This window comes from Streptomyces sp. NBC_01571 (assembly GCF_026339875.1).
Taxonomy (GTDB): Bacteria; Actinomycetota; Actinomycetes; order Streptomycetales; family Streptomycetaceae; genus Streptomyces.
Genome location: NZ_JAPEPZ010000001.1, coordinates 5941181 through 6167177 on the forward strand (window position 1 = coordinate 5941181; position 225997 = coordinate 6167177).

Consider the following 225997-nt stretch of genomic DNA (forward strand, 5'->3'; position numbering starts at 1 on the left):
CAGGAGGTGTGGGGCGCCTCCCGGAGCAACAAGACCAACTACCTGCGGGTCTACATGGCCCAGCTCCGCCGCAAGCTCGAAGCCGACCCGTCCCATCCCCGCCACTTCATCACGGAGCCGGGAATGGGGTACCGCTTCGAGGCCGGGGACTGAGACCTGGGTGGCTCACGGGCCGGAGGGGGGCCCGTGTTCCACGCGCCGAGGAGGGCGCGCGGGGCGGCGCCTTCACGGACGGGCGCCCGGGCAGCGGCCCCGCCCTCGCGTACGGCGGCCCGGCCCGCGGGCAGGGCGGTGTGGTTCGACCCGTCCGTGCCGAGGCGATGACCACCGAGCGAACCCGGCCGACAGGCCCGCGCGGCCTCCCCGGGCGCACCCCGCCTGGCGCGTCCTTGACGGCTCGCGGCCAGGTGGACCCGCCACACTGACTCCGGACAGGACGAACCATGTGAAACCACCCTGTATCGCGAGGTCCCGATGGCGTACGGACTGGCCCGCCGCGAGCTGCGGCCGAGAGTGCCCCTGCGACACGGGGAGGGCGACAAGTACCGCCTGACCAGCATCGAGGGGCTCGCCGCCCTGTCCCTGGACGCGCTCAGCTCGGTGGCGTACGGACCCGAGGCGATCGTGCTCGTCCTGGTCGCCGCCGGGACGGGCGCGCTGACCGCCACGCTGCCGGTGACGCTGGTCATCGCCGCGCTGCTGGCGGTGCTCGTCGTGTCGTACGGGCAGGTGATCGCCGTCCATCCGGACGGGGGCGGCGCGTACGCGGTGGCGAAGAAGGACCTGGGACCGACCACCAGCCTGCTCGCGGCGGCCAGCCTCGTCGTCGACTACGTGCTCACCGTGACGGTCAGTCTGGCGGCGGGCGCCGCGAGTCTCGCCTCCGCCTTCCCCTCCCTCGGTTCGCACCTGCTGGCGATCTGCCTGATCGGCCTCGCCCTGCTGACCGCCGTGAACCTGCGGGGCGTGGCCGAGAGCGCCCGGGTGCTGATGCTGCCCACCGCGCTGTTCGTCGTGAGCATCCTCGGCATCGTCGTGCTCGGGCTGCTGCGCGGCCACCCCGTGGCCGTCGTGGGCACCGCGCACCCCGTGCACGCCACCGAGGCCCTGGGCATCCTGCTGCTCCTCAAGGCGTTCTCCTCCGGCTGCTCGGCGCTCACCGGGGTGGAGGCGATCGCCAACGGGGTGCCCTCCTTCCGCGATCCGCCCGTCAAGCGGGCCCAGCGCACCGAACTGATGCTCGGCGCGCTGCTCGGCGTGATGCTGATCGGCATGGCCCTGCTGATCCAGCGGGACCGGGTGGCCCCGCGCGGCGGCGTGACCGTACTGGCGCAGCTCACGGCGGGCGCGTACGGGACGGGATGGCCGTACTACGCCACGAACCTCGTCGTCACCCTGGCACTCGCCCTGGCCGCCAACACCAGCTTCGGCGGACTGCCCGTCCTGATGAGCCTGCTCGCCAGGGACCACCGGCTGCCGCACTTCTTCGGGCTGCGCGCGGAGCGCCCGGTGTACCGCTGGGGAGTGGTCTCCCTCGCGCTGCTCGCGGCGCTGCTGCTGATCGCCGTGGACGCCGATACCCACCGCATGATCCCGCTCTTCGCGATCGGGGTGTTCATCGGATTCAGCATCAGCCAGATCGGGCTGGTGCGGCACTGGGCGGGGGAGCGGCCGCGCGGCTGGCTGCGGCACGCCGCGCTCAACGGGATCGGCGCCGTCCTGACCGTCGTGGCGGGGATCGTCCTGCTGGCCACCAAGTTCCTGGAGGGCGCCTGGGTGGTGGTCGTCACCATCCCGCTGCTGATGCTGCTGTTCTCCCGCATCCAGCGTTACTACACGGAGGCCGGTCGCGAACTCGGGCTCGGCGAGATCCCGCCGCCGCTGAGCGTCGCCGACTCCCTGGTCATCGTCCCGGTCAGCGAGGTCAGCCGGCTCACCCGGCACGGGCTGCAGGCCGCCCTCTCCCTCGGCCACGAGGTCGTCGCGGTCGCCGTGTACGGCGATCCGGCCAAGGTCCGTACGCTCAGGGCGAGCTGGGAGCGCTGGAACCCGGGGGTACGGCTGGACGTCATCGACAGCCCGCAGCGCTCGCTGGTGGAACCGATCGTCGAGTATGTCCGGCGGGCGGCCGAGGGAGGCCGGCAGATCGCCGTCCTCATCCCGGAGGTCGAACCGCTTCACCGCCGTTACCAGATCCTGCAGAACCAGCGCGGCCTGCTGCTCGCCACGGTGCTGCGGGCCCGTACGGACGTGGTCGTCTGTGTGGTGCCGTACCGGCTGAACCTCTGAGAATCCGGGCGTTCGGCGAAGGGGAAGCGGGTAGCCGGGAGGCGAGGTGCCGCGGGTACGAGGGGCGTCGGTGCACGGGGGAGCGTCGCTTCCCGCGGTTTGACGTGCCCCTTAGTCGACATGGACCACGCCGGAGGCTTCACCCGGTTCTTGTGGGAGCGCCGCGGACCGCCGGACCGCGGTGGACGAGGGTCCGGCGGTGCCGGGACGGCGACCGGAACCGGTGCCTCGTCGGCCGGGTGGCGGCAGCAGTGCGGGCGGGACCCGGAAGTCCTGCCCGTCGTCACTCCGGAAGTCCCGCCTGTGTCAACGGAGAACGAGCCTCAGGGCCACACCAGGCAGTACGGCTGATGCCCCGCCTCGTGCAGACGGTGGCTGAAATCCTGCCATTCGTGGAGAAGCTGGTACACGTTGAACGCGTCCCGGGGTCCGCCCCGGTCCGGCACCGTCGACCAGATGAACGCGGCCGCGCCCACCGCCTCCTCGCCGATGCCTCGGAGCGGGTCGACGACGGTCATGGGGAGCTTCACGACGGCGTAGTCGGGGTGGAGGACGACAAGTTCCAGCGGGGGCACCTTGTGCAGGGGGACGCCCTCGATACCGGTGAGGACCATCGCGGCCATCGTCTCCGGCTTGATCTTGGTGAACATGCCGTTCATGCCGAGCTCGTCGCCACCGAGTTCCTCGGGGCGCATGGAGATCGGCACCCGGGCCGCGGTCGCGCCGTCCGGTGCGCCGAAGTATTTGTACGTCACCCCCACCCGGCCACCATTCCCGCTTCCTGCCCTGAGCCGGTCTGCCCCGCGGTCCGTGTAGTCCATACCGTCCATACGGGCCGACGAGTCGATCCGCTCAGGATCGCCCTGTGATCCTTGTGACCCCTGCGATCCCGGCGTGCCCTGTGCCTGCCGTGCCTCGGCTTCCTCCGCCTCGCGCCGGTGCTTCCCCCGCCGGGCACGCCGAGGACCGAGGTCGTCGGTCCCCTCGCCCAGTCCGCCACCGCGATGCATATCTCCACCCGACTGCTTTTCTAAGGCGCGCGACCCCCGCCACGCAACCCGATCATCGTGACAGTGACCTCCCCCACGGCCGCACGCCGAAACGTACGCTGAAACACCTGTCCGCAGGATCTTCGCAGCCTCTGACACCATGGTCCGTGTGAGCTATCCGTACGAAGCCCCAGTTTCGCAGACTCTTTTCGACCGTGCGGCTGCCGTCACGCCGGGCGGCGTGAACTCTCCGGTGCGCGCGTTCCGCGCCGTGGGCGGTACGCCCCGCTTCATGGTGTCCGGAAACGGTCCATACCTGACCGATGCCGACGGGAGGGAATACGTCGACCTCGTTTGTTCCTGGGGGCCGATGATCCTCGGTCATTCCCGGCCGGAGGTCGTCGCCGCCGTGCAGGAGGCCGTCGCCCGCGGCACCTCCTTCGGTACGCCGGGCGAGGGCGAGGTCGCGCTCGCCGAGGAGATCGTCGCCCGCGTCGAGCCGGTCGAGCAGGTCCGGCTCGTCTCCAGCGGGACCGAGGCGACGATGTCCGCCATCCGTCTCGCACGCGGGTTCACCGGGCGGCCCAAGGTCATCAAGTTCGCCGGCTGCTACCACGGACACGTGGACGCCCTGCTCGCCGCGGCCGGCAGCGGCCTCGCGACCTTCGCCCTGCCCGACACCCCCGGCGTCACCGGCGCGCAGGCCGGCGACACGATCGTCCTTCCGTACAACGACCTCGAAGCCGTGAACGCCGCCTTCCACGCGCACCCGGGCGAGATCGCCTGTGTGATCACCGAGGCCTCGCCCGGCAACATGGGTGTCGTGCCGCCGCGCCCCGGCTTCAACCAGGGACTCAAGGACGCCTGCGCGAAGAACGGCGCCCTGTTCATCTCCGACGAGGTCATGACCGGGTTCCGTACCAGCAGGTCGGGCTGGTACGGCATCGACGGGGTCAAGCCCGACCTGATGACCTTCGGCAAGGTCATGGGCGGCGGCTTCCCGGCCGCGGCCTTCGGGGGCCGCAAGGACGTCATGGGGCACCTGGCCCCCGCCGGGCCCGTCTACCAGGCCGGCACGCTCTCCGGGAACCCCGTCGCGACCGCCGCCGGACTCGCGCAGCTGCGGCTGCTCGACGACGCCGCGTACGAGACGGTCGACGCCGTCTCCGCGCAGATCCGCGCGCTCGTCACGGAGGCACTCACCAAGGAGGGCGTGGCGCACCGGCTGCAGAACGCCTCCAACATGTTCTCGGTCTTCTTCACCGGGCGTGAGGTGCGCGACTACGAGGACGCGAAGGCGCAGGAGTCCTTCCGGTTCACCGCGTTCTTCCACGCGATGCTGGCGCAGGGCGTCTATCTGCCGCCGTCGTCCTTCGAGTCGTGGTTCGTGTCCACGGCCCACGACGAGCGGGCCATCCAGCGGATCGCCGACGCCCTTCCGGCGGCGGCACGGGCAGCGGCGGAGGCCACGGCATGAGCGAGAGCACGAGCGAGAGTCGGCGTCAGGACATCACCGTCGTCCACCTCATGCGGCACGGCGAGGTCGCCAACCCGGACGGGGTGCTCTACGGGCGGCTGCCCGGGTACCACCTCTCCGAGCTCGGGCGGCAGATGGCCGACCGGGTCGCCGAGCACCTGGCGTCGCGGGACGTCACGCAGGTCATCGCCTCCCCGCTGGAGCGGGCGCAGGAGACCGCGACGCCGATCGCCAAGGCGCACGGACTCGACCTCGGCACCGACGGGCGGCTGATCGAGGCCGAGAACACCTTCCAGGGCAAGACCTTCGGGGTGGGCGACGGCGCGCTGCGCAGGCCCGAGAACTGGAAGTACCTCGTCAACCCGTTCAAGCCGTCCTGGGGCGAGCCGTACGTGGAGCAGGTCGTCCGGATGATGGGGGCGCTGGACGCCGCCAAGGACGCGGCCCGCGGTCATGAAGCGGTGTTGGTCAGCCACCAGTTGCCGATCTGGATCGTGCGTTCCTTCGTCGAGCGGCGGCGGTTGTGGCACGACCCGCGCAAGCGGCAGTGCACGCTGGCGTCCCTCACGACCTTCACCTACCGCGGCGACAAGATCGTCTCCGTCGGCTACAGCGAGCCCGCCCGGGATCTCGTCCCGTCCCATCTCCTCGCGGGTGCCAAGCCGGTGAAGGGGAAGAGCAAGGCATTCGGCGCGTAGTCACCTGCTCCGGCCCCGAATATGAACATCCGGTGACTGTGTCGTGTGTCACTCGGATCGATCTTCGTAAAATACGACCAATATGAGCGAGTTGGCGGAACCCATCCGCACTTCGTGCCCTCTCATTATGTGTCTGCTGAGAGGGCGCGAAGGAGATGGGGACCGCATGCGGGACATCAGCCGGAGGGGAATGATCGGCCTCGGGGCGGGTGCCGCGGCGGCACTCGGACTGGCGGCGTGCGGCACCACGGACCACGACGCCGCCAACGGTGCGAGCGATTCACGGCCGGGTACCTCCGGTAAGCCGTCCCGGACCGGCGCCCCCGAGCCCACCGCGCGCCCGATAGGCGACGGCTCCACCTCCTTCACCGGCAAGCAGCCGAAGCAGCCCAAGGCCCCCGTGCCCCTGGAGCCCGGCGAGACCCCTCCGCAGTTCGTGATCTTCTCCTGGGACGGTGCGGGGGAGGTCGGGACCGGCCTCTTCTCCCGGTTCCTGCGGCTCGCCGAGGAACACGACGCGCACATGACCTTCTTCCTCTCCGGGCTCTATCTGCTGCCCGAGTCGAAGAAGCGCAAGTACCTGCCGCCGAACAACCCCCGCGGCGCCTCGGACATCGGCTACCTCGCCGACGATCACGTCAAGGCGACCCTCGGAGGCGTCCGGCAGGCCTGGCTCGACGGCCACGAGATAGGCACGCACTTCAACGGCCACTTCTGCTCCGGCCACGGCACCGTCGCCAACTGGACGCCGGCCCAGTGGCGCAGCGAGATAGACCAGGCCAAGTCCTTCGTCAAGGAGTGGCGGACCAACACGGGCTGGCACGATCTGCCCTCGCTGCCGTTTGACTACGACAAGGAACTCATAGGCGGGCGGACCCCCTGTCTGCTCGGCCAGAACAACCTGCTGCCGACCGCCAAGGAACTCGGCTGGCGCTACGACGCCTCCTCGCCCGGCGGACGCCAGCGCTGGCCGCAGAAGAACCAGGGGCTGTGGGACCTCCCGCTGCAGGCCGTCCCGTTCCCGGGCCACAGCTTCGAAGTCCTGTCCATGGACTACAACATGCTCGCCAACCAGTCGGTCAACTCGACGAAGGCGCCGTCGTACAACTACCCGGGCTGGCGCAAGCAGGCGGCCGAGGCCTACATCGCCGGATTCCGGCGGGCGTACGAGTCGAACCGGGCGCCCTTCTTCATCGGCAACCACTTCGAGGAGTGGAACGGCGGCATCTACATGGACGCCGTCGAGCAGGCCTTCAAGTACATCGCGCGGGAGAAGGAGAAGGGCGAGGACGTGCGGCTCGTCTCCTTCCGGCAGTTCGTGGACTGGCTGGACGTGCAGCCGCCCGAGATCGTGGCCAAGCTGCAGACCCTGGACGTGGGTCAGCGGCCGGCCGGCGGCTGGAAGACGTTCCTGGGCGACACGGGCAAGGGGGCCGGCGGCGCATCCGCCACGTCCTCGTCCAGCGCGTCGGGGAGCGCCACCTGAAATGGTGTTTTCCGCCCGCAAGGGGGGTGCGGAAGATCCCCGAAACGGGCATGCGAAACTTTTCACATGAGTGCCGCCTGTCGCGCAGAACAACGCTCGAACCGCACCCGTGGCCGCGTCGCCCTGCTCACCGCCGGGGCCGCCGCCGCCACGCTCGTCCTGTCCGCATGCGGATCCGGGGGGACCTCCGGGGGATCGGGCAACAGCAACTTCGTCGCGGGCAAGGACGGCATCTCCACTGTGGCGAAGGGCTCCCGGGCCGACGCCCCCGACCTCTCCGGCGCGACCGTCGACGGCAAGAAGCTCGACGTCGCGGACTACAAGGGCAAGGTCGTCGTCCTGAACATGTGGGGTTCCTGGTGCCCGCCGTGCCGTGCCGAGGCGCCGAACTTCGTCAAGGTCGCCAAGGACACCGAGGCGAAGGGCGTGCAGTTCGTCGGCATCAACACCCGTGACTCCGAGACCTCGCTCGCCCACGCGTTCGAGAAAGAGTTCGGGGTCACGTACCCCAGCCTGTACGACCCGACGGGCAAGTTGATGCTCCGCTTCAAGAAGGGCACGCTCAACCCGCAGACGATTCCCTCCACGCTCGTCATCGACCGGGACGGGAAGGTCGCGGCGCGGACGCTGCAGGCCCTCAGCGAGGACAAGCTGCGCGAGATGCTCGACCCGATCATCGCGGAGAAGTGACGCGACGTGTCCCTTCTCGCCGCCTCCGCCGACGGAATGAACGGCACCGTGTACAGCGGTGCCCTGCTGCTCGCCCTGCCCGTTGCCGTGCTCGGCGGGCTCGTCTCCTTCTTCTCGCCGTGCGTGCTGCCGCTCGTACCGGGCTATCTGTCGTACGTCACCGGTGTCACCGGCACCGACCTGGCGGAGGCCAGACGGGGGAGGATGGTCGCGGGCGCCAGCCTGTTCGTGCTCGGCTTCACCGCCGTGTTCGTCTCCGGCGGTGCGCTGTTCGGGTACTTCGGGTCGACGCTGTACGAGCAGCAGGGCGCTCTGTCCAAGGTGCTCGGCGTGCTCATGATCCTGATGGGCGTCTTCTTCATGGGCATGATGCCCTGGCTGACCCAGCGCGAGTTCCGCTTCCACCGGCGGCCGGTGGCGGGTCTGGTCGGGGCACCTCTCCTCGGCGCGCTGTTCGGGATCGGCTGGACGCCCTGCATCGGCCCGACACTCGCCTCCGTGCTGGCACTCTCCTCCAACGAGGCGAGCGCGGGCCGCGGGGCCATACTGACCGTCGCGTACTGCCTCGGACTCGGCGTGCCCTTCGTGCTCGCCGCCGTCGCCTTCCGCAAGGCGCTCGGCGCCTTCGGCTGGGTCAAGCGCCACTATGTCTGGGTCATGCGCATCGGCGGCACCATGATGATCGTGACCGGTGTGCTCCTGCTGACGGGTGCCTGGGACAGTCTGGTGCAGCAGATGCAGACGTGGTCCAACGGCTTCACGGTAGGGATCTGATCGATGAGCACGACCGACACCGATACCGACGACGGCACCGGTAGGACGGCGGCGGAACCGGCGGCCGCCAAGCGGCACATCGGGGTGAGCGCCGACGGTGAACTCGGCGAGGCCGGATCCCAGCTGTCCACGGCGCCCGTCGACACGGCCGTACCCGGTTCGTTCGGCGGGATGCGGTCGCCCGGTCCGGTCGGGGCGCTGGCGTGGACCGGCCGTGAGGTCGTCGGGTGGGCGCGCTGGTTCTGGCGGCAGCTGACCTCCATGCGGGTCGCGCTGATCCTGCTCTTCCTGCTGTCGCTCGGCGCGATCCCCGGGTCGCTGATCCCGCAGTCCGGGACCGACGCGCAGAAGGTCGCGGACTTCAAGGACGCGCACTCGATCCTCGGTCCGGTCTACGACCGGCTGGGCCTCTTCCACGTCTACGGCTCGGTGTGGTTCTCGGCGATCTACATCCTGCTCTTCGTGTCCCTCATCGGCTGCATCGTGCCCCGCACCTGGCAGTTCGTGGGGCAGCTGCGCGGCCGTCCGCCGGGCGCGCCGAAGCGGCTGGACCGGCTGCCCGCGTACGCGACCTGGCGCACCGCCGCCGAGCCGGAGCAGGTCCGCGAGGCCGCGCTCCAGGTGCTCGGGCGGCGCCGCTTCCGGGCGCACGTCGAGAAGGACGCCGTCGCCGCCGAGAAGGGCTACCTCCGCGAGACCGGCAACCTGCTCTTCCACGTCGCGCTCGTCGTGATGCTCGTCGCCTTCGCCTGGGGCCAGCTCTTCAAGTCCGAGGGCAACAAGCTGATCGTCGAGGGCGACGGCTTCTCCAACACGCTCTCGCAGTACGACGACTTCAAGTCGGGCAATCTCTTCGGCAGCGACGACCTCACGCCGTTCAGCTTCGACCTGAAGAAGTTCACGGGTACCTACGAGCGGACCGGTCCCAACAAGGGCACCCCGCGGACGTACCAGGCGGCCGTCACCTACAGCGTGGGCGCCTACGGCAAGGACCGGAAGACCATCGTCAAGGTCAACGAGCCGCTGAAGATCGGTGACTCGAAGGTCTACCTCACCGCCCACGGCTACGCGCCGGTCGTCACGGTCCGCAACGGCAAGGGCGACGTCGTCTTCCACGACGCGGTGCCGATGCTGCCGCTCGACTCGAACGTCACCTCGCAGGGCGCGATCAAGGTGATGGACGGCTACCGGAACGCGCGGGGGCAGGCCGAACAGCTCGGCTTCTCCGCGTTCTTCGTGCCGACCTTCGCGGGCGCGGGCAAGGGCACGATGTTCTCGCAGTTCCCCGCGCTCGACTTCCCCGTGCTCGCGTTGTCCGGATACCACGGCAGCCTGGGGGTCGACGCGGGCATCCCGCAGAACGTGTACCAGCTCGACACGTCCAAGATGAAGCAGTTCAAGGACGCGAAGGGCAACATCCTCAAGGCGCGTCTGCTGCCCGGCGAGACGATGAAGCTGCCCGACGGTGCCGGCTCGATCACCTTCGACAAGGGCGTCAAGCAGTGGGCGAACTTCCAGGTCACCCAGCAGCCCGGCAGTGACTGGGCGCTCGCCGGAGCCTTCACGGCGATCTTCGGTCTCGCCGGTTCGCTCTTCATCCAGCGCCGCCGGGTCTGGGTGCGCGCCACCACGGGCGCGGACGGTGCGACCGTCGTGGAGATGGCGGGCCTGGGCCGCAGCGAGTCCGCGAAGCTCCCCGAGGAGCTCGGCGACCTGGCCGCGCTCGTGCACGAACAGGCACCCACCAAGACCGACGATCCCGACGCGGGGACCGACTCCGAAGCCGGAGCGGGCCCCGACGCCGGGGCGGACCCCGAAGCCGAGCCGGACGCCGATTCGGACACCACCGACCCCGATCCCCACGCCGTACCTGCCGCCGAAGGGGCTGAGAAGCAGTGACTCTCGCCACCGCAACCAACGAACACCTCGCCAACGTCAGCAACACGCTGGTCTACTCCTCGATGGCCGTCTACACGCTGGCCTTCTTCGCGCACATCGCCGAGTGGATCTTCGGCAGCCGCAGCAAGGTCGCCCGCACGGCGGCCGCGCTCACCTCCGAACCGAAGGCGGCGGCTCCCGCGGTCACCGTGAAGTCGGCGGGCGGTACCGCGGTCCTGGAGCGGCCGCAGGTCGTCACCCGGTCCGCGACAGGTTCCCGCGACGTGCCCGACGGTCCCGGAGCGCACGGCGGGGACGAGCAGGGCGACCTGTACGGCCGTATCGCGGTGTCCCTCACCGTGGTCGCGTGGGCCGTCGAGACGGCCGGCGTGGTGGCCCGCGCCCTGTCGGTGCAGCGTGCGCCGTGGGGCAACATGTACGAGTTCAGCATCACCTTCTCGACCGTCGCCGTGACCGTGTACCTGGCGTTCCTGCTGGCGCGGAAGGACATCCGCTGGCTGGGCCTGCCCCTGGTCACCACGGTCCTGCTCGACCTCGGTCTCGCCGTCACCGTCCTGTACACCGCCAGCGACCAGCTCGTCCCCGCCCTCCACTCGTACTGGCTCTACATCCACGTCTCGACCGCGATCCTCTGCGGCGCGATCTTCTACGTGGGCGCGGTCGGCACCCTGCTGTACCTCTTCAAGGACTCCTACGAGAACAAGCTGGCCACCGGTGGGCAGCCGGGACGTTTCGCCACCTCCGTCATGGAGCGGCTGCCCTCCTCGGCCTCCCTCGACAAGTTCTCCTACCGGGTCAACGCCGCCGTCTTCCCGCTGTGGACCTTCACGATCATCGCGGGCGCGATCTGGGCGGGCGACGCGTGGGGCCGTTACTGGGGCTGGGACCCGAAGGAGACCTGGGCGTTCATCACCTGGGTCGCCTACGCGTGCTATCTGCACGCCCGTGCCACGGCCGGCTGGAAGGGCCGCAAGGCCGCGTACATCGCGCTGATCGCCTTCGCGTGTTTCCTCTTCAACTACTACGGCGTCAACATCTTCGTCTCCGGCAAGCACTCCTACGCCGGCGTCTGACCTCCGTACCGTCGTGACCACGGGTGCGGAACCCTCCGCCGCGGGCCACGCTGGTGTCATGACCGGAACCATCGAAGAGGGAGCCGTCGAGACCCGGGGGGACACGCACGTACGGCACTGGCTGCTGCGTCTTCCCCAGCCTGTGGAGAAGGTGTGGACGGCGATGGCCACCCCCGAGGGACTGGTGGGGTGGCTGGCGCGGGCGGAGGTGTTCGAGCCGCGGCTCGGCGGGACGGTCGACCTGCGCGGGCTGGGCGTCGGCCGGATCACCGCCTGGGACGTGGAGCGGGTCGCCGAGTACACGATGGAGAGCCGCGGCCGGGTCCGGTTCCACCTGGAACCCGCGCCGCCGGACGACACCGGCTCCGGCACCACCGTCCGGTTCACCCATGAGTACGAGGGCGACTACGAGCCCGGGCCGTGGCAGATCCGCTTCGAACGGCTGCTGACCCTGCTGACGGCCTAGGTCGTGTTGCGAAAGTCCCGCCTGCCTCGCGGCGCCTGGCACGCACTCTCGCCGCACCGGGCGAAAACCCGGGTACGTCCAGTACGCGGGCTTCCGCCCGGCACGCCGAGAGCACGCACCGGACGCCGCGAGGCCCGCCCTCCGGGCGGACGACGGGACTTTCGCAACACGCCCTAGTTCCCCGGCCCGGCTACGACGGCGGCAGGCACTCCTTCGCCGGCGGCTTTCCCTCCGGCCAGGCGATCTTCACGAAGCGGGCGTGGGACTCGGGGGTCAGCTGCACGATCGGTACGGCCTTGTCGTACGGATTGCCGTGGGCGTCCAGACAGATCCACCCGCTCGCCCCGTTCACCCGCAGCTCCCTGCCCTTGACCTGCGGCCACTGGAGCCCCACGTCCGCGAGGGCCGGGATCCTCCCGGTCGGCGACGCCCCGCGGATGCCTCGCACGGCGAGCCGCATGGCGTCATGGGCGATGATCAGCTGGCCGTCGTCCAGGGCGATCGGGCCGACGGGACCGACCGGTTCCTTCGTGGCGCGGGCCAGCAGCGCCCGGAGCGCTTCCGCGTCGGCCGCGCCGCCCCCGGTCCTCGCGGAGTCCCTCAGCCAGGCGTCCGGGTGGGCGAGAGCCGTGTACCGCACGGTCAGCAGCGGGTCCTTCAGGGCGGCCGGGTCGAGGTCCTTGTCGCCGGCGAGGTACGAACCCTCGTCGCCGGTGAGCACGGTGAACCGGCGGTCGTGGCAGCCGCGCTGGCCCAGCGTGTTGATGAACTGGCGCAGTTGGGTGTGGCGCCCCGCGAACAGGACGGTGTCGGTACTGGCCGGGGTGTTGCACAGGATGTTGGTGATCTGCGCGAAGACGTTGGAGGTGCTGCCCTCCTTGCTGCGGTCGGCGGGGGGAGTGAAGGGCTGGGCCTCGTAGCGCGAGCCCGTGAGCATCTTCTCGAAGGACCCCTGCAGCGTGCGCGTGTACGGGTCGCCCGTCCGGTCGTAGACCAGGAAGGCGTTGACGGCCGAGACCTTGGCGAAGGAGGCGAGGGCACGGGCCTCGTCCGTGTTGGTGGGGGAGACGCGGGCGAGGCCGGGGAAGGGGTCCTTGCCGTGCTGTCCGTTGGCGAGGTCGTCGGCGCTGATCGAGCTCCCTATCACCGGGATGCCCCGGGCGGTCAGCTCCGCGACCGCCTTCTTGTTGTTGTCGGTGCTCTGCCCGACCCCGGTCACCGCGCGCAGCCGGTCGGGTCCCTTCGCCATACGCTCCAGCCGGTCGACCGTGTACTGCCAGTACGTGCCGGTGGAACCGGGGTTGGCCAGCACCAGGCGGATCTTCGGCTTCAGCCCTGTGGTGTCGTGGTTGGCCTGGTACTGGGCCAGATAGGCGCCCTGGAGTTCGTGCAGCACGTCGGCCAGGATGTCGGCGTCGGTCGCGGTGAAGGGCTCCAGCAGGGCGACGGTGACGTAACTGCCGGGCTCCAGACGGGCGTTCTCCCGGTGGATGGCCCGTACGGTGTCGGCGAACCGCGGCCGGCCGAAGGCGTACGCGGACCACGAGACACCCACGCACTCGCGACTGCCCTCGGGCCGGACGACGCCCGGGGCGCAGGACCGATTCTCCTTGGTGGCCGTCATACCGCCCCAGATGCCGAGTCCCGCGAGGACGGCGGCCAGGGTCAGCGCCACGTACCGGCGGAAGCGGATCTCCCAGACGTCCTCGCGCAGCCACCGCCACCAACGCGCCATCATCGGTCCCCGTCCCGTGTCATCCCTGGCCCCCGGTCCCGTTCTCGTCGTCGGCCGGGACGCGCAGCGGGCGTCCGGCCAGCGCGTCCGACGGCCACTCCCGCGAGGCCCGCCACAGCAGCGGGTTGCCCGCGGACCGCAGGTTCGACAGCTGCTCCAGTTCGAAGCGGAGCCGTTCGCCCACCTTCGGGTCCGGCAGCACCAGCGGATCGGTCAGCTGCCAGACGGCGTGCAGCAGCCGTCGTACCCGCAGATGCAGTACGGCGTCCACGCTGTCCGGCGGCCGCTGGGCCGCGTCCGTGCGTCCGAGTGCGATCGACGCCCGGTCGTCGTGGCCGGCGTGGCTGTCGGCGTCCCGGCCGTCCGGATCGTGCGCGTGGTAGTACGGCGCGGACGCGATGAAGAGCAGCGTCGCGAGCCAGCTCCCGGTGTCGGCGCGCGGAAAGGTGTCGCGCAGATGCGCCACCGCGAAGTCCGCCTTGCCCAGCGCGAGTTCGTGGTGCAGCCGGTAGCGGTCCCGGTCGGGCAGGTCCTCGTCGCCGTAGTGGTCGACGAGGGTGCGGTGCACGGCCCGCCACCGCTCGTGGTCCGGGTCACCGTGGTGCAGGCGCAGCAGGAGCAGCGCGCGCAGGAACGGATCGCCCACGAACTGCCCGGCGGCCGTGGGCAGGCCCTCCCGCGCGAGCCGCTCCTCCAGGTCGAGGACGCCCGAGGCGCCGAAGTCGTCCGGGAGCTGGACCTCCGCGAGGGCGCACGCCGAGTCGCGGTCGTGGGCGGCGGCGAGCACGGTCAGTTCGTCGAGCCGGCCGCCGGGCACCAGCCGGTCCAGCAGTTCCAGATACGCGGGGCGGCCGTCGTGGTCCTCGTGGACGACGACGTCCGCGGTGAGCAACGCGCCCAGCGAGGCGGCTCCGCGCGGCAGGTTCTGCCGGGCGGACTCCGAGAGCAGGGTCACGCCGAGCGGGCTGCCCCCGGTCAGCCGGTGGGTCGCGTGCGGGAGGTGCGGCGGTACGTCCAGGCCCTGGGCGGTGGCGCCCAGCAGGTGCAGGGTGTCGTCCGGGGTCAGGGGCGGCAGCGAGAGGAGCAGTGCCCGCGAGGACGGCGAGGTGCCCGGCTCCCAGCCGGTGTGCCGGACCACCTCGGGGAGGGTGCGCCGGCCCGCGTTGCGGAGCGCCGGGTGGGTGTCCCCGCGCAGGGCGGCGAAGAAGACGACCTGGTCGGCGATGCCGTCGGCGCGGTCGCGCAGCACGGGTTCCAGCAGGCCGAGGCCGGCCGGCTCCCGCACGTTGTCGATCAGCACGACCGGGCGGCCCAGCCGGTGCGAGCGCTGCATGACCCCCGCGTACGCGTCGTCGAGATCGGCCAGCAGGGCCCGTACGAGATGGCGTTCGGCGTGCGTGCGGGAGTCGCCGCCGGCGCGGAAGTGCGCGGAGAGCAGGATCAGTCCGAGCTTGGCGTTGCCGCCCGCGTTCGGGTAGTCGCGGTACCAGGTGGCGGCCCTGCGCAGTCTGCGGTGGGTGGGGGCGATCCCCTCGGCGAAGGCCTCCAGGGTCGCCTCGATGATCGGCTCCACGACCGGGCCCGTACTGCTCATCGAGGCGATGAGTTTGGCGACGACCTTGCTCACCCAGCGGCCCGCGAAGCCCGACAGGCGTGAGCCCGTCTCGTTCAGGAGCAGGATGCGTTCCGCCTCCTGCCGGATGCGTGGCACGTCGCGGTCGCTCCAGCCGCCCGCCGCCACCGCGAGCAGCCCGGAGGCCAGCCGCGGGAAGCCGATCCGCCCCGCGCCGGTCACCGGCTCGGCGAGCTGCTCGGCGATCGTGGTGAGCGCCTGCCCGACCGGCGACCAGGACTCCGCGGGCCGCTCGGGCGCGGGAGCGGAGAACTGCCGCTCCTCGCCGTCGACGAGCGCGACCGGCGTATGGCCGCGGTAGGCGTCCCGCAGCTCGCGCAGTACCGCGCTCCTGCCCAGGCCCCGGCCGCCCGTGAACACCACGAAGGGCAGTTCCTTCGGGTGTTCGACGGGGGCCGAGCGCAGCTGGTACGGGCGCAGCCCGACGAGACGTGAAGCGAGACCGGGCGGGTCGGTGTCGAACAGCGCCCCGCGTCCGTGCAGCCCTCTGTGCACCGCATCTCCCCCTGGCGCGGTCCGGTCCTGCCTGTGCTGCTGTGAGGTGTATCAATACCAGTGTAAAAAGGGGGAGTTGTTTCGGACTAGGGTGCGTGATGTCCGTTTGGTTACGGGATTCTTCCGCGTCCTTTCCGGCGGCTAGCCCACAGTGATCGAATCGAGCTTGTCCCGCAGGTACGTGTGGGAGTCGACCGGCGGGTACGCGACGCGGCCCACCGGAGCCGGTACGGACTCCACCACCGTCCCCGGCGTGCACTCGCCGAAGTAGACCAGCGACATCAGTTCCTCGGCGGGCGCGTCCGCGGGCGGCGGCAGCACCCGGTGCCGCCCCGAACGCCATCGGTCGCCCGTCCAACGGGCCATCAGATCACCGATGTTGACGGTGAACGCCGCCGGATCGAAGGGGGCGTCCTGCCAGCCGTCCTCGTCCGTGAAGACCTGCAGCCCGCCCTTGCCGGCCTGCCGGTCGAGGAGGGTGACGGTGCCGAAGTCGGTGTGCGGGCCGATACGGAACTGGCCCGGCTCGGGCGCGCCCACGACCTCCGTCCCCGGATATCAGTTGATGTTGAAGCCGTACGTCGGGTGGTCCATGTGCCGGGTGAAGAAGTCCGGCTCCAGGCCGAGCGCCTCGCCGAGGAGGGCGAGCAGGTGGTTCTCCAGTTCGCCCATCCTGGCCAGGTACTCCACGCACAGCTCCCGCAGCCCGGGGGCTTCCGCCGGCCACACGTTGGGCGCGTACCACTCCGCGTTGGTCTCCGGGTCCTCGAACGGCTCGTGCGTCGCGAAGGTCAGCGACTCCTTGAGGTCCGGCGGGGTCTCGGTGCCCTCGGAGTACCCGTTGGCCTCGGCGCCGGGACCGAGCCAGCCGCGTCCGCCGACCCGGGCGGCGTACGGCTGTTTCGTCTCCGTGGGCAGCACGAAGAAGGCGCGCGCCGCCGCCCGGATCCGGGCACGCAGGGACGGGTCGACGCCGTGGCCGGTGACGAGGAGGAAACCGGCGGTCCGCAGGGCGTCGTCGACGGTACGGGCGATCCGCGCGCGGGTCGCCCGGTCGCCGGCCGGCCACGGCCGCAGATCGACGGTCGGGATGCGAGGGCGGGCCGGGGGCTCCGCCCGGCGGGGGGCCCGGGGGTCACTCACCGATGTCCTCGTTCCACAGGGCCGGGTTCTTCTCGACGAAGTCGCGCATCATGGCCGCGCACCCGGGATCGTCCAGCAGGACGATCTCCACACCGTGCTCGGCCAGCCAGCCGTGGCCGCCGTGGAAGGTCCCGGCCTCCCCGATCACGACCCGGGAGATGCCGAACTGCCGGACCAGACCACTGCAGTACCAGCACGGCGACAGGGTGGTCACCATGGTCGTACCGCGGTAGGTCCGCTGCCGTCCGGCGGCACGGAAGGCCGCGGTCTCCGCGTGCATGGACGGGTCGCCGTCCTGGACGCGCCGGTTGCGGCCGCGCCCGAGGAGGGTGCCGTCGGCGCCGTACAGCGCGGCGCCGATGGGGATGCCGCCCTCCGCGAGCCCGGCGCGTGCCTCCTCGACGGCGGTGGCGAGCCACGCGCGGGCCCGTGCCGGGCCGACTGCCTGATCGATGCGCTCCATGACTCCTACTCTCCTGTGGCCGGAGCGCGAGGGCAACGCGCGACAGCGCTCTCCCGGCGAGCCGGACCCGGACGGACCGTCAGCGGCAGTGCCGCGCGTACTGCCGGGCCAGCGCGTGGAAGGACTCCTTCGGCTCCCAGTGCCAGCCGGCGGCGTCCGGAGCGCCGGGCCGACGGTCCTCGACCGTCTTGACGAGGGAGTAGCTCGCCGTGTCGAGATCGTGGCGCGGATCGCGGGGACGGTGCGGGGCGTCCGGGGTGACGAAGGTGTACGCCATCGCCGAGTACAGGCCCATCGACTCGAACACCGACAGCACGTCCGTCAGATACGCGGCCTGTGCGTGCTCGCTGCGGACGATGCCCTTCTTGATCTCCGGCGGCTCCTTGCCGTGGTCGACGACGTCCCAGCCCATGCCGCCGCGCTCCGGAGCGCCCTCGAAGGTGCAGCAGCCGAACTCCATGACGGCGACGGGCTTCCCGAACCGGGTGTACCGGGAGAGATCGCGGACGTACGCGTCACGGTGCCGGAAGAATCCGTAGTAGTCGACGCCGACGAGATCGAAGAGCCCCCAGTCGACGTCCTCGTCCTGCGCGGCGGCGTACGTCAGCCGCCCGCGGAAGACGGAGCGGCCCACGCCCGCCGCCCGCGCTGTGAAGCGGTGCAGGCGCCGTGCCATCGTCACCGGGTCGAACGTGCCGTTGAGGAGGTTCTCGACGCGCTCCTGGGCGTTGGCGCCGGGCACGATCCCGGGCACGTACAGCACGAACTCGCACCCCACGCTGAGGTGCACCCGGGCCCCCTGCCGGCGCAGCCGCTCCGCGGAGCGGCCCGTCTCCGCGAGATGGTCGAGGATGTCCCGCTCCGGCACGTCGCCCAGGGTCGGTTCGAGCCAGACGTGCAGGCCCCGCTCCGCGGCCTCGGTGGCCGTGGCGGCGAGCCGTTCCACTCCGTCGCCGGTGACCTTGACGGAGTTGGCGTGCAGGTCGTGCGCGAGGGCGCGCAGGTCGCCGCGCATCCGCCGGGCGCTCCACCCCGTGCCGGGTGTCCCCCCGTCCGCCACCTCGTAGACCGCGCCCCGGTAGGTCAGTCCACGCCGGCCGGCCGTCGCCCCGGCCCGCCCCGCGGGCAGCACCGCCGCCGCCGTCCCCGCCGCGGCCATTCCCAGGAACCGAGCCCGGCTGATCCCCTGCATCGCGCCTCCCCGTGTCGTCGTCCCGACCCAGTCTGGGAAGCGGTCCGCCACGGCGCCGTCCGCCGATGGTCTACGGGCGACGGCCGAAGGTATGAGCCGGGGCGGGGCGCTCAGACCATCGGCGGACAGCGTGGAGCGTGGACAGCGGGGGTGGCGCGTCGGGGCACTCCGGCTACTCCCGCTCCCTGCGGGCCAGTACGAACGCCTGGGGCGTTTTCTCCCGCGCGTCGGCCTCGCGGACGAGACGCGCGACCTCGACCAGCCCGGCGGCGCGCAGCAGTCCCGCGACCCGCTCGGGCGGGAAGCGGTGGACGTCGAGGTCGAGGTCGTGCCCGTACGCGTGGTCCAGGTGCACCCGCTCGTCCCCCACCTTGTAGGCGAGGAGGAGATGGCCGCCGGGAGCCAGTACGCGGCGGAACTCTCCGAAGAACAGCGGGAGTTCCTCCAGTGGCGTGTGCACGGTGGAGTACCAGGCCAGCGCTCCGGCGAGTGCGCCGTCCGCGATGTCGAGAGCGGTCATGGTCCCCACCTCGAACCGCAGCTCCGGATGGCGGCGGCGGGCCACCGCCACCATCCCCGGCGACAGATCGATCCCGTACGCGTCCAGCCCGAGCCCGTCCAGATATGTGGTCACCCGGCCGGGCCCGCACCCGAGATCCGCGACCACCCCGCCGCCGCCGTCCTTCACCTTCTCCGCGAAGGCCCCGAGCACGGCCCGGTCGAACGGCTTGTCCGCCAACTCCGTCCTGAGCAGCTCGGCGTAGTCGTCGGCGACGGTGTCGTACGACGCCCTGATGGCGTCCGGGCGAGAGGTCATGGCGGCGGACCCTAGCCCGCGTCACCGACAACGCGTCCCCAACGACGGTCTTCCGCCGGGCCGTTCGCCCGGCTCAGGACTCGTCGTCGGACTTGCTCCGCTGCTCCCGCCGCCGCAACTCCTCCTCGCGGCGCTGCAGGTCGGCCTCCCAGTCCTTCAGGAGTGCCTCGTCACGGTCCGGCCGCTCGGCCTTCTCGGTCCTGAGCGAGTTGAGGAACTCCGGGTTGTCGTCGGGGGCGACGTACGGCGTGCCCTGGTCGCGGCGCCAGCCGGTGGCCGCGGCGCCCGCCGGGCCCCCGCGGCGCGTGCGGCCCGCGACGAGCCAGGCGACCGGCCCGACCAGTACTTCGCCGAAGAGCAGGATGATGATCACCCACACCACCTTCGGCAGGCCGCGGACCTCTTCCTCGGGAGTGTTCAGGCAGTCGATGAAGGCGTAGATCCACAGCGCCAGGACCAGCAGGAAGGGCAGATACCTGAGCATGGCCGAACGGTCCCCCAGTGAGCGACGGCGGGGCGGCACACGGCCCCGGTGACGCGGCCAGGGTAGCGGTTGGCCCCGCCGCGGCGAGCCGGGTCGGCCCCGATCGCCGGACGGGGCGGCCCCCGCCCGCCCGGCGACGGTGGGGCGCACGCAGCCGCCCAGGGGGCCTCGGCGATACTGGAACGCATGGCTTACGACGATCTTCGCTCCCTGCTGCGGGCACTGGAGCGCGAGGGCGACCTCAAGCGCATCAAGGCCGAGGTGGACCCGTACCTGGAGGTGGGGGAGATCGTCGACCGGGTGCAGAAGGCCGGCGGCCCCGCGCTGCTCTTCGAGAACGTGCGCGGTTCCGCCATGCCGCTCGCCATGAACGTCTTCGGGACCGACCGGCGCCTGCTGAAAGCCCTCGGTCTGAAGTCGTACGGCGAGATCTCCGACAAGATCGGCGGACTGCTCAGGCCCGAGCTGCCGCACGGATTCGTGGGGGTGCGCGAGGCCTTCGGGAAACTCGGCGCGATGGCCCACGTACCGCCGAAGAAGGTCAAGGAAGCACCGGTGCAGGAGGTCGTCCTGCGCGGCGACGACGTCGATCTCGACGCGCTGCCCGCCCTCTTCACCTGGCCCCAGGACGGCGGCTCCTTCTTCAACCTCGGGCTGACCCACACCAAGGATCCCGAGAGCGGCATCCGCAATCTCGGGCTCTACCGTCTGCAGCGCCACGACAAGCGCACCATCGGTATGCACTGGCAGATCCACAAGGACAGCCGGAACCACTACCAGGTCGCGGCGCGCAGGGGGGAGCGGCTGCCCGTCGCGATCGCCTTCGGCTGTCCCCCCGCCGTGACGTACGCCTCCACCGCGCCGCTGCCCGGTGACATCGACGAGTACCTCTTCGCCGGGTTCATCCAGGGCAAGCGGATCGAGATGGTGGACTGCAAGACCGTCCCGCTCCAGGTCCCCGCGCAGGCCGAGGTGGTCCTGGAGGGGTGGCTGGAGCCGGGCGAGACGCTGCCCGAGGGGCCGTTCGGCGACCACACCGGGTTCTACACGCCGCAGGAGCCCTTCCCGGCGCTGACCATCGACTGCGTGACCATGCGGAAGCGGCCGCTGCTCCAGTCCATCGTCGTGGGCCGGCCGCCGACCGAGGACGGCCCGCTGGGCCGGGCCACCGAGCGCTTCTTCCTGCCCCTGCTGAAGATCATCGTGCCGGACATCGTGGACTACCACCTGCCGGAGGCGGGCGGCTTCCACAACTGCGCGATCGTCGCGATCGACAAGAAATACCCCAAACACGCCCAGAAGGTGATGCATGCCGTCTGGGGCGCCCACATGATGTCCCTCACCAAGCTCATCGTGGTCGTCGACTCGGACTGCGACGTCCACGATCTCCACGAGGTCGCGTGGCGGGCCCTGGGCAACACCGACTACTCCCGTGACCTCACGGTCGTGGAGGGTCCCGTCGACCACCTCGACCACGCCTCCTACCAGCAGTTCTGGGGCGGCAAGGCGGGTATCGACGCGACGAGGAAATGGCCCGAGGAGGGCTACACCCGGGACGGCGGCTGGCCCGAGATGGTGCTGTCCGACCCACAGACGGCAGCGACGGTCGACCGCCGCTGGAAGGAGTACGGGCTGTGAGTTCAGCTTCCGCGGCGCTCCCGCAGCCGGGCCGCACCAAGGCGTTCCTGCGCCTCGTCATGATCGAGCACTCGGTGTTCGCACTGCCCTTCGCGTACATCGCCGCGCTGACCGCGATGTACGAGCTGGACGAGAACATCCACTGGGGACGGCTGTTCCTGGTGACCGTCGCGATGGTCGGGCTGCGCACCTTCGCGATGGCGGCGAACCGGATCATCGACCGCGAGATCGACGCCCGCAACCCCCGCACCGCCCACCGCGAGCTGGTCACCGGCGCGATGAGCGTGAAGCACGCCTGGACCGGCGCGCTGGTCGCCGTGGTCTTCTTCCTGGGCGCGGCGGCCCTGCTGAACCCGCTCTGCCTGGCGCTCGCGCCCATCGCCGTGATCCCGATGGTGGTGTACCCCTACGGCAAGCGGTTCACGAACTTCCCGCAGGCCATCCTGGGGCTCGCGCAGGCGATGGGACCGATCGGCGGCTGGCTGGCGATCACCGGCGAGTGGTCCTGGAACGCGGTGATCCTGGGACTCGCGGTCGGCGTCTGGATCGGCGGCTTCGACCTGATCTATGCCTGCCAGGACGTCGAGACGGACCGCGAGGTCGGTGTCATGTCCGTACCGGCGCGCTTCGGCATCCCCGCCGCCGTCCGCGGAGCACGGGTCTGCCACGCCGTCACCACCGCGCTCTTCGTCTGGTACGCCCTCGCCACCGGCGCCGGTGCCTTCTTCTGGTTCGGCCTGGTGATCGTCGCGGGCGCCTTCCTCTACGAGCACAGCATCGTCAAGCCGCACGACCTGTCCCGGCTGAACCGCGCGTTCTTCAGCGTCAACGGGTTCATCGGCATCGCTCTGTTCGTGTGCGCCCTGCTCGATCTGCTCGTCCGCGGGCTCACGGTCTGAATCCCGACAGCCGCCGGATACCCTCGACATCATGAAGCCAGGACAGACGCAGCGCCGGCCTTGGATCGTGGGGGTGTCCGGCGCGTCGGGTACGCCGTACGCCGCCGCTGTGCTGCGTGCGTTGCTGGCCGCGGGAGAGAGCGTGGACCTGGTCGTCAGCAGGGCCTCGCGGCTCACGCTCCTCGACGAGACCGGACTCTCCTTCCGCGACGCGCACTGGCGGGACGACCTGCGGGAATGGCTGGCGCGGGGCGCGGACGGCAAGCCCGGCGCCTTCGACGTTCCCGAGGGGCACCTCGACGCCGTACGGCACTGGAGCGCGGGCGACCTGGCGGCGGGCCCGTCCTCGGGTTCGTACCCCTCCAAGGGCATGCTCATCGTGCCCGCCTCCACGGCCTGTGTGGCGGGCGTCGCCCTCGGCCTGTCGAAGGACCTGCTGCAACGCGCCGCGAGCGTGACCCTGAAGGAGGGGCGCCGGCTGGTCGTCGCCGTCCGCGAGACCCCGCTGAACGGGCAGACGCTGCGCCACCTGGTCTCCCTGGACGACGCGGGCGCGACCGTGCTGCCCGCCTCGCCGGCCTTCTACGCGGGCGCCACGCACATCCAGGACCTGGTGGACTTCGTCGCCGGGCGGGTGCTGGACGCCGCCGGCGTCGAACACCGGCTGTACCGCCGCTGGGAGGGCGAACTCGGCGGTGGCTCCCGCGCGACCTGAGCACCGGCGGCAGGACCTCCCGGTACCACCTCGGTACCGCGTCAGCACCACCTCGACACGACGGAACGACCTCGCACGACTCAGCGGACTCACACACTTCAGGACTCACACACTTCAGCGGAAGGCTAGCGATCGCATGGACGCGGTGGACAGGCAGCTCATCCAGGCCCTGAGAGAGAACGGCAGGGCGTCCTACGCGGAGCTGGGGCGCCTCGTCGGTCTGTCGGGGCCCAGCGTCACCGACCGCATCAACCGGTTGGAGGCGGCCGGGGTCATCACCGGGTACCGCGCCACCGTCGACTCCGCCTCGCTCGGTCTCGGGGTCACCGCCCTGATCGGCATCTCGCTGTCCGACGCGGCCGACCACGAGGACGTGGCCCACCGCATGCGGGACCTCGGTGAGATCGAGGACTGCTGGTTCATCGCGGGCGACGACTCGTTCATGCTCAAGGTGCGCGCGAGCGACGTGGACGGCCTGGAGAAGACCATCCGGAGGCTGTCGGGAACGAAGGGCGTCTCCAGGACCCGTACGACGATCGTGCTCTCCACGAAGTGGGAGAACCGGGTGGGGGAGCTGCCCGAGGAGGAATAGGAGGGGGGCGGGACGTGCTCCCGGGGCCGCCGGGGGTACGTCGTGCCGGGGGGCGGTTCCCCGTGGGGGGCGCCGGTCAAGTGCCCGCGCCCGTATGCCGCTTCCTCTCCTCGTACCGGTTCCCGCCGCATCCATCGGGTCGAGCGGGCGTCCGGGGTCTCGTCCTGCCGGATTTCCGTGAGTGCCATGATGGGGCGTGCAGGATCTTCGTACCTGCGTGCCGGGGACTCCGACGCCGACAGCAAGGAAGCCGACATGGCCACCGGAACCGGAAACACCTCCGCCGACAGCCCCGCGGCCCTCTACGGGCCGGTGTCGCTCGGCCTCGGCATCGTCGCCCTGATCGCCGTGGCACTCTCCGGCTTCGTCGGAATCGCGGTCCCGCTCCTGGCCGGCAGCCTCGCCGTCACCTTCGGCGGCCTCGGTCTGGCCCGCGGTCTCCACCGGGGTCGAAGCGTCATCGGGCTCGCCACCGGCTCCCTGGGCGTGCTCTACCCGATCCTGGCCGTCATCGCCTTCGCTTCCTGACACCGTCGGTTCCGGAGCGAATCCCCCGGCCGCCATGGGGAGTTCCCCGACCTCTGGGCCGCCTCACGGCACCCGGGGGAATGCTGACGACCATGAGCGCACTCTCGGGGCGCGCCCCCTCCCGAGCGCCCGCCGGGTCCCCTCCGGCGGGGCCGTGAACCGGCGGCGACCAGGCTGGGCGTACGGTTGGGGGGTCTGTCGGAGAAAGGTGTGAGCATGGATGTCGGGCTCAAGCGCGAGCTGGAGGACAAGGTCCGGGCCGGTGAGCGGCTGACCCGCGAGGACGGCATCGCGCTCTACGAGTCGGACGACCTGGCCTGGCTCGGCGGACTCGCCCACGAGGTGCGCACGCGGAAGAACGGCGACGTCGTCCACTTCAACGTCAACCGCCACCTCAACATGACGAACGTGTGCACCGCGTCGTGCGCCTACTGCTCGTTCCAGCGCAAGCCGGGCGAGAAGGACGCGTACACGATGCGTATCGAGGAAGCCGTCCGTCTCGCCAAGGCGATGGAGAACGAGAACCTCACCGAGCTGCACATCGTCAACGGCCTGCACCCGAACCTCCCGTGGCGCTATTACCCGCGCTCCCTCAGCGAGCTGAAGAAGGCCCTGCCGAACGTCTCGCTGAAGGCGTTCACGGCGACGGAGATCCACCACTTCGAGACGATCTCCGGCATGTCGGCCTCCGACATCCTGGACGAGCTGATCGAGGCGGGCCTCGAGTCGCTGACCGGCGGCGGCGCGGAGATCTTCGACTGGGAGGTGCGCCAGCACATCGTCGACCACCGCACCCACTGGGAGGACTGGTCGCGTATCCACCGCCTCGCGCACTCCAAGGGCCTCAAGACCCCCGCGACCATGCTGTACGGGCACATCGAGGAGCCCCGCCACCGTGTCGACCACGTCCTCAGGCTCCGTGAGCTGCAGGACGAGACCGGCGGCTTCCAGGTCTTCATCCCGCTGCGCTACCAGCACGACTTCGTGGACATGAAGGACGGCAAGGTCCGCAACAAGCTCCAGGCCCGCACCCAGATGGCGACCGGCGCCGAGGCGCTGAAGACCTTCGCGGTCTCCCGGCTGCTGTTCGACAACGTCCCGCACGTCAAGGTCTTCTGGGTCATGCACGGCGTACAGACCGCGCAGCTCGCCCTCCAGCACGGCGCGGACGACATGGACGGCTCGGTCGTCGAGTACAAGATCACGCACGACGCGGACAACTACGGCACCCCGAACAAGCTGACCCGCGAGGATCTGCTCGACCTGATCCGCGACGCCGGCTTCCGCCCGATGGAGCGCAACACCCGCTACGAGATCATCCGCGAGTACGACGGCCCGGACCCGGAGCGCCGCGAGGCCCCGCAGCCGATGCGCGTCTGACGTACCGGCGCGCGCCGGCCGCTGTTCAACGGAGCGACCTCCGCGGTTGAGGGAGCTCTGACCTCGATGTTCTAGCCTGGGTGACCGTGCCACTGACGTTCACCCTCTTCACCGAGGACACGAAGCCGACCCCGTCCCTGCCCGACCAGTTGCTCGCGCTCTGGACGGACGTCACCAACGCGGGCGGCGCGGTCGGATTCGTGCCGCCGGTGACCCCTGCCGACATACGCCCCCGCGCCGAGGCCCACCTCGGCGCCATGGCCGAGGGCCGCACCCGGCTCCTCGCCGCCTTCACCGACGACGGCCGGCTCGCCGCCACCGCCTTCCTCTCCTTGAACGACCACCCCCTGATGCGCCACTGGGCCTGGCTCTACACCGTCATGGTCGACCCCGCGCTCCAGGGCCGCGGCTACGGCGCCGAGCTGCTCCAGGAGGCCGAGCGACGGGCCCGTGACCTCGGCCTCGACGCGCTCCGGCTCACCTGCCGGGGCGGGGAGGGACTGGAGCGCTTCTACGCCTCCTGCGGCTACAAGGAGGTCGGCCGGGTGCCCGAGGCGATACGTGTCGCACCGGGCGACGACCGGGACGACATCATCATGCTGCTGCCTCTGCCGCGCGGCGAGTGAGGCCCCCCTGAGTGATCCGCACTCCCGGCGTGCTTCACTGGACGGTGCCCTTTGGGAACGTTCGAAACGGTTCGGAACGGAAGAGTGGATTGACATGGGCCGCTACACGCTGATGCGCCTCGGTATCTTCGCAGGCTGCCTCGTGGTCGTCTGGGGTCTCGTCTACTCGGGCATCGCTCCGCGCGGTCTGGGCGACTCCAACTACATGTGGGTCGTCCTCCTCGCCCTGGTGATCTCCGCGCCGATCAGTTTCGTCGTGCTGCGCAAGGAGCGGGACCGGGCCTCCGCCCAGGTCGTCGCGCGCGTGGACCGCGCCAGGGCCAACCTGGAGGAGAACCGGCGCCAGGAGGACCAGGCGGACGACGCCGCCCGCGGCGCGCAGAGCCAGCCCTCCTGACACCGGCCCTCCTGACACCCCCGCACCGCAGGCCGCACGGTCCCGGGCCCCGGCCTGTCCGGTGCCGGACAGGCGGCGGCCGATCGTACGCTTGCCCGTATGGGTGCTGTGAAGAACAAGCGGATGCCGCGTGCGGTGCGCGAGCAGCAGATGCTGGACGCCGCTGTGCGGACCTTCGGGCAGCGGGGTTACCGGTCCGCGTCGATGGACGAGATCGCCGATCTGGCAGGCGTGTCCAAGCCGTTGGTGTACCTGTACCTGAACTCGAAGGAAGACCTGTTCACCGCCTGCATCCGGCGTGAGGCCGTGGCGCTGACCGCGGCGGTGCGCGCGGGCGTCAGGCCCGGCCTGACCGCCGACCGCCAACTGTGGGAAGGGCTGCGGGCGTTCTTCACCCACACGGCGCAGAACCCCGACGGCTGGTCGGTGCTGCACCGCCAGGCGCGCACGCACGGCGAGCCGTTCGCGGCCGAGGTCGCCACGATGCGCGAGGAACTCGTCGCGTTCGTCACCCAGTTGATCCTGATCGCCGCGCGTGAGGCGCATCGCGATCCGTCCCTGCCCGAGCGCGAGGTCGCCGGGCTCGCCGAGGCCCTCGTCGGTGCCGCGGAGTCCCTCGCGGCCTGGGCCAACGCCACGCCGGGCGTCTCCGCGAAGCAGGCCGCGGCGACCCTGATGAACTTCGCCTGGGCGGGCCTGGGCGACCTCATGGAGAACCGCCCCTGGTCGCCACCGACGCCGCCATCGCTGCCGCCATCGCTCGACGGCCAGGGACAGACCGGCCTGGACCCTGTGCGGACTCGGCCTACACCCGGTCGGGGTCTCCGGGGCGCACCTCCCCGGTGAGATGCGGGTGGCCCTGGTCGCCGGGGGCGCGCAGTTCGAAGGCGGGGCCGTCGGCGGCGTAGATGACGGTGCCCGGCAGGAGGACGGGGGCCCGGAAGTCCGCGCGCACGCGCACAGGGCCCTGCGGCCCCTGTTCCGCGAGGCAGCGGGCGACGGTCCACATGCCGTGCGCGATGGCCCGGGGGAAGCCGAAGAGGCGGGCGGTGAACGGGTGCAGATGGATGGGGTTGCGGTCCCCCGACACGGCGCCGTAGCGGCGTCCGACGTCGCCGCCGAGACGCCATTCGGCACGGGCGGGGAGGGGACGCGTCGCCGTGTCCGCGTTCCCCCACGGTGCCGGTCCCGGAGCTGTCGAGGGGGATCCCACGACTGTCCGGTGCCGCGCCAGATACGTACTCCTCGACGCCCACACGAGTTCGCCGCCCGCTCTCGCCTCCGTGACGACGCGGGCCTCGGTCCCGCGGCGGTGCGGTGCCAGTCCCTCGACGTACACGGCGAGTTCGTACGTTCCGGTGGCGGCCGGTGCCCGCCGCTGCCTGATCTCGATCGACGTGTGGACCAGCCCGAGCAGCGGCAGCGGGAACGGGCGGCTCGCCATGATGCGCATGGCGAGCGGAAAGCCGAGGACGTGCGGGTACGTGATCGGGAGCGCGTCCGAACCCGTGGCGAAGCCGCAGATGCGTTCGTAGCCGGCCAGGTGGGCGAGATCGATGGACAGATCCTGGCGGACGAGCCGGGTCGGGGGGACGGGGGCGTCCGGGCGGGGGCGCTTGAGGGGGGAGAGGAGGGCCCCGCGGAGGAGGTGAGGGGTCATGGAGAGCATGTGGCGGTCGGCCATTGTCCAACTCCCGGCGGGGACGTAGATTTACTCCAGAGTAAGTTACCCGGGGTAAGGCTACGCCACGGATCAGAAGTGGGTCTGTCCAATCGCCTTTCGGCTCGTCCGGCGTGCGAGGGTGAGCCCTTCGGTCGGCGGGGGTCCAGGAGGCGGAGCCCCCTGGCGGGGTCCGGGGCGGAGCGCCGGGGAGGGCACGGGTAGGGGCGGCGGGGGCGAAGGAATGGGCTACCTCGGGTAACTCGCACCTCGCCCGCCCCAAACACCCACAAACCCCACACCCCGGCCCCGTACGATCCCGCTCACCCCTGTCTCGCATGAACCCCCCACGCCCCAGGCCCGTATGAGACTTCGGCCCCCCTTCGGGCCGACCTGGTCCGGCAGACGAAGGAGTCGCCCCGTGCCCAGCCCGTACCCCTCCCCGCCCTCCCTCGTGGAGCCGGAGATCAGGCGGTTGGACGGCGTCGTGCGCGAGGTGTCCGTGCCGCCCCTGGTCGCCCAGGTGACCCACGGCTCGCTCGCCGACATCCCGTTCGACAACGCCACCGACGCCCCCGGGGCACCCGTCCTCAGCCGCAAGGACCCCGGCGGCGGCTGGAAGGACGTGACGGCGGCCGAGTTCGCCGCCGAGGTACTGGCGGTCGCGAAGGGGCTGATCGCCGAGGGCCTGGCACCGGGCGACCGCATCGCGATCATGGCGCGGACGACGTACGAGTGGACGCTGCTGGACTTCGCCGCCTGGGCCGCCGGGCTCGTCACCGTGCCCGTCTACCCCACCTCGTCCGTCTTCCAGGTCCGCTGGATCCTCCAGGACTCGGGAGCCGTCGCCCTCGCCACGGAGACCGTGGCCCAGGCATCCGCGCTCGGCCCGGAGCGCGACCGGATCCCCGACCTGCGGCACATGTGGGTCTTCGAGAAGGGGCACGTGGAGCGGCTGGCCGAGCGGGGCCGGGAGATCCCGGACCAGGAAGTCGCCGTGCGCCGCGGCGTGCTGGGCCCCGACACGCTCGCCACCCTCATCTACACCTCGGGCACGACCGGCCGCCCCAAGGGCTGCGCGCTCACCCACGGCAACTTCTTCGCCGAGATCGACAACGCGGTCGAGCTGCTCTACCCGATCTTCAGGACCAAGACGTCGGACGCCGCGTCCATGCTCCTCTTCCTGCCCCTCTCGCACGTGTTCGGGCGGATGGTCGCGGTGGCCTGCCTGCGCGCCCGGGTACGGCTGGGGCACGCGCCGAGCCTGCACACCGAGGACCTGCTCGCCGACCTGGCGAGCTTCCGGCCCACGTTCCTGCTGGCCATCCCGTACGTCCTGGAGAAGGTGTTCAACACCGGCCGGGCGACGGCCGAGAAGATGGGCCGCGGCGCGTCCTTCGACCGGGCGGCGCGCATCGCGTGCCGTTACGGCGAGGCGGTCGAGGCCCGGCAGCACGGCACCGGCCCGGGTCCCTCCCGCTCCCTGCGGGCGGCCCGCGCCCTCTACGACCCGCTGGTCTACCGGCGTATCCGCAACGCGCTCGGCGGCAGGGTCCGCTACGCGATCTGCGGCGGCTCCCCGCTCGGCCGCCGCCTCGCCGCGTTCTACGCGGGCGCCGGTATCGAGATCTACGAGGGGTACGGCCTGACGGAGGCCACCGCGGCCGCCACGGTCACGCCCCCGCTCAAACCCCGGCTGGGCACGGTGGGCTGGCCGCTGCCGGGCACCCGGGTACGGATCGCGGGCGACGGAGAGGTCCTGCTGAGCGGCGCACAGATCTTCCGCGGCTACTGGGATCCGCACGCGGGCGGAGTGGTCGACGCGGCTCCCGACGGCTGGTTCGCCACCGGCGACATCGGAGAGCTGGACGACGGCGGCTATCTGTCCATCACCGGCCGCAAGAAGGAGATCCTGATCACCGCGGGCGGCAAGAGCGTGGCCCCCGCGCCCCTGGAGAACTGGCTCCGCTCGCACCCCCTGATCGCCCAGTGCATCGTCCTCGGCGACCGCCGGCCCTACGTCACCGCCCTCGTCACCCTCGACCTCGACGGCATCACCCACTGGCGCCAGATGATCGGCAAGCATCCCGTGCCGCCGGAGCTCCTCGTCGACGACCCCGAACTGAACGTCATCCTCCAGCGCGCGATCGACGAGGCCAACAAGCTCGTCTCCCGCCCCGAGTCCATCCGCCGCTTCGCCGTCCTTCCGGTGGACTTCACGGAGGAGGCCGGTCATGTCACCCCCACCCTGAAGCTCAAGAGGGCCGCGATCGAACGTGACTTCGCGAAGGAGATCGAGAGCCTGTACCTGAAGTCGTGACGCCGTGACGCCGTGGAGCGGCGGGATCCGGTGGAGTGGCGAACGGTGGGAAAGGCAGGAGCCCCGCGACCGGCTGGCGCGGGGCTCCTTGGGTACTGCTATCCGTTCCGGATCAAAGCATTGGGCTCATGGAGCCGAAGGCTTAGAGCGGAGTGACGTTCTCCGCCTGCGGGCCCTTCGGACCCTGCGTGACGTCGAAGGAAACCGCCTGGTTCTCTTCGAGAGAGCGGAATCCGCTCGCGTTGATCGCGGAGTAGTGGACGAAGACGTCCGGGCCGCCGCCTTCCTGGGCGATGAAACCAAAGCCCTTTTCGGCGTTGAACCACTTCACGGTTCCGGTAGCCATAAGCCCTCCTTGGGCCCAAAGGGTTGCCCTGCTCCAGAACCTGCGATTGTGTAAACAACTGCATACGTCTGAAAACGACGAGAGCCCGCGGTCACATGCTCCGCAGGCTCTGTACTGCAAGGGAAACCAAACTGCAACTTGCGGCGAGCCTAGCACGCAGGCAGCCGAAAGCAATAGGGGGAAAGATCACGTCACCCGGATGTCTGATCCGTCCGGCGTATGCGTTGACGTCGTGGTGTCGGCCCCTCGGCGCGAGGGTGGACACAAGGGGTCGGGACGGCCGGCGAAGCCTCGCGGGGACCCTGAGGACTGCACCGTATCGCATGGGGTCTAGCCTCGCGATGTGGACAATTCTCGCACCCGGCCGCGCGTCGGCCACATCCAGTTCCTGAACTGCCTGCCCCTCTACTGGGGGCTCGCGAGAACGGGCACGCTCCTCGACTTCGAGCTCACCAAGGACACCCCGGAGAAGCTCAGCGAGAAGCTGGTGCAGGGCGACCTCGACATCGGGCCCATCACGCTCGTCGAGTTCCTCAAGCACGCCGACGAGCTGGTGGCCTTCCCCGACATCGCGGTCGGCTGCGACGGTCCGGTGATGTCCTGCGTGATCGTCTCGCAGGTCCCGCTGGACCGGCTGGACGGCGCCAGGGTCGCCCTCGGCTCGACCTCTCGTACGTCTGTACGCCTGGCGCAGCTGTTGCTGGCCGAGAGCGTGGGGGTCCAGCCGTCCTACTACACGTGCCCGCCCGACCTCAGCCTGATGATGCAGGAGGCCGACGCCGCCGTACTCATCGGTGACGCGGCGCTGCGGGCCAATCTGCTCGACGGGCCGAAGTTCGGTCTGGAGGTGCACGACCTCGGCACCCTGTGGAAGGAGTGGACGGGGCTGCCGTTCGTCTTCGCCGTGTGGGCCGCCCGCCGCGACTACCTGGAGCGCGAGCCGCTCGTCACCCGCAAGGTGCACGAGGCGTTCCTCTCCTCCCGGGACCTCTCCCTCGACGAGGTCTCCAAGGTCGCCGAGCAGGCCGCCCGCTGGGAGGCCTTCGACGAGCGGGTCCTGGAGCAGTACTTCACCACCCTCGACTTCCGCTTCGGGGCCCCGCAGCTGGCGGCCGTACGGGAGTTCGCCCGGCGGGTCGGCTCGACCACCGGGTTCCCGGCGGACGTACGGGTGGAGCTGCTGAAGCCCTGAGGTTCTGAAGCCCTGGGGCCCCGGGCGCTCGGAGGCGTACGGAACTACCCTGCTGGGCAGTGCGTCCAGTGCGTACGGGGGAGGGATGAGCTGTGAGTGTCATGCAGCCGCTCGGAGTCGACGAACCCACGGTCGTGGGGCCCTACCGGCTGCTCGGCCGGCTCGGCTCCGGTGGCATGGGGCGTGTGTACCTGGGCCGCAGCGCGGGCGGGCGTACGGTCGCGGTCAAGATCGTGCACCCGCACTTCGCGCTGGACGAGGAGTTCCGCGCCCGGTTCCGTCGCGAGGTCGAGGCCGCGCGACGGGTGGGCGGCGCGTGGACGGCCCCGGTCCTGGACGCGGACCCGGAGGCACCGGTGCCCTGGGTGGCGACGGGATACGCGGCCGGTCCCTCGCTCGCGGCCGCCGTCGGGGACGCCGGCCCCTTGCCCGTTCCGTCCGTACGGGTGCTGGGCGCGGGCCTCGCCGAGGCGCTCGGGGCCGTTCACGTGCTCGGCCTCGTCCACCGCGACGTCAAGCCCTCCAACGTCCTGCTGACCCTCGACGGCCCCCTCCTCATCGACTTCGGCATCGCCCGCGCGACCGACGGCACGGCCTCGCTCACCTCGACGGGCGTCTCCGTCGGCTCTCCCGGCTACATGTCGCCGGAGCAGATCCTCGGCAAGCCGGTCACGGGAGCGGCCGACGTCTTCTCGCTCGGCGCGGTACTGGTGTACGCGGCGACGGGGGAGTCCCCCTTCCCCGGTGACTCCTCGGCCGCCCTCCTCTACAAGGTGGTGCACGAGGAACCCAGACTCGGCTCCCTGGAGGGCGAGTTGCGGGACCTCGCGGCGGCCTGTCTGGCGAAGAACCCGGACGGGCGGCCGGCCCCCGCCGAGGTGGCCGCGCGACTGGCTCCTGGCGGAGCGGCCCGCTCGGTGACGGCGGGATGGCTGCCGGGACCGCTGGTCGAGCAGGTCAGCCGCAGCGCCGTGCAGTTGCTGAACCTGGAGGCGACGGAGGCCGCGCCGTCGGGACCGGTGGGGTTCAACAGCCCCTCGGTGGGCACGGATTCCGGCGCCGGGTCGCCGGAGGCCGGGATGTCGGGCGCCGGTTCGCAGGGGGCGGGCGGAGTCTTCGGGCCGCCGCCCGCGATGCCCCCGTACCCCGCGCATGCCACGCATCCCGCACACGTACCCGACCAGCGGGAGCCGCGGGACGCGGCCCAGGTCCAGGCTCGGGCCGGCCACTCCACCGGTCCCGGCCACGACCCCGGCAAGCTCTCCGTCAGTCTGGCCGCGACCTCGGCCTCCGGCACGAACGGCCGTGGACACAGGGTCAGTTGCACGGTGGCTCTCGCGGTCGCCGGAGCACTGGCGGCGGTGACGGTGGGCTCGGCGTTCCTCTTCGACCTGCTGCCGGGCGGCGGTCACCCCTCGGACTCCGGCGGTGCCGACGCGACGGCGAGCCGTCCGGCGGCCTCGCCGGACGCGTCCGGCCCGGCGGGCACGGAGCTCGGTTCGGTGCCCGCGAAGTACCTCGGCACCTGGGAGGGCGACGCCTACGCGCTGGACGGGAAGCTGCCCGCGGGCACGTTCCGCGTCACCCTGCACCGCGCCGCCGTGGGCAGGGAACTGGGCACGTTCCGGTCGACCGACCTGATCGGCGGCGTATGCGACGACGTACTCGTCCTGAAGAAGGTCACGGACCAGCGGCTGACCGCGACGAGCATCGCCAGGAAGTCCAACCCCGGCACCTGCACGACGGGCAGCCACGAGGTGCGGCTGACGCCCGCCGGGGGCGACCTCAAGTACGCGACCGACAACACGGACGCGGGCGATCCGGTGGCGCGGATGTCGAAACTGCCCAAGTAGCCGACGAGGCAGGGCCCATGAGGTCCGGGCGGGGGCGAGGGACCACGGGAGACAGGCCCTGCCCGGACCGCGGCCGGCTGCGTAGGGTGTGCGCGTGGACCCCGTTCTCTGGCTGACCGCCGTCGCCGCCGCCTGGGGCGCGGCGGCGGGTGTGCTCGTGCCGCGGGCCGCCCACCGTTTCTCCGTCGAGCCGGACGAGGCATGGCGGGACCGGTGTCCCGGCGGGCACGCCATCACCGGTGTCGCGGGCGGCTGGCTCGGACCCGCCCGCTGCGCCGAGTGCGCCGGCCGTACGGTGCCGGCGGCGTCCGGCGACGCGGGGCGCCCGGCACGGGTCGCTGTCGCAGCGTCGTACGGACCGCGCACGCCCCTCGTGGCCCTCACCACCGCACTGGTCTGCGCGGGTCTCGCCCTCGCCACCGGAATCCGTCCCGAGCTGGGCGCCTGGCTGCTGCTCGCGCCGCTCGGAGTGCTGCTCGCGGTCGTGGACTTCGGGGTGCAGCGGCTGCCGGACGTGCTCACCCTGCCGCTCGCGGGCCTCGCGCTCGCGCTGCTGGGCGCCGCCGCCGTCCTCCCCGAGCACGCCGGGAGCTGGCCGACCGCGCTGTTCGGGGCACTCGCGCTGGGCTGCGCCTACTTCGTCCTCTTCCTCGTCAATCCGAACGGCATGGGGTTCGGGGACGTCAAGCTCGCGCTGGGACTCGGGGCGGTGCTCGGCTGGTACGGATGGGGGACCGTCGTCCTCGGGACCTTCGCGGGGTTCCTCTTCGGCGGACTGTACGGACTGGGCCTCGTCCTCGCGCGCCGCGCCGGGCGCAGGACATCGATCCCGTTCGGGCCGTTCCTGATCGCGGGGGCGTACGTCGGGCTCCTGATGGGGGCGTACGCGGCCTGACGTCGGGCTCCTGGTGGGGCTGGCGTAGGCTGGCCAGGTCCGTCCACACCCTTATGAAAGGGACGCTCCCGGTGACCGAGAAGGCCGACCTTCAGTCCGTCCTCGACCGTGCCGCCGAGGGCGGGCGCATCACCCCGGAAGAGGCGCTCGACCTCTACCGCGCCGCCCCGCTGCACGCGCTGGGCGCCGCCGCCGACGCCGTACGCCGCCGCAGGTACGCCGGCACCGAGCACATCGCGACGTACATCATCGAGCGGAACATCAACTACACGAACGTGTGCGTCACGGCGTGCAAGTTCTGCGCCTTCTACGCCGCGCCGAAGGACACCGCCAAGGGCTGGACCCGCGACCTCGACGACATCCTGCGCCGCTGCGCGGAGACCGTCGAACTCGGCGGCACCCAGATCATGTTCCAGGGCGGACACCACCCCGACTACGGCGTGGAGTACTACGAGAAGCACTTCTCCGCGATCAAGGAGAACTTCCCCCAGCTGGTCATCCACTCCCTCGGCGCGTCCGAGGTCGAGCACATGGCCCGGATCTCCAAGGTGAGCGTGGAGGAGGCCATCACCCGGATCCACGCCGCGGGCCTGGACTCCTTCGCGGGCGCCGGTGCGGAGCTGCTGCCGGCGCGTCCGCGCAAGGCGATCGCCCCGCTCAAGGAGTCCGGCGAGCGCTGGCTGGAGATCATGGAGACCGCGCACGGGCTGGGTGTCGAGTCGACCTCGACGATGCTCATGGGCACCGGCGAGACGAACGCCGAGCGCATCGAGCACCTGCGGATGATCCGCGACGTACAGGACCGGACCGGCGGTTTCCGCGCCTTCATCCCGTACACCTACCAGCCCGAGAACAACCACCTCAAGGGCCGCACGCAGGCCACGCTCTTCGAGTACCTGCGCATGATCGCGATCGCCCGGCTCTTCTTCGACAACGTGGCCCACATCCAGGGCTCCTGGCTGACCACCGGCAAGGAGGTCGGCCAGCTCTCGCTGCACTACGGCGCGGACGACCTCGGCTCGATCATGCTGGAGGAGAACGTGGTCTCCTCGGCCGGCGCCAAGCACCGCTCCAACCGCATGGAGATCATCGACCTGATCCGCAAGGCCGGGCGCGTGCCCGCCCAGCGGACCACGACGTACGAGCACATCGTCGTCCACGACGACCCGGCGGACGACCCGGTCGACGAGCGGGTCATGTCGCACATCTCGTCCACCGCGATCGCGGGCGGCACCGCCCACCCCGAGCTGAAGCTGCTCGCGTCCAACTGACGTTGTCGTGCTGACCATTCACGCCGCCGACGAGCTGCGGCTCAGCTGGGACGCGGAGGCCGTGCGGGACGGCGCGGTGGCCGTGCGGGGGGACCGGGTCGTGGGGGCAGGGCTCCTGGGTGAGCTGCTGGAGCGTTTTCCCGGGGCACGGCTGAGGCGCTGGCCCGGTGTGCTCGGGCCCGCGCTGGTCCACGAGGGCCCGCTGCCGCAGGCGCCGTCCCCGCGCGAACGGGTGCACGCGGTCCTGAAGTCGGGCTCCACCGCCGTACTGGAGCGGTACGCGGGCACACCCGACCTGCGTGCCGCGGCCGTCCGCAACGAGGTCGCCGTGCTTCCGCGTGCCCGCGAGACCGCGATCGCCGACACCGGACGTGCCGATCTCGCGGTCTTCGACACGGACGGGACGTGCGTCGCGACCGTCTGCGCCGGCCGGCTGGTGCACCGACGCCGCTGAGCCGCTTCGGGACGGCCGTCGAACGTCCTCCGCTCGGCTGTCGGACGTCCACCCGCTCGGCTGTCGGACGTCCCCGCTCGGCCGTCGAAGGGGCTCGGCTCATCCCGCGAAGGCCCGCGCGAACGCCCCAGTCCTGCTGTGTGAGGCACCCCGGGTGCCGCGTCCGAGGTGTCGTCGGCGCGTGCGGAGCACCCCGCCTCGGCCAGAGCGAACAGACAGACGAGCCCGGCGGCCGGCCTCAGGAAACTCATCATTGCCTATGCACCGGCTCTCGTGATTTCCGCCCCAGGACGGAAACAAAATGCGATTCCGGCGATTCCGGGGCTCAAAGGTGGCTCATCCGATGGCCGTCCCTGAATGCAGGAGGCCCATGGGCAGACCATGTACGGGGGTCTCGAATCGGAAGAGTCGGACATGTGACCGGGCATAGGGTTCATATGCACCGGCGTTGAGCCGCGCGGTCGTTCAGGGATTCTCACGGAGAACGGACAGGTTGGACCGGATTTCATGGGCGCCGCACATGAGGGCCAGGGAATTGGGCGCATAAAGGCGCCCTAATGTCCGAGGGACGCAATCCGAGTCGGCCGTCGAAAACCGGGCTCAAGGGCGCGGCGGCCGTCGCGAACGCGGCAACGGGCCCGAAGACGGCCCCGTGTTCGTCGGCCCCTCCAACTCGGTGATCTTCGTGGACTCCTGGATGCCGGCCGGCGGTGCTCGTCGTCCAGCTCGTCCGCGCCGCCCGGTTCATGTCCGGCGTCGGCCGGGTGCTGATCCGGATCGCGATCCCGCTGTGCGGCTGGGTCGAGGACGTGGCGGCCCGGAAGAAGCCGAAACTGTTCCCCCGACTGGTCGTACGACACCCGTGCACGGGCCGGGCGCCGGAGAGCCGCCCGGCCCGTGCTGCCACAATGGGACCGTGACCCGCGCATCCCTGGACAAGCAGCCGCACGAAGTCGCCTCGATGTTCGACGACGTGGCGGAACGGTACGACCTGACGAACGACCTGCTGTCGCTCGGCCAGGACCGGGTGTGGCGCAGAGAGGTCGCGAAAGCGGTCGACGCGCGCCCCGCGCAGAAGATCCTGGACCTGGCGGCCGGTACGGCGACCTCGTCGCTCCCCTTCGCCCGCACCGGCGCGTACGTCGTCCCGTGCGACTTCTCCCTCGGCATGCTCCGGGTCGGCAAGAAGAACAACCCCTGGCTGCCGCTGACCGCCGGCGACGCGACGAAGCTGCCCTTCAAGGACGACACCTTCGACGCGGTGACGATCTCCTTCGGACTGCGCAACGTCCAGGACACCGACACCGCGCTGAGCGAGCTGTACCGGGTGACCAAGCCGGGCGGCCGGGTCGTGATCTGCGAGTTCTCCCACCCGACCTGGGCACCCTTCCGCACGGTCTACACCGAGTACCTGATGCGGGCGCTGCCGCCGGTCGCCCGCGCGGTGTCGTCCAACCCCGACGCGTACGTCTATCTCGCCGAGTCCATCCGGGAGTGGCCCGACCAGCCCGCCCTGGCGGAGCGGCTGAGCAAGGCCGGCTGGTCGAAGGTGGCGTGGCGGAACCTGACGGGCGGCGTGGTCGCCCTGCACCGGGGCTTCAAGGCCTGACGGTTCTCAGCACCTCGAACGGGTCTCCCGGCTCGTCGAGCTCACGGCGCAGACCGCCCGACGGCGGGAGCGGCGGCCGGGGTTCGCGCACCCCGGCGCCTCCCTCCGCGTCACCGAGGTCGAACCACACGGTGACCACGGCACCGCGGGGGATCTCGGAACCGGGCGGAGGGTACTGGCGTACGACGTAGTCGACGACGGTGAGAAGGAAGTCGGGCCGGTCGGGCGCGGCGAGCAGCACACCGCGCGCCTCGGCCCTCTCCCGCGCGTCCACGGCCATCAGGCCGATGAGCCGCGGTACGCGCACTTCGGGTGTCTCGGGTGTCAGGCGCACGGACGTCACCCCCCAGCGGTACCGGCAGGGTAAGCCCCGGCCGGTCCCTCGCGGAAGGCGTCAGCGGCCCTCGCGCGTGCTGTCCGCGGCCCTCGCGCGAGCCGCGCGCAGCCTTCGTGCGCGGCCCGCGCGGGAGGCGTCAGAGGGTGAGGGCGTCAGAAGGTGAGCCGGTAGCAGTGCGCGGCATCCTCCTGCGTGGGATAGGCGAAGACCTCGGCCAGTTCCATGCCCACGCGTCGGGTCACCGCGATCGACCGTTCGTTGGCGGGTCTGACCATGGCGACGACCCGGGCGACGCCCGCCGCCCGTACCCGCTCCAGGGTGGTCAGCGCGGCCGCGGTGACGTACCCCTTGCCCCAGTGCGCCCGCCCGAGCCGCCAGCCGATCTCGATCTCGCCTCTGGGCCCCCACTCGCCCGGCCACGGCTGCGCGCCCGTGAAACCGAGCACCTCGCCCTCGGAGTCGACGATCGTCCACAGACAGAATCCGAGCTCGGCGTCGTGCCGCCGCTGCCGCGCGGTGAGCTCCTCGTACACGGACAACTCGGCCGCCCGGCCGCCGTGGAACTCCATGACCTCCGGGTCGGCGAAGATCCGGTGCCAGGCGAACGCGTCCTCGTCGGTGGGGACACGGAGTCGGACGTCGGGGAGAGCTCGGTTCACGGGGGCAGCCCTTCAGCCAGGTCATCAGTACCGCTGCATAGACTGCCCATGTCCAGTGCCCGTCAGCACGCAGATTTCGAGTCTTGGGGAGACCCCGCCGTGACCGAGCCCCAACCCCTCTCCGAAAACACCGCAGATGTGATCGTCGTCGGGGCTGGGCCAGCCGGTTCCACGACCGCGTACTACCTGGCGAAGGCCGGACTCGACGTCCTGCTCCTGGAGAAGACCGCGTTCCCCCGGGAGAAGGTCTGCGGTGACGGGCTGACCCCGCGCGCCACCAAGCAGCTCGTCTCGATGGGCATCGACATCTCCGAAGAGGCAGGCTGGCTGCGCAACAAGGGGCTGCGCATCATCGGCGGCGGTGTCCGCCTCCAGCTCGACTGGCCGGATCTCGCCACGTACCCGGACTACGGGCTCGTCCGCAAGCGCGACGACTTCGACGAGCAGCTCGCACGACAGGCGCAGAAGGCGGGCGCCCGGTTGTTCGAGCGCTGCAACGTCGGCGCCCCGATCATCGACGACCGCACGGGCCGCATCACGGGCGTGCACGCCAAGCTCGGCGACACGGGGGAGAAGCGGGAGGTCACCTTCCACGCGCCGCTGGTCGTCGCGGCCGACGGCAACTCCACCCGCCTCTCGCTGGCGATGGGCCTGCACCGCCGCGAGGACCGCCCGATGGGCGTCGCGGTCCGTACGTACTTCACCTCCCCGCGCCACGAGGACGACTACCTGGAGTCCTGGCTGGAGCTGTGGGACCGCCGGGGCCCCGAGGACCGTCTGCTGCCCGGCTACGGCTGGATCTTCGGCATGGGCGACGGCACGTCGAACGTCGGCCTCGGTGTGCTCAACACCTCCGACTCCTTCAAGGAGCTGGACTGGCGCGAGGTCCTGAAGGCGTGGTGCGCCTCGATGCCGGAGGACTGGGGCTACACGCCCGAGAACATGACCGGCCCGATCCGCGGCGCCGCCCTTCCGATGGCCTTCAACCGCCAGCCGCACTACACGAAGGGGTTGTTGTTGGTCGGTGACGCCGGCGGCCTGGTGAACCCCTTCAACGGCGAGGGCATCGCGTACGCCATGGAGTCCGGCCAGATCGCCGCGGACGTCATCGTCCAGGCCCACGCCCGCTCGACGCCCTCCCAGCGCGAACTGGCCCTCCAGCGCTACCCCCGGGTCCTCAAGGACACCTACGGCGGGTACTACACCCTCGGCCGCGCCTTCGTGAAGCTGATCGGCAACCCGAAGGTCATGAAGATCGCGACGCAGCGGGGCCTGACCCACCCCCTCCTGATGAAGTTCACCCTCAAGATGCTGGCGAACCTGACGGACCCGACCGGCGGCGACGCGATGGACCGGATCATCAACGGGTTGTCGAAGGTGGCCCCGAAGGCCTGAGGCCGGGTCCGCCGCGCGGCGCACGGAGGCCGGCCCTCGGGCCCGGTCTCCGTGGCGGCCCGGCACGCGGGGACGTCTTCACGACGGCTCTCCATCCGCCGTGGCGCGTCCTTGTGGCCGCGCCGGGAGAGCCGGTGCGGACAGGCGTGCCCGGGATGTGAACAGGATGACCTCTCGTCCCCTCTGCGGGAGTTGGCCCGTTTTGGTCACTTCGAGGGGAGCTCGTGGAGCGGCGGGTGCGCCCGGCCGTGGCGCCCGGCGGGCATGCCCGGCCGTGGCGCCCGGCGGGCATGCCCGGCCGTGGCGCCCGGCGGGCATGCTCGACCGTGGCGACCGTGGCGACCGTGGCGACCGTGGCGACCGTGGCGACCGTGGCGACCGTGGCGACAATGGCGGCCAACGGTGGGTGCTGGTGCTGGTGCTGGTGCTGGGGTCGGTGTCGGCCAGGCGCGGGGTGAGGGCGCGGGCCCGGAGGCGGGCGCGGGGGCGCGGCTCGGCTTCGCGGACGGCGGCGCGTGCTGGCGGGTGCGCGAGCAGCGGCCGTTCATCCGGCCGCCGGGGGCGCATCCGGCGGCCGTCGCCGGGAGGCTCTTCCCGTTGCTGTGAGGGCCCTCTGGGGCCCGAAGGGGCGGCGGTCGGCCCCGGGACACGACGGCGGGGACCGCCGCCCTCAGGCGGCGGCCCTCAAGCCGTAGGACTTCAGATGCGGGTGCGGCTCAGAGAACGCGTACCGCGCCGGTGGCCGGGTAGCCCGAGAGGTCCTGAATCACCACGCCCTTGGAGGGGTTGGCCGCGTCCAGGTACTGCCCGTTACCGATGTACACGCCCACGTGGTACGCCGAACCGGCCGAACCCCAGTACAGGATGTCGCCGACCTGGACGTTGGACAGCGAGACCGGCGTACCGGACGTCGACTGGTCCTGGGAGACGCGCGGCAGGTCGACACCGACCTGCTTGAACGCGGCCTGCACGAGACCGGAGCAGTCCCACGCGTTGGGGCCCGTCCCACCCATCACGTACGCGTCGCCGACCTGCGCCTTGAGGAAGGCGATGACGGTCGCGACGCTGCCACTGGCGGGCGCCGAGACGGTCGAGGCCGTGGAGGTGGAGGTGGAGGCCGAAGCGGACAGGGTGGTCCGCGCGGCGGAACGCGACGCGGCCTGCTCGGCCGCCGCCTTCCGCGCGGCCTCGGCCTTCTTCTTGGCCTCCGCCTTCTTCTTCGCGTCGGCGAGGTCCGCCTTGGCCTGCTTCGCGGCATTTGCCGCAGCCGCATCGCGCTCGGCCTGCAACTCGTAGTTGGCCGCGGCCTGCTGGGTGGCGTCCGCGGACTGGGCGACCTGGGTCGCGAGGTCGGCCGTCAGGGTCGGCAGTTCAAGGGTCTGCGTCACGGGCTCGGCCGCGTTCGCAGAGCCGGCCGCACCGGCGACGGCCAGGGTGCTGAGAACGCCACCGGCAACTCCGGCGCGCATCGCGAGCGTCGACGCGTTGCGGCGGGGCTTCCGGTGGCTACGTATGTGAGCGGTGTGGGACATGGGTACAACCGGTATCAGGGGCTCCCTCATACCTTCAAGAAACGTGTGGTGCGCCACAGTTGTTCAATCCGCGGCCGAATCCACGGTGCGTCACTCCTTATTGACGCCGTAACGGGCATTGCGGACAGAGATGATCAAGCCTGTGATCATGCTGTTTCTGTAATACGTCCGAATTGCCCTCCGCCTACCACTGGTTGCGACCAGTGGCCAAGCCCCACTCATCTGGCACATAGACAGATGTGGCACAGGTCACAGGGTCGTCTCACGGATGGCATGCGTCGCGCGTAGACCCGGAGAGCCCCCTGCTCGTGAACGCGTGCACGCGTGGATGTCGTCCACATCCGTCCGCACCCCTCCCTCCGACGTGTGAACGGCTCCTCTATCAAGCCGTCCCGTCCATCGCCAATTTGCATGCGGAGGAACTCTCTTGATATGGAGACGTCGCCCCGGACCTGGGACGACTAGCGGAAATGTCACCTCTGGTGACCGTGCGGACGCTTCGCGTGTGAAGATCACCGCTCATCCGACTTCATGATCCTTCGTCAGGTGGTGGAGATCACAAAGCTTGTGCAATACCCCGTGTCGCAGATCACAGACCGGCGGGCATAGGATGCGAGGCAGTTGGGCTTGTGACCTGCTTCACATGTACGCGATCTTCGTCGGGACGCACGGGGCTCGTGGGACGGGTGGGCGGAAGTGCTTGCCCGACGCAACCGCCAGCAGTCAGTGCCGACTGAGAGGAGCGAGGAGCGTGAACGCGTATGCGCCGATCCTCGTACTGGGAGCCCTCGGGGCAGGCTTTGCGATCTTCTCCGTGGTCATGGCCACGCTTATCGGTCCAAAGCGATACAACCGGGCCAAGCTCGAGGCTTACGAGTGCGGAATCGAGCCGACCCCCACGCCGGCCGGCGGCGGGCGCTTCCCGATCAAGTACTACCTGACGGCGATGCTCTTCATCGTCTTCGACATCGAGATCGTCTTCCTCTACCCCTGGGCCGTCACCTTCGACGCCCTGGGTGTTTTCGGGCTCGTGGAGATGCTGCTCTTCGTGCTCACCGTCTTCGTCGCGTACGCGTACGTATGGCGGCGCGGCGGCCTGGAATGGGACTGAGGGGCCTTTAAGACATGGGACTCGAAGAAAAGCTGCCGAGCGGATTCCTGCTGACCACCGTCGAGCAGGCCGCGGGCTGGGTACGCAAGGCGTCCGTCTTCCCCGCCACGTTCGGACTCGCCTGCTGCGCCATCGAGATGATGACGACCGGCGCGGGCCGCTACGACCTGGCGCGCTTCGGCATGGAGGTCTTCCGCGGGTCACCGCGCCAGGCCGACCTGATGATCGTCGCCGGGCGTGTCAGCCAGAAGATGGCGCCCGTACTGCGGCAGGTCTATGACCAGATGCCCAACCCCAAGTGGGTGATCTCCATGGGCGTCTGTGCCTCGTCGGGCGGAATGTTCAACAACTACGCCATTGTGCAGGGGGTCGACCACATTGTTCCGGTCGACATCTATTTGCCCGGCTGCCCGCCGCGGCCCGAGATGCTGATGGACGCGATTCTCAAGCTCCATCAGAAGATCCAGTCCTCGAAGCTCGGCGTGAACGCCGAGGAGGCGGCCCGCGAGGCGGAGGAAGCGGCACTCAAGGCGCTCCCCACCATCGAGATGAAGGGCCTGTTGCGGTGAGCGACGCGAACGGCGCCGGCAACGGCGTGAATCCGGAGAAGGACCTCGGCGCGTCCAACCTCCCCGGCCAGCGTGGCGACGGTGGCGAGGAGATCCGCGTCCAGCGCGGCATGTTCGGCGCCAACAACGGCGGCGATACCTCCGGCTACGGCGGCCTGGTCCGCTCCGTCCGGCTGCCCGGCCCGGCCGCCCGCCCCTACGGCGGCTGGTTCGACGAGGTCGCCGACGAGCTGGAGGGCGCCCTGGAGGAACAGGGACTCGTCCCCGAGAACGCGATCGAGAAGACGATCGTCGACCGCGACGAGCTCACCTTCCACATCGAACGCGAGTACCTGGTCCGGGTCGCCCAGACCCTCCGCGACGACCCGGCCCTCCGCTTCGAACTGTGCACGGGTGTGAGCGGAGTGCATTACCCCAACGACAAGGGCCGCGAGCTCCACGCCGTCTACCACCTGCGCTCGATCACCCACAACCGGCTGATCCGCGTCGAGGTCAGTGCCCCCGACGCCGACCCGCACGTCCCGTCGCTCGTCCCCGTCTATCCGACGAACGACTGGCACGAGCGCGAGGCGTACGACTTCTTCGGCCTGGTCTTCGACGGACACCCGGCGCTGACGCGGATCATGATGCCGGACGACTGGCAGGGCCACCCGCAGCGCAAGGACTATCCCCTCGGTGGCATCCCCATCGAGTACAAGGGCGCCCAGATCCCGGCTCCGGACCAGCGGAGGTCGTACTCATGAGCACACAGACCCCTTCTTCTGCCGCATCCGCCCGCGAGACGACCGAGGGCACCGTCTACACGGTCACCGGCGGCGACTGGGACGAGATCGCACAGTCCGCGGCGAGGTCCGACGACGAGCGCATCATCGTCAACATGGGCCCGCAGCACCCCTCCACACACGGCGTGCTCCGGCTCATCCTGGAGATCGACGGCGAGACGGTCACCGAGGCCCGCTGCGGCATCGGCTACCTCCACACCGGCATCGAGAAGAACCTCGAATACCGCACGTGGACGCAGGGCACCACGTTCGTGACGCGCATGGACTACCTGACGCCGTTCTTCAACGAGACGGCGTACTGCCTCGCGGTCGAGAAACTCCTCGGCATCGAGGACCAGATCCCCGACCGTGCCACGATCATCCGTGTGCTCCTGATGGAGCTGAACCGGCTCTCCTCCCACCTGGTGTGCATCGCCACCGGAGGCATGGAACTCGGCGCCACCACGATCATGATCTACGGCTTCCGGGACCGTGAACTGATCCTCGACATCTACGAGCTGATCACCGGCCTGCGGATGAACCACGCGTACATCCGCCCCGGCGGACTCGCCCAGGACCTGCCGCCCGGCGCGGTGGACCAGATCCGCGAGTTCGTGAAGAAGATGACGAAGAACCTTCCCGAGTACGACAAGCTCGCCACCGGGAACCCCATCTTCAAGGCCCGCATGCAGGACGTCGGCTATCTCGACCTGGCCGGCTGCATGGCCCTCGGCGCCACCGGACCCGTACTGCGCTCGGCGGGCCTGCCGCACGACCTGCGCAAGTCCCAGCCGTACTGCGGCTACGAGACGTACGACTTCGAGATCCCGACCGCCGACACCTGCGACTCCTACGGGCGCTTCCTGATCCGCCTGGAAGAGATGCGCCAGTCGCTGCACATCGTCGAACAGTGCCTGGACCGGCTCCAGCCGGGCCCGGTCATGGTCGCCGACAAGAAGATCGCCTGGCCCGCGCAGCTCGCGCTCGGCCCCGACGGTCTGGGCAACTCCCTCGACCACATCAAGAAGATCATGGGCACCTCCATGGAGGCCCTCATCCACCACTTCAAGCTGGTGACCGAGGGCTTCCGCGTCCCGCCGGGACAGGCGTACGCGGCGGTCGAGTCGCCCAAGGGCGAGCTCGGGGTGCACGCGGTCTCCGACGGAGGCACCCGCCCCTACCGGGTCCACTTCCGGGACCCGTCCTTCACCAACCTGCAGGCCATGGCGGCGATGTGCGAGGGCGGCCAGGTCGCCGACGTCATCGTCGCCGTCGCGTCCATCGACCCCGTGATGGGAGGCGTCGACCGGTGACCACCACCCCCGAGGGCGTCAGCCTGGGCATGCCCCGACTGCCCGCGCCCGACTACCCGGACGACGTTCGGACCCGGCTCGAGGCGGACGCGCGCGAGATCATCGCCCGCTATCCGGACTCCCGCTCGGCGCTCCTTCCGTTGCTGCACCTCGTGCAGTCGGAGGAGGGCCATGTCACGCGCACGGGGATGCAGTTCTGCGCGGACGTACTGAGCCTGACCACCGCCGAGGTCACCGCGGTCGCGACCTTCTACTCGATGTACCGGCGCAAGCCGAGCGGTGACTACCAGGTGGGTGTGTGCACCAACACCCTGTGCGCGGTCATGGGCGGCGACGCGATCTTCGAGGCCCTGCAGGACCACCTGGGCGTCGGCAACGGCGAGACCACCGGCGACGGCAAGGTCACCCTGGAACACATCGAGTGCAACGCGGCCTGCGACTTCGCACCCGTCGTGATGGTCAACTGGGAGTTCTTCGACAACCAGACCGTGGCCTCCGCGAAGCGCCTCGTCGACGACCTGCGCGCGGGAACGACCGTCGAGCCCACCCGCGGCGCCCCCCTCTGCACCTTCAAGGACACCGCCCGGATCCTGGCGGGCTTCCCCGACGAGCGCGCGGGGGCCGTCGAAGCGGGTGGCAGCGCGGGTCCCGCCTCGCTGATCGGCCTCCGCCTGGCCAAGGGGGAGAGCGGTGCCGCGCGTGTGGTCCATCCGCGAGGCGGAGGCGCTCCGCAGGACCAGCCGCCGGCCGAGCACCTGAGCTCGCACGACGCGCCGCAGGACACATCGGCCTCCGACCCGTCGCACCCGGCGGGTCCCACAGCCGAGGAGGGGGAGTGATGACCTTGGCACCCGAGAACGGGGGCACCGCCCGCGCGAGCGCATTCGAGCGCGGCGGAGAGACCAGCCCCGAGAAGCTGCTCGCACCCGTGCTGTCGGCCTTCTGGGACGAGGACCAGTCCTGGACGCTGGACGTCTACCGGAGGCACGAGGGGTACGAGGGGCTGCGCAAGGCGCTGGCCATGTCGCCGGACGACCTGATCGCGTACGTCAAGGACTCCGGTCTGCGCGGCCGGGGCGGCGCGGGATTCCCCACCGGAATGAAATGGCAGTTCATTCCGCAGGGCGATGGCAAACCCCACTATCTAGTTGTCAACGCCGACGAGTCGGAGCCGGGGACCTGCAAGGACATCCCGCTCCTCTTCGCGAACCCGCACAGCCTCATCGAGGGCATTGTGATCGCGTGTTATGCCATCCGGTCTTCGCACGCCTTCATCTATCTCCGCGGTGAAGTCGTCCCTGTGCTGCGGCGGTTGCACGAGGCCGTCCGTGAGGCCTACGACGCGGGCTACCTCGGCGAGAACATCCTGGGCAGCGGACTCGACCTCCAGCTCACCGTGCACGCGGGCGCGGGCGCGTACATCTGCGGTGAGGAGACCGCACTGCTCGACTCGCTCGAAGGCCGCCGTGGTCAACCGCGGCTTCGTCCCCCTTTCCCAGCCGTCGCAGGGCTCTATGCGTGCCCAACTGTGGTGAACAACGTCGAGTCGATCGCGTCAGTTCCCGCAATCCTGCAAAAAGGCAAGGAATGGTTCAGGTCGATGGGGAGCGAGAAGTCCCCGGGCTTCACGCTCTACTCGCTCAGCGGCCACGTCACCAGCCCCGGCCAGTACGAGGCCCCGCTCGGCATCACGCTCCGTCAGCTCCTCGACATGAGCGGCGGCATGCGCGCCGGGCACCGGCTCAAGTTCTGGACACCGGGCGGCTCCTCGACACCGATGTTCACCGAAGAGCACCTCGACGTCCCCCTTGACTACGAAGGAGTGGGCGCCGCCGGTTCCATGCTCGGCACCAAGGCGCTCCAGTGCTTCGACGAGACGACCTGTGTCGTCCGCGCGGTCACCCGGTGGACCGAGTTCTACGCGCACGAGTCCTGCGGCAAGTGCACCCCGTGCCGCGAAGGGACCTACTGGCTCGTGCAGTTGCTGCGCGACATCGAGGCCGGCAAGGGCGTCATGTCCGACCTCGACAAGCTGGGCGACATCGCCGACAACATCAACGGCAAGTCGTTCTGCGCCCTCGGCGACGGTGCCGCCTCGCCGATCTTCTCCTCGCTCAAGTACTTCCGCGAGGAGTACGAGCAGCACATCACGGGCCGCGGCTGCCCCTTCGACCCGGCCAGGTCGACGGCCTGGGCGGACAAGCACACGGAGGTGAACGCATGACGGTGACCACCAGCGCTCCCTCGGGAGGGGGAGAGGCGGCGGTTCCGCCGGAGGAACTCGTCTCGCTGACGATCGACGGCGCCGAGATCAGCGTGCCCAAGGGCACCCTGGTCATCCGCGCCGCGGAACAGCTCGGCATCGAGATCCCCCGCTTCTGCGACCACCCGCTGCTCGACCCGGCCGGTGCCTGCCGCCAGTGCATCGTCGAGGTCGAGGGACAGCGCAAGCCCATGGCGTCCTGCACGATCACGTGTACGGACGGGATGGTGGTGAAGACACAGCTCACCTCGCCCGTCGCCGAGAAGGCCCAGTACGGCGTGATGGAGCTGCTGCTCATCAACCACCCGCTGGACTGCCCGGTCTGCGACAAGGGCGGCGAGTGCCCGCTGCAGAACCAGGCGATGTCGCACGGCAGCGCCGAATCCCGCTTCGAGGGAAAGAAGCGGACGTACGAGAAGCCGGTCCCGATCTCCACGCAGGTGCTGCTCGACCGCGAGCGGTGCGTGCTGTGCGCCCGCTGCACCCGGTTCAGCAACCAGATCGCGGGCGACCCGATGATCGAGCTGATCGAGCGCGGGGCGCTCCAGCAGGTCGGCACCGGTGAGGGTGATCCCTTCGAGTCGTACTTCTCCGGGAACACGATCCAGATCTGCCCGGTCGGAGCGCTGACCTCGGCGGCGTACCGCTTCCGTTCCCGCCCCTTCGACCTCGTCTCCTCGCACTCGGTGTGCGAGCACTGCGCGGGCGGCTGCGCGACCCGCACGGACCACCGGCGCGGCAAGGTGATGCGACGCCTCGCCTCCCCCGACCCCGAGGTCAACGAGGAGTGGCTGTGCGACAAGGGGCGCTTCGGCTTCCGGTACGCGCAGCAGCGTGACCGGCTGGAGACGCCTCTGGTCCGCGGCGACTCCGGCGAACTGGAACCCGCCTCCTGGCCGGAAGCCCTGGAGGCCGCGGCCCGCGGACTGCTGGCGGCCCGGGGCAGGACCGGTGTCCTGACCGGCGGCCGGCTCACCGTCGAGGACGCCTACGCCTACAGCAAGTTCGCGCGCGTGGCCCTCGACACCAACGACATCGACTTCCGCGCGCGCGTGCACAGCGCCGAGGAGGCCGACTTCCTGGCGGCCCGTGTGGCAGGCCGCGGACGGGACCTCGACGGTACGGGCGTCACGTACACCTCCCTGGAGAAGGCGCCCGCGGTTCTGCTCGTCGGCTTCGAGTCCGAGGAGGAGGCGCCCGGAGTCTTCCTGCGGTTGCGCAAGGCCTGGCGCGGACACGGGCAGAAGTCCTTCTCCCTCGCCACGCACGCGACGCGCGGCCTGGCCAAGGCGGGAGGCACGCTGCTGCCCGCCGCGCCCGGTACCGAGACCGAGTGGCTGAACGCCCTCGCGAGCGGGGTCGGTCTGGAGGGCGACGGAGCCGGAGCCGCCGAGGCACTGCGCGGTGAAGGCGCGGTGATCGTCGTCGGCGAGCGGCTCGCCGCCGTGGCGGGCGGGCTCACCTCCGCCGTACGGGCCGCGGCCGCGACCGGCGCCACGCTGGTGTGGATCCCGCGGCGGGCGGGGGAACGCGGCGCCATCGAGGCGGGCGCTCTGCCGTCGCTGCTGCCGGGCGGACGTCCGGCCACCGACCCGCGCGCGCGGGAGGAGGTCGCCGCGGCCTGGGGCGTCTCCCAGCTCCCGCACCGCTACGGTCGCGACACCGGCCAGATCGTCGAGGCCGCCGCAGCCGGCGAGCTGCAGGCCCTGGTGGTGGCGGGTGTGGAGGTCGACGACCTGCCCGACCCGGCACGCGCGCGTGAGGCACTTTCGGAGATCGGCTTCCTGGTGTCGCTCGAACTGCGTCCCGGTGCGGTCACCGAACACGCGGATGTCGTCCTCCCGGTGGCCGCGGTCGCCGAGAAGTCGGGCACCTTCCTCAACTGGGAAGGCAGGGCCCGCCTCTTCGAGGCCGCGCTCAAGCCCGACCAGATGACGCGCAACCCGGCACCCACCGACGCGCGGGTGCTGCAGATGCTGGCCGACGCCATGGACGTACACCTCGGTCTGCCGGACCTGCGCACCACGCGCGGCGAGCTCGACCGGCTCGGCGCCTGGGGCGGCCCGCGGGCCGCCGAACCCGTCGAGGTCGCGGCATCGCTGCCGCGTCCCGCCGCCGGGGAGGCCGTCCTCGCGGGCCATCGGCTGCTGCTCGACCAAGGGCGCCTCCAGGAGGGCGACGAGGCGCTCGCCGGCACGCGGCACGCGGCACGCGCACGCGTGTCGCCCGCCACGGCCGCCGAGGCGGGTGTCAAGGAGGGCGACCTCCTCGCCGTCACCGGCAGCGCCGGGACCATCGCCCTCCCGCTGCAGATCACCGAGATGCCCGACCGCGTGGTCTGGCTTCCGCTGAACTCCGCAGGCGGGGGCGTCGCCTCCGACACGGGGGCGCTGCCCGGCGCACTCGTCCGCATCGGTCCGGCGACGCTCGCCACCGAGGCCCCCAAGGAGGTGGAGGCATGACGCCGTACACTCCGTACCTCGCCACGGAAGACCTCTCCATGTTCGGCCGCGACCCCTGGTGGCTGGTCGTCGTCAAGGCCGTCTTCTGCTTCGCCTTCCTGATGATCACCGTGCTCTTCTCCATCGTGTGGGAGCGCAAGGTCGTCGCCTGGATGCAGCTGCGCATCGGCCCCAACCGGCACGGCCCCTGGGGCATGCTCCAGTCGCTCGCCGACGGCATCAAACTGATGCTCAAGGAAGACGTCATCGTCAAACGCGCGGACAAGGTGGTCTACGTCCTCGCACCGGTCGTCGCGGCCATCCCGGCCTTCATGGCGATCGCGGTGATCCCCTTCGGGCCCGCGGGCAACGAGATCTCGATCTTCGGGCACCGCACCACGATGCAGCTGACCGACCTGCCGATCGCGATGCTCTACATCCTCGCGGTCGCCTCGGTCGGCATCTACGGGATCGTGCTCGCGGGCTGGTCCTCCGGGTCGACGTATCCGCTCCTCGGCGGACTGCGATCCTGCGCGCAGATGATCTCCTACGAGATCGCCATGGGCGCCGCGTTCGCCTCGGTGTTCCTCTACTCCGGGTCGATGTCGACCTCGACGATCGTCGAGCAGCAGCACGACCGCTGGTACGTCCTGCTGCTGCCGGTCTCCTTCGTGATCTACATCATCACGATGGTCGGTGAGACCAACCGTGCCCCCTTCGACATGCCGGAGTCCGAGGGCGACCTCGTCGGCGGCTTCAACACCGAGTACTCGTCCATCAAGTTCGCGCTGTTCATGCTCGCCGAGTACGTGAACATGGTGACGGTCTCGGCCGTGTCGACGACGCTCTTCCTGGGCGGCTGGCGGGCCCCGTGGCCGATCAGCACCTTCTGGGAGGGCGCCAACCACGGCTGGTGGCCGATGCTCTGGTTCGTCGTGAAGGTGCAGCTGCTGCTGTTCTTCTTCATCTGGCTGCGCGGCACGCTCCCGCGCGTCCGCTACGACCAGCTGATGAAGCTCGGCTGGAAGGTCCTCATCCCGGTCTCCGTGGTGTGGCTGATGCTCGTCGCGACCGTACGGACCCTGCGCAACCAGAACTACGACTTCGCCGACATCGCCCTGTACGTCGGCGGTGGTGTCCTCGTGCTGCTGCTGATCTCGTTCGCCGTGGACATCTTCCGCGAGAAGCCGGAGGCCCAGGAGGCGCCCGCCGAGGCCGCCTTCGACCCGATGGCCGGCGGATTCCCGGTGCCGCCGCTGCCGGGACAGGAGCTGCCGCCGGTGCCGCGGCGCCGCCCGCGCCGCGAGCGGGAGTTGATTGTCAGTGGTGGGTCCGATACTGCGAGTGACGGATCGAACGGCGGATCTCGTGACGGAAAGGAGGGGTCGGATGTCTGAGGAGCCGAAGGAGACCAAACCCGGTTTCCAGAACCCCGTCGCCGGCTTCGGTGTGACCTTCAAGGCCATGTTCAAGAAGCGGCTGACGGAGCAGTACCCGGAGCAGCACAAGACCACGGCCCCGCGGTTCCACGGCCGGCACCAGCTCAACCGCCATCCGGACGGCCTGGAGAAGTGTGTCGGCTGTGAGCTGTGCGCGTGGGCCTGTCCCGCGGACGCCATCTACGTGGAGGGCGCGGACAACACCGAGGAGGAGCGCTACTCGCCCGGCGAGCGCTACGGCCGCGTCTACCAGATCAACTACGCGCGGTGCATCCTGTGCGGTCTGTGCATCGAGGCGTGCCCCACGCGCGCGCTGACGATGACGAACGAGTTCGAGCTCGCGGACAGCAGCCGTGCCAACCTCATCTACACCAAGGAGCAGCTGCTCGCCGGTCTCGAGGAGGGCATGGTCGAGTCACCGCACTCGATCTTCCCCGGGACGGACGAGCAGGACTACTACCAGGGTCTGGTCACGGAGGCGGCGCCCGGCACCGTGCGTCAAGTGGCCGTCTCCAAGGGCGAGAAGCCTCATGAAGAGGGGGTGGAGGCATGAGCGCGCAGCTCGCCGCCTACTCCACCTCCACCGGAGAGGCCTTCCAGTTCTGGGTGCTCGGCACCGTCGCCGTGATCGGCGCCCTGTGCACCGTCTTCATGAAGAAGTCCGTGCACAGCGCGCTCTGTCTCGCCGGGACCATGATCGTCCTGGCGGTGTTCTACCTCGCCAACGGCGCGTACTTCCTGGGCATCGTGCAGATCGTCGTCTACACCGGCGCGATCATGATGCTGTTCCTGTTCGTGGTCATGCTCGTCGGTGTGACCGCGGCGGACTCCCTCAAGGAGACCATCAAGGGGCAGCGCTGGCTGGCCCTGGTCTGCGGTCTCGGCTTCGGCGTCCTGCTGATCGCGGGCATCGGCCACGCGTCCCTGACGGAGTTCAACGGCCTGGGCAAGGCCAACGCCAACGGGAACGTGGAGGGTCTCGCGGCCCTCATCTTCACGAAGTACGTGTTCGCCTTCGAGATCACCGGCGCGCTGCTCATCACGGCCGCCGTCGGCGCCATGGTGCTCACGCACCGGGAGCGCACCGAGCGCCCCAAGACCCAGCGCGAGCTGTCCGAGCAGCGGGTGCGGGAGGGCAAGCACCTGCCGCCGCTGCCGGCCCCGGGTGTCTACGCCCGGCACAACGCGGTGGACATCGCGGGTCTCCTCCCGGACGGCACCCCCTCGGAGCTGACCGTCAACAAGACGCTGCGGGAGCGCGGCCAGGTCCGTGACGTGTCCACCGAGGCACTGAGCGACCTGAAGGCACTGGAGCAGCGCGCCGAAGAACGCCTGGAGCGCACGAAGACGGAGGAGGCGTCCCAGTGAATCCGGTCAACTACCTCTATCTCGCCGCCCTGTTGTTCACGATCGGCGCCACCGGCGTGCTGATCAGGCGCAACGCGATCGTGGTCTTCATGTGTGTCGAGCTCATGCTCAACGCCTGCAACCTCGCGTTCGTCGTCTTCTCCCGCATGCACGGCAATCTCGACGGCCAGATCATCGCCTTCTTCACGATGGTCGTCGCCGCCGCGGAGGTCGTGGTCGGGCTCGCGATCATCGTGTCGCTGTTCCGTTCCCGCCACTCGGCCTCGGTCGACGACGCCAGCCTGATGAAGCTGTAAGGGGTCGCTGAATCGTGGAAGATCTGATTGCGCTGCTGGTAGCGGCGCCTCTGCTCGGAGCGGCCGTACTGCTGTGCGGCGGCAGGCGGCTCGATGCCGTCGGCCACTGGATCGGCACGGCGCTCGCGGCAGCCTCGTTCGTGATCGGCGCGGTCCTCTTCGCCGACATGCTGGGCAAGAGCGCCGCCGACCGGCCCCTCGGCCAGCACCTGTTCAGCTGGATCCCCGTCGCGGGCTTCCGGGCGGACGTCTCCTTCCAGCTCGACCAGCTGTCGATGACGTTCGTTCTGCTGATCACGGGCGTCGGCTCGCTGATCCACCTGTACTCCATCGGATACATGGAGCACGACGAGCGGCGCCGCCGCTTCTTCGGCTATCTGAACCTGTTCCTCGCGGCGATGCTGCTGCTCGTCCTCGCGGACAACTACCTGCTGCTGTACGTCGGCTGGGAGGGCGTGGGCCTCGCCTCGTACCTGCTGATCGGCTTCTGGCAGCACAAGCCCAGCGCCGCCACCGCCGCGAAGAAGGCCTTCATGGTCAACCGCGTCGGCGACATGGGCCTGTCGATCGCCATCATGCTGATGTTCACCACCTTCGGTACCTTCGCCTTCGGACCGGTGCTCGGCACCGAGGGGCACCCGGGGCTGGTCGGCGGCGCCACCGAGGGCAAGCTCACCGCCGTCGCGCTGATGCTGTTGCTCGCCGCCTGCGGCAAGTCCGCCCAGGTGCCGCTGCAGTCCTGGCTCGGGGACGCGATGGAGGGCCCGACCCCGGTCTCGGCCCTCATCCACGCCGCGACGATGGTGACCGCCGGTGTCTACCTGATCGTCCGCTCGGGCGCGGTCTTCAACGCCGCGCCCGACGCGCAGTTGGTCGTCACCGTGGTCGGTGCCGTCACCCTGCTGTTCGGTGCGATCGTCGGTTGCGCGAAGGACGACATCAAGAAGGCGCTCGCCGGCTCGACGATGTCGCAGATCGGCTACATGGTGCTGGCCGCGGGCCTCGGCCCCATCGGCTATGTCTTCGCGATCATGCACCTGGTGACGCACGGCTTCTTCAAGGCGGGGCTGTTCCTCGGCGCCGGTTCGGTGATGCACGGCATGAACGACGAGGTCGACATGCGGAGGTACGGCGGCCTCAGGAAGTACATGCCGGTCACTTTCGTCACCTTCGGCCTCGGTTACCTCGCCATCATCGGCTTCCCGGGCCTGTCGGGCTTCTTCTCCAAGGACAAGATCATCGAGGCGGCCTTCGCCAAGGGCGGTACCGAGGGCTGGATCCTCGGCGGCGCAGCCCTTCTCGGCGCGGCCATCACCGCGTACTACATGACGCGCGTGATGATCATGACCTTCTTCGGAGAGAAGCGCTGGCAGCCGGACGCGGAGGGCCACGAGCCGCACCCGCACGAGTCGCCCAGGTCCATGACGATCCCCATGATCGTGCTGGCCTTCGGCTCGGTCTTCGCGGGTGGCTTCTTCAGCTTCGGCGACCGCTTCCTGCACTGGCTGGAGCCGATCACCGGGCACTCGGAGGGTGACTCGCCCGTCAGCGCCCTCACGGTCACGCTGGCCACGATGGTCCTCCTGGTCGTCGGTGCCGGAATCGCCTACCTCCAGTACGGGCGCAGCCCCGTCCCGGCCGTCGCCCCGCGCGGTTCCCTGCTCACCCGGGCCGCCCGGCGCGACCTGCTCCAGGACGACTTCAACCACGTCGTGCTGGTGCGCGGCGGGGAGCACCTCACGCGCTCCCTGGTGTACGTCGACCACACCCTGGTCGACGGGGTCGTGAACGGGACGGCGGCCTCGATGGGCGGCCTCTCCGGGCGGCTGCGCAAGCTGCAGAACGGCTATGCCCGCAGTTACGCGGTCTCGATGTTCGGCGGTGCGGCGGTCCTCATCGCCGCGACCCTGCTGATGAGGGCGGTCTGATACCGATGTCCTTTCCTCTGCTGACAGCGACGGCGGCGCTCCCGGCCCTCGGAGCGGTCGCCACGGCCGCCGTGCCGGCCGCGCGACGTGTCGCGGCCAAGTGGCTGGCGCTGCTCGTCTCGCTCGCCACACTCGTCCTGGCCGCGGTCGTGCTCGTACGATTCGACCCCGGCGGCAACCGCTACCAGCTCACCGAATCCCATTCCTGGATCAAGGACTTCGGGGTGCGGTACGAGCTGGGTGTGGACGGCATCGGGGTGGCGCTGGTGGCGCTGACCGCGCTGCTGATCCCGTTCGTGATCCTCGCGGGCTGGCACGACGCCGACCCGCAGGAGACCGGGAACACGCGCTGGCGGCCGACACAGGGCTTCTTCGCCCTGATCCTGGCCGTCGAGGCGATGGTGATCATCTCCTTCGAGGCCACCGACGTCTTCCTCTTCTACATCTTCTTCGAAGCCATGCTGATCCCGATGTACTTCCTCATCGGCGGCTTCGGGGACAAGGCCCACGAGCACGGCGACGAGGTCGCGGCGACCCAGCGCTCGTACGCCGCGGTGAAGTTCCTCCTCTACAACCTGGTCGGCGGTCTGATCATGCTGGCCGCGGTCATCGGCCTCTACGTGGTCGCCGGGAACTTCTCGCTCCAGGAGATCGTGCAGGCCCGCGCCAACGGCTCGCTGCACATGGCGACCAGCACGGAGCGGTGGCTGTTCCTGGGCTTCTTCTTCGCGTTCGCGGTGAAGGCGCCGCTGTGGCCGCTGCACACCTGGCTGCCGAACGCCATGGGGGAGGCCACGGCCCCGGTCGCGGTCCTGATCACGGCGGTGGTCGACAAGGTCGGCACCTTCGCGATGCTCCGCTTCTGCCTCCAGCTCTTCCCCGAGGCCAGCAAGTGGGCGACGCCGGCCATCCTCGTCCTCGCCCTGATCAGCATCGTCTACGGGGCTCTGGTCGCGGTGGGCCAGCGGGACATCAAGCGGCTGGTGGCGTACGCGTCGATCTCGCACTTCGGCTTCATCATCCTGGGCATCTTCGCGATGACCAGCCAGGGTCAGTCGGGCGCGACGCTCTACATGGTCAACCACGGGATCTCGACGGCCGCCCTGATGCTGGTGGCGGGCTTCCTGATCTCGCGGCGCGGCTCGCGTCTGATCGCCGACTACGGAGGGGTGCAGAAGGTCGCGCCGGTGCTCGCCGGCACCTTCCTGATCGGAAGCCTCGCGACGCTCTCCCTCCCGGGGCTCGCGCCCTTCGTGAGTGAATTCCTCGTCCTGGTCGGCACGTTCACGCGCTATCCGGCCGTCGGCATCGTCGCCACCTTCGGCATCGTGCTCGCCGCGCTCTACACGCTCGTCCTCTACCAGCGGACGATGACGGGCCCGGTGAAGGCCGAGGTCTCCGAGATGCCCGACCTCAGGGTGCGTGAGCTCCTGGTGGTCGCTCCGCTGATCGCTCTGCTGATCTTCCTGGGCGTCTACCCGAAGCCCGTCACCGACATCGTCAACCCCGCGGTCCAGCAGACCATGTCGGACGTACACAAAAAGGACCCCCAGCCCGAGGTGGAGGCGGCCAAGTGAGCGCAGTAGCCGTCCACAGCCTGTGGACAACCGCGGCGGAGCCGATCGCGAAGATCGACGCGCCGAAGATCGAATACGGGCAATTGTCGCCGACCCTGATCGTCATCGGGGCGGCGCTCGTCGGGGTGCTGATCGAGGCCTTCGTCCCCCGCAAGTCCCGCTACTACGCCCAGGTGTTCGTGTCCGTCGTCGCGCTCGCCGCCGCCTTCGCCGCGGTGGTCGCGCTGGCGGCGGGCGGCTACGGCACGACGAAGGCGCACATCGCGGCGATGGGCGCGATCGCCGTCGACGGGCCCGCCCTGTTCCTGCAGGGCACGATCCTGCTGGCGGGCATCCTCGGCGTCTTCACCTTCGCCGAGCGCCGGCTCGACCCGGAGGCGCACGGCAACCGCGTCGACTCGTTCGCCGCGCAGGCCGCCTCCGTACCCGGAAGCGACAGTGAAAAGGCGGCGGTCAAGGCCGGGTTCACCACCACCGAGGTGTTCCCGCTGCTGCTCTTCGCGATCGGCGGCATGCTGGTCTTCCCGTCGGCCAACGACCTGCTGACGCTGTTCATCGCGCTGGAGGTCTTCTCGCTGCCCCTGTACCTGCTGTGCGCCGTGGCCCGCCGCAAGCGGCTCATGTCGCAGGAGGCCGCGGTCAAGTACTTCCTGCTCGGCGCCTTCGCCTCCGCGTTCACCCTGTTCGGCATCGCCCTGCTCTACGGCTACGCGGGCTCGGTGTCGTACGCCGAGATCGCGCGGGTCGTCGACGGCACGGTGACCAACGTCGACCCGGCACTCGCCGGCACCATGGGCAACGACGTGCTGCTGCTGATCGGCGCCGCGATGGTCGTCATGGGCCTGCTCTTCAAGGTCGGCGCGGTGCCCTTCCACATGTGGACGCCGGACGTCTACCAGGGTGCGCCGACACCGGTCACCGGCTTCATGGCGGCGGCGACGAAGGTGGCCGCCTTCGGGGCGCTGCTGCGTCTCCTGTACGTCGTCCTGCCGGGTCTGCGCTGGGACTGGCGGCCGGTCATGTGGGCCGTCGCGATCGTCACCATGCTGGGCGGCGCCATCGTCGCGATCACCCAGACCGACATCAAGCGCCTGCTGGCGTACTCGTCGATCGCGCACGCGGGCTTCATCCTCGCGGGCGTCATCGCGGCCTCGCCGGACGGTGTCTCGTCGGTCCTCTTCTATCTGGCCGCCTACTCGTTCGTGACGATCGGCGCCTTCGCGGTCGTGACCCTGGTCCGCGACGCGGGCGGCGAGGCGACACACCTGTCCAAGTGGGCGGGCCTCGGGCGCCGCTCCCCGCTGGTGGCGGCCGTCTTCGCGGTCTTCCTGCTGGCCTTCGCGGGCATCCCGCTCACCTCGGGCTTCGCCGGAAAGTTCGCCGTGTTCAAGGCGGCGGCGGAGGGCGGCGCGGGCGCGCTGGTCGTGGTCGGTGTGATCTCGTCGGCGATCGCGGCGTTCTTCTACATCCGGGTGATCGTGCTGATGTTCTTCAGCGAGCCGAAGCCGGAGGGGCCCACGGTCGCGGTGCCCTCGCCACTGACCATGACGGCGATCGCGTTCGGCGTCGCGGTCACGCTGGTGCTGGGAGTCGCGCCGCAGTACTTCCTCGACCTGGCGAGCCAGGCGGGCATCTTCGTCCGCTGAACGGGACCGCCCATGCCTCGGGCCCCGCTCCTCCGGGAGCGGGGCCCGAGGCGTTCTCAGTGGGCCGTGTGGGCCGTGTGGGTCGGCGTCGCGGAGTGGGTCGAGACGGCCGGACACGTCACACGGGGGTTCCACCGGTTGAACAGGCCGTCGGGGTTGTGCTTCCAGAGCCAGACGTGCAGGTCGTAGTGGACCGGCATGCCGGGGTAGTGACCCGGCATCGGGCCTTCGAACTTCTGGCCGAACAGCGAAGGCCGGTCGCCGGAGGTCCTCATGTCCTGGTCCGCGTCCACCACGATCCACTCCACCCCCGCTAGCCTGCGCCTTCCGTCCGGTCCGTCCTCGAAGAGCAGAGCTCCCGGCTTCGCCGGGTCGAGGGAGCCGTAGCGGGACTCGTTGAAGTAGTGGTAGCCCATGGCGCCGTGGCCCGCGGGGTCCGCCGAGCACGGGTAGGGAACGTAGCCGTCGGCGAGGGCGGCCGACTCGTCGAGATACTTCGTGCTGGCCAGGTACGCCGTGTTCAGGTCCCGTACGGACCTGGGGTCCACGGGGGCCGCGGGGCCGCCCGCGGCCGGGGCGGGCGCGGCCGCCAGGGCGAGCGAGGCGGCGACGGCCGTCACGAGGGCGAGAGCTGTCCTGAGCGGACGCTGGGACATTCGATGACTCCTAGAGGCGCGAGAGCGGTGTACGGGACGGTGCCGGTCCGTCGGCTGCGGCTCCTCCGCCGGCTCGAGCAGCATGTCCCGCGGTCATGAGGGGCCGCCATACGAGAGGGGCCAACGGGTGGAACGCGGGTGAGGTGCGCCGCCCGGCGGAGTGATCGGGGGCGCGGCAGCGATGCTCAGAGAAGCCGGCCGGTCGCAGCCTGTGGATAACTCCGAGGCTGTCGGCGCGGACGCCTATCGTGGACGCAGTGGTCGAGGCGCGACGTACGGGGGACAGGACGATGGGCGGGACGGGTGTGATGACCGAAGCGGACGCGACGGAGCAGCTGGGGGAGGGCGAGGCACTGGCCACGCTCCACCGGGTCTTCGGGTACGACGCCTTCCGCGGCGAGCAGGAAGCGATCATCGAGCACGTGGTGGCGGGCGGTGACGCCGTCGTCCTGATGCCGACGGGTGGCGGCAAGTCACTCTGCTACCAGATTCCGTCCCTGGTCAGACCGGGTACGGGCGTGGTCGTCTCGCCCCTCATCGCCCTGATGCAGGACCAGGTGGACGCCCTGCGCGCGCTGGGCGTGCGCGCGGGCTTCATGAACTCCACGCAGGACTTCGACGAGCGCCGCGTGGTCGAGGCCGAGCTGCTGGCCGGCGAGCTGGACCTGCTCTACCTGGCCCCGGAGCGGCTGCGGCTGGACAGCACGCTCGACCTGCTGTCGCGGGCGAAGATCTCCGTCTTCGCGATCGACGAGGCGCACTGCGTGGCCCAGTGGGGTCACGACTTCCGCCCCGACTACCTGGCACTTTCCCTGCTCGGAGAGCGCTGGCCGGATGTCCCGCGCATCGCGCTGACGGCCACGGCCACCCGCGCGACGCACAAGGAGATCACCCAGCGCCTGGCCATGCCGCACGCGCGCCACTTCGAGGCGAGCTTCGACCGGCCCAACATCCAGTACCGGATCGTCCCGAAGGCCGACCCCAAGAAGCAGCTGCTGTCGTTCCTGCGCGAGGAGCACGCGGGCGACGCGGGCATCGTGTACTGCCTCTCGCGCAACTCGGTCGAGAAGACCGCCGAGTTCCTCTCCCGCAACGGCGTCGAGGCGGTGCCGTACCACGCGGGCCTGGACGCGCGCACCCGCGCCGCGCACCAGTCGCGCTTCCTGCGCGAGGAGGGCCTCGTCGTCGTCGCCACCATCGCCTTCGGCATGGGCATCGACAAGCCGGACGTGCGGTTCGTCGCCCACCTCGACCTGCCCAAGTCGGTGGAGGGCTACTACCAGGAGACGGGCCGCGCGGGCCGTGACGGCCAGCCGTCCACGGCATGGATGGCGTACGGCCTGCAGGACGTCGTGCAGCAGCGCAAGCTGATCCAGGGCTCGGAGGGCGACGAGGCGTTCCGCCGGCGAGCCGCCGCCCACCTGGACTCGATGCTGGCGCTGTGCGAGACGGCCCAGTGCCGGCGTTCCCAGCTGCTGGCCTACTTCGGCCAGGACCCCCACACCCCGGCCTGCGGCAACTGCGACACGTGTCTGACGCCGCCCGAGACCTGGGACGGCACGGTCGCGGCGCAGAAGCTGCTGTCGACGGTGGTGCGCTTGCAGCGGGAGCGCGGGCAGAAGTTCGGCGCGCTCCAGATCGTCGACATCCTGCTGGGGCGCCGGACCGCCAAGGTGATCCAGTTCGACCACGACCAGCTGTCCGTGTTCGGCATCGGCGAGGATCTGTCGGAGTCCGAATGGCGGGGCGTCGTACGGCAGTTGCTCGCTCAGGGGCTGCTCGCGGTCGAGGGCGAGTACGGGACGCTGGTGCTGACCGAGGAGAGCGGGACCGTACTGCGGCGCGAGCGCGACGTGCCGTTGCGCAAGGAGCAGCCGAAGGCCGCCGTCTCCCGTTCCTCGTCCTCGTCGTCGCGGGGCGAACGCAAGGCCAAGGCCGCTGTGGAGCTGCCGCAGGAACTCGTCCCCGCCTTCGAGGCCCTGCGCGCGTGGCGTGCCGAGCAGGCCAGGGAACAGGGCGTCCCGGCGTACGTCATCTTCCACGACGCCACGCTCCGGGAGATCGCGACGGTGTGGCCCACCTCCGTGGCGGACCTCGGGGGCATCGGCGGAGTGGGCGAGAAGAAGCTCGCGACATACGGAGAGGGTGTGGTGGGGGTGCTCGCCGCCCTGGGCGGCGCCCCCGGAGGGGCGCCGGCACCCGCGTCCGACGAGGCGCCGGACCCAGACTGGCCGGAGATGGACGCGGAGCCGGAACCGGAGGACTGGATGTAACCCGGGCCCGAGGCCGGGACCCGGGCGCGAGGCCCGGATCCCGGGGCGCAGGACAGGGCTGTCGAGCGGCGCCCCCGCGCCGGGGCGGGCGCGGGGCGGAAGACGGCGAGGGCGAGGGAACTAGCGGATGCGGCCCGTCACCTCGCCGAGGGCGACTCGGGTGCCGTTCGGGCCGGGAGCCCAGGCTGTCATCGTCACCTCGTCGCCGTCCTCGAGGAAGGTCCGCTTGGCGGTGGGGAGTTCGAGGGGGTCGCGGCCGTTCCAGGTGAGTTCGAGGAGGGAGCCGCGCTCCCGCGGTGAGGGTCCGCTGACCGTTCCCGAGCCGTACAGGTCGCCGGTGCGCAGGGAGGCTCCGTTGACCGTCATGTGGGCCAGTTGCTGGGCGGCCGTCCAGTACATGGTGGAGAAGGGCGGCTCCGAGACGACGTGGCCGTTGACGGCGACGGAGATGCGGAGGTCGTAGCCGCCGGGGTCCTCCGAGGAGTCGTCCAGATAGGGGAGAAGGGGGTGCGTGCGGGCCGGAGGCGCGACACGGGCGTCGTCCAGCGCGTCGAGCGGGGTGACCCACGCCGACACCGAGGTGGCGAAGGACTTGCCGAGGAAGGGACCGAGCGGGACGTACTCCCAGGCCTGGATGTCGCGCGCCGACCAGTCGTTGAGGAGGCAGAGGCCGAAGACGTGGTCGCGGAAGTCGGCGAGGGGCACCGGAGTACCGAGGGGCGAGGGGGTGCCGACCACGAACCCGACCTCCGCCTCGATGTCGAGCCTGACGGACGGTCCGAAGGCGGGCACGGCATCCGTGGGGGCCTTGCGCTGGCCCGACGGACGCACCACCTCCGTACCCGACACCACCACCGTGCCCGCGCGGCCGTGGTAGCCGATCGGCAGATGCTTCCAGTTGGGGGTGAGGGAGTCCGCGGCGTCGGGGCGGAAGATCTGTCCGACGTTACGGGCGTGGTTCTCGGAGGCGTAGAAGTCGACGTAGTCCGCGACCTCGAACGGGAGGTGCAGGGTCACCTCGGAGAGCGGGTACAGATGGGGCTCCACGGTCTCCCGGTGGGCCGGGACCGTCACCCAGGCCGTCAGCGCGCGACGCACGTCGGACCAGGCCGTGCGGCCCGCCGCGAGCAGCGGGTTCAGGGTCGGCCGCGCGAGCAGTTCGGCGTACGGGGAGCCGAGCGCCAGGGCCGCCGCGCCCGCGTCGAGGACGTGGTCGCCGAGCCGGACACCGACGCTCCGTTCGGACGAGCCGGCCCGGGAGAAGACGCCGTAGGGGAGGTTGTGCGGGCCGAAGGGATCGCCCTCGGGGACATCGAAGGGGGGCATCGGGTGGTGCCTCGCTTTCGTGGTCGTACGCGCCGTGATCCATGTGTTCCACGCGTTCCGTGTGGTCGCGGCACACGTTACGGGGGAGTGACCGTGCTGTGGCAGTGCCTAAAGAGTTCGCAATGTCCGAATAGGTCTTGTCGGACGCGGCAATTCCGGCTTAGCGTCCTTTGGGGACATGGACGGGGTGGGTCCGGTCCGTAGGGGGGACACGTGGGGGGACCCGTGGCCAGGGGCGTCAGTGGAGTGCCGGTCGACGCCGACCGGGACGTTCCGGGGCTGATAGTGAAATTCGGTGACTATCCGCTGCACCACGGTGGAGTGGGCGCCATACGGAGCCTGGGCCGCCTGGGCATTCCGATGTACGCGATCACCGAGGACCGTTACACGCCTGCCGCGGCCTCACGCTATCTGCGCCGTGCCTTCGTCTGGCCGACGACGGGGACGGAGGAGCCGGAGCGCCTGGTCGAGGGGCTGCTGCGGATCGGCCGTCGCATAGGACGGCCGACGGTGCTCGTCCCGACGGACGAGGAGGCCGCCGTCCTGATAGCGGAGCATCAGGAGGAACTCGCGGAGCGCTTTCTCTTTCCCCGGGTGGACGCCAAACTGCCCCGCCGCCTCGCCAGCAAGCAGGGCCTGCACGAACTGTGCGTGGAGCACGGCATTCCCAGTCCGGCGGCCGCCTTTCCGCAGTCGTACGAGGAGATCGAGCGCTTCGCGGCCTCGGCCCGCTTTCCTCTCGTGGCCAAGAACCGTGAGGCGTTCGTGCGCCGCAGCCGCCCCGCGGTCAACGGGACGACGAGGATCGCGACCCGTGAGGGGCTGCTGGCGCTCGCCCGGGACTGGGGCGGGCACCCGGGTGTGATCCTCCAGGAGTACCTGCCCCGGGAGGAGGCGGAGGACTGGATCGTGCACGCGTACTTCGACGCGGACTCGACGCCGCTCGCGATGTTCACGGGCGTGAAGGTCCGTTCCTGGCCACCGCACGCGGGCATGACGGCGAACGCGTACGTCGTCGACAATCCGGAACTCGCGGACCTCGCCGCACGTTTCATCAAACAGATCGGCTTCAGCGGCGTCATCGACCTCGACCTGCGCTTCGACCGCCGCGACGGGCAGTACAAGCTTCTCGACTTCAACCCCCGCATGGGTGCACAGTTCCGGCTCTTCGAGAGCGAGTCGGGGATCGACGTCGTCCGGGCCATGCATCTCGACCTGACCGGTCGCACCGTTCCCGAGGGGGAACAGCGGGCCGGTCACCGGTACATCGTGGAGAACATAGACCTGCCGGCCCTGCTCGCCTACCGGCGCAGCGGTTACACCACCCCGCACGCGCCGACTCGCGCGAGCGGTACGGAGCTGGCCTGGCTCGCGGGTGACGACCTGCGGCCGTTCTTCACGATGCTCGCGCGCTTCGTGCGGCCGGGCGCGAGACATCTCTACCAGCTGTGGCGGACCAACCGCCGCGGCAGCGGTACCAGCACGACCACGAAGTGACGGAAGAACGTCCTGGGGAGGGACTTCGTGATTCATCCGGTAGCAGTCATCGGTGCGGGCCCGTTCGGCCTGTCCACCGCCGCCCATCTGCGGGCGCGCGGCATCCCGGTGCGCGTCTTCGGCAGGCCCATGGTGAGCTGGCGCGACCACATGCCCGAGGGAATGCTCCTCAAGTCGACCCCGGCCGCTTCCAGCATCGACGCCCCGCAGGAGGGCCACACACTCCGTGACTACTGCGACGCTGCCGGGATACCGCGGCTCGTCACGGACGAGGACATCATCCCGGTCGAGACGTTCATCGCGTACGGGGAGTGGTTCCAGCAGCGGCTCGTGCCCGAGCTGGAGCAGGTACGGGTCGTCTCCGTCGACCGGCGAGGCGGCGAGGGCTTCGAGCTGAAGCTGGACTCGGGGGAGTCGTTCACGGCGCGGGCGGTCGTCGTGGCCACCGGACTGTACGGCCTCGCCCATCTGCCGCCCGAGCTCGGTGAGGCGGCGGCGGACGGACCGGCGCCCACCGGCCCCGTCTCGCACAGCTCCCAGCACCATGACCTCACCCGGTTCTCCGGCAAGGAACTGATCGTCGTCGGCGCGGGACAGTCCGCCCTGGAGACGGCCGCACTCGCGGCGGAGGCGGGCGCGCAGGTGCGCGTGGTGTCCCGGGGCCGGGGCAGGGTCGCCTTCGGCGCGCCGCCCTGGGGGCAGCCGAAGCTGCGCCCGGAGTCGCCCTTCGGACGCGCCTGGTCGCTGTGGGCGCTGAGCTACTACCCGCATCCCTACCGCTACCTGCCCGCCGAGACCCGGCACTATCTCGTCCGCCGGGTGCTCGGCCCGCTCGGCGCGTGGTGGCTCCGGGACCGCTTCGAGGGCAAGGTCGAGGTCAGCGAGATCGCCCGGATCGAGCGTGCCTCGGTCTCCGGGAGCCGCCCGGTGCTCTCCGTGCGCACCCTGGGCGGTTCGGCCGAGGAACTCGCGGCCGACCACGTCATCGCGGCGACGGGCTATCGCGTCGACCTCGCGGCGATGGACTTCCTGGGACACGCGTTGCGGACGGAGCTGGCGGTGAGCCGCGGCACTCCGAAGCTCGGTGCCGGATACCGGTCCTCGGTGCCCGGGCTGTACTTCACGGGGTTGCCCGCGGCGGCCTCGTACGGGCCCGTGATGCGGTTCGTGTGCGGGACGGAGTTCGCCTCGCCGCGATTGGCCAAGCACCTGGCGGCGGCTCACGGTTGAGGTGACGCAGGGCGCTCGGGACGGCGGTGGGGGTGGTGGCGGGGGACCACGGCCCCCGCGTCACCAGGAAGTGACCGAACGATCGCAGTCCGTAACCAGGCGGTCGGCGGCGGGTGTTGGAGCCGGCGTCGCGGCGCTTCCGGGCGCCCGGCGCGGCGGATCGGACGGTGCGACGCCGTCCGTCGCGCGTGGTCCGTGCGGTGAACGGCGTTGCTGACGGGATACCGGACGTCGTCCGGTTCACGCCGGGCCGATGAGTCGCCGGATCCGTATTCTTCGGATCATGGCCGCTCCGACTGCATATTCACTCATCGCCACTGACCTGGACGGAACGCTGCTCCGCGGCGACGACACACTCTCCGACCGCACCCGGGCCGCGTTGGCGAGGGCGGTGGAGGCGGGTGCCCGACATCTGGTCGTGACGGGGCGCCCGGCGCCGAGAGTGCGCCCGCTCCTCGCCGAACTCGGCGGCACGGGACTGGCGGTGTGCGGACAGGGGGCGCAGCTCTACGACGCGGGCGAGGACCGTCTGCTGTGGTCGGTGACCCTGGACAGGGAACTCGCGGAGACGGCGCTCGGCAAGATCGAGGCGGAGGTCGGGCTGCTGTACGCGGCGGTGGACCAGGACGGCGCGGACGGACTGACACTCATCGAACCCGGCTATGTGATGCCGCACCCGACGCTTCCCGCGGTACGGGTCGGACGCCGTGACGACCTCTGGACGGAGCCGATCAGCAAGGTGCTGCTGCGCCACCCGCTGCTGTCCGACGACGAGTTGGCCGCGGCGGCCAGGGGGGTGGTGGGTTCTCTGGCCACCGTCACCATGTCGGGGCCCGGCACGGTCGAACTCCAGCCATGCGGGGTGACCAAGGCGACGGGGCTGGCTCTCGCCGCCGCCCATCTCGGGCTGGCCTCCGAAGCCACCGTCGCCTTCGGTGACATGCCCAACGACATCCCCATGTTCGACTGGGCCGCCCACGGGGTCGCCATGGCCAACGCCCACCCAGAGCTCAAGGCGGTGGCCGACGAGGTGACGCTGTCGAACGAGGACGACGGGATCGCGGTGGTACTGGAGCGGTTGTTCCCGCTCTCCGCTCCGTAGCCCCGATTTCCCGGGGCCTCGGTTTGCCGTGGGCCCGGTTTCCCGGGGTCCTGGCTTCCGGGGGCGCCGGATGTCCGGTCCGGCGCCCCGGTTGCGTGGCGTCCGGTCAGTAGGCGCCGTTGACGTTGTCGATGGAGCCGTACTTCGCCGCCGCGTAGTTGCAGGCGGCGGTGATGTTCGCGACCGGGTCGTAGGAGTCCCACGACGTGCCGGCCACGTGGTAGGCCTTGAACGTGGGGTCGATGACCTGGAGCAGGCCCTTGGAGGGGATACCGGCGGCGGCGTTGGAGTCCCAGTTGTTGATGGCCTTGGGGTTTCCGGAGGACTCCCGCATGACGTTGCGGTGGATGCCGTTGTACGTGCCCGGGATTCCGTTCTTGGCCATGATGTCCAGCGACTGCTTGATCCAGCCGTCGAGGTCATTCGTGTACGTCTTCGCGGCGGCCGTGGTCTTGGCGGCCGTGGTCTTGGCGGCCGTGGTCTTGGCGGCCGTGGTCTTGACCGTCGTGGTCTTGGCGACCGCTTCCGTGACCTTTGTCGACTTTGCGATGTTCTGGACGGTTTGCGTCCCGACCGTCAGGGTGAGGCCCGGACGGAGCGCCGACGGGTTGGGGCCGATGACCGCGCTGTTGGCCTCGTAGAGCTTCTTCCAGCCGCCGCTGGAGGGGTACTTCCGCGCGATCTTGGCCAGGGTGTCGCCCGTGACCACCTTGTACGTGACGAGCTTGACGTCGGAGGCGCCCGTGGCGGCCTGTGCGCAGGTGGCGCCCAGGAGCGGGAGGGCGAGTACCGCCGCGCCCGTGCCCGCAGCGAGAATGCCGCGGACGAGGGTGCTGCGGGTCTTCGGGTGGCAGTGTCTACCTGCTGCGGCCATGACGTGTTCCTCTCCGGCGCCTGCGAGGTGAGCTGTCGGGTTCGGGCGGGAGCTGCCCGGCCGCACGCTGAGTGCGACTTCACCCCTAGCCGTTCCGGACTTCGGATCGGCGGCTTACCTGGGTCCCCCGCTCCTGCCGTGCGTGTGTGGTCGGGTGTGGGTTTCCGGTCGGCGGCAGGATTGGGCGATCCGTCCGGAGTGACGTGAAGGTATGCGAGAGCACATGTCCGGAACAAGCCTTGATGTCGCGGTGTAGATCGTTTTCACCAGGACATAAGGGCAGATGAATTGCCCGATTAATCCGGAATGCTTCGCTCAACTTGGCTTATGCAAACGGGTAGTCGCTCGGCGGGGCTGCGGAGTAGATGACCTTCGGGCGTGACCCAACTCACTCCATGCCGCAGGAATAAAGCGGCAATGAAGGCAAGTCGGGCATATAAGGCGCGGATAAGAGGCCGCTGAGTCCCCGATCGGAGCCGGGCGCACCGCTCGTAGGGACGGGTCCGTGGCGGGGTCCCCGTGGGGGAGCCGGTCCCCGTCGGGCCTGAAGTGGAGCCTGTGGAGACGGTGTTCGGGAAATTCGTGCCGCTTCATGTCGGGATGAAGGTCGAACTCAGGCTCTGTGTATGGCCTGTTGATCCCGACCACCGCTTCCGCCCCGGTGCTGCCGAGGCGGGCGACCGTCTCCCGGCCACCCGTGGAAGCGGGCGGGCGTCCCTGCCGGGGTTCGTCAGGAATTCAGCGGTCCGCGCTCCGCTCCGCGGGATCGCCGATGGCGCCGCCGGGGCCCTGTCCCGTCGTGCGCGGGATCCTCCGCTCCCATGTCCGATGGAAGACCACCTCGTCGCCGTCCTTGCAGACCAGCTCGCTTGAGGTGATGAAGTCCCGTGTGTCGCAGGTGACTTCGGAGCGGACCTCGATCCTCGCGTCCCAGGCCGGTTCCGGGCGGTGCAGACGGATCGACCAGGAGAAGTGGGCGCGTGCGCTCAGGGGACCGGCTTCCTGGACGGAGTACGTCTCCAGTGCGTCCTCCGTGTGCTCGAGGCCGTCCGGGTGGACGCGGGTGCCGCAGTGGCGCGGGACGACTTCCAGGCGCCACTCGCCCTTCGCCATGTCGCGTACGACCAGGCGTTCCGGGCGTGGTTCGTCGAGCGTGGCGGCGGAGGCCACCCCGAGCGGTACGGAGTGCTCCGGCTCCGCGAAGGTGATCGTGGGGTCCGACTGCCTCGCCCGTACCGGGAGTTCGAGGGAACTGCCCGACGGATCCAGGGTGAAGCCGGCCTCCGAGCCCGGCTCGGGCCACATCCACGGCCAGTACGCGGAGGAGAGGGAGAGACGGATGCGATGGCCCGGCGGGACGGCGTAGCCGATGGCGTCCAGGTCGAAACGTACGTCCTCCGTGGTGCCCGGTCTCCAGGAGGCCGCCTGATCGCCGCCGTCGCGCACCGGCACGTTCAGGGCACCCCGAGTGACCAGGGTCGAGGCGCCGTCGGGGGCCACGTCGCACACCCGGGCGATCACCTGGCCCCGGGCCGAGTGCGAGGTCATGCGCAGGCGCACGCTCGGGCGGCCCAGGATCCAGGTCTCTCCCGGTACCTCGAACTCGAAGCAGGCGGATCTCGCGTCCTCCTCCCGCTGGTCCGGCGGCAGGTCCGCGTCGCCTCCGGTGGGGCGGAAGCGACCCGCGTCCACGCCGGTGTGCTGAGGGGAGCGCACGAGCACCGGCGCACCCCGGAGCGCGTACGCGACGGGGGTGACCGAGGGGGAGGGCCAGGCGCCGTCGCCCACCCAGCGGCCGGGCAGGGAGGCGTACGTCGTCGCCGGTGGGTGCGCGTCCATGACGTAGGCACGCAGAAGGGGCTCGGACATCACTGTGCGGCTGTCCGTGCCGGTCGAGGAGCCGGCGTCCGTGCCCGCCGAGGTGCGCGTGCCGTGCGGCTTGAGCCAGTGGTCCCACCAGCGGAGCGTCTCCTGGAGGAAGCCGATCGCCGGGCCGGGCGGGCGGTCCTGGTCCGGGTACGCGTGCGACCAGGGGCCGATCACGCCTCGTACGCGGTCCGGCGGGAGGCTCTGGACCAGGCGCAGCACCGAGTCACGGTAGGGGTCGTGCCAGCCGCCCACCGCCAGGACGGCCGCACGGATCACGGAGCCGTCCTCGTGGGCGCCGCCGTTGCTCCCGTACGGGTCCTGGGCCGGGTGCGACGGCCACGTACGGATGAACGGGTCCACCGTCTCCAGCCGCTTCACCCACATGTCACGCCACATCACCTGGCCGACGTACGCGGGGTCCGGCGGGCGGGCGACGTGGGCGAGTGCCGCGGCCGCGCGGGCGTGCGCGCCGGTGGTGGGGACGGCGCCTCCCGCGCCGTCGATGCCGTGCTCGATGCCGTGCTCGATGCCGTGGTCGAAGCGGTCGTCATCCGAGCAGACCGTGACGAGCGCCCCGAGCGGTTCGGGGGCGAGGGCCGCGATCCGGAGGGCGGTGACGCCTCCCCGGGAGAGACCGAACATGCCGACCCGGCCGCTGCACCAGGGCTGGGCGGCCAGCCAGTGGACCACCTCCACGCCGTCGGCCGGCTCGGTGGTCTCCGCGTCCGCCGGCACGCCCTCCGAGTTGCCGTGGCCGCGGACGTCCACCCGGACGGAGGCGTAGCCGTGGCCCGCGTACCAGGGATGGCGCTGCGCGTCGCGCGGCGCGGTCGCGTCGCTGAGGCGGTCCGGGAGGTATTCGAGCAGGGCGGGGACGGGTTCCCCGGTCAGCGGGCGCCACATGCGTGCGTACAGCCGGGTGCCGTCCGCCAGAGGGATCCAGAGGTCCTCGTGAGTCGTCTCGTAGGGGAAGGCCGTACGGGTGTGCATGCTCTTCTCGGTGTCCTCGGTGGGTGTCCTCGGTGTCCTCGGTGCGCGCGGGTGATTCGGTTTATCTGCTGCCATATCGGCCTATCACGAACATACCGTCCGTGACAGGCAGTCGCCCGGACATGGGACTGCCTTCCTCGCGGGAGACATCGGACGGCGGGCGAGAGGGAAGTCGGGAGGAAGTCGACAGTGGGGACGGTGGGCGCTCGTGGTGATCGAAACGTGACCGGATACGCTGACTTGAGTGATGGCAGCGACACATCGACAAACCGTGTCATCGACCGAATGATCGACCGAGTTCGCCATGTGATCGTCAGCAGACAGGAGAACCTCTCGTGACCGTCGTCGGGCCGTTCGGGCTGAGCGTGCGGGACCAGGCTCTCGAAGCCGATGTCCAGGCCGGATTGGCGGCTGTCGAGGAGGGCTTGCTCGAAGTCACCAAGAGCGAGGTCCCCTTCATCACGGAAGCCGCGCAGCATCTCCTGCGGGCCGGCGGGAAGCGGTTCCGTCCGCTGCTCGTGATGCTCGCGGCGCAGTTCGGTGACCCTTACGCGCCGGGTGTCGTGCCCTCGGCCGTGGTCGTCGAGCTGACCCATCTCGCCACGCTGTACCACGACGACGTGATGGACGAGGCCGACGCGCGGCGCGGGGTGCCCAGCGCGAACACCCGCTGGGGCAACTCGGTCGCCGTCCTCACCGGCGATTTTCTCTTCGCGCGCGCGTCGCACACCCTGGCCGACCTCGGGCCCGAGGCCGTCCGCGTCCAGGCCGAGGCGTTCGAGCGGCTGGTCACCGGACAGATCCTGGAGACGGCGGGGCCGCGCGACGGGCGGGACCCGGTCGACCACTACCTCGACGTGCTGAGCGGCAAGACCGGCTCGCTGGTCGCCGTGGCGTGCCGTTTCGGCGCGATGATGTCGGGGGCCGACGAGACGGTCGTGGACGTGCTGACGCAGTACGGGGAGCGGCTGGGCGTGGCCTTCCAGCTCGCGGACGACGTGCTGGACATCGCGTCCGACTCGCACGAGTCGGGAAAGACGCCCGGGACGGATCTGCGCGAGGGCATCCCCACGCTGCCGGTGCTGCGGTTGCGCGAGCGGGCGGAGCGGCTCGGTCTCGCCGAGGACATCGCGCTGTGCGAGCTGCTGGACTCCGATCTCACGGACGACGACCGGCATGCCGAGGCGCTGGCCCGGCTGCGGGCGCACCCGGCGCTGGAGCAGGCGCGGCGGGACACCGTGCGGTACGCGGAGGAGGCTCGGGCCGCGGTGGCTCCGTTGCCGGAGTGCGACGCGAAGGCGGCGTTGGTGGAGCTCGTGGACGCGGTGGTGCACCGGGCGGGCTGACGCCTTCGCCGCGCCGGTTCCGGGCGCCCGCGGCGGTGTACGCGCGGGTGTCGGCCGGCGGACCGACCGTTTCCCCCCGTGTGATGCGTATCACATAATGGAGGGAGCCTTCGCCCGGCGGGACGTCTCGCCCCGCTCGGCGGAGAATCGAGTACACGTTCGTGAAGCCCGGCTCCGGGACGCCTCGACGGGTCGCGTCCGACCGCGACGCGTGCGAGGCGACTCCTCGGCAACCCCTACGGGTCGCGGGAGACACGGCCTCCCCGTGTCATACCGCAGGAGTACGTGGAGTTGCGTCCGGGGTCTGACGCATCTCTCCGCCCGATTTGGTCATATGGAGAGGACCACTCCTCACCGGTTCGGGTGAGAATGGCGGCTATAGGGGTGGGGAAGCGCAGGATGGCAGGCCGCCGCCGACGACGGAGGTAAGGCACACATGGCACCGAACGAATCCGACAGGACCGCCGGGGCGGAAGGGCTGCGCGACGAGGCCGACGAGATGCGCGCCGGCCGCCGCAAGGCCGCGCGGTACGTCGTCCCGGTCGCGGTGGTGGGGGTGGCGGCGGTGACCATCGGGCTCGTCCCGGCGCTCGCCGACTCCGGTGACCCCAGCCTGCCGAAGATCACCGCGCAGCAGCTCGTCGAGAAGATCGCCAAGTCCGACGTCCAGCAGCTCTCCGGCACGGTCAAGATCAGCACCGACCTCGGGCTGCCCGACCTGGGCGGTCTGGAGAACAGCCTGATGTCCGGCGCCGCCCAGGGCTCGGACGGCTCTTCCGCCGACCCCCAGTCCAAACTCATGGAGCTGGCCTCAGGCACGCACACACTGCGCGTCGCGGCGGACGGCCCGGACAAGGGCAAGGTCTCCCTGCTGGAGAACGCCGCCGAGTACAGCGTCATCCGCAACGGCGACGACGTGTGGGCGTACGACAGCAAGTCGAACGAGGTGTACCACTCGACGGCGCCCGCGTCCGACGAGCGGCGCGGGGCTGCGCCCGAGGACGTCCCGAGCACGCCCAAGCAGCTCGCCGACGAGGCCCTGAAGGCCGTCGACGACACGACCTCCGTGACCGTGGACGGCACGGCGCAGGTCGCGGGCCGGGACGCCTACAAGCTCCTCATCAAGCCCAGGCAGTCCGGCTCCACGGTCGGGGCGATCAGCGTGGCGGTGGACGCGAAGACCGGGGTGCCGCTGAAGTTCACGCTGACGCCGGCGAGCGGCGGCGCGGCCGTCGTGGACGCGGGCTTCACCAAGGTCGACTTCTCCAGGCCGGCCGCCTCGACGTTCGACTTCACCCCGCCGAAGGGCGCGAAGGTCACCGAGGGCGACCACCTGGGCAAGGAACTCGGCAAGGGCCAGGACAAGAGCGACAAGGGCGCGAACAAGGACGAGGGCCGGCACGGCAAGCTCCCGGAGGGCTCCCCGAAGTCCGGTGAGGACCTCGGCAAGGGGCTCGACGGCATGAAGACCGTCGGTGAGGGCTGGAGCTCGATCGTCGAGTTCGACACGGGCGGGCAGGGCGTCCCCTCGGGCTCCGCGTCCGGCAACAGCCCCGTCTCCGGGTTCCTGGACTCGCTCGGCGACCACGTCTCCGGCAAGTTCGGCTCGGGCACGGTCTTCTCGACCCGCCTGATCAACGCGCTGATCACGGACGACGGCAAGGTGTACGCCGGCGCCGTCACCAAGTCCGCGCTGGTGAAGGCGGCCGACGCCGCCCAGTAGGCGCGTCCGTGAAGCTCGAATCGAGGGAGCCCATGGAGGAACTGTCCGCCGCGGAACCGGACATGGTGGAGACGGTGATCGCCACCCGTGCGCTCACCAAGCGCTACCGCGGCGGGCAGCTCGCCGTCGACGGCCTCGACCTGACCGTCCCGGCGGGCAGCGTCTTCGGCTTCCTCGGGCCGAACGGTTCGGGCAAGACCACCACCATCCGCATGCTGATGGGCCTGATCGAGCCGACCTCGGGCACGGCGCGGGTCCTGGGGCGCGCCATGCCCCGCGCCGGCCGCGCGGTGCTCCCGCAGGTGGGCGCTCTCATCGAGGGGCCCGCGCTGTATGGCTTCCTCTCCGGCCGCGACAACCTCCTGCGGTACGACGCCGCCGACCCGACGGCCGACCCGCGCACCCGGCGCGCGCGGGTCGCGTCCGCCCTCGACCGGGTCGGACTCACCGCCGCCGCGGGCAAGAAGGCCAAGGCGTACTCGCTCGGCATGAAGCAGCGGCTCGGGCTCGCGGCGGCGCTCCTCCAGCCGCGTCGGCTGCTGGTCCTGGACGAGCCGACCAACGGCCTCGACCCGCAGGGCATGCGGGAGATCCGGTCCCTGGTACGCGAACTGGCCTCGGACGGCACGACCGTCTTCCTCTCCTCGCATCTGCTCGACGAGATCGAACAGGTGTGCACCCATGCGGCCGTGATGACGCAGGGGCGACTGGTCACGCAGGGCGTGGTGGCCGATCTCGCGGCCGGCGCGCGGGGCCGCCTCGTGGTGACCACGCCCGACCCCGGGGACGCGGCGCGCGTCCTGAAGGAACAGGGGGTGGGGGACGTGGTGGTGACCGAGACGGGAGTGACGGCCGAGCCCCCGGACCGGGACCACGACCTCGCCGAACTGAACGCCGCGCTGGTCACGGCGGGCGTCCGGGTACGGGGCTTCGGGGTGGAACGGGCCTCGCTGGAGGACGCGTTCCTGGCGCTGACGGGAGAGGGATTCGATGTCGCGGGCTGACGTGCCGGCCGAGCAGAGCAGGGCGCGGGCCGCGCAGACCGGAGCGTCGGGCGCGCAGAGCAGGGCGTCGGGCGCGCAGGGCGGGACGCGGGCCCCGGGGAGCGGGACGCCGGCCGTGCGGACGCCCCGCGCCCTGTGGACGTTCGGGCTGCTGCGCAGCGAACTCGTCACGACCTTCCGGCGTTGGCGGACGCTCGCGCTGCTGGGCGTCCTCGCGGCCGTACCGGTCCTCATCGGCGTCGCCATCAGGATCGAGACACGGGACGGCTCGTCGGCGGGCGGTGGAGGCGGCGGGGGACCGGCGTTCATCGCGCAGGTCACCAACAACGGCCTGTTCCTCGTGTTCACGGCGCTCGCCGCGACACTGCCCTTCTTCCTGCCCATGGCGATCGGCGTCATCGCGGGCGACGCCATCGCGGGCGAGGCGAACGCCGGGACCCTGCGCTATCTCCTCGTCGCCCCCGCGGGACGGGCCCGTCTGCTGCTCACCAAGTACGCGACCACGATGGCGTTCTGCCTGGTCGCGACGGTGGTGGTGGCGGTCTCGGCGCTCGCGGTGGGCGCGCTCCTCTTCCCGCTGGGCGAGCTGACGACGATCTCCGGAACGCGGATCAGCCTGGCCGAGGGGCTCGGCCGGGCGTTTCTCATCGCACTGGTCGTCGCCGCGTCACTGATCGGCGTGGCGGCCCTCGGACTGTTCGTCTCGACGCTGACCAACAGCGGTATCGCGGCGATGGCGACGACGGTCGGGCTCCTCATCACCGTCCAGATCCTCGATCAGATCCCCCAGTTGCACGCCCTCCAGCCGTACTTCTTCTCCCACTACTGGCTGTCCTTCGCCGACCTCATGCGCGACCCGGTGTACTGGGACGACCTCGTCCGCAACCTCGGCCTCCAGGGCCTGTACGCGGTGGTGTTCGGCTCGGCGGCCTGGGCACGGTTCATGGCGAAGGACATCACCGCGTAGAACCGGTGGCCGGAGCCGGGAACCTCAGGGGCGCGCCGCGGTCGCGGTCAGCCGGGCCAGCGCGGCGCTCTCGCGCGGCGGCTCGGCACCGAGGTCGCCGATCCGCCAGGCAGGCACCCACGGCACCTGGTGGACGTCGACCACCGAGGCCAGCGCCTTGACCCGCTGGGCGAGCGGGCGAGGCAGCCGGCCCGGCGCGTCCGCCACCAGAACGACCGCTTCGAGGTCGAGCCCCGGCGGCGCCTCGCCCCGGCGGAAGATGTCCAGGGTGTACGAGACGGCCTCCAGCCCCGACGCGTGCGTACGCCCGACGAGAAGGACCGACCACGGCTCGTCGGGGTCGGCCCTCGGCCAGTCGCGTCCCGCGTCCTGGCCGCCGAAGACCGTCGCAAGGGTCGAGGTGCCGGCCCCGCCGTGGGTGGCGACCCAGGCGAACCGCCGCGCTCCCGTGAGGACCTGTCCGTGCTCCGCCCGCGGCGGCGCCGCTTCGCCCACCGGCCCGCGGATCCAGATCTCGGGCCCGTCCGGCCCTTGCCGCGCGATTCCCATCGCCAGTCTCCTCCGTCATCGGCGCACCGGTCGTGACGCGCCGGAGTTCACGGCGCCCCGACAGGTTAAGCAGCGGGGGACGGGTTCCTGGAACGAGCCTGTGACGCCATGGTGACGCGGGGACCGGGCGGGAACCGGGAGACTGGTGGGGAGGCTGGGCCGGCACCACGGCGACGGGCCCGCAGGAGGGAGTCGAGGATGCGTACGAGCACGTTGCCGCCTTGGCTGTGTCCGGCGCCGGACCGATCCCGTGAACCGGGTGGTCCGCGGCTCCGTTCTCCCCTGATCACCCTCCCCTGATCACCCCCGAGTGAGGGAACCAATGTCTCGACTCACCCGCGAACAGAAGCGCGAACTCAAGCGGCAGCGCTCGGCGGCCGTCCCGGGAGGACACGCGGGCGAGCCGGCGCCGGCCCTCGAGGTCCATGTGCCGACGTCCGCCCTGGGCGCCACCGTGGGGGGCGTGCCGCTGGCCGTCACGCCCGGTGAGACCGTCCAGGGCGCCGTCCTGAACCACCTCCACCGGATCGCCCGCGCCACCGGGCACCCCGTCCTCGCCCGGGTCCACGACGAACGCATCGGCTTCGTCGTCCCGCTTCAGGTGTACGGCGACGGGTCGAGCCGGTATGCGGGCGAACCGGTACGGGTGGGTACGCCGCCGCCGGCTCCGCCTCTGCCGCCACGGCCGTCCGTCCTGCCGCCCTCCCCGCCACCGGAGGCGGTGGCGGGGAAGGACGCCGGGACGCAGGCGTTGCGGCCGGTCCCGGACCGGTCGCCCGAGCCGGCGCTCGACCCGGCATCCGGGCCGGCACCCGAGCGCGCGGCGGACCCGCTTCCCGAGCCGCTTCCCGAGCCGGGTCCGCATCCTGTTTCCGGGCCGTTTCCCGAGCCGGCTCCGGACCCCGTCGCCCGGCCGGTCCCGGAAGCCGGCCCGGAGCCGGGATCGGCGGCGGTTCCGGAGCGAGTCCCGGCGCCGGACCCGGAGTTGGTACCGGATCGGCACCCGGATCGGCTCTCGGACCGGGCCAAGGAGTTGGTGCCGGATCAGCCCTCGAACCGCGCCTCGGAGTTGGTACCGGATCGGCTCTCCGATCGGCCCCTGGACCGGCCCTCGGAGTCGGTCCCCGAGCCGGTCTCTCAAGCTCCGGTGTGGCCCGAGCCGGTCTCCGACGCGGTGCCCGGGCCGGAGCCCGTATCGGGGCCCCTCCCGGAGCCCACGGTCTGGCCCGAGGCCCCGTCGACGCACGTCCTGCGCGTGGTCCAGGGGCCGGTGGCGGGCGCCCGGCCCGGTGTCGCGGTCGCCCCGACAGGCGAGTTCGGCCCGGCACCCGAGATGCCGCCCGCCCCCGAGCCGTTGCCGCCTGCGCCCACACGGGCCACCCCGGCGGCCGGAGTGGTCTTCGCCCGGCATCCGTCGCTGGCCGCGGAGGCCATGGCCGTGATGGAGCCGGAGCCGGACCCGAAGCCCACGCCGGCACGGGGCTTCGACGCCGTCGCCGAGTCGGTGCTGACACCGGTCGTGGAGACAGAGGGCGCCGCGTTCCTCGCGGAGCCCGTGACACGGATCAACGAAGCCGTGAAGGAGGGCAGGATCGACGAGGCCGCGACGATGGCCGAGCGGACCGTGGCGGACGCGGCACGGACGCTGGGACCCGACCATCCCGAGGTGCTGCGGCTGGGCGAACTCTCCGCGTACATCGCCTACTTGGCCGGTGACGCGCTCAGGTCGTTCCATCTGTCGCTCGACCTCGCCCGGGTCCGGCGTCAGCAGCGGGACCCGGACGCGGCGTACGGCAACGTGCAGAGCGCGGCCACGGCCTGGCGCGCCGTCCGTGATCCCGCGCAGGGGATGAACCTCGGACGCGTTCTGATCGAGGTGTGGACCGGGCTCGTGGCCGACGGCGGCCCCGCCGCCGACGACCTCGAACAGCTCGAATCGGCCCGCACCCGCATGGGGCGCCTCGCCGAACGCGCCCGCGCGCGTGCCGGCGAGAGCGCGAACTGAGGACCGCTAGGAGGACAGTCCCCACACCGCGTACGCCAGCGCGTCGGCGTTCCGGTTCAGCGCCGTGTCGTTGATGTTGGACGAGGTGTCGCAGGACGCGTGGTAGCAGCGGTCGAAGGCCTGCCCCGAGGTGCCGCCCCACTTCGCCGCCTGCGCCGCCGTCTTGATGTAGTCGGCGCCGCTGAAGAGACCGCCGACCGGGATGCCCACGTTCTTGAAGGGCGAGTGGTCCGAGCGGCCGTCGCCCTCGGTCTCCGGCTCCGTCGCGATGCCGAGGCCGGCGAAGTAGTCCTTGAAGGTCTTCTCGATGGTGGGATCGTCGTCGTAGACGAAGTAGCCGGGGTTCGGCGAGCCGATCATGTCGAAGTTCAGATAGTCGCTGATCTTCGCCCGGTTCGCCGAGGACAGGTTGTTCACGTAGTACTTGGAGCCGACCATGCCCAGCTCCTCCGCGCCCCACCAGGCGAACCGCAGATGCTTGGTGGGCTGGTACTGAGTTCTGGAGACGGCGAGCGCGGTCTCCAGGATCGCGGCCGATCCGGAGCCGTTGTCGTTGATGCCGGGACCCGCCGTCACGCTGTCGAGATGCGCGCCGGCCATGACGACGTGGCCCGTGTCGCCGCCGGGCCAGTCGGCGATCAGGTTGTAGCCGGTGCGGCCGGAGGACGTGAACTGCTGGAGGACCGTGGTGAATCCGGCCGCGTCCAGCTTCGCCTTCACATAGTCGACGGAAGCCTTGTAGCCGGTGCGGCCGTGCGCGCGGTTGCCGCCGTTGGCGGTGGCGATGGACTGGAGCTGGGCGAGGTGGCTCTTGACGTTGGCCACGGGGATGTCGGGAGCGGCGGCCGCGGCAGTGGGGGCTGCGGGGCTGAGGGCGGGCGCCGCGCCGGATATCGCACCGGTCGTGAGGAGCGTGACGGCCGTGATGATCGCGGCCGAGGTGACGCGCCCGGGAACGGAGAGCTTCATGTGGGGGGCTCCGAATTCCATGGGGATTCCAGGGGAATTCCACAGTGAATGGGGTGCCTGATGGTGAAGCTGGGGCTGACGTGACGTCAAGAGCGCGATCCGGCCGCGTCGGACGGCCCGTACGTCACTGCACGCAGAACTCGTTCCCCTCGGGGTCGGCCATCACCACCCACTCGCCGCCCGGCTCCTTGACGTGCCGCAGGACGCCCGCGCCCAGTTCCTGGAGGCGGGCCACCTCCTCCGCGCGGCGTCCGGGGCCCGCGTGCACGTCGAGGTGCAGCCGGTTCTTCGACGACTTGAGTTCCGGCACCCGCTGGAAGAGCAGCCGCCGGCCCTGCCCGATTCCGGTCTCCTCCTCGTACGGGTCGTCCGGGTGCCGTACGGCGATCAGGTCGCGCCAGGCGCGGCGGCCGTGGGACTCGACGGTGGCCTCCGGCGGGGCGGCGCCGAGGGTCAGGAGACGTTCGATCAGGGCGCTGTTGTCCTCGAGCTGGTAGCCGAGGGCTGCGGCCCAGAAGTCGGCCTGGGCGTGGGGGTCGGCTGCGTCGATGACGAGCTTCCAGTGGAGGGGTGGGGTGTGGGTCATGGAGCCACTCATAGTGGTTCCGTCCACGACGGGGCAACGCAACCGCCGGACCCGCCCCGACTTTTCTCCGCCCCCGCCGCCCCTACCCGACCCGTCCCTGGGTGCTCCCCCCAGACCCCCGCTTCGGCCTTAAGGGCCTTGTCCTCAAGCGCCGGACGGGCTGGAGATGCGGGCCCGCGCTGATGGGGCGCCCTCGAGGGCTGACGCCCGGGGTCATGCATGTCAGCCCGTCCGGCGTTTGAGGACGAGCCCTTCGGGCGAGCGGGGGTCCAGGGGGCGCAGCCCCTTGGCGGGGTCTGGGGCGGTGCCCCAGGGACAGGACGGGTCGGGTAGGGGCGGCGGGGGCGAGGAAACCCGACGGCAGGACTACGGCTTCGCGTCCGCAGAAGCCGCGTCGGCCGAGGCCGCACGGGGGCCGACGACACCGGCCTCGACGACACCGGCCCTCCCGCGGAGCGCAAGCGCCCCCCGCCGAGCCGTCCGCAACGCGTCGAACGTCAGCAGCGACAACGCGAGCCACACCAGGGCGAACCCGGCCCACCGCTCGGCCGGCATGGCCTCATGGAAGTACAGGATCCCGAGCAGGAACTGGAAGACGGGGGCCAGGTACTGGAGCAGCCCCAGCGTGGACAGCGGCACCCGGATGGCGGCCGCGCCGAAGCAGACCAGCGGCACCGCGGTCACCACCCCCGTCGCGGCGAGCAGCGTCGCATGCCCCGCCCCGTGCGCGGCGAAGGTCGCGTCCCCCTTCGCCCCGAGCCACAGCAGGTACCCGAGCGCGGGCAGGAACTGCACCGCGGTCTCCGCGGCGAGCGACTCGATGCCGCCGAGGTTGACCTTCTTCTTCACCAGCCCGTACGTGGCGAACGAGAAGGCGAGCGTGAGGGAGATCCACGGCGGACGCCCGTACCCGATGGTGAGGACGAGCACCGCGCCGAGGCCGACGCCGACGGCCGCCCACTGCGCCGGGCGCAGCCGCTCCTTGAGGAGCAGGACGCCCATGGCGATGGTGACGAGCGGATTGATGAAGTACCCGAGGGACGCCTCGACCACATGCCCGCTGTTCACGGACCATATGTAGACGCCCCAGTTGACCGTGATCACGGCCGCCGCGACGGTGATCAGCCCGAGCTTGCGCGGCTGCCGCAACAGCTCGCCGAGCCAGGCCCAGCGCCGCATCACGATCAGCGCGACACCGACCACGCCAAGGGACCACACCATCCGGTGGGCGAGGATCTCAAGGGCCCCGGCGGGTTCGAGCAGCGGCCAGAAAAGGGGGACGAGGCCCCACATCCCGTACGCCGCGAAGCCGTTCAGCAGCCCGATGCGCTGCTCGCTCCTGGCTGCCTTGGAACTTGTGGAGCCGGTTGCGCTCCTCGCCTGGTGCTGCACGGCCACCGGCCCTCTCTCTCGCACAGCTGCTCCCGTGCAGCCTCCAAGAAGGTAGCGCCGCACACCCCCGCCTGTCATGTCCGTATCGCCATACGGTCATGACAGGCGGGGGTGGCGGGGTGACGGGCCGGTGTCCGGGCGGGGTCAGCCCTTCAGGGCCGCCGCGATCGACTCGGCGATCGGCGTGGTGGGACGGCCGGTCAGGCGGGACAGGTCGCCGCCGGTCGCGGCGAGTTCGCCCTTCTCGATGGACGCGTCGACGCCGGCGATGATCGCGGCGAGGGGCTCGGGCAGGCCCGCCCCGGCCAGGATGCCGGTGAAGGCCTCGACGGAGACGGGGTGATAGGCGATCTCCTTGCCGGACTGCTTCGCGACCTCGGCGGCGTACTCGGCGAAGCCCCAGGCGGTGTCGCCGCTCAGCTCGTAGGTCTTGTTCTCGTGGCCCTCGCCCGTCAGCACGGCCACGGCGGCGGCCGCGTAGTCGGCGCGGGCGGCGGGAGCGATCCTGCCCTCCCCGGCGGCCTGGGTGACGGCGCCGTACTCGAGGACCGGGGCGAGGTTCTCGGTGTAGTTCTCGTTGTACCAGCCGTTGCGCAGCAGAGTGTAGGTGATGCCGGAGTCGGCGATGGCCTGCTCGGTGCCGCGGTGGTCGTCGGCGAGGGCGGCCGTCAGGCTGCCCGGGGCGCTGGTGTAGGCGAAGAGCGCGACCCCGGCGGCCTTGGCGGCGTCGAGGACGATTCGGTGCTGGTGCACGCGGCCCTTGTCGAACTCGTTGCCGGAGATCAGCAGCACCTTGTCGCCGGGGGAGAAGACGGTGTCGAAGGTCTCGGGCTCGTTGTAGTCCGCGACCGCGATCCGCACGCCGCGGGCCGCGAAGCCGGAGGCCTTCTCCGGGTCGCGGACGACGGCGGTGATCTGGTCGGCCGGAACCCTCTCCAGTAGTCCTTCGACGACGTGGCGGCCGAGGTGTCCGGTGGCTCCGGTGACGACGATGCTCATGGGTCAGCTCCTTGTGGGGTGGTCTGTCACTAACCCTAGGGGATGCGCTAACTCTGAGAAAGTACCCACTTTGAAGTAAGGTACGTACATGGCCGTAAGTACCCGAGCAGTCAGCAGGGCCACCGCCGGTGAGCCGGCGGTCGGCAAGTACGACACCGGCGAGGCGATGTGCCCGTACCGTCTCGTCCTGGAGCACGTCACCAGTCGCTGGGGTGTGCTCGTACTGATCGAGCTCCTCGACCGCCCCTACCGCTTCAGCGAGCTGCGCCGGGCGATCGGCCGGGTCAGCGAGAAGATGCTCACCCAGACCCTCCAGACTCTCGAGCGCGACGGTCTCGTCCACCGCGACGCGAAGCCAGTGATCCCGCCGCGCGTCGACTACTCGCTCACCGGACTCGGCCGCGAGGCCGCCGAGCAGGTGCGCGCGCTGGCGGGCTGGACCAAGGACCGGATGGACGACGTCGAGAAGGCCCGCCTCCGGTACGACGAGGCCCGGGCGTCAGGCACCCGGGCCTCCTGAACCGCCGGGTCCGGTCCGGTCAGCCGACGACCGTCCAGGTGTCCCCGCCGGCGAGCAGCGTGGCCAGGTCCCCCTTGCCGTTCAGCTCGATGGCCGCGTCCAGCTGGTCGGCCATCTGGGTGTCGTAGACCGGCCGGTCGACGGAGCGCAGGACACCGATCGGGGTGTGGTGCAGGGTGTCCGGATCGGCCAGCCGGGAGAGCGCGAAGGCGGTGGTCGGTGACGGGGCGTGGGCGTCGTGGACCAGGACCTGCGACTCGTTCTCCGGGGTGACGGCGACGACCTTCAGGTCGCCGGTCAGGGCGTCCCGTACGACGCCCTTGGCGCCGTCCGTGCCGAAGCGGATCCGCTGCCCGTGTTCGAGGCGGATGACCGCTTCCTCGGCCTGCTGCTTGTCCTTCAGCACCTCGAAGGCGCCGTCGTTGAAGATGTTGCAGTTCTGGTAGATCTCCACCAGTGCCGTGCCCGGGTGGGCGGCGGCCTGCCGCAGGACGTCGGTGAGGTGCTTGCGGTCGGAGTCCACGGTCCGGGCGACGAAGGAGGCCTCCGCGCCGATGGCCAGGGACACCGGGTTGAAGGGTGCGTCCAGCGAGCCCATCGGCGTCGACTTGGTGATCTTGCCGACCTCGGAGGTCGGCGAGTACTGGCCCTTGGTGAGGCCGTAGATCCGGTTGTTGAACAGCAGGATCTTCAGGTTCACGTTGCGGCGCAGCGCGTGGATGAGGTGGTTGCCGCCGATCGACAGCGCGTCGCCGTCCCCGGTCACCACCCATACGCTCAGGTCGCGGCGGGAGGAGGCGAGTCCCGTGGCGATGGCGGGCGCGCGGCCGTGGATGGAGTGCATGCCGTACGTGTTCATGTAGTACGGGAAGCGGGACGAGCAGCCGATGCCCGAGACGAAGACGATGTTCTCCTTGGCGAGGCCGAGTTCGGGCATGAAGCCCTGCACGGCGGCCAGGATCGCGTAGTCCCCGCAGCCGGGGCACCAGCGCACTTCCTGATCGGACTTGAAGTCCTTCATGGACTGCCTGGCCCCGGCCTTGGGCACCAGACCGAGCGCCTTGATGGTGTCCGCGCCTTCCGTGGTCGTCTCAGCCATCGATGGCCTCCTTGAGCACCTTGGCGAGCTGTTCGGCCTTGAACGGCATGCCGTTGACCTGGTTGTAGGAACGCGCGTCGACCAGGTATCGGGCCCGGACGAGGGTGGCGAGCTGGCCGAGGTTCATCTCGGGGATCACCACCTTGTCGTACCGTCCCAGCACCGTGCCGAGGTTGTGCGGGAAGGGGTTGAGGTGACGCAGGTGGGCCTGCGCGATGGACTCCCCGGCCGTCCGCAGCCGCCGTACCGCCGCGGTGATGGGGCCGTACGTCGAACCCCAGCCCAGCACCAGCGTGTCGGCCTCGTCCGAGGGGTCGTCGACCTCCATGTCCGGGACGTCGATGCCGTCGATCTTGGCCTGCCGGGTGCGCACCATGAAGTCGTGGTTGGCGGGATCGTAGGAGATGTTGCCCGTGCCGTCCTGCTTCTCGATGCCGCCGATGCGGTGTTCCAGGCCCGGCGTGCCCGGGACCGCCCAGGGGCGGGCCAGGGTCCTGGGGTCGCGCTTGTAGGGCCAGAAGACCTCGGTGCCGTCGTCCAGTGTGTGGTTCGGGCCCTGCGCGAACCGCACCCGCAGGTCCGGGAGTTCGTCGATGTCCGGGATGCGCCAGGGCTCCGAGCCGTTGGCCAGGTAGCCGTCCGACAGGAGCAGGACGGGGGTGCGGTAGGTGAGGGCGATGCGCGCCGCCTCCAGCGCGGCGTCGAAGCAGTCCGCGGGTGTGCGCGGCGCGACGACCGGGACGGGCGCCTCGCCGTTGCGGCCGTACATCGCCTGCAGCAGGTCGGCCTGCTCGGTCTTGGTCGGCAGCCCGGTGGAGGGGCCGCCGCGCTGGATGTCGATGACCAGCAGCGGCAGTTCGAGGGAGACGGCGAGCCCGATCGTCTCCGACTTCAGCGCCACCCCCGGCCCCGAGGTCGTCGTGACCGCCAGCGAGCCGCCGAAGGCGGCGCCCAACGCGGCGCCGATGCCCGCGATCTCGTCCTCGGCCTGGAAGGTGCGCACGCCGAAGTTCTTGTGCTTGCTGAGTTCGTGCAGGATGTCGGAGGCGGGCGTGATCGGGTACGAGCCGAGGTAGAGCGGCAGGTCCGCCTGCTCGGAGGCGGCGATCAGGCCGTACGACAGGGCCAGGTTCCCCGAGATGTTGCGGTACGTGCCGGTCGGGAAGGTGCGCTCGGCCGGGGCGACCTCGTACGAGACCGCGAAGTCCTCGGTCGTCTCGCCGAAGTTCCAGCCCGCCCGGAACGCGGCGAGGTTGGCCGCCGCGATCTCGGGCTTCTTCGCGAACTTGGCCCGCAGGAACTTCTCGGTGCCCTCGGTCGGCCGGTGGTACATCCAGGACAGCAGGCCCAGCGCGAACATGTTCTTGCTGCGCTCGGCCTCCTTGCGGGACAGCTCGAACTCCTTGAGCGCCTCGACCGTCATCGTCGTGAGAGGCACCGGGTGGACGCTGTAGCCGTCCAGGGAGCCGTCCTCCAGCGGGTTCGTCGCGTAACCGACCTTCGACATCGCCCGTTTGGTGAACTCGTCCGTGTTGACGATGATCTCCGCGCCGCGCGGCACATCGGCGATGTTCGCCTTCAGGGCGGCCGGGTTCATGGCGACGAGGACGTTCGGCGCGTCGCCCGGAGTGAGGATGTCGTGGTCCGCGAAATGCAGCTGGAACGAAGAAACGCCCGGCAGGGTGCCTGCGGGCGCTCGGATCTCGGCGGGGAAGTTCGGCAGTGTGGAGAGGTCGTTGCCGAAGGACGCGGTCTCGGAGGTGAAACGGTCGCCGGTGAGCTGCATTCCGTCGCCCGAGTCGCCCGCGAACCGGATGATCACCCGGTCGAGCCGGCGAACGTCCTTCGCCCCCGCCGGATTGCGCTGTTCTCCTACGACGGATTCGTCGGCCTGCTCCGCTGGGCTACTGACCTGGCTGGTCACTTAACTGGACCTCCTTCGAGGCGGCTGTCTGGGAGCGGCCTTCCCGAAGGCCTTCCCAGGACCAACCCTACGTCCGTAAGGGTCGCCTTCCCTCGGCGGTTCGCATGATGGACACCGTTTTGAGACGGTTCGACGCCCTGACTTGTCACGATTTGCTCGCCCCCCGATTCTTCTCCCGAAGATGCTCCCCGCTCACCCTCTGGTTCTCACGCCGGCCTTGCGTCGACCTCGTGCGAGCCTCGTACCGGTCTCCCGGCCACCGCTTTCCGTATACCTGACACAGTGTCAGCCATTCAGGAGTTGAGGTAGGTCAGAACCGCCAGAACACGCCGGTGATCCCCGTCGCTCGGGGACAGCCCCAGCTTCAGGAAGATGTTGCTGACGTGCTTCTCGACCGCTCCGTCGCTCACCACCAGCTGCCGCGCGATCGCCGAGTTGGTCCGGCCCTCGGCCATCAGCCCCAGCACCTCCCGCTCACGGGGCGTGAGCCCGGCCAGCACGTCCTGCTTGCGGCTGCGCCCCAGCAGCTGCGCGACCACCTCGGGGTCGAGCGCGGTACCCCCCTGGGCCACCCGCACCACCGCGTCCACGAACTCGCGCACCTCGGCGACCCGGTCCTTGAGCAGATAGCCGACACCACGACTGGAACCGGCCAGCAGTTCGGTGGCGTAGCGCTCCTCCACGTACTGCGACAGGACCAGCACCCCCAGTCCGGGGTGGTGCTTGCGCAGCTGCACGGCCGCCTTGACGCCCTCGTCGGTGTGCGTCGGCGGCATCCGTACGTCGGCCACCACCACGTCCGGCAGCGCGCCCTCGGCCGCCAGGTCGGTGATGGTCTTGATCAGTGCGTCGCCGTCACCGACACCGGCCACGACGTCGTGCCCACGGTCGGTCAGCAACCGGGTCAGGCCCTCCCTGAGCAGCACTGAATCCTCGGCGATGACCACCCGCACTCTGTCCTCCACGATGTTTCGGCCCCCCACAGCCCGTACCCGGCCGGCGCCGGTTGCGCCCGCTCGTACGACAGCCCTCAGCATTCCAGCATTCGGACCGCCGGGCGCCCGGGCAACGGGAATCGCCGGGACGGGTGAGCCGGGGGAGAGGAACCAGGGGGTGGCGCGAGGGGCGGCCATCGGGGATCACGGGCGGGGGTGTCGCGGGCGGGGGTCTGGTGTGGGCGTCTGCGGTGGGCATCTGGGGCGGGCGTCTGGGGGTGTGCGACGCCCGGCCTGTCGTGCGCGGCAGGCACCCGGTTCACCCTCGTGCGGCGCCGCCACGCGCCCGGTTCACTCTCCGTGCCACGCCGCCGGCTCCCGGTTCACTGTCCGTGCCCCCGCGCCACGCTCCCCGTCCACTCTCCGTGCCACGCCGCCACGCTCCGCGTCCGGCTCAGCCCCGCCAGGGCAGTTCCGCCGTGATCCGGGTGGGGCCGCCCGGGGCGGAGTCCACCACCAGAATCCCGTCCACCGCGTCCAGCCGCTCCGCGAGCCCCGCCAGACCCGAGCCCGCGGAGACGTCGGCGCCGCCCACACCGTCGTCGACGACCTGAAGCATCAGCCGGTTCTCGATGCGCCAGACGTCGACCGTGGCCCGCGTCGCCCGCGCGTGCTTGCTGATGTTCTGCAGCAGCTCGGAGACGGTGAAGTAGGCGATCCCCTCGATCGCCGGGGCGGGCCGGGCGGGAAGGTCCACGTCCACCGCCACCGGCACCGTGCAGCGCGAGGCCACCGAGGAGAGCGCCGCGTCGAGCCCACGGTCGGTGAGGACCGCCGGGTGGATGCCGCGGGCCAGGTCGCGCAGCTCCTGCAACGCCGTCTTCACCTCGCCGTGCGCCTCGTCCACCATGCGCGCCGCGGCGCGCGGGTCCTCGGTGAGCTTCTCCTTGGCCAGGCCGAGTCCCATGGCGAGGTTGACCAGCCGGGCCTGTGCCCCGTCGTGCAGATCGCGCTCGATGCGCCGCAGGTCCGCCGCGGCCGTGTCGACCACGACCCCCCGGTCCGACTCCAGCTCGACCACCCTGGTCGCCAGCCGCGACGGCCCGAGCAGCCCCGGCACCAGCAGCCGGTCCACCGTGGTCAGCGCCCTTACGATCCACGGCGTCGCCATGGTGATCAGCAGCCCCAGCAGCGCGGTCACGGTGATCTCGAAGGGGTTGTCCAGGTAGATGCTGTGGGTGCCGTCGCCGTAGAGCTGAAGGCCGCCCTGGCCGCCGTAGACCGGGAAGAGCCAGAACCACAGCGGATACGTCAGCATCGCCCAGCCGTACGCCCAGAAGGTCAGCGCCACCACGAACGAGAACACCGCCCAGGGGAACTGCACCACCGCGTACAGCAGATGCCGCCACGACGCGCCGTTCTTGAGGATCGCCCCCATCCACGCCATCGCCCCCTGCCCGCGCACGAGTACGGGCTCCGGCGAGGCCACCTCGACCCCGAGCAGCCCGCGCGCCCGCGCCCGCTCCAGCGCGCCGAACCCGCGGCAGCCTGCCAGGCCGCCGGCGAGCACCGGGACCCCCAGGAAGGTGATCAGCAGGCCGGCGCCCAGCGAGAACATCGTGACGGCGAACGTGAACATGGCGATGCCGAGCGGCAGGCCGAGCATCACGTAGCCGAACTCGCGCCAGCTGCGGGCCTCGATCGGCGCCCGCAGCGGTGCGGGGAGGCGGTGGCGCCGCTCCCCGGCAGCCGCCCCGTGGAATCCGGGCCCGCTCCCGTGCCCGTATCCCTGTCCGTACTCCGTGGCCATCGGCGTCGTCCGTTCTACTCGTCCTGCTCGTCGGCTCGTACCTCAACTCTGCTGGCCGCGGAGCGTGGGGAACATGGAGCGGGTCGGCCTCTTGGGGCGGGGGTTTTCCCTACCCCGGCCGTGGCCATCGGGTCGCCATGGCTGTCCGGTCGCCCTGGCCGGGTCGCCGTGGCTCTCGCGTCGCCCTGGTCATCGGGTCGCCACGGCCGTCGGGTCGCCATGGCCATCGCGTCGCCACGGTCATCGGATCACCGCGGCCGCCGGGTCCCCCGAGGTGCGGGGCCGCAAGGGCTGTGGGGCGCGGGGTGCGGGTCTCGTGGGTGCGCAGGGCACCGGAGTACCGGAGTACCGGAGCACCGGAGTACCGGATCACTGGCCCCGGGGTGCGGCGGCGCGGCGGTGCGCTCGGACCCGGCCCGGTGCGCCGGCGTGGCCGGGCCCGAGCCGGGTCCGTACGACACGTCCTACCGCGCCGGCTCGTCCTGCCGGTCCCGCCAGGGCAGTTCGGCCGTGATGGTGGTCGGGCCGCCGGGCGGCGAGTCGATGACGAACAGCCCGTCCACCGCGCCGAGCCGGTCCGCGAGCCCCGCCATCCCCGTACCGCCGTCGAGCCGGGCGCCGCCGCGCCCGTCGTCCTGGACCTGGATGAGCAGCCGCTGGTCCGTCCGCCACACGTCGACGGACGCGGACCTCGCCCCGCTGTGTTTGCTGATGTTCTGCAGCAGCTCGGAGACGGTGAAGTAGGCGATCCCCTCGATGGCCGCGGCCGGTCTCGACCGCAGGTCGGCGGTCACCTTCACCGGTACCGTGCAGCGCGTGGCGACCGAGGAGAGCGCGGCGTCGAGCCCGCGGTCGGTGAGGACCGCGGGGTGGATGCCGCGGGCCAGGTCGCGCAGCTCCTGCAGGGCCAGCTTCACCTCGCCGTGCGCCTCGTCGACCATGGCCGCGACGGTCTCGTCGGCCTGGCCCTCCAGGAGTTTCTCCTTGGCCAGGCCGAGTCCCATGGCGAGGTTGACCAGCCGGGCCTGTGCCCCGTCGTGCAGATCGCGCTCGATGCGCCGCAGGTCCGCCGCGGCCGTGTCGACCACGACCCCCCGGTCCGACTCCAGCTCGGCGATGCGCCGCTCCAGCTCGTCGGAGGGCGACAGCAGCCCGCGCACCATCGCCCGGTCCACGTTGGTCAGCCCCCGCGCGATGAACGGCAGCACCGGCCACAGCACGAAGAGCGACGTCAGCGTGACCGCGAACGTCAGCACACCCCACGGGAGTCTGATCAGGTCGTACAGCACCGTCCGCCAGCCCACCGGGTCCTTCAGGCTCGACCACAGCCAGGCGAAGAAGCCGGTCCTGCGCACCGGCAGCGGGCTCGGCTCGTCGATCCGCAGACCGAGCAGCGCCCGTGCCCGTGCCCGCTCCAGCTTGCCCAGCTGGCGTGCGCCCAGCAGGCCGCCCGCGAGCAACGGCAGTCCCACCACCGTCACCGCGAGCGCCGAGCCCGTGGACACCATCGTCACGACGTACACGAAGCCGAAGATCGAGACAGGCAGATTGGCGAGCAGGTGCGCGATCTCCTGCCAGGTCCGGCGGCCGAGGGCGAGACGGGGGGACGGCAGCCGGTCGCCGTCGGGCGCCTTGCCGGGCGTTCCGTCGGACGGGGCGTCGGGCGGCGTGTCGGGCGTCCCGGCAGTCGTCCCTGAGGGTGTCCCGCCCGGCGGGACGATCGCGGTGATGCGTTCGGTCATATTCGCTAGCCTGCCCGGCGGCGAGCCGCCGCGCCATGAGGTGAGCCGCCCCGATCCACTGGGGAAAGCCCTACCTTCGTGAGGTCCCGTGCTGTGCCGGGCGCCGGTCTGCGGTCAAATGGAAAGCGATCGCGAGAGACGGACGAGAATCGCGTGGCGCACGAGCCGGACGAGTCCAGCACTCGACCATGACGTGTCCACGATAGCCAGGGTGTGACGGCCTGCTTACCGTTTCTTTAGCAGGCCCTAGACTCCCGTCCGTACAGATCGTCGAACAGGGCGTATCGCAGCGTGCGCGATAGGCGCACGGCGTGCGCCACGAGGTCAGGGAGCGAGGGGCTGACGTGCCGGAACCGACCGTCGTCGCGGCGGGCTACTTCCAGTCCTACTCGGTCGTCGGACTGCTCGCCGTCGTGGGCGTGCTCTTCGTCGCCGTCGCCTTCGGGGCGGGCCGACTGCTGCGGCCGGTCGTCCCCACACCCGAGAAACTCCTGACGTACGAGTGCGGCGTCGACCCCGTGGGCGAGGGCTGGGCCCACACCCAGGTCCGCTACTACGTCTACGCGTTCCTCTACGTCATCTTCGCCGTCGACTCGATCTTCCTCTTCCCCTGGGCGACCGTCTTCGCCGCTCCCGGCTACGGCGCCGCGACGCTCGCGGAGATGTTCATCTTCCTCGGCTTCCTCGCCGTGGGGCTGCTGTACGCATACAAGAAGGGCGTCCTCACATGGACGTGACCCCCAAGACCTCGGGCCAGACCGCGGGCCAGACCTCGGGCCAGACCTCGGGCAAGCTCTCGGAGCAGCCGGTCCTGCTGCCGGAGCCGAAGCGGCTGGGTGTGCTCTCGCGCCTCGCCCCCGAGCCCATGAAGGTCGTCCTGAACTGGGGCCGCCGCTACTCGCTCTGGGTCTTCAACTTCGGCCTCGCCTGCTGTGCGATCGAGTTCATCGCCGCGTCGATGGCCCGGCACGACTTCATCCGGCTCGGTGTGATCCCGTTCGCGCCGGGCCCGCGCCAGGCCGACCTGATGGTGGTCTCCGGCACGGTCACGGACAAGATGGCCCCGGCCGTCAAGCGCCTCTACGAGCAGATGCCCGAGCCAAAGTACGTCATCTCCTTCGGCGCGTGCTCGAACTGCGGCGGCCCCTACTGGGACTCGTACTCCGTCACCAAGGGCGTCGACCAGATCATCCCCGTCGACGTCTACGTGCCCGGCTGCCCGCCCCGGCCCGAGGCGCTGCTCCAGGGCATTCTCAAGCTCCAGGAGAAGATCGCCCGGGAGTCGCTGGGGGAGCGCTACGGCTCTTCGCAGCGGCCGTCGGCGGCCGCGCTCCAGAGCGGGCTGGTGGCCCCGCCGGCCGCGACCGGCGGCGAGCCCCGGGCATCCGTGGAGACACCGGTTTCCGGCGGGGACGCGGTCTCCGGCGGGACCCCGGCTTCCGGGGAGGGTGACAAGTGACCGGCTGGCTCCCCGCACCCGTCGAGGAACTCTTCGGCCCGGAGGCCACGGCCGAGGAGTCGTACGAGGTCCTGACCGTCGACGTACCGCCCGCTTCCTGGATCGCGGCCCTCGACACGGCCCGGACCACCCTCGGCTGCAGCTATTTCGACTGGCTGAGCGCCGTCGACGAACCCGGTACGGGCTTCCGCGTCGCGGCTCACGTGGTGGCCCTGTCCCCGGTACGCCGCCTCCTCGTCCGTACGACCGTCCCGCACTCGGCACCCGTCCTGGCGTCGGCGGTCTCCGTGTACGCGGGCGCCGGCTGGCACGAGCGCGAGACCCACGAGATGTTCGGCGTGACCTTCGAGGGCCACCCCGGCCTCGACCCGCTCCTCCTTCCCGAGGGCTTCGAGGGCCACCCCCTCCGCAAGGACTTCGTCCTCGCCGCCCGTGTGGCCAAGGCCTGGCCCGGTGCCAAGGAGCCGGGGGAGTCCGACCACGGCGGTCCGAAGCGCCGCCAGATGCTTCCGCCCGGCGTCCCCGACCCCAACGACTGGGGTCCGCTGAAGGGTCAGCTCCCGCCGGCCCCCGCCCGTCCGGCCCGGGGCGGCGCCCGCGCCGCCGCCGGTGACCGCCCGGTGCGCCGCGCGCGTACGGCGGGAGACGGCTCCGCCAGCCAGGCGCCCACCGCCGGCGCGGGTGGCAGTGCGGCCGGTGCGGGTGCGGGTGCCGGTCCGGGTCCGGGCGTTGGTGCCGGCACGGGTGCCGCGGTGCCGCCCCGCCGTGCGCGCAGCGCGAGTCAGGGTTCCGCGAGCCAGAGCTCCACGGGTCCGGCTCCCGAGGGCCGAGGTTCCGCGGATGAGCAGACCGCGGTCCCGGACGCCGAGGGGCGGACGGCTCCGGCAGCGCCGGCCGGACCCCGCCGCGCGCGCAGTGCCGGCCAGGGATCGGCCTCCCAGCGGTCCGGGGAAACGGGGGAGACCCCGGCGGCGACGCCCGTGAGTGCCGACGGGCCGACGGCCCCCGCGGCGCCGTCGAGGCCCACCGCGCCCCGCGACTCGGACGCTCCGTGGCACCACGCCCGCCCCGCCTTCGACGAGCCGAAACCAGAACCGCAGCCGGGGACGCAGCCGCAGCCACGGTCGGAGCCGCCTTCCGAGGGCACGGCTGAGGGCACAACCGAGGGCACGGCTGAGGGCACGCCCGAGGAAGCGCTGAAGAGCCCGACCGAGCCGGCTGGGCAGACCGAGCCGGCTGGGCCGACCGAGGGCGCGCCTGAGGCCACGTCGAAGAGCACGACCGGGAGCACCCCGGAGTCCGAGGCGAAGCCCTCCGCCGAAGCGGAATCCGCCCCGGATCGCGCACCCGGTCCCGACCCCGCGCCCACACCTGACCCCGCACCCGAACCCACCCCCGGCGAACGGCAGCCCGACCCCGACGAGCCCTCTGGAGGCACGCAGTGAACGACGCCCTCGACGTCGCCCTGCGACTCGTCGTCGTCTTCGTCGTCTTCCTGACGTTCCCCCTGATCGTCGGTCAGACCGAGCACAAGGTGATGGCCCACATGCAGGGCCGCCTCGGCCCGATGTACGCGGGCGGCTTCCACGGCTGGGCCCAGCTCGTCGCCGATGGCGTGAAGTTCGCGCAGAAGGAGGACATCGTCCCGGCGGGCGCGGACCGCCGTATCTTCCAGCTCGCCCCTGCCGTGGCCCTCCTCCCGTACCTTCTCGTCCTGCTCGCCATTCCCATCGGTCCGGGCGAGGGCGCCGTCGGCGAGGTCGTCGACGCGGGCATCTTCTTCGTCCTCGCCGTGATGGGCGTCGGCGTCCTCGGCTCGCTCATGGCGGGCTGGGCCTCGGCCAACAAGTTCTCCCTCCTAGGCGGCCTGCGCACCGCCGCCCAACTGCTCGCGTACGAACTCCCGATGCTGCTGACCGCCGCCTCCGTCGCGATGGCGGCCGGCACGGTCTCCCTCCCCGGCATCGTCGACGCGTTCCAGTGGTGGTGGCTGCCGTGGCAGATCGTCGGCGCGATCGTGTTCTTCGTGGCGGGGCTCGCCGAACTCCAGCGTCCCCCCTTCGACATGCCGGTCGCCGACTCGGAGATCATCTTCGGCGCGTACACCGAGTACACGGGCCTGCGCTTCGCGCTCTTCCTCCTCGCCGAATACGCCGGAATCGTCGTCCTGTGCGGTCTGACCACCGTCCTCTTCCTGGGGGGCTGGCACGGCCCCTGGGGCGCGGACGGCCTCGGCTGGGTCTGGACCCTGCTGAAGACCGCGATCCTTGCCTTCGTCGTGATCTGGCTCCGCGTCACCTATCCCCGCCTGCGCGAGGACCAGCTCCAGAAACTCTCCTGGACCCTCCTCGTCCCCCTCTCCCTCGCCCAGATCGCCCTCACCGGCATCGTCAAGGTGGTGATCTCGTAACCATGGCCCCCCTCCCCGGCTCAGGCCTGGCCAAGGGCCTGGCCGTCACCCTCCGCACGATGACGAAGAAGACCGTCACCGCGCAGTACCCGGACGTCCAGCCCGAACTGCCGCCGCGCTCCCGCGGTGTCATCGGCCTCTTCGAGGAGAACTGCACGGTCTGCATGCTGTGCGCCCGCGAGTGCCCGGACTGGTGCATCTACATCGACTCCCACAAGGAGACGGTCCCGGCCGCGGCCCCCGGTGGACGCGAACGCAGCCGCAACGTCCTCGACCGCTTCGCCATCGACTTCTCCCTCTGCATGTACTGCGGTATCTGCATCGAGGTCTGTCCTTTCGACGCGCTGTTCTGGTCACCGGAGTTCGAGTACGCGGAGACAGACATCCACGAACTCACCCACGAGCGCGACAAGCTGCGCGAGTGGATGTGGACGGTTCCGGCCCCGCCCGCCCTCGACGCCGGCGCCGAGGAGCCGAAGGAACTGGTCGCCGCCCGCAAGAGCGCCGACAAGCTCGCGGCCGAGGCCGAGAAACTCGCGGCCCAGGCAGCCGAGGCCGCCGAGGCCGAGAAACTCGCAGCCGAAGCGACTGAAGCGACTGAAGCGACTGAAGCGACTGAAGCGACCGAAGCGACCGAAGTGGCCAAGGCGACCGAAGTGGCCGAGACGGCTTCGGCGGAGACGGCCACCCCGCCCACGCCGTCCGCCGAGTCCGCCGAACAGGCAGCCGGGACCGAGCCCCGCACCGGCCCCCCGGCCTCGGACCCGTCCAGGCCCGCCGCACCACAGGACGGTGACGCGTGAGCCTCGCAGCAGCCACGGTCCTCGCGACGCACGCCACGACCACCGCCGCCGGGAGCCACGGCTTCCTCTCGCCGACCGGTGTCGAGATCGCCTTCCTCCTCGTCGGCCTGGTCACCTTCGGCGCCGCGATCGTCACCGTCACCACCAAGCAGCTGGTGCACGCCGCCCTGTGGCTGGTGGTGACGCTCGGCGGTCTCGCCGTCGAATACCTCCTGCTCACGGCCGAGTTCATCGCCTGGGTGCAGGTCCTCATCTACGTCGGTTCCGTCGTCGTCCTCCTCCTGTTCGGCCTCATGCTCACCAGGGCCCCGATCGGCCGTTCCCCGGACGCCGACTCCGGGAACCGCTGGGCCGCCCTTACCGTGGCAGTCGCCGCGGCCGCCGCCCTGGTCTGGGTCGTCGTCGACGCCTTCCGCACCACCTTTGTCGACCTGGCGGGTCCCGCCGCCGGCTCCACCGAGGTGACCGGAGCGAGCCTCTTCCAGAACTGGGTGCTCCCCTTCGAAGCGCTGTCCGTCCTCCTCCTCGCCGCCCTGGTGGGGGCGATCGTCCTCTCCCGCAAGGCGAAGTCCGCGGAGAAGGAAGAGGCCCGCTGATGCACCTCGCCTATCCCGCCGTGCTCGCCGCCCTCCTCTTCTGCACGGGTCTGTACGGAGTCCTCGCGCGCCGAAACGCGATCCTGGTCCTGATGTCCGTCGAGCTGATGCTCAACGCCGTCAACCTCAACCTCGTCGCCTTCGACGTCTGGCTCTCCAAGGCCGCCCGTGACACGCTCCACTCCGGCCAGGCCCTGACCCTGTTCACCATCGCCATCGCCGCCGCCGAGATCGGCATCGGCCTGGCGATCGTCCTTGCCGTCCACCGCAACCGCGGCACCTCGGACATCGACAGACTCCGCGACACCGCCGAGGGCCCCGAGACGGGCGGCCCCGACGACGGCGGCCCCGACCGTCACGGCCCGGACAGTGCCGGCCCCGACGACGGCGGCCCAGAAGGAGCCCCCGTCCCGGCAGACGAGAAGGCTGAGGCCGCCGCGTGACCACGACCACCCTCGCCGTCCTCGTCCCCCTCCTGCCGTTCCTCGGCGCCGTGACCGGACTCCTCCTCGGCCGCACGGCCCCCGGCTTCGTCCGCCCCCTCGCCGTACTCCCACCCCTCGCCTCACTCGTCATCGCCGTCCTCGTCGCCGTGCGCCAGGGCGGTGACCAGGCCGTCAGCGCCGCCACCGAACTGACGCCCACCGGCTCGGTGCCGATCGAACTCGCCCTGTACATCGACGGCTTCGCCGCCCTCGTCGCCGTACTCGTCGGCGTCGTCGCCACCTGCGTGCAGATCTACTCGACGGGCTATCTGCGCGACGACCCCCGCTACCCCTCCTACGCCGCTCTCGTCTCCCTCTTCACCTCCGCGATGCTCCTCGTCGTGTACTCGGGCGACCTGATCGTGCTGCTGGTCGGCTGGGAAGTCATGGGCATCTGCTCGTACTTCCTGGTCGGGCACTACTGGGAAACCCCCGAGGCCCGCGCCGCCTCCCTCAAGGCCTTCCTGGTCACCAAACTCGGCGACGTCCCCTTCCTCATCGGCCTGTTCGCCCTGGCCACCGACGCCGGGTCCTTCCGCATCACCACGGTCCTCGGCACCGTCGCGAGCGGCGGACTGCACCATCCGACGCTGATCGCCCTGCTGCTCCTCGCCGGTGTCGCGGGCAAGTCCGCGCAGTTCCCGCTGCACACCTGGCTGCCCGATGCCATGGCGGGCCCGACACCCGTCTCCGCGCTGATCCACGCCGCGACGATGGTCGCCGCCGGTGTCTACTTCGTCGCCCGGCTCCTCCCCGTCTTCCAGGCCTCAGCGGCCGCGATGACCGTCCTCGCCGTCATGGCCGCCGTCACGATGGCCGGCTCGGCACTCGCCGCACTCGCCCAGGACGACATCAAGCGTGTCCTCGCGTACTCCACCATCGGCCAGCTCGGCTACATGACCGGAGCCCTCGCCGTCGGCGACCGCGGTGCCGCCGTCTTCCACCTCCTCGCGCACGGCGCCTTCAAGGCGCTGCTGTTCCTCGCCGCCGGCGTGATCATCCACGCCTCCGGCACCAACTCACTGGCCGTCATGTCCCGGATGAAGGACCTGCGCACCCGCGTCCCGGACGCCTACTGGACGATGACGGTGGCGCTCCTCGCACTCGCCGCGATCCCTCCGTTCAGCGGCTTCTTCTCCAAGGAAGCCGTCCTCGGTGCCGCCGAGCACGTCGCCACCGGCCACACCGAGCACGCACCCGGCGCCGCGGGCTGGATCGTCCTCGTCGCCGGTCTGATCACGGCCGTGCTCACCGCGGCGTACGCCACCCGACTGTGGCTGCTGGCCTTCCGCGGCCGGGGCGCCGAGGCCCCCGACCACGGCAGGCAGCCCGTCACCATGACCGCCGTCCTGTGGGTGCTCGCCGTCCCGTCGCTCGCCTTCGGCCTGCTGTACGGGCCGCTGCCCGACTGGTTCGACGGCCGCGACCTGACACCGGTACTCACCACCTCCGTCCTCGGCACGGGGCTCGCCCTGGTCGGCGGACTGGTCACCTACGGCGCCTGGCGGCAGACCACCGTGCTCGCGGCCCGCGTCCCGCTGGGCGCGGTCGCGGCCCACCCCGAATCCGACCCCGGACAGGTCGAGGCCGAGGCGATCGCCAGCCACGAGCCCGTCTTCGGAGACGTGGCCTACGCATCCGACCCCGCGGACCCGGGCCGACTGCTGCTCGGCCCGCTGCACCGGCACGCGGCCGTCGGCTTCCACCTCGACGCCGTGTACACCGTGCTCTTCGTCCGCCCGGTCCAGGCCGGAGCCTCGCTCGTCCGGTTCCTCGACCGCGAGGTCGTCGACACCTACGTACGCGCCGCGGGCGCTCTACCCCGCTGGCTCGGCGCCGCCGTACGGCGCGCGCAGACCGGCAATGTGCAGACCTATGTGAGCGCGCTGCTCGCCGGCACCGTCGTCCTGGTGGTCGCCGCCCTCCTCGTCGCCACGGGAGCGTGAGCTGGCGTGATCGATATCAGTGAATCCGTGATGCAGATCCTTCTGGCGTTCATCGTCGTCGGACCGCTCATCGGCGCCGTCGCCGCTCTGCTGCCGGCCCCGCCAGGACTGAAGGGGAAGTCGCCCGGACAGGCCGTGCTGCGGCACGGTGTGATCGTCACCGGCGCGGTACTCATCGCGGCGATCGTCCTCGCGCTCGGCTTCGACCACGACCACCCGTCGAAGATGCAGGCCACGACGGACATCAGCTGGATCCCCGCACTCGACGTGCGGATCCACCTCGGCACCGACGGCATTTCCCTCCCCCTTCTGGTCCTGACCGCGCTGCTGACCTTCCTCTGCGCGCTGTACAGCTACTTCAAGATGCCCGCGGGCCCGACCCCGAAGGCCTTCGTCGCACTCGTCCTCGTGCTCGAGTCCGGCACCCTCGCGACCTTCGCCGTCCTCGATCTGCTGCTGTTCTTCCTCGCGTTCGAGATGGTGCTCATCCCGATGTACTTCCTCATCGCCCGCTGGGGCTGTGCGCAGCGGCAGGCAGCCGCCTGGAAGTTCATCCTCTTCACCCTGCTCGGTTCGGTCGTGATGCTGCTGGGCCTGCTCCTGATCGGAATCAAGGCGGGCACGTTCGACATGGTGGCACTCGCCACTGACAACGGCCGGTCGCTGACCACATCCGTGCAGGTCATCGCCGTTCTGGCGATCGGCATCGGGCTTGCGGTCAAGACGCCGATGTGGCCGCTGCACAGCTGGCTGCCGGACGCGCACACCGCCGCGCCCACCGTCGGCTCGGTGCTGCTGGCCGGCGTGCTGTTGAAGATGGGTACGTACGGTTTCGTCCGGATCCTGCTGCCGGTCGCGCCGGACGGCCTGCACACCTTCGCCCCCTACCTCGCCGCGTTCGCCGTGGTCGGGATCATCTACGGGTCGCTGGCCTGTCTGGCCCTCGTCAAACAGGGTGCGAAGGGCGATCTCAAGCGGCTCATCGCCTACTCGTCCGTCGGCCACATGGGCTTCGTCCTGCTCGGCATCGCCACGATGACCCCGACCGGCGTCAACGGCGCGCTGTTCGCCAACATCGCCCACGGCCTCATCACCGGCCTGCTCTTCTTCCTCGTCGGGGCGCTGAAGGACCGCACGGGCACGACCGACCTCGACACCCTCGCCGAGGAGACCGGAGCCGCGCTGTACGGCAAGGCCCCGCGTCTCGGCGGCCTGCTCGCCTTCGGCGCCGTCGCCTCGCTCGGACTGCCGGGCCTCGCCGGGTTCTGGGGCGAGATGCTGGCGCTCTTCGGCGCGTTCAAGCCCGCCGACGACCTCAGCCGCCCGGCGTTCCTGACCTTCATGGCCATCGCCGCCTTCGGCACCCTTCTCACCGCCGCGTACATGCTCCTCGTCGTACGCCGGGTGTGCATGGGCGCGACCCCGCGGCCGGAGGCACCGAAGCTCGCCGACGTCCACAGCTACGAGTTCGCGGCCTGGACGCCGCTCGTCGTCCTCACCGTCGTCGCCGGCCTGTGGCCCAAGGCCCTCCTCGGGCTGACCGACCCGGCCGTACAGCAGCTCCTCGCAGGAGGCACCCGATGAGCTCCATGGTCCAGTCCGTCGACTGGCTCGCGATCGCGCCGCCCACCATCACCGCGGCCGTCGGACTCGTCGTGCTCGTCGCCGACCTCTTCGTGGGCGACGGCAGGAAGGCCCTCCTCGGCTGGGTCTCGGTCGCCGGACTCGCCGCGTCCGCGCTCATGCTGCTGCCCCTCCTGGACGGCGACCGCGCCACCTTCTGCCTGACGGGTGACACCCAGCTCTGCAGCTACACGGCGGACCGCTTCACGCTCGTCATCCAGCTCCTCGTCCTCGGCGGAGCGCTCCTTGCCGCCCTGCTGTCGGTCACCGCCCTGAAGGACGCCGACAAAGGACTGCCCGAAGGGGAGTACTGGTTCCTGCTGCTCTCCTCGGCCGCGGGAGCCGCCCTGCTGCCCGCCTCGCGCGACCTGGCGACCCTCATCGTCGCCCTGGAAGTCGCCTCACTGCCCGCCTTCGCACTCGTCGGCATCAAACACGGCGACAAGAAGTCCTCCGAAGCGGCCCTGAAGTTCTTCCTGTCCTCGGTCACCGCCACCGCCGTGAGCCTCATGGGCGTCAGCTTCGTCTACGCCACGACCGGCTCCCTCTACCTCACCCGGATCGCGGACAGGATCCAGCACGTCGACGGACAGTTCCACACGCTCGCCCAGGCCGGCGTCGTCCTCACCCTCGTCGGCTTCGCCTTCAAGACGGCCGCCGTGCCCTTCCACTTCTGGGTGCCCGACACCTACGTGGGGGCACCCCTGCCGATCGCCGCCTACCTGTCGGTCGTCGGCAAGGCGGTCGGCTTCTCCGGGCTGATCCTCGTCACCGTCGTCGCCTTCCCGTCCTACGCGGACGTCTGGGGCCCGGCGCTCGCCGCGCTGGCCGCCCTCACCATGACCGTCGGCAACGTCGGCGCCCTGCGACAGCAAGCCACGCGCGCGTACAGCGCGGTACGGCTGCTCGCCTGGTCCTCCGTCGGCCAGGCCGGCTACCTCCTGGTGCCGATCGCGTCCGCCGCCTACTCCAAGGACGCCGAGAAGGCCATCGGCTCCACCGTCGCGTACGCCCTGATGTACGCGGCCGTGAACCTCGGCGCCTTCGCGGTGGCCGCCCTCGTCGCCCGCACAAGCACTCTGAACCGCATCAGCGACTACCGCGGGCTGTACGCGAAGAGTCCCCTCTCGGCCCTCCTCCTCGGCTTCTTCCTGCTCTGCCTGGCAGGACTGCCGCCGGGCATCATCGGGCTCTTCGCGAAGGTCACCGTCTTCTCGGCGGCCGTCGACGCGGGACTCGGCTGGCTCGCCGTGGTCATGGCCGTCAACGTCGTGATCGCGCTCTTCTACTACCTCCAGTGGACGACCCTGCTCTTCCGCTCCCCCGAGGGCGAGGCCGAGAGGCACCCGGTACCGGCCCCGCTGACCGCGGCGATCGCCCTGACGGCGGTCCTGGGCATCGCCCTCTCCGGGGCGCCCCAGCTGGTCCTGCGCTTCTCGGCGACCGGCCTGTTCTGACGCCCGCGGGGCACCCGCGCGTGCCATCCGTGGGCCTCCCGCGCGCGTGGGTGACGTCGACGGTCACCCGGACGGCCGACACGCGCCGCGGTGCGCACAAGGGAACTAGTGCTCCCCGCCTGGCGTTGACCAGTACGGGAGGGTCCACTGAAAAGTGGAAGCAGAGCATCAGCAAGCAAAGGGTTCCCCTGCCGCACCACTTGGAGGGCGTACCGTGCACCGCCGGCACAACGGGCTCAGGACAGCCGTACTCCTCGGGGGACTGTCCGCACTCATCATCGCCATAGGCAGCTTCTTCGGGCGTACCGGCCTCGTCGTCGCGCTGCTCATCGCGATCGGGACGAACGCGTACGCGTACTGGAACAGCGACAAGCTGGCTCTACGCGCGATGCGCGCGCGCCCGGTGAGCGAGTTCGAGGCCCCGGCGCTGTACCGCATGGTCCGCGAGCTCTCGACCCAGGCCCGCCAGCCCATGCCGCGCCTGTACATCTCGCCGACGAAGGCACCGAACGCGTTCGCGACGGGCCGCAATCCGCGCAACGCGGCGGTGTGCTGCACCGAAGGAATCCTGCGCCTCCTGGACGAGCGCGAACTGCGCGGTGTCATCGGCCACGAACTCAGCCATGTCTACAACCGCGACATCCTGATCTCGTCGGTCGCGGGCGCCCTCGCCTCCGTGATCATGTTCCTGGTCCACTTCGCCTGGCTGATCCCGTTCGGCCGCTCCAACGACGACGAGGGCCCCGGCATCTTCGGCATGCTGCTGATCATGATCCTGGGCCCGCTCGCCGCGTCCCTCATCCAGCTCGCCATCAGCCGCTCCAGGGAGTACGAGGCGGACGCTTCCGGCGCCCAGCTCACCGGCGACCCGCTCGCCCTCGCGAGCGCCCTGCGCAAGCTCGACGCCGGCACCAGGCAACTGCCCCTGCCTCCGGAGCCGCGCATCGAGACCGCGAGCCACATGATGATCGCGAACCCCTTCCGTCCGGGGCAGGGAATGTCGAAGATGTTCTCCACGCACCCGCCCATGGCGGAGCGCATCTCCCGCCTCGAGCAGATGGCAGGTCGCCAGCGATGAAGACAATTCTGAACGTCATCTGGCTCGTCCTGAGCGGCTTCTGGCTGTTCCTCGCGTACCTCGCCGCGGGCGCGCTCCTGTGCCTCACGATCATCGGCATCCCCTTCGGCATCGCGGCCTTCCGTATCGGCGTCTACGCCCTCTGGCCCTTCGGCTATACGACGGTGGAGCGCCAGGACGCGGGCGCGCCCTCGTGCGTCGGCAACGTCCTGTGGCTGGTCCTCGCGGGCTGGTGGCTCGCCCTCGCCCACATCGTCACCGGCGTCCTGCTCTGCGTCACGATCATCGGCATCCCCTTCGGCCTCGCCAACTTCAAGCTCATCCCGGTCTCGCTGCTTCCTCTGGGACGCGAAATCGTGCGCACGGACGAGCCGTTCGCGGCGCGCTAGCCGCCACCCCGGCGCGCGAGCAGTCTCCGCGGCGCCCGCGAAGAGCGCGTCGGCGTCCCCCTCGCCCGCCGGCTGTCCGCCCTCGCCCGAGGGTTGTCCACAGGCTGCCCGAATGTCGGTGGCGCGCTGCATCATGAACCCATGACCGAAATCGAGCAGTTGCTGGCAAGGGTCGGTACGGAGGCCCGCAACACCCGCCCGTGGGGCTGGCCTTCGCTCCCCGAGCCGGTGGACGCGGCGTCGGTCGTCCGTGCCGAGGCCGCCCTGGGCTTCGCGCTGCCGCCCCTGCTCGCCGCTCTCTATCTGCGGATAGGGGACGGCGGATTCGGTCCGGAGTACGGCCTGCTGCCGCTGCTCGACGGATCCCCGTCCGGTGAGCCGGCCGCCGTCCCGCAGTACCTCGCGCACCGCGAGAGCGGTCGCAAGGACCCGGACTGGCCGTGGCCGGAGGGCGTCCTGCCGATATCCCACTGGGGCTGCGGGATGTACGCGTGCGTGGACTGCCGCAGCCCCAGGGCCACGGTCCTGCTCTTCGAGCCGAACGCCGACGAGGCCGACCACGCGTGGTACGTGGACGCGCCCGACCTCGAGGCCTGGCTGCGTATCTGGCTGGAGGGCACCGGCTGGTACGAGGAGTCCAACGACGACGCGGACCTGGACCCCTGGCCCGACTTCCGCCCCCGCACGACGACCGCACCTGCCTCGTAGCCGTCCGCCTCGCCACGAGCTGGGCCGCACCGTGAACCTGCCCTGCCCTGCCTCAGTCGCACCCTTCTCGCGCCTCTGAGTCGCCGACGACCAGCGACGGCGACTACCGCGAAGCCGCCCTCTTCCGCACGCCGTACGCGGCCACGCCGACCCCCAGTACGGCCGCGCCCACGACCACCGAAACCCAGGGCAGGGCGAACGCCAGCGTCACGCATCCGACGAACCCCACGACCGGCACGAACCGCGCCGCCGGAGTCGGCCTCAGCGTCCAGGCGGAGGCGTTGGCCACCGCGTAGTACGCCAGCACGCCGAAGGAGGAGAACCCGATCGCACCCCGGACGTCCACCGTCGCGGCCAGCGCCGCCACCACCGCGCCCACGGCCAGTTCCGCCCGGTGCGGCACCTGGAAGCGGGGATGTACGGCGGCCAGGGAGCCCGGCAGATGACGGTCGCGGGCCATGGCCAGCGTCGTCCGTGACACACCCAGAATCAGGGCGAGGAGGGAGCCCAGCGCCGCCACGGCCGCACCCACCCGCACCACCGGCACGAGCCCCGGCAGACCGGCCGCCCGTACCGCGTCGGCGAGTGGCGCCGGGGCCTGCCCGAGCCCGCCCGGACCCAGCACGGAAAGGACCGAGACCGCGACGGCCGTGTACACCACCAGCGTGATGCCCAGTGCCGTAAGGATCGCGCGGGGAATGATGCGTGCGGGATCCCGTACCTCCTCCCCGAGCGTTGCGATCCGCGCGTACCCGGCGAAGGCGAAGAACAGCAGCCCCGCCGCCTGGAGTACACCACCCACGCCGCCGGAGACCCCGACCTCCAGCCGCCCGGAGTCGGAGGCGCCCGAGCCGAGACATACGACCACCACGGAAGCGAGGACCGCGAGGACCACCGTCACGATCGCCCGCGTCAGCCAGGCGGACTTCTGTACGCCGCCGTAGTTCACCGCGGTGAGAGCCACCACGGCCGCGACCGCCACCGCGTGCGCCTGCTCCGGCCAGACGTACGCGCCCACGGTGAGCGCCATCGCCGCACAGGAGGCCGTCTTCCCGACGACGAACGACCAGCCCGCCAGATACCCCCAGAAGTCCCCGAGCCGCTCACGCCCGTACACGTAGGTGCCGCCCGAGGCGGGATACAGAGCGGCCAGCCGCGCCGAGGACATCGCATTGCAGTACGCGACCACGGCGGCGACCGCGAGCCCGAGCAGCAGCCCCGAACCGGCCGCCCGTGCCGCGGGGCCGAGCGCCGCGAAGATCCCCGCGCCGAGCATCGCACCGAGGCCGACGACCACGGCGTCCACCGTGCCCAGTGTGCGCCGCAGAGAGGTATCGGACTGTGTCATGTGCCGCACTCTATTGACCGTTGCAACCACCCGGCGCCGGCCAGGCGTCCTTCCCGGCAACGTGCCACGAACACGCCACGAACACCGGTGTCCACCACCGACTGCTCGAAGTGGAAGGCATGGACACAACCAGGCCGGAGCATGAGCACCACACAGGCACAGCGCGGAGAGGCAGGTTCAGGGCATGAGCATCATCAGCTGGATCATTCTGGGACTGTTGGCCGGAGCCATCGCCAAATTCCTGCTGCCGGGCCGTGACCCGGGCGGTTTCATCGGCACGACCCTCATCGGGGTCACGGGGGCCTTCCTGGGCGGCTGGATATCCGCGCGCTGGCTGGACCACCCGGTCAGCAAGCACTTCTACGACGGTGCCACGTGGGCGGCGGCGATCGGCGGTTCGCTCGTCCTGCTGATCCTCTACCGCATCCTGTTCGGCGACTCGCGCCGCTGACAGCGCATCCCTCAGGCCGCATCCCTCAGACCTCAGGCCTCAGCAGACAGACGAGAAGGGCGGGTGCACCGGGGCGCCCGCCCTCCCTCGTCCACACGGCCGTACGCGCCGTACGCGCAACGGACCGACGACTACCGGTAGTTCACGAACTGCAGCGCGAAGTCGAAGTCCTTGCCCTTGAGCAGTGCCTGCACGGCCTGCAGGTCGTCACGGCTCTTCGAGCTGACGCGCAGCTCGTCGCCCTGCACCTGAGCCTTCACGCCCTTGGGGCCCTCATCACGAATGATCTTCGCCACCTTCTTCGCGTTCTCCTGGGAGATGCCCTCCTCGATCGACGCGAAGATCTTGTACTCCTTGCCGGAGAGCTGCGGCTCACCGGCGTCCAGCGACTTCAGCGAGATGCCGCGCTTGATCAGCTTGGTCTCGAACACGTCGAGGATGGCCTTCACCCGCTCCTCGGAGTTCGCCTCCATGAGGATCTTCTCGCCGGACCAGGAGATGGCGGCACCGACGTTCTTGAAGTCGTAGCGCTGCGAGATCTCCTTGGCGGCCTGGTTGAGGGCGTTGTCGACCTCCTGCCGCTCGACCTTCGAGACGATGTCGAAACTGGAGTCGGCCATGTCCTGTGGCTCCTTGTATCGGGGTGCGTAGGGGCGGCCGTCGAGCCCGGCGTAGGCCCCCGGCCGCATCCGCATAAGCCTAGTCACCCGCTCCCCTTCGAGCGCAGATCAATCGGGTGGCGGAGCACCCCTGGGCATCAGGTATCGTTTACGTCGTTGCCAGAGAGCACCGCCGAAAAGCGGCCTCGGGGCAGCAACCCCGGCGGTGTGCCCGAGCGGCCAAAGGGAGCAGACTGTAAATCTGCCGGCTCAGCCTTCCCAGGTTCGAATCCTGGCGCCGCCACACGGGAGAAAGGGCCCGTGACCAGCAGCAATGTTGGTCACGGGCCCTTTCGTCGGTTGGTCGGGAAGCATGGTCGTTATTATCGCTATGCCCCACTGTGTCTCACCCTGGATCGCATGCTGATCAGGGCGTGTGGGGCAATCGTGGGGCGGAATCCCGCCCGCTACCTGCCACTTCTCAGCCGGGCTTCGATCCGAGCGTTTGCGGTCGACGCGGTGCCGTCCAGACACTTTGCGTAGACCCGAAAGAGCACTGCCACGCTGTGGCCGGCGCGAGCCGCCACCTCTTGCGGCTCCACTCCGGAACTGAGCCAGGTGGACACAGCCGCGTGGCGAAGGTCATAGGGGCGTTTGGCCAGCAACGAGGCGAACTGATCAGACGTGAGGGCCCGCGCTCGCGCTTCCGCCCAAACTTCGCCGTACCCGGTGTCCTGGACCAATCCGCCACGCAGCGTACGGAACAGTCGGCCGTCAGGCGCAGAGCCGTAGGCCGTGAGATGCCAGCGCAGCAGGGCGACAAGGTCCGGCGGGATCGGGACCATGCGCACTGCCTTGCGCGGCCGGTGCTTCAGTCCGCGCCGGTCGTGTGACTCACCGCTGTCTGTCCATGCGGCCCCCGAGCGCGGGCGGGTTTCCCGCAGCCGGAGGACTCCCCAACCGCGGCGGGGCAACTCGCAGTCCTGGACACGGAGACCGATCACCTCGGCCGGTCGTGCCGCCGCGAAGTACATGCAGCCGAAGAACGCCACCAGACGCCGCCCGCGCGCGCTCTGTGCCCGCACGGCGTCAAGGAGGGCGAGTGCCTGCACGGGATCTGGAACGCTGGCCGGGTCCAACTCCTCGTCCACCTGCTCAGGCGCCTTCCACTGCACTTGGGGGAGGGGGTTCTGCGATAAGCGGCCAGCGTCGACCGCGAATCCCAGGGCGTTGTGGAAGATCGCACGCTTCCTGCGAATGGTTGACGCAGATGCCGTGGTTCCGTCCAGCTTCCTGGTGAGAGCGTCGAGTGCGGCGCGTACCTGCATCCGGTCCGCGAGCGCAGACGTCGCGAGTGACTTCCGCTCGAACCAGGCCAACACCTGTGCCACCTCGGGCGGCGGCTCCTCGCTATGCCGGCTCACGTTGAACGCCCAGCCGTAGAGGGCGGTCCGAACCGTGCGATTGTCAGCCATCCCCTTGCTGTCTGTGACGAGAGCCGGTGTCACGCTGGCCATGGCTTCGGCGAGCGTGCGGCGCGTCGAGCCGGGGGAGTGCTGCCATTTCATCTCGATGTACTCGCGCGCGTGCTGGTACCAACTGACGTCGTTCTGACGGCGGAGTTCCGCGAGTGGAAGCCCGGTTGTCTCGTCGAAGGGGGCGCCAGCATGTGCGACCCGAAGCAGCTCCGCCCGCCGCCCCTCCGCCAATGTCTTGGTGCTGAACGTCTGAGAGTGCGGGGTCTCGCCGGTCTTCCAGCGCAGCTCTGCCGAACTCTGCCCGCGGTCCTTGCGCTGCCGTACAGACCAAATCCGAACGTTGTACGTCTCCCCCATACGGGACCTTTCCGTGAAGGGGGCCCGGCACCTGGCCAGGCCCCTTGGGCGATCAGTAGGCGGGGGTGTCCAGGCTGTTCAACCAGTCGTCCAAGTCGTTGCGGCAGACTCGGAGGTGACCGTTCGGCAGCTTCACGAGGCGGGGCGCCTGCCCACGGGCGCGCATGCGGTAGAAGGCGGCGCGACTCATGCCGATCTCGTCAAGGACTTCCGGGAGCTTGAGCATCTTGGGGCGGGCCAAGGCGGGACTCCTCTGCGGTTCTCTTGGGGTGTGGTTGGCGTCACAGTGCTGTGGGTCGCGGACCATCGCGGACCACCCCTGTTGACCTGCGGTTTTGTTGGCGTTGTATCCGGACCATCGCGGACCACCGGTGACCGGGTGGTCCGCGATGGTCCCGTTTCCGGGGTTGATGAATGCGCAGGTCAGGCAGGGTGGTCCGCGATGGTCCGCGACCCGACGGAATGTGGGCGGTGCTCTACTCGGATACGTCCTGGGAGGGGCGTAGACCGATTCCGGTGTAGGTGCGGATGCGGTTACCCCCGTCGCGAGGGCGGGTGAGGCTGAGCTGCGGGACGACGGACAGGAGGTTGCGGCCGAAGATCTGTTTCGTGCCGTGGCGGACGCCGTTGTCCTCGGTCCACTCGCGCCAGACGTTCCACAGGTCGTCCACGGCGACGGTGCATGCCGGGCCGGTGGTGCAGCGCTCGCGGACGAATGCGCTGGTCGGTGAAGCGGTGTCCTGCATGGTGGTGATCGCCTCGCGGCTGGACGGTGGCTGTGTGATCCGCCCGTTGCGCTGGAGACGGGCAAGCCCGTCCAGGGCCCAGTTGAGGATGCCTGGCATTTCCGCGGTGAGGCGGTCGGTGAGGGTCGGATCTTCCTTGCCGAGCCAGGACACGCGCATGCTGAGCAGGATGAACCGGTTGGCGATGACACCGGATGAGTCGCCGAAGTGCGGCAGCTCGTTGGACAGGATCATCAGCCGCGACGGCACCCGACCGGTCCACGGCTCGCGGAACTTGCGGTCAATGTCGATCGTGTCGTCACCCGAGATCGTCAACAGCCGCTCCACGACCTGACTGTTGTCGTTCCCGGACAGACGGGCGTCCGAGATGATCGCGAGGGACTTGCCGATCAGGGTAGACAGACCGAAGTTCGTCCCGAGCCCTGCCAGGGTCGGGCCGGCCAGATTCTCCTTGCCGACCAGCGCTTTCAGCACTCGGGCGATGGTGCCCTTACCAGAGCGGGAGGGGCCGACGATGAGCAGGATCTTCTGCTGGTCGGTACGGCCGGACAGGACGTAGCCGAACCATTCCTGAAGTGCGGCGATGGTGTCCGGGTCGTCGGGCCAGAGCTGTGCGAGGAACCGTTCCCACGTCGGCGCTGTGGCGTCGGGGTCGTAGGCGAACGGCACGGACACGAGGTTGAAGAACTCCGGTCCGTGCGGCAGCAACGCCCGGTCCTGGATGCGCAGGAGTCCGTTCTCACAGGCCACGATGGGTCCCTCATCCTGCCCCGTGGCCCCCTGCCCGTCGATCCATGCCGGGACGTCCGTGTCCGTGGGCAGCAGAGTGATCGCCCCGAGCGCGTCGAGCAGGTTGCCGATCTTCTGCTTGGTCGGGGCCCACGGGTGCTGTTCCGGCTCGCCCTTCTTGTTGACGACGATGGATATGGCGTGTTCGAGGCGGGTGTACATGCCGGCGCGAATCTGCGCTTCGTCCATCTCGCGCCAGCAAGAGCCGTTCCAGCGCATCCACGATGCCCGCCAGCGCCGGCACACGAGCCGTCCGTCCTCGGTCTGCCAGTCCGGTAGAAGCCGGCGGGCGACGGCCAGGGGGTTTGTGGGCGGGGGCAGTTCCTCGGTTTCGGTGTCGTTGGCGGGGCGGTTCATCATGTGGCCGTCCTCCTTTCGGTGAGCGGGGCGGGTGTTCCGGTGCAGGTGTCCTTGTGGGCGCCGTAGGCAGTAACCAGCGCGGCCACTGCCTGTGCTCCGGTGGCAGTGCGGATCTGTCCGCAGGGGCAGGCGTAGGCGGCGGTGGGGGTGTCGCCGTGCTGTTTCCACCAGCGGGCCCGGTCGTCGTGGGAGCGGTAGAGCGGCGGGGCGTAGATGCGGATACCGGGCTGCTCCGGGGTGGGATTGCTACTGCTCTGATGTCCGCGGACGTCGGGGAATCGCTTCGGGCGAGAAAGGACAGTGGGGACGCCTTCGGCGACGTCCTTCGGCTCGCCCACGGCCGGCCGTTGCGGGGCAGGTTCGGCGGGGTGCGGGCCGGTGGTGGCTGTCTGTTGGCCTTCCAAGGGGAGGGGGGGTGGGGTGCTCATGCCGCGTCCCGGGGGCGGGCTTTGCGCAGGCTGCTGTCCAAGGCACTGCGGATGGTGGCGCGGCACTCGGCAGCGGTGAGTCCGCGCGTCTCCCCCGCCGCTTGGAAGGCTTCCTCCACCACGTGCCGGGCGATGTCGCCCCACGCGACGAACCGCCCCACCTTGAAGGCGCATCGATTGAGCGTGACGTTCCCCGCGCCCTCCGGCGCCGCCACCACCGCCTGGCACTCCCGCTCGAGCGCCGCGGTGGCGGCGCGACTGCCGCTGACCGTGGGCCACACCATCGGCGTGACCGGTTGGGGTACCGGCGGCGACTCCAGCAGCCGAAGTAGCCACGCGGGCAGCGCCGCGGGGGCGGTGTCGTCGGTGACGGTGTACGGGCCGGCCTGTGTGGCGCTGCCTGCGGCAACGACGTAGCCACCCCACGCTCGGGTGTCCACGAGCGGCGCGAGACTGCCCGCCGTGTTGGCCAGCCGGATATCCGCGGGCGCGGTGAAGTACAGGTGCTCCCCGTCGCTCGCGGTCCGCGTCCGGTAGGTGGCGGGGACGGGTTGTCCGGTGCGCTCGCAGAGCGCTCCGAAGGTCGCCGCGCCGGCAGGCGCGTCCGCGTTGCTGTTGTCCTTGTCCTTCGGCACGTCCAGGTCGACCACCAGTAGCCCGGAAGGGCCGGTGGCGATACCGACGTTGAACGGGCCGCGAGACCAGGTGGCGCGGATGCGGTCGGGGTCGGTGGTGGCGCGCTGCTCCCACTTCCGGTGACCTGCCTTGCAGGCTCCGGTGCGGGCGCAGGCGGTCTCTCCGTGCAGCGCTGGCCGCTTCGTGCCGGGGCGGAGGGGGAAGACGTGCCAGCCGCGGGCAGCGGCCGTCAGAGCGGCGGCGAGTAAGGCCTCTCGCGTGTTGTCGGTGGATTGCGTCATGCTGGTTGGTCTCCAGTTCCTTTGACGGGTGCTGGTTGGCAAGGGCGGCCCGGACTTTGGCGAGACGGGGCCGCCCTCGCTGTGTCTGCTGGGCGAGATGCTCAGTTGCTGATCTGCCTGCGTACCTCCGTGACGAGGCGGAGGATTTCGTGTGCCATGTCGGTGATCGCCTGCAGCTGCTCCTCGACGTCGGCCGGGTTGGGCCCGGTGAAGGAGAAGGAGGGTTCGTTGTTCGGCTTGGGGTCGGTGAATGAGAACGACACGGGTGGCTCCAGCCGGGTCAGATGTTGAGGTGGTGTGCGCGCCGGATGGCGGCCTCCCACACGCCGCGTACCTGGGCTCCGGTGTGGGAGTCGTTCCAGGAGGGGATCGACTCCCACTGGTTGCCGTGCTGGTTGTGGGCTTCGTCCAGGAGGAGGTTCCCGGCGTCGCGGTAGGCGGCGTTGCGGGCTCCGGCCGCTGCTCGCAGCGCGCCGATGGAGCAGCGGGCGCCCTCGGTGTGGATGAGCCTGTGTTTGGCCCAGCCGTGGGTGTCGAGGAAGGTGAGGGCGTCGGTGAGGGTTTTCTCGACCGGGCCGGGCCGGTGCACGGGCGGGGCGGCGAGGATGACGGAAACCGGTGCGGGAGCGGCGGGGACCGCTGGGGCGACGGGTTCCGGGGCGGGGTCGAGGAGTTGGAATGCCTGCGTGTACAGGTCCGGGTCGATGGGGGTGAAGTGGGGTGCGGTGCGGGTGTTCATGCTGCCCTCCACAGGCCGTTCTCGTTGGTTACCTCGTCCCGCTTCTTCAGCTCGGACAGGCGCGGCTTGACGTGTTTCGCGGATGTGCCCAGCTTTCGGGCGATGGTCTCGGCGGTCATGGGGATGGATTCCTGTCGCAGGAGTTCGAGGATGCGAGGCTTGATCAGCTCCTGTCCGTCGGAAGGGGCGGCGGGGTCGGTCTGGGCCCGCTGTTGCGGAACAGGCGGTCCCTGCTGTGCTGCGGTGAGGAGGTCGGCGAGGCTGCCGACCAGGTTCTTGCCGCGCTGGTCGACCATCGGGGTCTGTGTGATTGCCTCCCGGTGGTGCCAGGCGTCGCAGTCTTCGACGGTGACGGGCGGCAAGTTCCCGGCGAGGGAGGCGGGTGGCACGTCCAGGTGCAGGGAGCGGAACTGGAGGGCCTGGGAGCCGGGGGTGAGGAGGTAGCCGAGGCCGAACGTGCCGTCCTCGGGGCCGGCGGCGGCTTCGGTGTCCAGGCCGCTCATGTCCCGGTCGGCGACTTTCTGGTACTGGCCGGGCCACGAGGAAGGAATCCTCGACAGGTCGATGCCCTCCGCCCCTTCGACCGCGTTCGCTCCGACCAGGGAGCCCTGGCCCTTCGCGCAGCGCAGGAACACGGCGCCGCCGCCGATGAGGAGCTGGGAGCGGATGACCGTGGAGTTACCGAGGTCTTCGGCAAGCGGCGTCTGGGTGGCCAGGACCACGCCGATACCCCTCTTCAGGGACCGGCGGGTCAGCTGCTCCACGATCGCTTTGGCCTCCGCGTGGTACGGCGAGGAGGTCGAGAGCAGCATGTGCGCTTCGTCGATGACGATCAGGATCAGCGGGTCGGTGAAGGGAAAGGCGGGGGAGCGGTAGCGGGCTTCGCGGTCGAGCATCATCGCGTAGGCCAGCCGAAGGGCGCACATCGCTTCGTCCAGGCCGTCCCCGCAGTACGCGGCCAAGCGCGCTCCGGCGATGGTGCCGGCCTGCGGGGAGGACAGGATCACCGCGATGCTGGACTTGTGGGCGGAGAGGAGGACTTGTTCGAGGCATCCGGATTTTCCGGAGCGGGAGCCGCCGACGAGGTAGAGGTGGCGGGCGCCGGAGCCGGGCTGGGCGAGGGGGACGAGGGCTGCGCGTGCGTCGATGTAGGTGCCCAGGCGGATGTATCCGCGTGAGTCCATGGACAGTTCGTCCGCGACCGAGGAGAGCATCGTGCCGTGCATCAGCGCGTGTTCCTTCATCACGCGCACCCCCATCTGTGAGGGCTTGTCGGTGGGGGCGAGGGCGATCTGGATGGTCTCCAGGTCGAGGTTGCCCGCGAGGTCTTGGAGGTTGACGGTCCCGATCGCCTTGCGGTCGCGGGTGGCGATCCCTTCCCAGTCCAGGGGCCCGTCGTAGCGGGTGAGGGCCAGGGTGGTGCCGGGCATCGCTCCTTCCGGGATGGCGACGTGCGCGGCCCACAGCTGCTCGGGAGTCGTGGGGGCGCCGGCCGCGATCTCCGGCGCTGCGGTCGCCTTCTTGAGGTGGACGGTGACGGGCAGCGCGTTCGGCGCGTAGTGCTTCGGGTCGCCCATCTCGACCTGGGAGACGGGGATCTGGTAGACGGCCGCGATGTCGGCGGCCTTCACCCGGACCTGCTGGCCCTGGGGCAGCGTGATGATCCCGGTGAACGACACATGCTCGTCCCCGGCGTCGAGGGCCAGGTGCGCGAGGCCGGCCCCGGCCTGGATCAGCTTGCGGCCCTCGGTCTGGGTGGGCCCGGAGATGAACTCCTTCCACCAGGCGGTGATGAGCTGCTCCTGCGAGGACTGCCCCGCCGCCACCGCCGTGGTCGTGGTGGCGAGCGCGGCGGGCAGTTCGCCGGCGGTGTTGCGGTGGTGGGCCAGGACGGCCGCCCCGGCCGGTACGGCGAGCCCGAGAGCGAACAGCGGGTTCATGCCGGTCGCGAGGACCTGGTGAGCGGCTATGCCGCAGCCGGTGGCGGTGATTCCGCAGGCGATCAGGGAGCGCAGGGCGGGGGCGGAGGCGTTGATGGCCCACGCCCCTGCTCCGGCCGCTCCGGCGGCGATAGCGGACCAGGGGCCGGCGGTGAGCGCTCCCACGGCGAGAGCGGCGGGCGCGTACTGGATGAACTGTGCTCGGGTCGGCCCCATGGCCCTGTCTCCTTAACTCTGGGTGTAGAAGGCGGCGTCGGCCATGTCGACGGGTGAGGTGTCCACCGCGTCGGCGATACCCCCGTGGTCGGACTCGACGGTCGTCTTCGCGTCGTCGGCGGCTGCGGCCGCGCTGTCCGCCGCGGAGGTGTAGGCGCCTGCCGCTTCCTTGGCGCCGGTCATGGCGAGGGCGGCGTCCGCGAACTCGGCGGTGGTGGCGGTATCGACGGCCAGCGCCTTCATCGTCTCGGAGGCGTCCTGCATCTGCTCCGCGCTGTCGTCGACATCGGAGGCGAGGGTGGTGACGGTCTCGGCGTGGACGTGGACCTGGTGGGTGAGCCAGGCGAGCTTGACGCGCAGGGCCGCGTAGGTCGCGGCGTCCTTGAGGGATTCGGTGGCAGACATGGGGGCTGCTCCTCTTCTATCGGGCGTTGTAGAAGTCGCGTTCGGCGGGCGTGGTCAGCGGGGAGTCGGCGACGGCCCGGAAGATCTGGCCGTGGCGGACTTCGGCGTTCGCGGAGGCGGTGCGGCATGCTTCCTCGCCGCCCTGGATCTGGTCGTGGAGCTTCTTGGCGGCGGCGGCCTGGAGGTCGAGTTGTTCCTTGAGGTGTTCGCACTTGCCGATGAGGTTTTCGCCGACGCCCTTCTCCGTGATCTCGGCGATCAGCACGTCGCAGTCCGCCGCGAGCTGCGTGGATTCGTCCACGAGTTCCAGGCAGGTCTCGGAGCTGGACTGGCACAGGGTGGCGGCGCCTTCGGCGAGGTCGATGACCTGTGTGAGGGTGATGACCTCACCGCCGCTGTAGGTGCGGCTCTTCCCGCTGGCGGTGGTGACGTGGACGCCTTTGTCGTCGACGGTCGCGGTGTGCGGAACGGGCGGGTTGGGCTGCATCGCGGGGTCCTTCCTGATGCGGTCGGGGAGCGTGACGGTGCGGGGCGCAGGAACGGTGCCGGGCGGCGGGATCGTCGGCGCCGGCGCAGAAGCGGCAGGCGCGGCGGCAGGCGGAGGTGGAGTGGTGGGAGGCGTGGTGGGCTTTTGTGGCGGGGCTGCCGGGGGTGTGGTGGGCTTCGGCGGCACGGTGACGCCGGGGGTGGTCCCGGAGGGCCCCGAAGGAGGCGTGGCGGGAGACGAACCGGAAGGCTTGGTGCCCGGTTTCTTCAGGTAGGCGGAACGCCACCCGTCACGCAGGCCGCCAGCCAAGTGGGCACCCGCGAGCAGCCCGTAATGCGTTTTCGCTGCCGCGTTGTAGGAGGCGTTTCGGAAGGTGTCCGGTGCCCTGGTCGGCTCCCATTTGGCTTTCGGTTTCGGCGGGGGTTTCTTGATTCCCGCCTGCTCGTATTTTCCGTGTGTGTTGTCGACGCCGACGAGGTAGGTGATGGCAAGGAGAATGAGGAGTTCCACGAGCCTCCTTCCGTGACACTGTGTAGTTGTCGGGGGGTTACCGGTTACCGGTTACAGGCCCTGTGGACGCCGGTCGGGCCGCTCAGAGCGGGGTGAGGCGGTGTCTGTGGCCTGTAACCGGTAACCGGTAACCGAGCGGATGCTTGCCTAGCGTGACGAGCCGATGTCGCTGACTGTGTCGTTCGCCGTGCTGAAGACCGATTCGAGGGTGCTGCGGATCTCGTCACTGAACGGTGTGTACGGCAGGAAGATCCCGGAGACGATCAGCATCACGCAGATCACCATCTGCTTTCCCTTGGTCTTCTTGAAGGTGAAGAACAGGGCCCAGCAGAACAGGGCCAGGGCGAAAAACTGGAGCGTCATCTCACGCACCCTTCTCGAAGGTGAATCCCTTGTTGTTCGCGGGGCTGACCGCACTGGAACCGGAGTTGGAACCGGAGGAGACGGAGAGCTTCTTGTAGGCGAGAAGGCCACCGCCGCCGACGAGAGCCACCCACAGCCAGGGGCTGGAGGTGATGCCGCCGCCGGTGGGCTCCTGCGTCTTGGGGGCCGCACCGCCGAGGGTCGGGGCGTCGCACGCGGGGATCTTCGCGACGTCGTACGAGGCCGCCTTGGCGACCGCCGCCGCCCGGATCTTCATGCACTCCCGGTAGACGGCCATCTCCCGCTCGTACAGGGTCTTGGCCGCGGCTTCCTCGGTCTGCGCCCGCCGCTTGTCGGCCTCTACCTCGACCAGGGCGTTCGCGGCCTTCTCCTTGGCCCGCGCACGGTCCTGGGCGGCCTCCTCGCCCTGCATGCCGGTGACGGCAACGACCGTGCCGCACACCGCGAGGACGGCGATCGTGCCGCACACGGCGAGGGCAGCTGTGTTGCGGCGGACCCCACCGAGTTTGACGGACAACTTGGATGACGTGCTGGGCTTCTCTGGGGCCTCGGGGCCTATACGCGTGAACTCCTTGTCCCAATCGATTCCGGACATGACGGTTACTCCTTCGAATATGTGGGCCGTGCAGCATTCGGGGAAGTCGTGGCAAGCGCTGCCGCCGCCACGCAACGTGCGGATCAAGAGGGGCCTGCCAACGGTGGTCAGGCGGCGCCCTGTTCGTCGTCGGGATAGGCACAGGGCACACACATGCCGAGGGAGGTGGGGATGACGTATCCGGCATCCCGCTCGCACTCCGGGCAGGTGCGCCGCGCGGTGTTGGCTTTGGCCAAGGCCGCCCATTTCGCCGGTGTCATCGGTCGGACCGGTTTGGCCTCGTCGATCTCGTAGAGGTAGGCGACCAGCGGGCCGCGGCGCCGCCGGGGCCGTTCGAGTTGCGCGGCGACGTCCTGTCCGCCGGGCCGCAATCCGCGCGCTTTGAGTTGCCGGATGGTCGCCAAGCCGTCCGGAGCGAGGTGCCACGGATAGGTCGGGATGCTCGCCATGGCGTCAGGCGGTGCTCAGTGCGCGCGGTTGCGCGGCAAGCTGCGCGGCGCGCGCGGAACGGAAGTCCCGCAGCCAGTTCCGCGCGTTTCCGGGGTCCACGCCGAAGCGCTCGGCAAGATCAGCGGCGGTCGGTTCGACCGGCTGCGGGCTGTTCACGGCGTGCAGGTAGTGCGTCCAGCCGTCCTGCTTCGCGGGCGACTTCCACACCGTCTCCCCGCCCTCGGTGGCTCCCTCGGGGGCCTGCGGGTCGAGTCCGGCGAGGTCTCCGCACAGCCGCTCATACAGCGTCCGTGCTTCCGCGATCTGGCCGTTGAGCTGCGCCAGCGCGTCCGTACGGGACTGGTAGGCGTTCTGTGCGCGCTGGGCTTCTGCGGTGAGACTGTCGATCTTCTGCCGGTGGGCGTTCTCGGCTGCCTGGGCTTGCTGGACGAGTGCCGCCACGCGCTGCCGCGCGGCTTCTTCGTCCTGCCGCGCGCCGTCCGCGCGCTGCCGCGCAGCGTCCTCGATCTGCCGCGCGGCAGCCGCGCGCCCGTTCGCGTCGTTGCCCTGCGCCAGCAGCGCGGCCTGCTCCTCGCGGACCCGTTCGAGTTCGCTGTGCGCGGCGGTGAGTTCGTCTGCCGCGCGCTGCCGCGCGTTCTCTGCTTCCTGCCGCGCGGCTTCCGCGCGCTGCCGCGCGCCTTCGGCCTGCTCTGCCAGCGTGGAAGCCGTCTGCCGTTCCACGGCCGGTGTCACTGCGAGATCCTCGATCAGCCTCAGCACGTCGCCGGGGCGCCGGTAGTCGAGGGTGGCGACGTCGTCCGCGCGGGTCAGTGCGGCCAGCCGGCGGGCCAGCGCGAGTGCCTGCTCCCGGTCGGTCGCCACGTCCGCACGATCCAAGGCTTTCTGTGCCTTGCGGCGCCAGCGCCGTACCCGCCGCGGCCTGCCCCCGTCCAGGGCCAGGCGCAGCCGGTAGACGCGCAGCGCAGCCCGCTGCACGAGAGCGGCGCGTGCGATCGCTGAGGACGATGTGCGGGCGTCCAGTCCGAGCAGGGCGAACAGTTCAGCCCAGGCGTGCTGCCACAGCAGTGCCACCAGACGAGCCGGTCCCGGCCGGCCGTTGTCGTCGTCCTGAGCGGGCTTGGGGTGGTGGAGCTTGCTGCGGAGCTGGAGTTCGATCAGCCATGCCGCGAGTGCGGGCACCGCGGCGAGGACGGGCCGTGACCACCAGTTCGGGGCGTGCACGGCGTTCATGGCCGCGGAGAAGCTGACCAGCATCCATGCGGTGCGGTGCATCAGCCGTAGTTGCGGTGTCCAGCCCGCCTGCGGATCGGCCGCCCGGTACATCATGACCAGCAGCGTCATCTCAGCCGCGTCGAACACCGCGATCAGCCCTACGGCCAGCTCCGGGGGCAGGGCGCTGGTGTCGGTGGCGAAGCCCCACAGACCGTGCACGCTCACCGCGACACCGCCCAGGGCGACGACGGCTTGCGGGCCGATGCCGGACAGCCACGACGACTTCCGCAGTTGCCCTACACCCCAGGCCAGCAGGGCGAGCACGATAACGGCGCCGGCCAGGGGCACCGCCCACGGCACGCCCGCGGGAAGGTCAGGAAGCCAGGACGGCATCACCGCCTCCTTCCCGCGCCGGGATGGGGACGTCGCCGTAGCCGACCAACTCCAGCTCAGCGCCCGCATAGGAGCCGAACGCGCACAGGACATGCCGCACACCATTGGCCTGCGCGCGGCAGGTCACGGTCTCCGGGGCGATCCCCAGCGCATCCCGCCAGGCCTCAAAGTCCGGCAGGCCCTCATGGAGCGAGAGCGTCAACCGGTCCGGATAGACCGGCGACACGTGCAGATGCGGCGCGGGCAGGAACCCGAAATCCGTGGCCAGCAACCGCAGGGCCCGCATCGGGACGGTGAGCCCGTCCAGCATCAGCGTCTCGTTCATGCCGCCACCGCAGCCCGCGCCGTGTCCTGCCGGACCTGCCGCCGCGTCCGCGAGCGGCGCCCCGGCCGCGCCACCGGGGACCCGAGCGGACTCGTGCGCAGCAGGTGAGCGGCGTAGGCCGCGGCCTGCGGGTCGGACTCGCGCAGCTCCATGAGGACCTCGCGGGCCACGTCCAGCCGCGCCATACGCTCAAGCTCCGATTCCCGGCCGGGGCCGGTGAACAATTCCAGGTCGATACCGAACGCCAGCTCCGCGAACTCAGCAGGCGTAACAGCCTCATGACCAGCAACGATGTACTTCATGGGTCGTGGTTCCTTAGCTCTGGAACGGCCCAAAACAGCGCCCCCGGAGTTGCTGCTCCGGGGGCGCGCGCCGTTAGGGATGGGGGAAGGTCAGCGCTTCTTCTTCGGGGTGACGCCGTGCGTGCTGTCCAGCTCCGCGGCGGCGTCCTTGCACGTGCCGGCCGCGATGCGGTCGTAGACCTTCTGGCTCTTCTCGACGCTCTCCGGGGTGGTCAGGTCGGGCGACTGCTGCGACTTCTTGCCGAACATGCGGGCTCCTGACGAGTCGTAGGGATGGGCCCGGCCGGATGCTTCCGGCCCCGGCTCCCTGCCACCCCGCCCGTACACACCCTGTGGAAAACGGGCTGGACGGGCGGGGGAGGCAGCCGGCCGCAGGGCGAGAGCACTGCGGTGGCGGACATCGGCTTCACCGGCCCTGCCTTTGCGTGGCGGGCCGGTCCCGAGCCGGTGAATCGGGTGCGTCATCGTCACTGCTCTGACGCCAGCAGGCGGCCTGCACGAGTCGGTGCAGGGTGGCGTGCCGCCGACGACGTCACCCGGTCGTCACGGGGGCGGTCTCACTCTTGCCGCCACGTGCGTTGGGGCCCCGCTGCACTTCCCCCACACCCAAAAGCCCAGGTGGCGCCTGCCAGGCGCGTAGGGGGGAGACGACGTCCACCACGGCGGTTTGCCCCCGGACCCTCGCCCTAGGCACCTACCGCGACCGCCGACTCCGCGTCAGCCCCGCACGATCACTGTTCAGTTCTCAACAAAACGGCCGCTTCCTTCGTACTCGCCCCGCGGGACCCGCGGTGCTTTCCTCCGGGCAATGCAGTACCTGTTTTACAGGTACTGCATGGGGGTCGGTCAAGTACTCGGCGAAAGTTCTTGGATCTTTTCGGGAGTTTTCTGAGCTGTCCTCAGCATCCCTGCACGTCAGGGGAGTTGATTACCCCTCTGGTGGACACCTTGGGGCCGGCTCGCTATCGTCAGGAAGTCCCTAGAAGTCCCACCGGGGGGTGCAGATGTCCAACGAACGCTTACGCTCGGCTCTGTTGGCGCGCGGCCTGACCGTCCAAGGGCTGGCGGACTCGCTCGGGGTAAACCCCAAGACAGTCGAGCGCTGGATCACGCAGGGGAAGATCCCGTATCGGCGCCACCAGTACGCCACGGCCGCGGTGCTGAAGGTTGACGTCACCACGTTGTGGGAGGACGGGGGGGCGATGGAAACCGCGATTGATCTGTCAAAGGCGGAGATTTCGACTGTCTACCCCCACCGGCACGCTGTGCCGCCCGGTCTTTGGCGGGAGCTCTACGGGCGCGCGCAGAAGACCTTGGATGTGCTGGTCTACTCGGGTCTCTTCCTCTCGGAAGACCCGGTCTTTCACGACCTTCTACGGGCGAAGGTGGCCGCTGGCGTGCAGATCCGCATCCTCCTGGGGGACCCGGACTGCGCGGCTGTCGAGCAGCGAGGCATAGACGAAGGGCACCGGATCATGGGAGGGAAGATCCGGAACGCCCTGATGCTCTATCGGCCGCTCATCGGAAGCCTCCCTGACCTGGGATTCCGGCTCCATGATTCGACACTCTACAACTCCATCTATCGGGCCGATGACGAAATGCTCGTCAACCCGCACGTCTACGGCATTGGCGCGTACATGGCGCCCGTCCTTCACCTGCGACGCATAGCCGATGGTGGTCTCTTCGACACGTACGCGAATAGCGTTGACCACACGTGGGCACACGCTCGCCCTGTCACCCAACTCGACATCACGGGAGCCTGACCATGGGGCGTATCGACTACCTGCATGACTCGTCCGCGCCGCCGGCCAACTCGGTCGTGCCGTCCGTGGTTGCTTTCGTGCAAGACGAGGCCGAACGAGTACTGATGATCCAGCGTTCCGACAATGGGCGATGGGCCCTGCCCGGCGGTGGTCACGACCTTGGTGAATCCATCGGCGACACCGTGGTTCGGGAGGCTTGGGAGGAGACGGGCATCAAGGTCGAAGTGCTGGACATGTCCGGGATCTACACCGACCCCGGACATGTCATGCAGTACGACGACGGCGAAGTCCGCCAGCAGTTCAGCATCTGCTTTCGCGCACGGCCGGTCGGGGGCGACCTGCGCACGAGTGACGAGACGACGCAGGTCCGATGGGTTCCGGCCGCGGAACTCGCAGAGATGGACGTCCACCCGACCATGCGGCTCCGGATCGAGCACGCCATGGATCGCACACGGACCGTGCCTTACATCGGCTGACGCTTGGCCGCACTCACTCGTTCCAGAACCCGGGACGTGCACGCCAGGATCTCCGGCTCGGCGCGGCGGATGAACGTACCGATCAGGCTCTCGGGCCCGTACCGCCCGGTGATCTCATCGATTCGGTCGATGGGATTCGTCGGAGTGCCGTCCGGTGTGGTGTTCATGTCGCAGTAACACAACGCGTCGTCAAGGTGCGGGCTCTCGTGAGGGAACTCGGAGTCCAGCTCTTCTCGGAGCTCCCGCGCGTCTGCTTCCATGTAGGCGCACGAGTGGTGGGCGACCAGGTTGACGATTCGCTCGTCAGCGCGGGCGACGTCCCGGAGGTATCGAGCCCCGTCGAGGGGGTGGAACCCTGTTTTCGCAAGATCCGGCGCATAGCCAATGTCGTGTAGCACCGCCGCCGCTTCCAAGAGATCCGCATCTTCCCCGAGAACGAGCGCGATCGTGCGGGCCCGCTGTGCCACGCCCTGGCAGTGGTTCCAGCGGCGCGGCAACGGGTCGGCGAGCAGGGATTCGGACAGTCGGTAGGCCCACTCAGTCAGCTTCGGCAAGCTAGGACTGCTCCTCTCGAACCGGCACAGCACGGACTGTCCGCACCTTGCCCTGGCCCCCGTTCGTCAGCACGCCGGCCGCTTCCAGCCTGTCCAACGCCTTGGTCATCGTCGGGCGTGAGACCCCGAACCGGTCGGCGAGAACAGAGGCGCTGGGGAACGCTGCCCCCACCTCTAGCTCTTCATCCGTAATGATCTCCGCCAGCCGATCAGGCAAGGGGCGGTCGTCGGCCTTCTGACGACCCCGAGCAACGCGCAAGCGGCCTCCGGGCGCCGGCTCCGCGATGCCCTCTTGCTGAAGGGCAACGAATGCTCGCAGCACGACCCCCCGCGAGATCTTGTACTCGCGCATGAGGTCGGCCGCGGACGGCAGGACTGTCATATCAGGGTCGGTTTCAATCCTGGCCTTCAGCGTTGCGGCGATCTTCAGGAATGTGCCCCGTGGAACGGCCCCCTGCGTCACGCGTTCTCCCTCCGCATGTGGGATGTCAGCTTCCAAGCCTCCCACGTTCGGCGACTGCTTCAAGGGCCGGATTTCGCGGCCTGTGGGGCATCCGTGGGGTGCGCGGGCGCTCTCCGGAGAAACGCCACGTCACGCCGTGTGGATGCGGAGGACTGTAAATCTGCCGGCTCAGCCTTCCCAGGTTCGAATCCTGGCGCCGCCACATGAAGGTAAACCCCCTCTGATCTGCGTTGATGCAGATCAGAGGGGGTTTCTTCGTGTTCGGGCCCGCGGTCTTGGGGTGGCTGCTGTCAGTGCGTCGGCTGGGGTGGGTGAGGGCACACTGATCTCATGTCGTCGCGTCGCAGGAACTGCCCCGAGTGCCACCGGGAGATCGCCGTTGTCGCGGGACGGTTCGCCCGGCACGATCCGCCGGGCGCGCGCGGCAGCGGGGAACTGGTCTCGTGCCCCGGGTCGCGCAGGCAGGCGCAGTTGGGGGCCGCACAGCCGGCACTGGACGGGTATGCCGTTGCGGAGTTCCCCGGTCAGCTCCCGCTGTTCTGAACGGTTCGGGGCCCCTCGGCCAACACCTTGACGGCGCCCCCCGACCCGCCCCCGGCGGTCCTCCGGCGGACCTTCGCTTCCGCCTCCCCGGTCAGTTCCCCGCCACCGACTTGACCGCGACCGAGATAGGGGTGGAACCGCTGATCAGTTCCAAGATCAGCCCGGCCGTCGCCGATGTCTCCACCAGCTCGGCGAGGACGGCCGCGACGTCGTCCCGCGGAATCGTGCCGGGGCCGGTCGAGACCTCCAGGCGTACGAGGCCGGTTCCGGCGTCGTCGGTCAGGCCGCCGGGGCGCACGATCGTCCAGTCCAGGGCCGTACGGCTGCGTACGTACTCGTCGGCCTCGCCCTTGGCGCGCAGGTACACGTCGAACACGTCGTCGCCCTGGTGGGACGGGTCCGCGCCCATGGAGGACACGACCACGTACCGCCGTACTCCCGCCTGCTCCGCCGCGTCCGTGAACAGGATCGCGGCGCCCCGGTCCACGGTGTACTTGCGGGCCGCGCCGCTGCCCGGGCCCGCGCCCGCCGCGAAGACGGCCGCGTCCGCACCCCGCAGATGTGCGGCGACCTCCTCCACCGAGGCCGACTCCAGATCGCACAGGATCGGTTCGGCTCCGGCCGCCCGCAGATCGTCGCCCTGCTCGGCGCGGCGGATGATCCCCGCGACCTCGTCACCGCGCGCGGCGAGCAGACGCTCCAGCCGCAGCGCGATCTGACCATGACCTCCAGCGATGACAATGCGCATGTTTCCGACCGTACGCCCGGACGCACGCGTTCGCCGCATGACCTGTGGACAACTCACGGGTCACGAGAGTGATCTTGCGAACGGGTGATCGGACGCGGGAGCGAGGAAGGAGGAAAAGGGGAGCGAGGAAGGGGGAAGAGGGGAAGCGAAAAGGGGGGAGGGGGGAATACGGCGGATCTCTTTCCGTTCCCTTCCCGCTCTCCGCTCTCCACCCTCAACACACGGCAAGGGCACCGCTCCTGAGGGTCGGGAAGGCGAGAGCGCTTCAGGAGGGATCCCCGCCGCCCTGCCGCGGCAGGTCCAGGCCCGCGGCCGAGTCGCAGTACTCACGCACGGCGCTGGTCCGCGCCACCACGCGCCCCCGGTGCACCACGATCCTGCTGTACGCGAGCGACAGTGCTCCCGCGAGCCCGTCCCCGCGCACCGCGAGCAACTCGGCCGGAAATCCCGCCTCCACGCGCACCTCGGGCAGCCCCAGCGCGCACCGCGCCCCGGAACTCACGGCCTCGTACGCATCCTCGGGGCGCAGCCCGTACCGCGAGGCCAGCAGGTACGCCGCGTCCAGGGGGTCCCCGCGGCCCACCGGGTTCGCCACGTCGCGCAGTGCGCCGCCGCCCGCCACGACCCGTACTCCGGCAGCCCGTAACAGCCGTACCGGGGCCGTCCCGCGACGCTCCGAACCCCCGCAGCCGCCCTGCGGCAGGCACACCACGGTGACGCCCGCGGCGGCGAGTTGGTCGGCCGCCAGGGCGGCCGCCTCGGCGTGCAGCCGGCCGAGCCCGGCGCACGGGCTCAGCGTCACCCCGGACCGCAGTCCGCCCGCCATCGCCGCGAGCCGTCCGAGCCGGGCGGGGTCGGTGGCGTCCGTGTGCAGGTCGACCGGGCAGCCGTGCTCGGAGGCGAGTTCCAGGACCGCCTCCACGTACCCCGTGGGATCGGGGTCGGTGTCCGGGCAGCCGCCCACCACCGAGGCGCCCATCTTCACGGCGTCCCGCAGCATCGCGAGACCGTCGGCCCCGGCGATCCCGCTGAGGAGGCGCGGCATCGCCACCACCGACAGCTCGGTGAGCCCTCGCAGCGCGCGCCGTGCCTGGAGCACCGCGTCCAGTGCGCCCAGCCCCTGTACGTCGCCGACGCGCACGTGCGAGCGCAGTGCCGTCGCCCCGTGCGCGAGCTGCAGCAACGCGGCCTCGGTGGCCCGGCGCTGGACCTCGTGCGGGTCGTGGGAGACGGGTCCGTCGCCCTCGGCCGTCAGAGCCGTGTCGCCGTGTGCGTGGGGCTCGGCGGGGGCCGGCACGAGCAGGAAGCCGCCGAGGTCCACCTTCGGGGTCCGCGTTCCGGAGGGTTCCGTCGCCAGGCTGCCCGCGGTACCGACCGCCTCGATGCGCCCGCCGCCGAGCCGTACGTCCACGGTCCGGCCGTCGGTGAGCCGCGCTCCGCACAGCAGCAGGGTGGCGGTGTCGGTCCGTCCCGACGCCGACGACGACGAGTGGGGCGGCTGCGACTGACTGTCGGGCATCGCGCTCCTGGGGCTCGGGGGCGACTGCGGGGAGTCGGTTGCGGAGAGTGCTGTTGTGGACGGTGGGGTGACGGAGAGTAGGCGGTCAAGATCACGCAGCGTGGGTCGAGCCTAGGCTGGCGAACCGTCCTCGTCGGGGAGGAGCGCAATAGTCGTACCGGTGTGGTCCGGCGCTCGGGAGGGGCCCCGGACCTGGGGATGCGTCCGTGATCCAGGGGGCGCGAGCGCCGCGTGTCGCGGTCGTGACGCACCGTCCGGGAGGGGCGTGAGGAACGGGTGGGAGGCGGGCCGGGGAGCGGCCGGGAAGCGGCCGGGAACAGGCCGGGGCGGGTGCCGCGAAACGGATTTGGGCGATCGGCGGGCGAGCGTGTAATGTCTTCATCGCTCGCCCCAATAGCTCAGTCGGCAGAGCGTCTCCATGGTAAGGAGAAGGTCTACGGTTCGATTCCGTATTGGGGCTCTGGTGTGTGAGGTGCCCGTCGCAAGACGGGTTCTGATCGCATCACAGCGGTGTAGCTCAGTCGGTAGAGCAAGCGGCTCATAATCGCTGTGTCACCGGTTCAAGTCCGGTCACCGCTACAGACAGTAGCCGATTGTGGGGTCGGTCCTTCGATCGGCTACTCTTCTATGCGTTAAACGTCTTATCGTCCCATCCGTTCGTCAAGGAGCACTCCTGTGGCTGCCACCGACGTCCGCCCGAAGATCACGCTGGCCTGCGTGGAGTGCAAGGAGCGGAACTACATCACCAAGAAGAACCGGCGTAACGACCCGGACCGACTGGAGATGAAGAAGCACTGCCCGCGTTGCAACGCGCACACCGCGCACCGCGAAACGCGATAATTTCAGGCTCGTACACGAGGCCGTCCCCAGTAACGGGGGCGGCCTCGCGTCGTTCACCCGTCGGATGCCGGGCGTGCCGAACGCCGGGCGCTCGACACCGGCCGTCGGCCAGGACCGAGTGCCGCAGCGCGGCGCCGGACGCCGGCCGGGATCCGCTGCACCGCGGCATACGCCGCACCGGCTGAATACCAGGAGGTTCCGGGCCCATGGCGCTCGACCAGTCCTTCGTGGGGCGGACCTACCCGCCCACCGAGCCCTATGAGGTGGGCCGGGAGAAGATCCGCGAATTCGCGGAGGCCGTGGGGGACACCAACCCGGCGTACACGGACCCGGAGGCCGCCAAGGCTCTCGGGCACGCCGATGTGATCGCCCCGCCGACCTTCGTGTTCGCCATCACCTTCAAGGCCGCGGGGCAGGTCGTCGAGGACCCCCAACTGGGTCTCGACTACAGCCGCGTGGTGCACGGTGACCAGAAGTTCGCCTACACCCGCCCGGTGCGCGCGGGCGACCGGCTCACGGTCACCTCGACCATCGAGGCGATCAAGTCCATGGCCGGCAACGACATCCTGGACATCCGCGGTGAGGTCCACGACGAGACGGGCGAGCACGTGGTGACGGCCATCACCAAACTCGTGGCACGGGCGGAGGGCTGATCATGGCGGCGAAGATTACCTACGGTGATGTCGAGGTCGGTACGGAGCTGCCGGCCCAGTCCTTCCCCGTGACTCGCGCCACACTCGTGCAGTACGCGGGCGCCTCCGGGGACTTCAACCCGATCCACTGGAACGAGAAGTTCGCGGTCGAGGTCGGTCTCCCCGACGTCATCGCGCACGGCATGTTCACCATGGCCGAGGCGATCCGCGTCGTCACCGACTGGGTCGGCGACCCGGGCGCGGTGGTCGAGTACGGCGTGCGGTTCACCAAGCCGGTCGTCGTGCCGAACGACGACAAGGGAGCGACCGTCGAGGTCAGCGCCAAGGTCGCGGCCAAGCTGGACGACAACACCGTCCGCGTCGACCTCACCGCCACGAGCGCGGGCCAGAAGGTCCTGGGCATGTCGCGAGCGGTCGTGCGGCTGGCCTGACGGCGGGTCGTGCGGCAGGCCCGACGGGCGGGTCGCACGACCGGTTCGGTGGCGGCTCGTACGGCCGGTCAGGTCACGGCCGTACGGCTTGGCCGACCGCCGACCGCCGACCGCCGACCGCCGACCGCGGCCGCCGACAGCGGGCGGCGACGGGTAACAGGCAACGGGCAACGGGAAGGGGCGCCCGCCCATTGCGGGCGCCCCTTACTCATCCTCACCAGTGCGCCGCACCCTGCGGCTCGTGACCTCCGCGCGCTTGACGGCCCCCACCGCGCACCTCACGGAACACGCCCCGCGCACCTCACGGAACCCTCCCCGCGCACCCCACAGGACACGCCCCGCCCCATTTTCCGAACCCTCTTGACGTAGTTAGTGATTGAGTACTAACTTTCTCGCATGGTCAGGATGAGCGCAGAGGACAGGCGCGAAAGCGTCATCCGCGCGGCGATCGGCGAGTTCGCCCGCGGCGGCTACTACGGCACCTCCACCGAGGCGATCGCCAAGCGTGTGGGCGTCTCGCAGCCGTACCTCTTCCGGCTCTTCCCGGGCAAGAAGGCGATCTTCCTCGCGGCGGCCGAACGCTGTCTCGAGGACATCCGCCGCACCTTCGAGGAGGCCTCCGAGGGGCTGGAGGGCGAGGAGGCCCTGCACTCCATGGCGACCGCGTACACGCGGGTCATCGCGGAGCACCCGGAGCGGCTGCTCATGCAGATGCAGACGTACACCGCGGTGGCGGCCGCCGAGGAGGCCGGCGACCGCGAGTTCGGCGAGGCGGTGCGGGGCGGCTGGACGCGGCTGTGGGACACGGTCCATCTGCCGCTCGGGGCCGACGTGGGGGAGACGACGAGTTTCCTGGCGTACGGAATGCTCATCAACTGCTTCGTGGCCATGGGGTTTCCGGCCGGCCACCGGGTCTGGGAAGGGATCTATCCGGAGTCGCGGGTGGCCGGGCGCGCCGGGGTTTCGGGCGGATAGACGTTCATCGGGAAGGCGGCGGGCGTCGCCTTTACATGGGCGCGAAAGTTAGTCATCAATAACTAATCAACGTGAGTGAATCACTCTTAGGGGGAGCGATGTCACAGCAGACAGCACGGCGCGGGGGAGCCACCTGGGCCCTCGTCATCACCAGCGTCGCCGGATTCATGGCGGCCCTCGACAACCTCGTGGTCACGACCGCCCTGCCCTCCATCCGCAAGGACCTCGGGGGAGCGCTGGACGACCTGGAATGGACCGTGAGCGCGTACACGCTCACCTTCGCCGTCCTGCTGATGTTCGGCGCCGCGCTGGGCGACCGCTTCGGCCGCCGCAGGCTCTTCCTCGTCGGCCTCTCCGTCTTCACAGGCGCCTCCGCCGCCGCGGCCATGGCCCCGGGCATCGACTCGCTGATCGCCGCCCGCGCGGTCCAGGGCGTCGGCGCCGCCATCATGATGCCGCTGACGCTGACCCTGCTGACGGCCGCCGTACCGGCCGCCAGGCGCGGGATGGCGTACGGGATCTGGGGCGCCGTGAACGGACTCGCGGTCGCTTCCGGGCCTCTCATCGGCGGCAGCCTCACCGAACACGTGTCCTGGCACTGGATCTTCTGGCTGAACGTTCCGCTGGGCCTCGCCCTCCTCCCGCTCGCCCGGCTGCGTCTGGCCGAGTCCCACGGCGCCGGTGCCCGGCTCGACATCCCCGGCACCCTGCTCGCCAGCGGCGGCCTCTTCGGAATCGTGTACGGCCTGGTCCGCGGGCCCGCCGACGGCTGGACCAGCCCGATCGTGCTGACCGGCCTGCTCGCCGGTGCCGCGCTGCTCGCCGCCTTCGTCCTGCACGGCATCCGGGCGAAGAACCCGATGCTGCCGATGCGGCTCTTCCGCTCCCGCGCCTTCGCCGGGATCAACGCCGCGAGCCTGCTGATGTTCCTCGGGATGTTCGGCTCGATCTTCCTGCTCAGCCAGTACATGCAGGGCGTCCTCGGCTACTCGCCCACCGAGGCGGGCCTGCGGATGCTGCCCTGGACCGGTATGCCGATGCTCGTCGCGCCGGTCGCCGGCTACCTCTCCGACCGCATCGGCGGACGTCCCGTGGTCGCCACCGGGCTCTTCCTGCAGGCCGTCGGGCTCGCCTACTACGCCTTGGTGGTCGCCGCCGACGTCTCGTACGCCGAGCAGTTGCCCGCCCTGATCATCAGCGGCATCGGAATGTCCCTGTACTTCGCCCCGGCGTCCAACCTGGTCATGTCCAGCGTCCGTCCGCAGGAACAGGGCATCGCCTCCGGCGCCAACAACGCGCTGCGTGAGGTGGGCGGTGCGCTCGGCATCGCGGTGATGTCGTCGATCTTCTCCGCACAAGGCGGCTACGAGACCGCGAAGACCTTCGTGGACGGCCTGCGGCCCGCGCTGGTGGTGGGCTCCGCGGTGGTCGCCCTGGCGGGAGTCGCGGTGCTGCTCATCCCGTCGGCACGGCGTGCGGCGCGCTCGGAGACCGTGACCGAGGGCCCGGCCCCCACCCTCACCCCGGCTCTGGAAACCGCCTCCCGCTGAACCGCCCGTCCGCATCCGGTACGACACGAGACGGCCCCGCCTCCACGGCGGGGCCGTCTCCCCGCCGTCCCCACGCCGTCCGCGAGCCGCCTGCCGGCGCGGCGGTCACCCGGCGGCTCGCCCCGTCCGTACCGCGGGCCGAGAGCCCCGAGCCTTCTCGTAGTCTTGAGCCCGTGCAGGAACTCCACGACGCCCCGCTCGCCCCGTTGACCACCTTCCGGCTCGGGGGGCCCGCGACCCGGCTGATCACCGCCACGACCGACGCCGAGGTGATCGCCGCCGTCCGCGAGGCCGACGACACCGGTACCCCGCTGCTGCTGATCGGCGGCGGATCGAACCTCGTCATCGGCGACAAGGGCTTCGCCGGAACCGCCCTGCGCATCGCGACGAGCGGATTCGCGCTCGACGGGACGGGCCTGGAGCTGGCCGCGGGCGAGGTGTGGAGCGACGCGGTCGCCCGCACCGTCGAGGCCGGACTCGCGGGCATCGAGTGCCTCGCCGGCATCCCCGGTTCCGCCGGCGCGACCCCGATCCAGAACGTGGGCGCGTACGGTCAGGAAGTGTCGTCGACCATCACCGAAGTGATCGCGTACGACCGGCAGACGCGCGAGACGGTCACCCTCACGAACGCCGACTGCTCCTTCTCCTACCGCCACAGCCGCTTCAAGGCCGACCCCGAGCGCCATGTCGTGCTGCGCGTCCGGTTCGAGCTGGAGGACGCGGCGGGTCTGTCGGCGCCGGTCAAGTACGCCGAGACGGCCCGCGCGCTGGGCGTGGAGCCCGGCGACCGCGTGCCCCTCGCCGCGGCCCGCGAAACCGTCCTGAAGCTGCGCTCCGGCAAGGGCATGGTGCTCGACCCCGAGGACCACGACACCTGGTCCGCCGGGTCGTTCTTCACCAATCCGATCCTCACGGACGACGAGTTCGCCGCGTTCCACGCGCGCGTGGCGCAGCGGCTCGGCTCGGACGTCGTGCCGCCCGCCTATCCGGCGGGCGAAGGACACACCAAGACGTCCGCGGCCTGGCTGATCGACAAGTCCGGATTCACCAAGGGGTACGGTTCCGGGCCCGCCCGGATCTCCACCAAGCACACGCTGGCCCTCACCAACCGCGGCCGGGCCACCACCGAGGACCTGCTCGCGCTGGCCCGCGAGGTCGTCACCGGGGTGCGCGACGCCTTCGGGATCACCCTGGTCAACGAACCGGTGACGGTCGGCGTGCGCCTGTAGGCCGTGTCCGGCCGATTCGCGTCGGCCCGGGAGGCGACCCGCGCCCCCTGTCCCACCGTCCCCGCATGGGCTCAGTAGGCGATCCCCACCCCTTGTCGCACCGTCCGCGCGTCGGTGATCATCGCCAGCATCGCGTGCGCCACGTCGGCGCGCGCGATGAAGCGGCCTCTGAGCGGGAAGCCCCCGACCGCCGTCCGGTACGAGCCGGTCACCGGCTTGTTCTGGAGCCGCGGCGGGCGCACGACCGTCCAGTCGGTCGCGCTCCCGGCCAGTTCGCCCTCCATGGCTCTCAGGTCGGCGTAGACGTCCTTCAGGATCACCGAGATCAGGCCCCGCGCGGCACGGTCGGCGAAAGAGGCGCCCTCGGCGTCGGGGCCGACCGGCCCCGCGCTCACCACCAGCAGCCTGCGCACCCCCTCGGCCCGCATCGCGCCGAGCACCGTACGGGTCAGCCGGGTCGCGACCCCGGCGTCCTTGCGGCTGCGGGCGCCGAGCCCGGAGAGGACCGCGTCCCGGGCCCGGACCGCGGGGCGCAGCGCCTCGGGGTCGGTGAGATCCGCGCGGAGGACCTCCAGGTCCGCGCCCGTGACGGACAGCCGTGCCGGATCCCGTACGACGGCCGTGACCTGGTGACCGGAGGCCGGTGCCTGCCGGACGATCTCCTGGCCGATACCGCCGGTGGCACCGAAGACGGTCAGTTTCATGGCGTGTTCCCCTTGGACGAAGTCATGTGCGTCTCCGTCGGCCGGCCGGCCGACGGACGCGCGCTGCCGGGCGGAATCCCCGTCGCCGATGGGCCCTCGCGACGGTCACTCTCTTCAGGCGACCGGGGCGGCCAGCCAGTCGTCGATGCCGGCCAGCAGCTTCTCCCTGACGTCCTGGGGTGCCGCCGAGCCCCGTACGGACTGGCGGGCCAGCTCGGCCAGTTCGGCGTCCGTGAAGCCGTGGTGGTGGCGCGCCAACTCGTACTGGGCGGCGAGCCGCGAGCCGAACAGGAGCGGGTCGTCGGCGCCGAGGGCCATGGGGACACCGGCGTCGAAGAGCGTGCGCAGGGGGATGTCCTCCGCCTTCTCGTACACGCCCAGGGCGACGTTCGACGCCGGGCACACCTCACAGGTGATGCCGCGCTCCGCGAGCCGCGCCAGCAGCCGCGGGTTCTCGGCGGCGCGCACCCCGTGCCCGATCCGGGTGGCGTGCAGGTCGTCCAGGCAGTCGCGGACCGAGGCCGGTCCGGCCAGTTCGCCGCCGTGCGGCGCGGACAGCAGCCCGCCCTCGCGCGCGATCGCGAAGGCCCGGTCGAAGTCGCGCGCCATGCCCCGCCGCTCGTCGTTCGACAGCCCGAATCCGACGACGCCCCGGTCCGCGTAACGCACCGCGAGCCGGGCCAGCGTGCGGGCGTCCAGGGGGTGCTTCATACGGTTCGCGGCCACCAGGACCCGCATCCCGATGCCGGTCTCGCGCACGGCCGAGTCGACGCCGTCCAGGATGATCTCCAGGGCCGGGATGAGGCCGCCCAGGCGAGGCGCGTACGAGGTCGGGTCGACCTGGATCTCCAGCCACCCGGAGCCGTCCCTGATGTCCTCCTCGGCGGCCTCGCGCACCAGCCGCCGGATGTCGTCGGGCTCTCTGAGGCAGGACCGTGCCGCGTCGTACAGCCGCTGGAAGCGGAACCAGCCGCGCTCGTCGGTCGCCCGGAGTTTCGGCGGTTCCCCGCTGGTCAGCGCCTCCGTCAGGGCCTCGGGCAGCCGGACGCCGTACTTGTCGGCCAGCTCCAGCAGGGTGGACGGCCGCATCGAACCGGTGAAGTGCAGGTGCAGATGGGCTTTCGGCAGTTCAGAGAGATCACGTACGCGCTCCATTCCAGGATCCTGCCGCACGTCCGGGTCGTCCCGGTAGCGCTTTCCCCTTTAGTGGTCTTGCTCGCACGAAGAAGCGGGCCGTCTCCCCGGGGGGAAACGGCCCGCACACGCGCGTGGAGCGCGACGACGCGAAACGTACGACGGGAGGCGCCGGGGACGTCAGTCCTGCGCCTCGGCCAGCAGCTTCTGGATCCGGCTGACGCCCTCGACGAGATCCTCGTCACCCAGGGCGTACGACAGACGCAGATATCCCGGTGTACCGAAGGCCTCGCCGGGGACGACCGCGACCTCGGCCTCCTCCAGGATGAGCGCGGCCAGCTCCACCGTGTCCTGGGGGCGCCTGCCGCGGATCTCCTTGCCGATCAGGGCCTTGACCGAGGGGTACGCGTAGAAGGCGCCCTCGGGCTCGGGGCACAGGACGCCCTCGATCTCGTTGAGCATGCGCACGATGGTCTTGCGGCGGCGGTCGAAGGCCTCGCGCATCTCGGCCACGGCCGTCAGGTCGCCGGAGACGGCGGCGAGGGCGGCGACCTGGGCCACGTTGGACACGTTCGAGGTGGCGTGCGACTGGAGGTTGGTCGCGGCCTTGATGACGTCCTTGGGGCCGATGACCCAGCCCACGCGCCAGCCGGTCATGGCGTACGTCTTCGCCACGCCGTTGACGACGATGCACTTGTCGGCGAGCTCGGGCACCACCACGGGCACGGAGTGGAACTCGGCGTCGCCGTAGACCAGGTGCTCGTAGATCTCGTCGGTCAGGACCCAGAGGCCCTTGCCGGCGGCCCAGCGGCCGATCTCCTCGATCTGCTCGCGGGTGTAGACCGCGCCCGTCGGGTTGGACGGGGAGACGAAGAGCAGCACCTTGGTGTGCTCGGTGCGGGCGGCCTCCAGCTGCTCGACGGACACGCGGTAGCCGGTGGTCTCGTCGGCGACGACCTCGACCGGGACACCGCCGGCGAGACGGATGGACTCCGGGTAGGTCGTCCAGTAGGGAGCCGGGACGATGACCTCGTCGCCCGGGTCGAGGATGGCGGCGAAGGCCTCGTAGATGGCCTGCTTGCCGCCGTTGGTCACCAGGACCTGGGCGGCCTCCACCTCGTAGCCGGAGTCGCGCAGGGTCTTGGCGGCGATGGCGGCCTTCAGCTCGGGCAGGCCGCCGGCGGGCGTGTAGCGGTGGTACTTCGGGTTGGAGCAGGCCTCGATGGCGGCCTGGACGATGTAGTCCGGGGTCGGGAAGTCGGGCTCACCGGCGCCGAAGCCGATCACCGGCCGCCCGGCGGCCTTGAGGGCCTTGGCCTTGGCGTCCACGGCGAGAGTGGCGGACTCGGAGATCGCGCCGACTCGGGCGGAGACCCGGCGCTCGGTGGGAGGGGTTGCAGCGCTCATGGGCCCCATCGTTTCAGACCGGAAACGCCCCCGGCACGCGGGTTTCACAGACTGAACAGCGTGAGAACGCCAGTCCGGACGCGCGCCGCCCACCGGTCGGTCTCCGACGCACAAAGCCCTTACGGACACTTTCTGTTCGACGACCGGCCCCGGACCACGTACACTCTCACCTCGTTGGCCTTCACCGGCCGCACCCGCCGTGCGTACAGCGAGCACTCGGTCGGATGCGGTACGTTGGGGGAAAACCAAAGGGTCGTAGCTCAATTGGTAGAGCACTGGTCTCCAAAACCAGCGGTTGGGGGTTCAAGTCCCTCCGGCCCTGCTACACACTCCTTCGCCAGGATGTGTGCACGCATGTACGTACTGCAATGCACCGCCGTGCGGCTCAACCGGGCGCGGCACGGCCACGACCCGGAATCAGGTGAGGACGAGTGACGGACGCCGTGGGCTCCATCGACATGCCTGATGCCGAGGCGCCCGAGTCCAAGAAGAAGGCTCGCAAGGGTGGTAAGCGTGCCAAGAAGGGCCCGCTGAAGCGCCTCGCCACCTTCTATCGCCAGATCGTCGCGGAGCTCCGCAAGGTCGTCTGGCCGACTCGCAATCAGCTGACGACGTACACCACAGTGGTGATCGTTTTTGTCGTCATCATGATTGGCCTGGTGACCGTGATTGACTATGGGCTCAACCACGCCGCCAAGTACGTCTTCGGCTGAGCCGAGAGCGAAGGGCGCCGTCACCGGCGCCCCTTTCGCGTGTTCCACCCCCATGTATCCAGGAAGAAGCAGCCACCGTGTCTGACCCGAACCTGAACGACGCCAGCGAGTCGGTCGAGTCCGTTGACGACGAGCTCGACATCGTCGAGGGAGCGGACGTCGTGGACGAGTTCGAGGCTGCCGATGCCGCCGCCGGCGAGCCCGCCGAGGAAGCGGCCCTGCACGTCGAGGACGAGTCCGGTGAGGACGTCGAGGACGAGGACGTCCCCGAGGACGCTCTCGCCGAGGACGAGGACGCCGATGAGGCGGAGGCCGAGCCGGCCGAGCCCGTCGACCCCGTGGAGGCCCTCCGCGAGGAGCTCCGCAGCCTCCCCGGCGAGTGGTACGTCATCCACACCTACGCCGGTTACGAGAACCGCGTGAAGACCAACCTCGAGCAGCGCGCCGTCTCGCTGAACGTCGAGGACTTCATCTTCCAGGCCGAGGTGCCGCAGGAAGAGGTCGCGCAGATCAAGAACGGCGAGCGCAAGACCATCCGTCAGAACAAGCTCCCCGGCTACGTGCTGGTGCGCATGGACCTGACGAACGAGTCCTGGGGCGTCGTCCGCAACACTCCCGGCGTCACCGGCTTCGTGGGCAACGCCTACGACCCGTACCCGCTGACCCTGGACGAGATCGTCAAGATGCTCGCTCCGGAGGCCGAGGAGAAGGCCGCGCGTGAGGCCGCCGAGGCCGAGGGCAAGCCCGCTCCGCAGCGCAAGGTCGAGGTCCAGGTGCTGGACTTCGAGGTCGGCGACTCGGTCACCGTCACCGACGGCCCGTTCGCCACGCTGCAGGCGACGATCAACGAGATCAACGCCGACTCGAAGAAGGTCAAGGGCCTCGTCGAGATCTTCGGCCGCGAGACCCCGGTCGAGCTTTCCTTCGACCAGATCCAGAAGAACTAGCGGCTTCTGGACGTACGTCTTCCGAACAGGTCAGACGGGCTCACGCAGCCCGTCTGACCTGCTCGGTTTTTGGCCCCGCATAGATACCCGTTATCGTTGTGCGGTATGCCTCCATCCGGATGAACCGGACGGAAGCTGAAAACTCTCACTAGGACCCGGAGAGAGCACATGCCTCCCAAGAAGAAGAAGGTCACGGGGCTCATCAAGCTCCAGATCAACGCCGGTGCGGCGAACCCGGCCCCGCCGGTCGGCCCCGCGCTCGGTCAGCACGGCGTCAACATCATGGAGTTCTGCAAGGCCTACAACGCCGCGACCGAGTCGCAGCGTGGCTGGGTGATCCCGGTGGAGATCACGGTCTACGAAGACCGCTCCTTCACCTTCATCACCAAGACTCCGCCGGCCGCGAAGATGATCCTCAAGGCCGCTGGCGTCGAGAAGGGCTCGGGCGAGCCGCACAAGACCAAGGTCGCCAAGATCACCGAGGCGCAGGTCCGTGAGATCGCCACGACCAAGCTTCCCGACCTGAACGCCAACGACCTGGACGCCGCGTCGAAGATCATCGCCGGCACCGCCCGTTCCATGGGCATCACGGTCGAGGGCTGACGCCCACCTTCGTAGGCCACGCGGCGCGAGCCGCACATCGAGAACGACCGTGGCAGGGCCTGCTCGGCCCGCACCACGACTCCTCAGAACACATCAGGAGCAGTAGTGAGCAAGCGCAGCAAGTCTCTCCGCGCTGCGGACGCCAAGATCGACCGGGAGAAGCTCTACGCCCCGCTCGAGGCCGTCCGTCTCGCCAAGGAGACCTCCACGAGCAAGTTCGACGGCACCGTCGAGGTCGCCTTCCGTCTGGGTGTCGACCCGCGCAAGGCCGACCAGATGGTCCGTGGCACCGTGAACCTCCCGCACGGCACCGGCAAGACCGCCCGGGTCCTGGTCTTCGCGACCGGTGACCGTGCCGAGGCAGCACTCGCCGCGGGCGCCGACATCGTCGGCTCCGACGAGCTCATCGACGAGGTGTCGAAGGGCCGTCTGGACTTCGACGCCGTCGTCGCCACCCCGGACCTCATGGGCAAGGTCGGCCGCCTGGGCCGTGTCCTCGGCCCGCGTGGTCTGATGCCGAACCCGAAGACCGGCACCGTGACCCCGGACGTGGCCAAGGCCGTGACCGAGATCAAGGGCGGCAAGATCGAGTTCCGCGTCGACAAGCACTCGAACCTCCACTTCATCATCGGCAAGAGCTCCTTCGACGAGGCCAAGCTGGTGGAGAACTACGGCGCCGCGCTCGACGAGATCCTTCGTCTGAAGCCGTCGGCCGCCAAGGGTCGCTACATCAAGAAGGCCGCGATCAGCACCACGATCGGCCCCGGCATTCCCGTCGACCCGAACCGCACCCGCAACCTCCTCGTCGAGGAGGACCCGGCCGCCGTCTGAGCCCTCCGCTCAACCCGGTGACCGCGTCGCATACGCGTTCTTGGTACGGGCCCCGCAACCTTTCGAGGTGCGGGGCCCGTCCCCATTCCTGGACACACAAATCCGGCGGGGGTGTCAGTGCGCTGCGCTAGCGTGCGGCTCTCAGGATTCGCATAGGGGTGGGGACGAATGAAGAGCACGACCATGCGCCGCGTGACCCTCTCGATCGCTCTGGTGAGCGCGCTGACGACAGTGACCGCCTGCTCCTCGGGCTCGTCGGGGGGGTCCGGCAAGGACGACAAGGCGGCCCACAGGAGCACGACCCGTATGAGCCCCGTGGCGGCACTGCAGTCCGCCGAGAAGTCCACCGACGGCGCGGACTCGGCCAAGGTCGAGTCGACGACGACCATGGGCACGCTGATGTCCATGAAGTCGGGCGGAGTCATGGGCTGGAGCGACGGCCTCACCGGCAACATGACGATCACCTACACCGGCGGCACGATGGCCGAGACGATGCGCAAGGCGGGCGCGACGTCCATGCAGGCCCGCTATCTGTCGGACGCCTACTACGCGAAGATGGGCGAGACCTTCGCCCGGCAGACCGGCGGCAAGCACTGGATCAGGTACGGGTACGACGACCTGGCGAAGCTCGGGGGCGGCTCAGGAGCCCTTCTCAAGGACCAGATGCAGAACAACTCGCCCAACCAGTCGGTGAAGCTCCTGCTGGCCTCCGGCGACGTCAAGAAGGTCGGCGAGGAGAAGGTCCGCGGTGAGCAGACCACGCACTACGCGGGCACGGTGGACGTCTCGGACCTCGCGGCCAAGAGCTCGCACCTCTCCGCGGGCCAGCTCGCCGACCTGAAGAAGCAGTTCACGCAGGCCGGTATCACGACGGAGGACGTCGACATCTGGGTCAACGGCGACGACCTGCTCGTCAAGGCCGTCTCCAAGGGCGACCTGTCGACCGGCACGATGTCCTCGACGACGTACTACAGCGACTACGGGGTGAAGGTCTCCAGCCAGGCGCCGCCGGCGGGCGACACGGCCGACTTCAAGGACCTGCTGAAGACGCAGGGCGCCGCCGGCTGAGGCCACCGAGGTTCAAGAAAGCCAAAAGAATTCGGGAGACCACTGGCGCCCCCTGGGCTAGGCTCGCCAAGTCTGTGAATCGTTCAAGTGTTCCCTGGGGGGATCCTGATGTTCTCTGTACGTGGTTCCGTGCGTCGTGGCGCGACGGGGGCGGCGCTCACCGCCCTGGTCCTCGGGGGTGGCGCCGTCGCCTGTGCCAAGGGTGACGAGTCGCCGAAGATGACGCCCGCCGCGGCCGTGGCCGAGGCGGCGAAGAACACGGAGGCCATCACCTCCCTCACCTACCGGATGACCGGCAAGGTCCCGGAGACCGGCCGGGTCGAGGCCCAGGCGGCGATGAGCATGAAGCCGCTGGCCATGAGCATGAAGATGAACGCTCTCGACCAGGGCGCCGACGGCAAGGGCGAGATCCGGGTCGTCGACGGGGCGATGTACCTGGGAGGGGGAGAGGCCGTGGCCAAGGAGCTGGACGGCAAGCGCTGGATGAAGTTCGACCTCTCCGGGGCGGCCAAGGGCGCCGACGCCGCCGCGGGCCGCGGCGCCGGCGGACTGTCGAGCCAGGCCAACCAGGACCCGTCCCAGGAATCCACCTACCTGACCGGCTCCAAGGACGTGAAGAAGGTCGGCACCGAGAAGGTCGACGGCGTCCCGACCACGCACTACAAGGGCACGGTCACTCTCGACGACCTCCGCGCCACGTTCAAGGACGAGGACAAGGCGACGCGGGAGAAGCGCGAGAAGAGCCTGAAGCAGTACGAGGACCTGGGCGCCGACAAGCTCACGATGGACCTGTGGATCGGACCGGACGACCACGCCAAGCAGGTGCGGGTGCGCGCCGCCGCCGACAAGGGCCCGTTCGACGTGACCGTGACCTTCCTGGACTACAACAAGCCGGTGACGGTGAAGGCCCCGCCGGCCAAGGACACCGTCGACCTGGCCGAGATGATGAAGGACGCCCAGCAGGGCTGAAACCGGGCGCCGTCGAGCGGATTTGCTTGACAGCGCGCCCTTCACGTACTGTTCCCCAGAAGCCAAAGACCGCTGGTCGTTGCTTTGCGCTCGCAAGAGGGCAGGGTGGCCGAAGGATCCGCTGAAACTGCGGACGACCCGCGTAGGTGACCGTGGATGTGCTCCCGGAGTTCGCTTGCCCAGCTTGCGGACATGCCGGTCGAGCTACGCCCCGTGCGCCTGCGCCGGGGCGTTTCGTTTGCCCAGCCCCTTCCGAGCGGTCCTCATCACCCGGAAGGAGGCCGACGCTCTATGGCAAGGCCCGACAAGGCTGCCGCGGTAGCCGAGCTCGCGGACCAGTTCCGCAGCTCGAACGCCGCTGTGCTGACCGAGTACCGGGGTCTCACCGTGGCGCAGCTCAAGACGCTGCGCCGTTCGCTCGGTGAAGACGCCCAGTACGCCGTGGTGAAGAACACGCTGACCAAGATTGCGGCCAACGAGGCCGGGATCTCCACGCTCGACGACCTTTTCAACGGTCCGACGGCGGTCGCCTTCATCACCGGTGACCCGGTGACGTCGGCGAAGGGTCTTCGTGACTTCGCCAAGGACAACCCCAACCTCGTCATCAAGGGCGGTGTCCTTGACGGCAAGGCGCTGTCCGCCGACGAGATCAAGAAGCTTGCGGACCTCGAGTCCCGCGAGGTTCTGCTCGCCAAGCTGGCGGGTGCCTTCAAGGGCAAGCAGTCCCAGGCTGCCTCGCTCTTCCAGGCGCTTCCCTCGAAGTTCGTCCGCACCGCGGAGGCGCTTCGTGCCAAGAAGGCCGAGCAGGGCGGTGCCGAGTAATTCGGCTCGCGCATTGACCGCCGCCTGAGGCGACGGTCGTAGCGGGCCGAACGTACGCCCGCCTCACCAGTACATCCGGCACCTGCCGAATTAGTGGAAGGACGCCATCATGGCGAAGCTGTCCCAGGAAGAGCTGCTCGCGCAGTTCGAGAACCTCACCCTCATCGAGCTCGCCGAGTTCGTGAAGGCCTTCGAGGAGAAGTTCGACGTCACCGCCGCCGCCGCGGTCGCCGTCGGCCCCGCCGCCGCTGCCGCCCCGGCCGAGGCCGAGGCCGAGCAGGACGAGTTCGACGTCATCCTCACGGGTGCCGGCGAGAAGAAGATCCAGGTCATCAAGGTCGTGCGTGAGCTGACCTCGCTGGGCCTGAAGGAGGCCAAGGACCTCGTCGACGGCGCTCCGAAGCCCGTCCTCGAGAAGGTCGCCAAGGAGGCCGCCGAGAAGGCTGCCGAGTCCCTCAAGGGCGCCGGCGCCTCCGTCGAGGTCAAGTAGTCCCAGGAGCCCGCTGAGGGCTCCCTCGCGAGCTGTCACAGTCGCCCCCGTGGCGCTGTAACGCTGACGCACCGAAGAGCGATCACCCAACTGGGTGGTCGCTCTTCGGCGTTCAGGGGCTCCGGCAGCGGCTGCCTTGCACTGTGGTTCGCGACGAGTATGGTGATCTTCGTTGTGCCTCCGGCCGAGCCCCGTGACGGGCTGCAAGACGGGCTGCAAGACAGGTTGCACGTGACGATCGCGGCACTTGCTTAGGGCATGGGGGGCCTTGACGAACCGCACGCAGCGCGCAATTCTCAGGACGCGTCGTCACAACGATCCGGATCCGAGGCATGGATCGGCGACGAAGAGGGCAGTATCGATGTGCATTGAGGGCGTGGCTTGCCGCAGGTGTTGACAACAACGAGGGTCTCAAAAAACCGGGACTGGACATCAGTGGGCCTAGTGGCTACACTGACCCTTTGCGCTGCCTGTTAGCTGCCTCCTGCCCGTCACCAGGGGCATGCCCTCGCTTGAGCACCGACGACCGGATTATCTCTGACCTGGCCTTTTAGGCTGAGTCGGGAACAGTCTGTCTCTGTGCCCCAGTGGGGGGCCGGTACGCGCGTAGTGAGTCCGAGCCCTCGGAAGGACCCCCTCTTGGCCGCCTCGCGCACTGCCTCGACCGCGAATACGAACAACGGCGCCAGCACCGCCCCGCTGCGCATCTCCTTTGCAAAGATCAAGGAGCCCCTCGAGGTTCCGAACCTTCTTGCGCTGCAAACCGAGAGCTTCGACTGGCTGCTCGGAAACGAAGCGTGGAAGGCTCGTGTCGAGGCGGCTCTGGACAGCGGACAGGACGTCCCCACGAAGTCCGGTCTGGAGGAGATCTTCGAGGAGATCTCCCCGATCGAGGACTTCTCCGGGTCGATGTCCCTGACGTTCCGCGACCACCGCTTCGAGCCCCCGAAGAACTCCATCGACGAGTGCAAGGAGCGCGACTTCACGTACGCGGCCCCGCTCTTCGTCACCGCCGAGTTCACCAACAACGAGACCGGCGAGATCAAGTCCCAGACGGTCTTCATGGGCGATTTCCCGCTCATGACCAACAAGGGCACCTTCGTCATCAACGGCACCGAGCGTGTCGTGGTGTCCCAGCTGGTCCGCTCGCCGGGCGTCTACTTCGACTCCTCCATCGACAAGACGTCCGACAAGGACATCTTCTCCGCCAAGGTCATCCCGTCCCGGGGCGCCTGGCTGGAGATGGAGATCGACAAGCGCGACATGGTCGGTGTCCGCATCGACCGCAAGCGCAAGCAGTCCGTGACCGTTCTCCTGAAGGCTCTCGGTTGGACCACCGAGCAGATCCTCGAGGAGTTCGGCGAGTACGAGTCCATGCGCGCCACCCTGGAGAAGGACCACACCCAGGGCCAGGACGACGCGCTGCTCGACATCTACCGCAAGCTGCGTCCGGGTGAGCCCCCGACCCGTGAGGCCGCGCAGACGCTGCTCGAGAACCTCTACTTCAACCCGAAGCGCTACGACCTCGCCAAGGTCGGCCGCTACAAGGTCAACAAGAAGCTGGGCGGCGAAGCCCCGCTGGACGCCGGCATCCTGACCGTCGAGGACATCATCTCGACGATCAAGTACCTGGTGAAGCTGCACGCCGGTGAGACCGAGACCGTTGGTGACAACGGCACCTCGATCGTCGTCGAGACCGACGACATCGACCACTTCGGCAACCGTCGTCTGCGCAACGTCGGCGAGCTCATCCAGAACCAGGTCCGCACGGGTCTGGCTCGTATGGAGCGCGTCGTGCGCGAGCGCATGACGACCCAGGACGTCGAGGCGATCACGCCGCAGACCCTGATCAACATCCGGCCGGTCGTCGCCTCCATCAAGGAGTTCTTCGGCACCAGCCAGCTGTCGCAGTTCATGGACCAGAACAACCCGCTGTCGGGTCTCACCCACAAGCGCCGTCTGTCGGCTCTTGGCCCGGGTGGTCTCTCCCGTGAGCGGGCCGGCTTCGAGGTCCGTGACGTGCACCCCTCGCACTACGGCCGCATGTGCCCGATCGAGACGCCCGAAGGCCCGAACATCGGTCTGATCGGCTCGCTCGCCTCCTACGGCCGGGTCAACGCGTTCGGTTTCGTCGAGACCCCGTACCGCAAGGTCACGGGCGGCGTCGTCACCGACGACGTCGACTACCTGACGGCCGACGAAGAGGACCGCTTCGTCATCGCGCAGGCCAACGCGCCGCTGACCGACGAGCTCCGCTTCGAGGAGTCCCGCGTCCTGGTCCGCCGTCGTGGCGGAGAGGTCGACTACGTCCCCGGTGAGGACGTCGACTACATGGACGTCTCGCCGCGCCAGATGGTGTCGGTCGCGACCGCGATGATCCCGTTCCTGGAGCACGACGACGCCAACCGTGCCCTCATGGGCGCGAACATGATGCGCCAGGCCGTTCCGCTGATCAAGTCCGAGGCGCCGCTCGTCGGCACCGGCATGGAGTACCGCTGCGCCGTCGACGCCGGCGACGTGCTCAAGTCGGAGAAGGACGGTGTGGTCCAGGAGGTCTCCGCGGACTACGTCACCACCGCCAACGACGACGGCACGTACACCACGTACCGCCTGCACAAGTTCTCCCGCTCCAACCAGGGCACGTCCGTCAACCAGAAGGTTGTCGTGGACGAGGGCGCCCGGGTCATCGCCGGCCAGGTACTGGCCGACGGCCCGGCGACCGAGAACGGCGAGATGGCGCTCGGCAAGAACCTGCTCGTGGCGTTCATGCCGTGGGAGGGTCACAACTACGAGGACGCGATCATCCTGTCGCAGCGCCTCGTGCAGGACGACGTCCTCTCCTCGATCCACATCGAGGAGCACGAGGTCGACGCCCGTGACACCAAGCTCGGCCCCGAGGAGATCACCCGGGACATCCCGAACGTCTCCGAGGAGGTCCTCGCCGACCTCGACGAGCGCGGCATCATCCGTATCGGTGCCGAGGTCGTCGCCGGCGACATCCTCGTCGGCAAGGTCACGCCCAAGGGCGAGACCGAGCTGACCCCCGAGGAGCGCCTGCTCCGCGCGATCTTCGGTGAGAAGGCGCGCGAGGTGCGCGACACCTCGCTGAAGGTGCCGCACGGCGAGATCGGCAAGGTCATCGGCGTCCGCGTCTTCGACCGTGAAGAGGGCGACGAGCTGCCGCCGGGCGTGAACCAGCTGGTTCGTGTCTACGTGGCGCAGAAGCGCAAGATCACGGACGGTGACAAGCTCGCCGGCCGCCACGGCAACAAGGGCGTCATCTCGAAGATCCTGCCGATCGAGGACATGCCGTTCCTGGAGGACGGCACCCCGGTCGACATCATCCTCAACCCCCTCGGTGTCCCGTCCCGAATGAACCCGGGACAGGTCCTGGAGATCCACCTCGGCTGGCTCGCCAGCCGCGGCTGGGACGTCTCCGGCCTCGGGGAGGACTGGGCGCAGCGCCTGCAGGCCATCGAGGCCGACCAGGTCGCCCCGGGCACCAACGTCGCCACCCCCGTCTTCGACGGTGCGCGTGAGGACGAGCTCGCGGGTCTGCTGCAGCACACGATCCCGAACCGTGACGGCGAGCGCATGGTGCTCCCGACCGGCAAGGCGCCGCTGTTCGACGGCCGCTCCGGCGAGCCGTTCCCGGAGCCGATCTCGGTCGGCTACATGTACATCCTCAAGCTCCACCACCTGGTCGACGACAAGCTGCACGCCCGCTCGACCGGTCCGTACTCGATGATCACCCAGCAGCCGCTGGGTGGTAAGGCCCAGTTCGGTGGCCAGCGCTTCGGTGAGATGGAGGTGTGGGCGCTGGAGGCGTACGGCGCCGCTTACGCCCTCCAGGAGCTGCTGACCATCAAGTCCGACGACGTGACCGGCCGCGTGAAGGTCTACGAGGCCATCGTCAAGGGCGAGAACATCCCCGAGCCCGGCATCCCCGAGTCCTTCAAGGTGCTCATCAAGGAGATGCAGTCTCTCTGCCTCAACGTGGAGGTGCTGTCCAGCGACGGTATGTCCATCGAAATGCGTGACACCGACGAGGACGTCTTCCGCGCGGCGGAGGAGCTCGGCATCGACCTGTCCCGGCGCGAGCCGAGCAGCGTCGAAGAGGTCTGACGGGAGTCCGGTTACGGGGGCTCGACGATGAACATCGATGAGCCCCCGGCCGGCCCCAGGACCCCCGTATCAGACCCCATGACTTACAACCCTGAGAGGGATTGACGCATAGTGCTCGACGTCAACTTCTTCGATGAGCTCCGGATCGGTCTGGCCACCGCTGACGACATCCGTCAGTGGAGCCACGGCGAGGTCAAGAAGCCCGAGACCATCAACTACCGCACCCTCAAGCCCGAAAAGGACGGACTCTTCTGCGAGAAGATCTTCGGTCCGACCCGGGACTGGGAGTGCTACTGCGGCAAGTACAAGCGCGTCCGCTTCAAGGGCATCATCTGTGAGCGCTGCGGCGTCGAGGTCACTCGCGCCAAGGTGCGCCGTGAGCGGATGGGCCACATCGAGCTGGCCGCTCCCGTCACCCACATCTGGTACTTCAAGGGCGTTCCGTCGCGTCTGGGCTACCTGCTCGACCTCGCCCCGAAGGACCTCGAGAAGGTCATCTACTTCGCCGCGTACATGATCACGTACGTCGACGAGGAGCGCCGCACCCGCGACCTGCCCTCGCTGGAGGCGCACGTCTCCGTCGAGCGTCAGCAGATCGAGAACCGCCGCGACGCCGACCTCGAAGCCCGCGCCAAGAAGCTCGAGACCGACCTGGCCGAGCTGGAGGCCGAGGGCGCCAAGGCCGACGTGCGCCGCAAGGTGCGCGAGGGTGCCGAGCGCGAGATGAAGCAGCTGCGCGACCGTGCGCAGCGCGAGATCGACCGTCTCGACGAGGTGTGGACCCGCTTCAAGAACCTCAAGGTCCAGGACCTGGAGGGCGACGAGCTCCTCTACCGCGAGCTGCGTGACCGCTTCGGCACGTACTTCGACGGTTCGATGGGTGCCGCGGCGCTGCAGAAGCGCCTGGAGTCCTTCGACCTCGACGAGGAGGCCGAGCGCCTCCGCGAGATCATCCGCACCGGCAAGGGCCAGAAGAAGACCCGCGCGCTCAAGCGCCTCAAGGTCGTCTCCGCGTTCCTGCAGACCAGCAACAGCCCCAAGGGCATGGTGCTCGACTGCGTGCCGGTCATCCCGCCGGACCTGCGTCCGATGGTGCAGCTGGACGGTGGCCGCTTCGCGACCTCCGACCTGAACGACCTGTACCGCCGCGTGATCAACCGCAACAACCGTCTGAAGCGCCTTCTCGACCTCGGTGCCCCCGAGATCATCGTGAACAACGAGAAGCGCATGCTTCAGGAGGCCGTCGACGCGCTCTTCGACAACGGCCGTCGTGGTCGCCCGGTCACGGGCCCCGGCAACCGTCCGCTGAAGTCGCTGTCCGACATGCTCAAGGGCAAGCAGGGTCGATTCCGTCAGAACCTGCTCGGCAAGCGTGTGGACTACTCCGCGCGTTCCGTGATCGTCGTCGGTCCGCAGCTGAAGCTGCACCAGTGCGGTCTGCCGAAGGCCATGGCGCTGGAGCTCTTCAAGCCGTTCGTGATGAAGCGCCTGGTCGACCTGAACCACGCGCAGAACATCAAGAGCGCCAAGCGGATGGTCGAGCGCGGCCGCACGGTCGTGTACGACGTCCTGGAAGAGGTCATCGCCGAGCACCCGGTTCTGCTGAACCGTGCGCCGACGCTGCACCGCCTCGGCATCCAGGCCTTCGAGCCGCAGCTGGTCGAGGGCAAGGCCATCCAGATCCACCCGCTCGTCTGCACCGCGTTCAACGCGGACTTCGACGGTGACCAGATGGCCGTCCACCTGCCCCTGTCCGCAGAGGCGCAGGCCGAGGCCCGCATCCTGATGCTGTCCTCGAACAACATCCTCAAGCCGGCCGACGGCCGCCCGGTCACGATGCCGACCCAGGACATGGTCCTCGGTCTGTTCTTCCTGACCACGGACGGCGAGCTGCGCGACGTCAAGGGCGAGGGCCGGGCGTTCGGCTCCACCGCCGAGGCGACCATGGCGTTCGACGCCGGGGAGCTCGCTCTCCAGTCGGCGGTCGACATCCGCTTCCCGGTGGGCACCATCCCGCCGCGCGGCTGGACCCCGCCGGCGCAGGAGGAGGGTGAGCCGGAGTGGCAGCAGGGTGACACCTTCCGCCTCCGTACGACCCTGGGCCGCGCGCTCTTCAACGAGCTGCTGCCCGAGGACTACCCGTTCGTCGACTACTCGGTGGGCAAGAAGCAGCTCTCCGAGATCGTCAACGACCTCGCCGAGCGCTACCCCAAGGTCATCGTGGCGGCGACGCTCGACAACCTGAAGGCGGCCGGCTTCTACTGGGCGACCCGTTCCGGCGTCACCGTGGCCATCTCCGACGTCGTCGTTCCCGAGGCGAAGAAGGAGATCGTCAAGGGCTACGAGGCGCAGGACGAGAAGGTCCAGAAGCAGTACGAGCGTGGTCTGATCACCAAGGACGAGCGCACGCAGGAGCTCATCGCGATCTGGACCAAGGCGACCAACGAGGTCGCCGAGGCGATGAACGCGAACTTCCCGAAGACGAACCCCATCTTCATGATGGTCGACTCGGGTGCCCGAGGAAACATGATGCAGATGCGTCAGATCGCGGGTATGCGTGGTCTGGTGTCGAACGCCAAGAACGAGACGATCCCGCGTCCGATCAAGGCCTCCTTCCGTGAGGGCCTGTCGGTGCTGGAGTACTTCATCTCGACCCACGGTGCTCGTAAGGGTCTGGCGGACACCGCTCTGCGTACCGCCGACTCGGGTTACCTCACCCGTCGTCTGGTCGACGTCTCCCAGGACGTCATCATCCGCGAGGAGGACTGCGGCACCGACCGTGGCCTCAAGCTGCACATCGCGGAGCGCGGCGCGGACGGCGTGCTGCGCAAGGCGGAGAACGTCGAGACCAGCGTGTACGCCCGTGCGCTGGCCGAGGACATCACCGTCGACGGCAAGGTGCTGGCCCCGGCCAACACCGACCTCGGCGACGTCCTCATCGACGAGCTGGTCAAGCACGGCATCGAGGAGGTCAAGACCCGCTCGGTCCTGACCTGCGAGTCCGCCGTCGGTACCTGCGCCATGTGCTACGGCCGTTCGCTGGCCACCGGCAAGCTGGTCGACATCGGTGAGGCGGTCGGCATCATCGCCGCCCAGTCCATCGGTGAGCCCGGTACCCAGCTGACGATGCGTACCTTCCACACCGGTGGTGTGGCCGGTGACGACATCACCCAGGGTCTGCCCCGTGTCGTCGAGCTCTTCGAGGCTCGTACGCCCAAGGGTGTCGCCCCGATCTCGGAGGCGGCCGGCCGCGTCCGTATCGAGGAGACCGAGAAGACCAAGAAGATCGTCGTCACCCCGGACGACGGCAGCGACGAGACGGCGTTCCCGATCTCGAAGCGTGCCAAGGTCATGGTGCGTGAGGGTGACCACGTCGAGGTGGGCCAGAAGCTCACCTTCGGTGCCACCAACCCGCACGACGTGCTGCGGATCCTCGGTCAGCGCGCGGTCCAGGTCCACCTGGTCGGCGAGGTCCAGAAGGTCTACAACTCGCAGGGTGTGTCGATCCACGACAAGCACATCGAGATCATCATCCGGCAGATGCTGCGCCGCGTGACGATCATCGAGTCGGGCGACGCGGAGCTGCTGCCCGGCGAGCTGGTCGAGCGTTCGAAGTTCGAGACCGAGAACCGTCGTGTGGTGCAGGAAGGCGGCCACCCGGCCTCCGGCCGTCCGCAGCTGATGGGTATCACCAAGGCCTCGCTGGCGACCGAGTCGTGGCTGTCGGCGGCGTCCTTCCAGGAGACGACCAGGGTTCTGACGGACGCGGCGATCAACGCCAAGTCCGACTCCCTGATCGGCCTCAAGGAGAACGTCATCATCGGTAAGCTCATCCCGGCCGGTACGGGTCTGTCCCGTTACCGCAACATCCGGGTCGAGCCGACCGAAGAGGCCAAGGCCGCGATGTACTCGGCCGTCGGCTACGACGACATCGACTACTCGCCGTTCGGCACGGGCTCCGGCCAGGCCGTTCCGCTGGAGGACTACGACTACGGTCCGTACAACCAGTAAGGCGTACGTCAACTGACGGGCGGTCACCCTTCGTGGGTGGCCGCCCTTCGGCGTTCTCCGGGCCCGCCCGGCGGTACGGAGGTCCTGCGGGAACCGGTGCCGGAAATGCCGCGTTGGAGCATGATGGAGGAATCCGTCTGGGGGGAGGCATTCCGTGTCGTACCCGACGCCGTGGCAGCCGTGGCAGGGACAGAGCGGGCCGTCGATGCTCGCGTCGCACGCCGACCGGGAGCGGGCGGTGGACGTGCTGAGAGCCGGCTTCGGCGAAGGCCGCCTGGATCAGAGCGAGTTCGAGAAGCGGGTGGCGCGGGCGTACGCGGCCCGGACGGTGGGTGAGCTGGCCGTGCTCGTCGGCGACCTGCCGCAGGGTCCCGTACCGATGTCGGCAGGCTCCGGGGTCGTCCCGCAGACGTTCCTGCCCGCGCCGCGCCCGGTGACCAACGGGAAGGCGGTCGGGGCCGTGGTCTGCGGACTGCTCACCTTGGTGACGCTCGGTGCCACCGGCATTCCCGCGGTCGTCCTGGGGCACTCGGCGCGCTCGGAGATGCGCCGTACCGGGGAGAGCGGCGAGGGCCTCGCGATGACAGGTCTCGTGCTGGGCTGGATGTCGGTCTCGGCCTGGGCGCTGTTCCTTGTGCTGGTCATGATCGTCGGGGTGGTGTCCGGGGGCTGAGCGGCCGGCCGGCCTCCGGCGTCAGCCGGGATTCGGCCGGCCCCTCCGCCGTCAGGCGGGCGGCTGGAGATACGGCTGGAGGTGGTGCAGCCGTGTGTGGTGGTCCGGGTGGGACGAGAGCAGCTTGCTGAGCGGGCTCTCCCGCGGGGGGACGCCGCCGTTGCGGGCGGTGAGCGCGGCCGTCTCGTACTGCTCCTGCTGGTGCAGCTTGTGGAGGACGGCGGCCAGCATCGGGGCGAAGCCGAGGGCAGCGGCGTGCTCGTCGGCGCGCAGTTCGGCCCGGCGCCCGACGGCGGCGAGCGCGTAGGGCACGGCGAGGACGAGCAGCGGAAGTCCGTACAGCGTGCTGACCGTCGCCAGGGCGAGGCCGCCGAGGACCAGCACGACGAACGCGGCCCCGAAGCAGGAGAACGCGCGCGACACCTTGAAGACGATGCTCGCGAACCCGCGCAGGACCCGCCAGGCGAGCCGGCCGGGCAGCGCGTACCAGTAGCCGAGCAGCGAGGACCAGGCGTGGCCGCCGACGTGGTGGCCCAGTTCGTGCGCGAGGACCGCGGCGAGCTCCCCGTTGGGGAGATGGTTCATGGCGAAGCGGGTGACGCCGACGATGTGGCCGGCGGCGGCGACCGCGTTCAGGCCGTCGCTGTCCTCCACCCACAGTTCGTAGGTGCGGCCCTCGACACCGGCGCGCGCCGTGACCTCGTGCCAGACCGGTTCGAGTTTGGCTCGTTCTTGCGGGGTGGGGTAGCGCAGGCGGAGCAGACGGCGCGCGATGGCGCTCTCGGTGGGCCGGTGGAACACCAGTGCGCCGCTGACCAGCCAGGCGAGGACCACGAGGAACCCGAGGTCGCCGAAGAAGGCGGAGAACAGGGCGACGACGAACAGGCTGCAGAGGAAGTTCGGCAGGTGGAGCAGCAGACTGCCGACGGCGGTGGAGTCGGTGCGGCGCTGCTGGCTGCGGATGTGGACGCGGCCGTGGTCGGTGCTGATGTGGTGTGGGTGGGCGGGGTCGTCGGGGGAGAGGGCCGGGGCCGGGATGGGGGGTGCCGCGGCCTGCGGATACGCGGGCTGGGGCGAGTGCGTGGCGGCCTGCGGGTAGTGCGGGGGCTGCGGGTGGTGCAGGGCCTGTGGGTGTTGGCTTCCTGGATAGGTCGGGGGTTGTTGGCCGGGATACGACGCAGGTTGCTGGCCTGGACAGGTCGGGGTTTGTCGGCCTGGATACGGCGGAGGTTGCTGGCCTGGATAGGTCGGGGGCTGCTGGCCTGGATACGGCGGGGGCTGCTGGCCTGGATACGGCGGGGGCTGTTGACCGGGGTAGGTCGGGGGCTGTTGTCCCGGGTAGGGCGGGGGTACCTGGGACTGGGGTGGTGCGGGGTGCTCGGGGTACTCCGGTGGTGAGGGCGGTGGCTGGGTCACGGTGCTTCCTTTGCGTGGGGACGAGCGGCGAGTACGGCCGGCCGGTGTCAGCCGATCAGCAGTGAGGCGGGCAGCAGGACCGTGCCGACGCAGAAGGCGATCAGCCCGGTGCGGATCCACTGGTGTTTGCGCGCGGCGATCCCGCTCGTCTCGGCGAGGGCCTTCGCCAGGCCTCCGGTGGGATCGCGGCCGGTGTCGGCGAGGGCGGTCCGCAGGCAGCCGAGCCGTACGGCCTGCTGGATGTCGCCGAAGTACGACAGCGGATGGCCCGGCGCCCAGTCGGCGGCGCCGTAGCGCGGGAGCACCGCCAGCAGCAGGGCGAGGAGGGAGAGGGCGAGGGAGCCGACGCCCGCCCAGCACAGTGCGGCACCGGGGACGGAGAGCGCGGCCGGCGTCCAGCCGTGCCCCGCGAGCAGACCGCTGAAGACGCCCGCGGTCATGCCGAGCGCGGCGACCAGCACCGATGCCTTGCTGTCGGCGCGGGTGATCTCGGCGCGGAGGTCCGCGAGGAGGCGCTCGCAGAGGCGGACGGTCTCGGGCGTGGTGGCGTCCTGGTGGCGGTCCGGGAGGGGAGCGCCTGTGGGCTGGGTTACGGGCGGGGCTCCGGGCGGAGTTGCCGGGTCCCCGACGGGGTCGGTGGCGGGCGCCGGGTCGAGTGCGGTCACGTGCCGTCCTCCGCAGCGCCGGCGTCAGTCTCGGCGGGCCTCGGTGCGTCGGGCCTCGGTGCATCGGGCCCCGGTTCAGCAGATCTCGGTCCTTCGGGGCGCGGATGGTCGGGCCGCGGGGTGTCGTGGGCAGGTCGGGCGACGGCTGCCACGTCCTGCGCGGGCAGGGTCGGCGTGCTGCCGTAGCCCGGGGGCGGCTGCCAGGCCGGGGTTTCGGGCGCGACGGGTCCGGCCGGCGGGGTGGGAACGCCCGGGTAAGGGGCCGGAGGCACCAGTGGGGGCACGACCGGGGGCGGCGGGGCGTACGACTGCGGGGACTGCCCGCTGGGACCGCCAGGGGCCCCGTACGGGCTTCCCGCCGGCCACGGCTGGGCGCCGGGATGCTGACCCGCCGCGGGGCCCGTCTGCCCGGCGTACGAGCCGTACGGCCCGTACGGCTGCGTGGCGGCGGGACCCGCTCCGGGACCCGCTCCAGGTGCCGGTGCGGATGCGGGTGTCGGCGCGGGTGCGGACGTCGGCGTCGGTGGGAGGCGGGCGTCGAAGTCGGCGGTCTGCGCCGTGGGCTCCTGGAGCGGCGGCCGGCCGGGAGCCGGGGGTTCGGCCTGTCCGGGGCCGCTGGGCGCGTATCCCGGCATCGGCGGGTCCGGGTACGCCGGACCGGCGGCCGACGGGAGGAGAGGAGGAGTCTGCGGGACCCCCGGGAGGCGCTGGTTGAGGATGTCGCTGACCGTGCGCAGGGCCAGCTGCTTCGGGCCCTCCAGCTCGTAGCCCTCGGCCGTGTCGCCGCTCAGCAGCTGCTTCACGAGGTCCATCTGGGCCTGGATCATCCGGAGCTGGTCCTCGCGCATGCTGGACATGACGAGGTGGGAGTCCTCCGGGCGCTGGGCGAGATGCAGCGCCCAGGCATGGACACCGCCCTGCTGGAGGTGCCACTGGTAGAAGGCGATCTTCTCCTCCTCCAGTCTCTGGAGTTCGATCTGCTGGTGCCCCTGCTGGAGGGCGAGCTGATGCTGCTGCCCGCTGAGCAGGAGCGCCTGCTCGTGCTGCCACTGCTGCTGCTGGAGCGCGAGTTCCTGCTGCCGGCTGCCGTACGCCATCGCCCGGTCGATCTGCAGGGCGTCCTGCTGCCGGAACCGGCGGTCGGCCTCGACGTCGACCTCCATGCCGCGCTGCGCCACCCGCACCTGTTCGGCGGCCGAGTACTCGATGGCCTGCAGCCGCTGCTGGTGCTCGATGTTCGCCTGGTCGCGACGGAGCCGCAGGGTCCAGGTGACCTGCAGTCCCGCCGGTGCCCCGAGCGGCCCGAGCACGGTGACCGCCTGGAGCAGTTCCCGCTCGGCCGCGGCACTGTCCGCGATGGCGAAACGGCGGCTCACCGGCCGGGCCGCCTGCTGGAGTTCGCCGATGAGCGTCGCCGGAACGTTCCGGTGCCCGCTCTCCACGAACCGGCCCGGATCGAGGACCTGCCAGGACAGGTCGAGGACCGCGGTGAACTCGAAGGCGTCGTTGTCGCTCGGCAGGGTGAGTTCGGCCGAGTGGGGATGCACGCCCATGTCCACCTCGTACACGGCCGAGTACCGCTTCGCCGCGATCTCGCTGCGCGTCGGCCTCCGGGGCGGCAGATACGTCTCGTAGCCGCCCTTGGGAGTGGAGAAGACCAGGGCGTGGTCGATGCGGACCAGATGCTTCAGCGAGAGCTCGAAGCGCGACAGCTGGCGCACGGTGAGCACCGGGTCGACCAGGTCGGAGTGACGGTCCGCCTGCTGCTGCCACTCGGGCGGGCGGTTGAAGGTGGGCATGTGCGTGTCTCCTCGGGAACGCCGGGGCGCTTCGCCTCCGGTCGCCTGGGTCGGAAGGTTCTGGCGGCGGGCCCCCGGTCAGCGGGCCGGCAGGGTGGTCAGCAGACGGGCGGCCACCAGGGGCGGGGGCGCTCCGTCCTCGCCGGGCATGGTCCGCAGCAGATGGCTCAGCCGCTGGTGCTCGGCGGTGGTGGTGACGAGAGCGGGCAGCAGGGCGGCCAGGGCCCATTCGGCGGCCGGCGTCCGGTCGGCGATCAGCACCCAGTCGCGCAGTACGTCGAGCGCGTGCCGGGTGGCCCGGGGGTCGGCGAGGGCCGCCCGCCACAGGGCCGGGATGCCGTGGGCGGCCGCGGCGCCCTCGGTCGCCGCCCGCGCGTACCAGCCGAGGACCAGCGGGGTGCCGTACCGCTCGTCGTCCTCGGTGCGGCGGCAGGCGTTGACGAAGCCGCCGAGGGCCAGGTCGTGTACGGCACGGTCGTCGTCGAGGCGGCCGAGCAGCTCGCCGAGCACGACATCGCTGGCGGGGGAGAGGAGCAACAGCTCCACGGCCTCGGCGAGTTCGCGCGCCATCTCGCCGTCCAGGTCGTCGGGGGCGTCCGTGTACAGCCGGCGGACGGCACCGCGCAGCGCGGCGAGCGCCTGTACCGGCCGCTCGGGTCCGATCAGCGCGTACGCCCGCGCCGCCACCCAGCGCAGCCGCGGATCGTCGTGGGTGCACCAGTCGTCGAGGATGCGGGGGATGTTGGGCGTGCCGACGAGGTGCGCGAGGGTGAGCGCGTTGACGGCGACGAGCCGGTGCCGGAACAGCTTGGACGTGCCCCAGGGTTCGATGACCAGGGCCATCGCGGAGGGCAGGTCGGTACGGGCGAGGACGGCGACGGTGGAGGCGGCCCGGGTACGGACCAGGGGGCGGCCGTCGTCGGCGAGCCGGCGCAGCCAGGCGATCAGGGCGGGCCGCGCGGACGGGTGGCCCGTCCACACCTCGCGCAGCAGGACGAGGGAGGCCCGGTCGTCGCGGAACGCCGCCTTCCGCTGGGTCACCGGGCCCCATTCGGTGTGCTCGGCCTCCTCGTAGCGGTGGGCGCGCGCCAGTTGGAGGCGTTTGCCGACATGCGTGCCGAAGACGGGGACCTCCGGGACACGGGCCCGGTTCTCGGTCTCCTGGAGGAAGCGGTAGAGCAGATCGCTGAGTTCGGCGGTGAGGGCGTACGGGCCGCCGTCGAAGGCGGCCAGCGCGACGAGGAACGCCTTGTCCCGCAGGTGGATCGACGCCTCGTCCTCCTCGAACCACTCCTGGACCTGGTTCTCCAGCGACACGAGCGAGAACCGCGCCACGGCGTCCTCGGTCACCTCCCCGGCCGCGTACCGACCGAGCAGCCGGGCGAACGCGGCGACCTCGCGCAACTGGTGCCCACGGCCCAGGAATTCGGTGGTGTCGGGGAGCCCGAGCAGCTTGGCGGTGCTCTCCTCGTCGGTGCGGGCGCGCAGGTGGGTGGCGAGGACGTCGGCCGCGGCCGGGGGCTCCCAGCGGACGGCGGGGACGTCCTCCAGCGCGGCGTTGGGACCGACGGTGATCACCAGGTAGGCGTCCTGCTCGGCGAGGCGGTCCCGGGCGGCGAGCAGATGGGGTTCGCGCAGCGGGCGGTCCCGGCGGGTGGCGAGGTCGCACAGGACGTACCCGCGCGCACGGTCGCCGTCGCGCTTCTCCACCGCCTCCGCCGTGAACCCGTCGGTGAGGCTGCCCGGGGCGGTGTCGGGAACCAGGGTGCGGACGGGGGCGGCGCCGAGGCGGTGCAGGAGCATCAGGGCGGCCGTGCGTCTGCCGGTGAAACGGGCGCCGGACAGGACCAGAACGCGGTCGCGGCGCAGCCGGTCGAGCAGGTCGTCCATGACCTGGGCGTCGGCGACGAAGCTCCCGTCCAACCGCTCCAGGGTGGAGCGAGGGACCTCGCCCGCGGACGGTGTGTGCGAGGCCGTGCCGGCCGACCCCAGGTGGTAGATCTCCGTCCTGCCGCCCATGAAGACGTCGCCGGTGAAGTGACCGCCGCTGATACCGCCGTGCTGGTCACCCCCGAGCAGGCCGCCGCCGAAGCGGGCCCTGGCGCCGACGTTCATGGTCCGGGGGCTGTGGTCGACCAGGTCGCGCCGGGCCGACCAGGCGTTCTGGGGCTGGTCGTGCTCCTCCGACGCGTCGTGGTCGTCGCCACGGGGGGTCTCGTCGGGTACGGGGGTGGTGGAGGGCTGGTCCCCGGCGGTGCCGGGGCCGCCGTGGCCGGAGGCCGGGCCGTCGTGGCCGGGGCGGGGGCCGGCCTGGGAACCCTGGCCCGCCGGCTCCTGGGTGCTCACGCGCCGCCGCCCTGCTCCTGGCCGTCCTGTGCCCGGCCGCCGTGCTTCCGGCCGCCCCGCTCCCGGTCGCCTGGGTCGCCGAAGGTGACATTGCCGCTGAAGTGGCCGCCGCTGATGCCGCCGTACTGGTTGCCGCCGAACACTCCACCGCTGATGTCGACGGAGCCGCCGTCGATGCGGAGCGTGGGGCCCGGCGCCGGGACTCCCCCTGATCCGGCCGGCGCCGGGCGGTCCTCGCCGGGGCCGCCCCGCGGGGGGACCGTGGGCGCCGGGCGGTCCCCCGAACCGCCCGGCGCCCCGGTCTCCCCCGCCCCCGTGTCATCGTGGTCTCGCGTGGGCGCCGGGGCGCCGGGGAGCGGGCCGTGCAGCCATGCCTTCAGCGGGCCGTTCTTGCTGTCCACCGTCATCGGGCGGAAGTCGGCGGCCGGGACTCCGGGGTGGTCGTGCCGTACGACGCCGGCGTAGAGCGCGTCGGAGACACAGAGCGCGAAGTCGTCGGCGCGCTCGCGCAGGGCGGCGCGCAGCTGGTGGGCGTCCAGCAGGCGGCAGGCGTGGTTCAGGTCGGAGCCGACCCAGCCGTCGAGCGCGTCGACCGCGACGTAGCCGGTGGCGAGGACGCCGCGCAGGCGGATCTGGGCGGAACGGGACGCCATGCGGTTGACGGCCCTCAGCTGGGCCGGGACCTCCGTGAGCAGCGCGCGGAGCAGTGTGGTCACCGGGGCGTTCGCGTCGATGAGCGCCATCACGGAGTCGCCGCGGTCGGCACGCAGCCGCCGGGTCTCGTCGACGCCGGCGTGCTCCAGGGCGCGGTCGGTGATGTCGTAGAGCATGCGCCGCAGGTACGCCTGCTCCACGTCGTCCCGGTCGCTGAACCTCTCGATGTCCAGCAACAGGATCGTGCGGCTCACGGGGTGGGTCATGGTCGCCTCTCGGAGGTGTGCCGTGCAGACCAGCAGCCTGGTGGCGGGACGCCCCGGGCCGTGAGGGCGGATGACCCACTCGGAGTGTGACCGTGTGCACAGAAGGGCCGCGGGAGGTCAGGGGGACACCGGGGGGCCGCCTCGGGGACCCGGGGGGCGAGCGGACTCCTAGGTCGTGTTGCGAAAGTCCCGCCTGCCTCGCGGCGCCTGGCACGCCCTGGGCCACCCCGGTCGGCTCGGCTACCCCGGTCGGACAGTCACCCCGGACGCCCAGTCACGCCGGTCGGTCAGCCACCCCCGACGGCGCTCCCCGACCCCGCCCGCGCCCCCGCTTCCTTCCCGGCGCCGAACGTCGCGCCGACGCCTCGCCGCCTACGCCTCTCCGCCGGCGCCGCCCCGCCTACGCCTCCCCGCCTACGCCTCCCCGCGGCAGCTGTCCCTCCCCCTCCTGAGGGACCTGTGGGGACGGAATCCCGGCGGCCGGGAACTCCGTGGCCGCGATGCGGCGGAGTATGTCGGGGCGCAGGATGAGCAGCGTGCGGCGCCCCGTGGAGACGGCATGCTTGTCGCGGAGTTCTCTGAGCAGCCGCTGCACCATCTCGCGCGACGCGCCGACCGAGCCCGCCAGTTCCTGCTTGCTCAGCGGCACCGCGAGCTCGATGCCCTCCGCCGTCCGCCGGCCGTGTGTACGGGCCAGGTCCAGGAGCAGGACCGCGAAACGCTGCCGCACGCTCATCGAGGCGAACTCCAGCCGCCGCCGGTCGGCCGCCCGCGTGCGGTCCGCGGTCAGGCCGAGGAGCGCGAAGGAGACGTCGGGTGAACGGCTCAGGAAATCACGGAAGCGCTCGTGCTCCACGGCCACCGCCCGCACCGGCTCCAGCGCGGTCACCGTCGCCGAGCGCGGCCGGCCGGTCAGCACCGCGGACTCCCCGACGATGTCACCGGGACCACGCAGCGCGAGCAGTGCCTCGTAGCCGTTGGCGGCCGAGGCGGTGACCTTGGTCCAGCCGGTCACGAGGAAGAGGACGTGCGCGGACGGTTCGTGCTGGTGCAGCAGGATGATGCGCTGGGCGAAGTCCAGCGTGCGGCCGAGCCCGAGCAGTGCCGAACGGTCCTCGGCCTCCAGCCGGGCCAGGAAGGGCACCCGGTCGTCCAGGCCCCCGTCGTCCGACGGATGGGCCACCGTCCCTGTCGTCATGCTCGTCCCCCAGTCCTCGCAGCGGACGGATCAACGTACTGAAAGCGCAAGACCGCGGAGCCCGAAAGGGCGCGATTCGGCCAGGATGCGCAGCCCGTCTCCCGGGCTCCGGCGGCCCCGGCACGGCCTGCCGCGTGACGGTCGCGGGGGCCCCGACAGGTCGTCGCGGACGTGGTGGGCGAGCCCGTCCGAGGGGGGTGGGAAGTCCGGCGTGTCGCCCTGGACAGCATTTGTTTTGACCGAAGTCCGTGAGGTAGGTACGCTCAGACCTTGTGCCTGGGGTGTGCCCTGGCTCGCGTGCGTGCCTTCAAACCGCAAGGCGAGCCGTAACCGGCCACCGTAATCTGCGCCCTTTTCGCCTCGCGGCGGGAATCTGCAGCATTCGACACACCCGACCGCGTGGGTCGGTGGCGTTCCAGGTTAGCTTCACCATTCGGCACACAGAAACCGGAGAAGTAGTGCCTACGATCCAGCAGCTGGTCCGGAAGGGCCGGCAGGACAAGGTCGAGAAGAACAAGACGCCCGCACTCGAGGGTTCGCCCCAGCGTCGCGGCGTCTGCACGCGTGTGTTCACGACCACCCCGAAGAAGCCGAACTCGGCCCTGCGTAAGGTCGCGCGTGTGCGTCTGACCAGCGGGATCGAAGTCACCGCTTACATTCCGGGTGAGGGACACAACCTGCAGGAGCACTCCATCGTGCTCGTGCGCGGCGGCCGTGTGAAGGACCTGCCGGGTGTTCGCTACAAGATCATCCGCGGCTCGCTCGACACCCAGGGTGTCAAGAACCGCAAGCAGGCCCGCAGCCGCTACGGCGCCAAGAAGGAGAAGTAAGAATGCCTCGTAAGGGCCCCGCCCCGAAGCGCCCGGTCATCATCGACCCGGTCTACGGTTCTCCTCTTGTCACGTCGCTGATCAACAAGGTGCTGCTCAACGGCAAGCGCTCCACCGCCGAGCGCATCGTCTACGGCGCCATGGAGGGTCTGCGTGAGAAGACGGGCAACGACCCGATCATCACGCTGAAGCGCGCGCTGGAGAACATCAAGCCGACCCTCGAGGTCAAGTCCCGCCGTGTCGGTGGTGCGACGTACCAGGTTCCGATCGAGGTCAAGCCCGGTCGCGCCAACACGCTCGCGCTGCGCTGGCTCGTCGGTTACTCCCGCGCCCGTCGCGAGAAGACCATGACCGAGCGTCTGCTCAACGAACTTCTCGACGCGTCCAACGGCCTCGGTGCCGCTGTGAAGAAGCGCGAGGACACCCACAAGATGGCCGAGTCCAACAAGGCCTTCGCGCACTACCGCTGGTAGTCGCTACCCACATCGAGACCGAGAGAAGACCGAAGCCTTATGGCTACCACTTCACTTGACCTGGCCAGGGTCCGCAACATCGGGATCATGGCCCACATCGACGCGGGCAAGACGACCACCACCGAGCGGATCCTCTTCTACACCGGCGTCAGCTACAAGATCGGTGAGGTCCACGACGGCGCTGCCACCATGGACTGGATGGAGCAGGAGCAGGAGCGTGGCATCACGATCACCTCTGCTGCCACCACCTGTCACTGGCCGCTTGAGGACAACGACTACACGATCAACATCATCGACACCCCGGGTCACGTCGACTTCACGGTCGAGGTGGAGCGTTCGCTCCGCGTCCTCGACGGTGCCGTCACGGTGTTCGACGGTGTCGCCGGTGTCGAGCCGCAGTCGGAGACGGTGTGGCGTCAGGCCGACCGTTACGGCGTGCCGCGCATCTGCTTCGTGAACAAGCTGGACCGTACGGGCGCCGAGTTCCACCGCTGCGTGGACATGATCTCGGACCGCCTGGGCGCTCAGCCGCTGGTCATGCAGCTCCCGATCGGTGCCGAGATGGACTTCAAGGGCGTTGTGGACCTGGTCCGCATGAAGGCGCTCGTGTGGTCCGCCGAGGCGGCGAAGGGCGAGATGTACGACGTCGTCGACATCCCGGCCACGCACACCGAGGCCGCCGAGGAGTGGCGCGGCAAGCTGATCGAGGCCGTCGCGGAGAACGACGAAGAGATCATGGAGCTGTACCTGGAGGGCCAGGAGCCCACCGAGGAGCAGCTGTACGCCGCGATCCGTCGCATCACCATCGCGTCCGGCAAGTCCAACGACACCACGGTCACCCCGGTGTTCTGTGGCACCGCGTTCAAGAACAAGGGCGTCCAGCCCCTGCTCGACGCGGTCGTGCGCTACCTGCCGACCCCGCTTGACGTCGAGGCCATCGAGGGCCACGACGTGAAGGACCCCGAGGTCGTCGTCAAGCGCAAGCCGTCCGTGGACGAGCCGCTCTCCGCGCTCGCGTTCAAGATCATGAGCGACCCGCACCTGGGCAAGCTCACCTTCGTCCGGGTGTACTCGGGCCGCCTGGAGTCCGGCAGCGCTGTGCTGAACTCCGTCAAGGGCAAGAAGGAGCGCATCGGCAAGATCTACCGCATGCACGCGAACAAGCGTGAGGAGATCGAGGCGGTGGGCGCCGGCGACATCGTCGCCGTCATGGGCCTGAAGCAGACCACCACCGGTGAGACGCTGTCGGACGACAAGAACCCGGTCATCCTGGAGTCCATGGACTTCCCGGCGCCGGTCATTCAGGTCGCCATCGAGCCCAAGTCCAAGGGTGACCAGGAGAAGCTGGGTGTCGCCATCCAGCGTCTCGCGGAGGAGGACCCCTCCTTCCAGGTTCACTCGGACGAGGAGACCGGCCAGACCATCATCGGCGGTATGGGCGAACTGCACCTCGAGGTGCTGGTCGACCGTATGCGCCGTGAGTTCAAGGTCGAGGCCAACGTCGGCAAGCCGCAGGTCGCGTACCGCGAGACGATCCGCAAGGCCGTCGAGCGTCACGACTACACGCACAAGAAGCAGACCGGTGGTACCGGTCAGTTCGCCAAGGTGCAGATCGCGATCGAGCCCATCGAGGGCGGCGAGGCGTCGTACGAGTTCGTGAACAAGGTCACCGGTGGCCGTATCCCGCGGGAGTACATCCCGTCGGTGGACGCCGGCGCGCAGGAGGCCATGCAGTTCGGCATCCTGGCGGGCTACGAGATGACGGGCGTTCGCGTCATTCTTCTCGACGGTGGCTACCACGAGGTCGACTCCTCCGAGCTCGCGTTCAAGATCGCCGGTTCGCAGGCCTTCAAGGAGGCCGCGCGCAAGGCCAGCCCTGTGCTGCTCGAGCCGATGATGGCCGTCGAGGTCACCACGCCCGAGGACTACATGGGTGAGGTCATCGGCGACATCAACTCCCGCCGTGGTCAGATCCAGGCCATGGAGGAGCGGGCCGGTGCCCGCGTCGTGAAGGGCCTCGTGCCCCTCTCGGAGATGTTCGGCTACGTCGGAGACCTCCGCAGCAAAACGTCGGGTCGCGCAAGCTACTCGATGCAGTTCGACTCCTACGCCGAGGTTCCGCGGAACGTCGCCGAGGAGATCATCGCGAAGGCCAAGGGCGAGTAACGCACACCGTTTGCACGCTTTAGGCTTGACACCGACCGCCGGGGTTCAACCGGTAAGGGAGAATCCCGGCGGGCGGCACCCCAGCAAAGATCACCTGGCGCCGATGAGTAAGGCGTACAGAACCACTCCGTAGGAGGACCCCAGTGGCGAAGGCGAAGTTCGAGCGGACTAAGCCGCACGTCAACATCGGCACCATCGGTCACATCGACCACGGTAAGACGACCCTCACGGCCGCCATTACCAAGGTGCTGCATGACGCGTTTCCGGACCTGAACGAGGCCTCGGCCTTCGACCAGATCGACAAGGCTCCTGAGGAGCGCCAGCGCGGTATCACCATCTCCATCGCGCACGTCGAGTACCAGACGGAGACCCGTCACTACGCCCACGTCGACTGCCCCGGTCACGCGGACTACATCAAGAACATGATCACGGGTGCGGCGCAGATGGACGGCGCCATCCTCGTTGTCGCCGCCACGGACGGCCCGATGCCGCAGACCAAGGAGCACGTGCTCCTGGCCCGCCAGGTCGGCGTTCCGTACATCGTCGTCGCCCTGAACAAGGCCGACATGGTGGACGACGAGGAGATCCTGGAGCTCGTCGAGCTCGAGGTCCGTGAGCTGCTCTCCGAGTACGAGTTCCCGGGCGACGACCTGCCGGTCGTCAAGGTCTCGGCGCTCAAGGCCCTTGAGGGCGACAAGGAGTGGGGCCAGTCCGTCCTCGACCTGATGAAGGCCGTCGACGAGAACATCCCGCAGCCCGAGCGTGACGTCGACAAGCCGTTCCTGATGCCGATCGAGGACGTCTTCACGATCACCGGTCGTGGCACCGTCGTCACCGGTCGTATCGAGCGTGGTGTCCTCAAGGTCAACGAGACCGTTGACATCGTGGGCATCAAGCAGGAGAAGACCACCACCACGGTCACCGGCATCGAGATGTTCCGCAAGCTGCTCGACGAGGGTCAGGCGGGCGAGAACGTCGGTCTGCTCCTCCGTGGCATCAAGCGCGAGGACGTCGAGCGCGGCCAGGTCATCATCAAGCCCGGTTCGGTCACGCCGCACACCGAGTTCGAGGCCCAGGCCTACATCCTGTCCAAGGACGAGGGCGGCCGTCACACGCCGTTCTTCAACAACTACCGTCCCCAGTTCTACTTCCGTACGACGGACGTGACGGGCGTTGTGACCCTCCCCGAGGGCACCGAGATGGTCATGCCGGGCGACAACACTGAGATGACGGTCTCCCTCATCCAGCCCGTCGCCATGGAGGAGGGCCTGAAGTTCGCCATCCGTGAGGGTGGCCGGACCGTGGGCGCCGGCCAGGTCATCAAGATCAACAAGTAGTCCTTGTCGATCTGATCTCCTGGTAGCTCCTCGCGAGCTCCTTGGAAGGGCCCGTACGACTTCGGTCGTACGGGCCCTTTCGCGTTCCGGACACGAAGGGGCGCCCCCGGGAATCCCCGGGGGCGCCCGTCCGAGACGTCACCTCATGTCCCGCCGGCTCGCCTCACCAGGCGACGGGCAACGCCAGCGGGCCGCGGATCATCGTGCGCTGCCGGAAGGGAACCTGATCGGCGGGCACGGCGAGGCGCAGGCCGGGCAGGCGGTCCAGCAGAGTGCCGATCAGCAGCTCGATCTGCATACGGGAGAAGACCGCGCCCGTGCAGAAGTGCGGACCGTTGCCGAACGCCACGTGCGCGCCGGCGTCCCGGTCGAGGTCGATCCGGTCGGGGTCGGGGAAGACCGCCGGATCACGGTTCGCGGCGAGGTACGAGACGTACACGGCGTCACCCGCGCGGATGCGGACACCCTGGAGGTCGACGTCCTCCGTGGCGATCCGGGGCAGGCCGACCGCAGCCCGGTGCGGGATGTAGCGCAGGAGTTCCTCGATGGCCGCGGGGCGCGACGCGGGGTCGCTGCGGAGGCGCTCCAGCAGGTCGGGACGGGTCAGCAGGAGATAGAACATCTGGCCGGAGTTGTTGGTCACGGCCTCTCCGCCGATCTGCAGCGGGCCGGCGACGCTGACCGCCTCCTCCTCGCCGAGCTCGCCTCGCCGCACGGCGGCACCGAGCAGCGACAGGACGTCCTCGCCGTCACCCCCGCCCTCGTTGTCGCGGCGGTCGCGGACGGCCTGTCCGATCCACCCGAACAGCCCCTTCTTGGCGAGCTCGGCGGCATCGGCGCCACCCGCCGTGGAGATGATCTCCCGCGTCCAGGCGTGCAGCTTCTGCCGTTCGTCCAGGGGCACGCCCATGACCTCGCAGACGACCGAGATCGGGAAGGGCTCGAGGACCCGCGCGATGAGATCGGCGGGCGACCCGTCCCGCACCATGTCGTCGACCAGGGCGTCGAGCATCTCCTGCGCACGGGGGCGCAGCCGCTTGACCGCGCTCACTGTGTAGGCGGCCGAGACGGCGTGCCGCAGCCGGTTGTGGTCGGGCTGGTCGGCCCACGCCAGCGCGCCGGGCCGCGGCGCGAAGTGCGGCGCCAGCCGGGTGACCTGGCGGACAGCGGCCTCCGCCCGGCTGAACCGGGGGTCGTTCGTGATCATCTTCACGTCGTCGTGACGCGTCGCCAGCCACGCCCAGCCCTCCCCGTGCGGCAGCCGGATCCGCGTCAGCGGCCCCTCCCGCATCAGCTCCGCGAGCACCGGTTCGAACTCGGTGGCGTTCAGCTCGCCGGCGGGCCAGTCCCGCACAGGGGGAAGGGGCTGCTCGGGCCGCTCGGGGAGGGTGACGGTTTCTTCTGCCATGCGTTCAGCATCGTCGGGCGGGGGTGAGGTGTCGCGCGGGAGTGCTCCAGGCGGAGTGGTGGCGGGCTACGTCTGCTGGGGAGGGCGGATTGCCGCCGGGCAGGTCACAGCCCCGACTGCTCTGCTCCCGTCTTCGAGTACGCCGAAGTCGAGGAGTGTGTCGGCGCCGCCCGGAGCCGGCGCGGTTCTTCAGGGCTGCTGCCCGGCGGCCCGGTGGCCTTGTCGAGGTGTCGCATGAGGCCCTTGAGCTCGTCTCTCCACGGCCGGGGTACGGGTATGGGCAACAAGATCCTCGGCATCAGAGAGCGGACCGGCAGTCGCGGCAGCGCCCGGGTGCGGGGGAGCGGAAGGCGCGGTCGCAGCCCTCGCAGTTCCGGAGCGGATGCCGTGCGGCCGGGAGCGACGTGGGCACGCGGAACGGCGGCGGAGGTGGCAACTGCGCGGTGAGTCGGTGGGCGAGGAGGGCGGCCGGGCGGCGCAGGTCCTCGGGTGGCAGGTCCGTGGTCAGTGCGTGTCGTACGGCGGAGGGGGTGAGGTCCCGTTCCAGCCAGGCGGCGACGCCGGGGGCCAGATGCTCGGTGTCCGTGGTGGAGAGAAGGAGGCGGGGGTCGTGGCGGCGGAGGCCGGCGAGGAGGTCGGTGGCGGTCCGGAGCAGGGTGGGGGAGGGGTACGCGGGCCGGGGCACGGCGGGGAGGAGCTTGCGGGGCGGCCGTCTCTCCGTGGTGGCCGGCCGGACGGCAGGGTTCCTGGGGGTGACGGCGGCCGTCCCGCGGGGTCCGGGCTGGTTGCAGGAGATCGTGCGGGTGACGATCCGGCCGCCGGGGGTGCGCTCGCGGGTGCGTCGGAGGTAGCCGTGGGTTTCGAGTTCGCGCAGGGCGGCGGCGATACGGGTGGGGCCCTCGGGGAAGCGGGCGGCGAGGGTCTTGATGTCGACGCGGGCGCCTGTCGGGAGCGACTGGATGTAGACGGCCAGCCCGATCGCGAGTCCTGAAAGCTCGGGGTGTTGGGCGAGGTGGTTGCCGATCACCGTGAAGCGGGTGGTGTGGCGGGAGTTGTCGTGGATGACACCGCCGGGACGGGCGTGCGGCTGCGTGCCCCTGTGGTGATTTTTGCCCGCGATACGGGACTGGGCGCGCCGGGGCGCGCTAGGGTTTTGCGTATCCATCAGGAAGGTCCTCTTCTTCCTCGGTGGTCAGGCCCTCGCATCGGGATGGCAGTCCCGGCGGGGGCCGTTGCATGTCTGCGGTTGTGCTGTGTCGCGCTGAGCGTAGGGCAGGCAACCGGTCCCAAATCCAGCCGAGTTGGGCATATTCACTCGCGGGAGTGAGTTGGCGCGACAGACGGGAGGGAGGGGTGGGGCTTGGTGGGGTTCTTTCCCTCTCGTGTTTCTTGGGGAAGGGCGCAGGCCGCACCGGAGCACGACCCGCTGTGATCCGGTGGGGGGAGGCCGAGTTGCGCCTGGACGGTCTCGCGCGGAACAGGATCGAGTCGGACTGTCGCCGGCCCACAGCTCAGGCCGGGGACGGGGCCGGGGCTCGCGCCACGGCCATGGACGGCCTTCGTGCCGTACGCCTCCGAAGGCCGACCCACAGGGGCACTTGGAACACTCCCGCTCCCTCATATGAGTACGGGCACTCATGTGCCGTGTCCTGCGGCGAGGTTGAGTGGAGCCATGCTCTTCGTCACCGCCCCCGGCGACCGGCCGGGTCGCGCCTCGGAATGGCCCGATTCCGGTCACTCTCCGCCAGGGGCCGGCTGTGGACTGTCACAGCTGATAGCTAGAGTTGCCGGTGAAGCTTCGGCTGTTTTGGCTGTACGGGGGAGAGATCGTGTTGCCGAGTGAGAGCGGGGCGGCGCCCGGACCGTCGTCGTGGGCATCGGGCGTGTTCGACGCGGCGCGGGACGCTGTCGGTGACGTGGTCACCGAGCTGTCGTCGTTCACGAAGTTCCGGAAGCGCGTCGACGACCTGATCCGCGACCTCAAGGGTTCGGCGGCCGGCCCCGGCGAGGTGGGCCAGGAGCAGCTGGTGCGGCACCAGTTCGGCGGTGGAGCGGGCGCGTGGACGGAGGCGTCCGGCCTGTTCACCTCGTACGAGACGGTGATCACCGAGCTGGAGAGCCTGTCGAAGCTGCTGTCCGATTCGATGGAGGGCATGAACATCGCGGTGCTGGCCGCGCACAAGGGCTACCAGAACATCGACCTGGACATCCGCGACCGTATGCAGGCGATCAGCGCGGAGACGACGAAGCACTACGGGGGGAGCTACGACCCCGCGCTGCCGAAGAAGACCCACGAAGGCGGCACCGGGTCGAAGCCGGCCCAGACACCTTCAGGCGGCGACTCGGGAGGCACGATCTGATGTCCGGCAAGGGGACCGGCGACGGTACGTCTTTCGAGGGCATGAGCCACGAGCAGATGCTCGCGTGGCTGGACCAGGCGAACGCCGGCACGGTGCAGGGCGCCGCCGACCGGCTGATCGCCGCAGCCAAGGAGATCCGCAAGATCGCGGAGGAGCTCAAGGTCCGTCCGCAGTACGTGGAGTGGAAGGGCGAGGGCGCGGACGCGTTCCGCACGTGGAGCGGCGACTTGGCCAACTCGACTTTGCGCTTGGGTGATTTCAGCGAGGGCGCCGCGAAGTGGCTGGGCGAGGCCTCGGGAGCGATCGCCACGGCGCAGGCGTCCATTCCGCGCGACAAGGCCGGCGCACAGGCGAACCTGGACGCGGCCCAAGCGGTGCACAACGACCCGGACGCGGCGACGGTGAGCAGCAAGTCCGCAAGTGAACTCGCGGCGCTGGCAACGGACAAGGAGAAGGTGCGGCAGGAGGCGGCCGCGCAGATGCGGAAGCTGGGCCAGACGTACTCGCTGTCGGCCACGCAGCTGGACGGGCTGGAGAGGCCCAAGTTTCCGCCGCCGCCCCAGGCTTTGGTTCCGCCGGAATCCCGTGGACTTCATGACGGGAGCGGCATCGCTCGACCTGGCGGTAGTACTACTGGTCAAGTCTCCCCGTCGGCTGCCGCGGGCTCTCGTACCGTGGCGTGGGAGTCCTCCACGCACTCGGATGTCGCCGCCGCGCCACAGCTGGGCCGGAGGCATCAGGGCACCGAGGCGCCCGAGCTCCCAACAGGGGAGGAGACCCCGCCTCCTCGGATGGACGTCGACTCCGCGGGCACACTGCCGCACGCGTCGCATACACCGGTGAGCGGGACCAGTGGCCTACCCAGCGCAGGTCGGGCGGAAAGTGTTGCGGCAATGCAGCCCGGGAACGTTCCCCCGCTGTTCGGCACCAGTACGGGAGTCCCTGTGGGCTCCGCGGGTCCGGGACGTATGACAGGCACAGTCGGTCCGGCGGGTCAGGGACGGGCGGCAGCCGGTGCGGCGGGACCAGCCCGGTCGGCGGTCACTGGACGGACACCCTCCCCGCCCGGCCAAGGCACCCCTATGGCGAATCCCAGAGGCACGCAGAACCCGAGCGCGCGCGGAGTTGTCGGAGGCCGTCCGACTCGACCTCCCGCGGGCAGGTCGGCGGGGGCGATCCCGCGCGGAACGGTGGTGGGGCCTGAGGGCACGACTGTACGTGGCTCGATGGGCCCCGAAGTCGGCAGCGCTCCCGCTGGTCGAGCAGCCGGCCGACAGGGGCAGATCCCCGGTCGCGGGCCAGTTTCTCCCACCGGGGGAATCATGGGCGGCGGCCCGCAGCAGACAGGCCGTGTCGCAGCTCGCACACCAGCGCCGGGTAATGCTGGTGGGCGAGCTAATTCGGGTGCCGCCGTGAGAGACGGCATCTCAGGCGGTACACCCAATGCCGGACGTCCGGGCAAAGACCGCAGCACCGGCGCGCCCCGTACGGCACAGTCGGCATCCTCATCTCGCACAAGTGGCAAGGGCGGACGGCCCGACCGGCAGGTCGAGAATGACAAGCCCCGGCAAGAGGAACGCCGCCATACCACCCGCCCGGACGCCGACTGACTGCCTGAGAAAGGCGAAGAGGAAACGCATGCTCATCAGCCGTACTCGCAGTACTCGACGTGGGCGCCGCAAGTCAGCGACAACAGCGGTGCTTGGCCTACTGCTGGCGAGCACCGCAGTCGTCCCGGCCTACGCGGAATCGACGCGCGAGCAGCAGTGGTTCCTCGACGCCATGAAGGCGGAGCAGATGTGGCAGACCAGTACCGGCAAGGGCATCACGGTTGCCGTGATCGACTCCGGAGTGGACCCGGTCAATCCGGACCTGAAAGGCCGCATCCTGCCGGGCAAGGACTTCGCGACGGGCCAGCCGGGAGACGAGCACGTCGATTATGAGGGCCACGGCACGGGAATGGCGGGACTGATCGCCGGAACCGGAGCGTACGGCGGCGGAAAGGGCGCCTTCGGGCTCGCGCCCGGAGCCAAGATCCTCCCAATCCGGATGCCCAAAGCCGAAACAGCGGCCAACCAGGCCGAGGCAAGCAAGCGGTTCAACGAGGTTGCCCCGAGGGCGATCCGCTACGCAGCGGAGTCGGGAGCACAGGTCATCAATATTTCGCTGGGGCAGGCGGAGGGATCGACAGAGTTGACAGCGGCAGTGAAATACGCCTTGGAGAAGGGGTCGTTGATTTTCGCTGCGGTTGGAAACAGCGGAAACAAGGGAAACCAGGTCGAGTATCCGGCTGCGACTCCGGGAGTGGTCGGCATAGGGGCGGTGGGCAAGGACCTACGCAAGACCGCCGAGTCCGAGTTCGGTCCGCAGGTGGACATGGCCGCTCCGGGGGAGGACATGGTGGAGGCGTGCGGAACCGAAACTGGCCTGTGCAAGAGCCACGGCACCAGCGACGCCACCGCCCTGGCCTCCGCCAGCGCCGCCCTCATCTGGTCCAAGCATCCGACCTGGACTAATAACCAGGTCCTGCGCGTCATGCTCAACACCATCGGCGGCCCCACGGACGGCACGAAGCGCAACGACTCCATCGGCTACGGCATCGTGCGCCCCCGCATCGCCCTTCAAAACCCGGGCAATCCGGGCCCTGCCCATGCCTATCCGCTCCCGGACTTCCCGGCCACGGCCTCGACATCGCCTTCTCCGGGTGCTGCGGCCTCCAAGGGACCTGCTGCTCCTGCAAAGGGCGGCAAGGCGGCAGCCGAAGCCTCCTCCGAGGACAACGACCAGAGCATCCTTTGGATCGCGCTGGGCGTCGGTGTCGTAATCCTCGGCGGAGCAGTAACCGCCGCCATCATCGGCAAACGTCGACGGTCCATTGCATAGCCGCTGTTGTCGGTAACGCAGTCTGGACATACGGCCGCTCTGCGCCGGAACACCCCGTCAGATGAGTGGTTGTAAAGGGAATGTAATGGCTCGGGATCCATCACGGCGAGGCTCTGGCTGGTTGATAGCCTGACAGGCGCACGCCAATTGAGCGCAACGGGGGAAGGTATTCATGGCTGAGTCTGCAGGAGAGCAGCACATAGTCAGCAGCGAGGCTGTACGCCCGGTCGGCATGCGGCTGAACCAACTCCCCGCAGACCCGGGCGGTGGGGCTCCTGGCGGTCAACCGGATCTGGCGTCGTCGCCTGCCGAGAAGCGGGCCGCGGCTCGCGCCATCGAACTGCACATCGAGCCCGACACCCGGAAGTCAGGTGACTGGGCGGACGGGGAGACCGGCGCCGCCGTCAAGGCATTCGGGCCCAAGGATGGCCACGGATGGTTCACCTCAGGATGCCTCAAGAAGGCACACGAGACGTGGGGCGAACAGGTTCAGAACCTCATGAACCGGCTCGCGTCTGAGAAAGCGGCCTTGGGGAGCACCAACATCTTGCTGCAGAGCACGGACCTCGGAGTCGGGGCAGGCGTGCGCGGGGTGTCTCCGATCGACGAGTACTGACCGAAGCGCGGTTGTCCTCACCGCCATCGTGACCGACTCGAAGGCCAACGCAGACAACGGGGATCCATGCCGACGTACCACGAGATCATGACGACTGACCTGGCCACGCTCACCACGGCCGCTGAGCGCTGGGACGGTATGGCGAAGGAGTTCCACAAGCAGGAGACGGCGTACAAGCGGGATGTGTACGGCATATCCATGGGCCGGACGTGGACGGGACTGAGCGCTGACGCCGCCAACAGACGCTTCGATGTCACGCGGAAAGAGTTCCAGAACGCCCAGACCGAGGCCAAGGCGATCGCCTCCCTGCTGCGTGACGCGCACACGCAGTTCGTGGACCTGCGCAAAAAACTGGAGGCGGCTCGGGACGAAGCCCTAGCGAAGGGCATGAAGGTCTCGGACCAGGGCGTGATCTCGTACGACACCGAGAAGCTGAGCCAGGGGGATCGGACCGCTCTTGCTCACGACCCTGATTACCAAGAGAGCATTCGCAAGAGTGTCAGTTCGTGGCAGCAGCGCATCGACCAGTTGGTCGGGGACGTGGACGACGCCGACAAGGGCGTCGAGGTTGCCTTCAAAGCCGTCGTGATCGACTCCGACGTCAACGACGGCACTCTCAACGGTTTCAACGGGAAGGCCCAGGGCGACATCGAGAAGTACGAGGCGGACGAGGCCAGGGACATCGCGCTGCGCATCGATACCGGGAAGGCGTCCGCGCACGACTACCAGGAACTGCAGCAGCTCTTCCATGACAATTCGGGCGACATGGCGTTCAGCCAGACCTTGCTTGATGACCTCGGCGCGCGCAGGACGTTGAAGCTCGCCAACGACCTCGACAGCCTCGCCCACTACGACGACAAGAAGCACAGCAGCCAGTACCTGGACATCCAGAAGGGCCTCGCGACAACGCTGGCGACTGCGACGCGTGACCCGAATACCTCCTTCTACAAGCACTTTCGTGCGGAAATGCAGAAGGCTGGAACCGAGGAATTCAAGGTGGACGGCCTCAGCCCGATTCCGGATGAGAAGGTCCGGGGCTATCAGAGCCTGGTCACCTTGATGCAGCAGGGGCACGGTTATTCCGGCCAGTTCCTCGAGGACACCGCGGACGACATCCGGCACGCGGAGGAGTCGTACACGGTCAAGGGGCACACCGAGTCCATCTGGGCCCTGCGGGACAACTTCACTGGCAGGGATCGGGGTTGGTTCGCCAACGACCCGCTCGACGGTGTCCTCGGCATCATGTCCGATGGCCCGGCGACCAGCACCGAGTACCTGGATCCGGCGCACAACGACAATCTGGAGTACCTGCTCCACGGGCGGGACTGGGACACCGTTATCGACCATTACGCGACCCCGCCCGGTGGCACCACGACAGGTCCGCCGGTCGTCGTCGAGGACGGCGACGTCCGCAAGGGGTTCGGCGCCGCTCTGGAGGCCGCTACGACCGGGGGCGCGCCGGGCGCCTATCACGCGGTCGGAGAGCACACTCTGCCCCAGGCCCGCATCCTGCAGCACACCATCAACACCCTGTACTCGGCGGATCAAGCACAAGAACTGCCGAAGAATCTCGCCACGCCCTTGGCGCACATCCTGACGTCGTACACGCCCGACACGCACGGCATCTACGCGGAGTCGTCGTCGCGCTACGACATCGACTGGGACAGTTCGGGTTCCGTCTGGAACGACAAGGACGGAGCGCACCTCGCTGTGGGGCACCAACGCCTCGCCGCCGTCATGCGGGGCATCGCCGACGATCCGGAGGCCTTCGGGCATCTCTACGGGGCGGAGCAGCAGTACTCGCACCATGTCCTGGCCGGTATTCCCCAGGACGCCGGTGACAAGACGATCCACGACCGCATCGTCGACAGCTCGCGCGCCATGGGTGCCTACGATGGCGTACGGTCCGACGTCATCTTCGACGAACGGTTCAAGAAGACGCAGTGGGCCGCCGACTTCAACCACGGTCTGGGCACCTCCCTAAGCACGGCACTGATGTTCAATCCCGTGTCCGATCTCAGCCCCGTCGGAGACCTCGCCACGAAGACCGTCGATGTGTGGGCGTACGAGTCCAACAAGGAGCATGTGGCCGAGGCGAACCTCGCTGCCACCCAGAAAAACGCCGAGACCTACGATGCCGGCCAGCACGATGTGGAGCACATGGTCAGGGCGTGGGCGAACAGTCGCGGCCACGGCATCGACAGTGACTACACGCAGTTCTTTGTCCACGCAGGTCAGGATCAGTACGACTTCGGCCGCAATCACACGCTCAACACCCTTCGTAGCGACCGCTGAACGCCGCAGGGAACAGCCCTCGACAGAATGAGCACGATGCAGATCAACTCCAGGCTCCGACGCATACACGCAGGCTGGTACGTGGGGGCATTCGTCCTCGTCCTAGGCGTCGTGGCCCAGGTGCTGTACAGCACCGGGGCATACGACTCCTGGCGGAACGGCCGCTCACTGGACCAGGCCTGCGACGGCACGCTGGCCCAAGGCGGACTCGACGCCGCCCTGGGCTCCTCGAACCTGCGGGCCGGATCACTTGATTCCGGCGGTGACTACCTGGCTCAGTGCTCGGTGAAGACCACGGAGTCCGGCGTGCGGGGTGGCACCCTGCAGATCAAACTGCGCTGGAGCAGCGACACGCCCCCCTCCGGCACCCTCGCGCGGTACGACTCCGACACCGACGGAGTCGAGGGCCAGGCGGCACCGCTCGGCAACGGCTGGCCTGGCATCGTCATCGACCAAGGGTTCCCGCAGGTCGTGGTCGCGCTTGACTGCCAGAACCAGAGAAGTAGGGCTCTCGTCGCCTACGGTGACCTTCATGCCTCGAACAACGGCCCCGCACTCACCGGGCTGGGGCTGGTGATCACGGAGACTGCCCAGAAAGCGGCTGCCCAGTACGGGTGTCGGGCGAGGACCGGGAAGCAGCTCACTCAGGTGTCCGCCCCCACGCTCGGTAAGTCCCTTACGGCCAAACCACTGGCGCAGGCGCAGGGCTCCTGCGCCGCGCTTCGAGAGCCGGCTTCCGCGGCGGCGGAGAGCGGCACGCCCTCGATCATGGAGTATCCCGCGGATACGCGGGCTCCGCAGGTGAACTGTTACCTCGTCACACCGGCCAAGAAGCCTGGATACGGCCTGTACGCCTACTACGGTGCCGCCGCCAAGGACTTCCTTGCGAGTGAGGGTCGCAATCTCAAGGAGGGGTACGGCCCCACCCACAAGGACAACGACTACGCCTGGGCCACCGCGAAGTGCCCTCAGTCCACGCAGCCTGCCGTGTTCGTGCTGTATCACCTCTACGACAGGGACACTGGCACCTACCCGGTCCGTCACTACTCCGCCCGATTCGCCGCGTCCGCGGTGACGGCGTTCGCCGACCACGAGGCGAAACAGCGCGGCTGCACCGACGTGCAGATGGCATCCCAGCCTTAAGGGCCTGTCCGGTGGATCAGGGAACAGGGGAGCAACAGTGCCTCATGAACAAGCGCAAGCGAGCGTGCCGAGCGTGGGGAATCCGATGTCGCACAGCCAGACCTCCATAGGCTGATCCGATGGGCCTTTTCGACAAACTGACCGGCACCAAATACCCGGACAGCGGTGTTGCACCGCGCTCCGCCGAGGAGGTCCGGGCCGCGCTTTTTGCGCTCAACGGGCCGGACGCGCCGTTCCGCGTGCGGAACGCTCTCCCTGCCGAGAAGGCCGACCTGGTGGCGGAGTGCCGGATTCCGCGGGTGGGCGTGACCCTCAAGACCCGGATGCGCCTGATCCCTGAGAAGCATGAGGTGCGTTTCCTGGACGAGCGGTGGGAGAACCGTTCGTCCGACCAGGCCAATGCGCAGTACGGACGTGGGCACGCACCCGCGGTGTACCAGCAGTGGAAGACTGAGCAGGGTCCTGACGGCCGTCGGCGCAAGGTCGAGACGTTCCGCTTTGACACGCGGCAGATGACGGACCCCCTGCGGAGCGCGGTCCTCGGCGCAGGGTGGACCTCGCGGGGAGTCCTCAAGCTCTGATCGGCCGGTGGGGACAAGGGGCCGGGCGAAGAAGTCCGCGGTCACCGGCACCTTGATTCTCCACACCGGCTCCGTCAGCCCGTCCGTGCGGCTCAGGCGAGGGGCAAGGTGCCGGGCGGCCCGGCTGTGCGGTGTCCGGTCCGAGCCGCCAAGGACGCCTCCGGCATCGCGACGGACGTTCGTGAACTTCGGGCCGGGGCATTGCGCGACGTTCCCGGCCGCCACTGCAACGAGCTTGAAGTGCGCATAACTGGAGTGAGTGTGGAGTCGGCGGGATGTTGAGTACACATACTCATGCTCGCGGTGCGGCCCGCCGCGGACGATGCTGGACATGACACAGAGAAACACCAGCTTCGGGCGGCGCCGCAAGGCGATCAACGTCTTGGCCGCGGTGCTGGCCTCCGTCGTGGCGTGCGGCGGTGTGGTGTGGGTCGTCCTGGGACTGGACCGGTTCCTGGAGGGTGATCCGTACCCAGTGGCGGACCCGGCGGCAACGGCGCAGCGGCTGGACGGCCACACCCAGCACGTCTACGACGCACTGAGGTTGTCCGATGTGGAACTGGTCGACAACTGGCCCGGGGGTGGCGTGGAGACAGACGGCTCCAGCTGCTACTACCGGGGGTTCAGCAACCTGTCCAAGCAGTTGAGCGACTCCCCGCCGAGCGTTCCGGGCGTGGTCGACGTGGACAGTGAGTGGGCGCTCAAGGGGGTTTCCCCGGTAGAGGCGAAGGCGGCGCTTCAGCGTGCGAAGGGCGAGTTGGTCCGGCAGGGGTGGAAGGTCAGCTCGTACGAGGAGAGCAAGTTCCGGAACGAGCTGAGCATGCGGCCCCCGGGGACCGATGACACCGTCTCGATCGAGGCGTATCCCGGTGACCGTCTCGGGGTGAGTGCGTATGCCGGATGTGCGCGCTATCCGTCGGGCACTCCCATGGGCGCGTACGGCGACCCGGAGCTCCCGAGCCAGCAGTCGCCTGTCCAGCTGCGCCGCTGAAACGCCTCAACGGGCCTGCGAGTACGTAGGTTGGTCGGCCGGAGCCGGGTCATCGGGAAGCCCCTTGGCTCAAGCGCGGCGCATGATGCCGTTCTCGGGTGAAATGAGCCAGCGGAAGTGGTCGACCAGAGGTCCCACGACCCCCGGGTCACGCAGTGCTACTCCAAGTTCGATGTTGTCGGTCGGGGCTCGGTCGGTGAGGTTGGCGCTGCCGAGCAACGCAGTGTGCCGGTCGGCGGCGATCAACTTGGCGTGCAGTACGCCCGTGGAAGCCCCCCCGGTGCCAGAGGGCCCCCTTGGACGGTAGCGCGGCGAAGGCAGTTGATGCCCGTGTGGACTCCTCCAGCAGGAGGTCCACACAACTCCTCGGCCGACCGCCTCCGCTATCTCCGCCACGACATCCCCCGCGCCATGGGCGGCGAAGCCGGCGATCAGCAGAGAGGTGTCCGCCGAGCGAATGACTTCATGCGCCACCCCACTTGCCAATCTGGCAGGTATCGCCGTGCTGAGAGGACCGGTCACGACCGGCTGGGCGGGCCGAGGGTGAGGTGGCGCCTCGGAGAGCGGCGAGGGCCAGGCCGGCAGCCGGCTGGGTGGATATGAAGCGATCAAGTAGAGGGTCGTCCGGTCCGGTGACCGTCTGGAAGATATGTTCCCACGCCACCAAACGGTCCTCCGGGAGTCGGTCGCACAGAGCCGCCAGCAGGCGCGGGAGATCGGACGACCGGTTGTTGCTCCGCGCGGCGGGGACGGAGAAGCGGCCTGCTTCACCTGCCGCACTGGGCGGATGACCATCGGGTTCGACCGGGCCGCGCTCTTCCGTGGCAGCTCCGGGGTCAGCCCGGCGGGGCAGACGATCAGCATGAGCGAGCCGTGGACCCACCAACCGCGGCTGATCGTCTCCATCGACTGGCTGAAGCGCGATCGCCCACGTCGCCCGCGACCAGCCGGCTGGTACGCGGCATGGACAGATCTCAGACCACGGGATCCAGCTGGTAGTCCCGGATCTCCACGCCGGAGCTGAAAGGAGCCTGGAGCGCCGTCTTGTCGGCGGAGGCGATGGCACCCCAGCGCATGGCGTCCAGACAAGCGTCCAGCCGCCCCAGCTCGTCGAAGCCGCCGCTGGGCAACAGCAGCTCGTACTGGTATTGGACGTCAGTCGCCTGCTCCAGTCCCACACCACCCCCAATTCCTCGTCCCGGTCGTCGCTCTCCAGCGAGGACCGGGTGATCAGGTTGTTGGGTCGGCGGCCTCGGCGGCACGCGCCGGGTCGTCGCTTGCGCCGGTTGAGCGGACGACGTCGGTGACCACCCAGGGGCGGTTGCGCATGGTCACGCGCTGGCCTGGGGCTGGTGTTCCGGTGTCCTGTGCCTCTGCGTTGACCGGATCCTCCAGCTGCACAGTCATGTCGCTCGTCCCCCAGCCCTCACAGGCACCGGTTTCTATGGCGCGGGTAGAGCTTGGGGCCGGAAAGCACGGTGGGACCCGGGTCGGGCGCATATGCCCCGAGCGGAGAAGCGCGCGGGCGCGCCCCCGCACCCAGGGTTTGACCCACGTCACCCAAGGGGTACGATCCTCGGCTCGATTGGCCAGCCCCCCGCCCCGTATGGCAGACTAGCGGGGTTGCTCGGTCGAGTGCCGATGCTGCGCGCCTCCCGCCGGGGGGACCGGAAGCGAGTCCCACAGTACTCGTCGCCCCATCTGTCGTAAGGCAGCGCTGGAGCGGACGTACGGGAATCTTCCGGGAAGTGTCAGCGGGGTGCAGACCAGGCGCCCGGTGGGTGTTCAGCCCCCGGTCCCGCGGTTGTCTTTTGGGCTGAGCCGCGTCCCTGAGCAGGGAAATCCTTTGCGGATATCTGTGCGGCAGGAGCGCGACACACCCGACCGCGTGGGTCGGAGGCAAGGAACGCGAACCCCCGGGTTCCAGAGCGTTTCACGAGACAAAGGACTACTGAGTAGCCATGGCGGGACAGAAGATCCGCATCCGGCTCAAGGCCTACGACCACGAGGTCATCGATTCCTCGGCGAAGAAGATCGTCGAGACGGTGACGCGCACTGGTGCGTCGGTCGCGGGCCCGGTGCCGCTGCCCACTGAGAAGAACGTGTACTGCGTCATCAAGTCGCCGCACAAGTACAAGGACTCGCGCGAGCACTTCGAGATGCGCACGCACAAGCGCCTGATCGACATCCTCGACCCCACGCCCAAGACCGTTGACTCTCTGATGCGACTCGACCTCCCGGCCGGTGTCGACATCGAGATCAAGCTCTAAGGGCCGGTGATCTGAGAATGGGTAAGCAGATCAAGGGCATCCTGGGCGAGAAGCTCGGCATGACGCAGGTGTGGGACGAGAACAACCGCGTTGTTCCCGTCACCGTCGTCAAGGCCGGGCCGAATGTCGTGACCCAGGTTCGTACGAATGACTCCGACGGCTACGAGTCGGTCCAGATCGCCTTCGGCGAGATCGACCCGCGCAAGGTGAACAAGCCCCTCAAGGGCCACTTCGCCAAGGCCGACGTCACTCCCCGCCGTCACCTCGTCGAGATCCGTACCGCTGACGCCAGCGAGTACACCCTCGGCCAGGAGATCACCGCCGAGACCTTCGAGGCCGGCATCAAGGTGGACGTGACCGGCAAGAGCAAGGGCAAGGGCTTCGCCGGTGTCATGAAGCGTCACAACTTCAAGGGCCTCGGCGCCGGACACGGCACCCAGCGCAAGCACCGCTCGCCCGGCTCCATCGGTGGCTGCGCCACCCCGGGTCGTGTGTTCAAGGGCCTCCGCATGGCGGGTCGCATGGGCAACGAGCGGGTCACCACCCAGAACCTGACCGTTCACGCCGTTGACGCGGAGAAGGGCCTGCTCCTCATCAAGGGCGCGGTTCCTGGTCCGAACGGCGGCCTCGTCCTGGTCCGCACCGCGGCCAAGGGGGCCTGAGGACTATGAGCACCATTGACATTCTGTCGCCCTCCGGCGACACCGCCGGGACCGTTGAGCTCCCGGCCGAGATCTTCGACGTAGAGAAGATCAGCATCCCGCTGCTTCACCAGGTCGTCGTCGCGCAGCTGGCCGCCGCCCGTCAGGGCACGCACAAGGTCAAGCGTCGTGGCGAGGTCCGCGGTGGTGGTAAGAAGCCTTACCGCCAGAAGGGCACCGGCCGCGCGCGCCAGGGTTCGACCCGTGCGCCGCAGTTCGCCGGCGGTGGCGTCGTCCACGGCCCCACCCCGCGTGACTACTCGCAGCGGACCCCGAAGAAGATGAAGGCCGCGGCCCTGCGCCACGCCCTCACCGACCGGGCCCGCAACGCTCGCATCCACGTCATCACCGGCGTGATCGAGGGCGAGACCCCCTCCACCAAGGCCGCGAAGAGCTTCCTCGGCAAGGTCAGCGAGCGCAAGAACGTGCTCCTGGTCATCGAGCGCTCCGACGAGGCCGCGCTGCTTTCCGCGCGCAACCTGCCCCAGGTCCACATCCTGGAGCCGGGCCAGCTGAACACGTACGACGTTCTCGTCTCGGACGACGTGGTCTTCACCCAGGCCGCTTTCGAGTCCTTCGTGTCTGGCCCCCAGGCCGCTGACACCGAAGGGAGCGAAGCCTGATGGCTACGCGTCACCCGAGCATTGCCTCGAAGGCCGCCAAGGCCAAGAAGGTCGCGCGCGTCGCCAAGGCGAAGCGCCACGAGGCCGAGGGCAAGAACACCGTAGAGACGCCGATGAGCAAGAGCTTCACGGACCACCGTGACGTTCTGCTCAAGCCGGTCGTCTCCGAGAAGAGCTACGCGCTGCTCGACGAGGGCAAGTACACCTTCGTCGTCGCGCCGGGCGCCAACAAGACCCAGATCAAGCAGGCCGTCCAGGCGGTCTTCTCGGTCAAGGTCACCGGCGTCAACACGATCAACCGTCAGGGTAAGCGCAAGCGGACCAAGAGCGGTTTCGGTAAGCGTGCTGACACCAAGCGCGCCATCGTGACCCTCGCTGAGGGCGACCGTATCGACATCTTCGGCCAGGCCTCCTAACGGAGCGCCCTGGTCCGAATATCGGACGAGGACTGAGAAATGGGAATCCGCAAGTACAAGCCGACTACGCCGGGCCGTCGTGGCTCCAGCGTCGCCGACTTCGTCGAGGTCACGCGGTCCACGCCGGAGAAGTCGCTGGTCCGCCCGCTGCACAGCAAGGGCGGCCGTAACAACGCCGGTCGTGTGACCGTTCGCCACCAGGGTGGCGGACACAAGCGCGCCTACCGAGTGATCGACTTCCGTCGTCACGACAAGGACGGCGTGCCGGCGAAGGTCGCGCACATCGAGTACGACCCCAACCGCACCGCGCGCATCGCGCTGCTGCACTACGCCGACGGCGAGAAGCGCTACATCCTCGCCCCGCGCAACCTGCAGCAGGGTGACCGCGTGGAGAACGGTCCCGGGGCCGACATCAAGCCGGGCAACAACCTGGCCCTCCGCAACATCCCGGTCGGTACCACGATCCACGCGATCGAGATCCGTCCCGGTGGCGGTGCCAAGTTCGCCCGCTCCGCCGGTGCCTCGGTGCAGCTGCTCGCGAAGGAGGGCACCATGGCCCACCTCCGCATGCCTTCCGGTGAGATCCGCCTGGTCGACCAGCGCTGCCGCGCCACGGTCGGCGAGGTCGGCAACGCCGAGCAGAGCAACATCAACTGGGGTAAGGCCGGCCGTAAGCGCTGGCTGGGCGTTCGCCCGACCGTCCGCGGTGTGGCGATGAACCCGGTTGACCACCCGCACGGTGGTGGTGAGGGCAAGACCTCCGGTGGTCGCCACCCGGTCTCCCCGTGGGGTCAGAAGGAGGGTCGTACTCGTTCGCCGAAGAAGGCTTCGAACAAGTACATCGTCCGCCGCCGCAAGACGAACAAGAAGCGCTAGGAGCGGGTTTAGATGCCGCGCAGTCTCAAGAAGGGGCCCTTCGTCGACGACCACCTGATCAAGAAGGTGGACGTACAGAACGAAGCCGGTACCAAGAACGTCATCAAGACCTGGTCCCGTCGCTCGATGATCATCCCGGCCATGCTCGGTCACACGATCGCGGTGCACAACGGCAAGATCCACATCCCGGTGTTTGTCACCGAGTCGATGGTCGGCCACAAGCTCGGCGAGTTCTCGCCGACGCGCACCTTCCGGGGTCACGTCAAGGACGACCGGAAGTCGAAGCGCCGCTAACGCGGGGTGGAATGACCATGACAGACACTGGAAGGACAACCATGGAAGCCAGGGCCCAGGCGCGGTACATCCGCGTTACGCCCATGAAGGCCCGCCGCGTGGTGGACCTTATCCGTGGCATGGATGCCACGGAGGCTCAGGCGGTCCTGCGTTTCGCCCCGCAGGCCGCGAGCGTGCCGGTCGGCAAGGTGCTTGACAGCGCCATTGCCAACGCCGCACACAACTACGACCACACCGACGCCGGCAGCCTCGTCATCTCCGAGGCGTACGTCGACGAGGGTCCGACCCTGAAGCGGTTCCGTCCGCGTGCCCAGGGCCGCGCCTACCGGATCCGCAAGCGGACCAGCCACATCACCGTGGTCGTCAGCAGCAAGGAAGGAACCCGGTAATGGGCCAGAAGGTTAACCCGCATGGGTTCCGGCTCGGCATCACCACGGACTTCAAGTCCCGCTGGTACGCCGACAAGCTGTACAAGGACTACGTCAAGGAAGACGTCGCCATCCGTCGGATGATGACGTCCGGCATGGAGCGCGCCGGCATCTCGAAGGTTGAGATCGAGCGCACCCGTGACCGTGTGCGGGTGGACATCCACACCGCGCGTCCGGGCATCGTCATCGGCCGCCGTGGCGCCGAGGCCGACCGCATCCGCGGTGACCTCGAGAAGCTCACGGGCAAGCAGGTCCAGCTGAACATCCTCGAGGTCAAGAACCCCGAGACCGATGCTCAGCTGGTCGCCCAGGCCGTTGCCGAGCAGCTGTCGTCCCGCGTCTCCTTCCGCCGTGCCATGCGCAAGAGCATGCAGTCGGCGATGAAGGCGGGCGCCAAGGGCATCAAGATCCAGTGCGGTGGCCGCCTCGGCGGCGCCGAGATGTCCCGCTCGGAGTTCTACCGCGAGGGCCGTGTGCCCCTGCACACGCTCCGTGCGAACGTCGACTACGGCTTCTTCGAGGCCAAGACGACCTTCGGCCGTATCGGTGTGAAGGTCTGGATCTACAAGGGCGACGTCAAGAACATCGCCGAGGTCCGCGCCGAGAACGCCGCTGCCCGTGCCGGCAACCGCCCGGCCCGTGGTGGCAACGACCGCCCGGCCGGCCGTGGTGGCCGTGGTGGCGAGCGTGGCGGTCGCGGTCGTAAGCCGCAGCAGGCTCCCGCTGCCGAGGCCCCCAAGGCCGAGGCTCCGGCTGCCGCTCCGGCTGAGAGCACCGGAACGGAGGCCTGACCGACATGCTGATCCCCCGTAGGGTCAAGCACCGCAAGCAGCACCACCCGAAGCGCCGTGGTCAGGCCAAGGGCGGTACGCAGGTTTCGTTCGGCGAGTACGGCATTCAGGCCCTCACGCCGGCGTACGTGACGAACCGCCAGATCGAGGCCGCTCGTATCGCGATGACCCGTCACATCAAGCGTGGCGGCAAGGTCTGGATCAACATCTACCCGGACCGCCCGCTGACCAAGAAGCCTGCCGAGACCCGCATGGGTTCCGGTAAGGGTTCTCCCGAGTGGTGGGTCGCGAACGTGCACCCGGGCCGGGTCATGTTCGAACTGTCCTACCCCAACGAGAAGATCGCCCGTGAGGCTCTGACTCGCGCAGCCCACAAGCTGCCGATGAAGTGCCGGATCGTCAAGCGCGAGGCAGGTGAAGCGTGATGTCGGCCGGTACCAAGGCGTCCGAGCTGCGCGAACTGGGTGACGAGGAGCTTCTCGCGAAGCTTCGCGAAGCCAAGGAAGAGCTGTTCAACCTCCGCTTCCAGGCGGCGACCGGTCAGCTCGAGAACCACGGTCGGCTCAAGGCCGTCCGCAAGGACATCGCGCGGATCTACACCCTGATGCGTGAGCGCGAGCTGGGCATCGAAACGGTGGAGAGCGCCTGATGAGCGAGAGCAACGTGACTGAGACCAACGAGCAGCGCGGTTTCCGCAAGACCCGTGAGGGTCTGGTCGTCAGCGACAAGATGGACAAGACCGTCGTCGTCGCCGTCGAGGACCGCGTCAAGCACGCCCTGTACGGCAAGGTCATCCGCCGTACGAGCAAGCTCAAGGCCCACGACGAGCAGAACGCCGCGGGTATCGGCGACCGCGTCCTCCTCATGGAGACGCGTCCGCTGTCCGCGACGAAGCGCTGGCGCATCGTCGAGATCCTCGAGAAGGCCAAGTAATTACCTGAGGGGTTTCCCTCAGGTTCGTTCCGCCAGGCTCGGGGCGGGGCCGCCGTAAGGTCGGCCCCGCCCCGGGAACCGGCAGACAAATCAGGAGATAGACGTGATCCAGCAGGAGTCGCGACTGCGTGTCGCCGACAACACTGGTGCGAAGGAGATCCTTTGCATCCGTGTGCTCGGTGGCTCCGGTCGCCGCTACGCGGGCATCGGTGACGTCATCGTCGCCACCGTCAAGGACGCGATCCCCGGTGGCAACGTGAAGAAGGGTGACGTCATCAAGGCCGTCATCGTTCGCACCGTCAAGGAGCGCCGCCGTCCGGACGGCTCGTACATCCGCTTCGACGAGAACGCCGCCGTCATTCTGAAGAACGACGGCGACCCTCGCGGCACCCGTATCTTCGGCCCTGTCGGCCGTGAGCTGCGCGAGAAGAAGTTCATGAAGATCATCTCGCTCGCGCCGGAGGTGCTGTAAGCATGAAGATCAAGAAGGGTGACACGGTTCAGGTCATCACCGGCAAGGACAAGGGCAAGCAGGGCAAGGTCATTGCCGCTTACCCGCGCGACGAGCGCGTCCTGGTCGAGGGTGTCAACCGGGTCAAGAAGCACACCAAGGCCGGCCCGACCGCCAGCGGTTCGCAGGCCGGCGGCATCGTGACGACCGAGGCCCCGATCCACGTGAGCAACGTTCAGCTCGTCGTGGAGAAGGACGGCAACAAGGTCGTCACGCGTGTCGGTTACCGCTTCGACGACGAGGGCAACAAGATCCGCGTTGCCAAGCGGACGGGTGAGGACATCTGATGGCTACCACCACCACTCCGCGTCTCAAGACGAAGTACCGCGAGGAGATCGCGGCGAAGCTGCAGGAAGAGTTCTCCTACGAGAACGTCATGCAGACGCCGGGCCTCGTCAAGATCGTGGTCAACATGGGTGTCGGCGACGCCGCCCGTGACTCGAAGCTCATGGACGGTGCCGTCCGTGACCTGACCACCATCACCGGTCAGAAGCCGGCCATCACCAAGGCCCGCAAGTCCATCGCGCAGTTCAAGCTGCGTGAGGGTCAGCCGATCGGTGCCCACGTCACGCTCCGTGGCGACCGCATGTGGGAGTTCCTGGACCGCACCCTGTCGCTCGCGCTGCCGCGCATCCGCGACTTCCGCGGTCTGTCCCCCAAGCAGTTCGACGGCCGTGGCAACTACACCTTCGGTCTCACGGAGCAGGTCATGTTCCACGAGATCGACCAGGACAAGATCGACCGCGTCCGGGGTATGGACATCACCGTGGTGACCACGGCGACCAACGACGCTGAGGGCCGTGCCCTTCTCCGTCACCTCGGCTTCCCCTTCAAGGAGGCGTAAGCGAGATGGCGAAGAAGGCTCTGATTGCCAAGGCTGCTCGTAAGCCCAAGTTCGGTGTGCGTGGCTACACGCGCTGCCAGCGCTGCGGTCGTCCGCACTCCGTGTACCGCAAGTTCGGCCTGTGCCGCGTCTGCCTTCGTGAGATGGCTCACCGTGGCGAGCTGCCGGGCGTGACCAAGAGCTCCTGGTAGTCCGGTACTTCCGGACACCAGAGGCTCTCGGTAAGTAAAGGGCGCTGTCAGGTGCCCACCTCTCCATGCCGTAGGCTAGGAGGGTTGGGCGCCTGACGCCCGTACGACTTACTACGCCGTAGGTCCCCGCACCGCACCCGTCCCGCCACTGAGTGGGGAGAGGGATGGCGCATACAGGAAACCCCGGCGAGAGAGGCCGAAGGCCAATTCATGACCATGACTGATCCGATCGCAGACATGCTTACGCGTCTGCGTAACGCGAACTCGGCGTACCACGACACCGTGGGAATGCCGCACAGCAAGATCAAGTCGCACATCGCGGAGATCCTCCAGCAGGAGGGCTTCATCACGGGCTGGAAGGTCGAGGACGCCGAGGTCGGCAAGAACCTCGTCCTCGAGCTGAAGTTCGGCCCGAACCGTGAGCGCTCCATCGCGGGCATCAAGCGGATCTCCAAGCCCGGTCTCCGGGTGTACGCGAAGTCCACCAACCTGCCCAAGGTGCTGGGTGGCCTCGGCGTGGCGATCATCTCCACGTCCCACGGGCTCCTCACCGACAAGCAGGCCGGCAAGAAGGGCGTAGGCGGAGAAGTCCTCGCCTACGTCTGGTAGCGGAAGGGAACGGAGGAAACAGCTATGTCGCGCATTGGCAAGCTCCCCATCACGGTTCCCGCCGGCGTGGACGTCACCATCGATGGCCGTACGGTTCAGGTGAAGGGCCCCAAGGGCACCCTCTCCCACACCGTCGTCGCGCCGATCGAGATCGTCAAGGGTGAGGAAGGCGTTCTGAACGTCACCCGCCCCAACGACGAGCGTCAGAACAAGGCCCTGCACGGCCTGTCCCGCACGCTGGTGGCGAACATGATCACCGGCGTGACCCAGGGTTACGTGAAGAAGCTCGAGATCAGCGGTGTCGGTTACCGCGTGACGGCCAAGGGTTCGAACCTCGAGTTCGCGCTCGGCTACAGCCACCCGATCACGGTCGAGGCCCCCGAGGGCATCACCTTCAAGGTGGAAGCCCCCACCCGTTTCTCGGTCGAGGGCATCGACAAGCAGAAGGTCGGCGAGGTTGCGGCCAACATCCGCAAGCTGCGCAAGCCCGACCCGTACAAGGCCAAGGGCGTCAAGTACGAAGGCGAAGTCATCCGCCGCAAGGTCGGAAAGGCGGGTAAGTAAGCCATGGCATACGGTGTCAAGATTGCTAAGGGCGACGCTTACAAGCGTGCTGCCATCAAGCGTCGTCACATCCGGATCCGTAAGCACATCTCGGGTACGGCTGAGCGTCCGCGCCTGGTCGTGACGCGCTCCAACCGCCACATCGTGGCCCAGGTCATCGACGACGTTAAGGGTCACACCCTCGCGTCGGCGTCGACCCTGGACACGACGATCCGCGGCGGCGAGAGCGACAAGTCGGCTCAGGCCAAGTCGGTCGGCGCTCTTGTCGCCGAGCGCGCCAAGGCCGCCGGTGTCGAGGCTGTCGTATTCGACCGTGGTGGAAACCAGTACGCCGGGCGCATCGCCGCCCTGGCGGACGCCGCCCGCGAAGCCGGACTCAAGTTCTGAGTCGGTTCCGTAGCTAGCGGAAACAGAGAGAGGTAATTCCAATGGCTGGACCCCAGCGCCGCGGTGGCGGTGCCGGTGGCGGCGAGCGGCGGGACCGGAAGGGCCGTGACGGCGGCGCAGCTGCTGCCGAGAAGACCGCGTACGTTGAGCGCGTCGTCGCGATCAACCGCGTCGCCAAGGTTGTGAAGGGTGGTCGTCGCTTCAGCTTCACCGCGCTGGTCGTGGTGGGCGATGGTGACGGCACCGTGGGTGTCGGTTACGGCAAGGCCAAGGAGGTGCCGGCCGCGATCGCCAAGGGTGTTGAAGAGGCCAAGAAGCACTTCTTCAAGGTCCCCCGTATCCAGGGCACCATCCCGCACCCGATCACGGGCGAGAAGGCCGCGGGCGTCGTCCTGCTCAAGCCTGCTTCCCCCGGTACCGGCGTCATCGCCGGTGGCCCGGTGCGTGCTGTGCTCGAGTGCGCCGGCGTTCACGACATCCTGTCGAAGTCGCTCGGCTCGTCCAACGCGATCAACATCGTGCACGCGACCGTGGCGGCCCTCAAGGGTCTGCAGCGTCCCGAGGAGATCGCGGCTCGCCGTGGTCTGCCCCTCGAGGACGTCGCCCCCGCGGCCCTGCTGCGTGCACGTGCGGGAGCGGGTGCGTAATCATGGCTCAGCTCAGGATCACGCAGACGAAGTCGTACATCGGCAGCAAGCAGAACCACCGCGACACGCTGCGTTCGCTCGGGCTCAAGCGCCTGAACGACGTGGTCGTCAAGGAGGACCGCCCCGAGTTCCGCGGAATGGTGCACACCGTCCGCCACCTCGTGACGGTTGAGGAGGTCGACTGATCATGGCGGAGAACAACCCGCTCAAGATCCACAACCTCCGTCCCGCCCCGGGCGCCAAGACCGCCAAGACCCGTGTGGGTCGTGGTGAGGCGTCGAAGGGTAAGACGGCCGGTCGTGGTACCAAGGGCACGAAGGCCCGCTACCAGGTTCCGGAGCGCTTCGAGGGCGGGCAGATGCCCCTCCACATGCGCCTCCCGAAGCTGAAGGGCTTCAAGAACCCGTTCAAGACCGAGTTCCAGGTCGTGAACCTCGACAAGCTGGCCGCGCTGTACCCGGAGGGTGGCGAGGTCACCGTCGAGGGTCTCGTCGCCAAGGGTGCCGTTCGCAAGAACAGCCTCGTCAAGGTCCTCGGCCAGGGCGAGGTATCCGTGGCGCTGCAGGTGACGGTCGACGCCGTCTCCGGCTCCGCCAAGGAGAAGATCACCGCCGCCGGCGGTACCGTCACCGAGCTCGTCTGATCACTTCAGGCGCCTCGATGACATGAGCGATCCCGACCGGGGATGCCCCAACAAATGGGGCATCCCCGGTTGGTCGTTCCAAGGGGGGCAGTCTCGCCGGTAAGGTGACCTGCACTGCCGACTTTCGTCCGGCTTCCCGCCGGGCGGCAGTTGACCGATACCTATTCGTCGAACCTCAAGACCATCACCCTTGACGCAGTTGCGCGGGGGTCGCAGGAGGCACCGTGCTCACCGCGTTCGCCCGGGCGTTCAGGACGCCCGACCTGCGCAAGAAGCTGCTCTTCACGCTCGCCATCATCGTGGTCTACCGGGTCGGTACGCACATTCCGATCCCGGGCGTCGACTACAAGAACGTCCAGACCTGTATCGACGCGGCCTCGAAGGGCAACCAGGGGCTGTTCGGTCTGGTCAACCTGTTCAGTGGTGGTGCGCTGCTGCAGATCACGATCTTCGCGCTCGGCATCATGCCGTACATCACGGCGAGCATCATTCTGCAGCTGCTGACGGTGGTGATCCCGCGCCTCGAAGCCCTGAAGAAGGAGGGCTCGTCAGGCACCGCGAAGATCACGCAGTACACCCGATACCTGACGGTGGCCCTCGCCATCCTCCAGGGCACCGGTCTCGTCGCGACCGCGCGCAGCGGCGCCCTGTTCAGCGGCTGCCAGGTCGCCAACCAGATCGTGCCGGACCAGTCGATCTTCCAGACCGTCGTCATGGTCGTCACGATGACCGCCGGTACCGGCGTCGTCATGTGGCTGGGCGAGCTCATCACCGACCGCGGCATCGGCAACGGCATGTCGATTCTGATGTTCATCTCGATCGCCGCGAGCTTCCCGACCGCGCTGTGGGCCATCAAGACGCAGGGCACCCTGGCCGGAGGCTGGATCGAGTTCGGCACGGTCATCCTCGTCGGCCTGGTCATGGTCGGCCTGGTGGTCTTCGTCGAGCAGGCCCAGCGGCGCATTCCCGTCCAGTACGCGAAGCGCATGATCGGCCGCCGGTCCTACGGGGGTACGTCCACGTACATCCCGCTGAAGGTCAATCAGGCCGGTGTGATCCCCGTCATCTTCGCGTCGTCGCTGCTCTACATCCCGGCGCTGGTCGCCCAGTTCTCCAACGGCAACTCGGCTTGGAAGACCTGGATCACGCAGAACCTGACCAAGGGCGACCACCCGATTTACATCACCATGTACTTCCTTCTGATCGTTTTCTTCGCGTTCTTCTACGTGGCGATCTCGTTCAACCCCGAGGAAGTAGCCGACAACATGAAGAAGTATGGTGGCTTCATCCCGGGCATCCGGGCTGGCCGACCGACCGCTGAGTACCTGAGTTACGTACTCAACCGGATCACCTGGCCGGGGTCGCTGTATCTGGGTCTGATCGCTCTCGTACCGACGATGGCGTTGGTTGGCTTCGGGGCAAGCCAGAACTTCCCGTTCGGTGGTACCAGCATCCTGATCATCGTGGGTGTGGGTCTTGAGACGGTGAAGCAGATCGAGAGCCAGCTTCAGCAGCGCAATTACGAAGGGTTCCTCCGCTGATGCGAATCGTCCTCGTCGGGCCGCCCGGTGCCGGGAAGGGAACGCAGGCCGCGTTCCTTGCCAAGAACCTGGGGATTCCGCACATCTCCACGGGCGACCTCTTCCGTGCAAACATCAGCCAGGGCACGGAGCTCGGCAAGCAGGCGAAGGCGTACATGGACGCCGGCAACCTGGTACCGGACGAGGTCACCATCGGGATGGCCAAGGACCGCATGGAGCAGCCCGACGCCGCGAACGGCTTTCTGCTGGACGGCTTCCCTCGTAACGTCTCGCAGGCCGAGGCGCTCGACGAGATGCTGAAGGCCGAGGGCATGAAGCTGGACGCGGTGCTGGACCTGGAGGTCCCCGAGGACGAGGTGGTCAAGCGCATCGCCGGCCGCCGCATCTGCCGCAAGGACTCGAGCCACGTGTTCCACGTGGAGTACAAGAAGCCGCGGCAGGACGGTGTCTGCGACATCTGCGGCGGCGAGCTGTACCAGCGCGACGACGACTCCGAGGAGACCGTCCGTACGCGGCTGGAGGTCTACCACACGCAGACCGAGCCGATCATCGACTACTACAAGGCCCAGGGCCTGGTCGTCACGATCTCGGCGCTCGGCAAGGTGGAAGAGGTCACGGAGCGCGCCATGGAGGCGCTCCAGAGCAAGGCCGGCGACAAGTAGTCGTCACGCTGTTTCGGCCGCGGTGCCCTCCGGGGTGCCGCGGCCGTAGTGTTGTACAGGTAGTCGTTCGTGTACGCAGTCGGTTGACGGAGAAGACGGAGAGCGCGGCCGCCATGGTGCAGATCAAGACCCCCGAGCAGATCGCCAAGATGCGTGAGGCGGGCCTGGTCGTAGCCGCCGTGCACGCGGCCACGCGTGAGGCGGCGGTGCCCGGCGCGACGACGCGGGACCTCGACGAGGTGGCGCGCAAGGTGCTCGCGGAGCACGGCGCGAAGTCGAACTTCCTGGGGTACGGGGGTTTCCCCGCGACCATCTGCACGTCGGCGAACGAGGTCGTCGTGCATGGCATCCCGGACGACAAGACCGTCCTGAAGGACGGCGACATCATCTCCATCGACGCGGGCGCGATCGTGGACGGCTGGCACGGGGACGCGGCGTTCACGGCGTTCGTGGGCTCCGGCCACGCTCCTGAGCTGGTCGAGCTCTCCCGGGTGACCGAGGAGTCGATGTGGGCGGGTATCGCGGCGATGAAGCCGGGGAACCGGCTCGTCGACGTCTCCCGCGCGATCGAGACGTACATCCGCCGCCAGCCGAAGCCGGGCGGCGGCCGGTACGGGATCATCGAGGACTACGGCGGCCACGGCATCGGTACCGAGATGCACATGGACCCGCACCTGCTGAACTACGTGGAGCGCCGTCGCGGCAAGGGCCCCAAGCTCGTCCCCGGTCTCTGTCTGGCCGTCGAGCCGATGGTGTCCCTGGGCACGCCGAAGACCGAGGTGCTGGAGGACGACTGGACCGTCATCACGACGGACGGTACGTGGTCCTCGCACTGGGAGCACTCCGTGGCCGTGACGGAGGAGGGCCCGCTGGTCCTGACGGCTCCGGACTGCGGCAGGGCGAAGCTGGCGGAGTACGGAGTGACGGCGGCGCCGGACCCGCTGGCGTAGCCGTGCGGGCCGTGCCGGGGGGTGTACCGGTTCCGGGCGGGCCGGCGGTGTTGCGGGCACGGTGCGTTCCCGGCCGTCCGGTGCCCGTTCGGCCGATGTGCGGTCGGCCGGTTCGCGCTCAATCACCAGGGGCCCAGGTTAAGGATCTCCCTGATGGGGCATTCTTCCTCGATTCGTCTTTCCGGGAGCCCTGACGTAGACTGACTCGTCGGCTCTCGTGCACCCGCATGTCTGCATGCGCTCGCGCGGAGTCGATCAAGGTAGTCGATTCGAAGGGCGAAGCGTGGCCAAGAAGCAAGGTGCCATCGAGATCGAGGGCACTGTCGTCGAGTCTCTTCCGAACGCCATGTTCAAGGTTGAGCTCCAGAACGGCCACCAGGTTCTGGCACACATCAGCGGCAAGATGCGTATGCACTACATCCGCATCCTCCCTGACGACCGGGTCGTGGTGGAGCTGTCTCCGTACGACCTGACGCGTGGCCGGATCGTCTACCGGTACAAGTAGATCTTGCCTTTACTCCGCGGTCCCGGTTCCGGGACGCGGGTGGTGGCACTGACCCGGAGAACCTCACCTAATGAAGGTCAAGCCGAGCGTCAAGAAGATCTGCGACAAGTGCAGGGTGATCCGCCGTCACGGCCGGGTCATGGTCATCTGCGACAACCCGCGCCACAAGCAGCGCCAGGGCTGACGCACGACCGCACCTTCTGCACCCGCAGATACTTCGCGCGACGCAAGCAGTACATGTTCATACGCAGAATCCAGGGCTGATTCCCATCAGGCCTGACACCCCCGGTCGGAGGCCGGGGACCCGGTTCGTACCGAATCTTCAGCAGAGAAGAGGACGGCGGGCGGGATCCGGTTCTGCGGAAGACCTCCGAACGACAACTGGAGCCATTGAATGGCACGCGTTTCCGGTGTTGACATCCCGCGCGAAAAGCGTGTGGAGGTCGCCCTGACCTACGTGTTCGGCATCGGCCGGACCCTTTCCCAGCTGACGCTGGCCGAGACCGGCGTGAACCCGAACACCCGCGTTCGTGACCTCTCCGAGGAGGAGCTGGTCAAGATCCGCGAGTACGTGGACGCCAACCTGAAGACCGAGGGTGACCTCCGTCGCGAGATTCAGGCCGACATCCGCCGCAAGGTCGAGATCGGCTGCTACCAGGGTCTGCGCCACCGTCGTGGCCTGCCCGTCCACGGTCAGCGCACCAGCACGAACGCTCGTACCCGCAAGGGCCCGCGTCGCGCCATCGCCGGTAAGAAGAAGCCGGGCAAGAAGTAGTCCTCAGCGGACGCTTATCAGCGGTCTTCGCTGTAGGACCGACCACCTCCCGTAGGAGTATTAGATGCCCCCCAAGGGTCGTCAGGGCGCTGCCAAGAAGGTGCGCCGCAAGGAAAAGAAGAACGTCGCTCACGGGCACGCTCACATCAAGAGCACGTTCAACAACACCATCGTCTCCATCACGGACCCCTCGGGCAACGTGATCTCCTGGGCCTCCGCCGGCCACGTCGGCTTCAAGGGCTCGCGCAAGTCCACCCCCTTCGCCGCGCAGATGGCCGCCGAGTCGGCCGCCCGCCGCGCGCAGGAGCACGGCATGCGCAAGGTCGACGTCTTCGTGAAGGGTCCGGGCTCCGGTCGCGAGACCGCGATCCGCTCCCTCCAGGCCACCGGCCTCGAGGTCGGCTCCATCCAGGACGTCACCCCCACCCCGCACAACGGCTGCCGTCCGCCCAAGCGCCGCCGCGTCTGACGCACGGCCGCTTGTCGGTTCGAGGTTTCCGGGCGGTACGGCTCTGTGAAAGGGCCGTATCGCCCGTACCCTTGCAGTACCCGTGCGGTGAAAACGCACGGTTTTGTCGGACGTCAAATAGCGGGCGTCCACGAAAGAAGGATCTGATCCACACATGCTGATCGCTCAGCGTCCCTCGTTGACCGAAGAGGTCGTCGACGAATTCCGCTCCCGGTTCGTGATCGAGCCGCTGGAGCCGGGCTTCGGCTACACCCTCGGCAACTCCCTGCGTCGGACCCTCCTCTCCTCGATCCCGGGTGCGGCGGTCACGTCCATCCGCATCGACGGCGTGCTGCACGAGTTCACCACCGTGCCGGGCGTCAAAGAGGACGTCACCGACCTGATCCTCAACATCAAGCAGCTCGTCGTCTCCTCGGAGCACGACGAGCCGGTCGTGATGTACCTGCGCAAGCAGGGTCCGGGTCTGGTCACCGCCGCCGACATCGCGCCCCCGGCCGGTGTCGAGGTGCACAACCCCGACCTCGTCCTCGCCACGCTCAACGGCAAGGGCAAGCTGGAGATGGAGCTGACCGTCGAGCGCGGTCGCGGCTACGTCTCCGCCGTTCAGAACAAGCAGGTGGGCCAGGAGATCGGCCGTATCCCGGTCGACTCCATCTACTCGCCCGTTCTGAAGGTCACCTACAAGGTCGAGGCGACCCGTGTCGAGCAGCGCACCGACTTCGACAAGCTGATCGTCGACGTCGAGACCAAGCAGGCCATGCGTCCCCGCGACGCCATGGCGTCGGCCGGCAAGACCCTGGTCGAGCTGTTCGGTCTGGCCCGTGAGCTCAACATCGACGCCGAGGGCATCGACATGGGCCCGTCCCCCACGGACGCCGCCCTCGCCGCTGATCTCGCCCTGCCGATCGAGGAGCTCGAGCTCACCGTTCGGTCGTACAACTGCCTCAAGCGTGAGGGCATCCACTCCGTGGGTGAGCTCGTCGCCCGCTCGGAGGCCGACCTCCTGGACATCCGCAACTTCGGTGCGAAGTCCATCGACGAGGTCAAGGCGAAGCTGGCCGGCATGGGCCTGGCCCTCAAGGACAGCCCGCCCGGATTCGACCCGACCGCCGCCGCGGACGCCTTCGGCGCCGATGACGACGCGGACGCGGGCTTTGTGGAGACCGAGCAGTACTGAGAGCTCGGCTTCCGCTGCGGTTCCAGGCTGCGGGCCGGTCCTTGGCCGGTCGCGCAGCTCCCCACGCCCCCTCGGGGGCGTGGGTCCTCCGGGCGCCTTGTGAGAGGCGGCCGGATCTCCGACGGGCAATCGCCCGCTCGGACACTGACCTCGGTACCTGATACGGCCGGGGCAGACACCTAGGAGAAACACCATGCCGAAGCCCACCAAGGGTGCCCGTATGGGCGGCAGCGCCGCGCACGAGAAGCTGCTCCTCGCGAACCTCGCGAAGTCGCTCTTCGAGCACGGCCGCATCACCACCACCGAGGCGAAGGCCCGTCGCCTGCGCCCGTACGCGGAGCGTCTGGTCACCAAGGCGAAGAAGGGTGACCTTCACAACCGCCGTCAGGTGCTCTCGGTGATCACGGACAAGAGCATCGTGCACACGCTCTTCACCGAGATCGGCCCGCGCTACGAGAACCGTCCGGGTGGCTACACCCGTATCACCAAGATTGGTAACCGCCGTGGCGACAACGCGCCCATGGCCGTCATCGAACTGGTGGAGGCCCTGACCGTGGCCCAGCAGGCCACCGGTGAGGCCGAGGCGGCCACCAAGCGTTCCGCCAAGGACGCCGAGGCTCCGGCCAAGGTCGAGGACACCAAGGTCGAGGACGCCGCTGAGGCTCCCGCCGAGGAGTCGAAGGACGCCTGAGGCACTGCCTTGCTGTGAGCGGGTCCGTCCCTTCGGGGGCGGGCCCGCTCTCGCGTTCTGGCGGGGAAGCCGGGCTTGAGAGGATCCAGGAGTGAGTGACGAAGCGGAGCCCGGGTTCGTACGGGTGCGGATGGACCTGTCCTACGACGGGAGCGCGTTCTCCGGGTGGGCGAAGCAGGCCAGTGGCCGCAGGACGGTCCAGGGCGACATCGAGGACGCGCTGCGAACGGTGACGCGGACGAAGGACACGACGTACGAGCTGACCGTGGCCGGGCGCACCGACGCCGGGGTGCACGCGCGCGGGCAGGTGGCGCACGTCGATCTGCCGGCGGAGCTGTGGGCCGAGCACCGGGAGAAGCTGCTGAAGCGGCTGGCAGGGCGGCTGTCGAAGGACGTGCGGGTGTGGTCCCTGGCCGAGGCGCCCGCCGGCTTCAACGCGCGCTTCTCGGCGATCTGGCGGCGCTACGCCTATCGCGTCACCGACCATGCGGGGGGTGTGGATCCGCTGCTGCGCAATCACGTCCTGTGGCACGACTGGCCGTTGGACGTCGACGCCATGAACCGGGCGGCGGCCGGGCTGGTGGGCGAGCACGACTTCGCCGCCTACTGCAAGAAGCGCGAGGGTGCGACGACCATCCGTACGCTCCAGGAGCTGAGCCTGGTGCGCGGGGACGACGGGATCATCACCGCGACCGTCCGCGCCGACGCGTTCTGCCACAACATGGTGCGTTCGCTGATCGGGGCGCTGCTGTTCGTGGGGGACGGGCATCGCGGGCCCGAGTGGCCCGGCAAGGTGCTGGCCGCCGGCGTACGGGACTCGGCCGTCCATGTCGTACGGCCGCACGGGCTGACGCTGGAGGAGGTCGGCTATCCCGCGGACGAGTTGCTGGCCGCGCGCAACAAGGAGGCGCGCAACAAGCGCACCCTGCCCGGGGCCCCGGGGTGCGACACCTGCTAGACGGCCACGGCGGCCAGGTGGCCCCGGCGGGCCGCGCGGGCGTCCGGCCGCCCGGTACGCGGCGGCCGGGAGCAGCCCGGTCCACCGGCGGCGGCCGGCCGGGAGCTACCGGTTGGCCGCCGACGAGGCCTGTGCCTCGCCGCGGCGGCGGATCTGGCGGAAGGTGAATTCGGCCAGGTCGTCGCCGGTGGTGAAGACCTCGGCGTTCTTGGTCGTCACGTCCTTGCCGTTGGTGAAGCCGGCCAGCGTGAAGTAGGCGTAGCGGCCGACGGAGTTGGTGGTCGAGCGGCAGACCGACGTGCGGCAGAAGGTGGCGACACCCTGGCCGGGCAGCGAGGTGATGATGCTCTTGCTGTCCGCCTGGGCCCTGGCCTTGTCCGCCTGGGCCTTGGTGTCGAAGATCGCGACGCCGACGGTCACGGCGACGCCGTCCTTGCTGTACGTGACGCGCATCAGCCGGGTGCAGCCGTTGTCGGTGAGGACCTTGGGGAGCGTCCGCTGCACGCCCGTCGCGCACTTCGTCGTCGAGGCGGTCGGGCCCTTGCGGTAGACGCGGTCACCCACGGTCAGCTGCGAACCGGGGAAGAGGATGTCCGGGCTGAGCGGAGCGGTGTCCTTCTTGACGCTGGATATGAAGTCCGTCGGATCCAGCGGCGGAGGGGCCGAGGTCGGCGCGAACGAGGGCGCCGACGCGGTGGTGTCGCTCGGGATGGCCGTGGTGCTGGGCAGCTTGCCGGACTGGTTCGACGCCGTGTTGTCGCCGTTCGCGGAGACGACGGCCACGGCGACGGCCGCGCCGACCGCGAGCGTGGCGATCGCCGAGCCGCCGATCACCAGCAGCCTGCGGCGCCTGTTGCGCGTCTCGGACGCCTCGGCGAGTGCCGCCCAGTCCGGAGTCCGGTTCCCGCTGCCCCAGTCGGGTTGCTGCGAACCAGGCTTCCACGGATCCCACGGGGGCTCCCCCTGCCCACCCTGCCCATAGCTCATGGGGCGCATCTTAGACGGGCGTTGGGGGGTGCGGTTCCGCACCGGGGGATACCTGAGCCCCTAGGAGCGTGTCTCGGTAACGAGCAAGGGGCTCGCTGGCCGTGATCGATGGGATCGGTCGCGGCCGTTTCGTGTGCACCTGTGAGGCCGTGGTTGGGTCCTTCCCGGCTGTTGTTCGGCTGGTAGGGCCTGTGGCGTGGGCCGGGGGGCCTGGCTGGTCAGCCGGCCTGGGCGGCGAGCCCGGAGTGTCGGAAGATCTTGCGGAGGTTGTGGCAGGCGGCGAGCAGTCGCCACTCACCGCGGGCGCCGTCCTCGCCACGCAGGAGGAGCTGGCGGCCGTTCTGGCAGGTCATGACCTGTCCGAAGACAGGTTCGACGATGGCTTTGCGGCGGCTGTATGCCTTCCGGCCGGGTTTGGTCCGCAGTTTGCGGGCCATGCGCTCCTTCAGCGTGGCGTCCTTGGGGATGCGTCCGCGTGGAGCGGGCGGGACCTGCTCGTCGTGGGCGAGTCGGCCGGTGGCCATGAAGGTGTCGGTGCCGCAGGCCAGTTGGCGCTCGTTCGCGGCTTCGAGGTTGGTCTCGGAGCAGTACCCGGCGTCGACCAGGGCCTGCTTGGGGTGGATGCCGGTGTTGTGGGCGGACTGGTCGAGCATCGTGGTGTAGTTCAGTGCGTCGGAGGGGTTGGTCGTCACGTCGGCGGCGGTGATGACCTGGTGTTCTTCGTCGACGACGGCCTGGGCGTTGTAGGCCTGGATGTAGGCGCCGTCGCTGTTCTTCATGATCCGCGAGTCGGGGTCGGTGAAGTTGGCCTGGGCTTTGGGCTTGGGACGGGCCTTGGCGGCGGCCGCTTCCCCGGCGTCGGTGACGGCCTGCTCGTCGCTGCTGGCGGCACGTTCCTGACGGCGGCGTTCCTTGTCCTCGGCGTGGGCGCGGGCCTTGGCGGCGGCCTCGGCCTCGATCTGCGCGCGGGCGGCCTGCAGCTTCGCCAGGCGTTTCTCACGCCGGTCCAGCTCGGCGGGCAGGTCCGCCTCCTTGCCGTCCACGCCGAAGGTGTCGTCCTCGGCTTCGTCGGCGGCCTCGGCGTCGGTCAGCAGGGCGTGGGCCTTCGCTTCCAGAGCGGCGATCTCGGCCTCTATCCGCTCTTCCTTGTCGACCAGGCGGCCGTAGCTCATCGCCTTGTGTTTGGAGGCGCTGGCCTCCAGTTTCGTGCCGTCCAGCGCGACGCGTCCCATCTTGACCATGCCGAGTGTCTGTGCGAGGTGCAGGGACTGGGTGAACAGACCGGCCAGCGCGTCGAGGTGGCGGCGGCGGAAGCGGGCGATCGAGCGGAAGTCCGGTTCCTGGCCGGCGGCCAGGAACCGGAACGCGACATCGTCGGCCAGGCGGCGCTCGATCGCCCGGGAGGAGCGGACGCCGGTGGTGTAGCCGTAGATCAGCAGTCGTACCATCAGCCGCGGATCGTAGGGCGGGTAGCCGCGCTTTTCGGTGTAGTCCGCCAGGACCGGTCCGAGGTCGAGCACCTCATCGACCAGGTCGGCGACGAACCGGGCCAGGTGGCCCTCGGGCAGCCAGTCGTCCAGCGACGGCGGCAGCAGCAGGACCTGATGCGGATCGAAGGGCCGAAACGTCTTGTCCACCGCCGCCAGCTGACCCTGCGGCCGCTTCTTCCCGACCGGCTCGACCTCGAACAGCCCCTCGCCACCACGCATACCGTGATCATCCCGTATGAATAATCACGAACCGCAGGCGGGTTGCCGGTTACTGAGACACGCTCCTAGCGTGACCTGACCGCGCACGGGCAAAACTGACATCTCCGGGTGGTTGGTGCGTCATGCCTTCCGGTGGGCTCGGCGGCGGAGGTGTCGTGCGCACCCGTGACGGAGACGGGCTCGGGTGCGTCGGCGCCGGCGCGCGAGGGCGGGGGCGGGGGGCAGGGCAGGGAGCGTCGGGCGGAGGCGGATCCCGTGGGGTTCCTCACACGGGCACCGGTCCGGGGGCGCGGCGCGTCCTCCCGGACTGGCTTACGCTGGGAGTGCAGGCTGCAGCGGCGGCCGTGCGGCCGGGAGCGGCCTCGGGGCGCGCAGCGCCCGGAGTCGAGAGGCGTGCCCATCCGCCCGGACGACCCCGCGGCGCCTGCCGCAGGAGCCGCGTTTTGACCCGTCCGGGGAAGCGCGGGTACTCTTGCAGTTCGTTATGTGTATTGGCTTGCTCATTCTCACGTGAGGGGCCCTTACACCGGTCCACCGGGGCCGATGACCAGCGACCAGCACTCGGTATGCGTCACCGAGGTGCGGTCAGGGCTGTCGTGATCGTCCGTGGTGGCCATGTCAGGACCCACTCACTGAAGAAGCGAAGGCTACGACCGTGCGTACGTACAGCCCCAAGCCCGGCGACATCACTCGCCAGTGGTACGTCATCGACGCCCAGGATGTCGTCCTGGGTCGTCTGGCGACCACTGCAGCGAACATCCTGCGGGGCAAGCACAAGCCGATCTATGCGCCCCACGTAGACGCTGGTGACTTCGTCATCATCATCAACGCCGACAAGGTGCACCTCTCCGGCAACAAGAAGACCCAGAAGCTGGCGTACCGCCACTCCGGTTACCCGGGTGGTCTGCGCTCCGTCCGTTACGACGAGCTGCTGGCGAAGAACCCCGAGAAGGCCGTCGAGAAGGCCATCAAGGGCATGGTTCCGAAGAACACCCTGGGCCGTCAGGTGCTCTCGAAGCTGAAGGTCTACGCGGGCGAGAACCACCCGCACGCTGCGCAGCAGCCGGTCCCGTTCGAGATCACCCAGGTCGCGCAGTAGTTCCGGCCACCCCCTAAGACGAAAAAGAATCTGAGGAGAATCGTGGCCGAGACCACCGTTGAGCAGCCGGTCGAAGAGACTGAGCTCGTCGACATCGAGAACTACACCACCGAGTCCGAGGTCCCCGTCGAGGGCGAGTACACCTCGGAGTCGCTCGCGGGCCGCTTCGGCGACCCGCAGCCGGCCGCCGGCCTGGGCCGTCGCAAGAACGCCATCGCCCGCGTCCGGATCGTCCCGGGCACCGGCAAGTGGAAGATCAACGGTCGCACCCTTGAGGACTACTTCCCCAACAAGGTGCACCAGCAGGAAGTCAACGAGCCCTTCAAGGTGCTCGAGCTCGACAACCGCTACGACGTCATCGCCCGTATCTCGGGTGGCGGCGTCTCCGGTCAGGCCGGTGCGCTCCGTCTCGGTGTCGCCCGCGCGCTGAACGAGGCCGACGTCGACAACAACCGCCCGGCGCTGAAGAAGGCCGGCTTCCTCAAGCGCGACGACCGTGCGGTCGAGCGCAAGAAGGCCGGTCTCAAGAAGGCCCGTAAGGCCCCGCAGTACAGCAAGCGTTAATCACCGCCTGCTGGTATTCGTACGACCGTTCGCCCCGGCGGCACGCTGTGTGCCGTCGGGGCGTTCGTTTATCACCAGCCCAGGGCGTATAACGGCACAAGGCGCTCAAAGGCTTGCATGATCGGATGACTTCCGAATACTGAGCATTATCAGGAGGACACCAGTGGGACGACTCTTCGGCACGGACGGCGTGCGCGGTGTCGCCAACGCGGATCTGACGGCCGAGCTCGCGCTCGGTCTCTCCGTAGCGGCGGCGCATGTGCTGGCCGAGGCGGGTACGTTCGAGGGCCACCGGCCGGTGGCGGTGGTCGGGCGGGATCCGCGCGCGTCCGGGGAGTTCCTGGAGGCCGCCGTGGTCGCGGGCCTGGCCAGCGCGGGCGTGGACGTCCTGCGCGTCGGTGTGCTGCCCACCCCCGCGGTGGCGTACCTCACCGGTGTGCTGGGTGCCGACCTCGGTGTGATGCTCTCGGCGAGCCACAACGCCATGCCGGACAACGGCGTCAAGTTCTTCGCCCGCGGCGGGCACAAGCTCGCCGACGAGCTGGAGGACAGGATCGAGGCCGTGTACGACGAGCACCGCACCGGTGCTCCCTGGGACCGGCCCACGGGTTCGGGTGTCGGGCGCGTGCGCTCGTACGACGAGGGCTTCGACCAGTACGTCGCCCACCTGATCGGTGTGCTCCCGAACCGTCTCGACGGTCTCAAGGTCGTCCTGGACGAGGCGCACGGTGCCGCCGCCCGGGTGTCCCCGGAGGCCTTCGCGCGGGCCGGCGCGGAGATCGTCACGATCGGTACCGCCCCGGACGGCCTGAACATCAACGACGGCTGCGGGTCCACGCACCTCGACCTCCTCAAGGCCGCCGTCGTCGAGCACGGCGCCGATCTCGGCATCGCGCACGACGGTGACGCCGACCGCTGCCTCGCCGTGGACCACACGGGCGCCGAGGTGGACGGCGACCAGATCCTGGCCGTACTCGCGCTGGCGATGCGGGAGCGTTCCGCACTGCGCTCCGACACCGTTGTCGCGACGGTCATGTCCAACCTGGGTTTCAAGCTCGCCATGGAGCGCGAGGGCGTCGGCCTCATCCAGACCGCGGTCGGTGACCGCTACGTCCTGGAGGAGATGAAGCAGCACGGGTACGCGCTCGGCGGCGAGCAGTCCGGCCATGTGATCATCCTCGACCACGCCACGACCGGCGACGGCACGCTGACCGGCCTGATGCTGGCGGCCCGGGTCGCCCAGACGGGCCGTACGCTCCAGGACCTCGCGTCCGTCATGGAGCGGCTGCCGCAGGTCCTCATCAACGTCCCCGACGTCGACCGCTCGCGGGTGAACAGCTCCGCCGAGCTGGCGGCCGCGGTCGCCGAGGCCGAGCGTGAACTCGGCACCACCGGACGGGTGCTGCTGCGTCCCTCCGGCACCGAGCCGCTCGTCCGGGTCATGGTCGAGGCCGCCGACATCGACCATGCCCGGTCGGTGGCCGGCCGGCTCGCGGACGCCGTGAAGTCCTCGCTCGGCTAACCGAGGGGTGTCACCGCACGCTGCCTCGCCCAGAACCACTTCTGGGCGAGCAGGGTGAGCGTGCCCGAGAGCACGATGCCGCCCAGATTCGCGAGCAACTGCCAGGTGGAGCCCCAGGTCTGGGAGTAGTCCGCGTAGCTGAGGGCGACCGCCGCGTTCGCCGCCGCCGGGACTGTGGTCACCGAGATCGCGACGCCGATCAGCGCGCCCGACTTCGCGGACGTGAGGGAGAGGGTGCCCGCGATCCCCGCGAGGAAGGCCACGACGAACGACATCCAGTCGGGCTTCCAGATGAAGGCCGTGTTCGGCCGGGGCGCCTCCACCATCGCCTTCTCGAACAGGCCCAGGCCGTCGAGGAGCCGACTGAAGCCCGCGGTCAGCACCATGGCGAGGGCGAATCCGGCGAGCAGCGCCCACAGCGACCGCCACACCAGGTGCGGGGCGCGCCGCACCAGCGCCGTCGAGATCCCGGCGAGCGGCCCGAACTCCGGTCCCACGGCCATCGCGCCGACGATCAGGATCGCGTTGTCCAGCATCACACCGCAGGCCGCGAGCATCGTCGCGACCGCCAGCAGCGCCACATACGTGACGCTGAGCGTCGACTCCTCGTGCGAGGCGTCCGCCAGGTGCTCCCACAGCACCGCGTCCGTCCCCTCGCCCGGCGCCTCCTCCTCGGCCCTGTCGGCGCGCCGGGAGAGCGACAGGTCGATGTTGTCGACGGCGATCGAGCCGGTCCGGTCGAGGTCGAACTCCCTCAGCGCGCCGATCAGTTCGTCACCCGCCTCGCGTGCGACGTCGCACATGACGACGTCCCCGGCCGGGTCGCGGGCGGCGCCGGGCAGCACGACGAGATGGGTGGTGCCGACCGTACGCCCGATCAGGCGCACCACCTCGTCGGTCCGTCCGGCCGGTGTGATCAGACGCAGATGCAGCATGCCGCGCAGGGTAGCCGCAGCGAACCGCCGGTGGCCGCGGGGGACTACAGCTTGCGCAGACTGAGGCGCTGCACCTTGTGGTCCGGACCCTTGCGGACGACGAGGGCGGCGCGGCCACGGGTGGGGGCCACGTTCTCCATCAGGTTGGGCTTGTTGATGGTCCGCCAGGTCGTGCGGGCGTAGTCGAGTGCCTCCTCCTCGGAGACCTGGGTGTACTTGCGGAAGTACGAGGAGGGGTTCTGGAAGGCGGTGGCGCGCAGCTTGCGGAAGCGGTTGAGGTACCAGGCCTCGATGTCCTCGGCGCGGGCGTCGACGTACACGCTGAAGTCGAAGTAGTCGGCGAGGCCGACGCGGGTGCGGCCGTCCTTGCCCGGCAGGGCGGGCTGGAGCACGTTCAGGCCTTCGACGATGAGGATGTCGGGGCGGCGGACCGTGAGCTTCCGGCCGGGGACGATGTCGTAGATGAGGTGGGAGTAGACAGGGGCGGTGACCTCGTCCTTGCCCGCCTTGATGTCGGCGACGAACCGGGTGAGGGCCCGGCGGTCGTACGACTCGGGGAAGCCCTTCCGCGACATCAGGCCACGTGCCTCCAGCTCCTTGGTGGGGAGCAGGAAGCCGTCAGTGGTCACGAGTTCGACGCGAGGGTGTTCGGGCCAGCGGGAGAGCAGGGCCTGGAGAAGGCGGGCGACGGTGGACTTTCCGACGGCGACCGACCCCGCCACGCCTATCACGAACGGGGTGCCGGACTGCGAGCCCTTCTCGCCGAGGAAGGTGTTCAGCGCCCCTCTCAGCCCGTCCGTGGCACCGACGTACAGATTCAGCAGTCTGGACAGCGGCAGATAGATGTCCCGCACCTCGTCGAGGTCGATGACATCGCCCAGACCGCGCAGCTTCTCGACCTCCTCGGCGTTCAGCGGCAGCGGCGTCTTTTCGCGCAGCGCGCTCCACTCGGCACGGGTGAGATCGACGTAGGGAGTCGCCTCCGGCTTGTGCCGGTGGGCGCTCCGGGGCATCGGGGAGACCGGAGAGATCACAGTCCATTGTTACGGGAGTGTGGACGGGGTGGGGCGTGGGGTCCGTCACGCGGGGTCGTCCGGACGTCGCCCGAGGGGCGCTCCGGGGGCGCTCCGGGAACGTCCGGGAGTGATCGGGGTCCCCGGGACGGGTGCGGGAAGGCGGCTGGAATTTCCGATATCGGGCACGGGATGCCGAGATGCGGCGGGTGTCGGCCCTTAGGCTGCGCGCATGTGCGGAATCGTGGGATACGTGGGGTCGCAGTCGGCGCTTGACGTGGTGATGGCCGGACTGAAGCGACTGGAGTACCGGGGGTACGACTCGGCGGGCGTCGCCGTACCGGCGGACGGCGGACTGGCCGCGGCGAAGAGGGCCGGGAAACTGGTCAACCTGGAGAAGGAGCTGGTCGACCGGCCACTGCCGACCGGGACGACCGGGATCGGGCACACCCGCTGGGCCACCCACGGCGGCCCCACGGATGCGAACGCGCATCCGCACCTCGACAACGCGGGCCGCGTCGCCGTCGTCCACAACGGGATCATCGAGAACTTCGCCGAACTGCGCGCCGAACTCACCGAGCGCGGCCACGAGCTGGTCTCCGAGACCGACACCGAGGTGGTCGCGCACCTGCTCGCCGAGGAGTTCTCGGTCTGCGCCGACCTCGCGGAGGCGATGCGGCTGGTGTGCCGGCGCCTGGAGGGCGCGTTCACGCTGGTCGCGGTGCACGCCGACACGCCGGACGTGGTGGTGGGCGCGCGCCGCAACTCGCCGCTCGTGGTGGGGGTCGGCGAGGGCGAGGCCTTCCTCGCCTCGGACGTCACCGCGTTCATCGACCACACGCGGTCGGCGATCGAGCTGGGCCAGGACCAGGTGGTGGAGCTGCGCCGGGACGGCGTGACGGTCACCGGTTTCGACGGGCGGCCCGCCGACGTGCGCTCGTACCACGTGGACTGGGACGCGGCGGCGGCCGAGAAGGGCGGCTACGACTACTTCATGCTCAAGGAGATCGCCGAGCAGCCCAAGGCGGTCGCCGACACGCTCCTCGGCCGCATCGACGCGGGTGGCTCGCTCAGGCTGGACGAGGTGCGGATTCCCGTGCGCGAGCTGCGGGAGGTCGACAAGGTCGTCATCGTGGCCTGCGGTACGGCCTTCCACGCCGGGCTGATCGCCAAATACGCCATCGAGCACTGGACGCGGATCCCGTGCGAGGTGGAGCTGGCCAGCGAGTTCCGCTACCGCGACCCCATCCTGGGCGCGCGTGCCCTGGTCATCGCGATCTCCCAGTCCGGCGAGACCATGGACACCCTCATGGCGCTGCGGCACGCGCGGGAACAGGGCTCCAAGGTGCTGGCGATCTGCAACACCAACGGCTCGACGATCCCGCGCGAGTCGGACGCGGTGCTCTACACGCACGCGGGCCCGGAGGTCGCGGTCGCCTCGACCAAGGCGTTCCTCACCCAGCTGGTGGCCTGCTACCTGGTCGCGCTGTATCTCGGCCAGGTGCGCGGCACCAAGTGGGGCGACGAGATCCAGGCCGTGATCCGGGACCTGTCCCACATCTCCGGCGAGGTCGAACGGGTCCTGGAGACCATGGAGCCGGTACGGGAACTGGCGCGGACGCTCGCGGACAAGCGGACGGTCCTGTTCCTCGGCCGGCACGTCGGCTATCCGGTCGCGCTGGAGGGCGCCCTCAAGCTCAAGGAACTCGCGTACATGCACGCCGAGGGCTTCGCGGCGGGCGAGCTGAAGCACGGGCCGATCGCGCTGATCGAGGAGGACCTGCCGGTCGTCGTGGTCGTGCCCTCGCCGCGCGGCCGGTCCGTCCTGCACGACAAGATCGTGTCCAACATCCAGGAGATCCGGGCCCGGGGCGCGCGCACGATCGTGATCGCGGAGGAGGGCGACGAGGCGGTGGTGCCGTACGCCGACCACCTGATCCGCATTCCGGTGACCCCGACCCTGCTCCAGCCGCTGGTGGCCACGGTTCCCCTGCAGGTGTTCGCCTGCGAGCTGGCGACGGCCCGGGGCAACGAGGTGGACCAGCCGCGCAACCTGGCGAAGTCGGTGACGGTGGAGTGAGCGCGTCCGGTGGCCGCTTCGGGCGCGGGGCGGCCACCGGACCGGTTCCACCGCGGTGCGGGCCGCTCCGGTCCCGTTCCCGGGACCGGAGCGGAGCCGTGACAGGACGGCGGCGGGAGATAGCGGGACGGCGGGCGGGACGGTCGTAGGGTGCTCGGCATGAGCATCATCGGGGTCGGTATCGACGTGGCCGAGATCGACCGGTTCCGCGCGTCGCTGGAGCGTACGCCGGGGCTGGCCCAACGGCTCTTCCTGGAGCAGGAGTTGCACCTGCCGAGCGGGGAGCGCCGGGGCATCGCCTCGCTCGCCGTGCGGTTCGCCGCGAAGGAGGCGGTCGCCAAGGCGCTGGGCGCTCCGGGCGGAATGCACTGGACGGACGCCGAGGTCTATGTCGAGGACAGCGGCCGGCCGCGGCTGCGGGTGCGGGGCACCGTGGCGGCACGCGCGGCCGAACTGGGCGTCATGTCGTGGCATGTGTCGCTCAGCCATGACGCGGGCGTGGCTTCGGCGGTGGTGATCGCGGAGGGGTAGCGCGGCCGGGGCGGCACGGAGGGGCTCCGTACGGGAGACTCGGTCCCATGCGTACTGCGTACAGCGTGGAGACCGTGAGGGCCGCCGAACGGGAGCTGATGGCACGGCTCCCCGAGGGGGCGTTGATGCAGCGGGCGGCCGCCGGACTCGCCGCCGCCTGCGCGGACGTGCTGGGGCGGGTGTACGGCAGCCGGGTCGTGCTGCTGGTCGGCAGCGGGGACAACGGCGGGGACGCGCTGTACGCGGGCGCGCGCCTCGCCCGGCGCGGGGCGGGCGTCACCGCGCTGCTGCTCGCGCCCGAACGCACCCATGCCACGGGGCTGGCCGCGCTGCGACGGGCCGGCGGCGGCACGGTCGCGGGCGGGGACGGCTTCCTCGGCACCGCGCGGGAACTGATCCGGCGGGCCGACCTCGTCGTCGACGGCATCGTGGGGATCGGGGGCGAGGGCGGTCTGCGGCCCGACGCGGCGCCGCTCGCGGAGTTCGCCGCGGACTCCCGTGCGGTGGTGGTCGCCGTGGACCTGCCGAGCGGTGTCGAGGCGGACACCGGAGAGGTCCGGGGTCCGGCGGTCCGCGCCGATCTCACGGTGACCTTCGGGACCCACAAGCCGGGGCTGCTGATCGATCCGGCGCGCGAGTACGCCGGTTCCGTGCGCCTCGTGGACATCGGGCTCGATCTGCCCGACGCGGCCGAACTGGAAGCCCTCCAGCACGTGGACGTGGCGGCGCGGCTGCCCGCGCCGGGGGCGGAGAGCGACAAGTACCGGCGGGGCGTGGTGGGGATCGCGGCCGGGTCCGCCCGGTATCCCGGCGCCGCCGTGCTCGCCGTCTCCGGGGCACTGCGCGGCGGGGCGGGGGCGGTGCGCTACGTCGGGCCCGCGGCGGACGCCGTGATCTCCCGTTTCCCCGAGACGCTGGTGTCGGACCTGGGGCCCGCGCGGGCCGGGCGGGTGCAGGCGTGGGTGGTGGGGCCCGGCGCCGGGGACGACGCGTCGGCGGTGGCCGAGGTGCTGGAGGCGGAGGTGCCGGTGCTCGTCGACGCGGACGGGCTGCGGCTGGCGGACCGTGAGACGGTGCGCGGGCGTACCGCGCCGACGCTGCTGACCCCGCATGCCGGGGAGGCGGCGGCGTTGCTCGGGGTGTCGCGGGAGTCGGTGGAGAGGGCCCGGCTGGCGTCCGTGCGGGAGCTGGCGGCGCGGTACGGGGCGACGGTGCTGCTGAAGGGGTCGACGACGCTGGTCGCCGATCCGGGGGGCGGGGTGGTGCGGGTGAATCCGACGGGGACCGCGTGGCTGGCCACCGCGGGGAGCGGGGATGTGCTGTCGGGGCTTGCCGGGTCGCTGCTCGCGTCGGGGCTGTCGGCGTTGGACGCGGGGAGTGTGGGGGCGTATCTCCATGGGCTGGCGGGGCGGCTTGCGGCGGAGGGGGCTCCGGTGGGGGCGCATGACGTCGCGGAGGCGGTACGGGACGCTTGGCGCGACGTGATGGGCTGACCCGGGGATCTCTCGCCCCCGCCGCCCCTACCCGACCCGTCCCTGGGTGCTCCGTCCCCAGACCCCCGCTTCGGCCTTAAGGGCCTTGTCCTCAAGCGCCGGACGGGCTGGAGATGCGGGCCCGCGCTGATGGGGCGCCCTCGAGGGCTGACGCCCGGGGTCATGCATGTCAGCCCGTCCGGCGTTTGAGGACGAGCCCTTCGGGCGAGCGGGGGTCCAGGGGGCGCAGCCCCTTTGGCGGGGTCTGGGGTGGAGCCCCAGGGACAGGACGGGTCGGGTAGGGGCGGGGGGGCGAAAGAGGCTGGGGCGTTGCCCATAACGGGGGACCCCGTCCGCGCGGCTCACCCCCTCGCGCCCCCGCGTTGCGTATCGCTGATCGCATGATGATGAGCAGACGAATGGCCTGCCGAAGCGCGGTGGTGATGCTGGCGCTGCTGACGGTACTGCCCGCACAGACCGCCCTGGCCGACGCGGACGGCCCCCTGACGCCCGGCCCGGAGGCCCTGCTGGTGCCCGGCCGGGCGGCGGCCACGGGGTTCCTGGTGCCCGGCGTGGCGCCCGGCCCGCGCCTGTCGTGGCAGGGGCCGGCGGACACGCCGGACCAGATGCTCCCGCCGGAGGCATACACGCCGAGCGCCCGCGAGGACGCCGTGGAACCGCGGGATGCCACCGCCGAGGCGGACGCCCTGATCGAGTACGTCCCGCCGGCCGGCGCCGCCGACAGGGCCCTGTCGTGCAGCAGGCGGACCGGCCCCTACCAGCGCCAGGTCGAGCGCTGGCTGAAGCTGAGGGTGGACGGCCGGCAGTCCGGCGGCGACTGCCGCGCGATCCGGACGTTCCAGTCCCGCCACGGGATCAAGCCGATCACCGGTTTCGCCGGACCCGTGACCTGGGCCCGTATGCAGCTGCTGTCCGCGCGCAAGAACCCGAACGCGGCCGGGAAGTGCCCCGTCCGCTCCTCCCGCGTCGCCTGCGTGGACCTGACCCGGCAGCTCACCTGGGTGCAGAAGGGGAAGAAGGTGCTGTGGGGACCGGTGCCGATGCGCAGCGGGCGGGCCGGGTACCGGACCAGGACCGGCCAGTTCAAGATCTACTGGAAGCACAAGAACCACTGGTCGACGCTGTACAACAGCCCCATGCCGTACAGCCAGTTCTTCAGCGGCGGCCAGGCCTTCCACGCCATCTACGGCAGTGTCTACGACCGGCACGGCTCGTGGGGCTGCGTCAATCTGCGCCTCGCCGACGCCCGCTCGCTGTGGAACGTGCTCAGGAAGGGCGACCGGGTGTCCGTGTGGGGCCACAGGGCCGGTACCTGACCGTCCGGCGTCGTCCGAGTCCGTGGGAGCCGGAGATCGTCCGAGACCGTGCGGGCCGCCCGAAGGGCACCGGCACAGGGGGGCCGTCGGACCCCTCTGAGACACTGGGGGCGCGATGAACGAGACAGCACCGCTGCGCGCCCGCGCAGAGATCGACCTGGCCGCCCTGCGGGCCAACGTGCGGACCCTGCGCGCCCACGCGCCGTCCGCGGCCCTGATGGCCGTGGTCAAGTCCGACGCGTACGGCCACGGCGCGGTCCCGTGCGCCCGCGCGGCGCTGGAGGCCGGCGCCACCTGGCTCGGCACCGCCACCCCCGAGGAAGCCCTCGCCCTGCGGGCGGCGGGCATCCCGGGGCGCGTCATGTGCTGGCTGTGGACCCCGGGGGGCCCCTGGCGGGAGGCCGTGGAGGCCGACCTCGACGTGTCGGTCAGCGGGATGTGGGCGCTGCGGGAGGTCGTCGCGGCGGCCACGGCCGCCGGTGTCCCGGCCCGTGTCCAGCTCAAGGCCGACACCGGGCTCGGACGCAGCGGCTGCCAGCCCGCCGACTGGCCCGAACTGGTCACGGAGGCCCTGCGCGCCGAGGCCGGGGGACGCGTCCGGATCACCGGCCTCTGGTCGCACTTCGCCTGCGCCGACGAGCCGGGCCATCCCTCCGTGCGGGCCCAACTGACCCTGTTCCGCGAGATGGTGGCGTACGCCGAGGAGCGGGGCGTGCGCCCCGAGGTGCGGCACATCGCCAACTCGCCGGCCACGCTGACCCTGCCCGAGAGCCACTTCGACCTCGTCCGTACGGGGATCGCGGTCTACGGCATCTCGCCCAGCCCCGAGATCGGCACCCCGGCCGACTTCGGGCTGCGCCCGGTGATGACGCTGAGCGCGTCGCTGGCGCTGGTCAAGCACGTACCGGGGGGGCACGGCGTCAGTTACGGGCACCACTACGTCACTCCGGTCCCCACCACCCTCGGCCTGATCCCCGTCGGCTACGCGGACGGCATCCCCCGGCACGCCTCCGGTACCGGCCCGGTGCTGGTCGGGGGCAAATGGCGGACGGTCGCGGGCCGGGTCGCGATGGACCAGTTCGTGGTCGACCTCGGCGGGGACGAGCCGGAGCCCGGCACGGAGGCGGTCCTCTTCGGCCCGGGCGACCGCGGGGAGCCGACCGCCGAGGACTGGGCACGGGCGGCGGGCACGATCGCCTACGAAATCGTCACCCGGATCGGAACCCGGGTGCCGCGCGTACACGTGAACAGGGAACAGGACGGGTAACCGCACAGAGTGCCCCGTGCAGGACAACAGGACATGCGGACCCCAGCGGGGGCGTCAGTCACAGCAGCACCAAGAGCACGACACGCACCACCAGCACCACCAGCACCACCAGCACCACCAGCACCACCGATACCAACGGACGCATCAGTGGACGAGATCCCGGCGAAGAGGAGCGGTACGTGAGCGAGAGCAGCGCGGAGGCCGTGACGGACGTCGCCGCGGCGGCCGTCGCCTCCGCCGCCGGGAGCTGGCGCAAGGCCGGTATCGCCGGCGTCGCCATAGGCGTGGTCGCCGCGGGCGCCGCGGCCGGAGTCGCCATAGAGAGGCTCACGGTCGGCCGCGGCATGCGGAACAAGGCGCGGCTCGCGCTCGACTCGACCGGCCCGTACGGCTCCCTGCGCGGTACCCCGGGCAAGGCGTACGCGGACGACGGCACCGAGCTGTACTACGAGGTGGACGACATCGAGCAGGACGTCACGTTCACCCCGCGCCGCCGCCGGCTCTTCGGACGCAAGGCCCCGGCTCCCGTCACGGTCGTCTTCTGCCACGGCTACTGCCTCAACCAGGACTCCTGGCACTTCCAGCGGGCCGCGCTGCGCGGGGTGGTGCGCACGGTGCACTGGGACCAGCGCAGTCACGGCCGCTCCGGGCGCGGGGTCGCCCAGTCGAAGGACGGCACGCCGGTCACCATCGACCAGCTCGGCCGCGACCTGAAGGCCGTCATCGACGCCGCCGCGCCCGAGGGGTCGGTCGTGCTGGTCGGGCACTCGATGGGCGGCATGACCGTCATGGCCCTCGCCGACCAGTACCCCGAGCTGATCAGGGACCGGGTCGTCGCCGCCGCCCTCGTCGGTACGTCGTCGGGGCGGCTCGGCGAGGTCAACTTCGGGCTGCCCGTCGCGGGCGTCAACGTGGTACGGCGGGTGCTGCCCGGGGTGCTGAAGGCGCTCGGTCAGCAGGCCGCCCTGGTGGAGCGCGGGCGGCGGGCCACGGCCGACCTGTTCGCGGGCATCATCAAGCGGTACTCGTTCGCCTCCCGGGACGTCGACCCGGCCATCGCGCGGTTCGCCGAACGGATGATCGAGGGCACGCCGATCGACGTGGTCGCGGAGTTCTACCCGGCCTTCACCGACCACGACAAGACCGAGGCGCTGGCGCGCTTCGCCGATCTGCCGGTGCTGGTGCTGGCCGGCGTCGGGGACATGGTGACGCCGAGCGAGCACAGCGAGGCGATCGCCGACCTGCTGCCGGACGCCGAGCTGGTGCTCGTACCGGACGCCGGACACCTGGTCATGCTGGAGCGCCCCGAGGTGGTCATGGACCGCGTCGCCGACCTTCTGATGCGCGCGGGCGCCGTCCCGGCAGGGGCTACCGTGGGTGGCTATGGAAGCACCAACAGCACCGCACAACCCGGCTGAGCCCGCCGCCGCGCGGGCCGGCGTCCACGTCACCGTCAACTCGCCCGAACAGATGCGGGAGCTGGGCCTTCACCTGGCCGAGCTGCTGCGCGCGGGCGATCTGGTGATGCTCAACGGGGAACTCGGCGCGGGCAAGACGACTCTGACCCGCGGACTCGGCGAGGGGCTGGGCGTGCGGGGCGCGGTCACGTCCCCGACGTTCGTCATCGCCCGCGTGCACCCCTCCCTGGTCGACGGTCCGCCGCTCGTGCACGTGGACGCGTACCGGCTGGGCGGCGGGCTCGACGAGATGGAGGACCTCGACCTCGACGTGTCGCTCTCCGACTCGGTGATCGTCGTGGAGTGGGGCGAGGGCAAGGTCGAGGAGCTGACTGACGACCGCCTGCACGTCGTCATCCACCGGGCGGTGGGCGACACCACGGACGAGGTACGGCACGTCACGCTGACCGGGCTCGGCGCGCGCTGGGCGAGCGCCGACCTGAACGTGCTCACGGTGTAGCCCCCGGCTTCAGGTTTCGACGCGGGGCCGTGCGTTCGCACGGGTTCCGACAAGTCGTCGGCAAGATGTTGCGTTCGGCATCCCGGCCGTGGTCACATGGAGATCAGGTCGTAGTTAGGTGTACCTAACTGCTTGCCCCCGAAGCCCCAGGAGGCGTCCATGTCGGCATCAGAACGTGACGGGCGCGACCTGCCGGCGCAGCAGGCGGGTGCGGTGGCCGGGGTGTCGATGCGGGATCTGCTGGCGTCGTGCGCCGCCGCCGAGGCGGTGTCGAGGCCGCCGCGGGCGCCGCGGGCGCCGGTGTCCGAGGCCGGTCGGGGGGACGAGCGGTCCCGTAGCGCAGCGTAGGGCTCCGCCGGGCCTGGGTGCGCCGGTGTGCGGGTGCGTGTGACTGTGCGGGTGGGGTGTGGCTGGGTGCGCGGTTCCCCGCGCCCCTGGTGGGGCGCTGTCACTGGGCGTGGATTGCTCGTCGAGGCGGTCTCGTGTGCCTGTGCGGGTGGGGTGTGGCTGGGTGCGCGGCCCCGCGCCCCTGGTGGGGCGCTGTCACTGGGCGTGGATTGCTCGTCGAGGCGGTCTCGTGTGCCTGTGCGGGTGGGGTGTGGCTGCGTGCGCGGTTCCCCGCGCCCCTGGTGGGGCGCTCTGCTGGGCGTCGGTTGCTCGGTGACGGTCGGGTGGGGCTACTGGATGACGACGACCTTGACGCCGACCGTCGCGAACGTCCACATCGCGTCGCCGTCGGCGCGGGACTCGCGGATGCCGCCGAGCCTCTTCGCCGGGTCGGGGGCGGACGTCGAGCCGTCCGTGGCCGCGCTGAAGCCGATCACGACGCCGTCGACCACGCTGAACCGCACGACGTGCTCGATCTGCGCGCCGTCCGATCCGGTGACGGTCCTGCCGCGTGAGGTGACGGCGTACGTGCCCACGACCGGGTCCAGGGTGCCGGGCGTGACCGCGAAGGTGCGCTGGGTCTTGTTGTTCTCCCCGACCAGCCACACACGGTCGTCGTCGATCGAGTAGACGACCCGCTCGCCGGTGCCGGAGTCGCCGGGCAGCGCCACCGGGTTCTTCCGGTCCCGGGGTGCCTTCGTGAAGGCCTTGGGGGACGTGCCCGCGCGGGGCCCGGCCAGCTGGTCAGGCGCGTTCGCCGACGCCTGGTAGGCGAGGAAGCCGACCACGGCGACAGCCGTGGCGGTGAGCCCGGCCACGAATCCCGAGCTGCTCCTGGCCACCTTGTGCCACCTCTCGTACCTTGATCGCGCCCAGTATGTCCTGTGTGGTGACGGTAGCAGCACGGGTCCGGCAGACCACGGCGGCCGTGCTCCGGTCCGCCGGACACCCCCCGGGCGCCGTACGCTGTTTGCGTGCTCTTGCTCGCTCTGGATACCGCCACCCCCGCCGTGACCGTCGCCCTGCACGACGGCACGTCCGTCATCGCCTCGTCGAGCCAGGTGGACGCGCGCCGGCACGGAGAGCTGTTGCTGCCCGCCGTCGACCGCGTGCTCGCCGCGGCCGGTCTGCGGCTCGACGCCGTCACCGGTGTCGTCGTCGGCGTCGGCCCCGGCCCGTACACGGGGCTGCGCGTCGGCCTCATGACCGCCGACACCTTCGGCCTCGCGCTCGGCGTCCCGGTGCACGGCCTGTGCACCCTCGACGGGCTCGCCTACGCCGCCGACATCGACGGCCCCTTCGTCGTCGCGACGGACGCGCGGCGCAAGGAGGTGTACTGGGCCCGGTACGCCGACTCGCGCACCCGCGTCTCCGAGCCCGCCGTCGACCGGCCCGGCGACCTCGCCCTCGACGGCCTGCCCGCCGTCGGCGCGGGCGCCCTGCTCTACCCCGACACCTTCCCGGACGCCCGCGCGCCCGAGCACGTCTCGGCGGCCGCGCTCGCGTCGCTGGCGGCGGAGCGGCTGGCCGCGGGCGAGGAGCTGGAGCCGCCCCGGCCGCTCTACCTGCGCCGCCCGGACGCCCAGGTGCCCAAGAACTACAAGGTGGTCACCCCCAAGTGACCGTCGTGCTGCGCGAGATGCGCTGGTGGGACATCAATCCCGTCCTGGAGCTGGAGAAGGACCTCTTTCCCGAGGACGCCTGGTCGCGGGGGATGTTCTGGTCCGAGCTGGCCCACGCCCGCGGGCCGGAGGCGACCCGTCGGTACGTGGTCGCCCTCGACGGTGACCGGCTCGTCGGGTACGCGGGGCTCGCCGCCGCCGGTGACCTCGGCGACGTGCAGACGATCGCCGTCCGCCGCGAGCAGTGGGGCACCGGCCTCGGCGCCCGGCTGCTGGCCGAACTGCTGCGGGCCGCGACCGCGTTCGAGTGCGCCGAGGTGATGCTCGAGTGCCGCGTCGACAACGTACGCGCGCAGAAGCTGTACGAGCGCTTCGGCTTCGAACCCATCGGCTTCCGGCGCGGCTACTACCAGCCGGGGAACGTCGACGCCCTGGTGATGCGCCTCAACGACCCTTCCACCTCAGTAAACGGCGTACAAGGAACCGAGATCAATGGCTGACGAACCGCTCGTCCTCGGCATCGAGACCTCCTGCGACGAGACCGGCGTCGGCATCGTCCGCGGCACCACCCTGCTCGCGGACGCCATCGCGTCCAGTGTCGACGAGCACGCCCGCTTCGGCGGGGTCGTGCCGGAGGTCGCCTCCCGCGCGCACCTCGAGGCGATGGTGCCGACCATCGAGCGCGCCCTGAAGGACGCGGGGGTGAGCGCCCGTGACCTCGACGGGATCGCGGTGACCGCGGGGCCCGGACTCGCCGGCGCGCTGCTCGTCGGCGTCTCGGCGGCGAAGGCGTACGCGTACGCCCTGGGGAAGCCGCTGTACGGCGTCAACCACCTCGCCTCGCACATCTGCGTGGACCAGCTGGAGCACGGCGCGCTGCCGGAACCGACGATGGCGCTGCTGGTCTCGGGCGGCCACTCCTCGCTGCTCCTGTCCACCGACATCACCTCGGACGTCCGTCCGATGGGCGCGACCATCGACGACGCGGCGGGCGAGGCCTTCGACAAGATCGCACGCGTGCTGAACCTCGGCTTCCCCGGCGGTCCGGTCATCGACCGGTACGCCAGGGAGGGCGACCCGCGGGCCATCGCCTTCCCGCGCGGGCTCACCGGGCCGCGCGACCCGGCGTACGACTTCTCCTTCTCCGGTCTGAAGACCGCCGTGGCCCGCTGGATCGAGGCGAAGCGGGCGGCGGGTGAGGAGGTGCCGGTGCGCGACGTGGCCGCGTCCTTCCAGGAGGCGGTGGTGGACGTGCTGACCCGCAAGGCCGTACGGGCCTGCAAGGACCAGGGGGTCGACCACCTGATGATCGGCGGCGGTGTGGCCGCGAACTCCCGGCTGCGCGTCCTGGCCCAGGAGCGCTGCGAGGCCGCCGGGATCCGGCTGCGGGTGCCCCGGCCGAAGCTGTGCACGGACAACGGCGCGATGGTGGCCGCGCTCGGCGCCGAGATGGTCGCCCGCAACCGCGCCGCGTCCGACTGGGACCTGTCCGCGGACTCGTCCCTGCCGGTGACCGATCCGCACGTGCCGGGGCACGGTCACCCGCACACGCACGATCACGTGCACGAGGTCTCGAAGGAGAACCTCTACCCGTGACCGTCGCGCTGATGTGGGAGGCCCGTGCCGTGGCCGGCCGGGGTGGGGACCTGCTCGCCTGGGTGCGGCGGCAGGAGAGCGCGGGGGAGCCGGTCCGGCGCGAGATCCTGCGGGCGCCGCAGGACCGGGTCCTCGTCATCACCTGGTGGGACGCCGACTACGACGCGGACCTGCCCGAACTGCCCGAGCCGGACGGCGATTTGGTGACCCGTGCCGTCCACCGGTGGCGGTTCGAGTCCGTGCCGGAGGACTGACCGGGGCCGGTGCGGTCCGCCGACCGCCCCCGGTTGGCCGGTGACGGTCGGCGCCCGGACACCCTCGGAAGGCTTCCCGCCTGTGTCCGCGCGGTGCCTCAGTCGTCCGTCGACACCTCGCAGCGCAGTCGCCGGTCCGAGCCCAGTACCCGTCGCGGCCCGGTCAGCGACAACCGCGCGGTGTGCCGAGTCTCCGCGCTCGACGCCGCCAGTCGCAGCTCCAGCGCGCCCGGCTCGACCACCCGCTCGCCCGAGCGGTCGGTGAAGCCCGACAGGTCCGCGTGGAAGCCGAAGGTGACCCGGCGGGCCTCGCCGGGTGTCAGGCGCAGGCGCTGGTAGCCGATCAGCCGCACGTCCGGACGCGTCACCGACGCCACCGGGTCGTGCAGGTAGAGCTGGACGACTTCGGTGCCGGCGCGGTCGCCGGTGTTGCGGACGGTGACCGAGAGGTCGTACGAGCCGTCCGTCGCGATCTCCGCGTCCGTTCCCCGGAAGTCCTCCCAGGCGAACGTCGTGTACGAGTGGCCGTGGCCGAAGGCGTGGAGCGGGGTGGGGTCCAGGTTGCTGACCTCGCTCGCGAGGCCGAGCGGGGGCTGGAGGTAGGTCCAGGGCTGGCCGCCGGGCAGCCGCGGCACGCTCACCGGGAGGCGCCCCGAGGGGTCGACGCGGCCGGACAGCACACCGGCGATCGCCGGGCCGCCCTCCTCGCCCGGGAAGAACGCCTGCACCACGGCGCCCAGCCGGCCGTCCCAGCGGCCCAGCGCGTAGGGGCGGCCGGTCAGCAGGACCAGCACCACCGGGACGCCGGTGTCGACCAGCGCGTCCAGCAGTTCGCTCTGGACGCCGGGCAGCCGGAGGTCGGAGGCGTCGCAGCCCTCGCCGGACGTGCCCCGGCCGAACAGCCCGGCGCGGTCGCCGAGCACGACCACGCACACGTCGGCTTCCGACGCCCGCGCCACCGCCTCGGCGAAACCGGACGTGTCGGGGTCCGAGACGCCGCAGCCCTCCGCGAACGTCACCTTGGTGTCCGGGAGTTCGGCGCGCAGCGAGTCGAGGACCGTGGGGATGTCGATGCCCATCGGCACGTCGGGGTGGTGCATGAGGACGTGGGAGGGGAAGGAGTAGCAGCCGAGCATCGCGAGCGGGTCCGCGGCACGGGGGCCGACGACCGCGACTCGGGTCTCGGGAGCCAGCGGCAGCAGCCCGTCCGGGTTGTCCAGCAGGACCACCGACGCCTCCGCCAGCCGGCCGGCCAGATCCCGGTTGGCCGCCGAGTCCAGGTCGACGGGGCCTTGGCGCTCGGGCTCCCAGTCCTCGTCCAGGAGGCCCAGTTCGCACTTCTGCAGCAGTACGCGGCGCGCCGCCCGGTCGATCAGCGACTCGGGGGTGCTGCCGCCGCGTACGGCGTCCACGAGCGGTTTTCCGTAGCAGTTCACCGTCGGCAGTTCGACGTCGATGCCGGCCGCCAGCGCCGCGTGGGCCGCCTCGGCCGGGCTTCCCGCCACCCGGTGCAGGGTCTGGAGGAAACCGACGCCGAAGTAGTCGGCGACCACGGTTCCGGTGAAGCCCCACCGCTCCCGCAGGAGTTCGGTCAGCAGCCGGGTGTCCGCCGACGCCGGGACGCCGTCCGTCTCGTTGTACGCCGCCATCACCGAACGGGCGCCGCCCTCGCGCAGCGCCATCTCGAACGGCGGGAGCGTGACGTCCGCGAACTCCCGCGCGCCCGCCCGCACCGGCGCCAGGTTCCGTGCCCCCGCCGACGACGCGTACCCGGCGAAGTGCTTCAGCGTGGCGACGATGCCGGCCGATTCCAGGCCCCGCACGTAGGCCGTGCCGATCGTGCCGACGAGGTACGGGTCCTCGCCGATCGTCTCCTCGACCCGGCCCCAGCGCAGGTCGCGGACCACGTCGAGGACGGGCGCCAGGCCCTGGTGCACGCCGACCGAGCGCAGGTCGTCGCCGATGCGTCCGCCCAGCTCCTCGACCAGCTCCGGGTCGAAGGTGGCGCCCCAGGCGAGCGGGACGGGATAGGCCGTCGCGCGCCAGGCGGTGAATCCCGCCAGGCACTCCTCGTGGGCGACCGCGGGGATGCCGAAGCGGCCGGCGTCGGCGATCGCCCGCTGGGCGCGGGCCAGAGCGCGCGCGCCCAGCGCCGGGTCCACCGGGGCGGTGCCGAAGGAGCGGGTCAGCTGGCCGAGCCCGGAGGTGATCAGCTCGTCCCAGTTCTGGTCGGCGGTCATCTCGTGCTGGAGCGGGGCGACTCCGTCGCCGTCCGTCGCCGCGCCCACCCACACGCCGTACAGCTGGGCGGCCTTCTCCTCCACGGTCATCCGGGAGAGCAGGTCGTCGACGCGGGCTGCCGGAGTGAGTGAAGGGTCGCGCCAGGGAGCGGTGGTCATGAAACTCCTGTCAGGGAAGAGGGGTTCGACTGCCCCCGGTCGTACACGTTCACTTGCCGCCCACTCCCATGAGGCCGCCGACCAGCGCGCGGCGGGCCACCAGGTACACGACGAAGATCGGGACACCGGAGAGGACCACGGAGGCCAGCAGCGCGGGGATGTTCACGCCGAACTCGCTCACGTAGTTGAACAGGCCGAGGGTCAGGACCCGGGGGCCGTCGGACTGCGTGAAGATCAGCGGGAAGAGGAGCCCGTTCCAGGCCTGGAGCGCCGCGTAGACGACCACGGTGCTGATGCCGCCCTTGGCCAGCGGGATGACCAGCTGGAACAGCATCCGGGTGGTGGAGGCGCCGTCCAGTCCCATCGCCTCGTACAGGTCCTCGGAGATGTCCCGCAGGGTGCCGGTGAGGATCAGCACCGACACCGGCATCGCGAAGGCGGCCGTCGGCAGGATGATCGCGAGCAGGCTGTCGTAGAGGTTCAGCTTGGTGATCATCAGGTAGAGGGGGACCACGACGGCCTGCGCCGGGATCGCGACGCCCAGCAGGAACAGCCGGAAGGCGGCCCCCGACCACACGCTCCGGGTCCGCACGGCGACGTAGGAGAGCGGGACGCACAGCGCCAGGACGATCACGACGACCGCGGCCGCCACGAGCGCGGTGTTCCACAGCAGGTGGCCGAAGCCGTTGTGCAGGACGGTGTCGTAGTTGTCCAGCGTCGGGTGGGACGGCGGCTTGAGGGCGTTGTGGCCCAGCGCCTCGCTCTGGTGGGTGAGCGAGGCCGAGATCATCGCGTAGACCGGGACGATCACGACGGCCAGCCAGATCACCGAGCCGGCTCCGGCGAGCGGGTTGGCACGCCGGGACCAGTGCCTGCGGCGGGGCGCGGTCCGGTCGGGGCCCGGAGCGGGGGCGGTCTTCACAGGGCGCCGCAAGGTGTCGTGTGACACGTCGTCACATTCCTTCCCGGGTGCTGCGCATCGCGCCGAAGCCGGACAGCCGCACCATCAGCAGGGACAACGCGGTCGCGGCGATCACCAGGAACGAGGCGACCGCGCTCGCGTAGCCGAAGTCGTAACTCTTGAAGCCCGCCTGGTACATCAGGTACGGCAGGATCGCCGTGTCCGTGCCGGGGCCGCCCTGGGTGAGGATGAGGACCGTCTCGAAGTAGGTGAGCGAGCCGACGACCATCAGCACACCGGACGTGGTGGCGGTGTTGCGCAGCTGCGGCAGGGTGATCGAGAAGAACTGCCGCAGGCGTCCGGCGCCGTCGATGGCCGCGGCCTGGTAGAGCACCTCGGGGATCTGCCGTGCGCCACCCTGGTAGATGAGCGTGTGGAACGGGATGAACTGCCAGCCGCCGACGAAGACGATCGCGAGGAACGCTCCGCTGGTCGTGCCGAGGGTGTCCGCGTGGATGATGCCGAAGTTCGGGTCGAGCAGCGCGTAGAACAGCAGCGAGATCGCCGTCGACGACAGCAGGAACGGCGTGAAGAAGATCGCCGAGAGGACCGCGCGGTTGCGCTGCCTGCCCGCCGCCCACACGCCCAGCAGCAGCGAGATCACCGTCTGGAACACCCAGCTCACCACCGTCAGTGCCACGGTGACCGTCAGGGACTGGGTGAGCCGGTCGTCGTTCAGCAGCTTGCGCCAGTTCGCGAGGCCCACCGGCCGCGGGTCGCCCAGGCCGTTCCACTGCGTGAACGAGAGGTAGAAGGCCAGCACCATCGGGCCGACGGCGAAGAACACGAAGAACAGGATCCCGGGCAGTGCCAGCGCCGCGCTCGGGCGGCCTGCCCTGTCGTGTGCGGCGGAGCGGGGGCGGCCCGCGGTGCGCGGGCCGCCCTTGAGGTGCGTCGTGCTCACTTCAGCCCCTTGAGCGCGGACACGAACTGCTCCGGCGAGGACTTGCCCACGAACAGTTTGTTGACCTCGGTGAGCATCGGGGTCGACACGTTCGGGGCGACCGCCTGGTCCCAGCTCAGCGTGAACGCCGGTGCGTCCTGCACCATCCGGTACTGGAACTTGGCGAACTCCGGGTTGGGGGAGGCGTCCAGCAGACTCGCCGCGTTCGAGGTGGCCGGCACGTCGCCGTTGGCGATGAGTTCCTTGGTGTAGGCCTCGGAGGCGCTGTCCCGCAGGAAGGCGATCGCCGCGTCCTTGTTGGAGGTACGGGCGTTCACCGACCAGTAGTTGGTGGGGTTGCCGACCACGTTGCGGATGTTGCCGGCGCCGCCCTCGATCTTCGGGAAGGCGCACCATCCCAGGTTCTTCTTGGCGAAGTCCGGGAATTTGCCGAGCTGCGTGGAGTACTCCCACGACCCCATCAGGTGCATCGCCGCCTTGCCCTTGGCGAAGACCGCGGGAGCGCCGCCGTTGCCGTAGCCGACCGAGCTGTAGCCCTTGCCGAAGGCGCCGTCGTCGATCAGCTCCCTGACGGTCTGGGCGGCCTTGAGGACGGCCGGGTCGCCCCAGCCGGAGGCGTCGCCGTTCTTGATCCTGTCGAAGACGTCGGGGCCGCCGATCCGGTCGACCAGGTACTCCAGCCACATCAGCTCGGGCCAGATGTCCGAGCCGCCCAGCGCGAACGGGGTGATTCCCGCCTTCTTCAGCTTGGCGTTGATGTCGAGCAACTGGTCCCAGGTGGTGGGCGGCTGGAGCTTGTGCTCCGCGAAGACGGTCTTGTTGTAGAAGAGGATCACGGGCTGCATGCCCCGCATGGGCACGCCGTAGTTCTTGCCGTCCAGCCCGCCCGCGCTGAGCACCGACGGCAGGAAGCCGCTCTTCAGCACCGGGTCGGACGCGATGACGTCGGTCAGGTCCACGAGCTGTCCGGCGTCCTTGTACGCCTTGATCGAGCCGCCGCCCCAGTTGAAGAACACGTCGGGGGCGTTGGGCGAGCCCATCGCGGTGCGCAGCTTCGCCGGGTAGTCCGTGGCGGGCACCTTCTGGAGCTTGACCGTGCCCTTGGCCTTCTTCGCGGCGGCCGACGCGTTGAACCGGGCGACGGACTTGACCTGGATCTTCGCCGCGTCGTCTCCGTAGACGAACGCGGTGAGCGTGCCGCCGCCGCCCGAACCGCTGCCGGAGCCGCAGGCGGTGAGCCCGCCGACGGAGGCCAGGGCGGTCGCGCCCGCGCCGAGGAACCAACGCCTGCTGTAGGACTCCATGGGAGGGCACCTCTCGGTATGCGCGAGGACTCCACGACGAGCCGAAGCGAATGTTTCGAGTTGAACTTCGAATGTTCCGGGAACGTAAGGCGATCCTGGGGGTTCGTCAAGGGGTCGCGCAGGGTTACGATCGCGGGCATGAAGCCTGGGAATTCCGTGGAAGCGCGGACCGCGACGCTCGCCGAGATCGCCCGTGAGGCCGGGGTCTCGGCCCCGACTGTTTCGAAGGTGCTCAACGGCCGCGCCGATGTCGCCCCCGCCACCCGCACCCGGGTCGAGGAGCTGCTGCGCGGCCACGGATACCGGCGGCGCGGGGGAGAGGGGGGCCGGTCGCCCCTCATCGACCTGGTCTTCCACGAGCTGGAGAGCGCCTGGGCGATGGAGGTCATCCGGGGCGTGGAGAACGTCGCCCGGGAGGAGGGGCTGAGCGTGGTGCTGTCCGAGAGCGCCGGGCGGCTGACTCCGGGCCGGACCTGGGCCGACCAGGTCGCGGCGCGCCGCCCGCACGGAGTGATCCTGGTGCTGTCCGGGCTCGACGAGTCCGGGCGCGCGCTGCTGACCAGCAGGTCCGTCCCGTTCGTGGTGATGGATCCGGCCGGTGACCCGGGTGACGACGTGCCGTCCATCGGGGCCACCAACTGGCAGGGCGGGCTCGCCGCGACGCGCCATCTGATCGAGCTCGGTCACACCCGGATCGGCGCGATCACCGGACCCTCGCAGATGATGTGCAGCCGCGCCCGGGTCGACGGCTACCGGGCGGCGCTGGAGACGGCGGGGCTGCCCGTCGACTCCGGGCTGATCCGCCCCGGCACCTTCCATCACGAGAGCGGCTACCGGGCCGGGCTCGAACTCCTGCGCATGCCCGACCGGCCCACGGCCGTCTTCGCCGGCAACGACCTCCAGGCGCTCGGCCTCTACGAGGCGGCCCGCGAGCTGGGGCTGCGCGTCCCCGAGGACCTGAGTGTCGTCGGCTTCGACGATCTGCCGGTGGCGCGCTGGGTGGGGCCGCCGCTGACGACCGTACGGCAGCCGCTCACGGAGATGGCCGAGGCGGCGGCGAAGCTGGTGCTCGAACTGGGCCGTCAGGAAAGGCCCGCGGCCGGGACGCGGATGGAGCTGGCGACCACCCTGGTGGTCCGCAGCAGCACGGGGGCGCCTCCGGTGTGAGCGGTGAGAGTGCACCCTCCGTGCCCGCCGAAGCCTGTCGATCGCACCGTCGAAACTTTCGGAAAACCGCGGCGGCGTTCGGGCGGGAGCGTTGGCGTTCGGACGGGAGTGTTCGGGCGAGGGTGGAGGGCCGGGTCGCTCCCCGGCGCGGGACGTGGTCCTGGTCGACGCGCCATACGGTGCCCGCGGTGCCCGCGGTGCCCGCGGTGCCCGTGGGCTGATGCCGGTCTGAGAAAAGTGAGATTTTCCGAAGAAAAGATCCCTCCGCGTCATTGCTCGACATAATTCGCACTTATGTTCCTCGTCGTGACGGAACACGACGAGCGCGGGGACGGGACGGAGCCGGTGGTCAGGCGGCGGGTGCTGAAGGCCGTCGGCCTCACCCTGGCCGGAGTCCTGGTGCTGGGCATCGGCACGGCGGGCTGGGCCTACTGGCACCTGAACCACAACATCAAAAGCGTCGACATCGACGGGGCGCTCGGCGACAACCGCCCGGCGAAAGCGGTGCCGACACCCGCCTCGTCCGCGTCCGCCTCCCCGCTGCCGAGCGGCGCCCTCAACATCCTGGTCCTCGGCTCCGACTCACGCAGCGGGAAGGCGAACGCCGAGCTCGGCGGCGGCGACAGCGCGGGGGCCCGTTCGGACACGGCCATGGTCGTCCACATCGACGAGGGCCGCACCGGCGCGACCGTGGTGAGCATCCCCCGGGACACCCTGGTGACCCGCCCGTCCTGCCCGACCCCGTCCGGCGGCACGACGTCGGTGGCGTACGGGACGATGTTCAACAGCGCGTACGCGCTCGGCGGACCGGTCTGTGCCGTGAAGACCGTCGAGTCCCTGACGGGCGTCCGCATGGACCACTACCTGGAGATCGACTTCTCGGGCTTCGCGAAGCTGGTGAACGCGCTCGGCGGGGTCACGGTGACGACGGACGAGGACATCGACGACGACCAGAGCCATCTGCACCTGAAGGCGGGCACCCATCTCCTGGACGGCACCCAGGCCCTGGCCCTGGCCCGCACCCGGCACGGCATAGGCGACGGCAGCGACCTCGGCCGCATCGGGCTCCAGCAGAAACTGGTCAAGGCGCTGCTGGAACAGATCTCCTCGACATCCCTGCTGACCAGCCCCGCCAAGCTCTACCAGGTCGCCGACGCGGTCACCGGCAGCCTCACCACGGACACCGGCCTCGACTCCCTCGGCGAACTGACGAACCTCGGCCAGAGCCTCAGGTCCCTGTCCGCCGACCACGTCAGGACGGTCATGATGCCGGTGGTGACGGCCCCCTCGGACGCCAACCGGGTGGTGCCGCGCGAGCCGGCGGCGGACGAGCTGTGGGCTTCGCTCAAGTGACCGTGTACGTCAGCAGGTAGCGCCAGTACAGGAGCTGCCGGACGCGGGCGCCCGGCAGCAGGCGGCTCGCCTCGCCGCGGACGGCGGCGAGCGACATCCGCGGCGCGCGCACCGGTGCCGGGACCACCGGAGGTCCGGCGCCGCGCAGCCGTTCGCCCGCCGACACCCCGGCCCGGGCCACCGCGTTGGCGGGCACGGCCGCGAGGTCCCACCAGGTGTGCCCCGCGTAGCAGCCCAGCACCAGCAGCACCCCGCCGGGCGCCAGCGCGTCACGGAACCTGGTCACCGTCCGGAAGGGCATGTGGTGCAGGCTCGCGAGGCAGGTGATGACGTCGTAGTGCGCCTTCGGCAGCGCGGCCGAGGCAGCGTCCGTCCGCCGGAACCGGGGCCCGCCGCCGATCCGTTCGGCCGCGGCGATCACCTCAGCGGACGGGTCGACGGCGTCCACCGTGTAACCGCGCGCGGCGAGCCGCCGCGCGAAACGGCCGGTGCCACAGCCGACGTCCAGCGCGGTGCGCCCGTGCCCTTGCCCGGGCAGTTTCCGCAGCAGGAGCCGGTGGTAGTGGTCGTTGTGGTCGAAGGGCATACGGGAAACCTCGCACACCGCGGGTACGGCCGGTAGTGCTTCCCGCACCACCGTCCTTCAGCTGTCCACCGGCCGTTCGGGAAGCCGTCAGGAAGCCGTCCGCCGGCCGCCCGGGAAGCCATCGTGAAGCCCTACGACAGCCACTCGGGAAGCCGTCCGGCAGCGCCCGAAAAGAATCTTGAAGGTTTTCCGGCGACGGTGTCGAAAGCGGCGCCCCCCGATCGACGCAGGGATGAGAGGCGGGGAGAAGCCCCGCCCTCCGCACCGAAGGAGCCACCATGCCCCGCTACCTGTCCCTGGTCCGCATCGACGAGACCACCGCCCCCGCCGAGGGCCCGAGCCCCGAGCTGATGCAGCGGATGGGCGAGCTGATCGAGGAGATCACCAAGGCGGGGGTCATGCTCGACACCGCCGGACTGACGCCGACCGCGCAGGGCAAGCGGGTGCACTGGGAGGGCGGCGGGCTGTCCGTCACCGACGGCCCCTTCACCGAGTCCAAGGAGGTCGTCGGCGGCTACGCGCTCATGCAGTGCAAGGACATGGCCGAGGCGCTCGAGTGGACCAAGCGGTTCCTGAAGACGCACGAGGAGCACTGGACGGTGACCTGCGAGGTGCGGGAGATCGCCGAGGGCTGAGCGGCGGCTTGGCGCAGCCGGTCCGCTGGTGTCTGATGGTGGGCTGTGGAACAGCAGCCCACCGTCACCCCGTCCGGCGCCGACGAGACCGTGGAGACGATCTTCCGGATCGAGTCGCCCCGGATCATCGCCGGCGTCACCCGAGTCGTCCGGGACGTCGGCATCGCCGAGGAACTGGCCCAGGACGCCCTGGTCGCGGCGCTGGAGCAGTGGCCGCGGGACGGAGTACCGGACAATCCGGGCGCCTGGCTCATGGCCACGGCCAAGCACCGGGCGATCGACCTCGTACGCCGCCGGGAGCGCTACGCGCGCAAGCTGGAGGAGATCGGGCGCGACCTGGAGACGACCGTCCCCTTCGAGGAACCCTCCGACCCGGACGACATCGACGACGACCTGCTCCGGCTCGTGTTCACCGCCTGCCACCCGGTGCTGTCCGCGGAGGCCCGCATCGCCCTCACGCTGCGCCTGCTCGGCGGACTGACCACGGCGGAGATCGCCCGCGCCTTCCTCGCGCCGGAGGCGACGATCGCCCAGCGCATCGTGCGTGCCAAACGGACACTGGCGACGCAGGGGGTCCCCTTCGAGGTCCCCTACGGCCCGGACCGGGAGAGCAGGCTCGGCTCGGTCCTCGAGGTCATCTACCTCGTCTTCAACGAGGGGTACGCGGCCACGGCGGGCGACGACCTGCTGCGTCCCGCGCTGTGCGAGGAGGCCCTCCGGCTGGCCCGCGTCCTGGCCGAGCTGATGCCCAAGGAGCCCGAGGTGCACGGGCTCGTCGCGCTGCTGGAGCTCCAGGAGTCCCGCGCGGCCGCCCGCACGGGACCGTCGGGCGAGCCGGTCCTCCTCAGGGACCAGAACCGCCGCCGCTGGAACCGCCTGCTGATCCGTCGCGGTTTCGCCGCCCTGGCCCGCGCGAACGCCGTCACCACCGGTGCCCCGGGTCCGTACGCCCTCCAGGCCGCCATCGCCGCCAGCCACGCCCAGGCCCTCACGTACGAGGACACGGACTGGCGGCAGATCGCCACCCTGTACGGACTGCTCGCGGCCCGCTCCCCGTCGCCCGTCGTCGAACTCAACCGCGCCGTCGCCGTCTCGATGGCGGACGGACCCGGCCCCGCCCTGGCCCTCGTCGACACCCTCCTGGCCGAACCCGCCCTGCGCGACTACCACCTGCTGCCCAGCGTCCGGGGGGACCTGCTCGCCCGGCTCGGGCGCACGCGGGAGGCGCGGGCGGAGTTCGAGCGGGCCGCGGGCCTGGCGCGCAACGAACGCGAACGGCGACTGCTGGAGGCCCGCGCGCAGGAGTGCCGCTAGGGCGTGCGGCGGTGTCAGCCGGAGTGCGGCCGGGCCGGGTGACCGAGCAGCATCGTCGGTGCCCCCGCGACCCTCGTCAGGAAGACGGTGGCCGCGTGCGGACCCTGCGGCTTGACCTTCCGGCGCAGCTCCTCCGGCTCGACCGCCGAGCCCCGCTTCTTCACCGTGAGCACCCCGACCTCCCGCTCCCTCAGCAGTGCCCTGAGCTTCTTCACGTTGAAGGGAATCCGGTCGGTGATCTCGTACGCGGTGGCGTACGGGGTCGGGAGCAGCGAGTCCGCCGTGATGTACGCGATGGTCTCGTCGAGGAGCCCGCCGTCGAGGTCCTCGGCCACCTCGGCGACCAGATGGGCGCGGATCACGGCGCCGTCGGGCTCGTAGAGATACCGTCCGACCGGCCGCACCGCGGGGTCGGGCAGACCGCGGCCGCGCAGGACGCGCGGGCCCGGCAGCAGGGTGGCCCGCACCAGACCCGGCTCCGTGCGGAACCACAGCACGGCCTCCTTCACGTCCCCGCCGTCCGAGATCCACTCGGCCTCCGCCTCGGCGGGGACGGTCTCGTGCGGGATGCCCGGGGCGATCTTCAGGGCGGCGAGCGGGGCCTTCAGGGCCGTCCCGACCGCCCAGGAGAGCGGCGGTGAGTACGCCTCGGGGTCGAAGATGCGCCCGCCCGCCCTGCCGCCCCGCCGTGCCGGATCCACGAAGACGGCGTCGTACGGGGCCGTGTCCACCTCCGTGACATCCGCCTCGCGCACCTCGATCAGATCCGCGAGTCCGAGCGCCTCGGCGTTGGCGCGGGCGGCGGCGGCCGCGAGGGGGTCCCGGTCGACGGCGAGGACGCGTATCCCTGCGCGGGCCAGCGCGATCGCGTCGCCGCCGATGCCGGAACAGAGGTCGGCGACCGAGCGCACGCCGAGGGCGCGCAGACGTTCCGCGCGGTGCGTGGCGACCGTCGTACGGGTCGACTGCTCGACCCCGTTCGGCGTGAAGAACATCCGCTCCGCGTCCTCGGCGCCGAACTTCGCCGCCGCCCGCTGCCGCAGCCGCGCCTGTCCGAGCGCCGCAGAGACCAGCTCGGCCGGATGGGTGCGGCGCAGCCGGGTGGCGACGGCCAGTTCCCGGGCCGGGTCGGTGCCGCGCACCTCGTCGAGCAGCGCGCGGCCCTCGGGGGTGAGCAGGGAGGCGAAGGAGACGTCGTTCACCGGCCCATTGTCGGTCAGTGTGGGCCAGTCGGTGGACGGTGCGCGTCCGGTCGCGGTGTCGGGGTCCCGTACGGGCCCTGGCCTGGGAAGATCCGACACCATGCGATCAGTGCGACAAGCCGATAAAAATGACGCGAAGCGGACGGTTGTCCGAAGCGGGACCGCCGCCCT

223 protein-coding genes, 4 tRNA genes, 1 pseudogene and 1 riboswitch (2 of these 229 cut by a window edge) are annotated in these 225997 nt (G+C 69.9%); of the genes and pseudogenes, 153 read left to right on the forward strand and 75 right to left on the reverse strand.

Going from position 1 to position 225997, the window contains the following annotated elements:
- Positions 1-153 carry the final stretch of a response regulator gene (locus OHB41_RS26850; protein ID WP_266700719.1) on the forward strand. 537 nt of this gene lie to the left of the window's left edge, so only the last 153 of its 690 coding nucleotides appear in the window; the start codon falls outside the window, past its left edge; it ends in the stop codon at positions 151-153.
- Between the two features lie 321 nt (positions 154-474).
- The gene (locus OHB41_RS26855) at positions 475-2289 is read left to right on the forward strand and encodes an APC family permease (RefSeq protein ID WP_266700720.1); all 1815 of its coding nucleotides are present in this window, start codon (positions 475-477) and stop codon (positions 2287-2289) included.
- Positions 2290-2612: 323 nt separating this feature from the next.
- Here the strand turns inward: OHB41_RS26855 and OHB41_RS26860 are convergent, their stop codons facing one another.
- Positions 2613-3299 (reverse strand): hypothetical protein, encoded by a 687-nt coding sequence (locus OHB41_RS26860; RefSeq protein ID WP_194280607.1) that lies wholly within the window; start codon positions 3297-3299, stop codon positions 2613-2615.
- A gap of 139 nt (positions 3300-3438) precedes the next feature.
- Here OHB41_RS26860 and hemL point away from each other — a divergent pair, with 139 nt between their 5' ends.
- The 8 genes from hemL (at position 3439) to OHB41_RS26900 (ending at position 11841) form a co-directional block, all read left to right on the forward strand.
- Complete coding sequence (hemL, locus tag OHB41_RS26865; protein WP_266700721.1) at positions 3439-4755, forward strand: glutamate-1-semialdehyde 2,1-aminomutase; 1317 nt, start codon at positions 3439-3441, stop codon at positions 4753-4755.
- Complete coding sequence (locus tag OHB41_RS26870; RefSeq protein ID WP_266700722.1) at positions 4752-5453, forward strand: histidine phosphatase family protein; 702 nt, start codon at positions 4752-4754, stop codon at positions 5451-5453. Before hemL ends, OHB41_RS26870 begins: the two co-directional genes overlap by 4 nt.
- A 166-nt stretch (positions 5454-5619) precedes the next feature.
- Positions 5620-6939: a polysaccharide deacetylase family protein gene (locus OHB41_RS26875; RefSeq protein ID WP_266700723.1), complete on the forward strand. Its 1320-nt coding sequence runs from the start codon at positions 5620-5622 to the stop codon at positions 6937-6939.
- Between the two features lie 66 nt (positions 6940-7005).
- Positions 7006-7629 carry a TlpA family protein disulfide reductase gene (locus OHB41_RS26880; protein ID WP_266700724.1) on the forward strand — a complete coding sequence of 208 codons (624 nt, stop codon included), beginning with the start codon at positions 7006-7008 and terminating at the stop codon, positions 7627-7629.
- A 36-nt stretch (positions 7630-7665) separates the two neighbouring features.
- On the forward strand, positions 7666-8403 hold the full coding sequence (locus OHB41_RS26885; RefSeq protein ID WP_168533929.1) for a cytochrome c biogenesis CcdA family protein: 738 nt from the start codon (positions 7666-7668) through the stop codon (positions 8401-8403).
- A gap of 3 nt (positions 8404-8406) precedes the next feature.
- Positions 8407-10302, forward strand: a complete 1896-nt coding sequence (gene resB, locus OHB41_RS26890; protein ID WP_266700725.1) for a cytochrome c biogenesis protein ResB — start codon at positions 8407-8409, stop codon at positions 10300-10302.
- The gene (gene ccsB / locus OHB41_RS26895; protein WP_266700726.1) at positions 10299-11375 is read left to right on the forward strand and encodes a c-type cytochrome biogenesis protein CcsB; all 1077 of its coding nucleotides are present in this window, start codon (positions 10299-10301) and stop codon (positions 11373-11375) included. Before resB ends, ccsB begins: the two co-directional genes overlap by 4 nt.
- A 58-nt stretch (positions 11376-11433) precedes the next feature.
- Positions 11434-11841 carry an SRPBCC family protein gene (locus OHB41_RS26900; protein ID WP_266700727.1) on the forward strand — a complete coding sequence of 136 codons (408 nt, stop codon included), beginning with the start codon at positions 11434-11436 and terminating at the stop codon, positions 11839-11841.
- 190 nt (positions 11842-12031) lie between these two features.
- Here the strand turns inward: OHB41_RS26900 and OHB41_RS26905 are convergent, their stop codons facing one another.
- The 7 genes and pseudogenes from OHB41_RS26905 to OHB41_RS26935 all read right to left on the reverse strand — a co-directional run bounded on the left by OHB41_RS26905 (position 12032) and on the right by OHB41_RS26935 (position 19803).
- On the reverse strand, positions 12032-13576 hold the full coding sequence (locus OHB41_RS26905) for an ABC transporter substrate-binding protein (RefSeq protein WP_266706159.1): 1545 nt from the start codon (positions 13574-13576) through the stop codon (positions 12032-12034).
- 19 nt (positions 13577-13595) lie between these two features.
- Positions 13596-15704, reverse strand: coding sequence for a hypothetical protein (locus tag OHB41_RS26910; RefSeq protein ID WP_266700728.1), 2109 nt, complete (start codon positions 15702-15704; stop codon positions 13596-13598).
- 141 nt (positions 15705-15845) lie between these two features.
- Positions 15846-16847 (reverse strand): annotated as a pseudogene (locus tag OHB41_RS26915) (isopenicillin N synthase family dioxygenase).
- Positions 16840-17310, reverse strand: a complete 471-nt coding sequence (locus tag OHB41_RS26920) for a nucleoside deaminase (protein ID WP_266700729.1) — start codon at positions 17308-17310, stop codon at positions 16840-16842. The pseudogene OHB41_RS26915 and the gene OHB41_RS26920 overlap by 8 nt, the downstream one beginning before the upstream one ends.
- A gap of 79 nt (positions 17311-17389) precedes the next feature.
- Positions 17390-18502 carry a glycoside hydrolase family 113 protein gene (locus tag OHB41_RS26925; protein ID WP_266700730.1) on the reverse strand — a complete coding sequence of 371 codons (1113 nt, stop codon included), beginning with the start codon at positions 18500-18502 and terminating at the stop codon, positions 17390-17392.
- Positions 18503-18674: 172 nt separating this feature from the next.
- Positions 18675-19319 carry a class I SAM-dependent DNA methyltransferase gene (locus tag OHB41_RS26930; protein WP_266700731.1) on the reverse strand — a complete coding sequence of 215 codons (645 nt, stop codon included), beginning with the start codon at positions 19317-19319 and terminating at the stop codon, positions 18675-18677.
- 73 nt (positions 19320-19392) lie between these two features.
- Positions 19393-19803: a PLD nuclease N-terminal domain-containing protein gene (locus tag OHB41_RS26935; RefSeq protein WP_266700732.1), complete on the reverse strand. Its 411-nt coding sequence runs from the start codon at positions 19801-19803 to the stop codon at positions 19393-19395.
- Between the two features lie 186 nt (positions 19804-19989).
- Here OHB41_RS26935 and OHB41_RS26940 point away from each other — a divergent pair, with 186 nt between their 5' ends.
- The 9 genes from OHB41_RS26940 (at position 19990) to OHB41_RS26980 (ending at position 27424) form a co-directional block, all read left to right on the forward strand.
- The gene (locus OHB41_RS26940; RefSeq protein ID WP_168529482.1) at positions 19990-21441 is read left to right on the forward strand and encodes a menaquinone biosynthesis decarboxylase; all 1452 of its coding nucleotides are present in this window, start codon (positions 19990-19992) and stop codon (positions 21439-21441) included.
- On the forward strand, positions 21438-22340 hold the full coding sequence (mqnP, locus tag OHB41_RS26945) for a menaquinone biosynthesis prenyltransferase MqnP (RefSeq protein ID WP_266700733.1): 903 nt from the start codon (positions 21438-21440) through the stop codon (positions 22338-22340). Before OHB41_RS26940 ends, mqnP begins: the two co-directional genes overlap by 4 nt.
- A 31-nt stretch (positions 22341-22371) precedes the next feature.
- Positions 22372-23055 carry a UbiX family flavin prenyltransferase gene (locus tag OHB41_RS26950; RefSeq protein WP_266700734.1) on the forward strand — a complete coding sequence of 228 codons (684 nt, stop codon included), beginning with the start codon at positions 22372-22374 and terminating at the stop codon, positions 23053-23055.
- A gap of 136 nt (positions 23056-23191) precedes the next feature.
- Positions 23192-23647, forward strand: coding sequence for an Lrp/AsnC family transcriptional regulator (locus tag OHB41_RS26955; RefSeq protein ID WP_148009934.1), 456 nt, complete (start codon positions 23192-23194; stop codon positions 23645-23647).
- A 255-nt stretch (positions 23648-23902) separates the two neighbouring features.
- A complete protein-coding gene (locus OHB41_RS26960; protein WP_266700735.1) occupies positions 23903-24175 on the forward strand; it encodes a hypothetical protein in 273 nt (90 codons plus the stop codon).
- A gap of 216 nt (positions 24176-24391) precedes the next feature.
- A complete protein-coding gene (mqnE, locus tag OHB41_RS26965; RefSeq protein ID WP_266700736.1) occupies positions 24392-25555 on the forward strand; it encodes an aminofutalosine synthase MqnE in 1164 nt (387 codons plus the stop codon).
- Positions 25556-25641: 86 nt separating this feature from the next.
- Positions 25642-26181 carry a GNAT family N-acetyltransferase gene (locus OHB41_RS26970; protein WP_266700737.1) on the forward strand — a complete coding sequence of 180 codons (540 nt, stop codon included), beginning with the start codon at positions 25642-25644 and terminating at the stop codon, positions 26179-26181.
- Between the two features lie 94 nt (positions 26182-26275).
- Entirely contained in the window at positions 26276-26578 is a 303-nt protein-coding gene (locus OHB41_RS26975) for a DUF4229 domain-containing protein (RefSeq protein WP_266700738.1), read from the forward strand.
- A 99-nt stretch (positions 26579-26677) separates the two neighbouring features.
- Positions 26678-27424: a TetR/AcrR family transcriptional regulator gene (locus tag OHB41_RS26980; RefSeq protein WP_266700739.1), complete on the forward strand. Its 747-nt coding sequence runs from the start codon at positions 26678-26680 to the stop codon at positions 27422-27424.
- Here the strand turns inward: OHB41_RS26980 and OHB41_RS26985 are convergent.
- A complete protein-coding gene (locus tag OHB41_RS26985; RefSeq protein WP_266700740.1) occupies positions 27384-28262 on the reverse strand; it encodes a MaoC/PaaZ C-terminal domain-containing protein in 879 nt (292 codons plus the stop codon). The genes OHB41_RS26980 and OHB41_RS26985 overlap by 41 nt on opposite strands.
- Positions 28263-28602: 340 nt before the next feature.
- Here OHB41_RS26985 and OHB41_RS26990 point away from each other — a divergent pair, with 340 nt between their 5' ends.
- Positions 28603-30558: an AMP-dependent synthetase/ligase gene (locus tag OHB41_RS26990; protein ID WP_526024967.1), complete on the forward strand. Its 1956-nt coding sequence runs from the start codon at positions 28603-28605 to the stop codon at positions 30556-30558.
- Between the two features lie 142 nt (positions 30559-30700).
- Here OHB41_RS26990 and OHB41_RS26995 read toward each other — a convergent pair whose 3' ends face one another.
- On the reverse strand, positions 30701-30904 hold the full coding sequence (locus tag OHB41_RS26995; protein ID WP_148009945.1) for a cold-shock protein: 204 nt from the start codon (positions 30902-30904) through the stop codon (positions 30701-30703).
- A 343-nt stretch (positions 30905-31247) separates the two neighbouring features.
- Between OHB41_RS26995 and OHB41_RS27000 the strand changes: the two genes are divergently transcribed.
- The 7 genes from OHB41_RS27000 (at position 31248) to OHB41_RS27030 (ending at position 38178) form a co-directional block, all read left to right on the forward strand.
- The gene (locus OHB41_RS27000; RefSeq protein WP_266700742.1) at positions 31248-32096 is read left to right on the forward strand and encodes a menaquinone biosynthetic enzyme MqnA/MqnD family protein; all 849 of its coding nucleotides are present in this window, start codon (positions 31248-31250) and stop codon (positions 32094-32096) included.
- A 101-nt stretch (positions 32097-32197) separates the two neighbouring features.
- Positions 32198-33949, forward strand: a complete 1752-nt coding sequence (locus OHB41_RS27005; RefSeq protein ID WP_266706161.1) for a serine/threonine-protein kinase — start codon at positions 32198-32200, stop codon at positions 33947-33949.
- Positions 33950-34037: 88 nt separating this feature from the next.
- Positions 34038-34844, forward strand: a complete 807-nt coding sequence (locus OHB41_RS27010) for a prepilin peptidase (protein ID WP_266700743.1) — start codon at positions 34038-34040, stop codon at positions 34842-34844.
- A 71-nt stretch (positions 34845-34915) separates the two neighbouring features.
- Complete coding sequence (gene mqnC, locus OHB41_RS27015; RefSeq protein ID WP_266700744.1) at positions 34916-36115, forward strand: cyclic dehypoxanthinyl futalosine synthase; 1200 nt, start codon at positions 34916-34918, stop codon at positions 36113-36115.
- A gap of 7 nt (positions 36116-36122) precedes the next feature.
- Positions 36123-36569, forward strand: coding sequence for a hypothetical protein (locus OHB41_RS27020; protein WP_266700745.1), 447 nt, complete (start codon positions 36123-36125; stop codon positions 36567-36569).
- A 710-nt stretch (positions 36570-37279) separates the two neighbouring features.
- Complete coding sequence (locus tag OHB41_RS27025; protein ID WP_266706578.1) at positions 37280-37489, forward strand: hypothetical protein; 210 nt, start codon at positions 37280-37282, stop codon at positions 37487-37489.
- Positions 37486-38178 (forward strand): demethylmenaquinone methyltransferase, encoded by a 693-nt coding sequence (locus OHB41_RS27030; protein WP_266700746.1) that lies wholly within the window; start codon positions 37486-37488, stop codon positions 38176-38178. The genes OHB41_RS27025 and OHB41_RS27030 overlap by 4 nt, the downstream gene beginning before the upstream one ends.
- Here OHB41_RS27030 and OHB41_RS27035 read toward each other — a convergent pair.
- Positions 38168-38512: a PASTA domain-containing protein gene (locus OHB41_RS27035; RefSeq protein WP_266700747.1), complete on the reverse strand. Its 345-nt coding sequence runs from the start codon at positions 38510-38512 to the stop codon at positions 38168-38170. The two genes, OHB41_RS27030 and OHB41_RS27035, sit on opposite strands and share 11 nt — an antisense overlap.
- 155 nt (positions 38513-38667) lie before the next feature.
- The gene (locus tag OHB41_RS27040; RefSeq protein ID WP_266700748.1) at positions 38668-39174 is read right to left on the reverse strand and encodes a GNAT family N-acetyltransferase; all 507 of its coding nucleotides are present in this window, start codon (positions 39172-39174) and stop codon (positions 38668-38670) included.
- Between the two features lie 99 nt (positions 39175-39273).
- Between OHB41_RS27040 and OHB41_RS27045 the strand changes: the two genes are divergently transcribed.
- A complete protein-coding gene (locus OHB41_RS27045; protein ID WP_266700749.1) occupies positions 39274-40569 on the forward strand; it encodes a geranylgeranyl reductase family protein in 1296 nt (431 codons plus the stop codon).
- Between the two features lie 402 nt (positions 40570-40971).
- Positions 40972-41175 (forward strand): hypothetical protein, encoded by a 204-nt coding sequence (locus OHB41_RS27050; RefSeq protein ID WP_266700750.1) that lies wholly within the window; start codon positions 40972-40974, stop codon positions 41173-41175.
- Between the two features lie 110 nt (positions 41176-41285).
- Here the strand turns inward: OHB41_RS27050 and OHB41_RS27055 are convergent, their stop codons facing one another.
- Positions 41286-42131 (reverse strand): C40 family peptidase, encoded by an 846-nt coding sequence (locus tag OHB41_RS27055; protein WP_266700751.1) that lies wholly within the window; start codon positions 42129-42131, stop codon positions 41286-41288.
- Between the two features lie 721 nt (positions 42132-42852).
- Between OHB41_RS27055 and OHB41_RS27060 the strand changes: the two genes are divergently transcribed.
- Genes OHB41_RS27060 through nuoN form a run of 14 tightly spaced genes read left to right on the forward strand, consistent with a single transcriptional unit; the run spans position 42853 to position 58813 of the window.
- A complete protein-coding gene (locus tag OHB41_RS27060; protein ID WP_007383963.1) occupies positions 42853-43212 on the forward strand; it encodes an NADH-quinone oxidoreductase subunit A in 360 nt (119 codons plus the stop codon).
- Between the two features lie 14 nt (positions 43213-43226).
- On the forward strand, positions 43227-43781 hold the full coding sequence (locus tag OHB41_RS27065) for a NuoB/complex I 20 kDa subunit family protein (protein ID WP_007383964.1): 555 nt from the start codon (positions 43227-43229) through the stop codon (positions 43779-43781).
- The gene (locus OHB41_RS27070; protein WP_266700752.1) at positions 43778-44524 is read left to right on the forward strand and encodes an NADH-quinone oxidoreductase subunit C; all 747 of its coding nucleotides are present in this window, start codon (positions 43778-43780) and stop codon (positions 44522-44524) included. Before OHB41_RS27065 ends, OHB41_RS27070 begins: the two co-directional genes overlap by 4 nt.
- Entirely contained in the window at positions 44521-45855 is a 1335-nt protein-coding gene (locus tag OHB41_RS27075) for an NADH-quinone oxidoreductase subunit D (RefSeq protein ID WP_266700753.1), read from the forward strand. Before OHB41_RS27070 ends, OHB41_RS27075 begins: the two co-directional genes overlap by 4 nt.
- 29 nt (positions 45856-45884) lie before the next feature.
- The gene (gene nuoE, locus OHB41_RS27080; protein WP_266706163.1) at positions 45885-46694 is read left to right on the forward strand and encodes an NADH-quinone oxidoreductase subunit NuoE; all 810 of its coding nucleotides are present in this window, start codon (positions 45885-45887) and stop codon (positions 46692-46694) included.
- On the forward strand, positions 46694-48079 hold the full coding sequence (nuoF, locus tag OHB41_RS27085) for an NADH-quinone oxidoreductase subunit NuoF (RefSeq protein ID WP_266700754.1): 1386 nt from the start codon (positions 46694-46696) through the stop codon (positions 48077-48079). The genes nuoE and nuoF overlap by 1 nt, the downstream gene beginning before the upstream one ends.
- Positions 48076-50580 carry an NADH-quinone oxidoreductase subunit G gene (locus tag OHB41_RS27090; protein ID WP_266700755.1) on the forward strand — a complete coding sequence of 835 codons (2505 nt, stop codon included), beginning with the start codon at positions 48076-48078 and terminating at the stop codon, positions 50578-50580. The genes nuoF and OHB41_RS27090 overlap by 4 nt, the downstream gene beginning before the upstream one ends.
- On the forward strand, positions 50577-51956 hold the full coding sequence (gene nuoH / locus OHB41_RS27095) for an NADH-quinone oxidoreductase subunit NuoH (RefSeq protein WP_266700756.1): 1380 nt from the start codon (positions 50577-50579) through the stop codon (positions 51954-51956). The genes OHB41_RS27090 and nuoH overlap by 4 nt, the downstream gene beginning before the upstream one ends.
- Positions 51949-52551 carry an NADH-quinone oxidoreductase subunit NuoI gene (gene nuoI, locus OHB41_RS27100; RefSeq protein WP_168529530.1) on the forward strand — a complete coding sequence of 201 codons (603 nt, stop codon included), beginning with the start codon at positions 51949-51951 and terminating at the stop codon, positions 52549-52551. Before nuoH ends, nuoI begins: the two co-directional genes overlap by 8 nt.
- The gene (locus OHB41_RS27105) at positions 52548-53366 is read left to right on the forward strand and encodes an NADH-quinone oxidoreductase subunit J (protein WP_266700757.1); all 819 of its coding nucleotides are present in this window, start codon (positions 52548-52550) and stop codon (positions 53364-53366) included. Before nuoI ends, OHB41_RS27105 begins: the two co-directional genes overlap by 4 nt.
- The gene (gene nuoK / locus OHB41_RS27110) at positions 53363-53662 is read left to right on the forward strand and encodes an NADH-quinone oxidoreductase subunit NuoK (protein WP_018568277.1); all 300 of its coding nucleotides are present in this window, start codon (positions 53363-53365) and stop codon (positions 53660-53662) included. The genes OHB41_RS27105 and nuoK (OHB41_RS27110) overlap by 4 nt, the downstream gene beginning before the upstream one ends.
- A gap of 14 nt (positions 53663-53676) precedes the next feature.
- Positions 53677-55590, forward strand: a complete 1914-nt coding sequence (nuoL, locus tag OHB41_RS27115; RefSeq protein ID WP_266700758.1) for an NADH-quinone oxidoreductase subunit L — start codon at positions 53677-53679, stop codon at positions 55588-55590.
- 5 nt (positions 55591-55595) lie between these two features.
- Positions 55596-57167, forward strand: a complete 1572-nt coding sequence (locus OHB41_RS27120) for an NADH-quinone oxidoreductase subunit M (protein ID WP_266700759.1) — start codon at positions 55596-55598, stop codon at positions 57165-57167.
- Positions 57164-58813, forward strand: a complete 1650-nt coding sequence (gene nuoN / locus OHB41_RS27125) for an NADH-quinone oxidoreductase subunit NuoN (protein ID WP_266700760.1) — start codon at positions 57164-57166, stop codon at positions 58811-58813. Before OHB41_RS27120 ends, nuoN begins: the two co-directional genes overlap by 4 nt.
- Positions 58814-58869: 56 nt before the next feature.
- Here the strand turns inward: nuoN and OHB41_RS27130 are convergent, their stop codons facing one another.
- Positions 58870-59469 (reverse strand): hypothetical protein, encoded by a 600-nt coding sequence (locus OHB41_RS27130; RefSeq protein ID WP_266700761.1) that lies wholly within the window; start codon positions 59467-59469, stop codon positions 58870-58872.
- A 290-nt stretch (positions 59470-59759) separates the two neighbouring features.
- Here OHB41_RS27130 and recQ point away from each other — a divergent pair, with 290 nt between their 5' ends.
- Positions 59760-61742 (forward strand): DNA helicase RecQ, encoded by a 1983-nt coding sequence (gene recQ / locus OHB41_RS27135; protein ID WP_266706165.1) that lies wholly within the window; start codon positions 59760-59762, stop codon positions 61740-61742.
- A 120-nt stretch (positions 61743-61862) separates the two neighbouring features.
- On the opposite strand, the gene fahA is transcribed toward recQ, so the two are convergent.
- Entirely contained in the window at positions 61863-63068 is a 1206-nt protein-coding gene (gene fahA / locus OHB41_RS27140) for a fumarylacetoacetase (protein WP_266700762.1), read from the reverse strand.
- A gap of 246 nt (positions 63069-63314) precedes the next feature.
- On the opposite strand from fahA, the gene OHB41_RS27145 reads away from it, so the two are divergent.
- From OHB41_RS27145 to OHB41_RS27155, 3 genes are all read left to right on the forward strand, one after another.
- Positions 63315-64565 (forward strand): carboxylate--amine ligase, encoded by a 1251-nt coding sequence (locus OHB41_RS27145; RefSeq protein ID WP_266706167.1) that lies wholly within the window; start codon positions 63315-63317, stop codon positions 64563-64565.
- A 27-nt stretch (positions 64566-64592) separates the two neighbouring features.
- Entirely contained in the window at positions 64593-65795 is a 1203-nt protein-coding gene (locus tag OHB41_RS27150) for an FAD-dependent oxidoreductase (protein ID WP_266700763.1), read from the forward strand.
- Positions 65796-66078: 283 nt separating this feature from the next.
- Positions 66079-66897, forward strand: a complete 819-nt coding sequence (locus tag OHB41_RS27155) for an HAD family hydrolase (RefSeq protein WP_266700764.1) — start codon at positions 66079-66081, stop codon at positions 66895-66897.
- Positions 66898-67003: 106 nt separating this feature from the next.
- On the opposite strand, the gene OHB41_RS27160 is transcribed toward OHB41_RS27155, so the two are convergent.
- Together OHB41_RS27160 and OHB41_RS27165 are read right to left on the reverse strand one after the other, a co-directional pair.
- Positions 67004-67771, reverse strand: coding sequence for a LysM peptidoglycan-binding domain-containing protein (locus OHB41_RS27160; protein ID WP_266700765.1), 768 nt, complete (start codon positions 67769-67771; stop codon positions 67004-67006).
- Between the two features lie 22 nt (positions 67772-67793).
- A riboswitch (cyclic di-AMP (ydaO/yuaA leader) is annotated at positions 67794-67902 on the reverse strand.
- 607 nt (positions 67903-68509) lie between these two features.
- A complete protein-coding gene (locus tag OHB41_RS27165; RefSeq protein ID WP_266700766.1) occupies positions 68510-70630 on the reverse strand; it encodes a CocE/NonD family hydrolase in 2121 nt (706 codons plus the stop codon).
- A gap of 335 nt (positions 70631-70965) precedes the next feature.
- Between OHB41_RS27165 and OHB41_RS27170 the strand changes: the two genes are divergently transcribed.
- From OHB41_RS27170 to OHB41_RS27185, 4 genes are all read left to right on the forward strand, one after another.
- Positions 70966-71976 carry a polyprenyl synthetase family protein gene (locus OHB41_RS27170; protein ID WP_266700767.1) on the forward strand — a complete coding sequence of 337 codons (1011 nt, stop codon included), beginning with the start codon at positions 70966-70968 and terminating at the stop codon, positions 71974-71976.
- A gap of 436 nt (positions 71977-72412) precedes the next feature.
- On the forward strand, positions 72413-73699 hold the full coding sequence (locus OHB41_RS27175; RefSeq protein ID WP_266700768.1) for a LolA family protein: 1287 nt from the start codon (positions 72413-72415) through the stop codon (positions 73697-73699).
- A gap of 32 nt (positions 73700-73731) precedes the next feature.
- The gene (locus OHB41_RS27180; protein ID WP_266700769.1) at positions 73732-74703 is read left to right on the forward strand and encodes an ABC transporter ATP-binding protein; all 972 of its coding nucleotides are present in this window, start codon (positions 73732-73734) and stop codon (positions 74701-74703) included.
- Positions 74690-75670, forward strand: coding sequence for an ABC transporter permease (locus OHB41_RS27185; RefSeq protein ID WP_266700770.1), 981 nt, complete (start codon positions 74690-74692; stop codon positions 75668-75670). The genes OHB41_RS27180 and OHB41_RS27185 overlap by 14 nt, the downstream gene beginning before the upstream one ends.
- Before the next feature lie 24 nt (positions 75671-75694).
- Here OHB41_RS27185 and OHB41_RS27190 read toward each other — a convergent pair whose 3' ends face one another.
- The gene (locus OHB41_RS27190; RefSeq protein ID WP_266700771.1) at positions 75695-76219 is read right to left on the reverse strand and encodes a DUF6668 family protein; all 525 of its coding nucleotides are present in this window, start codon (positions 76217-76219) and stop codon (positions 75695-75697) included.
- A gap of 322 nt (positions 76220-76541) precedes the next feature.
- On the opposite strand from OHB41_RS27190, the gene OHB41_RS27195 reads away from it, so the two are divergent.
- Complete coding sequence (locus tag OHB41_RS27195) at positions 76542-78224, forward strand: tetratricopeptide repeat protein (protein WP_266700772.1); 1683 nt, start codon at positions 76542-76544, stop codon at positions 78222-78224.
- Positions 78225-78230: 6 nt separating this feature from the next.
- Here OHB41_RS27195 and OHB41_RS27200 read toward each other — a convergent pair whose 3' ends face one another.
- The 4 genes from OHB41_RS27200 to OHB41_RS27215 all read right to left on the reverse strand — a co-directional run bounded on the left by OHB41_RS27200 (position 78231) and on the right by OHB41_RS27215 (position 82170).
- A complete protein-coding gene (locus OHB41_RS27200) occupies positions 78231-79193 on the reverse strand; it encodes a M28 family metallopeptidase (RefSeq protein ID WP_266706169.1) in 963 nt (320 codons plus the stop codon).
- A 124-nt stretch (positions 79194-79317) separates the two neighbouring features.
- On the reverse strand, positions 79318-79779 hold the full coding sequence (locus tag OHB41_RS27205) for a VOC family protein (protein WP_266700773.1): 462 nt from the start codon (positions 79777-79779) through the stop codon (positions 79318-79320).
- 366 nt (positions 79780-80145) lie between these two features.
- Entirely contained in the window at positions 80146-81072 is a 927-nt protein-coding gene (gene rarD, locus OHB41_RS27210; RefSeq protein WP_526025063.1) for an EamA family transporter RarD, read from the reverse strand.
- Between the two features lie 243 nt (positions 81073-81315).
- On the reverse strand, positions 81316-82170 hold the full coding sequence (locus OHB41_RS27215) for an SDR family oxidoreductase (RefSeq protein ID WP_266700774.1): 855 nt from the start codon (positions 82168-82170) through the stop codon (positions 81316-81318).
- An 88-nt stretch (positions 82171-82258) separates the two neighbouring features.
- Here OHB41_RS27215 and OHB41_RS27220 point away from each other — a divergent pair, with 88 nt between their 5' ends.
- Complete coding sequence (locus OHB41_RS27220) at positions 82259-82690, forward strand: winged helix-turn-helix transcriptional regulator (RefSeq protein WP_526024968.1); 432 nt, start codon at positions 82259-82261, stop codon at positions 82688-82690.
- Positions 82691-82709: 19 nt separating this feature from the next.
- On the opposite strand, the gene OHB41_RS27225 is transcribed toward OHB41_RS27220, so the two are convergent.
- From OHB41_RS27225 to abrC1, 5 genes are all read right to left on the reverse strand, one after another.
- A complete protein-coding gene (locus OHB41_RS27225) occupies positions 82710-83789 on the reverse strand; it encodes a 2-oxoacid:ferredoxin oxidoreductase subunit beta (RefSeq protein ID WP_266700775.1) in 1080 nt (359 codons plus the stop codon).
- Positions 83782-85713: a 2-oxoacid:acceptor oxidoreductase subunit alpha gene (locus OHB41_RS27230; RefSeq protein WP_266700776.1), complete on the reverse strand. Its 1932-nt coding sequence runs from the start codon at positions 85711-85713 to the stop codon at positions 83782-83784. Before OHB41_RS27230 ends, OHB41_RS27225 begins: the two co-directional genes overlap by 8 nt.
- Before the next feature lie 293 nt (positions 85714-86006).
- Positions 86007-86666 (reverse strand): response regulator AbrC3, encoded by a 660-nt coding sequence (abrC3, locus tag OHB41_RS27235; RefSeq protein WP_322747029.1) that lies wholly within the window; start codon positions 86664-86666, stop codon positions 86007-86009.
- A gap of 436 nt (positions 86667-87102) precedes the next feature.
- Positions 87103-88458 carry a sensor histidine kinase AbrC2 gene (gene abrC2, locus OHB41_RS27240; RefSeq protein WP_266700777.1) on the reverse strand — a complete coding sequence of 452 codons (1356 nt, stop codon included), beginning with the start codon at positions 88456-88458 and terminating at the stop codon, positions 87103-87105.
- Positions 88459-88922: 464 nt separating this feature from the next.
- Positions 88923-90071 (reverse strand): sensor histidine kinase AbrC1, encoded by a 1149-nt coding sequence (gene abrC1 / locus OHB41_RS27245; RefSeq protein WP_526025064.1) that lies wholly within the window; start codon positions 90069-90071, stop codon positions 88923-88925.
- A 440-nt stretch (positions 90072-90511) separates the two neighbouring features.
- Between abrC1 and OHB41_RS27250 the strand changes: the two genes are divergently transcribed.
- The 13 genes from OHB41_RS27250 to OHB41_RS27310 all read left to right on the forward strand — a co-directional run bounded on the left by OHB41_RS27250 (position 90512) and on the right by OHB41_RS27310 (position 103154).
- Positions 90512-90937, forward strand: a complete 426-nt coding sequence (locus OHB41_RS27250; protein ID WP_168529573.1) for an NADH-quinone oxidoreductase subunit A — start codon at positions 90512-90514, stop codon at positions 90935-90937.
- Positions 90928-91659: an NADH-quinone oxidoreductase subunit B gene (locus OHB41_RS27255; protein ID WP_266700779.1), complete on the forward strand. Its 732-nt coding sequence runs from the start codon at positions 90928-90930 to the stop codon at positions 91657-91659. The genes OHB41_RS27250 and OHB41_RS27255 overlap by 10 nt, the downstream gene beginning before the upstream one ends.
- Positions 91656-93104 carry an NADH-quinone oxidoreductase subunit C gene (locus tag OHB41_RS27260; protein ID WP_266700780.1) on the forward strand — a complete coding sequence of 483 codons (1449 nt, stop codon included), beginning with the start codon at positions 91656-91658 and terminating at the stop codon, positions 93102-93104. The genes OHB41_RS27255 and OHB41_RS27260 overlap by 4 nt, the downstream gene beginning before the upstream one ends.
- Entirely contained in the window at positions 93101-94069 is a 969-nt protein-coding gene (locus tag OHB41_RS27265; RefSeq protein ID WP_153289159.1) for a complex I subunit 1/NuoH family protein, read from the forward strand. Before OHB41_RS27260 ends, OHB41_RS27265 begins: the two co-directional genes overlap by 4 nt.
- Before the next feature lie 2 nt (positions 94070-94071).
- On the forward strand, positions 94072-94872 hold the full coding sequence (locus tag OHB41_RS27270; RefSeq protein ID WP_266700781.1) for a NuoI/complex I 23 kDa subunit family protein: 801 nt from the start codon (positions 94072-94074) through the stop codon (positions 94870-94872).
- On the forward strand, positions 94869-95468 hold the full coding sequence (locus OHB41_RS27275; RefSeq protein ID WP_266700782.1) for an NADH-quinone oxidoreductase subunit J family protein: 600 nt from the start codon (positions 94869-94871) through the stop codon (positions 95466-95468). The genes OHB41_RS27270 and OHB41_RS27275 overlap by 4 nt, the downstream gene beginning before the upstream one ends.
- Entirely contained in the window at positions 95468-95911 is a 444-nt protein-coding gene (gene nuoK, locus OHB41_RS27280) for an NADH-quinone oxidoreductase subunit NuoK (RefSeq protein WP_266700783.1), read from the forward strand. Before OHB41_RS27275 ends, nuoK (OHB41_RS27280) begins: the two co-directional genes overlap by 1 nt.
- A complete protein-coding gene (locus OHB41_RS27285; protein ID WP_266700784.1) occupies positions 95908-97899 on the forward strand; it encodes an NADH-quinone oxidoreductase subunit 5 family protein in 1992 nt (663 codons plus the stop codon). Before nuoK (OHB41_RS27280) ends, OHB41_RS27285 begins: the two co-directional genes overlap by 4 nt.
- Before the next feature lie 6 nt (positions 97900-97905).
- Positions 97906-99483, forward strand: coding sequence for an NADH-quinone oxidoreductase subunit M (locus OHB41_RS27290; RefSeq protein ID WP_266700785.1), 1578 nt, complete (start codon positions 97906-97908; stop codon positions 99481-99483).
- The gene (locus OHB41_RS27295; protein ID WP_266700786.1) at positions 99480-100979 is read left to right on the forward strand and encodes an NADH-quinone oxidoreductase subunit N; all 1500 of its coding nucleotides are present in this window, start codon (positions 99480-99482) and stop codon (positions 100977-100979) included. The genes OHB41_RS27290 and OHB41_RS27295 overlap by 4 nt, the downstream gene beginning before the upstream one ends.
- 214 nt (positions 100980-101193) lie before the next feature.
- Positions 101194-102057 (forward strand): zinc metalloprotease HtpX, encoded by an 864-nt coding sequence (gene htpX / locus OHB41_RS27300; RefSeq protein ID WP_266700787.1) that lies wholly within the window; start codon positions 101194-101196, stop codon positions 102055-102057.
- Positions 102054-102446: a YccF domain-containing protein gene (locus tag OHB41_RS27305; RefSeq protein WP_266700788.1), complete on the forward strand. Its 393-nt coding sequence runs from the start codon at positions 102054-102056 to the stop codon at positions 102444-102446. The genes htpX and OHB41_RS27305 overlap by 4 nt, the downstream gene beginning before the upstream one ends.
- 141 nt (positions 102447-102587) lie before the next feature.
- Positions 102588-103154: an SMI1/KNR4 family protein gene (locus tag OHB41_RS27310; RefSeq protein ID WP_266700789.1), complete on the forward strand. Its 567-nt coding sequence runs from the start codon at positions 102588-102590 to the stop codon at positions 103152-103154.
- 103 nt (positions 103155-103257) lie between these two features.
- On the opposite strand, the gene OHB41_RS27315 is transcribed toward OHB41_RS27310, so the two are convergent.
- Positions 103258-104502, reverse strand: a complete 1245-nt coding sequence (locus OHB41_RS27315) for an APC family permease (RefSeq protein WP_266700790.1) — start codon at positions 104500-104502, stop codon at positions 103258-103260.
- Positions 104503-104686: 184 nt separating this feature from the next.
- Between OHB41_RS27315 and OHB41_RS27320 the strand changes: the two genes are divergently transcribed.
- Positions 104687-104953 (forward strand): GlsB/YeaQ/YmgE family stress response membrane protein, encoded by a 267-nt coding sequence (locus OHB41_RS27320; RefSeq protein WP_153289150.1) that lies wholly within the window; start codon positions 104687-104689, stop codon positions 104951-104953.
- A 131-nt stretch (positions 104954-105084) separates the two neighbouring features.
- Here OHB41_RS27320 and OHB41_RS27325 read toward each other — a convergent pair whose 3' ends face one another.
- Positions 105085-105573 carry a YajQ family cyclic di-GMP-binding protein gene (locus OHB41_RS27325; protein ID WP_148009996.1) on the reverse strand — a complete coding sequence of 163 codons (489 nt, stop codon included), beginning with the start codon at positions 105571-105573 and terminating at the stop codon, positions 105085-105087.
- 201 nt (positions 105574-105774) lie between these two features.
- Between OHB41_RS27325 and OHB41_RS27330 the strand changes: the two genes are divergently transcribed.
- A tRNA-Tyr gene (locus OHB41_RS27330) sits at positions 105775-105856 on the forward strand.
- A 163-nt stretch (positions 105857-106019) separates the two neighbouring features.
- Here the strand turns inward: OHB41_RS27330 and OHB41_RS27335 are convergent.
- The 17 genes from OHB41_RS27335 to OHB41_RS27415 all read right to left on the reverse strand — a co-directional run bounded on the left by OHB41_RS27335 (position 106020) and on the right by OHB41_RS27415 (position 118834).
- Positions 106020-107387 carry a tyrosine-type recombinase/integrase gene (locus tag OHB41_RS27335; protein ID WP_266700791.1) on the reverse strand — a complete coding sequence of 456 codons (1368 nt, stop codon included), beginning with the start codon at positions 107385-107387 and terminating at the stop codon, positions 106020-106022.
- Positions 107388-107439: 52 nt separating this feature from the next.
- Complete coding sequence (locus tag OHB41_RS27340; protein WP_266700792.1) at positions 107440-107628, reverse strand: helix-turn-helix transcriptional regulator; 189 nt, start codon at positions 107626-107628, stop codon at positions 107440-107442.
- 235 nt (positions 107629-107863) lie between these two features.
- A complete protein-coding gene (locus OHB41_RS27345; RefSeq protein ID WP_266700793.1) occupies positions 107864-109282 on the reverse strand; it encodes a DNA primase family protein in 1419 nt (472 codons plus the stop codon).
- Positions 109279-109710, reverse strand: coding sequence for a hypothetical protein (locus OHB41_RS27350; RefSeq protein ID WP_266700794.1), 432 nt, complete (start codon positions 109708-109710; stop codon positions 109279-109281). Before OHB41_RS27350 ends, OHB41_RS27345 begins: the two co-directional genes overlap by 4 nt.
- Positions 109707-110627 (reverse strand): bifunctional DNA primase/polymerase, encoded by a 921-nt coding sequence (locus OHB41_RS27355; RefSeq protein ID WP_266700795.1) that lies wholly within the window; start codon positions 110625-110627, stop codon positions 109707-109709. Before OHB41_RS27355 ends, OHB41_RS27350 begins: the two co-directional genes overlap by 4 nt.
- A 101-nt stretch (positions 110628-110728) precedes the next feature.
- Positions 110729-110890, reverse strand: coding sequence for a hypothetical protein (locus tag OHB41_RS27360; protein ID WP_266700796.1), 162 nt, complete (start codon positions 110888-110890; stop codon positions 110729-110731).
- Positions 110891-110907: 17 nt separating this feature from the next.
- On the reverse strand, positions 110908-111366 hold the full coding sequence (locus OHB41_RS27365; RefSeq protein ID WP_266700797.1) for a DUF6197 family protein: 459 nt from the start codon (positions 111364-111366) through the stop codon (positions 110908-110910).
- Positions 111363-113522, reverse strand: coding sequence for a hypothetical protein (locus OHB41_RS27370; RefSeq protein ID WP_266700798.1), 2160 nt, complete (start codon positions 113520-113522; stop codon positions 111363-111365). The genes OHB41_RS27365 and OHB41_RS27370 overlap by 4 nt, the downstream gene beginning before the upstream one ends.
- Before the next feature lie 12 nt (positions 113523-113534).
- Positions 113535-113927, reverse strand: coding sequence for a hypothetical protein (locus tag OHB41_RS27375; RefSeq protein WP_266700799.1), 393 nt, complete (start codon positions 113925-113927; stop codon positions 113535-113537).
- A gap of 16 nt (positions 113928-113943) precedes the next feature.
- Positions 113944-114924, reverse strand: a complete 981-nt coding sequence (locus tag OHB41_RS27380; RefSeq protein WP_266700800.1) for a hypothetical protein — start codon at positions 114922-114924, stop codon at positions 113944-113946.
- Between the two features lie 147 nt (positions 114925-115071).
- The gene (locus OHB41_RS27385) at positions 115072-115287 is read right to left on the reverse strand and encodes a hypothetical protein (RefSeq protein ID WP_266700801.1); all 216 of its coding nucleotides are present in this window, start codon (positions 115285-115287) and stop codon (positions 115072-115074) included.
- Position 115288: 1 nt separating this feature from the next.
- Positions 115289-115903 (reverse strand): hypothetical protein, encoded by a 615-nt coding sequence (locus OHB41_RS27390; RefSeq protein ID WP_266700802.1) that lies wholly within the window; start codon positions 115901-115903, stop codon positions 115289-115291.
- A 107-nt stretch (positions 115904-116010) separates the two neighbouring features.
- Complete coding sequence (locus OHB41_RS27395) at positions 116011-116352, reverse strand: RRQRL motif-containing zinc-binding protein (protein WP_266700803.1); 342 nt, start codon at positions 116350-116352, stop codon at positions 116011-116013.
- A 4-nt stretch (positions 116353-116356) separates the two neighbouring features.
- Entirely contained in the window at positions 116357-117958 is a 1602-nt protein-coding gene (locus OHB41_RS27400; RefSeq protein WP_266700804.1) for a coiled-coil domain-containing protein, read from the reverse strand.
- A complete protein-coding gene (locus OHB41_RS27405; protein WP_266700805.1) occupies positions 117939-118283 on the reverse strand; it encodes a hypothetical protein in 345 nt (114 codons plus the stop codon). Before OHB41_RS27405 ends, OHB41_RS27400 begins: the two co-directional genes overlap by 20 nt.
- A complete protein-coding gene (locus OHB41_RS27410; RefSeq protein WP_266700806.1) occupies positions 118280-118585 on the reverse strand; it encodes a hypothetical protein in 306 nt (101 codons plus the stop codon). The genes OHB41_RS27405 and OHB41_RS27410 overlap by 4 nt, the downstream gene beginning before the upstream one ends.
- 90 nt (positions 118586-118675) lie before the next feature.
- Positions 118676-118834, reverse strand: coding sequence for a hypothetical protein (locus OHB41_RS27415; RefSeq protein WP_266700807.1), 159 nt, complete (start codon positions 118832-118834; stop codon positions 118676-118678).
- A gap of 755 nt (positions 118835-119589) precedes the next feature.
- Here OHB41_RS27415 and OHB41_RS27420 point away from each other — a divergent pair.
- Together OHB41_RS27420 and OHB41_RS27425 are read left to right on the forward strand one after the other, a co-directional pair.
- Positions 119590-120348, forward strand: a complete 759-nt coding sequence (locus tag OHB41_RS27420) for an XRE family transcriptional regulator (protein WP_266700808.1) — start codon at positions 119590-119592, stop codon at positions 120346-120348.
- A 2-nt stretch (positions 120349-120350) separates the two neighbouring features.
- Entirely contained in the window at positions 120351-120824 is a 474-nt protein-coding gene (locus OHB41_RS27425; RefSeq protein ID WP_266700809.1) for an NUDIX domain-containing protein, read from the forward strand.
- Here OHB41_RS27425 and OHB41_RS27430 read toward each other — a convergent pair.
- Together OHB41_RS27430 and OHB41_RS27435 are read right to left on the reverse strand one after the other, a co-directional pair.
- Positions 120812-121378, reverse strand: coding sequence for an HD domain-containing protein (locus OHB41_RS27430; RefSeq protein WP_266700810.1), 567 nt, complete (start codon positions 121376-121378; stop codon positions 120812-120814). The genes OHB41_RS27425 and OHB41_RS27430 overlap by 13 nt on opposite strands.
- A gap of 1 nt (position 121379) precedes the next feature.
- Entirely contained in the window at positions 121380-121841 is a 462-nt protein-coding gene (locus OHB41_RS27435; RefSeq protein WP_266700811.1) for a GntR family transcriptional regulator, read from the reverse strand.
- 330 nt (positions 121842-122171) lie between these two features.
- On the opposite strand from OHB41_RS27435, the gene OHB41_RS27440 reads away from it, so the two are divergent.
- Positions 122172-122384, forward strand: coding sequence for a hypothetical protein (locus tag OHB41_RS27440; RefSeq protein ID WP_266700812.1), 213 nt, complete (start codon positions 122172-122174; stop codon positions 122382-122384).
- 91 nt (positions 122385-122475) lie between these two features.
- Here OHB41_RS27440 and OHB41_RS27445 read toward each other — a convergent pair whose 3' ends face one another.
- Complete coding sequence (locus OHB41_RS27445) at positions 122476-123132, reverse strand: SDR family oxidoreductase (protein WP_266700813.1); 657 nt, start codon at positions 123130-123132, stop codon at positions 122476-122478.
- A 265-nt stretch (positions 123133-123397) separates the two neighbouring features.
- The gene (locus OHB41_RS27450) at positions 123398-124651 is read right to left on the reverse strand and encodes an amidohydrolase family protein (protein WP_266700814.1); all 1254 of its coding nucleotides are present in this window, start codon (positions 124649-124651) and stop codon (positions 123398-123400) included.
- Positions 124652-125038: 387 nt separating this feature from the next.
- Between OHB41_RS27450 and OHB41_RS27455 the strand changes: the two genes are divergently transcribed.
- The 8 genes from OHB41_RS27455 to OHB41_RS27490 all read left to right on the forward strand — a co-directional run bounded on the left by OHB41_RS27455 (position 125039) and on the right by OHB41_RS27490 (position 130329).
- Positions 125039-125111, forward strand: a tRNA-Thr gene (locus OHB41_RS27455).
- 46 nt (positions 125112-125157) lie between these two features.
- A tRNA-Met gene (locus tag OHB41_RS27460) sits at positions 125158-125230 on the forward strand.
- Positions 125231-125326: 96 nt separating this feature from the next.
- On the forward strand, positions 125327-125491 hold the full coding sequence (rpmG, locus tag OHB41_RS27465; protein ID WP_004571794.1) for a 50S ribosomal protein L33: 165 nt from the start codon (positions 125327-125329) through the stop codon (positions 125489-125491).
- Positions 125492-125697: 206 nt separating this feature from the next.
- Positions 125698-126144, forward strand: a complete 447-nt coding sequence (locus OHB41_RS27470; protein WP_266700815.1) for a MaoC family dehydratase N-terminal domain-containing protein — start codon at positions 125698-125700, stop codon at positions 126142-126144.
- A 2-nt stretch (positions 126145-126146) separates the two neighbouring features.
- Positions 126147-126575 carry a MaoC family dehydratase gene (locus OHB41_RS27475; RefSeq protein WP_266700816.1) on the forward strand — a complete coding sequence of 143 codons (429 nt, stop codon included), beginning with the start codon at positions 126147-126149 and terminating at the stop codon, positions 126573-126575.
- Positions 126576-126971: 396 nt separating this feature from the next.
- The gene (locus OHB41_RS27480) at positions 126972-127550 is read left to right on the forward strand and encodes a TetR/AcrR family transcriptional regulator (RefSeq protein ID WP_266700817.1); all 579 of its coding nucleotides are present in this window, start codon (positions 126972-126974) and stop codon (positions 127548-127550) included.
- 98 nt (positions 127551-127648) lie between these two features.
- The gene (locus OHB41_RS27485) at positions 127649-129100 is read left to right on the forward strand and encodes an MFS transporter (RefSeq protein WP_266700818.1); all 1452 of its coding nucleotides are present in this window, start codon (positions 127649-127651) and stop codon (positions 129098-129100) included.
- A gap of 173 nt (positions 129101-129273) precedes the next feature.
- A complete protein-coding gene (locus tag OHB41_RS27490; RefSeq protein WP_266700819.1) occupies positions 129274-130329 on the forward strand; it encodes a UDP-N-acetylmuramate dehydrogenase in 1056 nt (351 codons plus the stop codon).
- Positions 130330-130400: 71 nt separating this feature from the next.
- Here the strand turns inward: OHB41_RS27490 and OHB41_RS27495 are convergent, their stop codons facing one another.
- The 3 genes from OHB41_RS27495 to OHB41_RS27505 all read right to left on the reverse strand — a co-directional run bounded on the left by OHB41_RS27495 (position 130401) and on the right by OHB41_RS27505 (position 133574).
- Positions 130401-131033: an NAD(P)-dependent oxidoreductase gene (locus OHB41_RS27495; protein WP_266700820.1), complete on the reverse strand. Its 633-nt coding sequence runs from the start codon at positions 131031-131033 to the stop codon at positions 130401-130403.
- A gap of 114 nt (positions 131034-131147) precedes the next feature.
- Positions 131148-132188, reverse strand: a complete 1041-nt coding sequence (locus OHB41_RS27500; protein ID WP_266700821.1) for an adenosine deaminase — start codon at positions 132186-132188, stop codon at positions 131148-131150.
- Between the two features lie 159 nt (positions 132189-132347).
- Positions 132348-133574, reverse strand: coding sequence for a pyridoxal phosphate-dependent aminotransferase (locus tag OHB41_RS27505; RefSeq protein WP_266700822.1), 1227 nt, complete (start codon positions 133572-133574; stop codon positions 132348-132350).
- A gap of 249 nt (positions 133575-133823) precedes the next feature.
- Here OHB41_RS27505 and OHB41_RS27510 point away from each other — a divergent pair.
- From OHB41_RS27510 to OHB41_RS27565, 12 genes are all read left to right on the forward strand, one after another.
- Positions 133824-133896: transfer RNA gene (locus OHB41_RS27510), tRNA-Trp, on the forward strand.
- A 109-nt stretch (positions 133897-134005) separates the two neighbouring features.
- Positions 134006-134287: a preprotein translocase subunit SecE gene (secE, locus tag OHB41_RS27515; RefSeq protein WP_153289137.1), complete on the forward strand. Its 282-nt coding sequence runs from the start codon at positions 134006-134008 to the stop codon at positions 134285-134287.
- A gap of 77 nt (positions 134288-134364) precedes the next feature.
- Positions 134365-135234 carry a transcription termination/antitermination protein NusG gene (gene nusG / locus OHB41_RS27520; RefSeq protein WP_266700823.1) on the forward strand — a complete coding sequence of 290 codons (870 nt, stop codon included), beginning with the start codon at positions 134365-134367 and terminating at the stop codon, positions 135232-135234.
- 168 nt (positions 135235-135402) lie between these two features.
- Positions 135403-135837: a 50S ribosomal protein L11 gene (gene rplK, locus OHB41_RS27525; RefSeq protein ID WP_020132675.1), complete on the forward strand. Its 435-nt coding sequence runs from the start codon at positions 135403-135405 to the stop codon at positions 135835-135837.
- Between the two features lie 105 nt (positions 135838-135942).
- Positions 135943-136668 (forward strand): 50S ribosomal protein L1, encoded by a 726-nt coding sequence (gene rplA, locus OHB41_RS27530; protein WP_266700824.1) that lies wholly within the window; start codon positions 135943-135945, stop codon positions 136666-136668.
- Positions 136669-136836: 168 nt separating this feature from the next.
- On the forward strand, positions 136837-137736 hold the full coding sequence (locus OHB41_RS27535) for an SCO4651 family lipoprotein (RefSeq protein ID WP_266700825.1): 900 nt from the start codon (positions 136837-136839) through the stop codon (positions 137734-137736).
- Positions 137737-137844: 108 nt separating this feature from the next.
- Positions 137845-138705, forward strand: coding sequence for an SCO4651 family lipoprotein (locus OHB41_RS27540; RefSeq protein ID WP_266700826.1), 861 nt, complete (start codon positions 137845-137847; stop codon positions 138703-138705).
- Positions 138706-138996: 291 nt separating this feature from the next.
- Positions 138997-139527: a 50S ribosomal protein L10 gene (rplJ, locus tag OHB41_RS27545; protein WP_266700827.1), complete on the forward strand. Its 531-nt coding sequence runs from the start codon at positions 138997-138999 to the stop codon at positions 139525-139527.
- 109 nt (positions 139528-139636) lie between these two features.
- Complete coding sequence (gene rplL, locus OHB41_RS27550; RefSeq protein ID WP_266700828.1) at positions 139637-140017, forward strand: 50S ribosomal protein L7/L12; 381 nt, start codon at positions 139637-139639, stop codon at positions 140015-140017.
- 639 nt (positions 140018-140656) lie between these two features.
- A complete protein-coding gene (gene rpoB / locus OHB41_RS27555; protein ID WP_148010013.1) occupies positions 140657-144142 on the forward strand; it encodes a DNA-directed RNA polymerase subunit beta in 3486 nt (1161 codons plus the stop codon).
- Between the two features lie 111 nt (positions 144143-144253).
- Positions 144254-148153 (forward strand): DNA-directed RNA polymerase subunit beta', encoded by a 3900-nt coding sequence (locus OHB41_RS27560; protein ID WP_266700829.1) that lies wholly within the window; start codon positions 144254-144256, stop codon positions 148151-148153.
- Positions 148154-148307: 154 nt separating this feature from the next.
- The gene (locus OHB41_RS27565) at positions 148308-148826 is read left to right on the forward strand and encodes a DUF1707 and DUF4190 domain-containing protein (protein WP_266700830.1); all 519 of its coding nucleotides are present in this window, start codon (positions 148308-148310) and stop codon (positions 148824-148826) included.
- Between the two features lie 51 nt (positions 148827-148877).
- On the opposite strand, the gene OHB41_RS27570 is transcribed toward OHB41_RS27565, so the two are convergent.
- From OHB41_RS27570 to OHB41_RS27595, 6 genes are all read right to left on the reverse strand, one after another.
- Positions 148878-150242: a M48 family metalloprotease gene (locus OHB41_RS27570; RefSeq protein ID WP_266700831.1), complete on the reverse strand. Its 1365-nt coding sequence runs from the start codon at positions 150240-150242 to the stop codon at positions 148878-148880.
- A 47-nt stretch (positions 150243-150289) separates the two neighbouring features.
- Positions 150290-150907 (reverse strand): Pycsar system effector family protein, encoded by a 618-nt coding sequence (locus OHB41_RS27575; RefSeq protein WP_266700832.1) that lies wholly within the window; start codon positions 150905-150907, stop codon positions 150290-150292.
- Positions 150904-152706 carry a hypothetical protein gene (locus OHB41_RS27580; protein WP_266700833.1) on the reverse strand — a complete coding sequence of 601 codons (1803 nt, stop codon included), beginning with the start codon at positions 152704-152706 and terminating at the stop codon, positions 150904-150906. The genes OHB41_RS27575 and OHB41_RS27580 overlap by 4 nt, the downstream gene beginning before the upstream one ends.
- A gap of 78 nt (positions 152707-152784) precedes the next feature.
- Entirely contained in the window at positions 152785-155052 is a 2268-nt protein-coding gene (locus OHB41_RS27585) for a hypothetical protein (protein ID WP_266700834.1), read from the reverse strand.
- Entirely contained in the window at positions 155049-155972 is a 924-nt protein-coding gene (locus tag OHB41_RS27590) for a hypothetical protein (RefSeq protein WP_266700835.1), read from the reverse strand. The genes OHB41_RS27585 and OHB41_RS27590 overlap by 4 nt, the downstream gene beginning before the upstream one ends.
- A 400-nt stretch (positions 155973-156372) precedes the next feature.
- Positions 156373-157170, reverse strand: coding sequence for a Crp/Fnr family transcriptional regulator (locus OHB41_RS27595; RefSeq protein ID WP_266700836.1), 798 nt, complete (start codon positions 157168-157170; stop codon positions 156373-156375).
- A 458-nt stretch (positions 157171-157628) separates the two neighbouring features.
- Between OHB41_RS27595 and rpsL the strand changes: the two genes are divergently transcribed.
- From rpsL to tuf, 4 genes are all read left to right on the forward strand, one after another.
- On the forward strand, positions 157629-158000 hold the full coding sequence (gene rpsL / locus OHB41_RS27600; RefSeq protein WP_003948652.1) for a 30S ribosomal protein S12: 372 nt from the start codon (positions 157629-157631) through the stop codon (positions 157998-158000).
- 2 nt (positions 158001-158002) lie between these two features.
- The gene (gene rpsG / locus OHB41_RS27605; RefSeq protein WP_003992340.1) at positions 158003-158473 is read left to right on the forward strand and encodes a 30S ribosomal protein S7; all 471 of its coding nucleotides are present in this window, start codon (positions 158003-158005) and stop codon (positions 158471-158473) included.
- Positions 158474-158512: 39 nt separating this feature from the next.
- Positions 158513-160639, forward strand: coding sequence for an elongation factor G (gene fusA / locus OHB41_RS27610; protein ID WP_266700837.1), 2127 nt, complete (start codon positions 158513-158515; stop codon positions 160637-160639).
- Between the two features lie 143 nt (positions 160640-160782).
- The gene (tuf, locus tag OHB41_RS27615; protein ID WP_153289127.1) at positions 160783-161976 is read left to right on the forward strand and encodes an elongation factor Tu; all 1194 of its coding nucleotides are present in this window, start codon (positions 160783-160785) and stop codon (positions 161974-161976) included.
- Between the two features lie 163 nt (positions 161977-162139).
- Here tuf and OHB41_RS27620 read toward each other — a convergent pair whose 3' ends face one another.
- Together OHB41_RS27620 and OHB41_RS27625 are read right to left on the reverse strand one after the other, a co-directional pair.
- Positions 162140-163384, reverse strand: a complete 1245-nt coding sequence (locus tag OHB41_RS27620; RefSeq protein ID WP_266700838.1) for a cytochrome P450 — start codon at positions 163382-163384, stop codon at positions 162140-162142.
- A gap of 298 nt (positions 163385-163682) precedes the next feature.
- On the reverse strand, positions 163683-164549 hold the full coding sequence (locus OHB41_RS27625) for a helix-turn-helix domain-containing protein (RefSeq protein WP_266700839.1): 867 nt from the start codon (positions 164547-164549) through the stop codon (positions 163683-163685).
- A 664-nt stretch (positions 164550-165213) separates the two neighbouring features.
- Here OHB41_RS27625 and OHB41_RS27630 point away from each other — a divergent pair.
- From OHB41_RS27630 to OHB41_RS27660, 7 genes are all read left to right on the forward strand, one after another.
- Positions 165214-165744: a DUF2563 family protein gene (locus OHB41_RS27630; RefSeq protein WP_266700840.1), complete on the forward strand. Its 531-nt coding sequence runs from the start codon at positions 165214-165216 to the stop codon at positions 165742-165744.
- Positions 165745-167382: 1638 nt separating this feature from the next.
- On the forward strand, positions 167383-168627 hold the full coding sequence (gene mycP / locus OHB41_RS27635) for a type VII secretion-associated serine protease mycosin (protein ID WP_266700841.1): 1245 nt from the start codon (positions 167383-167385) through the stop codon (positions 168625-168627).
- Positions 168628-168799: 172 nt separating this feature from the next.
- Positions 168800-169243: a hypothetical protein gene (locus OHB41_RS27640; RefSeq protein ID WP_266700842.1), complete on the forward strand. Its 444-nt coding sequence runs from the start codon at positions 168800-168802 to the stop codon at positions 169241-169243.
- Between the two features lie 87 nt (positions 169244-169330).
- Complete coding sequence (locus OHB41_RS27645; RefSeq protein ID WP_266700843.1) at positions 169331-171538, forward strand: hypothetical protein; 2208 nt, start codon at positions 169331-169333, stop codon at positions 171536-171538.
- A 27-nt stretch (positions 171539-171565) separates the two neighbouring features.
- Positions 171566-172681, forward strand: a complete 1116-nt coding sequence (locus tag OHB41_RS27650; RefSeq protein WP_266700844.1) for a hypothetical protein — start codon at positions 171566-171568, stop codon at positions 172679-172681.
- 119 nt (positions 172682-172800) lie between these two features.
- Positions 172801-173262 carry a hypothetical protein gene (locus OHB41_RS27655; RefSeq protein ID WP_266700845.1) on the forward strand — a complete coding sequence of 154 codons (462 nt, stop codon included), beginning with the start codon at positions 172801-172803 and terminating at the stop codon, positions 173260-173262.
- Positions 173263-173593: 331 nt separating this feature from the next.
- Positions 173594-174253, forward strand: coding sequence for a hypothetical protein (locus OHB41_RS27660; protein ID WP_266700846.1), 660 nt, complete (start codon positions 173594-173596; stop codon positions 174251-174253).
- 69 nt (positions 174254-174322) lie between these two features.
- Here the strand turns inward: OHB41_RS27660 and OHB41_RS52360 are convergent, their stop codons facing one another.
- The 3 genes from OHB41_RS52360 to OHB41_RS27670 all read right to left on the reverse strand — a co-directional run bounded on the left by OHB41_RS52360 (position 174323) and on the right by OHB41_RS27670 (position 175660).
- Positions 174323-175159, reverse strand: coding sequence for a phospholipase D-like domain-containing protein (locus tag OHB41_RS52360; protein WP_353962906.1), 837 nt, complete (start codon positions 175157-175159; stop codon positions 174323-174325).
- Between the two features lie 68 nt (positions 175160-175227).
- Positions 175228-175431, reverse strand: a complete 204-nt coding sequence (locus OHB41_RS27665) for a hypothetical protein (RefSeq protein WP_266700847.1) — start codon at positions 175429-175431, stop codon at positions 175228-175230.
- Positions 175432-175483: 52 nt separating this feature from the next.
- Positions 175484-175660: a hypothetical protein gene (locus tag OHB41_RS27670; RefSeq protein WP_266700848.1), complete on the reverse strand. Its 177-nt coding sequence runs from the start codon at positions 175658-175660 to the stop codon at positions 175484-175486.
- 554 nt (positions 175661-176214) lie between these two features.
- Here OHB41_RS27670 and rpsJ point away from each other — a divergent pair.
- The 31 genes from rpsJ to truA all read left to right on the forward strand — a co-directional run bounded on the left by rpsJ (position 176215) and on the right by truA (position 193709).
- A complete protein-coding gene (gene rpsJ, locus OHB41_RS27675) occupies positions 176215-176523 on the forward strand; it encodes a 30S ribosomal protein S10 (RefSeq protein WP_003948644.1) in 309 nt (102 codons plus the stop codon).
- 17 nt (positions 176524-176540) lie between these two features.
- Positions 176541-177185, forward strand: coding sequence for a 50S ribosomal protein L3 (gene rplC, locus OHB41_RS27680; protein WP_266700849.1), 645 nt, complete (start codon positions 176541-176543; stop codon positions 177183-177185).
- A 5-nt stretch (positions 177186-177190) separates the two neighbouring features.
- Positions 177191-177847: a 50S ribosomal protein L4 gene (gene rplD / locus OHB41_RS27685; RefSeq protein ID WP_037747970.1), complete on the forward strand. Its 657-nt coding sequence runs from the start codon at positions 177191-177193 to the stop codon at positions 177845-177847.
- Entirely contained in the window at positions 177847-178263 is a 417-nt protein-coding gene (gene rplW, locus OHB41_RS27690) for a 50S ribosomal protein L23 (protein ID WP_168529647.1), read from the forward strand. Before rplD ends, rplW begins: the two co-directional genes overlap by 1 nt.
- Before the next feature lie 39 nt (positions 178264-178302).
- Positions 178303-179139: a 50S ribosomal protein L2 gene (gene rplB, locus OHB41_RS27695; protein WP_030039757.1), complete on the forward strand. Its 837-nt coding sequence runs from the start codon at positions 178303-178305 to the stop codon at positions 179137-179139.
- Between the two features lie 12 nt (positions 179140-179151).
- Positions 179152-179433: a 30S ribosomal protein S19 gene (gene rpsS / locus OHB41_RS27700; protein WP_168529651.1), complete on the forward strand. Its 282-nt coding sequence runs from the start codon at positions 179152-179154 to the stop codon at positions 179431-179433.
- Between the two features lie 41 nt (positions 179434-179474).
- Complete coding sequence (gene rplV / locus OHB41_RS27705) at positions 179475-179822, forward strand: 50S ribosomal protein L22 (protein ID WP_006604878.1); 348 nt, start codon at positions 179475-179477, stop codon at positions 179820-179822.
- Complete coding sequence (gene rpsC, locus OHB41_RS27710) at positions 179822-180652, forward strand: 30S ribosomal protein S3 (RefSeq protein ID WP_266700850.1); 831 nt, start codon at positions 179822-179824, stop codon at positions 180650-180652. Before rplV ends, rpsC begins: the two co-directional genes overlap by 1 nt.
- A gap of 5 nt (positions 180653-180657) precedes the next feature.
- A complete protein-coding gene (gene rplP, locus OHB41_RS27715; RefSeq protein WP_099500627.1) occupies positions 180658-181077 on the forward strand; it encodes a 50S ribosomal protein L16 in 420 nt (139 codons plus the stop codon).
- On the forward strand, positions 181077-181301 hold the full coding sequence (rpmC, locus tag OHB41_RS27720) for a 50S ribosomal protein L29 (RefSeq protein WP_003998824.1): 225 nt from the start codon (positions 181077-181079) through the stop codon (positions 181299-181301). The genes rplP and rpmC overlap by 1 nt, the downstream gene beginning before the upstream one ends.
- Positions 181301-181585 (forward strand): 30S ribosomal protein S17, encoded by a 285-nt coding sequence (gene rpsQ, locus OHB41_RS27725; protein WP_148010025.1) that lies wholly within the window; start codon positions 181301-181303, stop codon positions 181583-181585. Before rpmC ends, rpsQ begins: the two co-directional genes overlap by 1 nt.
- Positions 181586-181688: 103 nt before the next feature.
- A complete protein-coding gene (gene rplN, locus OHB41_RS27730) occupies positions 181689-182057 on the forward strand; it encodes a 50S ribosomal protein L14 (RefSeq protein ID WP_003992364.1) in 369 nt (122 codons plus the stop codon).
- 2 nt (positions 182058-182059) lie between these two features.
- Positions 182060-182383: a 50S ribosomal protein L24 gene (gene rplX / locus OHB41_RS27735; protein ID WP_060901494.1), complete on the forward strand. Its 324-nt coding sequence runs from the start codon at positions 182060-182062 to the stop codon at positions 182381-182383.
- Positions 182383-182940 carry a 50S ribosomal protein L5 gene (gene rplE, locus OHB41_RS27740; protein WP_148010026.1) on the forward strand — a complete coding sequence of 186 codons (558 nt, stop codon included), beginning with the start codon at positions 182383-182385 and terminating at the stop codon, positions 182938-182940. Before rplX ends, rplE begins: the two co-directional genes overlap by 1 nt.
- 5 nt (positions 182941-182945) lie before the next feature.
- Positions 182946-183131 carry a type Z 30S ribosomal protein S14 gene (locus tag OHB41_RS27745; RefSeq protein ID WP_003948630.1) on the forward strand — a complete coding sequence of 62 codons (186 nt, stop codon included), beginning with the start codon at positions 182946-182948 and terminating at the stop codon, positions 183129-183131.
- Positions 183132-183341: 210 nt separating this feature from the next.
- Complete coding sequence (gene rpsH, locus OHB41_RS27750) at positions 183342-183740, forward strand: 30S ribosomal protein S8 (RefSeq protein WP_010986352.1); 399 nt, start codon at positions 183342-183344, stop codon at positions 183738-183740.
- A gap of 24 nt (positions 183741-183764) precedes the next feature.
- Complete coding sequence (gene rplF / locus OHB41_RS27755; RefSeq protein WP_266700851.1) at positions 183765-184304, forward strand: 50S ribosomal protein L6; 540 nt, start codon at positions 183765-183767, stop codon at positions 184302-184304.
- A 3-nt stretch (positions 184305-184307) separates the two neighbouring features.
- Positions 184308-184691 carry a 50S ribosomal protein L18 gene (rplR, locus tag OHB41_RS27760; RefSeq protein WP_010986354.1) on the forward strand — a complete coding sequence of 128 codons (384 nt, stop codon included), beginning with the start codon at positions 184308-184310 and terminating at the stop codon, positions 184689-184691.
- Positions 184692-184732: 41 nt separating this feature from the next.
- The gene (rpsE, locus tag OHB41_RS27765; protein WP_037694140.1) at positions 184733-185338 is read left to right on the forward strand and encodes a 30S ribosomal protein S5; all 606 of its coding nucleotides are present in this window, start codon (positions 184733-184735) and stop codon (positions 185336-185338) included.
- A 2-nt stretch (positions 185339-185340) separates the two neighbouring features.
- Complete coding sequence (rpmD, locus tag OHB41_RS27770; protein WP_060901490.1) at positions 185341-185523, forward strand: 50S ribosomal protein L30; 183 nt, start codon at positions 185341-185343, stop codon at positions 185521-185523.
- Positions 185524-185525: 2 nt separating this feature from the next.
- Positions 185526-185981 carry a 50S ribosomal protein L15 gene (gene rplO / locus OHB41_RS27775; protein ID WP_007443991.1) on the forward strand — a complete coding sequence of 152 codons (456 nt, stop codon included), beginning with the start codon at positions 185526-185528 and terminating at the stop codon, positions 185979-185981.
- 224 nt (positions 185982-186205) lie between these two features.
- Positions 186206-187522, forward strand: a complete 1317-nt coding sequence (gene secY / locus OHB41_RS27780) for a preprotein translocase subunit SecY (RefSeq protein WP_266700852.1) — start codon at positions 186206-186208, stop codon at positions 187520-187522.
- Positions 187522-188184: an adenylate kinase gene (locus OHB41_RS27785; RefSeq protein ID WP_266700853.1), complete on the forward strand. Its 663-nt coding sequence runs from the start codon at positions 187522-187524 to the stop codon at positions 188182-188184. The genes secY and OHB41_RS27785 overlap by 1 nt, the downstream gene beginning before the upstream one ends.
- A gap of 113 nt (positions 188185-188297) precedes the next feature.
- Complete coding sequence (gene map / locus OHB41_RS27790; protein ID WP_168529666.1) at positions 188298-189134, forward strand: type I methionyl aminopeptidase; 837 nt, start codon at positions 188298-188300, stop codon at positions 189132-189134.
- 283 nt (positions 189135-189417) lie between these two features.
- Entirely contained in the window at positions 189418-189639 is a 222-nt protein-coding gene (gene infA, locus OHB41_RS27795; protein ID WP_003948620.1) for a translation initiation factor IF-1, read from the forward strand.
- 70 nt (positions 189640-189709) lie between these two features.
- Entirely contained in the window at positions 189710-189823 is a 114-nt protein-coding gene (gene rpmJ / locus OHB41_RS27800; protein WP_003974245.1) for a 50S ribosomal protein L36, read from the forward strand.
- A gap of 210 nt (positions 189824-190033) precedes the next feature.
- Positions 190034-190414 (forward strand): 30S ribosomal protein S13, encoded by a 381-nt coding sequence (gene rpsM / locus OHB41_RS27805; RefSeq protein WP_266700854.1) that lies wholly within the window; start codon positions 190034-190036, stop codon positions 190412-190414.
- A gap of 64 nt (positions 190415-190478) precedes the next feature.
- Positions 190479-190883, forward strand: coding sequence for a 30S ribosomal protein S11 (gene rpsK, locus OHB41_RS27810; RefSeq protein WP_003956432.1), 405 nt, complete (start codon positions 190479-190481; stop codon positions 190881-190883).
- Between the two features lie 154 nt (positions 190884-191037).
- Complete coding sequence (locus OHB41_RS27815; protein WP_003966937.1) at positions 191038-192060, forward strand: DNA-directed RNA polymerase subunit alpha; 1023 nt, start codon at positions 191038-191040, stop codon at positions 192058-192060.
- Positions 192061-192253: 193 nt separating this feature from the next.
- Positions 192254-192751 (forward strand): 50S ribosomal protein L17, encoded by a 498-nt coding sequence (gene rplQ, locus OHB41_RS27820; RefSeq protein WP_266700855.1) that lies wholly within the window; start codon positions 192254-192256, stop codon positions 192749-192751.
- Between the two features lie 91 nt (positions 192752-192842).
- Positions 192843-193709 carry a tRNA pseudouridine(38-40) synthase TruA gene (gene truA / locus OHB41_RS27825; RefSeq protein WP_266700856.1) on the forward strand — a complete coding sequence of 289 codons (867 nt, stop codon included), beginning with the start codon at positions 192843-192845 and terminating at the stop codon, positions 193707-193709.
- Between the two features lie 105 nt (positions 193710-193814).
- On the opposite strand, the gene OHB41_RS27830 is transcribed toward truA, so the two are convergent.
- Both OHB41_RS27830 and OHB41_RS27835 read right to left on the reverse strand, forming a co-directional pair.
- A complete protein-coding gene (locus tag OHB41_RS27830) occupies positions 193815-194696 on the reverse strand; it encodes a hypothetical protein (protein WP_266700857.1) in 882 nt (293 codons plus the stop codon).
- Positions 194697-194914: 218 nt separating this feature from the next.
- The gene (locus OHB41_RS27835; protein ID WP_526025027.1) at positions 194915-196333 is read right to left on the reverse strand and encodes an IS1182 family transposase; all 1419 of its coding nucleotides are present in this window, start codon (positions 196331-196333) and stop codon (positions 194915-194917) included.
- Positions 196334-197060: 727 nt separating this feature from the next.
- On the opposite strand from OHB41_RS27835, the gene rplM reads away from it, so the two are divergent.
- The 3 genes from rplM (at position 197061) to glmM (ending at position 199590) form a co-directional block, all read left to right on the forward strand.
- Entirely contained in the window at positions 197061-197504 is a 444-nt protein-coding gene (gene rplM / locus OHB41_RS27840; protein ID WP_168529673.1) for a 50S ribosomal protein L13, read from the forward strand.
- 42 nt (positions 197505-197546) lie between these two features.
- Positions 197547-198068 carry a 30S ribosomal protein S9 gene (gene rpsI / locus OHB41_RS27845; RefSeq protein WP_060895271.1) on the forward strand — a complete coding sequence of 174 codons (522 nt, stop codon included), beginning with the start codon at positions 197547-197549 and terminating at the stop codon, positions 198066-198068.
- 163 nt (positions 198069-198231) lie between these two features.
- Positions 198232-199590 (forward strand): phosphoglucosamine mutase, encoded by a 1359-nt coding sequence (glmM, locus tag OHB41_RS27850; protein WP_266700858.1) that lies wholly within the window; start codon positions 198232-198234, stop codon positions 199588-199590.
- Here glmM and OHB41_RS27855 read toward each other — a convergent pair.
- A complete protein-coding gene (locus OHB41_RS27855) occupies positions 199587-200525 on the reverse strand; it encodes a DUF389 domain-containing protein (protein WP_266700859.1) in 939 nt (312 codons plus the stop codon). The two genes, glmM and OHB41_RS27855, sit on opposite strands and share 4 nt — an antisense overlap.
- 44 nt (positions 200526-200569) lie before the next feature.
- Entirely contained in the window at positions 200570-201538 is a 969-nt protein-coding gene (coaA, locus tag OHB41_RS27860) for a type I pantothenate kinase (RefSeq protein WP_266700860.1), read from the reverse strand.
- Between the two features lie 232 nt (positions 201539-201770).
- Between coaA and glmS the strand changes: the two genes are divergently transcribed.
- From glmS to OHB41_RS27900, 8 genes are all read left to right on the forward strand, one after another.
- Complete coding sequence (glmS, locus tag OHB41_RS27865; protein ID WP_266700861.1) at positions 201771-203618, forward strand: glutamine--fructose-6-phosphate transaminase (isomerizing); 1848 nt, start codon at positions 201771-201773, stop codon at positions 203616-203618.
- A 159-nt stretch (positions 203619-203777) separates the two neighbouring features.
- Positions 203778-204149 carry a holo-ACP synthase gene (locus OHB41_RS27870; RefSeq protein ID WP_266700862.1) on the forward strand — a complete coding sequence of 124 codons (372 nt, stop codon included), beginning with the start codon at positions 203778-203780 and terminating at the stop codon, positions 204147-204149.
- Between the two features lie 47 nt (positions 204150-204196).
- On the forward strand, positions 204197-205642 hold the full coding sequence (locus OHB41_RS27875) for an NAD(P)H-hydrate dehydratase (protein WP_266700863.1): 1446 nt from the start codon (positions 204197-204199) through the stop codon (positions 205640-205642).
- 398 nt (positions 205643-206040) lie between these two features.
- Positions 206041-206958, forward strand: coding sequence for a L,D-transpeptidase family protein (locus tag OHB41_RS27880; RefSeq protein ID WP_266700864.1), 918 nt, complete (start codon positions 206041-206043; stop codon positions 206956-206958).
- 115 nt (positions 206959-207073) lie between these two features.
- Entirely contained in the window at positions 207074-208225 is a 1152-nt protein-coding gene (alr, locus tag OHB41_RS27885) for an alanine racemase (protein ID WP_266700865.1), read from the forward strand.
- Between the two features lie 179 nt (positions 208226-208404).
- On the forward strand, positions 208405-209643 hold the full coding sequence (locus OHB41_RS27890; protein ID WP_266700866.1) for an alpha/beta fold hydrolase: 1239 nt from the start codon (positions 208405-208407) through the stop codon (positions 209641-209643).
- Positions 209609-210142: a tRNA (adenosine(37)-N6)-threonylcarbamoyltransferase complex ATPase subunit type 1 TsaE gene (tsaE, locus tag OHB41_RS27895; RefSeq protein ID WP_266700867.1), complete on the forward strand. Its 534-nt coding sequence runs from the start codon at positions 209609-209611 to the stop codon at positions 210140-210142. The genes OHB41_RS27890 and tsaE overlap by 35 nt, the downstream gene beginning before the upstream one ends.
- Positions 210143-210301: 159 nt before the next feature.
- Entirely contained in the window at positions 210302-210490 is a 189-nt protein-coding gene (locus OHB41_RS27900) for a hypothetical protein (protein ID WP_266700868.1), read from the forward strand.
- 329 nt (positions 210491-210819) lie between these two features.
- On the opposite strand, the gene OHB41_RS27905 is transcribed toward OHB41_RS27900, so the two are convergent.
- Entirely contained in the window at positions 210820-211371 is a 552-nt protein-coding gene (locus OHB41_RS27905) for a hypothetical protein (RefSeq protein WP_266700869.1), read from the reverse strand.
- A gap of 132 nt (positions 211372-211503) precedes the next feature.
- On the opposite strand from OHB41_RS27905, the gene tsaB reads away from it, so the two are divergent.
- The 4 genes from tsaB to OHB41_RS27925 are packed head-to-tail and all read left to right on the forward strand — an operon-like array spanning position 211504 to position 214001.
- Complete coding sequence (gene tsaB, locus OHB41_RS27910; protein WP_266700870.1) at positions 211504-212151, forward strand: tRNA (adenosine(37)-N6)-threonylcarbamoyltransferase complex dimerization subunit type 1 TsaB; 648 nt, start codon at positions 211504-211506, stop codon at positions 212149-212151.
- Positions 212152-212168: 17 nt separating this feature from the next.
- Positions 212169-212651 (forward strand): ribosomal protein S18-alanine N-acetyltransferase, encoded by a 483-nt coding sequence (gene rimI / locus OHB41_RS27915; RefSeq protein ID WP_266706176.1) that lies wholly within the window; start codon positions 212169-212171, stop codon positions 212649-212651.
- Entirely contained in the window at positions 212644-213747 is a 1104-nt protein-coding gene (gene tsaD, locus OHB41_RS27920) for a tRNA (adenosine(37)-N6)-threonylcarbamoyltransferase complex transferase subunit TsaD (protein ID WP_266700871.1), read from the forward strand. Before rimI ends, tsaD begins: the two co-directional genes overlap by 8 nt.
- Complete coding sequence (locus OHB41_RS27925; RefSeq protein ID WP_266700872.1) at positions 213744-214001, forward strand: hypothetical protein; 258 nt, start codon at positions 213744-213746, stop codon at positions 213999-214001. The genes tsaD and OHB41_RS27925 overlap by 4 nt, the downstream gene beginning before the upstream one ends.
- A gap of 98 nt (positions 214002-214099) precedes the next feature.
- On the opposite strand, the gene OHB41_RS27930 is transcribed toward OHB41_RS27925, so the two are convergent.
- The 4 genes from OHB41_RS27930 to OHB41_RS27945 form a co-directional block, all read right to left on the reverse strand.
- A complete protein-coding gene (locus OHB41_RS27930) occupies positions 214100-216400 on the reverse strand; it encodes a beta-xylosidase/alpha-l-arabinosidase (protein WP_266700873.1) in 2301 nt (766 codons plus the stop codon).
- Between the two features lie 49 nt (positions 216401-216449).
- Positions 216450-217349: a carbohydrate ABC transporter permease gene (locus OHB41_RS27935; protein WP_392868652.1), complete on the reverse strand. Its 900-nt coding sequence runs from the start codon at positions 217347-217349 to the stop codon at positions 216450-216452.
- A 4-nt stretch (positions 217350-217353) separates the two neighbouring features.
- Positions 217354-218169, reverse strand: coding sequence for a carbohydrate ABC transporter permease (locus OHB41_RS27940; protein ID WP_526025065.1), 816 nt, complete (start codon positions 218167-218169; stop codon positions 217354-217356).
- A 92-nt stretch (positions 218170-218261) separates the two neighbouring features.
- Positions 218262-219569, reverse strand: coding sequence for an ABC transporter substrate-binding protein (locus OHB41_RS27945; RefSeq protein WP_266700874.1), 1308 nt, complete (start codon positions 219567-219569; stop codon positions 218262-218264).
- Between the two features lie 138 nt (positions 219570-219707).
- Between OHB41_RS27945 and OHB41_RS27950 the strand changes: the two genes are divergently transcribed.
- Together OHB41_RS27950 and OHB41_RS27955 are read left to right on the forward strand one after the other, a co-directional pair.
- Positions 219708-220736 carry a LacI family DNA-binding transcriptional regulator gene (locus OHB41_RS27950; RefSeq protein WP_266700875.1) on the forward strand — a complete coding sequence of 343 codons (1029 nt, stop codon included), beginning with the start codon at positions 219708-219710 and terminating at the stop codon, positions 220734-220736.
- Positions 220737-221030: 294 nt separating this feature from the next.
- On the forward strand, positions 221031-222089 hold the full coding sequence (locus OHB41_RS27955) for an LCP family protein (protein ID WP_266700876.1): 1059 nt from the start codon (positions 221031-221033) through the stop codon (positions 222087-222089).
- Here OHB41_RS27955 and OHB41_RS27960 read toward each other — a convergent pair.
- Positions 222082-222675 carry a class I SAM-dependent methyltransferase gene (locus OHB41_RS27960; protein ID WP_266700877.1) on the reverse strand — a complete coding sequence of 198 codons (594 nt, stop codon included), beginning with the start codon at positions 222673-222675 and terminating at the stop codon, positions 222082-222084. The two genes, OHB41_RS27955 and OHB41_RS27960, sit on opposite strands and share 8 nt — an antisense overlap.
- 278 nt (positions 222676-222953) lie before the next feature.
- On the opposite strand from OHB41_RS27960, the gene OHB41_RS27965 reads away from it, so the two are divergent.
- Complete coding sequence (locus OHB41_RS27965) at positions 222954-223310, forward strand: YciI family protein (RefSeq protein ID WP_266700878.1); 357 nt, start codon at positions 222954-222956, stop codon at positions 223308-223310.
- A gap of 45 nt (positions 223311-223355) precedes the next feature.
- Complete coding sequence (locus OHB41_RS27970) at positions 223356-224624, forward strand: RNA polymerase sigma factor (protein ID WP_266700879.1); 1269 nt, start codon at positions 223356-223358, stop codon at positions 224622-224624.
- Positions 224625-224638: 14 nt separating this feature from the next.
- Here OHB41_RS27970 and OHB41_RS27975 read toward each other — a convergent pair whose 3' ends face one another.
- The gene (locus OHB41_RS27975; protein ID WP_266700880.1) at positions 224639-225826 is read right to left on the reverse strand and encodes a class I SAM-dependent methyltransferase; all 1188 of its coding nucleotides are present in this window, start codon (positions 225824-225826) and stop codon (positions 224639-224641) included.
- Positions 225827-225935: 109 nt separating this feature from the next.
- Here OHB41_RS27975 and OHB41_RS27980 point away from each other — a divergent pair, with 109 nt between their 5' ends.
- On the forward strand, positions 225936-225997 hold the start of the coding sequence (locus OHB41_RS27980) for a hypothetical protein (RefSeq protein ID WP_266700881.1). 196 nt of this gene lie beyond the right edge of the window; only the first 62 of its 258 coding nucleotides appear in the window; the start codon lies at positions 225936-225938; the stop codon falls past the right edge of the window.

Excerpts from the sequence above, each read along its gene's own strand:
- OHB41_RS26855 (WP_266700720.1), top strand. The coding sequence starts at position 475 with ATGGCGTACGGACTGGCCCGCCGCGAGCTGCGGCCGAGAGTGCCCCTG.
- OHB41_RS26860 (WP_194280607.1), bottom strand. The coding sequence starts at position 3,299 with ATGCATCGCGGTGGCGGACTGGGCGAGGGGACCGACGACCTCGGTCCT.
- hemL (WP_266700721.1), top strand. The coding sequence starts at position 3,439 with ATGGTCCGTGTGAGCTATCCGTACGAAGCCCCAGTTTCGCAGACTCTT.
- OHB41_RS26870 (WP_266700722.1), top strand. The coding sequence starts at position 4,752 with ATGAGCGAGAGCACGAGCGAGAGTCGGCGTCAGGACATCACCGTCGTC.
- OHB41_RS26875 (WP_266700723.1), top strand. The coding sequence starts at position 5,620 with ATGCGGGACATCAGCCGGAGGGGAATGATCGGCCTCGGGGCGGGTGCC.
- OHB41_RS26880 (WP_266700724.1), top strand. The coding sequence starts at position 7,006 with ATGAGTGCCGCCTGTCGCGCAGAACAACGCTCGAACCGCACCCGTGGC.
- OHB41_RS26885 (WP_168533929.1), top strand. The coding sequence starts at position 7,666 with ATGAACGGCACCGTGTACAGCGGTGCCCTGCTGCTCGCCCTGCCCGTT.
- resB (WP_266700725.1), top strand. The coding sequence starts at position 8,407 with ATGAGCACGACCGACACCGATACCGACGACGGCACCGGTAGGACGGCG.
- OHB41_RS26900 (WP_266700727.1), top strand. The coding sequence starts at position 11,434 with ATGACCGGAACCATCGAAGAGGGAGCCGTCGAGACCCGGGGGGACACG.
- OHB41_RS26905 (WP_266706159.1), bottom strand. The coding sequence starts at position 13,576 with ATGGCGCGTTGGTGGCGGTGGCTGCGCGAGGACGTCTGGGAGATCCGC.
- OHB41_RS26920 (WP_266700729.1), bottom strand. The coding sequence starts at position 17,310 with ATGGAGCGCATCGATCAGGCAGTCGGCCCGGCACGGGCCCGCGCGTGG.
- OHB41_RS26925 (WP_266700730.1), bottom strand. The coding sequence starts at position 18,502 with ATGCAGGGGATCAGCCGGGCTCGGTTCCTGGGAATGGCCGCGGCGGGG.
- OHB41_RS26930 (WP_266700731.1), bottom strand. The coding sequence starts at position 19,319 with ATGACCTCTCGCCCGGACGCCATCAGGGCGTCGTACGACACCGTCGCC.
- OHB41_RS26935 (WP_266700732.1), bottom strand. The coding sequence starts at position 19,803 with ATGCTCAGGTATCTGCCCTTCCTGCTGGTCCTGGCGCTGTGGATCTAC.
- OHB41_RS26940 (WP_168529482.1), top strand. The coding sequence starts at position 19,990 with ATGGCTTACGACGATCTTCGCTCCCTGCTGCGGGCACTGGAGCGCGAG.
- OHB41_RS26950 (WP_266700734.1), top strand. The coding sequence starts at position 22,372 with ATGAAGCCAGGACAGACGCAGCGCCGGCCTTGGATCGTGGGGGTGTCC.
- OHB41_RS26955 (WP_148009934.1), top strand. The coding sequence starts at position 23,192 with ATGGACGCGGTGGACAGGCAGCTCATCCAGGCCCTGAGAGAGAACGGC.
- OHB41_RS26960 (WP_266700735.1), top strand. The coding sequence starts at position 23,903 with ATGGCCACCGGAACCGGAAACACCTCCGCCGACAGCCCCGCGGCCCTC.
- mqnE (WP_266700736.1), top strand. The coding sequence starts at position 24,392 with ATGGATGTCGGGCTCAAGCGCGAGCTGGAGGACAAGGTCCGGGCCGGT.
- OHB41_RS26975 (WP_266700738.1), top strand. The coding sequence starts at position 26,276 with ATGGGCCGCTACACGCTGATGCGCCTCGGTATCTTCGCAGGCTGCCTC.
- OHB41_RS26980 (WP_266700739.1), top strand. The coding sequence starts at position 26,678 with ATGGGTGCTGTGAAGAACAAGCGGATGCCGCGTGCGGTGCGCGAGCAG.
- OHB41_RS26985 (WP_266700740.1), bottom strand. The coding sequence starts at position 28,262 with ATGGCCGACCGCCACATGCTCTCCATGACCCCTCACCTCCTCCGCGGG.
- OHB41_RS26990 (WP_526024967.1), top strand. The coding sequence starts at position 28,603 with ATGAGACTTCGGCCCCCCTTCGGGCCGACCTGGTCCGGCAGACGAAGG.
- OHB41_RS26995 (WP_148009945.1), bottom strand. The coding sequence starts at position 30,904 with ATGGCTACCGGAACCGTGAAGTGGTTCAACGCCGAAAAGGGCTTTGGT.
- OHB41_RS27005 (WP_266706161.1), top strand. The coding sequence starts at position 32,198 with ATGCAGCCGCTCGGAGTCGACGAACCCACGGTCGTGGGGCCCTACCGG.
- OHB41_RS27055 (WP_266700751.1), bottom strand. The coding sequence starts at position 42,131 with ATGAGGGAGCCCCTGATACCGGTTGTACCCATGTCCCACACCGCTCAC.
- OHB41_RS27065 (WP_007383964.1), top strand. The coding sequence starts at position 43,227 with ATGGGACTCGAAGAAAAGCTGCCGAGCGGATTCCTGCTGACCACCGTC.
- OHB41_RS27075 (WP_266700753.1), top strand. The coding sequence starts at position 44,521 with ATGAGCACACAGACCCCTTCTTCTGCCGCATCCGCCCGCGAGACGACC.
- nuoE (WP_266706163.1), top strand. The coding sequence starts at position 45,885 with ATGCCCCGACTGCCCGCGCCCGACTACCCGGACGACGTTCGGACCCGG.
- nuoF (WP_266700754.1), top strand. The coding sequence starts at position 46,694 with ATGACCTTGGCACCCGAGAACGGGGGCACCGCCCGCGCGAGCGCATTC.
- OHB41_RS27090 (WP_266700755.1), top strand. The coding sequence starts at position 48,076 with ATGACGGTGACCACCAGCGCTCCCTCGGGAGGGGGAGAGGCGGCGGTT.
- nuoH (WP_266700756.1), top strand. The coding sequence starts at position 50,577 with ATGACGCCGTACACTCCGTACCTCGCCACGGAAGACCTCTCCATGTTC.
- nuoI (WP_168529530.1), top strand. The coding sequence starts at position 51,949 with ATGTCTGAGGAGCCGAAGGAGACCAAACCCGGTTTCCAGAACCCCGTC.
- OHB41_RS27105 (WP_266700757.1), top strand. The coding sequence starts at position 52,548 with ATGAGCGCGCAGCTCGCCGCCTACTCCACCTCCACCGGAGAGGCCTTC.
- OHB41_RS27120 (WP_266700759.1), top strand. The coding sequence starts at position 55,596 with ATGTCCTTTCCTCTGCTGACAGCGACGGCGGCGCTCCCGGCCCTCGGA.
- OHB41_RS27130 (WP_266700761.1), bottom strand. The coding sequence starts at position 59,469 with ATGTCCCAGCGTCCGCTCAGGACAGCTCTCGCCCTCGTGACGGCCGTC.
- recQ (WP_266706165.1), top strand. The coding sequence starts at position 59,760 with ATGGGCGGGACGGGTGTGATGACCGAAGCGGACGCGACGGAGCAGCTG.
- fahA (WP_266700762.1), bottom strand. The coding sequence starts at position 63,068 with ATGCCCCCCTTCGATGTCCCCGAGGGCGATCCCTTCGGCCCGCACAAC.
- OHB41_RS27155 (WP_266700764.1), top strand. The coding sequence starts at position 66,079 with ATGGCCGCTCCGACTGCATATTCACTCATCGCCACTGACCTGGACGGA.
- OHB41_RS27160 (WP_266700765.1), bottom strand. The coding sequence starts at position 67,771 with ATGGCCGCAGCAGGTAGACACTGCCACCCGAAGACCCGCAGCACCCTC.
- OHB41_RS27165 (WP_266700766.1), bottom strand. The coding sequence starts at position 70,630 with ATGCACACCCGTACGGCCTTCCCCTACGAGACGACTCACGAGGACCTC.
- OHB41_RS27175 (WP_266700768.1), top strand. The coding sequence starts at position 72,413 with ATGGCACCGAACGAATCCGACAGGACCGCCGGGGCGGAAGGGCTGCGC.
- OHB41_RS27180 (WP_266700769.1), top strand. The coding sequence starts at position 73,732 with ATGGAGGAACTGTCCGCCGCGGAACCGGACATGGTGGAGACGGTGATC.
- OHB41_RS27185 (WP_266700770.1), top strand. The coding sequence starts at position 74,690 with ATGTCGCGGGCTGACGTGCCGGCCGAGCAGAGCAGGGCGCGGGCCGCG.
- OHB41_RS27190 (WP_266700771.1), bottom strand. The coding sequence starts at position 76,219 with ATGGGAATCGCGCGGCAAGGGCCGGACGGGCCCGAGATCTGGATCCGC.
- OHB41_RS27195 (WP_266700772.1), top strand. The coding sequence starts at position 76,542 with ATGTCTCGACTCACCCGCGAACAGAAGCGCGAACTCAAGCGGCAGCGC.
- OHB41_RS27200 (WP_266706169.1), bottom strand. The coding sequence starts at position 79,193 with ATGAAGCTCTCCGTTCCCGGGCGCGTCACCTCGGCCGCGATCATCACG.
- OHB41_RS27205 (WP_266700773.1), bottom strand. The coding sequence starts at position 79,779 with ATGACCCACACCCCACCCCTCCACTGGAAGCTCGTCATCGACGCAGCC.
- rarD (WP_526025063.1), bottom strand. The coding sequence starts at position 81,072 with ATGTGGGGCCTCGTCCCCCTTTTCTGGCCGCTGCTCGAACCCGCCGGG.
- OHB41_RS27215 (WP_266700774.1), bottom strand. The coding sequence starts at position 82,170 with ATGAGCATCGTCGTCACCGGAGCCACCGGACACCTCGGCCGCCACGTC.
- OHB41_RS27220 (WP_526024968.1), top strand. The coding sequence starts at position 82,259 with ATGGCCGTAAGTACCCGAGCAGTCAGCAGGGCCACCGCCGGTGAGCCG.
- OHB41_RS27225 (WP_266700775.1), bottom strand. The coding sequence starts at position 83,789 with ATGGCTGAGACGACCACGGAAGGCGCGGACACCATCAAGGCGCTCGGT.
- abrC2 (WP_266700777.1), bottom strand. The coding sequence starts at position 88,458 with ATGGCCACGGAGTACGGACAGGGATACGGGCACGGGAGCGGGCCCGGA.
- OHB41_RS27255 (WP_266700779.1), top strand. The coding sequence starts at position 90,928 with ATGGACGTGACCCCCAAGACCTCGGGCCAGACCGCGGGCCAGACCTCG.
- OHB41_RS27270 (WP_266700781.1), top strand. The coding sequence starts at position 94,072 with ATGGCCCCCCTCCCCGGCTCAGGCCTGGCCAAGGGCCTGGCCGTCACC.
- nuoK (WP_266700783.1), top strand. The coding sequence starts at position 95,468 with ATGCACCTCGCCTATCCCGCCGTGCTCGCCGCCCTCCTCTTCTGCACG.
- OHB41_RS27295 (WP_266700786.1), top strand. The coding sequence starts at position 99,480 with ATGAGCTCCATGGTCCAGTCCGTCGACTGGCTCGCGATCGCGCCGCCC.
- OHB41_RS27305 (WP_266700788.1), top strand. The coding sequence starts at position 102,054 with ATGAAGACAATTCTGAACGTCATCTGGCTCGTCCTGAGCGGCTTCTGG.
- OHB41_RS27310 (WP_266700789.1), top strand. The coding sequence starts at position 102,588 with ATGACCGAAATCGAGCAGTTGCTGGCAAGGGTCGGTACGGAGGCCCGC.
- OHB41_RS27315 (WP_266700790.1), bottom strand. The coding sequence starts at position 104,502 with ATGACACAGTCCGATACCTCTCTGCGGCGCACACTGGGCACGGTGGAC.
- OHB41_RS27320 (WP_153289150.1), top strand. The coding sequence starts at position 104,687 with ATGAGCATCATCAGCTGGATCATTCTGGGACTGTTGGCCGGAGCCATC.
- OHB41_RS27325 (WP_148009996.1), bottom strand. The coding sequence starts at position 105,573 with ATGGCCGACTCCAGTTTCGACATCGTCTCGAAGGTCGAGCGGCAGGAG.
- OHB41_RS27335 (WP_266700791.1), bottom strand. The coding sequence starts at position 107,387 with ATGGGGGAGACGTACAACGTTCGGATTTGGTCTGTACGGCAGCGCAAG.
- OHB41_RS27345 (WP_266700793.1), bottom strand. The coding sequence starts at position 109,282 with ATGATGAACCGCCCCGCCAACGACACCGAAACCGAGGAACTGCCCCCG.
- OHB41_RS27350 (WP_266700794.1), bottom strand. The coding sequence starts at position 109,710 with ATGAGCACCCCACCCCCCCTCCCCTTGGAAGGCCAACAGACAGCCACC.
- OHB41_RS27355 (WP_266700795.1), bottom strand. The coding sequence starts at position 110,627 with ATGACGCAATCCACCGACAACACGCGAGAGGCCTTACTCGCCGCCGCT.
- OHB41_RS27365 (WP_266700797.1), bottom strand. The coding sequence starts at position 111,366 with ATGAACACCCGCACCGCACCCCACTTCACCCCCATCGACCCGGACCTG.
- OHB41_RS27370 (WP_266700798.1), bottom strand. The coding sequence starts at position 113,522 with ATGGGGCCGACCCGAGCACAGTTCATCCAGTACGCGCCCGCCGCTCTC.
- OHB41_RS27375 (WP_266700799.1), bottom strand. The coding sequence starts at position 113,927 with ATGTCTGCCACCGAATCCCTCAAGGACGCCGCGACCTACGCGGCCCTG.
- OHB41_RS27385 (WP_266700801.1), bottom strand. The coding sequence starts at position 115,287 with ATGACGCTCCAGTTTTTCGCCCTGGCCCTGTTCTGCTGGGCCCTGTTC.
- OHB41_RS27390 (WP_266700802.1), bottom strand. The coding sequence starts at position 115,903 with ATGTCCGGAATCGATTGGGACAAGGAGTTCACGCGTATAGGCCCCGAG.
- OHB41_RS27395 (WP_266700803.1), bottom strand. The coding sequence starts at position 116,352 with ATGGCGAGCATCCCGACCTATCCGTGGCACCTCGCTCCGGACGGCTTG.
- OHB41_RS27400 (WP_266700804.1), bottom strand. The coding sequence starts at position 117,958 with ATGCCGTCCTGGCTTCCTGACCTTCCCGCGGGCGTGCCGTGGGCGGTG.
- OHB41_RS27405 (WP_266700805.1), bottom strand. The coding sequence starts at position 118,283 with ATGAACGAGACGCTGATGCTGGACGGGCTCACCGTCCCGATGCGGGCC.
- OHB41_RS27410 (WP_266700806.1), bottom strand. The coding sequence starts at position 118,585 with ATGAAGTACATCGTTGCTGGTCATGAGGCTGTTACGCCTGCTGAGTTC.
- OHB41_RS27415 (WP_266700807.1), bottom strand. The coding sequence starts at position 118,834 with ATGTTCGGCAAGAAGTCGCAGCAGTCGCCCGACCTGACCACCCCGGAG.
- OHB41_RS27420 (WP_266700808.1), top strand. The coding sequence starts at position 119,590 with ATGTCCAACGAACGCTTACGCTCGGCTCTGTTGGCGCGCGGCCTGACC.
- OHB41_RS27425 (WP_266700809.1), top strand. The coding sequence starts at position 120,351 with ATGGGGCGTATCGACTACCTGCATGACTCGTCCGCGCCGCCGGCCAAC.
- OHB41_RS27440 (WP_266700812.1), top strand. The coding sequence starts at position 122,172 with ATGTCGTCGCGTCGCAGGAACTGCCCCGAGTGCCACCGGGAGATCGCC.
- OHB41_RS27445 (WP_266700813.1), bottom strand. The coding sequence starts at position 123,132 with ATGCGCATTGTCATCGCTGGAGGTCATGGTCAGATCGCGCTGCGGCTG.
- OHB41_RS27450 (WP_266700814.1), bottom strand. The coding sequence starts at position 124,651 with ATGCCCGACAGTCAGTCGCAGCCGCCCCACTCGTCGTCGTCGGCGTCG.
- OHB41_RS27470 (WP_266700815.1), top strand. The coding sequence starts at position 125,698 with ATGGCGCTCGACCAGTCCTTCGTGGGGCGGACCTACCCGCCCACCGAG.
- OHB41_RS27475 (WP_266700816.1), top strand. The coding sequence starts at position 126,147 with ATGGCGGCGAAGATTACCTACGGTGATGTCGAGGTCGGTACGGAGCTG.
- OHB41_RS27480 (WP_266700817.1), top strand. The coding sequence starts at position 126,972 with ATGGTCAGGATGAGCGCAGAGGACAGGCGCGAAAGCGTCATCCGCGCG.
- OHB41_RS27485 (WP_266700818.1), top strand. The coding sequence starts at position 127,649 with ATGTCACAGCAGACAGCACGGCGCGGGGGAGCCACCTGGGCCCTCGTC.
- OHB41_RS27495 (WP_266700820.1), bottom strand. The coding sequence starts at position 131,033 with ATGAAACTGACCGTCTTCGGTGCCACCGGCGGTATCGGCCAGGAGATC.
- OHB41_RS27500 (WP_266700821.1), bottom strand. The coding sequence starts at position 132,188 with ATGGAGCGCGTACGTGATCTCTCTGAACTGCCGAAAGCCCATCTGCAC.
- OHB41_RS27505 (WP_266700822.1), bottom strand. The coding sequence starts at position 133,574 with ATGAGCGCTGCAACCCCTCCCACCGAGCGCCGGGTCTCCGCCCGAGTC.
- rplK (WP_020132675.1), top strand. The coding sequence starts at position 135,403 with ATGCCTCCCAAGAAGAAGAAGGTCACGGGGCTCATCAAGCTCCAGATC.
- OHB41_RS27535 (WP_266700825.1), top strand. The coding sequence starts at position 136,837 with ATGAAGAGCACGACCATGCGCCGCGTGACCCTCTCGATCGCTCTGGTG.
- OHB41_RS27540 (WP_266700826.1), top strand. The coding sequence starts at position 137,845 with ATGTTCTCTGTACGTGGTTCCGTGCGTCGTGGCGCGACGGGGGCGGCG.
- rplJ (WP_266700827.1), top strand. The coding sequence starts at position 138,997 with ATGGCAAGGCCCGACAAGGCTGCCGCGGTAGCCGAGCTCGCGGACCAG.
- rplL (WP_266700828.1), top strand. The coding sequence starts at position 139,637 with ATGGCGAAGCTGTCCCAGGAAGAGCTGCTCGCGCAGTTCGAGAACCTC.
- OHB41_RS27580 (WP_266700833.1), bottom strand. The coding sequence starts at position 152,706 with ATGCCCACCTTCAACCGCCCGCCCGAGTGGCAGCAGCAGGCGGACCGT.
- OHB41_RS27590 (WP_266700835.1), bottom strand. The coding sequence starts at position 155,972 with ATGACCCACCCCGTGAGCCGCACGATCCTGTTGCTGGACATCGAGAGG.
- OHB41_RS27595 (WP_266700836.1), bottom strand. The coding sequence starts at position 157,170 with ATGACGACAGGGACGGTGGCCCATCCGTCGGACGACGGGGGCCTGGAC.
- rpsG (WP_003992340.1), top strand. The coding sequence starts at position 158,003 with ATGCCTCGTAAGGGCCCCGCCCCGAAGCGCCCGGTCATCATCGACCCG.
- fusA (WP_266700837.1), top strand. The coding sequence starts at position 158,513 with ATGGCTACCACTTCACTTGACCTGGCCAGGGTCCGCAACATCGGGATC.
- OHB41_RS27620 (WP_266700838.1), bottom strand. The coding sequence starts at position 163,384 with ATGGCAGAAGAAACCGTCACCCTCCCCGAGCGGCCCGAGCAGCCCCTT.
- OHB41_RS27625 (WP_266700839.1), bottom strand. The coding sequence starts at position 164,549 with ATGGATACGCAAAACCCTAGCGCGCCCCGGCGCGCCCAGTCCCGTATC.
- mycP (WP_266700841.1), top strand. The coding sequence starts at position 167,383 with ATGCTCATCAGCCGTACTCGCAGTACTCGACGTGGGCGCCGCAAGTCA.
- OHB41_RS27640 (WP_266700842.1), top strand. The coding sequence starts at position 168,800 with ATGGCTGAGTCTGCAGGAGAGCAGCACATAGTCAGCAGCGAGGCTGTA.
- OHB41_RS27645 (WP_266700843.1), top strand. The coding sequence starts at position 169,331 with ATGACGACTGACCTGGCCACGCTCACCACGGCCGCTGAGCGCTGGGAC.
- OHB41_RS27650 (WP_266700844.1), top strand. The coding sequence starts at position 171,566 with ATGAGCACGATGCAGATCAACTCCAGGCTCCGACGCATACACGCAGGC.
- OHB41_RS27655 (WP_266700845.1), top strand. The coding sequence starts at position 172,801 with ATGGGCCTTTTCGACAAACTGACCGGCACCAAATACCCGGACAGCGGT.
- OHB41_RS27660 (WP_266700846.1), top strand. The coding sequence starts at position 173,594 with ATGACACAGAGAAACACCAGCTTCGGGCGGCGCCGCAAGGCGATCAAC.
- OHB41_RS52360 (WP_353962906.1), bottom strand. The coding sequence starts at position 175,159 with ATGGAGACGATCAGCCGCGGTTGGTGGGTCCACGGCTCGCTCATGCTG.
- OHB41_RS27670 (WP_266700848.1), bottom strand. The coding sequence starts at position 175,660 with ATGACTGTGCAGCTGGAGGATCCGGTCAACGCAGAGGCACAGGACACC.
- rpsJ (WP_003948644.1), top strand. The coding sequence starts at position 176,215 with ATGGCGGGACAGAAGATCCGCATCCGGCTCAAGGCCTACGACCACGAG.
- rplC (WP_266700849.1), top strand. The coding sequence starts at position 176,541 with ATGGGTAAGCAGATCAAGGGCATCCTGGGCGAGAAGCTCGGCATGACG.
- rplD (WP_037747970.1), top strand. The coding sequence starts at position 177,191 with ATGAGCACCATTGACATTCTGTCGCCCTCCGGCGACACCGCCGGGACC.
- rplW (WP_168529647.1), top strand. The coding sequence starts at position 177,847 with ATGGCTACGCGTCACCCGAGCATTGCCTCGAAGGCCGCCAAGGCCAAG.
- rplB (WP_030039757.1), top strand. The coding sequence starts at position 178,303 with ATGGGAATCCGCAAGTACAAGCCGACTACGCCGGGCCGTCGTGGCTCC.
- rpsS (WP_168529651.1), top strand. The coding sequence starts at position 179,152 with ATGCCGCGCAGTCTCAAGAAGGGGCCCTTCGTCGACGACCACCTGATC.
- rplV (WP_006604878.1), top strand. The coding sequence starts at position 179,475 with ATGGAAGCCAGGGCCCAGGCGCGGTACATCCGCGTTACGCCCATGAAG.
- rpsC (WP_266700850.1), top strand. The coding sequence starts at position 179,822 with ATGGGCCAGAAGGTTAACCCGCATGGGTTCCGGCTCGGCATCACCACG.
- rplP (WP_099500627.1), top strand. The coding sequence starts at position 180,658 with ATGCTGATCCCCCGTAGGGTCAAGCACCGCAAGCAGCACCACCCGAAG.
- rpmC (WP_003998824.1), top strand. The coding sequence starts at position 181,077 with ATGTCGGCCGGTACCAAGGCGTCCGAGCTGCGCGAACTGGGTGACGAG.
- rpsQ (WP_148010025.1), top strand. The coding sequence starts at position 181,301 with ATGAGCGAGAGCAACGTGACTGAGACCAACGAGCAGCGCGGTTTCCGC.
- rplX (WP_060901494.1), top strand. The coding sequence starts at position 182,060 with ATGAAGATCAAGAAGGGTGACACGGTTCAGGTCATCACCGGCAAGGAC.
- rplE (WP_148010026.1), top strand. The coding sequence starts at position 182,383 with ATGGCTACCACCACCACTCCGCGTCTCAAGACGAAGTACCGCGAGGAG.
- OHB41_RS27745 (WP_003948630.1), top strand. The coding sequence starts at position 182,946 with ATGGCGAAGAAGGCTCTGATTGCCAAGGCTGCTCGTAAGCCCAAGTTC.
- rpsH (WP_010986352.1), top strand. The coding sequence starts at position 183,342 with ATGACCATGACTGATCCGATCGCAGACATGCTTACGCGTCTGCGTAAC.
- rplF (WP_266700851.1), top strand. The coding sequence starts at position 183,765 with ATGTCGCGCATTGGCAAGCTCCCCATCACGGTTCCCGCCGGCGTGGAC.
- rplR (WP_010986354.1), top strand. The coding sequence starts at position 184,308 with ATGGCATACGGTGTCAAGATTGCTAAGGGCGACGCTTACAAGCGTGCT.
- rpsE (WP_037694140.1), top strand. The coding sequence starts at position 184,733 with ATGGCTGGACCCCAGCGCCGCGGTGGCGGTGCCGGTGGCGGCGAGCGG.
- rpmD (WP_060901490.1), top strand. The coding sequence starts at position 185,341 with ATGGCTCAGCTCAGGATCACGCAGACGAAGTCGTACATCGGCAGCAAG.
- rplO (WP_007443991.1), top strand. The coding sequence starts at position 185,526 with ATGGCGGAGAACAACCCGCTCAAGATCCACAACCTCCGTCCCGCCCCG.
- OHB41_RS27785 (WP_266700853.1), top strand. The coding sequence starts at position 187,522 with ATGCGAATCGTCCTCGTCGGGCCGCCCGGTGCCGGGAAGGGAACGCAG.
- map (WP_168529666.1), top strand. The coding sequence starts at position 188,298 with ATGGTGCAGATCAAGACCCCCGAGCAGATCGCCAAGATGCGTGAGGCG.
- rpmJ (WP_003974245.1), top strand. The coding sequence starts at position 189,710 with ATGAAGGTCAAGCCGAGCGTCAAGAAGATCTGCGACAAGTGCAGGGTG.
- rpsM (WP_266700854.1), top strand. The coding sequence starts at position 190,034 with ATGGCACGCGTTTCCGGTGTTGACATCCCGCGCGAAAAGCGTGTGGAG.
- rpsK (WP_003956432.1), top strand. The coding sequence starts at position 190,479 with ATGCCCCCCAAGGGTCGTCAGGGCGCTGCCAAGAAGGTGCGCCGCAAG.
- OHB41_RS27815 (WP_003966937.1), top strand. The coding sequence starts at position 191,038 with ATGCTGATCGCTCAGCGTCCCTCGTTGACCGAAGAGGTCGTCGACGAA.
- rplQ (WP_266700855.1), top strand. The coding sequence starts at position 192,254 with ATGCCGAAGCCCACCAAGGGTGCCCGTATGGGCGGCAGCGCCGCGCAC.
- OHB41_RS27830 (WP_266700857.1), bottom strand. The coding sequence starts at position 194,696 with ATGAGCTATGGGCAGGGTGGGCAGGGGGAGCCCCCGTGGGATCCGTGG.
- OHB41_RS27855 (WP_266700859.1), bottom strand. The coding sequence starts at position 200,525 with ATGCTGCATCTGCGTCTGATCACACCGGCCGGACGGACCGACGAGGTG.
- coaA (WP_266700860.1), bottom strand. The coding sequence starts at position 201,538 with ATGCCCCGGAGCGCCCACCGGCACAAGCCGGAGGCGACTCCCTACGTC.
- glmS (WP_266700861.1), top strand. The coding sequence starts at position 201,771 with ATGTGCGGAATCGTGGGATACGTGGGGTCGCAGTCGGCGCTTGACGTG.
- OHB41_RS27870 (WP_266700862.1), top strand. The coding sequence starts at position 203,778 with ATGAGCATCATCGGGGTCGGTATCGACGTGGCCGAGATCGACCGGTTC.
- OHB41_RS27875 (WP_266700863.1), top strand. The coding sequence starts at position 204,197 with ATGCGTACTGCGTACAGCGTGGAGACCGTGAGGGCCGCCGAACGGGAG.
- OHB41_RS27880 (WP_266700864.1), top strand. The coding sequence starts at position 206,041 with ATGGCCTGCCGAAGCGCGGTGGTGATGCTGGCGCTGCTGACGGTACTG.
- alr (WP_266700865.1), top strand. The coding sequence starts at position 207,074 with ATGAACGAGACAGCACCGCTGCGCGCCCGCGCAGAGATCGACCTGGCC.
- tsaE (WP_266700867.1), top strand. The coding sequence starts at position 209,609 with ATGGAAGCACCAACAGCACCGCACAACCCGGCTGAGCCCGCCGCCGCG.
- OHB41_RS27900 (WP_266700868.1), top strand. The coding sequence starts at position 210,302 with ATGTCGGCATCAGAACGTGACGGGCGCGACCTGCCGGCGCAGCAGGCG.
- rimI (WP_266706176.1), top strand. The coding sequence starts at position 212,169 with ATGCGCTGGTGGGACATCAATCCCGTCCTGGAGCTGGAGAAGGACCTC.
- tsaD (WP_266700871.1), top strand. The coding sequence starts at position 212,644 with ATGGCTGACGAACCGCTCGTCCTCGGCATCGAGACCTCCTGCGACGAG.
- OHB41_RS27930 (WP_266700873.1), bottom strand. The coding sequence starts at position 216,400 with ATGACCACCGCTCCCTGGCGCGACCCTTCACTCACTCCGGCAGCCCGC.
- OHB41_RS27945 (WP_266700874.1), bottom strand. The coding sequence starts at position 219,569 with ATGGAGTCCTACAGCAGGCGTTGGTTCCTCGGCGCGGGCGCGACCGCC.
- OHB41_RS27950 (WP_266700875.1), top strand. The coding sequence starts at position 219,708 with ATGAAGCCTGGGAATTCCGTGGAAGCGCGGACCGCGACGCTCGCCGAG.
- OHB41_RS27955 (WP_266700876.1), top strand. The coding sequence starts at position 221,031 with ATGTTCCTCGTCGTGACGGAACACGACGAGCGCGGGGACGGGACGGAG.
- OHB41_RS27960 (WP_266700877.1), bottom strand. The coding sequence starts at position 222,675 with ATGCCCTTCGACCACAACGACCACTACCACCGGCTCCTGCTGCGGAAA.
- OHB41_RS27965 (WP_266700878.1), top strand. The coding sequence starts at position 222,954 with ATGCCCCGCTACCTGTCCCTGGTCCGCATCGACGAGACCACCGCCCCC.